Genomic DNA, 230,686 nt, shown 5'->3' on the forward strand with positions numbered 1-230,686 from the left:
AACTAGAGCATTATTGCGCCTATCAAGATCGCTGTCACGAAGAAGTAATCCAGAAATTGCGAAGTATGAAAATGGATCAAGATGAAATTGACCAAATAATCGTGCAACTTATAGCTGATAACTTCCTGAACGAAGAACGCTTTGCTTGTAGTTATGCCAGAGGAAAACACCGCATTAAACATTGGGGGAAAATCAGAATTGTAAATGAATTAAAATTCAGAAAAATCTCTGCCACGCTAATAAAAATTGCCTTAAAAGAAATTGACGATTCTGACTATTTCGAAATGTTTGATGCATTAGCTGATAAACATTGGGAAACTATCACCGAGGGAAACACACTGAAAAAACGAAAAAAATTCTGCGATTATTTCCTAAGAAAAGGCTGGGAAACGGAGTTGATTTATCAGAAGGTGAAGGAGCTGGAGAAGATTTGAGTTTTCCGATGTCTCTTGTGTGTCGTGGGTGATCTATTTCGAGTTCTTCGGCAGATAACTGCGATTTGGAATTTGAGATTTGACTTATCCGTTATCTATTTTCCTTTATATTATAAAAAAAAAGACATTGTCTTGAATCATCAAAACAATGTCTTTAGAAATTTAATCTTTAGAAATTTAATTTATTATTTTAAGCGTAACAAACTCAATAACTCAGGCGATGAGCTCCATTAAAAAGCAAGACGAATTAAAATAAGTTCCAAAGATAAAAGCCTTTTACTACTTAAACGTATATTTCAATCCAAATAGTAAATTCCCTTTTGGCATTGGAATCAAACTACTTTCAGAATATTCCGTATTAAAAATATTATTAGCATAAACGGATAACTCTATGTCATTCCAATGGTATGCCGCACTTAGATCTACCACATTATAACTCGCTCCAGAAGTGCGTTCCATATAACGATACGCAATCGAATTAGTAAAGTTCTCAAACCATTGCATTTGATACGAGCCAACCATTTGATGTTTCAATGAATTGATGGAATATCTCGACTCCACCGCTGCAGTTTGCTTGATTTCGTCATCAAGAAAAGTATATCCTAAATTGATTTTTTGAGTCAAATTATTCAATTTAAAGCTATAATCAAACTGTGTTTCAATCCCTTTTGTGTTCACATCCTGAATGTTTTGTGGCGAGAAAACAACATCGGTAGCATTGACTCGTACATAATCAATCAAATTATTGGAATCCCTATTAAAACCAGCGATCGAAAGGCCAAAACGATTCGTATTCCATCTAATTCCTACCTCTTGTGCTAAGGCGTCTTCGGCTTGCAAATTTGGATTTCCTATTGCCTGCGGCCCTATGTAATACAAATCAGTGTAAGTAGGAACTCGGTACGTGTACCCTATGTTGCCATACACTCTCACATCATCAGCAATGGCATATCCTACATCAACTCCCGGGAATAATTTGTTATCAAAATCTGAAAAATAAGAAGCTGCAATTCCTGGAGTTACATCTAATTTATTATCCAAAAACTGAAAACGATGTTCTAAAAACAAGGTCGCAATTTCTCTTTGATTGTCTCCCAATCGATTACTTGCTATAAAGTATTTTGAAAATTCAACACCAAAACCAGTGATACCAGCACTTGAAGTATAAGAACCATTTAACTCAACAGCCGCTTTATTAGTTAAGTGCAAATTCCTATACCCAGCTGGATTACTCCTAACGTATACATATTCATCTTGATTTCGTCTCCAATATACTCGTGGCTTCCAGGTAAAATTTCCTTTTTTAATAACAGTCGAAAACCCAACTAAAGTTGCTTGCGTTTCCTCATATTGCTGTGTTGCTGATGGAATTCCGTAAAAGCCATTAGCACCAAATTTCTTTTCAGAATGACTCGCAATAAAGTTGATAGGAAGTTTGTTTTTATTGAATTGACTTTTTACAAATAAATTTTGATTGTCAAAATCAGTATTTACTCTGTACCCGTTTGAAAAGTTCTTGCTAAAGTGAACAATGTGACTGCTATTGTCTAAATTAATTGAAGCAGTGGCTTCCGCCAAAAATTGTCCGTAGGAACCCATTTGTAGTTTAGTTACCAAAAGATTTTTAGGCGCACTTTTAGTTACAATATTTACCGCTCCTGAAAAAGCATTTTGTCCAAAAACACGAGCAGCCGGCCCTTTTATGATTTCGATTCTTTCAATTACTTCTATTGGCAACGCTAAGTTTAGAGTATGATGACCTGTTTGTGCATCATCTACTTTTATACCGTCAATTAGCAATAAAGTTTGATCAAAACTGCCACCTCTTATGTATAAATCAGCTTGCATTCCGTTTACACCTTGTCTTCTTACATCAACACCTGCAACTTGCTGCAAGGCGTCAGCCACATTAGTAACACCTAATTTTTTTATGTCACTAGCGGTAACTATTTGAATCGTTCTTGAATTTTCACTAAAAGGCAAATCGATCCTGGAAGAAGTTACTATAACTTCATTTAGCGAGTCCATTTTCTGTTTTGTTTCTTGTGCTTTTCCTACTAAAGTACAAAGTACTAAAGAAGCCACTGCCATTGTTTTTTTCATAATTATACTTAGTGTTTATTTTTAAAACGTGGCAAATTTAGTATCTTTCCGGACGAGTAATATAGTCCAGCTTTTAAATTATGAATAGTCCGGTTGAAACACTTTTAAAACAACTAATTCAGTTCGAAAAAAATACTTCAACAGCAGTATTTATTCAAATTTCGCATCAAATTATAGATGCCATTCAGCGTGGCTATCTCACTAAAGGAACTGCACTGCCAGGAAGTCGATCGCTGAGTCAGTTGTTAACTATCCACAGAAATACTGTTGTAGCTGTTTATGATGAACTAGCCTCGCAAGGTTGGGTTGAAATTATACCAAACAAAGGCACATTTGTACTTGTACCAGAACAAAAGACAGTTTCGATAAAAGCAATTTCGTATCCTAAAAATCAAAATATTGAATACACAGAAAAAACAGGATTTGATTTTAAACCCTCTTTTCACTTGGCTTCTACCACTGAAAATATACAAACAAAATACACTATCAATGATGGCCAACCTGATTTGAGATTGCATCCCACACATCACTTTTCAAAATGGTATAGTGCGTCCATGAAACGAAAAACGGTATTGTCTAAGTGGAATCAAACCTCTAGCGATACTCATTCTGTTTATGAAAAACAATTATGCAATTATTTGAATGCGACTCGTGGCTTTCGCATTAAACCAAATAACTTAATCAGCACAAGAAGTACTGAAATGAGTTTGTATATCGTATCACAGCTTATTTTGCAGCCAAATGACTTGGTTTTAGTTGGGAATTGGAGCAATTATGCTGCCAATATGATATTCCAGCAAGTGGGGGCGAGTATTCGTACTATTCCAATAGATGAAAATGGTTTAGACATTGATTACATCAGAAAAAATTATGTAAAAAAGTCAATTCGCTGCGTGTATGTTTGTGCGCATCGGCATTATCCAACTACCAATACGCTGAGCGCTAAAAGAAGATTAGAGCTGCTTGAGTTAGCTAAAGAATATGAATTTGCCATAATTGAAGATGATTTCGATTATGATTTTCAGTTTGAAGGTTCAGCAATGTTGCCTATGGCAAGTTCTGATGCAAATGGAAACGTTATTTATTTGGGGAAATTAGGGCAATCCTTTTTTCCTAGCTTTCAAACTGGTTTTGTGGTTGCACCAACTAATTTAATTGTTGAGGCTAAAAATTATTTGCAAATGCTGGACAAGCAAGGTGATGTTATCCAAGATCAAATGCTTTCGGAATTAATTTACGAAGGTGAAATTCATCGATTAATCAAAAAAAACATCATCAATTATAAGCAAAGGAGAGATTTTTTGTGCGATAGGCTATCATATTATTTTAAAAAAACAGTACAATGGAAAAAACCTAGTGGCGGATTGGCCATTTGGATCGAATTTGAACCAAAAATTTCTTTGGTTCAATTAGCAGAAGAAGCTCAAAAACATGATTTGTTACTTCCAAAAACAATCCTTTATCAGAATAAAAACACTTGCGCCATTCGTTTTGGTTTTGGTCATTTGAATGAAGAAGAAATTGAAATTGTAATTAAAAAGTTGAAATTAGGGTATGATATTGTTGTTGGGAGGTAGAATTTAGTTTAGATAGAAGTGTTTTGTTAAAAAGAGAAAAACCACACCGAAATTAGTAGTTGAAGGAATACTGTTGTTGACATAGAAAAACCATACCACCCTACGGGCAAACCTCAAAAGGAGGAGAATTTGCTATGGAACTTAATAGTTTGACGCAGGAAAGTGAACCCTTGTTTAATTAAAGTTCATAAATTTAGTTTAGCGTACTTAAATCATTTAAGCTTGAAATGAAAATTCTTATTAAGAATTACCAATCATTACAAGCACAAATATTTTACAATTTGCGAATCTTCGGTGCACAAATTTACAAACGTTAAAGCGAGATACACTTAAAGCAAATAGCTTTATGCTCAATTTGTGACCAACAAAAAAGCCTAACGTTTCCATTAGGCTCCCTTTATTTTAAAATCGAAAATATTATTTAGTCAACTAAAACAATTACTTTATTGTCTTTCATTTCAATTGTACCTGAACCGATTGACAAGCTGTAGTTCTGATCATTTATCTTCGTAAATTTACTTGCTACTTCTTTAGCGAAAGCAAAATTAGAAGCGGTGATTTTTACTTCTCCTTTTTCTAAAATTGAAACGATAGGCGCGTGATTATTCAAAATTTGAAAACTTCCATTAACTCCAGGCAAAGTTACCGATGTTACTTCTGCTGAAAATAATTTTGCTTCTGGTGATACTATTTCTAAAATCATAATTTTTTAGTGTTCAGTGCTCAGTGTTCAGTGTTCAGTTTTACTACTGAACACTAAATACTGTTGACTATTTTTATGCTTCCGCTAACATTTTTTCTCCAGCTTCGATAGCCTCTTCGATAGTACCTTTAAGGTTAAAAGCAGATTCTGGCAAGTGATCTAATTCACCGTCAATAATCATGTTAAATCCTTTGATAGTATCTTTAATGTCAACTAATACCCCTTTCAATCCTGTAAATTGCTCAGCAACGTGGAAAGGTTGAGATAAGAAACGTTGTACACGACGTGCTCTTGATACGGCTAATTTATCGTCTTCTGATAATTCTTCCATACCTAGAATCGCGATGATATCTTGTAATTGTTTGTATTTTTGTAAAATTTCTTTCACTCTTTGCGCACAGTCATAGTGCTCATCACCTAAAATTTGTGGAGTAAGAATTCTAGAAGTTGAATCTAATGGATCAACCGCTGGATAAATACCTAACTCAGCAATTTTACGAGACAATACAGTTGTTGCATCAAGGTGAGCAAACGTTGTTGCTGGCGCTGGATCCGTTAAATCATCCGCAGGAACGTAAACCGCTTGTACAGATGTAATAGAACCTTTGTTTGTAGAAGTAATACGCTCTTGCATTGCACCCATTTCAGTTGCTAATGTTGGTTGGTATCCTACTGCAGATGGCATACGACCTAAAAGAGCCGAAACCTCAGAACCTGCTTGTGTAAAACGGAAAATGTTATCAACGAAAAACAATACGTCTTTCCCTTGATCAGTTCCAGCTCCATCACGGAAATACTCAGCGATAGATAATCCAGAAAGTGCTACACGAGCACGAGCTCCTGGTGGCTCATTCATTTGACCGAAAACGAAAGTAGCTTTAGACTCTCTCATTCCTGGTAAATCTACTTTAGATAAATCCCATCCTCCATTTTCCATAGAGTGCATAAATTCATCACCGTATTTTATAATTCCTGACTCTAACATCTCGCGAAGTAAGTCATTCCCTTCACGTGTTCTTTCTCCTACTCCTGCGAATACTGAAAGTCCACCGTGACCTTTTGCGATATTGTTAATCAACTCTTGAATCAATACTGTTTTACCAACACCTGCACCACCGAATAATCCAATTTTCCCTCCTTTTGAGTAAGGCTCAATTAAATCGATTACTTTAATACCTGTGAATAAAACTTCTGATGAAGTTGATAAATCTTCGAATCTTGGCGCTTGACGGTGAATTGACATTCCGTTTACACCTGTTTTTGGCAATTCAGGTAAACCATCAATTGCATCTCCGATTACATTGAATAAACGACCGTAAACGTCGGCACCAATTGGCATTTGGATAGGATTTCCTGTTCCAACTACTTCATAACCTCTACTCAAACCATCTGTTGAGTCCATCGAAATGGTACGTACGGTATTTTCACCGATGTGAGATTGCACTTCAAGCACTAATAAAGTACCGTCTTTTTTTGTGATTTCTAACGAATCATAAATTTTTGGAAGTTCAACATCCTTACCGTTGAAAACTACGTCAACTACTGGTCCAATGATTTGGGCAACTTTTCCTATTACTTTTGACATTACTTATGTGTTTATTAAATAGCTATTTAGGTTTATGAAATAGTATCAACCGAAATGTATCGATTACATGCTTTTTTCAGTTTGCAAAGATAATTTTTTAAAATAAAAAATCAACACCTTTTACTATAAAAAAAAGAAAATTTGAATGATTTATTAAAAACAAACAAAAGATTAAGAATTTGCCTTAAAAATAAAAAACCACCACGTTATAAAAACGGGTGGTTTGAATGACTAATGTAAAGCTTTTAAACTACAATTTAGGAGTAAATTGTATTCTATATTTAGATAAATCAACAGCTTTGAAGTTTGATCCATAAGTTGTATTTATTGCTTCCATAAATTTGTTAGCAATCAAGGCGTACCCTCTTGGACTTGGATGTACGCCATCCATTGAGAATCCGCCACCAGAAACATAAGTAGAACTCACAGTATAGCCGTTTGCAGTAATTCCGCCATTAGCAACCTGTGCTAAAACTGCATTTGCATCAACAAATGCTAAGCCTTTTGAAGTTGCTATTGAGCGAATTGCTACGTTGTATGCATCTGTTGCAATTTTCACTTCAGCAGTTTCAGATGCGGTTAGCGTGGTATTATCTTGCATTGGGTACGAAACCCCTACCGTGTTAAAAGGTGATGGAGCACCTGTTTGTATTGTTCCAATAATAGTTCTAGCAGTCAATACGATGTAATCTTTCGTAGCTGCCGCACCACTTGCATGTCTCGCTTGCCCGTATATACTTCCTAAATAACCTGCAGTTTGTCCTCCTAATGTAGGAGTAAGAGCGTCAGTTATCGCAGCAGATATATTAATCAAACTCTCATCTTTAATCAATAGAGGATTAGTTTCAATTGTGGCAGCATTTCCATCATCAGCAACAAGTGTAACGAAACGAGCAGGTAATCCACTCGCCGCTAAAGCCGCATTAATTCCACCAAATAACTGATTTAATTGCGCAGCATTTGCTGGTGGTAACCCAGGAATTGCGTTAGTTGGCACTGTTGTAAAATAAGGAACAGAAGTTACATAAGGAATGTTTGCAACTACACCTTTAGCACCCTTTGCAGTTAATGCAGTAATCATAGAGTTATAAACCGATGCAAAAACCGCAGGATCAGTAATATCATTTGAGCCATAAGTGGCTGGATTCATGTTACCAGTTTGATTCACCCCAACCCCTCCAGAAGTAGCGTAGCTTAAAACGTCATTATTTCCAATCCATAAAGAGAAGAAACTTGCATTTTGAGCAACAGCGTCAGCGATGATACTAGTTGCTGGAGATGATGCAAAACGCACAAAATAGGGATTAGATTGCCCTGTTGCTAGTCCGGCAATATTTCCGTAACCCGCAGCAACTAAATGAAAACTTTTCGCGCCTGGCACGCCCAAATTATTAAATCCTCCAGTCAAAACTTTAGTTAAATCTGTAGTTGGTGTTCCCGGCACAGCTACGGGCCCTACACCATTAAAATACAATCTAGGACCAAAAGCAGGATTTCCGCCTGCAAATCCACCAATATTATCAGCCATAAAAGGGGTTTTAAACTCCCCGCCTCCAACTAATGAAAATTGTTGCGCTAAAATATTACTGTAAGCTCCTTTCTGACCTTCGATAAACAATGCACCGTCGCTATAACCTGCTGTCAGGGAATTACCTATAGATACAAACTTAGAAAAATCAGCAGTTCCCGCAGTAAGAGGCTGACCATTCGACGAATTTGGATCTAAAACCAAATCATCACTATTATTACAGGCTACAAAGGTTAACGAAACCAAGAATAACCATTTGATATTTTTTATCATACTATATAAATTATATTTTTATTAAAAACTTGATTACGGATTGATTACCCATGAAACAAAATATTGTTGCCCAATATTCCCAGCCCCAATAACTTGTCCGTATTCCTTACCACCTATATTAGTTGCCCCAAGCTTTAAAGTAGATTTCAATGTAGGAAATTCATAATTAGCTTGTACATCAATAACTGTAGCTTCTTCAATCATAGCATCCGCAAAAGATGACTCCCATAAATAAGCACTGTTCCATCTTCCGCTAACTGTTACTCCTAAATTACCAATTAATTTATCATTGCTAATTGTTGCTTTCGCTCTATGCTTTGGAGTATTAAAACTAGCCTCAAAATCAGGATCTTTAGCTTGGTCAAAATCAAATTGCGAATAGTTGTAATTCCCACTTACTTCAAAGTTTTTATATACTTTTTTAGAAACTCCAGCACCTAAACCCAATGATTTTACAACCAAAGAAGTGTTAGTATATACTTGATACACTCTAAAATCTCTGTTCGCAAGGGCATTACTTGATTCGTTAGTTAAAACATTAGGGTTCGTTTCTGCTTTTCCATAATAAGGACTAACAACATTAAAACCACCAATAAAATCATTATACATATTATAGTAACCGTTTAAATCTAAAGCAAATCCTTTAAAAGTACCTCTGTACCCTAGATCAAAAGCTTTGACAGATTCTGGTTTAACAAGATTAGCATTAGATCCCACTAATAATTTTGCAGCATTAGCTAATCCTGATGGAGGACCAGATCTATAAGCAGCGTCAAACGCTAGGAAAGACCTTTCTGTAAAAGAGTTGTAATACGCATCATTACCTGTAAGAGTCTTTGTACTCGATCCTAGAACTGTCATTCCGTAAGGAGAAATAAGTCCGCTTCCATTAATGTTATTTCCTCTTACTTCACTAAATCTATTCAAGTTGTCAGGCGCTGAACCAATTAGAACTCTACTTCCAATATCAAATCCGATGTATTGATCTTGAGTCGAAGGGTTACGGAAACCTGTTTGAAAAGATCCTCTAAGGTTATGATTTTTTTGTTCATCTAAACCGTAAACGAATGATACTCTAGGAGAAAAATTTCCATCAAAGTTTTTTGACTTATCGTAACGAAGTGATCCTGTCAGTTTTAATTTATCAGCTAATAATTTTTTCTGAACTTGAGTATACACACCATATTCATTATAATTGATACCGCTTAAAGCATCAGTATAAATTCTTCCTTGTGAATTTAACTGATAGGCTCTATAAGATCCTCCAACTTGAATTTCAGCAGGAGTAAAAAGATCCTTAAAATTATAATTCAGATCAGAATGATAAATTCTTGAGTTATCAACCAATTTTGAACCCGTTAATACATTAGGATCTGCTATAACTTTATTAAAAGCTTGTTGAAAAGCAGCCGTTCCTGGAATTAATCTTCCTGTATCTGCTGTTTTTCTTGCAAAAGCGTGCGCTTGCTCTGGATTATTAACTCCTGGCACCTGCCCTACCGCAGCCGCTCCAAAAGCTGCTCCGTAATCCTGAAACCATTGCTGATCTGATTTCCAAACTCTATTAATATTTAATGCTGTAAAAGTCATATCATACGATTTTCCACCATCTTCATTAGTAGTATACCCTCTTAAGAAGAAGTTTTTCCCTTTAAATTCCAGTTTATGCTGTTGCATAAAGAAACCGTTTAGATTATACCTACTTGCACCTTGGTAAATTGAATTTCCAAAGCCAAATTTAGACTGCCAAATTATTTCAAAATTTTCATTACCAAATGGGCGGTAATGAAGTGAGAAATCTATTTTAACATTTCTAACTTTACTTTCAGTTAAATCAATTTCGTTATATCCAGTTCGCGTAATATCTTCATTAGGCAAAATGTTATAAGCACTAGATCCAAAAGGATTTCTGTTTTTAAGATTCAACACAGCTTCATCTCCATACACATTTATACCGTTATAACTATGATGATCTCTAGTGCGTCCCGCCACGTCAATATCATCGTAGTTTGTTGCGTACCAATCAGTTCCTCTCATTAAAGTGAAGTTCGCTTTACCAGCAAAATGAGGATCAAATACTTTTGCCATTCTTACTCCATAGTCGTAATACTCATTAGCTCCAGCAGCCTTTTGATTCGTTTGTCCGTATTTTGCGTAAGCAGTTATACCTTGACTTGTAAAAGGGCTTTTACTTGTCATAAACAAAACACCATTAAAAGCATTTGCTCCATAAAGAGCAGAAGAAGCTCCAGGCAATAACTCAACACTTTGAACATCAATTTCAGAAACTCCAATTAAATTTCCTAAAACGAAATTTAATAGTGGCGAAGAATTATCCATCCCATCCACCAATTGCATAAATCGTGTATTAGCAACAGTTGCAAAACCACGAGTATTTATTGACTTAAATGACATACTACTAGTATTCATCTGGACCTCTTTCAAGTTTTCTAATCCATCATAAAAACTTGGTGACGCAGTCCTCTTGATGTCCTTTATTGTCATTCTTTCAATTGTTACAGGTGACTCTTTAACTCTTTCTGGAGTTCTAGAAGCTGATACAACAATTTCATCCAGTTTGTTTTCTTCATCACGAAGTACTATGGCGAGTTTTGGATTAGTAGACGAAACGGAAACTACCTGGGAAGAAAATCCAATACAAGTAACATTTATTGTAAAAGGCGGCTTCTTAGATGTTTGTAAAGTGAATGCTCCATCTAGATTAGTAATTGTGCTACCACTACTCCCAACGATTGTTACATTAGCGCCTAGGACGGGTTGGTTATTACTGTCTGTAACAACACCTGAAATTGTATTTTGAGCAAAGGTTACGCTACAAAAAAACAATGACAAAAAAAGTAAATACATTCTCATTTGGTTAGGATTTGTTGGTTTATGAAGCCAAAATACAAATAATTTTGATATTAATAAAAAACACCGTAAATATTTTAATAATCAACAGATAATTTGCATCATTAATAGATATAATACAATAAAAATTAATTGAAGTAATGGTTATTAATATGCTAAAAGTATAAAAACACATTATGCATGCATATAAAAAATGCAGATACAGCATGAATAAGCACATTATTGTATTTATATCATAAAAATAACATACATAGCCATGTAGCTTACACACAGTAGTTCTAGAATATTTGTATAATGTAAAAGAAGTCAAAAAAAAAAAAGCCTCGGAAAATTTCCCGAGGCTACTATAACGCTTTACTACAAATAGTTACTCTACCGTAACTGATTTTGCTAAATTACGTGGTTGATCAACATTACATCCGCGCATCACTGCAATATGATACGATAAAAGTTGTAATGGAATTGTTGTTATCAGCGGAGATAACGCATCAGATGTTTCTGGAATTTCGATAATATAATCAGCTAGCTCCCTAACTTGAGTGTCACCTTTAGTTACAACAGCAATAATTTTACCGCTTCTCGATTTAATTTCCTGGATGTTACTTACGATTTTATCATAGTGACCTTGTTTTGGCGCAATAATAATCACGGGCATATGCTCGTCAATTAATGCAATAGGACCGTGCTTCATTTCAGCAGCAGGATAGCCTTCGGCATGAATATAAGATATCTCTTTTAACTTCAACGCTCCCTCTAATGCTACAGGAAAATTATATCCTCTTCCTAAATACAAACAATTAGGTGCATCTTTAAACACCGCAGCAATTTCTTTTGCTTTATCATTAGTTGTTAACGCTTCTTTTACTTTTTCAGGAATTATTTCTAATTCATTTAGATAAGCATGAAAAGCAGAATTTGAAAGTGTTCCTTTAGCTTTAGCCAAACGCAAAGCAATCATGGTCAAAACAGTAATTTGAGTCGTAAATGCTTTAGTAGATGCAACCCCTATTTCTGGACCAGCATGTGTGTAAGCACCTGCATGAGTTTCTCTAGAAATGGAAGAACCTACTACGTTACAAACTCCAAAAACGAAAGCTCCATTTTCTTTTGCCAATTTTATGGCAGCCATAGTATCTGCTGTTTCACCTGATTGTGATATAGCAATAACTACGTCTTTTCTATTTATAATTGGATTTCTATATCTAAATTCAGAAGCATACTCTACTTCTACTGGAATTCTTGCAAATTCTTCAAAAATATATTCAGCTACTAAACCGGCGTGCCATGAAGTTCCGCAGGCAACGATGATAATCCTCTCGGCATTTAAGAATTTTTCTAAATTATCTTCAACACCTGCCATTTGGATTAAACCTTCATTCGCATGAAGCCTACCACGGTAAGTATCTTTGATTACATTAGGTTGCTCATATATTTCTTTCAACATAAAGTGATCATAACCTCCCTTTTCAATTTGCTCCAAGTTCATTTGAAGTTCTTGAATAGTAGGATTAACTAAAGAGTCATCTTTAATTTTACGCACTTTCATTGGTTTGTGCAATCTAATATTAGCTATTTCACCATCTTCAAGGTAAACAGCATTTGAAGTATATTCTATAAAAGGAGAAGCATCTGAAGCGATGAAATATTCACCTTCACCAATTCCTATTGCTAACGGACTACCTAAACGGGCCGCCACAATCTCATTTGGATTTTTTTTATCAAAAACAGCAATTGCATAAGCTCCTACAACTTGATTTAGTGCCACCTGAACTGCTTTTCCAAGTTTTAAATTGTCTTTCTTTTGTACTTCTTCAATTAGATTAACTAATACTTCGGTATCTGTGTCAGAATGAAAAATATAACCTCTTTTGATTAGCTCTTCTTTTAAAGGAGCATAATTTTCAATTATTCCATTGTGAATAATGGCCAAATCACCTGAATTTGAAATATGAGGATGTGAGTTTACATCATTAGGAACACCATGTGTAGCCCAACGCGTATGACCTATTCCAATAGTTCCGTTAAGACTTATTTCTTTTTCAGCTCTTTCTTCAAGGTCCGTAACTTTTCCTTTTGCCTTAGCGACTTTCATACTTTCACCGTCAAAAAGCATGACGCCGGCACTATCGTACCCTCTGTATTCCAGTCTTTTTAACCCTTTAATAATGATAGGATAAGCTCCCCTATATCCTATATATCCAACGATTCCACACATAAATTTGGTTTGAATTAGTTTTTAATTTGGTTTAGTAAAATAAATCTCAAGCTTTAATCTTTTCTCAAAAGGCACGGTTGAATTTCCTCCGTATAAAATAGTGCCCAACGGATTCATAACTGATGCTCTCGGTGCTGCAGTAATAAATGCGTTTGGCGTTCTAACCTTACTAGATGCGTTTATAGCTATGTCTTCAGTAACTACTAAACCTAATTTAACGTTAGTCGAATCTTTGTTGTTTATAAGATTTCGTATCTGATTCGTAATTCTAATTTTATAAGTAGCACCTTTTTTTGTAGTAGCATCTTGTTTTAAAAGACCATCAAATAAAACTTTAGACTTTTTAGGAAATGCACTATTTACCGTTGGATCTATTACAAAATCAACAACTGGTCGGTTATTCGTATAATCAAATAAATAAACGCGTTGTGGCTCATAACTATTTGCCATAGCGCTAGCGTCTATATGAAAAACAAGATTAGCTTCATTGACTAAAAGTTTCTTTTTATCAGCAGGATTTCTTAAGTCATCTAACTCATCTGAAACGCCATTAGGACCCACTGTAAGATTTCCATTTACATCGTAACCTTTAACATCTGCTTTATCAAAAAGATCTAATACTGCTACTGAACCTTCACCACCTTTTAGAAATAATTTATCATCACCTTGAGCTGTGTTTCCAGTAAAAGGCAAAGCATTATACACCATACCACTTGCACTAAAATCATTTTTCAACAAACTAACAGAATTACCTCCTAGTTCAAGAACTATTGTTCTCTTTTCACGTGTTGGTGTTCCACCAGCAACTGCAGCGGCAACATCTTCTTTATAAGTAATAGTAATTTTACCTGCTTTAAAATTAAGCATAGCCAAATTTCCTGGACTGCTTCCCGATTTTTCCATTTTAAAGTATAAACCTCTAAAATAATTTCTGAAAACATCATTCGAAGCTAATTTCCCAGCATTAACGGCGTCAAGAATTCTAGTTTTGAAGTATTCTTTGTTAAGATTTAACTTCATTCCTGGCACTTCGTACTTTGTAGTTTTAGCAGCCGTGATCGAGTCAGTAGTTACAACAACATGCTCAGCAGCATCAAAGTAAAACTCGTCATTTTGAGACGCGCTAGGACTATCGTTCAAACGAGTTGGAAGTTTCAAATTATCGAAATCTGCATTTTGATCTGTAAAATATTTTTGCTGACTCTGGAATTGAGTCGAAGGATCAGCATCTCGCATAAAATAGCCCGATTCATACACACTCAACTTCATTTTAGCTGATTCTGGACCATAAATAGAATCCAATACGTACACATGGCTACCGTCAGTATTTGTTTTAGTTTTTAAATCATCAACGTAATAAGGAATTGTCAAAACAACGCTTTCTATAAAAGGTCTCTCTCCTACAGCACTTACAAAAGTGGGTAAAATTACTTGTGTATTAAAATTAGCCGTTGTTTCACCAAAATTAGGATTGTTGTAAATTCCCAACGGATTAACCTCAAGATTATTAGATTGTATTGGACCGGTTTTTTGATTGTAACCTGAAACATTAAAAGATACTTTGTTAAGGTCAAAGTTATTTCCACCTATTAAATCACCGCCTATTTCATTGTAATCTTTATCACATGAGTATAAAAAAATAACAGTTACTACTATCAGGATTTTCTTAAAAAAAGAATTATTGTACATATTTATGAAAAAAGTTTAATTTAAAGAACTTCGTTTTTATAGAAATTAGTGTACGCTTCCGCGAATGCGTCTTTCGAGGCGAAAGGTAAAAAAGGTTTTCCTGAAGATTCTATAAATTTTGTTAAACTTGAAGAGAGGTTATCTGAAGCTACAATCACTGCATCAGAATGATTTATAGTGGCTTTAATGATACTTTCGTAGTTTGGAATCTCTAAATCAGCAATGGCATCAGCAGGAACTCCATCAAATTTAACCTTATTGATCATTCCTTTATTCAAAGTGCCATCAAAAGACTGTGCATAAACAGAAGTAACTATCTTAGTTTCAGAAAATAAAGCTTCGTTTTTGTAAAAATGCTTCATGTAAACAGGCAACATCGCCGCCATCCATCCATGAACATGAATAATATCAGGAACCCAGTTTAATTTTTTTACCGTTTCTACAACCCCTTTTGCAAAGAAAATAGCACGTTCGTCGTTGTCTGGAAACATCACGCCTTCTTCATCAGTAAACGTAGCTTTCCTTTTGAAATACTCATCATTATCAATAAAATAAACCTGAATTCTCTCTTTAGGAATAGAAGCAACTTTAATTATCAGTGGCATATCTAAGTCATTTACAACCAAATTCATTCCCGAAAGTCTAATTACTTCGTGCAATTGGTGTCTTCTCTCGTTAATATTTCCGTACCTCGGCATAAAGATTCGTATCTGTCCGCCTTGGTCATTTATCATTTTAGGAACGTCATAAGACATTAAAGAGACCTCGTTTTCAGCGAGATAAGGAACTACCTCAGATGATACATATAATATCCTCTTATCTTTCATATTGTAATTTACTTAATTTATTGGCAATAAAAACCATGCAAAATTACAAAAATTTATGCAGTTATTAACAAAAATAGTAAGTTTGCATTTAATTTTAATAATACTGCCATGCCAATTTTCTACGGAAAATCAACTTTAATGGACTATTTGAAATCAATAAAAACGCCTCATTCCACCATTGGATTTGTTCCAACTATGGGTGCTTTACATGAGGGTCATTTAGCTTTAATGCAAAAATCATTGATGGAAAATAAAAATACTGTTGTGAGTATTTTTGTAAATCCCACACAATTTAACAATCCTGATGACCTTGCAAAATACCCAAGGACGCTGGAGGCAGACATCAAAAAGCTCAATGCTTTAGATCCCAACATTATTTTATACGCTCCATCAGTAGAAGATATTTACGAGGGAAATGTACAATCTCAAAGCTTTGACTTTGACGGACTGGAAAATCAAATGGAAGGCAAATTCCGACCTGGCCATTTCGATGGAGTGGGTACAATTGTAAAACGTCTTTTCGAAATCGTGGAACCTACAAATGCTTACTTTGGAGAAAAAGATTTTCAACAACTGCAAATTGTAAAGAAAATGGTAGCTAAAAGCGGCTTAAAAGTCACTGTAATTGGATGCCCTATTTTTAGAGAATCGAATCATCTGGCTATGAGTTCTAGAAACGAACGTTTATCAACACAAGAAAGAGATGAAGCTGCAATTATTTATAAAACGCTAAACATTGCCAAAGAAAAATTCAAAAATGATAGTGCAAATTCAGTAGGCGAATGGGTACAAAATTCATTCAAAAAAAATTCGAACTTTTCTTTGGAGTATTTTGTAATTGCTGATGAAGCACAGCTTTTGCCTTGTGTAAGAAAAAATAAAAATAAAAAATACCGAGCATTTATTGCTGTTTTAGTCAACAATATTCGTCTGATTGATACTATTTCATTAAATTAATTTACTTTTGTAGCATGCAAATTCAAGTTTTAAAATCAAAAATTCACCGCGTTAAAGTAACCGGAGCCGATTTGAATTATATCGGGAGTATTACTATTGACGAATCTTTACTAGACGCTTCTAATATTATTGAAGGTGAAAAAGTATCTATCGTAAACATCAATAACGGGGAACGTTTTGAAACCTATGCGATAAAAGGAGAAAGAAACTCTGGTACAATTACTCTAAATGGTCCTGCCGCTAGAAAAGTTCAAAAAGACGATATTATTATTATCATTTCGTACGCAACATTGGAATTTGAAGAAGCTAAAACCTTCAAACCATGGGTTATTTTCCCAAATGAAAATGACAATTCTTTGACGTAATTTTATTTTTTTTTAAAATAACTTTTTCTTCAACCCTTGCAGACCTTAAAGTTTGGAAGGATTAAATATTTATTCCTCCCAAAAAAATGTCAAAAGTAAAAACAACTTTTTTTTGCCAAAACTGCGGCGCACAATATGCCAAATGGCAAGGTCAATGCAATTCTTGTAAAGAATGGAATACCATCGCGGAGGAAATAATTCAAAAACAAGAAAAAACAGCTTGGAAAAGCGAGCCAAATTCAACTAGCAAAGCTCCAAAACCTTTACGAATTGACGAAATAGATTCGGCTCAAGAAATCCGAATGGATACTACTGATGGGGAACTTAATCGTGTTTTAGGTGGCGGTATTGTTCCTGGATCTTTAATTCTTTTAGGTGGCGAACCTGGTATTGGAAAAAGTACACTTTTACTCCAAATTTCATTAAAACTACCTTATAAAACGCTCTATGTTTCTGGCGAAGAAAGCCAAAAACAAATAAAAATGCGAGCGGAGAGAATCACCCCTAGCAGCGACAATTGCTATATTCTAACCGAAACAAAAACTCAGAATATCTTTAAACAAATTGAAGCAATTGAACCTGAAATCGTAATCATCGATTCTATTCAGACACTTCACACTGATTATATTGAATCAACAGCGGGAAGCATTTCTCAAATTAGAGAAACAACTGCCGAATTGATCAAATTTGCTAAAGAGACAAATATTCCAGTCATACTCATAGGCCATATTACCAAAGACGGAAACATTGCAGGTCCAAAAATATTAGAACACATGGTAGATACCGTGCTGCAGTTTGAAGGCGACAGAAATCATGTTTATAGAATACTTCGTTCCTTAAAAAACCGCTTTGGATCAACAGCCGAAATAGGAATTTACGAAATGCTGGGAAGTGGATTACGCGAAGTTTCTAATCCATCTGAAATATTAATTTCGCATAAAAACGAAGAATTATCAGGTACAGCAATTGCCTCTACTTTAGAAGGCATGCGTCCGTTGATGATTGAAATTCAAGCTTTAGTAAGTACAGCAGTTTACGGAACACCACAACGGAGCACCACAGGTTACAATGCAAAGCGACTCAACATGATATTGGCAGTTTTAGAAAAAAGAGCTGGATTTAGGCTTGGCGCCAAAGATGTATTCTTGAATATTACTGGAGGAATTTCAGTAGATGATCCCGCTATCGATTTAGCTGTGGTTGCTGCTATTTTATCCTCTAATGAAGATATTGCTATTAATAAAGATTTTTGTTTTGCTGGCGAAGTAGGACTTTCGGGTGAAATACGACCAGTGAACCGCGTTGACCAACGCATTCAAGAGGCAGAAAAACTAGGGTTCTCTACCATTTTTGTATCTAAATACAATAAAATTGCTCTAAAAAACACAGGTATAAGTATTCGATTAGTTGCTAAAATCGAGGATGTTGTAGCAGAATTATTTGGGTAGAAATTAATGCTTTTTCGCGAAGTCTCTGTTTTTAAGGATGTGAAAGCCAGTCTCAGACCGCTGTGAAATTTTGCTATTAAATTCTGTAAATAAGTTATTTACACGTCACTTTAACGCTATACTTATTTATATTTTGTACTTTTAGAAGCCTAATACGTGCTTTCTTTTAAAACCTTCAATTGAGGCAACTATCTAAAAAATAAAGCGCGCTCCATTTAATCTAAAAGCTGTTTTACCAAATTAGATTAATCATTCAATATCTTATTTAGAAACGTAAAATTGTCTAATATACTTAAATCATAAAAGATGAAAAAGCAAGCTGGTATTTGGATTGACTCCACAAAAGCAATCATTGTAACATTAGATGGGAAAAATGAAAGCATCAAAGAAATTCAATCGGATTTAGAGAATCGAGTCTATCATGACAAAGAAGGCGATAAAGGAAGTTTTTTCGGAGGCCAGCATATCGATTCACAAAAAACATTTGACGAAAGAAAAAAACATCAAATAAATGCTTACATAAAAAATGTCATTTCAAACGTAAACGAAGTGGATGAACTTTATATTTTTGGTCCAGCGGAAACAAAAACGAAACTAGAAAAGAAAATCCAAGAAGAAAAATCAACTATGGCAGGTAAACTAAAATCCGTTGAAACAGCTGATAATAATATGACTTCGAATCAGATTGTGGCAAAAGTCAAAAAATTTTACAATCAATAAAAAAAAAATTCAATCAAATACTTGAAGCAGCAATTAAAACGTTGCGGCTTTTGTGTTTTTTATCATTAAAAAAGAATATTCTTTATCATTTAAGGAGCCGGATCAGGAATAATAGCCTGAACTTTATTGATTTCTGCAATTATTTCCTCCGAAAGTGACACATTAATAGTAGCTATATTTTCTTTTAGTTGTTCTAAAGTTGTCGCTCCAATAATTGTACTTGTTACAAAGGCTTGTTGCTCTAAAAATACCAACGACAATTCAGTTAACGTCAAGCCATTTTTCTTTGCAATTTCATTATACAAAATTGTGGCTTGAGTACATTGCTCACTACTGTATCTGGAATACTGAGGAAATAAAGACAATCTAGCATTAGGGTGACTTTCACCAGTTAAAAACTTCCCTGATAACACTCCAAAAGCTAACGGAGAATAAGCCAACAAACCTACATTTTCTCTCATACAAACCTCTGAAGAACCGACTTCAAAAAGTCTATTCAACAATGAATACGGATTTTGAACCGTTTTTATTCTTGGTAAATTATGGTATTTACTTTCTTCTAGAAAACGCATAATTCCCCATGGTGTTTCATTAGAAAGTCCCACATGCTTGATCTTTCCCTCTTTTACAAAGCCATCTAAAGTTTCTAAAACTTGATGAATATTGTCTTCCCATCCATCTTCTTGTACTTTAAAACCACGTTGCCCAAAGCAATTGTTTTTGCGTTCTGGCCAGTGCAATTGATAAACATCTAAGTAATCCGTTTGCAAACGCTGTAAGGAGTTATCTAAAGCATATTTTATACTTGCAGGAGAGAAATCAAGCTGATCACGCATGTAACCAAAATTAGGATTAGGTCCCGCAATTTTAGATGCTAAAACTATCTCTTCTCTTTTTCCTGTTTTTTTGAACCAAGTTCCAATGATTCTCTCCGTACTTCCATAGGTTTCCTCACGTGAGGGAATAGAATACATCTCGGCAGTATCAAAAAAATTGACTCCTTTTTCAAATGCATAATCCATTTGGGCATGACCCTCAGCTTCTGAATTTTGCTGTCCAAAAGTCATGGTACCAAGGCATATTTTACTGACTTTAACATCAGTATTAGGTAAAAAGTTATATTTCATTTTCGATGATTCTAAATTTAAGTTACAAAAGTATCTTTTATAATACTTTTCGGTTTCTAATTACAGTATTTTTAAGAAACGTTTAGGGTTATATAGAATTAAAAAAGGTTCAAAGCATATACTTTGAACCTTCTTTATTTGTTACGTTTACAACAATTAATTAATATCGTTTAACATTTTTGAAATCTCGTCCAGCCTCGGTGTAAGGATAATTTCAATTCTTCGGTTTTTAGCTTTCCCATCAGCAGTAGCATTGCTCACTAATGGAGAATACTCACTTCGACCAGCTGCAGTGAGATTTTGCTTGTTTATATATTTATTTTCGCTCAAAATAGCCACAATTGCTGTAGCTCTTTTAGTAGATAAGTCCCAGTTATCTGCGATAGGACCTGCTGCTGTAAAAGCATCATTGTCAGTATGCCCTTCAATCAAAACAGAAATTTCTGGATTATCTCCTAGCACTTTCCCGACTTCGATTACTGCTTTTTTACCTTCAGCACCTACGGCATAACTTCCTGAATTAAAAAGTAGTTTATTCTCCATAGAAACATATACTTTTCCATTTTTTTGCTCTACTGTTAATCCTTTCCCTTCAAAACTATTTAAGGCTCTAGAAAGCGTTTCTTTAAGATTTTTCATGCTTGCTTCTTTAGCCGCAATTAAATTCTCTAGCTCTTGTAAGCGTTGTGAGTTTTTACTTAATCGCTCTTGTTCTAGCGCTAATGCTTGTGCTTTTTCATCTAATTGCGCTAGCAAATCACGATTTTTCTTCATGTTGGTTTGCAATGCATCACTGCTATTTTTTTCTAAAGCAGCGTAAGAATCTTGTAATACTTTGAATTTTTCCTGCGCTACAGCATAATCCGCTTTTACCTTATTCATTTCCACTTTAAGCTTACTTAAATCTGCTGTCAAACCATCGCGATATAATTCGAGTTGGTTTTTAGCCTTTAGCAACTCTGCATTTTCATCAGATATTGATCTATTTTCTTTTTTTAAATCTGCAAATTTATTTTCTAAGTCATTGTAAATTTTCTTAGAAACACATGAGGTAGAGAGCGCTAACGCTAACATTCCTATAGAAATTTTTTTAATCATTATCTTGTTGTTTAAATCGTTCATGTTGTTAAAAAATAATCGTAAATATCATTTTATTCCCCTAGCCCTGATAGTAGCGAAAATCCTTTTATTTTAAAAAAAATAAAAGATTGTAGCGGATAGCAGGAAATAGCTCCAAAAAAACTTACTCTATTTCGACTAATATAGGACAATGGTCTGAATGGACAGCATCAGACAGGATAACGGCTCTTTTGAGTTTATGTTTTAAGGATTCGCTAACTAAATTGTAGTCGATACGCCAACCCTTGTTATTTCCTCTTGCTCCAGCGCGATAACTCCACCATGAATACTGGTGAGGTTCACTATTAAAATGACGAAAACTATCCACAAATCCGGATTTCATGAAACCATCTAGCCAGGATCGTTCCTGTGGCAAAAAGCCTGAAACATTTTTATTTCTTACAGGATCGTGAATATCAATAGCCTCGTGGCAAATGTTGTAATCACCACAAATAATCAAGTTTGGAGTCTCTTTTTTCAGGTCGTTAATGTAGTTTTGAAAATCATCCATAAACATGAATTTATGATCTAATCGCTCAATATTTGTACCCGATGGTAAATACAAACTCATTACAGAAAAATCATCAAAATCAGCTCGAAGATTTCTACCTTCAAAATCCATGTGGTGAATTCCAGTTCCCTGAACCACCTTATTAGGTTTAATTTTAGATAGAATCGCTACACCACTATACCCTTTTTTAGTAGCTGAGTAATAATACTGATAAGGATATCCCGCCTTAGTGATATCATCTACTGGTATTTGGTCTTCGGTAGCTTTAATTTCCTGAAGACAAATAATATCTGGATTGGCATGTTGCAACCAATCGATAAAGCCCTTCGAAATGGCTGCTCTGATTCCGTTGACGTTATATGAAATAATTCTCATTTACATTTTTTTAGAGTTTCAAAAGTAATAAAAAAGAAGAAGTTTAGTGGAGAAAAATAGAGAAAATGGAGTTTTTTGCTATCTTTGTTTTTTGCTCTAAAAACAATATATAAATGGGTTTAGTTACCGCCAAAGAAGTTGCAAAAGCAATTAATGTAGATAAATACGGGGTTCTTGGAACTTTTTCCGGATGGATGCTAATGAAGTTGCTAAAAATTTCGACTTTAAACAAAGTTTATAACAGAAACAGGCATTTGAAGGATGTTGCTTTTTTGAATGGGATATTAGACGATCTACAAATAAAATTCGAAATTCCAGAAGAAGACTTAAAACGCTTACCAAAAGATGGCGCTTATATCACTATTTCAAATCACCCACTAGGAGGAATTGATGGCGTTTTGCTATTGAAATTAATGCTTGAAAGAGAACCTAATTTCAAAATCATTGCGAACTTCCTTTTACACCGAATACATCCTTTAAAAAAATACATAATGCCTGTTAACCCTTTTGAAAATCATAAGGACAGCAAATCAAGCGTTGTAGGTATTAAGGAAACTTTTCGCCATTTAAGTGACGGGAAGCCATTAGGTATTTTTCCTGCGGGAGAAGTTTCTACCTATAAAGACGGCAAATTAATGGTGGATAAGCCTTGGGAAGAAGGCGCTATAAAAGTAATTAGAAAAGCGCAAGTTCCTGTTATTCCTATTTATTTCCATGCTAAAAACAGTCGATTATTTTACTTACTTTCTAAAATAAGCGGAACTTTTAGAACCGCTAAACTTCCATCAGAAGTTTTTAGCCAGAAGAATCGCGTGATAAAAGTGCGCGTTGGAAAACCTATTCCGGTAAATGAACAAAACGAATATAAAACCCTAGAGGAATACTCTGAATTTTTAAGAAAAAAAACCTACATGTTGGCTAATCCTTTCGAAAAAGAAAGTCATTTTTTGCCAACACCAAGTTTAAAAATTCCTAAGAGTCCTAAAAAAATTGTCACTGCTGCCAATAGTGAAAAGATGCTTGCTGAAGTTGATGCTGCTAGAAATAGCAATTGCCGCCTTTTACAAAGTAAAAATTACGAAGTTTTCTTCACTGAAGCGCATCAAATTCCAAACATCCTTCATGAAATTGGACGTTTGAGAGAAATCACTTTCCGTGAAGTAGGCGAAGGAACAAATGAATCCATTGATTTAGACAAACACGATCAATATTATCACCATTTATTTTTATGGGATAGTGATACTAATAAAATTGCTGGAGCTTATAGAATGGGACTTGGGTCTAAAATTTACCCAAAATATGGTATAAACGGTTTTTACCTCAACGATCTTTTCCGTTTTGAGCCTGAATTATATGATATGATGCACAAATCGATAGAAATGGGTCGTGCTTTTATCATTAAAGAATACCAACAAAAACCAATGCCTCTTTTCTTGCTTTGGAAAGGAATTATGCACACTACATTACGTTATCCAGAGCATAAATTTCTATTGGGTGGTGTAAGTATTAGTAATCAATTTTCTGATTTCTCAAAATCGCTGATGATTGAATTCATGAAATCGAATTATTACGATCCGTATATTGCGCAATACATACATCCCAAAAAAGAGTATAAAGTTAAACTAAAAGACGCTGATAAAGATTTCATTTTTAATGAGACAGAAGCCGATTTGAATAAATTTGACAAAATTATCGATGAACTAGAACCGGGAAGTTTGCGTTTGCCAGTTTTGATCAAGAAATATATAAAGCAAAACGCAAAAGTTGTTGCTTTCAATGTCGATCCATTGTTTAATAATGCAGTTGACGGATTAATGTATATTAGAATTGCTGATATACCAGAAAGCACTATGAAACCTGTTATGGAAGAGTTTCAGAAAGAACTAGAACGAAAACTTCACGAAAAAGAAGAATAACATTGATCTAAGAAATAGAAAGCCCCGTTAACTTATTTAAGCTAACGGGGTTTTTTATGAACATTACCTCCAGATTGATTCTTTCAAAATAGAATCTATTGAATTGTTTTTGATAAAGAAAACCAATCTAACTATGTGATAAACTACGAGAAAAAAACCCAAGCCATAAGCTAATTTTTTATTGTACATAATTCCATTAAAATATTCTCGCTTAGTAATCAACTCAAATGACAATACAATAATTGTTGCGAAGCTGAAAGCAATTACAAAAGGCCCTAATAAATGGTAGCTTAAAGATTTGTAAAGATCACCATGATAAAAATAAACTAGCGATTTTGTAATCCCACAACCCGGACAAGGAAAGCCTGAAACCATTTTGAACGGACATAAAGACTGATCTGTTTCTAGATGATTATCGCTATTAAAAAACATCAAAAAAAACGGAATCATCAATGTAAGCAATGCGCCAATGATTCCGTAAATTTTACGTTTTTCCTTTGTATTAATTGTATAATTTATTGATGTCATTCTGAACTATCATTGCGGCAATCATTGGAAAGAAAAACCCTAAAACAAGCAATAAAAGCGTGTCATCTTTTTGACCTATACCTGCTTTGTGATACACCTCAGGCAATCCATCTTTTCCTGCTAAATAGAAAAAATAAATATTAACTGGATAGCAACAACCTGCAAATATGGCGATAGGCTGTGAGATAACTTCACGCTCAGAGACTGCATTTAAAACTTCAGCTACTTTAATATTCCAATAAATTAAGTACAATCCACAAGTTAAAAACCCTAAAATTAATACTAATATAGGATCTACTTTAAATACTGGAATAGGCTTTCGTGGTGTGTTCCAAGTTTCTTTTACAATTTCTGTCATTTTAGTTTGTTTAAGTTAATTAATTATTGAAATATACTATCAATTGGTTCCCATAATTCGATCTTATTATCCTCAATATCTAATATCCAACCAAATTTCCCGTATTCATAAGTCTGCATATCTCCTACAATTGTTACACCTTCATCAGATAATTTTTGTAATAATAATTCTAGATTATCTACTCTGAAGTTTTGCATAAACTGCTTTTCGCTAGCAGCAAAATAAGCAGTATCAGATGCGAAAGGCGACCACTGAGTGGAGCAATCATTCCCATTTGCATCTTTCCACCAAAAAGTAGAACCATAATCGTCAGTTTTTAATCCTAAATATTTTCCATACCAAGCTACTAATTCTTTGGGATTTTCTGATTTAAAAAAGAAACCACCAATTCCAGTCACTCGTTTTTCTGCATTTACGACATTGGCTTGACCAAAATATTTCGCCTTAATTTTATCAACTATTACTTGCGCCAATCGTTCATGGCTTTCAAAAGTCCAACCCGCAATATGAGGTGTCAAGATCACATTTTTTGCTTCCAATAAAAATTGAAAAGCTTCTGGTGTATTTTTATCATGAAATAGCGTTTCAAAAGACAACTTTTCATACTCTAAAACATCTAAACCAGCACCTAGAATTTTACCAGACTGTATTGCAGCAACTAAGTCATCTGTGACTATATTTTTTCCTCGCGAGGTATTTATAATCCAAAACGGCTTTTGAAATGCATTTATAAAGTCGGAATCAACCATTTTATTTGTTTGTTCGGTCCATGGAAGATGCAAACTCAAGACATCTGTTTTCTCTTGTAATTCTTGCAACGAGACTTGTTTTGCATTAGCATCCCCAACATTTTCTAAAATGTCATAGCAGAGCACATTAATATCAAAACCACGAAGTTTTTTAGCAAACGCTTTTCCCATGTTTCCATAGCCAATTATCCCAACTGTTCTTCCGTCTAGTTCGTAGCCACGATTACTTTCTCTATTCCAATGTCCTGCTTGTATCTCACTATGCGCTTGGCTTAATTTATTAAAAAGTGACAAAATCATACCTAACGTATGTTCAGCGACCGCATTGCGGTTCCCTTCAGGTGCAGCAATAAGAGTAATGTTTTTTGCAACCGCATAATCACAATCTATACTTTCGAGTCCTGCACCAACTCTAGCTATAAATTGTAAGTTAGTTGCTTTTTCTAAAAAAGTTTTATCAATTTTAAAGCGACTACGAATTACAACTCCTTGATAATCTTTAATTTTAGCTTCAATTTCTTCTTTCGAAGAGGAAAAGTCGCTGTGATTTATAAAACCAGCATTTTGTAACTGATCCCAAAGTATGGGGTGGTTACTATCGATATGAAGGATTTTAATGTCCATAAAATTTATATTTTTTGATGCCTCAAAATAACAAAAAAAATTACGGTTTATCATTTTAAGTAAGGAAAATTGAGTCTAAATTCATAAATTAGCGACCTAAATTTTTATTACAAATTTTATAAACGTAATAAATGAAAAATTAAAAATGAAATTAACTAAAACATTCAAAGCTTTTTTTGAAAGCGAAAAATCGGGTGGACTCCTATTACTTTCTGTAACAATTATTTCTCTTTTATTGGCTAATTCTTCTTTTCAAACGGGCTATATTGCTTTCTGGGAAACGAACATTGGCAGCCATTCCATAACACATTGGATTAACGACGGATTAATGGCGATTTTCTTTCTGCTAATTGGGTTAGAATTAGAGCGCGAAATTTACCAAGGAGAATTATCTAATTTTAAAAATGCTTCTTTACCAATTTTTGGTGCTTTAGGCGGAATGATTGTTCCTGCAGGTCTATTTCTACTTTTAAATTACGGGACTATAACGCAAAACGGCGCTGGAATACCTATGGCTACTGATATTGCTTTTGCAATTGGTATCCTATCCCTTTTGGGCAATCGCGTCCCTACTTCACTAAAAGTGTTCCTAACAGCTCTTGCAGTTATTGATGATATTGGAGCAATTATGGTAATTGCTGTATTTTATACGGATAATATTGCTTTCATAAACTTGTTAATCGCTTTTGGTATCATGGGATTCTTATTTATCTTAAACAGAAGAAAGGTTCACAATCTGATACCTTACCTGATAGGTGGTGCTGGAATGTGGTACTTTATGCTAAACTCTGGTGTTCATGCTACCATCACAGGAGTTTTGTTGGCTTTTGTAATTCCTTTTGGTGACGGTTCTAAGAAAACATCTTCTTATAAATTGCAGCATTTTTTACACAAGCCAGTCGCTTTTTTCATTCTTCCATTATTTGCCATAGCTAACACAGGAATAGCAATTGGTAATGATTGGCACGAAGGATTAAATCACCCTAACACAATCGGAATTATATTAGGTCTTGTTGTAGGAAAACCATTGGGGATTTGGCTATTCTCATTTCTAGCCGTTACTGCGGGAATATGCTCGTTGCCTAAGGATCTAAAATGGACTAATATACTTGGAGCTGGAATGCTGGGTGGAATAGGATTTACGATGTCAATTTTCATCACTTTACTTGCGTTTAAAAATGATGGAGAAGAAGTAATTACCTACTCTAAAATTGCAATTCTTATCGCATCATGTATTGCAGGGACAGTAGGTTTCTTATGGTTACAATTCAATTTAAAAAAGGGAAAAGCGAACTAAAACTACCCAATAATATATAAAAATGCCTCGTGAAAATCTTATTTATACGAGGCATTTTCAATTATATGAGTAAAGTTTTATCCTTTTATTTGCTTCAAAGAAGTTTTAATTCCTCTAATCAATGAGGAGCTGAATCCATGCATTTCCATTTCGTTCAATCCCGCAATGGTACAACCTTGAGGTGTTGTTACACGATCTATTAGTTGTTCTGGATGCACTTTTTCTTCTAATAGCATTTCAGCAGCACCTTTTACGGTTTGTGCTGAAATAGCTAATGCAGTTTGCCAATCAAAACCTATTTCGATTCCTGCTTGCATAGAAGCTCGAATATAACGCAATGCAAAAGCAGTTCCGCTAGCAGCAAGAACTGTTGCAGCATCCATTAATTTTTCGTCAATAATGGGAGCCGTTCCTAAAGTTTGAAATAGAGAAACTACACCTTGCGCTTTCTCTTTATTTTTTTCCTGAAAAGCAATACAAGTTGCTGAAGCTCCAAATTGCGCTGCGATATTAGGCATGATTCTAATAGCAGCATTCGAGTCGCCTATTTTGTTTTGTAAACTTTCAATAGACAAACCGCTCACTGCTGAAGCAATAATTTTATTAGAAACTACAGGCAGAATTTCATTCAGCACAGTATCAACTTGGTAAGGTTTTATAGTTAAAATAATAATATCGGCTTCCTGGATAAGATGCGTATTATCAGTAGAAACAGTAGCACCTAATTTTTCAAGATATAGGATACTCGATGTATTTCTACGTGTAATTGTAACTTGATTATCGGATGAGAATTTTGATAACCCTAATGCAATAGAAACTCCTAAGTTTCCGCCGCCAATAATGTGTACTTTCATGCTTGTTGTGGTTTATTCCCTCCCCATAATACTCTCAAAAAGAGAGAATCGTTGTCGAAAAGTGTTGGTTGTATAGTTTTTTGGTTTCTTTTTGCTGTTAATATACTTTGTTTTAAAATCCTAAAATTATTTTGGCTATCGAAAAATAAATTAGGATTCCGCAAATATCATTACTAGTGGTTATAAAAGGTCCTGTTGCTAATGCGGGGTCAATGCCAAACTTATCCAATAGTAACGGAATAAAGGTCCCTATTAACGAGGCAATAATAATTACTGAAACTAATGCTATGGTCACAATAAATCCGATGATAAATTCAACATTCAATAAAAAATGACTTCCTAAGAATAATATTATAGCAAGAATAACTCCATTTAATAAACTCAACAAAACCTCTTTTACCAATCTATTAAACAATGAACCACTTAGTGAATTGTTAGCTAAGCCCTGCACAATAATTGCTGATGATTGTACACCTACATTTCCTGCCATCGCCGCGATCAGAGGTGTGAAAAAGAATAATTTTCCATGTTCCTCCATTGCTGGTTCAAATAACCCTAAAACTTTCACCGTTACAAATCCTCCTAACAGCGCTAAAACTAACCATGGAAGCCTAGCTTTTGTCAGATCTATTATGCTATCATCCGCTTCTACGTCTTGCGAGATACCTGCTGCTAACTGGTAATCCTTATCCGCTTCTTCCTTGATTACATCTACAATATCATCAATTGTAATACGACCTACTAAACGCCCTAATTCATCCACAACAGGAATAGCTTCTAAATCGTATTTTTGCATGATTCGAGCAACCTCAACGTCTTCTGTATGGACTTTTACAGAGTTTAGCTTTCTGATATAAACCTCACTTATAGGCGTTCTTGATGAAGTAGTCAATAAATCCTTAAGGGATAAACGTCCTTTTAATCTGTCTTCGTCATCTACCACATAAATAGAATGCACTCTGGAGATATTTTCAGCTTGAATGCGCATTTCTTTTACACAAGTAAGCACATTCCAATTCTCGTTAACTTTTACTAACTCCTTATGCATAATTCCACCAGCTGTATCTTCGTCATAACGAAGCAAATCAACGATATCCTTAGCATGCTCAACATCCTGAAGTTCTGATATTACCTCCGCTTTCAAATCTTGTGAAAGTTCTCCAATAATATCAGCAGCATCATTAGTTTCTAACTCATCTAATTCTTCTGCAATTTCTTTAGCTGAAAGCCTACTTAAGATATTCTCACGCAAATCATCTTCAAGTTCCAGAAGAATTTCGGCAGTTTTATCACTATCTAAAACTTTAAAAATATAAGTTGCTTCGTTAAAATCAAGCTCGTCTAGAATTTCTGCAATATCAGCATGGTGCATATCATTCAATAAAACCTCCAATTGCTTGTCGTTTTTACTTTGAATAAGTTGCTCTAATTCTTGAATTAATTCCTTACTGATTTTAAACTCCATCTGCTTCTATTTTTTGGGTCAATTCGATAAACTGCTCCACATTAAGTTGTTCTGGTCGAAGGTCAAAAACAGTATCCTCTCTAAGTTTATCAGATAAATTTAAAGTTTTCAAACTATTACGTAACGTTTTTCTGCGTTGTTGAAAAGCCGTTTTAACGACTGTAAAAAATAACTTTTCGCCGCAAGGCAAACTATAATCTTCTTTTCTGCGCAAGCGTAAAACTCCTGATTTTACTTTTGGCGGCGGGATGAAAACATTCTCATCTACCGTAAACAAATACTCAGCATCATAAAAAGCCTGTACTAAAACAGAAAGTATTCCGTAAGCTTTAGTACCTTTTTTTTCACAAATACGTTGCGCTACTTCTTTTTGAAACATCCCTGCAAATTCTGGAATTTGGCTGCGATATTCCAAAGCTCTAAACACAATTTGCGTTGAAATGTTATAAGGAAAATTCCCAATGATAGCGAATTGCTTTCCTTCAAAAATCTCGTTGATATTGTATTTCAAAAAATCTTTAGAAATAATTTTATCCTTTAATTTAGGGTAATTTTCATCAAGATATGTCACTGATTCGGTATCGATTTCAATCACATAGGTATTTATGGGTTTATCCAATAAATATTTTGTCAAAACACCCATTCCAGGACCTATTTCTAATACATCCTCATATCCAACTAAGTTTAAAGTGTCAGCGATATCTTTTGCGATGCTTTCATCTTTTAAGAAATGCTGTCCGAGGTGTTTTTTAGCTTTTACTTTTTCCATATTGTCGTTGCGAGTCACGTAGCAATCTCGCTAAATTTTATTATTTTCTAATCAAAAAAGATTTTAAAAATTAATCTTTAAGATTCATTTAGCATCAAAGCGCTAAGTATACTTTTTTTTGCCGCGAAAGCCTGAAGAAATAAAGTTTTTACATTTAAGAATCGTGACTGTAAACTGATAATCAAAAATATACAATCTAAAGCATCATTTCAGATCACTTTTTAATGATCTGAAATCAATTCTAATTCTGTCCTAAAAGCTAGCATTTTATCTCCAAATAATCGCTGTCCTTCCTCGCGAAAAGCAGCAGCATCTTCTTGGTAATATTTTTCTAGCGTTTCCTTACTATCTGTTACATACTGAACAGAGTAAGTTGTTCCGCCCATTTCCTCTTCCACTAAAACCTTAACCATTCGTGCCGAAGAAAATTTTCCTGTCGCCAAAAGTTCTGGTATATGTTTGTGTCGCATCCAGAGCATCCACTGATCGTGAACGCTTTCGTGTATGTTTGTTGTAACGTTGTATATTATCATTTTCTTCATTTTTGAATATAAATTTGAACTAGGACTTCTCTCATAAACCTAAAATCGTTAATTCTCAATCTAAAATCATTTTATAGATTTGTGTCGCCTCTTAATTGTCTGAACTTTTTTCTCGCGTCAACAAAATGAATGCTATCTTGATGATTAAAAATTATTTTTTCATACAAGGGCTTTGCTTTTTCAGGTTGCTGCAATTTCTTGCTGTAAATTTCAGCCGAAAAAAACAAGGCTTCATCTATGTAAATTCCGTCACTATGATGGTCTATAATCACTTGGTATTGGCTTAAAGCCAAATTAAAATCACCCAATTTTTCGTAAATCTCACCTAATCTTAATAAGGTGACCCCTTCTATTTCCTGTCCTTTAAAATCCTTTAAAATAGATTGAAACTGCGCTACTGCATCCTGATTTCTATTTTGATATAACAGATAATCTCCTTTTGCAAATTGCTTTAATGCCCCTTGTGTCGAATCAGCGACTGTATTGTCATTGATTAACAAAAAATATTCTAAAGCGTCATTAGCAATCAACTGCGTATTAGCGGACTTTAACTCTTTGAACTGCTTTAAAGCCCAAGCAAAATCAGTTTTGAAATAACTTGTTTTAGCCGCTTTTAACGTAGCTTCATGTGCCAAAACATCATTTTTTAAATCCAACTCGATCTGTGAATAATAGAGTAATGCCTGATTGAATTTTTCTTCATACAGAAATATATCTGCCAGTTCCATTTTGGCTCTAGCTGCATCATAATCATTCAATCTCAATTCTAAAGCTTTTTTTACAATTGCCTTCCCTTCTTCTGGCTTTTTTAAATTAAAGGCAACAAAATGAGCTTGAATCAGCTGCAAAGATAAGGTAAAAGGACTTATCTCAAATTCGCGCAACAAATTGTCTAATTCTAGGCTGATATTGGCGAAGTCATTTTGAGTTGCTTTTTCGATTTTCATTTCCATCAAATAGACATTCGCTTGAATAAGCAATTCTAAATCTTTACTGTTTTCCAACACAAATCCTAAGATATCTCTAGCTGCTTCTTGATTATCTTCCTCAATGGCTAATTGGGCTAAATTTACGATGCTATTAAGCGATTCGGGATTGCGTTTATAAATTGCTTTTTGTTGAATGAATGCTTTTTCGAATTCTTTTTGCTGTACATAAAACCAGCTTAAATAATAATTCCAGAAAACATCTTGATTTTTTTGCGTTCGCAATATCAATGCCTTTCGTAATAGTTCATTAAAATTAGCATCGCCATCATCAACCATAAAACGAACGAACTGATTTTGGATTAGAACAGTATTTTGAGGACTTTGATATGCCTCGTCTAGGAAACTAGTAATCATCATTTCTATATTGCCTAACTGTCCGTATAGCAATCCCATTTGATAATTAAATTTTAAACTTGGCTGCAGCTCAATTGCAGTTTGATAGGATTTTAGCGCATAATCTAATAATACTTTACGCTCAAAGGAGTTTGAAATTGCATAAACTTCATTTGGATTTGTCCTGATTCTATCTACTGCTTGATCGTAGTAAACTTTAGCTTTAGCATCGTCTTTACGCAGTTGAAAATTATAGCCTAGTTCGACCAATAGATTAGATTGTTTGTACTTATCAAACCTTTCCTTAATCGCTTTTTCGGCTATATCAAATTGTTGTAATTGTTGGTAACAGTCAATTGTACGTAGAAAATATTGTGTGTTTTGAGGTACCTTTTGCAGCAATTCTTCAAAACCTATTTTAGCTTTTTCAAAATCTCCTTTCTCATAATAATACTGCGCTAATTGTTCGTTTTGTGAGAACGCAAATAGCGAGAATGACAAAAAGATATAAAGAAAAACGTGATTCATATTGCAGGTGTTCAGTATTCAGTGTTCAGTTTGCGAACCGATGTACTGTTCAAGAGGCAAACTGAACACCGATCACTGACGACTGAACACTAATTAGTCAATAATATCAAATCCGCAATACGGACGCAATACTTCTGGAATTACAATTCCTTCTGGAGTTTGGTAGTTTTCTAAAATTCCAGCTAAAACTCTTGGTAAAGCTAATGAACTTCCGTTAAGTGTATGTGCTAATTGGTTTTTTCCGTCTTTATCCTTGAAACGTAACTTCAAACGATTCGCTTGAAAAGTCTCAAAATTAGAAACAGAAGAAATCTCTAACCAACGTTCTTGCGCTGTAGAATACACTTCAAAATCATAGGTTAAAGAAGCTGTGAATCCCATATCACCACCGCAAAGACGTAATATTCTGTAAGGCAATTTCAATTCTTGAAGAATATTTTTCACATGTTCAACCATCCCTTCCAAAGCTTCGTATGATTTATCGGGATGTTCAACACGTACAATTTCTACTTTGTCAAATTGATGTAAACGGTTTAATCCACGTACATGCGCACCATACGAACCTGCTTCACGACGGAAACATGGTGTGTAAGCCGTAGTTAAAATAGGTAATTCGCTTTCACTTAAAATTACATCACGAAACAAATTAGTCACAGGAACCTCAGCTGTTGGGATTAAGTACAAGTCATCGGTTTTATCATGATACATTTGTCCTTCTTTGTCTGGCAATTGTCCTGTTCCATAAGCAGATGCTTCGTTGACCATGTGAGGAACTTGAACTTCATTGTAACCTGCAGCAGTATTTTTGTCCAAGAAATAATTGATCAACGCGCGTTGTAATTTTGCTCCTTTTCCTTTATACACTGGAAATCCTGCTCCAGTGATTTTAACACCTAATTCAAAATCGATGATATCGTATTTTTTTACTAATTCCCAGTGCGGTTGCGCATTTTCATGCAAAACAGGAATATCGCCTTCCTGAAAAACATTTAAGTTTTCCTCAGGTGTTTTCCCTTCCGGAACCATATCCGCAGGAAGATTAGGCAAGGTGTATAATTTTTCTAAAAGCTCAGTAGCAAGCGCATCTGCAGTTTCGGCTAACTTCTTGCTTTTCTCTTTATTTAAAATGGTTTTTTCTTTTAGAATAGCGGCTTTCGATTTCTCGCCGTTTTTCATTAATTCACCAATATCTTTGGATAATTTATTAGATTCAGATAGAATTGCGTCTAAGTCCACTTGCGTAGCGCGACGTTTTTCATCTAGTTGTACCACTTCTTCAACAACACTTTTGGCATCCATATTTCTTTTTGCCAAAGCATTGATTACTTTCTCCTGATTCTCTCTAATAAATGCAATTTGTAACATAGTTGGATTTTTATAACTATTATATTTCTAATAATGGAAGCAAATTTAAGTAATTGTTTGAGACTTATAAGACAAAGTGATCATGAAATAACTGTTTTAAGAAGAGAGATAAAACCAATAGTAAAGATTCCGCCTGTTTTTAGTCCAATAAATATAGAACGTAACTAAGCTAGAGAATGATCAGGTATGCTAAACTCAAAATCACTTCCTTTTCCAATTTGGCTTTTAACCCAAATCTCACCTCCATGCTTTTCTATAAAATCTTTACACAACAACAATCCTAAACCCGTTCCTATTTCTTGATTTGTTCCTAAGGTGGTGTGTTTTTCATCTATTTTAAATAAATTTTCTATTTTTCGTGGCGCAATTCCAATACCACTGTCTTGAACAGAAAAAATTGTTAAACTTCGCTCTTTTCTCACAGAAAGCACTATTTTACCATTATTTCTGGTAAACTTTATTGCATTAGCAAGCAAATTACGAAAAATGGTTTCAAGCATATTCATATCAGCATACACATATTGTTTATCCTCGATTTGAATATCTATGGATATATTTTTAGTCTTAGCAACACTCTCCAATAATTTTTTAGTCTTTTCTACGACTAAACTAATCTCTATTTTTCAGGGCGAAACTCTAGTCCTCCTGTTTGAGACTGTGACCAAGTTAAAAGATTATCTAGTAATGAAGAGGTGTTTTTAGATGATTCATGAATGAGTTCAATAAGCTCTCTTGTTTCTTTTTGACTAAATTGATTTTCTAATAATAATTGCGTTCCACCTATAATCCCAGTAAAAGGCCCTCGTAGATCATGTGCTATAATTGAAAAGAATTTATCTTTATCATCAAGTAAACTTTTAACCTGAATTTCTTTCTCTTCTTGCAGTAAAAGTAAATAGCCTACCCCGCTAATAATCATCATCAAAAAAACGATTAAAAAGATAATTTTCTGCACAGGATCACCTGAATAAAGGCTGGTTGAGCTCTTAAAAAACGGATGCACAATGCGAACAACCACAGCAATAATTAATACACAATAATTAACCCCAAGTAATTTCTTAAATAAACTGCTTCGTGTTTCTGTCAAAAAGCGCAAAACAGGCGTGATTAAGAGTAAAAAAATTATGAATGATACTAATGAAATACGAACACTAGCCAATACATTTAGCCAAACTGCTACATAAAGACCTAACAACCCAATAACTAATACAAGCGTTTGTAGTTTATAATCTCTTTTAGAGCGATCCTTAACTAGCATTAACATTACAATAGATTCTAGATAATAACTTACAAGCACAAATGTATTAGGAATAAGAATATTAAAAAGGCTGACTGAAAAGGTTTCTGCTCGTAGAAAAAAAACAACCATGCAAAAGATTGAAAAATTTTAGTAAGCCCAAATAACAGCAAGTGCGTATTATTATCCTGACTAAATAAGGCGAAACGAAAGGTAAAAAAGAGAGAAGCCAATATTAAATTTCCCCAAAACAATAAACCCAATATATTTCGAATATCTAATAAAAGTAATTCTGAAAATTGATTGATGAGCTCCATAAGTAGTAATATTCTTTTCTTTGGTTTATGTCATCTAGACGTGTTTTACAAAAATATACTTATTTTAATAGCATACTAAAAAAACGGTAATACTTAGGCTAAAAATATCCATCAAAATTTATTTTATCACTATTCTCTGTTAATGTCGTGACCTACAAACTCTTCCAACGTTGCAAACATATCATCGACAGAAAGCACCTCTAAATCTGGATGAGTTTTTAGAAAATCAGCATTAAGTTGTACCAAGTTTTCTTCAATTTCAAAAAAAGTGTCGTTGTTGAGCAAATCTCGGATAGGATTTACGCCTTCCAGTTTTCCTTTAAAAAACTTATCTCTTTTTACACTGCTCATCAGTTTTACTTTCTTGCATTGCTGTTGGAATAATTCCAAATGTTTTTCGGCACCAAGTAACTGCAAACCTTCCTCAATTAATTCGTTGAGCTCGGTATTCCATTTTGAATTATATACAAATTGCGCAAAATTGCCTTCGGTACATTGAGAGGTATAATAATCTAAATAATAGCTCATCAACGCATCTTCATGAATTAAATCATCATCTATTTTTTCCTCACGCATCAAGTTAATCACTGAAATATTAGAGTTGATTACATCTTGAGGATTTTCACTATTTGCTGCTGTTTCTGAAATTATGATTCTACCGAATTCCATTGGAGTATTATTTAAGGAGTTTGCGGCAAATTTCGGGTAAAATAAAACAGAAAAGAAATACAATGCAATTTATATACTATCAGGTTCATCACTAATCTTTTTCTGATTCATTTTAGCGACCAAAGCTTTCAATCGCAAGGCTTTTTCTTTCCTTTCTTCTTGAAGTTTAGCCTTTTTACGATTGAGTAATTTAGTGTGCAAAGCCTTGTTTTTAGTGTTTTTCTCGGGTCCTTTTGCCATAACATACAATCTTAGATTATTACTTTTACAAATATAATCAAGATCACTTTACTAGCGAAATACAGCAAATTTATTTTAATAAACAGCAGTATTTCTAACAAAATCAATGCTTGGATTTATTTCGCAGAATTCCGCCGCTAGCATCTTTAATGTATTGAATGTACATAAATGCTTCGGGATCAATCTCAACAATTTTTTCTTTTATTCTCAATAATTCTAAGCGTGTCACTACTGTAACAATAATGTCGCAATCTTGCTTTTGATCAAAACTATCAGGCAAAAAACCGCGCTCCCCTTTTATTACAGTTATTCCTTTTCGAAATTGGTTTGCTATCAAAAATTTTATCTCTTCGCTTTTTCCAGAAATAATATGTAAAGAAGTGTAATGTTCTATTCCATTAGTCACATAATCTAGAGATTTGACCGCTGAAAAATATGTAACAATAGAATATAGAGCGGTACTAATCCCAAAAAACACAGCCGCGGATAAAAAGATAACGCTGTTGATTGCAAAAATCACCTCTGACACATTTAAACCAATTTTTCGAGTGGTTAGTAAGGCAAGAATTTCAATTCCATCTGCCACAGAACCGCTTCGAATGCAAAGTCCCATTCCTACACCAGCCAAACAACCTCCAAATAAAGCTATTAGTAATCGGTCAGAAGTTACTGCATCGATATGAATAAAAGTCATGCTGCCGGCTATAAGGGTAAAAGTAAATAGACTTTGAACTACAAAAGTATTTCCCAATATTTTTTTGCCGATGTATAAAAAGGGTAGGTTTAGGACAAGTACTAGAATTCCAAAAGGAACATGAAAAATTTCGTGAAGTAGAATAGAGGCGCCAATTACTCCGCCATCTAAAAACTTATTAGGAATCATGAAACCTTTTAGCGCTAAAGTTATAAAGGCAACGCCAACAAGATTTAAAATAATGTTTTTAGGATGAAGAATTTCTTTCCAGTTGATACTCATAATTATTTTTATTTGAAATAAAAATCTTAACTAGACTAGATCTTAGTGGTAAAACTAGATGAAATAATAATCTACAATATCATTTTGTAAGTCAAATTCGCATACTTTGTTGATTTTCTCTTTTAAACTTTCAATTGTATCGCTTGATTAAAAGAAAATTATTAACTTTGATTACCTAAGTTGCAAGTTACTAAAAATCATTATGTTACACAATTATAATTGTACCTACGTAAATATTTTAAATCTTAAAAAAATATATTATGAGAAAAAATGTACAGATAGTTCTTACTGTAGATGCAGAAAAGCTCTATCATATGAAAAATTACAACCAAGATGATATTGACACTTATTGCACGTTGACAGACGATAATGATGGCACTGCAAATTCCAGTGATATTGACCACCCAATTCCAATTTAAAGTGAGCACCTGATTCCAATTCAAAATGACCACCTAATTCCGGAGCAAAATGACCACCTCCATTTTTCATTAAAAACTACTTTTTTTCATCTGTTAATTAGTATTCAAATATACTTAAATATTAGCTTTTGTTTATGCCCCTTTTTTTTCTCATAGATTCTCCGTGCAATTCGATTCGGTGAGATTGATGTATCAGCCTATCCAAAATTGCATCAGCTATTGTTTTTTCTCCAATGATGTCATACCAGCCTTGCACTGGGATTTGTGATGTTACAATTATAGAACCATTATTATGCCTGTCTTCAATGATCTCTAAAAGGGTAATTCGGTTATGACTATCTAATGCTTGGAGTCCAAAATCGTCCAGTATAATAACATCTTGCCGTTCTATTCTTGCCAGTTCTCGAAGATAAGAACCATCTGCTTTGGCCATTTTTAATTTAGCAAACAACTTTGAAGTATTAAAATAACTTACCTTAAAACCCTGTATACAGGCTTGATAACCTAATGCTGTACCTAAATAACTCTTACCCACACCGGTACTTCCTGTGATTAAAATGTTTTCGTTTTTCTCTACAAATTCGCATTCTGCCAGACGTAGCACCATGTTTCGATCCAGATTACGGGTTTGGTCAAAATTGATACTTTCAATATTTGATTTGTAATGGAATCGGGCATTCTTGATACTGCGTTCAATGCGACGATTATGTCTTTCATCCCATTCGGCATCAATAATCATCGATACAAACTGATCTAGCGTGTAGTGGTCTGTTTTCCCGCTTTCAATGGCTGTTTTAAAAGCATTGAACATACCATAAAGCTTCATTTGTTTCATTTTTGTTACTGTGGATTCATTCATGTTTTCAAGATTTAATTTAGTTATAATACTGTTTTCCTCTTATGTTACCGTGATTCGGGAGTTCCTGCTCGGGTTCTTGCTCAAAATCAATATGGTCTAAGTTGTTTTCTAAAATATTCTGTATGGTCTTAAAATTGTAAATTCTAAAATCAAGTGCCCGTTTACAGGCATTTATTAATCGCTGTTTACCAACCTTTTTTTCGAAGTTGAGTATTCCTAAACAACTTTTATAAGCCTGTTCAGGATGGTTCCTGCTTTCGATTATCTGCATGATATATTCTGCTACTGCCTCATCAATACTGCTGGCCCAATCAATGAAGCGAGCAGCGCTCCATTGGGCTACAAATTGGTGTGTACTGGCTAAATGTTCTGGGGTTGTGGTATAGACATAAGGTTTGTAATTCCTCGGATGAATGGCTATTCGATTGTATTTGTAATAGATCTCCACGGTTGATTTTGTATACAAGAGTTTGGCTTTTTTCTTTACATATTGATACGGAACACTATAGTAATTTTTGTCTTGACTTAATTGGACATGTCCGTTTTGCATCACCGTTGCAAAGGATTGGTATTTGATTTCAAAGCGTTCTTGTGGTAGTGGGCGTAGTTTTTGTTTCTCATCTTCTAAAAACAATTCTTTACGGGAGTAAGGACGTCCTGTGAGTTTTCGACTATTATGAGCATCTAATAAATCCCATATCTGCTGGTTTAATTCTTCTAGAGAAAAGAATTTGGTTTCTTTTAGAGTTACGTAAATCCTTCTGTACAATATCTTTACCGCACCTTCAACCAATGATTTATCCCTTGGTTTATAAGCCCTGGCAGGTAAGATTGTAGTTTCGTAATGTTCCGCTAAATCAGCCAGGGTTTCATTGATTGTTGGCTCAAAACGACTGCTTTTTATCACTGCAGATTTTAAATTATCGGGAACAATTGCCGCAGGAGTACCTTCAAAAAAACGCATGGCATTTTCTACCGAAGTAACAAAATCTTCCTTTTGTTGGCTCATGGAAGCTTCTGCATAGGTATATTGGCTGGCTCCCAATATGGCTACAAAAAACTGTACTTCTTTGATTTCTCCGGTATCTTTATCAATGATGGAGAGTGTTTTTCCGGCATAATCCACATACATTTTATCACCGGCTTTGTGATTCATATGCATTACAGGATTGACTCGTTTACCCCATACTTTGTAATGATGAGCAAATTGCGAACTCCTGTAACCATCGGGGTTTACGGCAATATATTGCTCCCACATATGTTGTACGGTAACGCCAACTTTCTTTAGTTCACGTTCCATTTTAGGGAAAAAATCGTATAGGATCTGCAATTTGGGACTAATGGATTCCACAGTAGTCTGTGAAAACAAAAGTTCTAGTTCTGCATCTGTTTTTCTATCAATTAATTCAAAGTTTAATCCGAGAACTTCAAATAAAGAAATATACTTCTTTACCGTATTCCTGGAAAGGGATAAGTAGCTACTTATAAACAACTTACTCTTTCCTTCACAATAGAATTTAATTACTTTTCTAATTTTACTCATGTCTGTTATTTTGTTTGCCATAATCCGTATTTTTTTAACGAATGTATGGTGCTAACAACATGAAAAAGTCAGTAGTTTTTAATAATCAATTTACCCCAAAATTAGGTGGTCAATTTGAACTGGAAAGTGGTGGTCAGTTTGCTCTGGAACTGGTGGTCAATTTGACCGGTTTTTCCAATATAGTCAATGATTTTGCCTCAACTCTAGATTCATTACCAAAAAAACAAGCAGGCAAAAAGGAACTACTCCAACAATTAGAACAAAAATTTTCGGTTAATAATCCTGCTTTAGATTCTGTGCAACTTGACAGACAACTAAAACAATATGATTTTACTGCAATGCATCAAAAGCGTTGTTTTACATGGCAATTTTATAGTAGTATTTTTATTTTTGTTATAGTTATGCTCATTGTAGGAATGGGGCTTTTTCTTTCCTACAAGCAGTTTCAACTTTTAGAAGTGCAGATAAAAGATAATCTTTTAAAACCAAAAGCCGAGACCACAACTATAGAATCTGAAACCACTAATATCGAAATTTCACAAACAGGTCTCAAAATAAATACAGGTGTAATAGGACTTGCTATATTGTTTCTTTCGTTAGCCTTTTTCTTTTTATATTTAAAGTACGTGTACCAAATCGAAATTATAGAAACTATAAAATGATACTTATATTTTTCTTCTTATTGCCAATAAAAAAGTACACTATTCCACCCACAAAGTATAGCACTACATCAATCCAATCTGCTGTATATCTAGAATTTACTTTAGGAAGATAATATTCGAAAAAAACAGAATAAGAGATCGCTAAAAAAATGACAAAACAAAGTGGTAATCTAAAAGAAGAATCTCTTTTAACGCATCTAATTATAAATTCAATCGCACCAAGAACTAAAGGAAGATACAATAAATCATTAGCATAATTATTGACTATGCTTGGTAATGGTAAGTTTAAGCGCTGCATCAAATAAATTGTCAAAGCAATAAAAACCATTGTGAAATAAAGCACTTTTCTAAACATTGAAAACTCTTATTTTATTTAACCTGCAACAGTTGCGGTTACGAGTGCTATAAGTCCTCCGATAATCACAGCGAAGAAAAGCCAAATAGAATATACAGCTTTAAAAAGTAACCTAATTATAATATTTGAGTGTTCTAAACCTTTATCAAAAAAGACTTCAAATTTATTAATTACTTTACTTGCAACTTCTTTTTGATCCTTTTTTTCTTGAAGCTTTTTTTCCGTTTACATTCGGCGTTTGAGAACTAAATCCAGTAAGACGCCGCAGTTTGTACAATACTGTTTGTTTAAATTTACAGTATTACACTCTAAGCATTTTATATAGGATTTATTCATTATGATTTTGTTTGCTTTGGATTAATTTTGACAAAGCTATGAAAATTGAGATTAAAGAAAAGTTTGTAAGGAAACTACAATTTTAATTACCAAAAATCGAATTGTCATTACAGCGGGTTAGGAATCACTTTATGATTTTACCATGCTTGTCATATTGGATGAGATTCCTTCGTTCCTCGGAATGACAAATGTTGTGAAAATCTAAAAACCCTAGCCCCGATAGCAGTGAAAATCCTTTTTTGCTGCTCCCTAATGTAGGGACGGCACAAAAGATTGTAACGTATAGCGGGAAATTGCTTCAAATAAAAATTGGAATGCTTATTTTTGCACGAAATTAAACTGAATTATGTTACAAAATCCAAAAAGATATACCATTACAGCGGCATTGCCTTATACGAACGGCCCAATTCACATTGGCCATTTGGCGGGTGTTTATGTGCCATCTGATATTTATTCCAGATACTTAAGATTACAAGGAAGAGACGTTTTATTCGTTTGCGGAAGTGACGAACACGGAGTGGCGATTTCGATGAAAGCAAAAAAAGAAGGCATTACGCCACAGGAAGTAATCGATAAATATGATGGAATCATCCGTAAATCGTTCTCTGATTTTGGAATATCATTTGATAATTATTCTAGAACTTCGGCTAAAATTCATCATGATACAGCTTCTGAATTCTTTAGAAAACTATATGAAAAAGGTGATTTTATCGAGGAAGTAACCGAGCAATTATATGATGCCAAAGCGGATCAATTCTTGGCAGACCGTTTTGTGGTGGGAACTTGTCCAAAATGTGGCAACGAAGAAGCCTACGGTGACCAATGTGAAAAATGTGGCTCTACGCTGAATGCTACGGATTTGATTAACCCAAAATCGACAATTACGGGAGAAACTCCAATTATGAAATCAACGAAGCACTGGTTTTTACCTTTGGATCGTTATGAAGATTTCTTGAAAGAGTGGATTCTCGTGGGACATAAAAATGACTGGAAACCGAATGTTTACGGACAAGTAAAATCGTGGATTGATGGTGGATTAGAACCTCGTGCCGTAACTCGTGACCTCGATTGGGGAATTGATGTTCCCGTTGAAGGTGCCGAAGGAAAAAAATTATACGTGTGGTTTGATGCGCCGATTGGCTATATTTCTTCTACAAAAGAATGGGCTTTGCGCGAAGGAAAAGATTGGGAACCATACTGGAAAGATCAAGACACAAAATTGGTTCATTTCATAGGCAAAGACAATATTGTTTTCCATTGTATCATTTTCCCAGCGATGCTTAAAGCCGAAGGAAGTTATATTTTGCCGGATAACGTTCCTGCCAATGAGTTCTTGAATTTGGAAGGAAACAAATTATCAACGTCTAAAAACTGGGCGGTTTGGTTGCACGAATATTTGGAAGAATTCCCTGGCCAGCAAGATGTTTTGCGCTACGCTTTGACATCTAATGCGCCGGAAACAAAGGATAATGACTTTACATGGAAAGATTTTCAAGCTAGAAACAATAACGAACTAGTCGCGATTTATGGTAATTTCATTAATCGTGTCGTAGTGTTGACTAATAAATACTACAACGGAGTTGTTCCTACGCCTAATGAATTATCCGAAGTAGACCAAGCAACTTTGACGGAATTAAAAGCATATCCAGCCGTGATTTCAAGTTCTATAGAAAGATATAGATTTAGAGAAGCACTGGGCGAGCTGATGAATGTTGCTCGTCTTGGAAACAAATATTTAGCTGATGAAGAGCCTTGGAAAGTAATCAAAGACAATCCAGAACGCGTGCAAACGCAAATGTATGTTTCTTTGCAAATAGCAGCTGCTTTGAGTTCGCTATGCGAACCATTCTTGCCTTTTACAGCAACTAAATTATCAAGAATATTAAAAATAGAAACTCCATTGTCATGGAATACTATTTCAGAATCTTCAGATTTGATTGTTGCAGGCCACCAAATTGGAGAAGCCGAATTACTGTTTGCCAAAATTGAAGACGAGGAAATCCAAAAGCAAATAGATAAATTAGAATCTACAAAAACAGCGAATAAAGCGGAAAACAAAATAGTAGAACCACAAAAAGAAGCGATTCAATTTGATGATTTTGCCAAAATGGATTTGCGAGTGGGAACTATTCTAGAAGCTACTAAAATGCCAAAAGCAAACAAGCTTTTGATTCTAAAAGTAGACACAGGAATTGATGTCCGTACGATTGTTTCAGGAATTGCCGAAAGTTTTAAACCCGAAGATATCATTGGAAAGAAAGTAACTGTATTAGTAAACTTGGCACCAAGAAATCTACGTGGAGTTGAAAGTCAAGGAATGATCTTGATGACCACCAATGCAGAAGAAAAACTAGTTTTTGTAAACCCAGATGCTGATGCTGCCAATGGCGAAACAATAAATTAAGAAATTGAATTCAACACCAATTTCACTAATTATCACAAATTTATTCGTGGGAATTAGTGAAATTGGTGTTTTAAATAAAAAACAAAAATGACGAATGCAAAACCACGATTAGCTCTAGCCATTGGAATTATCTGTATTTCTGTTTTTCCCATTTTGGTAAAACTGCAACTAACTGGTGGATTGATTTCGGCTTTTTATAGAATGGCAATTGCAGGTGGATTATTGCTTCCTTACATTTTAGTAACAGGAAAATTTAAATTACCTCGAACAAGTATTTTGATTCTCGCTATTGTTTGTGGTCTCTTATTCGCTTCAGATGTTGCTGTTTGGAATATCTCTATACAACAATCTAGTGCGACACAAGCCACTTTACTTACTAATTTATCACCCGTTTGGGTAGGCGTAGGCTCCTTCTTGTTTTTAAAAAATAAACCAGCAACTAATTTTTGGATAGGTACATTGATTGCAATATTTGGGATGACAACTCTTGTAGGATTTGAATTTTTCATAAACTTAGATTTTAACATGGCTTTTATCTTAGCAATATTATCTGGTGTTTTATATGCGGTTTATATGCTAGTTAGTAAAGATGTGCTTAAGGAGATGGATGTACTTTCTTTCATGTTAGTTACCCTTATCACCTCTACTCTATTTCTTGGAATAATTTGTGCAGTTACGGACGAACCGTTTACCGGTTTTTCTGACACAGGATGGTTCGTATTGTTCATTCAAGGAATAGTATGCCAATTGATTGCTTGGCTACTTATCAGTTATGCTACCCAAAATATGCGTGCAACTAGAGTTTCTTTATCTTTATTAGGACAAGCAGTTTTAGCTACTATTTTGGCTTGGCTTTTTTTAGACGAAAAAATAACATTACAAATGATCGTTGGAGGTTTGATTCTACTTTTGGGAATTAGAATCACCTTCTATTCTAAAACAATTTCATTGCGAAATCTATTAAAAAAAGATTAAAACAAAACTACTTTAGAAACAAAAATTATGAAAAATATAAAAGTAATTGCCTTTGATGCAGATGATACTCTATTTGTAAATGAAACTTATTTTGCAGAGACCGAAGAAAAATTCTGTAGTTTAATGAGTGACTATCTGTCCCATCAGGGTATTTCAAAAGAGCTTTTCAAAATACAAATCGCCAATTTAAAATTATACGGATATGGCATCAAAGGTTATGTTCTTTCCATGATTGAAGCGGCAATGAAAATCTCTAACAACACTATTTCCATTGAAGCAATTGAACGCATTATTCAATACGGAAAAGAATTGACTGAAAGACCTATTGTACTTTTAGATGGAGTGGAAGAAACGCTAAAAGCTTTACATGGCAAGTATAAACTAGTTGTTGCTACTAAAGGCGATTTATTAGACCAACGCAGAAAACTACACAATTCAGGGCTAGGAAAATATTTTCATCATATTGAAGTGATGTCCGACAAGCAGGAAATTGACTACACGGATTTGATTAAAAGATTAGAAATTGAACCTTCAGATTTTTTTATGATTGGAAATTCATTAAAATCAGATGTTTTACCCGTTTTAGCCATTGGCGGACACGCAGTTCACATCCCTTTTCACACTACGTGGGAGCACGAAAAAATAAATCATAAAGTTGAACATGAGAATTTTAGGTCGTATGATAAAATAATCGATGTATTAACACGTTTCGAAAATTAAAATTAAGACCTGTATTTAAAAAGTTAACAGGTTTTTTTTTCTAATTTTAACATTATTAACAATAATAACAGTATTTTACTTGCACATTTTCTAATAAAAAAAGCAGAAAAATTCTATTAAACTAGATTAATTCGTTAATTAATTTCCTAAACCGCATATATCCTTACTAATTAATAGGTATTTACTAAATTTTCGATTTTATTTACATAATTAACTGATGTAAATTTCTTATCTAATTTTATGTTGTATTTTTGCATGGAATCTAAAAAAATACAATAATGAAAAAATTAATGTTTGCTTTAGTTTTAGCAACTGCAGTTTCAACTGTAAATGCTCAAACTATGAATGAGAAAACTACAGAGAATGACTATAACAAATGGTCTATTGAATTAGCGGGTGGTGTTAACAAAACACAGCGTCCAATGTCAGCTAATTATTTTACATCTACACCAAGCCCTTACACAGTTGATCTTGGAGCTAGATACATGTTCAACAACAAATTTGGTTTAAAAGCCGACTTCGGTTACAACAGTTTTGAAGGAAAAAACAATTCTCTTTCATTTGACACTAAATATTACAGAGCAGATCTTCAAGCAGTAGCTAACTTAGGAAGAATCATGAATTTTGAAACTTGGACTAATACTATTGGTTTATTAGGACATGCAGGTTTCGGTTTAGCTCAATTAGAAGATCAAAATTCTGCAATTAAAGACAGAATGGGTAATTTTATTGCTGGTGTAACTGGTCAAATCAAATTATCTAACAGAGTAGCTTTAACTGGAGACTTTACAACTATTCTTAATGCAAGTCAAGATGTTGCTTTTGATGCTGCTAGCGCTTATTCAGGTAGAGGTTTTGGTGGAATTTTATTCAACGGAACTGTTGGTGTTACTGTTTACTTAGGTAAAAACACTAAACATGCTGACTGGGTTACACTTACTGATAAAGAAGTAGTTTCTTTGAAAGATAGAGTTACTGCAATCGAAGATAAAATGGTTGACGCTGACAACGATGGTGTAGCTGATTATTTAGATACTGAAAAAAATACTGCTGCTGGAGCCTTAGTTAACACTAAAGGACAATCTATCGACAAAAACAACAATGGCGTAGACGATACTACTGAAGCTTTCATATTGAAAAATTACGCTGCTAATGGCGGAAATAATTCTGGTGTTTACAATAATGATTTAATCAAAAGCTTAATTAACGGTGGTTATGTTGCTACTTATTTTGATTTCAACAAATCTAAACCAACAAATGTTTCTACAGAAGGAACTGATTTTATCTTAACTTATTTAAGAAACAATCCTTCAGCTTCAGTTGACATTATTGGTCATGCTGACGAATTAGGAAGATCTGCTTACAACGATAAATTATCTAATGCAAGAGCTACTACTATCAAAAATACTTTAGTAAAAGCTAACATTGCTGCTTCAAGATTAAATGTAATTGCTGCTGGTGAAGATACTTCAGTAAACAAAGATTCTGATGCTGCTAGAAAATTAGTTAGAAGAGTTACTTTCATGGTAAAGTAATCCACAACTTATAATACTTAAAGCCCAAAAGGAAATTTCCTTTTGGGCTTTTTTTATTTCTATGCTTTACAAGGAAAAATTACAGGTTTGACAATAACATATCGATTAGTACTTTCTAATTCTTTTCGTATATTTACTAAAAACCTATTATTATGTTATCAAAAAATATCGAAACTGCACTAAACAAACAAATTCGGATTGAGGCAGAGTCTTCACAAACGTATTTGTCAATGGCTTGCTGGGCCGAAATCAGTGGTTTAGAAGGAATTGCACAATTTATGTTTGCACAATCAGACGAGGAACGTCTGCACATGCTGAAATTAATAAAATATGTAAATGAACGCGGTGGTCATGCACAAATTACAGATTTGAAAGCACCAAAAACCACTTACGAAACCTTCAAGGGAATGTTTGAAGAATTGTACAAGCATGAAATTTTTGTATCTGATTCTATAAATGAATTGGTACACATTACTTTTTCAGAAAAAGATTATGCTACACATAATTTTTTACAATGGTACGTAGCAGAACAAATAGAAGAAGAAGCAACAGCTAAATCAATCCTAGACAAAATCAACTTAATTGGGGATGATAAAGGTGGCTTATATTTGTTTGACAGAGACTTACAGCAAATTGCTATTACAAAACCTACGATTTAAAATGTTAAAATTTATTTAGAATAGATAAAAATAACATACATTTGCCTTAGTTTTTAATTCTGAACACATTGGAAAAGAAAAAGAAGGAGAAGAAAAAAGATAAAAAAGAAATTCTTGAAAACATCAAGATTGTAGAAAACTGCAAATCTAAATGCTGCAAGAAATTTAAAAAAGGAGAGGAAAAACGCTGCAAACGTTGTCCAATGTTTGATATGTTGAAAAAACTATCCTAGTAAAAATAATGCCCTCTGATTCGATCAGAGGGCATTATTTTTTTATAGATAATAAATTTTTATTTACCTAAAAGCAAAATTTCATTTGCAACTACTTCTGTTATAAATCGCTTAACGCCATCTTTATCGTCATAGCTGCGATGCGTTAGTTTCCCTTCTATGGCAATTTCTTTTCCTTTGGTAACATATTTTTCAATGATGTCAGCAGTTTTCCCCCAAGCGCTAACTCTATGCCACTCCGTTTTCTCTACTTTATCACCGTTTTCTTTGTAATAAACTTCATTTGTAGCGATAGAAATATTTGCTAATTTTTTTCCACCTTCTAAAGATTTCACTTCTGGATCTTGTCCTACGTGTCCGATTAATTGTACTGTGTTTTTCATGGCGTGTAAATTTTAATATTAGTATATATAGTTTGATTGTTAAAACGTTCATTCGAATCAACGGTACAAAGATGCGATGGCTTGCAAAAATTATTCGGTCACTAACTACTTACTTTCGGTTGTAACTATTTGTAAACGTTTGTAAATGGAAATAAATCGTTATATTTGGTAAAAACACAGTAGTATGCAAACCCATATAAATAAAGTAGAATTAAGAAATTTAAAATACGACGACTATAAAGAATTAAAAAATTCAATGGTTGAATCGTACCCAGAAATGGTAGGTTCTTATTGGAGAGAACATCAAATTGAAAAATTATTAAACATTTTCCCAGAAGGCCAATTGGTTATTATAGTTGATGGAAAAGTAGTTGGATCAGCGCTATCGCTAATTGTAGATGAGAGCATAGTAGATAAAAACCATAATTATTCGGATATAACAGGAAACTACTCTTTTTCAACGCACAACTCAAATGGAGATGTTCTGTATGGAATTGATGTTTTCATTCATCCCAACTATAGAGGATTGCGATTAGGAAGACGTTTGTATGATGCTCGAAAAGAACTGTGCGAACAACTGAATTTAAAAGCTATTGTTTTTGCTGGTAGAATTCCAAATTACGGGCAACATGCCAAAGAAATGACACCTAAGAATTATATCCAGAAGGTTAAGAGAAAAGAATTACATGATCCAGTGCTGTCATTTCAGTTGAGTAATGATTTCCACGTGATTCGGGTAATGAAAAATTACCTACAAGGAGATGCCGATTCGAAAGAATTTGCCGTTCTTTTAGAATGGAATAATATTTATTTTGACGAAAGTCCAAGACTGATAAACTTAGAAAAAAGTGTTATTAGACTAGGATTAGTACAATGGCAAATGCGCCAATTGAACAATTTAGAAGCTTTATTTGAACAATGCGAATTTTTTGTAGATGTTGTTTCTGGCTATGGAAGTGATTTTGCACTATTTCCAGAACTATTCATCGCACCACTGATGGCTGATTACAATCATTTATCAGAAGCAGAGGCTATACGCGAATTAGCGAAGCATTCTGATCCAATCAGGAAGCGTTTTCAGGAATTAGCTATTTCTTATAACATCAACATCATCACTGGAAGTATGCCATATTTAGAAAATGGCACCTTATATAATGTCGGTTTTCTTTGCAAAAGAGACGGAACTTCAGAAATGTATTCTAAAATTCACGTAACGCCAAACGAAGTCCAACACTGGGGAATGACTGGAGGGTCTACAATAAAAACCTTTGACACCGATTGTGGCAAAATAGGAATCATGATTTGTTACGATGTCGAATTCCCAGAACTATCGCGCTTAATGGCTGACGAGGGAATGAATATTTTATTTGTACCATTCTTGACAGATACACAAAATGCCTACACGAGAGTTAAACATTGCGCTCAAGCTCGCGCAATCGAAAATGAATGTTATGTTGCTATTGCGGGTTGTGTGGGTAATCTCCCAAAGGTAAATAACATGGATATTCAATATGCACAATCAGCCGTATTTACACCTTCGGATTTTGCTTTTCCAAGTAATGGGATCAAAGCAGAAGCTACTACTAATACGGAAATGACGCTTATTGTAGATGTCGATTTGAATTTGTTAAAAGAACTTCACGAGCATGGAAGTGTTCGTATTCTTAAGGATCGAAGAACTGATTTGTATGACATCAAAAAAATAAATCCATGAGCAAAGCCTGTTTAGAATGTGGAGAGAAAATTGTAGGTCGGGAAGACAAAAAGTTTTGTAGTGATGGCTGTCGCAATGCCTATAACAACAAAATAAATAAGGACAGTACTAATTATATGCGAAATATTAATAACAAGTTGCGCAAAAATTACCGCATTCTATCCGAGCTAAACACCGAAGGAAAGTCGAAAACGACAAGGGCAAAACTCTTGAGTAAGGGATTTGATTTCGAATTTTTAACCAATATTCTGCAGACTAAAACAGGAAATACCTACTACTTTCTGTACGACCAAGGCTATATGGTTTTGGATAATGATTTTTATATGTTAGTCAAAAAAGATATTTAGAACCCAAATTCTACTACAATGAAAAAAGATTCTTCATCAATTATCGCCGTTGTATTCCTAACCGTAACTTTGGGGCTAATTTTCTTTACAATGATGCCTCAATGGACATCGGATGATGACCGCCCACTAACGGAGTTTTCGACCAAACGAGCTTTGACTCAAGTGGCGGAAATTTCGAAACAACCTCATTACGTGGGTTCAAAAAATCATGAGGTAGTAGCTAATTATCTTCAAAAAGAGTTAAATGAATTAGGGCTGGAAACTTCCCTACAAGAAGGTTATACACTTAGCGATTGGGGAAATCTAGTAAAATCAAAAAATATTTTGGCTAGAATAAAAGGTTCTTCCAACTCTAAAGCGCTGCTATTGCTTACTCATTATGACAGCGCACCACACTCCTACTCTCCAGGAGCGAGTGACGCAGGCTCAGGTGTGGCAACAATACTCGAAAGTGCGCGCGCTTTTTTACACAATAAAACTCCGCATAAAAATGATATTATAATCCTTTTTTCGGATGCAGAAGAATTAGGGTTAAATGGCGCTGCTCTTTTTGTAACCCAACATCAATGGGCAAAAGAAGTTGGTTTAGTTCTCAATTTTGAAGCTCGTGGTTCTTCGGGACCAAGTTATATGTTGATGGAAACTAACAAAGGAAATGCAGGTTTAGTAAAAGAATTTGCTGCTGCAAAAGCCACTTTTCCGGTTTCAAACTCGTTAATGTATAGCATTTATAAAATGTTACCTAACGATACTGACTTGACAGTTTTTAGAGAACAAGGTAACATTCAGGGTTACAATTTTGCCTTCATTGACGACCATTATAATTATCACACTGCACAAGATGACATCAATCATTTAAACAAAAATACATTAGCACATCAAGGCACTTATTTGATGCCATTACTGAAATATTTTTCAAATGCTGATTTAAACACAACACAAGCAAGCGAGGATTATGTTTATATTTCAATTCCGTACACCTTTATAAACTATCCTTTTAGTTGGGTTTTACCAATGACGATCATTGGATTGATTCTATTTATAGGACTGATTTTCTTAGGAATAGCAAAACGAGTTTTGTCATTTTCTGAAATTGCAAAAGGATTTGTCCCGTTTCTGATTGCTGCAACTCTTGTTGGATTAATAGCTTTTTTCGGATGGAAGGGATTACTTTTTGTTTATCCGCAATACAATGATTTGCTGAACGGCTTCACTTATAATGGTCATTCGTATATCGCTGCTTTTGTTCTCTTGGCTTTAGCTATCAGCTTTTTTGTTTACCAACGTTTTTCTGCTAAAAAAGCAAACATAAATCAATATGTTGCGCCATTATTCATTTGGATTATTATCAATGGAATTCTTGCTTTTAGTTTACAAGGAGCCGGATTCTTGATTATCCCAGTTTATTTTGGCCTATTAATATTTGGTATTTTCATTATTACGCAAAGGTCTAACAACATACTAACTCTTGTTTTGAGCATTCCTGCTTTGATAATTATTGCTCCTTTTATCCAAATGTTTCCAATAGGTTTAGGATTAAAAGTGCTTTTTGGAAGTGCTATTCTTACTGTACTACTTTTTGGCTTATTGCTTCCCGTTTTTGGGGCTTTCGCTAAAAAAGGAATGTGGGGATTATTGCTTTTTGTAGTTTCAATTGGATTTTTTGCTAAAGCTCATTTTGATTCCGGTTATGAATTTGGTAAGGCCAAATCAAACAGTCTATTATACATTTATAACGCTGATACGGACAAAGCAAGTTGGGCCACTTATGACACGAATCTCGATTCTTGGACTAAAAGTTATTTAGGTGAAAATCCAAAAGAAGCAACGCCTACGAATGCCATTCCATTATTTAGCAAATACAATTCTGGTTTTACTTATATTGTTGATGCGCCTAAAAAAGAACTTCTAAAACCTACAATCCAATTTCTAGAAGATCGAATAGAAGGAAATCAGAGAAAATTAAAGATCTTCATTACTCCAAATAGAAATGTAAATCGATATGATATTTTTGCAAATGAAAAGATGACAATTTACAATTTTAAGGCAAATGGAGTAACAACTTTAGGACAAAAAAATTCTTTATACGAGCGTAAAGGAAAAAAAATACTAAGTTATTATTTGGTGGATAATGCACCACTAGAACTGGAATTCAGTATTAATTCCAATGCTATTTTTGATATGGAATTATTAGAAAGTTCTTTTGATTTAATGACAAATCCATTGTTTAATATTCAAAAAAGAGAAAATTGGATGATGCCAACTCCTTTCGTATTGAACGATGCTGTTTTGATAAAAGAGAAGATAAAACCGAGTCCCGTAATTGTTAATCCAACTGTTTTAATTCCCGCCATCACCATTCCTGTAGTAAAACGTAAAATTCCAGCGGTTATAGATAGTTTAAAAGTCGAGTGAAATAGGTGCTCAAATGATTATATATTGAGAAAATGTAAACACAGATTAAGCAAATTTATATCGATTTTTAAAAGACAATAGTCAAAGCGTTCAAACAAATTAAGTGTTTTAAGCAACATGGGCGCAAAATTCTTAATCTGGGTAATGGCTTAATTAAATTTAATGGTTACCATAGATGAAATTTTTATAAATACGCATACTATTACACTAAATAACATGAGAAAAATAAGCATTCTAGGTTGTGGCTGGTTGGGATTACCGTTGGCGAAAGCCATACTTTATAAAGGATTTCAGGTTAATGGATCAACAACAACTGTAGAAAAACTTTCGATATTGAAGGACGAAGGAATCTATCCTTTTTTAATAGATATTCCTCTATTTATTGACAAAGAAAATCTTGATAGCAATAGTTTCTCAGATGCTATGAACTCTTTTTTACAAGGAAGTGAAACTTTAATAATCGATATTCCACCCAAATTGCGAGGTGATTCAGCTGCAACGAATGAGAAAACATTTGTAAAAAAAGTAGCAACATTAATCCCATTTATAGAACAATCGACTGTTCAAAACGTGATTTTTGTAAGTTCGACTTCTATTTATGGAGAAGGACAATTAATCGTAACTGAATTGACAAAACCGCAACCCGATACGGAAAGTGGCAAACAATTATTGGAATCTGAACAGCTATTGCAAAACAATACCCACTTTAAAACTACTTTAGTTCGTTTTGGTGGTTTAATTGGTGCTGACAGACAACCCGGAAAATATTTAGCAGGACGTGAAAACCTTGAAAATCCAGATGCTCCCGTTAATTTAATTCATCAAAAAGATTGCATTGGAATTATTTTAAAAATTATAGAAATGAATTCTTGGAATGAAATCTTCAACGCCGTTTCTTACTTTCATCCTTCACGTGAACAATATTACACTCAAAAAGCAGCCGAACTGAATTTAGCTTTACCGAAATTTGATCATTCAAAACCATCTAATGGAAAATTAATTGAAAATGACAAAGTTATAAACCGTTTAAAATATACTTTTACAGAACCAAATTTGTAAAGTGAAAACTAAAATTAAGAATGCTGTTTCTTCCCGAATCAGCTTGATAGGATTGCCTATCCTAGCATTATGCTTCGTCAGTTTTTTTTGGGGAACTACATGGATTGCTTCAAAAGAAGGAGTTAAACACATGCCTCCTTTACAACTTGCTGCCATCAGACAATTTCTAGGCGGAATCCTCTATATTTCCTTTTTTCTATTCAAAAAAGCACCTTGGCCAAAGGGCAAACAATGGAAAACAATTCTTATTCTAAGTATTCTAAATTTTGTTTTAAGTAACGGATTAAGCACTTGGGGCGTCAAATATATTAGTAGCGGCTTGGGAGCTATTATTGGAGCACTTGTCCCTTTATGGGTCGTAATCATAAGTATGTTTAGAGGCGAAAAATTAGCCCGATTGTCGATAGTAGGTTTGCTTATCAGTTTTAGCGGCGTATGTGTTGTTTTCTACGATCATTTAGCAGATTTTATACAACCTGATTTTAGATTTGGCATAGCACTCTCGTTGATTTCAACATTGACGTGGGCTTTTGGATCATTGTATACTAAGAAAAAAGCAGCCAGTTTTAATCCTTATTTTGGTTTGGGAATCCAAATGTTTATTTCTAGTATTTTTCTTTTTGCATTTACCGGAGCCACGGGAACAGGAGTGCCATTGACTTCAATTCCAGCTATTTCGTGGTGGGCCATATCTTATTTAGTTGTTTTTGGCTCTGTACTTACTTTTATTGCCTTTATTTATGCACTGCAACATCTACCAGCGCACATAAGTACCATTTATGCGTACATAAATCCAATAATTGCTGTAATTTTAGGTGCTATTATTTTTAACGAATCACTTAACGCGGCAATTATTATTGGTGGCAGTATTATTTTAAGCGGTTTGTATATGGTCAATTATTCGTTAAGAAAAGCACGACAAAACGCAATTACAACCAAATAAAAACTAAAAAATTATGAAATTAAAAAATGCTCTTTTAGCAACTTCATTTCTAGCTTTGTTTATCGCGCACGCGCAGCAAAAGAAGGGTGTGGTAGTTCCTAATGAAAATTTAATTACAGAAAATATTGCCGAGATCCCAAAAGAACTTTCTAATGATGTTAAAAAATATTCTGAATCTAGAAGCGCTTCTTTAGCTGAAATTCATCCGTTGAAAAATGAAATTATCGTCAATACACGATTTGGTTCAACTTCGCAATTACACCATGTTTCACAAGTTATGGGAGCGAGAACGCAAATCACATTTTTTGATGAGCCTGTGAGTGCTGCTTCGTATGAGCCAACAAAAGGAGAATATTTAGTATATTCTAAAGACATTGGAGGAAATGAATTTGGTCAATTATTTAAACTTGATTTAAAAACCTTGCAATCAACACTATTGACCGATGGTGGAAGATCTCAAAACGGAGGAATCACGTGGCGCAAAGATGGCAAGGGATTTTATTACTCTTCCACTAAAAGAAACGGTGGTGATCGCGATATTTACTACATGGATCCTAACAATCCTAAAACTGAAAAATTAATTCTACAAGTAAAAGGTGGCGGCTGGGGAATTCAAGATATTTCACCTGACGGCAAGCAATTAGTAATTGGTGAATATGTTTCTATTAACGAATCGTACCTTTGGTTATTAGATATTGCAACCGGTAAATTAACCGAAATTAGCGATAGAAACAGCAAAGGAGTTTCGCAATCTGATGCGACTTTCTCGAATGTGCCAAATGAGATTTGGTTTCTAACTGACAAGGACAATGAATTTGAGCGTTTAGCATCAATGAACTTAAAAACTAAGAAAACAACTTATTACACTAGTACTATTCCCTGGAATGTAGAAAATTACGACGTATCCGAAGATAAAAAATCGATTGTTTTTATTACGAACGAAGCGGGTTTAAACAAGATGTATTTGATGAATACGGCGACAAAGGCCTACAAAGAAGTAAAAAATCTTCCTATTGGTTTGATAAGCGATGCTCGTTTTACAAAAAACAATCAGAATATTTTCTTCAATCAGTCAACAGCGCAATCTGCCTCTGATGTGTACCAATTAAATATACAAACAGGAAAAACAAATCGTTGGACAGAAAGCGAATTGGGCGAAATGCAAAAATCGGACATGTCTGTACCTAAATATGTCGAATGGAAAAGTTTTGATGATTTAAAAATATCCGGATTTTATTATCCTGCTTCGCCAAAATTTAAAGGAAAAAGACCTGTTATTATTATGATTCACGGTGGACCTGAAGGACAGTCGATGGCTTCATTTTTAGGTTCAAATAACTTTTACACCAGTGAAATGGGCGTTTCGTTACTATACCCTAATGTTAGAGGTTCCTCTGGTTTTGGAAAAACCTATTTAGCTAAAGACAACGGTTTTTTAAGAGAAGATTCAGTTAAGGATATTGGTGCTTTATTAGATTGGATTGCTAAACAACCTGAATTAGACAAAGACAAAATCATGATTATGGGAGGCAGTTATGGTGGCTATTTGACCTTGGCGACAGCCTTTCATTATGCAGATAAAATAAAATGTTCCGTTGATATTGTTGGGATTTCAAACTTCAATACATTTTTGAAAAACACTGAAGAATACCGTCGTGATTTGAGAAGAGCGGAATATGGTGACGAAAGAGATCCTAAAATGGCAGCGTTTTTCGACAAAATGGCACCGCTGAATAATACTGACAAGATAAAGAAACCAATGTTTATTATTCAAGGAACAAATGACCCAAGAGTCCCGGTGACCGAAGCTATGCAAATGCGTGATAAACTAAAAGCACAAGGAAATACAGTGTGGTATCTAGAAGCGAAAGATGAAGGACACGGATTCAAAAAGAAAGCTAATATTGATTACCAACGTTTGGCTGTTATTAGATTTATGGAAGAATATTTAGTGAAGTAATTGTCAACTCTTTATTATTGAAAACAGAAAAACCCATTCGCCGCGGCGAATGGGTTTTTCGTTATTATAAAAGTTCTGATTTAATGAAGTATTACCAGATTCTAACTCTTTTTTCTGGAGCAATGTACATTCCATCAGTTGCTTTAATATCAAAAGCTTTATAGAAATTATCTATGTTTTGCAACGGTACATAAGCACGGTACATTGCTGGAGAGTGCGGATCTGTTTTTACTTGGTTTTTCAACGCTTCGTCGCGCATTTTTGAACGCCAGATTGTTGACCAAGAAATAAAGAAACGTTGCTCTGGAGTATATCCGTCAATTAATCCTGGATTTCCATTTTCTTTTAAATACAATTGCAAACCATCATAAGCCGCATTTACACCACCTAAATCTCCAATATTTTCACCAAGAGTAAATTTACCATCAACAAAAGTTCCTGGTAAAGGCTCTAAAGCGCTGTACTGAGCAGCAAGTGCTCCCGTTAAGGCTGAAAATTGTTTCAAATCTTCGGCTGTCCACCAGTCTACTAAATTTCCATCAGCGTTGTAACGTGATCCTGAATCATCAAAACCATGAGAGATTTCGTGTCCTATAACACCACCTATTCCACCATAGTTCACCGCTTCATCAGCTTGGTAATTGTAAAAAGGTGGTTGTAAAATAGCTGCTGGAAATACAATTTCGTTATTGGATGGATTGTAATACGCATTCACAGTTTGTGGCGACATTCCCCATTTATCTTTATCAACTGGCTTCGTTAACTCAGCAATATTTTCGTTGAAACGCCATTGCGCCATGTTTTTAACATTGTCAAAATAAGTTCCACCTTCTTTTGGACTCTGAATAGTCAAAGCTGAATAATCTTTCCATTTGTCAGGATAACCAATTTTAATTCGTGATTTATGCAATTTAGCAACAGCACTAACCTTCGTTTCTGCCGACATCCAAGACAAGTTATTAATTCTGTTTTCGAACGCTAGAAAGATATTCTTGATCATTTTCTCCGCTTTAGCTTTGGCTTCAGCCGGAAACTTTTTCTCTACATATAATTTTCCAAGGGCTTCACCCATTGTTCCATTAATTGTTTGAAGCGCATTTTCATCACGAGGTCTTTGCTTCACAGCTCCTGTTAAAGTTTTTCCGTAAAAATCGAAGTTTGCATTTTCAACAGTAGTCGACAACTGGCTAGAAGCTCTGTTTAATAAACTCCAGCACATGTATGCTTTCCAATCGGCTACTTTATTTTCTTTAAAAATAGTTTCTAGCGCCGTCATGTATTTTGGTTGAGAAACGATAACCGTATCCACTTTTGCTAAACCAATTTTTGTAAAATAAGTATTCCAATTAATAGAAGGTGTCAATTTACTTAATTCAGCTAAAGTCATTGGGTTGTAGGACTTACGACGATCCCTGCGTTCCACTCTATCTAATCTTGGCTTAGACATTTCAGTTTCAAGTGCTAGAATTTTTTCTGCATTTGCTTTGGCAACAGCTGGTTTATCACCAAGAAATTGCAACATTTTAGCAACGTGTAAAACATACTTAGCACGTTTTTCTTTAGAATCCGCATCGTCAGAAACATAATAGTCTCTATCAGGTAATCCTACGCTTCCTGGACCTAAGTTAATCACATTTCTACTACTGTTTTTAGCATCAGTTCCTACTCCAGCACCAAAAAAGCCAATACCACCAAAAGGTTCCATTTCGATAAGTAAAGCCTCTAAATCCTTAGTGTTCTTAACGGCGTTAATTTTTGCTAAATACGGTTTTAAGGGAGCAATACCAGCTTTGTTTCTTGCTACAGTATCAAGAATAGTTAGATACAAATTGACTGCTTTTCCTTGATCCGTGTTTGATTTGTAAGCGGGATTCTTAGTCGCATCTTTTAAGATTTCCAAAGCATCAGCATCCGTTCTTTGACGTAATTCGTCAAAACTTCCCCATCGCGTTCTGTCATTTGGAATAGCGGTATTGTCCAACCAAGTTCCGTTCACATAGCGAAAGAAATCATTACTTGGTTTCACTTTTTTGTCCATATAGTTGACATTAATCCCAGGTTCCTTAGTTGAAGGGGCATTTTGGGCTTGACCCAAAGCAAAACCCATAATTGCAGGAATCACAAAAAGCAATTGCTTATTAGTTGTTTTTTTCATTTTTTATTAGTTATTCAGTTATTTTCACAAAGCTATTAATAAAATTTTTAATTTTTAAGTTAATATTTACTTTGAAATTATCCTATAGAAACTAATACCATGTGTTTGTACTACTTCTAAAAAGAAAGAGGAATAACTACCATTTTAAAAAAGGTGTTACAAAGCAAAAACTAAAAGTAAAAACGACTAAGAATATGTTAATTCAGCTAAAAAACATGGCAGGTTTTTGTATTTTTGCACCAAAATAGGATCATGTTCGAATTAATCAAAAAATACCGCATCTTTTTAGGAGTCTTCATCGTTTTTTCAGTAATCGTTTTGTCATTATTTTATTCTGCTTTAAAGCCACAAAAAACGCTTCCTATATATAATCCCGCTGATGTAAATCCTGAATTAGTTGATAGCACCGTGCAATATAAAAGCAAGTATCACACTATCGCTGATTTTTCATTTACCAATCAGAACGGGAAAACGATTACTCAAAAAGATTACGAAGGCAAAATATACGTTGCTGATTTTTTCTTTACCACTTGCCCCACAATTTGCCCAAAGATGACCGCAAATTTATCTGAAATTCAAGCGGCATTTGCTAATAATCCAAAAGTAAAATTACTGTCTCATACCGTATTTCCAGAAACCGATAGTGTTTCCGCTTTAAAAACTTACGCTATAGAACATAAGGTTGACGATAATAAATGGAACTTAGTCACTGGCGACAAAAAGGAAATTTACACTATGGCCAGAAAATCGTATTTGGCTGTAAAATTGGGAAAACCCAGTCAATTATATGACATGGTTCATACTGAAAACTTTGTTTTGGTAGACACTAAAAAACGAGTTCGTGGTTTTTATGACGGGACCAACAAAGAAGATATCAAACGATTAATTGAAGATATTACGTTCTTAGCCGCAGAATAAACACAAAATCCACATCTTGCTCTAAAGCAATTCACACTTTATATTCAAACAGTTTATTTATTATGATTTGGCATTTAAATGTGACATTTATCATTTGCCTTTGTTTTAAAATGTGTATTTTTGCAATATTAATTCAATCTAAATAAGCTTTGCATACCACAATACATTCTCTCAAAAAAGGCGAGCAAGCCATCATAAAAGATTTTGACATTGCTGTCGTTCCATTAAAATTATTGGAAATGGGCTGTTTGCCTGGCAATACAGTTGAATTACTTCAGATTGCTCCTTTTGGTGACCCTTTGTTTCTCAACATTAATGGTTCACATGTAGCTATTAGAGTAGAAACAGCAAAAGAAATTGAAGTTGACATTATAAAACTCAACTTATGGTAAGCAAACAAAACATCAATATTGCCCTAATTGGAAATCCAAATGTGGGTAAGACTTCCGTTTTTAATCAACTAACAGGTTTAAATCAACAAGTAGGGAATTATCCTGGTATTACTGTTGAAAAAAAGATTGGGTTTTGCAAATTACCTAATAATATCAAAGCAAATATCCTTGATTTACCTGGAACTTATAGCTTAAATGCAAGTTCAATTGACGAAAACGTAGTTATTGAATTATTACTTAATAAAAACGACAAATTATATCCAGACGTTGCATTAGTAGTTACAGATGTAGAGAATCTTAAACGAAATCTTTTGCTTTTTACGCAAATAAAAGATTTAGAAATTCCTACTATTTTAGTCATCAATATGGCTGACCGAATGAAGTTTAAAGGAATTTCACTCGACATCCCTTACCTTGAAGAACATTTAAAAACTAAGATCGCACTCATCAGTTCGCGAAAAGGTTTTGGAATTCAAGAGTTAAAAGAAATGATTATCACCTACAGAACTCTTTCAACAGAACCTTGTTTGAATGCTTCTGTAATTGAACCTGAATATTTTGATAGTTTGCGCAAGGCATTTCCTAATCAGTTATTGTATAAATTATGGTTAGTAATCACGCAAGATGTTAATTTCCTGAATTTAGATCGAAACGAAATACGAAGTTCATTTACTAAATCTCACTCTGATTTAAAGCGTTTACAACAAAAAGAAACCATCAAACGCTATCAATTCATTAATGATGTTTTGAAAGAAGGTTTAAAGATAGATACGTCCATTGCTAAGGATTACAGAAGTAAACTTGATCGCGTATTGACTCACAAAGTATGGGGATATGTAATTTTCTTTTTGATTTTGTTTGTCATTTTTCAATCTATTTTTGAATGGTCAACCATACCAATGGATTTTATTGATGCTAGTTTTGCGTCATTAAGTGCTTATGTAGCAGAGGAATTACCTGCTGGAGTTTTGACCGACTTAATTTCGCAAGGAATCATTCCGGGAATTGGAGGAATTTTGATATTTATACCACAAATTGCTTTCCTGTTTATGTTTATTTCCATACTGGAAGAAAGTGGATATATGAGCCGAGTAGTTTTCCTAATGGATAAAATCATGAGAAAATTTGGATTATCTGGTAAAAGTGTCGTTCCGCTTATTTCAGGAACAGCCTGTGCTATTCCTGCTATTATGGCTACACGAAATATCGAAAACTGGAAAGAAAGATTGATCACCATATTAGTTACCCCTTTTACAACGTGTTCAGCAAGATTACCTGTATATGCTATTATCATTGGATTGGTAATTCCAGACAAACATCTCTTTGGTTTTTTGAATATGCAAGGATTAACATTGATGTTATTGTACCTATTAGGTTTTGGAATGGCTATTTTCTCCGCTTACATTTTAAATAAAATCCTTAAAATAAAAGGAAAAACGTATTTCGTAGTAGAAATGCCTAATTACAAATTACCACTTTTCAAAAATGTTGGTATTAATGTAGTCGAAAAAACAAAAGCATTCGTACTTGGTGCAGGAAAAATCATCTTGGCTATTTCCATTGTATTGTGGTTTTTAGCTTCTTACGGACCGGGAAAAAACTTCAATAACGCGGAACAAATTGTTACTGAAAGTCATATGGACGCTCCTCTAAATCAACAAGATTTTGAAAACGCAGTTGCATCTCAAAAACTAGAGAACTCCTATATAGGAATTATGGGTAAAACCATCGAACCTGCTATTTCGCCATTAGGTTACGACTGGAAAATAGGAATTGCCATTATCAGCTCGTTTGCAGCGAGAGAAGTATTTGTCGGAACATTAGCAACGATTTACAGTGTAGGCGGAAGCGATAATGAAGTAACGATAAAAAACAGAATGGCTGCTGAAATTAATCCAGTAACGGGCCAAAAAGTATTTAATTTTGCGTCAGGAATATCACTACTTCTATTTTATGCTTTTGCGATGCAATGTGCTGGAACACTTGCTATTACTAAAAAAGAAACCAACTCATGGAAATGGCCTCTGGGACAATTGATATTAATGTCTGGATTTGCTTATATAGTCGCTTTGATTGCCTACCAAATTCTAAAATAACAATTATGTATCAAGAAATAATAGCCTTCGCTATACTTGGAATAGCCATTGCTTTTCTAGTCAAAAAATTCTTTTTCAAAAGTAAAAAATCCGACAAAGACTGTGGGAGTGGCTGTGGAAGCTGCGGTTAATTGTATTTCATGTAACCAATTTTTAAATAATAATCTTTTGGTTTAATAACCTTTCCCACATGCGGATGTGGCTCAATAGTTAAACTATTAATTGCTCTTTGGCTTTCATCTAAATAAGGAGTAATCCACTTCAAATTTACTGTATCATTATTCGTAGAAAAGACTAACTTTTTGTCTTCAATAAATTCTGAATCTTTATAAACTGAAACTACAGCATAAACTTCACCTGCCCAAATACAAGTTACTCCTTACGGGCAGCGGGAATCTGCTAACATTTCCTTCAATACTAACTTGTATCCTTTTCCTTTAAAACAACTGTTTTGTTTTACTTTACTGTAATATTGAGTTGTTATTTTTTGCGCGAAAGCGAAGCTACTTAACAATATAAGTAATACCGTAAATACTTTTTTCATTGCTGATTTTTAAATCTAATGATAAATATACGCTTTTCTCGCTTTTGAAAACAAATATAAACTTATCCCAAAGCTACGTCTAGTACCATCATAATAATGAAACCTCCAATAAATCCGATCGTCGCAATATCAGTGTTTTTATCTTGTTGTGTTTCGGGAATTACTTCTTCAATCACTACAAAAATCATGGCGCCTGCAGCAAAAGCTAAAGCATAAGGTAAAATGGGCGTAAAAAAAGTCACCGCAAAAGCTCCTAAAACAGCAGCTATAGGTTCAACTATTGCCGAAGATTGTCCGTACATAAAACTTTTCCATCTGCTCATTCCCATTCTTCGTAATGGCATGGCAACAGCAATTCCTTCTGGAAAATTCTGAATCCCAATTCCAATAGCCAAAGTTACTGCTCCAGCAATAGAAGCTTCTGGAATTCCAGCGGCTACACCTCCAAAAAGAACTCCAACGGCTAATCCTTCTGGGATATTATGCAAGGTAATTGCAGAAACTAGTAAAGTGGTGCGTTGCCAAGGCGATTTGATGCCTTCGCTCACTTTAAAATTAATATGTAAATGAGGAAGCACTTTGTCAATTCCAAAAATGAAAAGTGCGCCAAGAAAAAAACCAATCGCGGCGGGCATCACTTTAGCAAAACCTTCGCCTCCTGTCATTTCTATGGCTGGAGCCAATAAACTCCAAAAACTAGCGGCGACCATAACGCCACCCGTAAAACCAAGCATTCCATCAAGAAAAGTTCTGTTCATGGTTTTGAACATAAAAACAAATGAGGCACCTAATGCGGTTAGAAACCAGGTAAATAAACTCGCATATAATGCCGCTAAAATGGGGTCGATACTGCTAAAATAGTCGATTACAGATTGAAACATGTTTATTGAATGTATATATTACTAGCTATTTTATTTGAAATCATTATTTCTTTGCTTCCAACGCGAATTCTATAGGACGAATCAAAACTTTCCTTTTCTAAAATCTGTATTTGCGACCCTAATGCTATTTCTTGTTTGTCTAAATATTGTAGAAAATCAGATGAAGTGTCTTTGACACCCACACAAATTCCAGCTTGATTTTTCTCTAACTCCGAAAGTAATCGTTTTTCAATTTTTACAATCCTCCCATTAGCGTCTGGGATAGGATCTCCATGCGGATCTTCAGTTGGATTGCCTAGAAAATCATCCAATCTATTAATTAATTTCTCGGATTTTATATGTTCTAATTGTTCTGCTACATCATGAACCTCATCCCAAGAAAAGTCTAATTTTTCTACTAAAAAACATTCCCAAAGTCGGTGCTTTCTAACAATCATTTTTGCCGCAAGTTGTCCTTTTTCAGTCAGAGAAACTCCTTGATATTTTATGTAATTAATCAAATCTTTTTCGGCTAATTTCTTCAGCATATCAGTAACAGATGATGCTTTAGTTTCCATTTTTTCAGCAATAGCATTGGTGCTAATGGCTAATTCTGAAACTGAAGTAAGATGATATATAGTCTTGAGGTAATTTTCTTCTGAATAAGTCATTTGAGTGAATATTTTTAATTTCTGATTTTTAAATTATGATTTACGAATTGCGCTACCACTACAAACCATAAATACTCTTTTATGGTAAAAAAACTCTGTTTTATTCCTACTAATTAATTTGATTCATCTAAAAATTAATTTTTGACAATTAATAACGGAATAAAAATTTTATGTCTCAATTTATTTACCGTCGTTCCAAAAATTAAATCCTTAAATCCAGTGTGACCGTGCGTTCCCATTACCAAAATATCAAAATTTGCTTCATTAATAATCGTTGGAATTACTTTCGATGGATCACCAAATCCTAATTTTGTGGTAACCCTGAAACCTTTCTCGGATAGCATTTCTTTGTATTCATTTAATAGTTTTTCATCAATCAATGTTTCGTGATCGTCTATTCTTTCTCCAAAAATCATTGCTCCTACCGTTTCTACAATATGAATTAAAGTGTATTCGGCTGTTTTTCCTCCCAACTTAAAAGCGGTATTCAAAGCCATTTCATCAGAGTCAGAGAAATCTACAGTGACGGCAATGTTTTTATGAGTTAAGGTAATCGATTCTTCAAACTTTAATTTCAAATTATGGGGTGAATGGTTTTGAATATCAATTTTAGATTTTGAAACGAAAGGTTTTAAAATAATATATAGCAGCAATATTAAAAAAGCGAATGCCAAAGGAACAACTGTCAACCAAAGAATAATTGGATTTTCAGAAGCTTCTAACCAACCTCCTATTTCGTCATAAACTAATTTTATATTGAGCGATACAATTATTAAAGCAACGGTCCAACCCGCAATTTGAGTCATTCGACTGATATGAAATCCCTTCATTTTTGTTTTATCACTTACAAAATGAATCAATGGAATAATGGCAAAACCCAATTGTAAACTTAAAATGACTTGACTAAAAATGAGTAATTTTCCAGTTACACCTTCACCAAAAATACTAATTACAATTACTGCAGGAACAATTGCTATCAATCGAGTGATAATTCTGCGCACCCACGGCTGAATCCTTAAATTAAGATAGCCTTCCATTACAATTTGTCCGGCTAATGTTCCAGTAACCGTGGAGCTTTGTCCGGCTGCAATCAATGCAACAGCAAATAATATGGGCGCCCATTTGGTTCCTAGCAGCGGTGCTAAAAACTTATGTGCATCTTGAATTTCTGCTACTTCATGCATACCACTTTTATAAAAGGTGGCTGCTGCCAAAATTAAAAGGGCTGCATTAACAAGAAATGCTAGGTTTAACGCAATCGTCGAATCAATAAAATTATATTTAATCGCTTGTTTAATTCCTTTTGGCGTTCTATCGAATTTCCTGGTTTGTACCAATGAAGAATGCAAGTATAAATTGTGTGGCATCACGGTAGCACCAATAATTCCAATTGCGATATACAGCGCCGCTTCATTAGGCATAGAAGGAATTAACCCGTATAAAACTTTATCTAATTCTGGTTGTGCAAAAAACATTTCGAAAACAAATGAAACTCCAATTATCAAAACCAAAACAATGATAAAGGCTTCCATTTTACGAATCCCTTTATTGATAAGAAATAACAGTAGAAAAGTATCTAAAACCGTAATAATAACGCCTTCAATTAACGGAATATCAAACAAAAGATTAATACCAATTGCCATTCCTAAAACCTCTGCAAGATCACAAGCAGCAATAGCAATTTCGGCCAGAAAATAAAGAATATAATTGATAAATTTAGAGTAAGTTGCTCGCGAAGCTTGCGCTAAATCAAGCTGAGTAACTATTCCTAAACGGGCACTAAAACTTTGCAATAACAAAGCCATAATATTACTCATCAATAAAACCCAAAGTAAAGCATAACCAAACTGGCTTCCTCCAGCAATATCCGTTGCCCAGTTTCCCGGATCCATATATCCTACACTAATCAAATAAGCCGGTCCAAAAAAAGCAAGTATTTTTCTGAAAACTGATTTCTTGTTTTGTGTGGAAACTGATCCGTGAACCTCTTCTAATGATTTACCCATCATCAACTATTTGAAGCAAATATAATTATGTTTTTTTGCTTTATCAAATATAATTTTTAGATTTGTCTAAACTTTAAATTAACCAACAACTAAAAATTATATTTTGAAAAATCTACATCTGTTTTTTTGCCTACTTTTTAGTGTCATAATGACAAGTCAAACGACCATAAAAGGAACAGTTTCTGCAGATGGAATGCCTTTGCCGCTAGCAAATGTTCTAGTTAAAACTTTAAAAAAATCAACAATAACTAATTCAGAAGGGACTTTTACTCTTAAAAACATTTCGAATGGGACTTATGAAATACAGGTTTCTTACACTGGATTTCAATCCCAAACAAAAAACTTCACAGTTAATGATAGCACAGAAGTAAACCTCAGTTTTGATTTAAAAGAAAACAATACTTTAGACGAAGTCGTTATTACAGGAACTCTAAAACCCGTATCGCGCCTAGAAAGCTCCGTTCCTGTAGAAGTGTATAAACCTATTTTCTTCAAGAAAAATCCCACGGCAAATATTTTTGAAGCCTTGCAAAACATCAACGGTGTACGGCCCCAACTGAATTGTAATGTTTGCAACACTGGTGACATTCATATCAATGGTCTCGAAGGGCCTTACACTTTAGTTTTAATTGACGGAATGCCCATTGTAAGCGGACTTTCAACCGTTTATGGGCTTTCTGGAATTCCAAATTCTTTATTGGAACGAATCGAAATTGTAAAAGGTCCTGCCTCTTCTTTGTACGGAAGCGAAGCTGTGGGCGGTTTAATAAATATCATTACTAAAAACCCTAAAAATGCTCCTGTATTTTCTGCTGATTCCTTCATAACTAATTGGGGCGAACTCAATGTAGACTTAGGTTTTAAAGCGAATGCCACTAAAAACATTTCGTTATTAACCGGAATTAACTATTTCAATTACAGCAATCCTATTGACAACAACAACGATAATTTTACCGATTTAACGCTACAAGACCGAATCTCCGTTTTTCAAAAATGGAATTTTAATCGCAAAAACAATAAGCAATTTTCACTGGCAGGACGATATTTTTATGAAGATCGCTGGGGCGGTGAAATGCAGTGGAAAAAAAAACACCGAGGCGGAAATCAGGTATATGGTGAAAGCATTTACACCAAAAGATGGGAACTACTTGGCACTTATGAATTGCCTATCGTTGAGAAAATATTATTCTCTTTTTCGTATACCGATCACGATCAAAATTCAGTTTATGGCGACATTCCCTACCTAGCCAAACAGCGCATCGGTTTTGGACAATTGACTTGGGACAAAACTTTAAATAATCACGATTTACTTTTTGGAACTGCATTGCGTTATCAGTATTACGATGATAATACGACAGCTACCGTCAAGGAAGATGTAAATTGGATTCCGAGTTTTTTCGTTCAAGATGAAATTACCTTAAATGAAAATCACAAACTACTTCTAGGCGCACGATACGATTACAACCGCAATCATGGTAACATTTTTACTCCAAGATTAGCGTATAAATGGAAATTGAATGACAATAATATTCTGCGTTTCAATACTGGAACCGGTTTTAGAATTGTGAATCTTTTTACAGAAGAGCATGCAGCGTTAACAGGGTCTCGGGATGTAATCGTATTGGAGGAACTTAAACCTGAACGCTCGCTTAATGCCAACTTAAATTATTTGAAGAAGATTTACGCTAAAAATGGCACGTTTATCGGAATCGAAAGTACGGCTTGGTACACTCGTTTTAGCAATTCTATTATTCCTGATTACGACACAAATCCAAATCAAATTATTTACAAAAACCTAGACGGTCGTGCGGTTACCAAAGGAATTAGCGCTAATGTTGATTTGGTTTTCAACAATGGTTTAAAAATGATTCTTGGAGCTACTTATATGGATGTTTCCAAAATAGAAAACAACATCACAACGAAACAAATTCTGACGGAACAATTCTCTGGAACCTGGGCAATTTCGTATCGCATCAACAACTTATTTTTAGATCTGGATTACACTGGAAATGTTTATGGCCCAATGCGTTTGCCATTATTAGGTGCTTTGGATCCAAGAAAAGAGTACTCACCAACTTGGAGCATTCAAAACATACAATTCACTTTCAACAAATTTAAAAATATTGAAATTTACGCTGGAGTAAAAAATCTTTTAAATTGGACGCCAAATAAAGGAAACCCATTTATTATAGCAAGAGCAAATGATCCTTTTGACAAAAACGTACAATATGATGCTAGTGGAAATGTACTCGCAACAGCCGACAATCCATATGCATTATCATTTGATCCAAGTTATGTATATGGTCCCAATCAAGGAATTAGAACTTTTATAGGATTGCGATACACGCTGAAATAATGAGAAAAATAATTTACATCATACTCTTTTTTCTTTGGGCAATTCCTTCGGGTTTTGCTCAATTGAAAACGTATTCTTTTGAAGAAGTAGTGCAATTATCTAAAGAAAACCCAAAACCCATTGTGGTCTTTACACACACTAATTGGTGTAAATATTGTAAAATAATGGAACATGTGACTTTTAAAGATTCTCGAATTATCGCTACATTAAATGAAAATTTTTATTTCGTTTCATTTGATGCCGAAACTAAAAAAGACATCATTTTTAATAATCATACATTTCAATTTCAACCCAACGGAACAAATACTGGAATTCACGAATTGGCGATAGCATTAGCAACTATAGAGAATCAAATTGTCTATCCAACATTGACGATTCTCGAATCTGACAACTCCATTTTATTCCAGCAAGCTTCGTTTATTTCGGCGAAAGCCTTAGGACGCATTCTTGACAAACTGAAATAATTGCCTATTTTTGGAGATGATTACGCTACAAATACTATGAAACATTACGATTACATTTTTACAGGCACTGGCTTAGCAGCTTTAATGACGGTTTATAAAATGATCGAATCAGGAAAATTTGCTGATCGATCTATTTTGTTAATCGATGAAAGCACAAAAAAAGAGAATGATAGAACGTGGTGTTTCTGGGAGCAAAAACAATCCAAGTGGGAAAATAGTATCTCAAAAAAATGGGATTCAGCTTTGTTTGCTAATGCTGAATTTAGTCGGGATCTTGATCTAAAACCATATCAATACAATATGGTAAAGGGATTGGATTTTTACAATCAAGTATTTGCACTGCTTTCGAAACAAGCAAACATTACTTTTCTAAACGAAAAAGTGACTGACATTAATGAACTCGAAAATCATGTTTTTGTAGCAACGCCTTCAGAAAGTTTTACTTGTAGCAAAGTAATCAACAGTATTTACAGAAAATCAGAAGTGGAAAACCAAACTAATTACCCGCTTTTGCAACAGCATTTTATCGGTTGGTTTATAAAATCTAAAGAAGCAGTTTTCAACGCCCAGCAAGCCACTTTTATGGATTTCTCTGTCGAACAAAGAGGAAACACAAGATTTATGTACGTTTTGCCTACTTCGTCAACGGAAGCTTTGTTAGAATATACGCTGTTTTCGGCTAAATTATTACCAAAAGAAGAATACGAAAACGAGATTGGCAAGTACATTCAAAAACTTGGAATTACAGACTACAACATCACCGAGAAAGAACAAGGCAGCATTCCGATGAGTTGCTATCCTTTTTGGAAAAAAAATACTGAAAAAGTTTTGAATATAGGAACAGCAGGCGGTTGGACCAAAGCTAGTACAGGTTACACTTTTAAAAGTTCGGATAAAAAATCAACAGAATTAGTCGCTTTTTTAGAAAAAGAAACAGACTTTAGAAAATTTCATAAAATAACCAAATTTTGGTTTTATGACTTGTTGCTATTAGATATTTTGGACAGAAAAAATGAATTAGGAGCATCGATATTTTCGTCTCTTTTCAAGAAAGGAAGTCCGGCTTTAATTTTTAAATTTTTAGATGAAGAAACTACTTTCGCCGAAGATCTTAAAGTGATTTGGAAATGTCCTAAAATGCCTTTTATAAATGCTTTAATGCGTTCAGGCAGACACTTATTTCAATAACGAAATCAATGCCTATCAAACAATAACAAAACTTTATACTACAAATAATAGAGTTCTTTTTAAACTTCGTAACTTTGCTAGATAAAATTAATATTTAAAATACAACGATATGTATCCAGAAGAAATGGTAATGCCAATGCAAGCGGAATTAACGTCGGCAGGTTTTCAAGATTTACATAGTGCTGAGGCAGTAGATAATGCAATAAAAGCAGAAGGAACAACTTTAGTAGTAGTGAATTCAGTTTGTGGTTGTGCAGCAAGAAACGCACGTCCGGGAGCAAAAATGAGTTTAGAAGGTGCTAAAAAACCAGATCATTTAATCACGGTTTTTGCAGGTGTTGATAAAGATGCAGTTGATGCAGCGAGACAACACATGTTCCCTTTTCCTCCCTCTTCTCCATCTATGGCATTGTTCAAAAACGGTGAATTAGTTCATATGTTAGAGCGTCACCATATTGAAGGCCGTCCAGCTGAAATGATTGCTGAAAACTTGAAAGATGCTTTCAACGAGTATTGCTAAGATTCTTGCTTAGGCAAAATAAATAAAATAATTATTTACCGCTGATTCGCTGATTTACTATTTAAAATCTGCGAATTAGCGGTTTTCTTTTTTATAAATACGATACATTTTGACCAAAAACACAATCCAATTTACGGTTATTGAAAACGGTAATTCACAACTAATCGAAACCTATCCAAGTAGCCATCCTAATTTGATGTTTTTGTTAAGGGACACTCTTGGTTTAGATAGTTTTGGTGAATGTGGCGGTGTAGGAAGATGCGCTACTTGTGTCATAAACGCAGAAGGAATTACTGGAGATTCTTTTATAAAAGAAAGAAACGAACCCACCACTTTAAAAAAAATGGGTTACGAAGAAGAATCGACACGTCTTAGTTGTCAACTCTATATTACTCCTGATTTAGATGGCGCCACAATTACTATTTTAGATTTGTAAAAGCATTCACTTTGCATTCTACTGGTAAATTTAAACCACATAGAATAATAGGTTTGCGAAAAGAGTTTTGCTTTAATTAAAAACGCAACAATTACTTTTTCCAATGATTCTATGTAGTAAAAAAAACTAAAATTTCTGTTTAGATTTTAGCTCTTTCGTATTGTTTTGGCCAAGTAACATCAGCCTCTAATTCATGAGCAAATGTTAATCCTAAATTTGGATTTCTTAGTGATTCTCTAGCGATCAAAACTAAATCTGCTTTGCCTGAAACGACAATCTCTTCAGCTTGTTTAGCATCGGTAATTAGACCTACTGCTCCAGTTAAAATTCCCACTTCTTTTTTAATGCTTTCGGCAAAAGGAACTTGGTAATTAGGCCCTAAAGGAATTTGCTGGTGTGAAACGGCTCCGCCTGAAGAGACATCAATTAAGTCTACCCCTTTTTCCTTTAGTATTTTCGAAAGTTGTATTGATTCTTCAAGATCCCATCCGCCTTCAGCCCAATCTGATGCTGATATTCTTACGAACAAAGGCAAGTTTTCAGGCCATTCTGATTGAACCGCTTCTACTACTTGAAGTGTTAACCGAATTCGATTTTCAAAACTTCCGCCATATTCATCTGTTCGAATATTAGACAATGGCGACATGAACTGATGTAATAAATAACCATGTGCAGCATGAATTTCGACAACCTGATAACCCGCTTCAAGAGCTCTTTTAGTAGCTGCTTTAAAATCAGCAATTACTTTTTGTATTCCATTATTATCCAATGCTATAGGTGCTTTTTCATTGTCATGATAGGCAATTGCGCTTGGAGCAACGGTATCCCAACCGCCATTTTCATGGGCTACTTTTCGACCGCCATTCCATGGTGCCGCAGCACTGGCTTTTCGTCCGGCATGAGCTAGTTGGATTCCGGGAACTGAATTCTGACTTATAATAAATTGAGTGATTTGTTTCAGTTTATCAATTTGCTCATTATTCCAAAGCCCTAAATCCTCAGGTGAAATTCGACCTTCAGGAGAAACAGAAGTCGCCTCTTGAATAATTAATGCCGCACCGCCACTGGCCCGACTTCCTAAATGTACAAGATGCCAATCATTAGCAAAACCATCTGTTGCGGAATATTGGCACATAGGTGAAATTGCAATTCTATTTTTAAGTGTGATACTCTTAATCGAAAGAGGGGAAAATAATTCTGAAGCCATAAAGATAATTTTAAAGTAAAAAACAACGAAAAAATTGTTTGTGAACGTAAAGTTAACTGTCTGTGATTAAAGGAAGGATTGAATTTCTAATAATTAACAAACTTTTAAAACCCTATGGAATAATTAATGTAAATTAAACAAATAGAAAACCTTACTTTTGTGAGTTGTAAAAGAACTAAAATTAAACAATGGACATATTTATTAAGCTTTCTCAATTTTTATTGAGTTTATCATTACTTATTATACTTCACGAATTAGGGCATTTCATTCCTGCTAAATTATTCAAAACTAGAGTCGAAAAATTTTACTTGTTTTTTGACGTTAAATATTCCCTTCTAAAAAAGAAAATTGGCGAAACTGAATATGGTATTGGTTGGTTGCCTCTAGGTGGTTATGTGAAAATATCTGGGATGATAGACGAAAGTATGGACAAGGAGCAGATGGCTTTGCCGCCAAAACCTTGGGAATTTCGTTCGAAACCAGCGTGGCAACGTTTGATTATCATGTTAGGTGGTGTTACGGTAAACTTTATTTTGGCTTTCATTATTTACATCGGAATGGCATATGCGTATGGCGACACTTTTGTGAAAAATGAAGATATTAAAGACGGCTATTTGATTGAGAACCCAGCGATGCTTAAAGCTGGTTTTCAAACAGGAGACAAAATTATTGCTATTGATGGAAAAACGGTCGAAAATTTTGACAACGACATGAACATGAATATTGTCATGGCAAAAACAGTGGTGATTGAGAGAAATGGTACGCAAAAAACGATTCAAATTCCTAATGATTTTGTAGATCAATTGTCTAAACACGAAAAAGGACTTCTAGCCTCTGTTCGTATGCCTTTTGCTGTGGGTAAACTTACTGAGGACTCACCAAACACCAATTTGCAGCAGAAAGATGTAATTCTAAGTTTAAATGGGCAACAAACTAAGTATTTTGATGAAGCACAAGTTGTTTTAGAACAAAATAAACTAAAAACCATTCCTGCGAAAATACTACGTGACCAAAAAGAAATGACTGTTAATGTCAAAGTAGATAAGGATGGCAAACTTGGTGTATACCCTAGTAATTTAGGAATGGCATCCTTAGAAAAATTAGGTTATTACAAAATAAGTACTAAAAATTATAGTTTGTTAGAATCGATTCCGGTTGGAATTGAAAAAGGGAAAGATCAGCTAATTGGTTACGGCAAACAATTGAAGATGATTTTTAACCCTGAAACCAAAGCGTACAAGCAAGTAGGAGGTTTTAAGGCCATCTTCGACATTTTTCCGAGTACTTGGAGCTGGGAAGTTTTTTGGAGCATCACCGCTTTGCTTTCGATTATGCTTGGTGTAATGAACTTATTACCTATTCCTGCACTAGATGGTGGTCATGTTATGTTTTTATTATACGAAATCATTAGCGGTAGAAAACCGAGTGACAAATTCCTAGAGAATGCGCAAATGGTTGGTTTTGTTTTACTTATAACACTATTACTATTTGCTAACGGAAACGATATTTACAAAGCAATTGTAGGCAGATAAAAAAAATAAAAAAAAGTTCGGTTTTTATTTGCACAAACCAAATGATAGCCTATCTTTGCACCGCTTTAAAGATGTAACGCACATCACGATAAAGCACATTAAAACGTTCATTCCTTAATAGAATAAAAATACACAGTTTCCTTCTTAGCTCAGTTGGTTAGAGCATCTGACTGTTAATCAGAGGGTCCTTGGTTCGAGCCCAAGAGAGGGAGCTTTTTAAAAAGACTTTACAGCAATGTAAGGTCTTTTTTGTTTTTAGGCTATAGCGAAATCAGTGCTTCACGCTATTTTACTATAAAAGGAGAAGATTTGTCATTTTACAACTTTGACAGGTTTTTTTAAAAAAAGGTAACACATTAGGTAATATCTATTTTTTCAAAAGGTAACACTTTTTTATACCACCAATTTAAGGGATTAAAAAAAACATGCAAAACAAGGGGAAGTTAGGTAATCATTAAAAGTTTAAAAACGGGGTTGTTTACATCGAAAAACTTAGAATAATCATCACAGAAAACTTTTTAAATCTACCTTAGCTTTTAACCGACAACAAAATAAATCCTTAAAAAAATTCCCTCTTTTTCACCTAAATATTTTTCTAAATATATTTTGATTGAATAAAAAAACAAGGACTACTAATTTTTTGTAAATTTGATTATTAGTTTCTTAATTTAATTCTGAAACTAGATAACATACGCCAAATTTATACTAAATAAATTCTTAGCTAAAGAATATTGCTATTTATGAATACTAGAGTTTCTGGTTGAAATACCTTTAAAGTATGAGTGAAAATATAAATCACGCGCAAGACAATCATCAATCACAAGAGGAATTCCTAGCTAACGGATTCTTATCTAAAAAAGAGGCATTCGTTTTGAAACTTCAACAAGAGATTGAAGCACTTAAACTTGAACTCAAATTACAAAAAAATATACATCAAGAAACGCCACTACTTAATTCAATCTCCATTGGAAACTTTATACTAGGACGAGACGGAATTATACATAAAGTCAATCAATACGGTGTAAAAATATTCAACAACAGAACTACTGACTTAGTCAACACTAATTTTAATAGTTATATTTCTGCAGAAAGCCAAATTGATTTTTTCAATTTTTTCGAAAAATTAAAGGGCACTAATAAAAATCAGAAATGTGAAATTCAACTTTCTTTAGCCAATAAAATTAAAAAATTTGTTCGTATTGAAGGGACATTTGTTCCTGCTGAGATGAAATATCTACTATATGTAATTGATATTTCTAAACTAAAAATCATTGGAGATGAATTATCACAATCTAAAATAGAAAATAGTGCGATAGTTAAGGCATTCAAACATATTGTATTTCGAGTAAACAATGAAGGTGTAATTCTGAGTTATCGATCTCCAAATAAAGAATTACTTTTTGATCAACCTGAAAATTTTTTAAGTAAAAAAGTTGGAGATGTATTACCTAAACACATTGGAACGCTACTTGAAGATGCAATCAAAAGAGCTTTTCAAAAAAGCAAATGCATACGTATAGAATATTCATTAATGTTAGAAAGTGGCGAACATTATTTTGAATCCCGCGTCATCCCTATCAATAATAATGAAGTTTTAATTTTTGTAAATGATATTACTTCACGTAAAAAAGAGGAATTTGAACTCATTGCTGCTGAAAAAAGAGCACAAGAAAATGAAACTCGCTTTAAAGCATTACATAACGCATCGTTTGGCGGAATAGCTATCCACAATAATGGAATTATACTAGAATGCAATCAAGGTTTATGTGATATGACGGGATATTCCTTAGATGAATTAATAGGTATGGATGGTTTAAAATTAATTGCTGAAAGTTCTAGAGAGCAAGTTATAAAGCATATACAGGGAGGCTATGAAAAGGCATATGAAGCGTTTGCAGTTCGTAAAAATGGGGAGCAATTTCCAATCAGGCTAGAAGCTAGAAATGTACCCTATAAAGGTGAAATTGTTAGAACAGTCGAATTTCGTGACATCAGTGATCAAAAAAAAGTAGAGAAAGAAATCCTTAAAGCAAAAGAACTGGCGCAGAGGAATGAAACCTTCTTTAATGCAATTCTTAACCATATGGGTGATCCGGTTTTTGTAAAGGATCATGCAAGTAGATTGTTTTTGGTCAATGATGCTTTTTGTGAATTTTTTGATGTTAAAAGAGAGTGTGCGATTGGTAAAACACTTAGCGAATATGTTTCCGTTCAAGAAAGAGAAACATTCCTGAGAATTGACAATCAAGTACTAGCTGATGGAAAAGAAAATATAAGTGAAGAAACGCTCACCTTCGTTGGTAAAGAATCTAAAACTATTTCTACTAGAAAAACACGCTTTTTAGATTATGATGGTACAAAATATCTTATCGGTATTATTCGAGATATTAGCAATCGTAAAAAGGTAGAAATTGAATTGCTGAATGCCAAAGAAAAAGCGGAACAAGCTGACCAATTAAAATCAGCATTCTTAGCCAATATGAGTCATGAAATTAGGACTCCTATGAATGGAATATTAGGTTTTGCAGAGTTGTTGAAAGGACCAAACCTCACTGGTGCAAAACAACAAGAATACATCAATATTATTGAGGAAAGCGGCGAAAGGATGCTTAATATTATTAATGATATTATTAGCATTTCTAAAATTGAAGCTGGATTAATGGAAGTGCATAATCAGTATTCTAATATAAATGAACAGGTTGAATATATTTATAATTTTTTCCTTCCTGAAGCGGTCAAAAAAGGTTTGAATTTGAGTCATCACAATTCATTACCGCTTGATGAAGCAAACATAACAACTGACCGTGAAAAATTATTTGCAATACTCACTAATCTTGTAAAAAATGCCATTAAACATACTGAGAAAGGTAGCATTGATTTTGGATATACTATAAAAGACACCGATATCATTTTTTATGTTAAAGATTCGGGAATTGGCATCCCTGATAATCGTAAAGAAGCTGTTTTTAAACGATTTATCCAAGCTGACATTACTAACAAGATGGCATTGCAAGGTGCTGGTTTAGGACTTTCAATCTCTAAAGCTTACGTAGAAATGCTTGGAGGAAAGCTTTGGCTTGAATCACAAGAAGGACTAGGGAGTACATTTTATTTTACACTTCCCTATTTTAGAAATAGTGGAACTGCGCAACATATAAAAGCTAAGGAGACAACTACCAAAGAAGAAGTTTTAAAAAACAAATTAAAAATTCTAATTGCTGAGGATGATAAAATCTCTGAATTACTTATTTCTCTTGCTGTTAAAAATTTAGTAAGCGAAATTGTGTATGCTAAAAATGGGATAGAAGCGATTGATTCTTGCAAAAATAATCCAGATATCGATTTAATATTAATGGACATGCAAATGCCAAAAATGGATGGACAAGAGGCTACCCAAAAAATTAGAAAATTCAACAAAGATATAATTATCATAGCTCAAACGGCAAATGCGCTCTCTAACGAAAGTGAAATTATGCTCGAAGCAGGATGCAATGACATTATTTCAAAACCCATTCAGATTGAAGAATTAAAACGATTAATTAGTAGACATTTTAAATAAATAATTATTTGTACAGACGAAAAATCCCAAAATAAAAAGCCCTTTCTCGCAAAAGAAAGGGCTTTTAGAATTAATACTCTTTATAGTTCTTACTATAATTTTAGTGTATTCAAATTTTTATCCACTAACATCATTTGTAAAGGTTTCAAACTAAAGTTTACTTTTTGTTTCGCTTTCAATTTGATGATAAACAAATCTGAACTTCCCTCTAAAGCTTCTTGTTTTCCAAGGTTTATAAAAGCAGGATACAAAACTTTTTCACCGTTAGAGTGTAGTCTGTCGTTCGTTAAGTTCTCCATTTTCTTAGTATTCAACGATTGGATTCCAATAAATTCATAATCTTTAGTACTATAGGGAAGTGCAAAACTCAACGCATTTACCGATTTTAGATTCTTACCTGAAACTTTAACTTCGATGATCTCATCTTTATTATAGCTTTGCTTAGCAGTTGTCAAAGCAAGTTTTCCTGCCAGATTTTCAATTTTAGCATCGCTAATTCCACCATCTATTTGAGTAGCGACTACTGAAACATCATAAGCATCAATTAGCTTGTTTTTATTTACATCACCATTACTTACATAGCCTTCAAAATCAGCATCACCTTGTCTTAATCCCATATAATTGATATAAGAAGTAAGGTCATTTCTATCAATCAATCTATCATTGTTGATGTCTCCTGGACGGTAACTCTCCGTTCCTGGCACTTTGAAAACGTATAATTCACGACCAGTACCAAAATTGCCAACTCCTTCGCTAACAGTAATTTTTATAAAACGAACTGATGGTTGGTTGCTAAATTTAAAGGTTTTAACATCTGAGTTATTTTTCCATTCAAATTCACCAGCTTCAGTCCAATCCTGTTTGTCATGGCTGTAATATACTTTTCCTTTTCGTAAATTACCGTTTCCACCACTCATTCTTGGTAAATAATCAAATTTATCTAGTTGATTGATTGTATTTAAGTCGATAACCATTTCAAAAGGAATTGCATTTGCATCCCATTTTGTATGCCACATATTAGCCTCATCATAATCAAATAACTGTTCAATTCCTGATCCGTCTTGATCTGCCACATTTAATGTTGCGGTAATTCCACTGATGGCAAATTCCAAAGGATTGTTTTTCGTTTTAGCACTGAAAGTTGTCCAAGGTGAATTTCCGCTTTTGTTTACTGCTCGCACTTTAAAAGTATAATCAGTTTCAGCATTTAATCCGTCAAACAATAATTCAGTTCCTTTGATTGTAGTATAAGACATATCGTTGAATTCTACTTCATAGAAATCGGCATTAGTAACTTTATTCCATGTTGGTTTCAAAGTATAAGGTTCTGCATTTGCATCAGAAACTATTGCATTTGCTGGAGCGGTTAATGTACCACTACTAATTTTATAATTATCAACAGGCGTAAAAAGGAAACCTTTTACTTCAACAGTTACTCCATTTTCAGCTGTATTTGTCGAAGCTAATTTTACTAAAATCTGTGGATTTTTAGTGATTTTTACATTTTCAAATTCACTTCCTTTTGTTGCAAACTGGTTCAAATTTGGAGCAGCATCATAGAAATATACATTTTCTTTACTTGCATAATCTGCTAGCGAAGTTGCCTTTGCCAATTTACTTTTGCTGTTCCCAATTTTAGCCATTAGCTTTTTAGGCTCTTGCGTTACATTAATCTTAAATTCGGTTGCTTTTTCTTTTACAAAACCATTAAAATCTCCTTTTGTTGGTTGGATTGTGATGGTAGCTTTATCCTTTTTAACTTCAGATTCGATTACTGTAAAAGTTCCTTTTCCAGCTTTATATGCTTCAGAAATTCCATCGTCATCATATTCTGTAAAAGACGACTTTCCTTCAGGATAAATTTCATAAATACGCAATTTAGTATTGATTTCAGCCACATTGTTATTTGGATTCACCATTGGGATAATAGCTCCACTTTTTACAAAAACAGGCAATTTCCACACTGGACTATCAAATTCATTGATGATACGATTTCCTTCATATTTTTCTCCGCTAAAGTAATCTATCCAAGTTCCTTCTGGTAAATAGATTCCGTTGCGAATATCATTTCCTTTATCATCTGATTTTGTAGCTTGATAAATAGGTGCCACTAAGAAATTTGGCCCATACATAAACTGGTATTGGGTTGCTTTTCCTTGAGTGTACGCATTTTTAGATTCTAAAAACATCGGTCTTATGATTGGCAAACCATCTACGGCTTCCTTTGCAATACTATATGCGTATGGCATAAGCTCTGATTTCAATTTCAGATAATGTCTGTTGATTGAAGTCACCGGTTCGTCTAAAGCATGTGGATATTTTGGGTTAGAACCCCATCCATCCATATTCAATTGCATGGGTGTAAAGGTTTTCCATTGAAAATCTCTAGTGTTTACAATTGGATTTTTACCACCAAAAATTCCATCTACATCCGAAGTAATGTTAGGTTGCCCTGACAATCCCGAACCTAAATAAGTAGGAATGTGAAAACGAATGTATTCCCATACACCGCCAGTTTGATCTCCTGACCAAATAGTTGCGTAACGTTGTGTCCCGGCCCAACCGTCAAGCGAAATGATAAATGGTCTTGCATCATTACCGTATTTCGGCATAATAATTCCCGCATCGGCAACACCATTTAATCCAAAAGAATAGCCTTCTCCAACCCACGCCACATCTGTTTTAAGCACACGAACGCCCGCATCTCTAACTTCTTTAATAATATCTCTTTGCAATAGCGCACTTATTCCCTCTTTTGGATGAAGATCTGATTGTGTCCAAAGACCAATTTCGACCCCATTTTTTCGAGCATAATCGCCTAAGCTTTTTAGGTTTTGAATGTTTCCATCCAAAGTTTCTGTTTGACCATAACCAGCTCCGTAACCATCATTTGGCAAAATCCAACCTAAGGGCATGTCGTGTTTTTTGTAACGATCGATAACGCCACGAGCCGAGAATTGATAATTGTTTTTTTCGCCGTTCAAAGATTCCTTAATTCCAGTATCATCTTTTTGACTTTCTGAATAGGTTTTTCCGTCTTCAAATAAAATTCCTTTTGGTGATTCTTTCCAATAATCGCGGTTGTAAGCATTTAAATGTCCTTCGTAAAAACCAAATTTTGGTAACAAAACCGGATTTCCTGTCAACTGATAAAAGTCATTCAACAAGCCCGTTACCGGCTCATTAATCATAAAGAAAACATCTAAATAATCAGTTTCATGAGAAAGTTGTACGCTACCTTTTGCTTTAGCGCCAAAATCATATTTCCCCTTTTTGAACGTGTACCACATCATTCCATATCCATTAGAAGACCAATAATAAGGATTTGGCGACGCTACACCACCATCAGTCCAGCTATTTTGATTTTCTATAGAAATTGCTTTTCCTTTGTGTGAAAAACGACCGTTTTGGACACCTCCACCATAGAAATATTCGGTAGGATTTTCTTTTAAAGTTAAGGTAACTTGTTTTTCTTCAAATGCAGGAAGTGCAGTTTCTTCAACAATAACGGCTTTAGTTTTTGAATCTATGATTTTGAACAGAGAAGTGTTTTTGTCAAAAATAATTTCGATTGCTGCTGTTGCAATAACCAACTCTTTTGCTTGATCACTGATGCTCAAAGAAGCAACCGATTTTCTAGGATTTTCAACCAATATATGTGCTTCCTGTTTTGCTTCTGGAGTGCGCATTGCTTTTCCAGAATTATCTTGGAACAATCTAAAAATGTTAACGCCATAGAAATCGAAAAGCATTTTTTGATTGTTTGAAAAAGAAACCTCAATAGTTGTTGGATTGATTTTCGCTGCTCCAATAACGTGTATATTAGTTTGCGATATCGCTTTGACAGTTTGATTTTCGTTGAGTTGTTGCGCTTGAAGATTGCTGATCGAGATGCTTGAGGCTACAGCAAATAAAACGCTGGCAATAGGTTTACCATTCCAGAATTTTGTTGTCATTTTAGATTGTTTTTGTTTTTCGTAAAATTAACCATCCAAAACGAAGAAACAAATCCATTTGTTGACTATTTCCTGATGAAACTGCGTAAATAAAACTTTATTGTTATAAAAAAACGAAAGTAAAAAACAAAATTAGCTAAAGAGTTTAATTAAATACAGAACAGTAATTTAGATGCGTTCTCTAATAAAAAGCATCAGAATTCTAGCAGCTTACTACCATTAATGGTTGCATAAAAATCGTTTTCAATACCTTTTAACTTGAGATAATTTACTATGGAATGCAACGGAGATTTAGTTTCAAATCGTCCAAAAGTAGTGACGTTAATAAACACATAATTTTGATCAAAAAAAATCGTTAATGATTTTCCCCAATTAAATAAGCCGATGTTTTTTTTACTCCGTAAAGAGTTTAATCCTTTGTCATTAATTTGTAAATCAGGGAATTTTTTTGACACAATTTCTACAAATAATTTTCGGTTTATTTCTGGATTTGGTATTTCAATTTTCACTAATTTATAGATATAATACCACGAAATTAAAACAAGAATATTTACAGAAATTAATGCAATAGCCGCGTATTGATTTATTTCATTTTTTGGATTTAACAGTAGTGCTATTGTGGAAACAGTCCAAAAAGAATAAATAATAATTTCGGCAATTTTATCAAAATAATATTCCCAATTTCTTTTGAAAATCATTCTTTCTTTTTGAATGGTCATCTCCTTGTCTATTCTGATACTCATACCGTTTCTGTCTAATTTATAATCTCCAAAACTCTTTCTTCATTTATTTATCATTCCTAATCGAATTTCAAAATTAAGAAAAATAAAACTTGGCACTACAATTTTTAATTTAATAATTCAATTAACTACAAATAGGCTGTGCGAAAAGTAATTTTCGGACAGCCTCGATTTTAACTATTATTTGGGCCAATAAAACACGGCTCCTAAAAATTGATAGTTTTAAAAATAAGATAGTTATCGAATAAGTGACAAACGAATACCCAACAGAAAATTGATCTGCGAACACACTTATAATAATATGTAAAACAAGCATTTTTTTTAGTAATTTTGATTATTGACTAAAAAAATGGTTTGTCTTTTAAAACTTTTATAAAATACGATTTTAATACTTAACATAATTTTGTTGCTTTTGATTTTTAGTACTTTAAAAAAATAATTAAAGATTGTAGCATTTTTGTAAAGTAGAATATACAGTAATTAAAAGTACCTTTATAACTGGTTTCTCTTCGTAATTAAAAATCAATATCATGAAAAAATGTATAATTCCTTGTCTCTTTTTATTTTCTTTACTTACTGTTAGTTGTGAAGCGCAGGTAAAACCGAACGACATACCAGTAAAAGAAGATTCAAAAAACTACAAATTAGAAACTGTAGCCGCTGCTATTGCAATTCCTTGGGGAATGGTTTGGTTGCCTGATGGAAGCATGCTAGTAACTGAAAAAAGCGGTACACTTTACCACATTAAAAACGGTTCAAAAACAGACGTTACAAACGTTCCAAAAGTATATTCCCGTGGACAAGGTGGATTGTTAGACATTGCTTTACATCCTAAATATGCAGAAAACGGATGGATTTACATGACTTTTGCATCAGATGAAGGCGAAGGAACAGGTGGTAACACTAAACTTATTAGAGCAAAGTTATTAAACGGAAGTCTGACTCAAATCGAATCGCTTTACAAAGCCACTCCCAACACTACAAAAGGACAGCATTTTGGCTCCAGAATCACATTTGACAACGATGGTTATCTGTATTTTTCAGTTGGCGAAAGAGGAGATCATTTTGTAAATCCTCAAGATATAAAACGAGATGGTGGAAAAATTTATCGATTAAATGATGATGGTAGTATTCCAAAAGACAATCCTTTTCTAGGTCAAGCTGGAGCTAAAGAAGCAATGTATACCTATGGGAATAGAAATCCACAAGGAATGGCAAAAAACCCCATAACAGGTGAAATTTGGGCACATGAACATGGACCAAAAGGTGGTGATGAAATTAATATCATAAAAAAAGGTGCTAATTATGGATGGCCTTTAGTTACTTACGGAATCGATTATGACGGAACGACAATTAGTAAAGAAAGTGAGAAAAAAGGAATTGAAAAACCTCTTTATTACTGGGTTCCATCTATCGCACCAAGCGGAATGGCTTTTGTGACCAGTGATAAATATCCAGATTGGAAAGGCCATTTGTTAGTAGGTTCTCTAAAATTTGAATACTTAGAATTATTAAAATTAAAAGGAAACGAAGTTATTGAAAGGCAAAAAATTGCAACTGGAGTTGGTCGAGTTCGTAATGTCGCTCAAGGACCAGATGGTTACATTTATATGGGAGTTGAAGGAAAAGGAATTGTAAAAATCATACCAAATTAAAAGATGCTAGTAACGAAATTAATTTTAGGATTTAAAATAATAGTACTAGGAACTATCTCCTTTAATAATCCTTTCCATAAAGATACTTATAGCGATATAAACCCCAAAGGTAGCACTGTATCAAAATTCCAAAACCCTGGAAAAGAAATATACACTGATTTTTGTATTCAATGCCATGGTTCTAATGGTAAAGGCGACGATAAGAACTTCCCTCCTCTTGCGGGATCAGACTGGTTGACTGCAAAGAGAACTCAAAGTATTGCTGCTGTAAAGTTCGGGCAAAGTGGTGCTATAATTGTAAACAAAAAAAACTACAATGGCAGCATGCCGGCAATGGGACTTTCGAATGAGGAAATCGCTGATGTGATGAATTACGTGATGACTTCTTGGGGTAATAAGCAATCTAAAATTGTGACAGAAAAAGAAGTTGAAGCTATTGCAAAAAAATAATTTTATACCCTTTTAAAAAAGATAGGCTACTGATAAACCTCCGTAATAATTGATAGGATTTCCAGGATAAAAATACCGTGGTGCAGCAGAACCAAAACCAACTGCGTTAGGCAAAATATTAGCTGCATATTTAGTATTAAATACATTATTAATTCCTGCGTTCAGTTCTGTTTTTAAAACTTGAAGAATTATAAACGCATAAGTAGTTTTAATATCAAGCAATGAATATCCTTCGCTATACTTTGTATTGGAATCATTCAATGGAATTTTTGCCATCGTTCGGAAGGAAGTGTTTACGCTAAAACCGTACTTTGTGATTACATCCAATCCAAAATTTAATTGATTTTCAGGAACTCCCGTTAATTGATTACCCGAATAATCAACATCATTATCTATAAATTCCTTGAATTTAAAATCATTAACTGCACCAGAAATATAAGGTGTGATTTGGAATAGTTTATCGTCTAAAAGTTTATAATTCAATAAAAACTCTATTCCAGTATGCGAACTACTACCAGCATTAATCCCCACATATTGATCATCAGCCGTACGTCGTGCTACTAGTAGATTTGTAATTTGTGTGCTATAAAAAGTAACTTCGGTGTATAGTTTATTTTCGAGCCAATTTCCTTTGAATCCCATTTCGTAATTCACACCTATTTCTGGTTTTAAATCAGTATTTATTTGACCTGCAGGAGTTAGTGTTTCTGAAACTGCAGGAACCGAAAATCCTTTACTGACTGCTATAAACATGTTTTTTCCATTACTTACTTTGTATGACAAACCCATTCGAGGCGACCAAATACTTCCAAAAGTAAATGGTGTTTTTTGAGCCACACTATTTTTATCGAAAACATCTTCTAAAGCATATTTTGTTTTATTGAAGGCTACTCCAGTTTCAAGATGGAGTTTTCCAGTAAGCCACAGCTCCATTTGTAAAAAATAATTGCTATAGTTTCTGTTTTGGTTGATAGCACTGAACTCGTCTCCTTGAATACTTCCTTTACCAGGCTGTGATTGATATAAGTTTTTAAAAAGTGAGAATTCGTAATTTTCTTTTAGTAGTTCAGTTCCGAAACTAAACTCGATAGGCATCAAAAATAATTGTGTCGCATAATTCACATTCGTACGAAAGCCAACAGAACTAGTTTTATCTTCTAAAATATCAAATGGTCTAGGTTCATACGCTTTTTTGAAATTAGAAAAAACGCTGGTTTGTAGTGACCATTTTTCTGAGAATTGATGATCATATCCCAATCCCAGCATCAATTTATCATAGGATTCAAATCCTTTTGCAGCAGCCCAAGTACTTGCGGCTTTTTCAGGATTATTTTTTAAATCTGTTTCGTTTATAGAACTTGGAATAAAAGCCTTCAAGCGCGTAAAAGTTCCCAGAAAAGATAAATTCCCATTAGAACTGATTTTTTGTTTTCCTTGCAAGTTAAAGGATTTCCTCTTGTAGGAGCTGTTGGTTCTAAACCCATCTATCGCAATATCATTGTGGCTAGCGTACAAATTAGTTTTAGAATCACTAAAGCCTGCAGAAAGCCTTTGTTGCAACAATCCGAAATTTCCAAAAGTAACTGTTGATTTTCCAAATTTTTCCATTAAAGGAGTTTCTTTTGAAAACAACTGAATCACTCCTCCCAATCCAGAACCAAAACTAGTAGTATTAGGTCCTTTTATAATTTCGATTTTCTCGATTGAAGCGAGATCAATATCTTCAATTGTAGTTTCGCCTTCGCCAGAAGTAAGTGGAATTCCATCAAAATATGCCTTTATTTTATTTGTACCATATTGCGATCTTGCGCCAATTCCACGAATAGTAATTCTATTAGTATTCAAAGCGCCTTGTTGCATAGTAATCCCTGGGATTTTATTCAAAACAGGAGTTAATATAATCCCATCCGTTTTGTTAATGTCAACACTAGTAATTACGGCTACTGAAGCAGCAGCATTCTGAAGAGAGAGTTTTATGGGAGAACCTTTCAAAATAATTGTTGACAGTGCTACCGTGTCTTTCTGCACTTGACTAAAAAGACATGTAAAACTGAGGAAGAAAGTAATTAGTAGTAGGTGGTTCTTATACAATTGACACGATATTAAAATGAATTAGAAAAGTATAAAATTACTATTTTCTTTCTGCATCTAAAAGACTAGAAAATTACATCGTAAAATAAATAATTATTGAATGTGAAATGTGATCAAAATTGCGTTTACAATCGCAATATTTCAACAAAAGTTATGTCAAATTCACTTAAATTATAAAAGGATAATTTAAACTGTAAATTATATAAAAAATAGCACTTTGAGACATAACTTTATTAGTTTTTTGATTCTTTAAAAAACATATATTTGTCCTATATTTAAGAATTAAAAATTTCTTTAGAATTGTTTTATTCGTTTCATCATTAAACAACAAGAGTTCCCTATGAAAAAATTATCAATTGCACTAATCACCATTCCTATTTTGTTGTTAAGTACGATGGCTTGCAACCGCAGTAAAGCAGCTGATGCGGAAAATAATAGCGATACATCAGAAACCTCAAAATCCGATTCTATAGAGAAAAAATCAGTTCTTACTTTAGATACTCTTGATTACAACAAAAGAATGGTAGCCATGAGCAACAACGATACAACTGGCCGATGGCCTGTTAAGGCGCCATACCCTTTGCCTGGAGCAATCTTACCGTACAACAGAATAATTGCTTATTATGGAAATTTATATTCTACAAGAATGGGAATATTAGGCGAAATTCCTAGAAAGGAAATGCTAGCTAAGCTTCAAGGAGAAGTTGATAAATGGCAAGCGGCTGATCCTACTGTAAAAGCAATTCCTGCTTTGCATTACATCGCTGTAACCGCTCAAGGTGCTCCAGGAAAAGACAATATGCACCGAATGAGAATGCCTTTTAAACAAATAGACACTATTATAAAATGGGCAAAACCTATTAATGCATTAGTATTTGTAGACATACAAGTAGGTCACAGCACCGTGAAAGCGGAAGTAGCGCAATTTGAACAATATCTTTCGATGCCTAATGTGCATTTAGGTATTGATCCAGAATTTTCTATGAAAGGCGGAGAACGTCCTGGTTCTAAAATTGGACATTTTACTGCTGCAGATATTAATGATGCAATTGATATTCTTGCCGACATTGTTCGAAAAAACAAACTAACTCCTAAGGTTCTTGTCGTTCATCGCTTTACACAAGGAATGGTTAAGAATTATAAAGACATCAAAATAGTTCCTGAAGTTCAAGTCGTAATGGACATGGATGGCTTTGGTAGTAAAGTGCTTAAGAGATCAACCTATTTACGTTATATTTACAAAGAACCTGTTCACTTTACTGGTTTTAAATTGTTCTATAAAAATGATAATAAAAACGATTGGACTATGTACACTCCAGAGGAATTAATGAAATTTACTCCAAAACCAATTTACATTCAGTACCAATAATTTACTTTTTACATTATGAAAAATAGTATTTCGATCCTTTTTTTAGGACTTTTTTTACTAGTTGGTTGCCAATCAGGAACAAAAGAAGCAAAACCTGAATCAGCTGTTGAGAATGATACGGTTTCAGTCAAAAAAATTGAGACTAAAAAGGTGATGGCAGATGCAGCGACAATTCTATCTAAAAAAGAGGTACCGATATTATGCTACCATAATATTAGAGAATTTAGCAATACGGCAAGCGACGTGATGAAAACTAATACGGTAAAACCTGCTGCATTTGCCGCTCAAATGAAAACATTATCGGATGCTGGTTACCATACGATTCTGCCGGAACAGTTATACAATTATCTCGCATTTGATGGCCCTTTACCAGAAAAACCTATTATGATTACTTTTGACGATACTAGAATAGATCAATTCACCAATGGTGCTGCCGAAATGAAAAAATACGGCTTTAAAGGGGTGTTTTTCATCATGACAGTTGCTATTAATCGTCCAGGGTACATGACTAAGGAAGAGATAAAAAGCTTGTCTGATGATGGACACGTTATAGCATCTCATACGTGGGATCACCACATGGTAACTAAATATTCGGGCGAAGATTGGAATACACAATTTGTTAAACCAAAAGCAAAACTAGAAGATATTATTGGTAAACCAGTAACGGACTTTGCTTATCCTTTTGGTTTATGGAATACAGCAGCAATACCAGAACTAAAAAAGAGCGGTCATAAAATGGCTTACATTTTATCAACTAAAAGAGATTCTATTGATCCACTATATACCATCAGACGTATTATAATTTCAGGAACGTCTTCCACTCAGGGAATGGTAAAATCTATTGAATCCTCTTTTAAGTAAAAAATAAATCTTGTTTTAAAAGAAACTTATAAAAAGTAGTATAGTATTCCGAAGAATATTTGCTACTTTTTTTTGATTAAAAATAAATTTCTTCCCTTACATCTGATCTAGAATTGATACAAATTGCTGTTTTAGATGAACTTGATAATCTCTGCATTTAATAACATTAAGTTAACATGTAAACAAAATTCTTAAAGGACTTTTGTATAAAATTAAACTTTACTTTAAAATGGAGCAGATTTACATAATAATGTTGATTGCATTAGGGGTTTTGGCAATAATTGATTTAATGGTTGGCGTGAGTAATGACGCGGTGAATTTTTTAAATTCTGCGATAGGATCAAAAGCAATTTCATTTAAAACTACAATGATTGTTGCAAGTTTAGGTGTTTTAGTTGGGGCACTGTTTTCTAGTGGGATGATGGAAATTGCTAGAAGTGGAATCTTTGTACCTAGTATGTTTAGTTTTGATGATGTCATGATTATTTTCCTTGCGGTAATGATCTCTGATATTTTGTTACTAGATGTTTTCAACTCATTGGGATTGCCAACATCTACTACTGTATCTATTATTTTCGAATTATTAGGAGCCGCAGTCTGTTTAGCGCTTTATAAAATTTACACTTCTGATGAGACATTAGACCATTTAGGAATGTACATCAACACTAAGAAAGCTTCTACGATTGTTTATAGTATATTACTCTCTGTGATTTTATCGTTCTCTTTAGGTAGTTTAATTCAATATATTTCAAGGCTTATATTTACTTTTCACTACGAAAAAAAGCTAAAGTATTTTGGCGCCATTTTCGGCGGTGTTGCTATTTCAGCCATCACATTTTTTATATTAATCAAAGGATTAAAAGATGTTTCATTTATAAGTAAAGAGCAATCCAAATGGATAACTACACATCAGTTACTAATTTTAGGTGTTAATTTTGCATTCTTCCTAGCACTTTCTCAAATATTGATCAGTTATTTTAAAGTCAATATTTTAAAAGTAATTATTCTGATTGGAACATTTGCTTTAGCATTGGCTTTTGCTGGAAACGACTTGGTAAACTTTATTGGAGTGCCAATTGCCGCGTTTAATTCATATGAAATTTTACAGACAAGTGGTCTTTCTGGAGATAAATTAATGATGGGTGCTTTAGCAAATGATGATATTGTAGCTCCATTTTACTTTTTACTTTTGGCTGGTATTGTAATGGTAGTCACATTATGGACGTCAAAAAAAGCACGAAGTGTTATCGAAACTGAATTAAGTTTATCAAGACAAAGTGAGGGTGTCGAGAAGTTTACACCTAACACTGCTTCTCGTTTTATTGTTAGATTTGGAGTTTACATCGGTCAAGCGATTAATGTTTTTTTACCAAAAAAATTACAAATAAAAATTGATAGCCGATTTATCAATGTCGAGAAATCAACGAAAAAGTCAAATGACGAACCTGCTTTTGACATGGTAAGAGCGTCAGTAAACTTAATGGTTGCAAGTATTTTGATTGCAATTGGTACATCATTGAAACTACCGTTGTCCACAACCTATGTAACTTTTATGGTAGCAATGGGTAGTTCATTCGCCGATAGAGCTTGGGATAGAGAAAGTGCAGTTTATAGAATTGCAGGTGTTTTTAAAGTTATTGGAGGTTGGTTTTTTACAGCAATTATCGCATTCGTATTAGCTTTAATCATGGCTTATATTTTAAAAGTTGGTGAAGTTTTCGCTTTCGTTGGTTTACTCCTTATGTTAGGAATCATGCTTTATAAAAGTTCTAGAAAACATAAAGAAAAGGTTAAAAACGAAGAAGAAGTTAAAAGCTTACGCAGAGAAGATATAGGAACTGTAAAAGACATGATTACCGAAAGTTCAGCGCAAATTTCTAAAGTATTTCGTAAAACGAGTGCCTTATACTCCAACTTAGTTGACAACTTAGGCTTAGAGGATTTAGCTAAATTAAAAGAAAATAAAAAAGACCAGAAGAAGTTAGAAAAGGAAATTGATGAGTTAAAAAGCAATGTATTTTACTTAATAAAAAATCTAGATGACAATTCAGTTGAAGCCAGTAAATTCTACATTCTGATACTGGGTTATTTACAGGATATGGTTCAATCTATTGATTTTATTACTTCTAATAGTTACTCTCATGTAAATAACAATCATAAGAGATTAAAATTCAATCAAATCAAAGGATTGAAAATAATTGATAAGCAACTGCAGCAATTGCTGCTTTCGCTAGAAGAGAGTTTTAAAAATGAGGATTTTAACACAATTGATCATATTTTAAATGACAAGCAAATTTTATTAGATACGGTTTCTGAATTGATTACTAAGCAAATAAAAACGATTCGTACTACTGAAACAAGTCCGAAAAACAGCAAGTTGTATTTCGCTTTATTACTGGAAGCAAATGATTTAGTGAAGTCTATTACGAATTTATTAGAGTTATTTAAAGAGTTTAATAAGTTGAATAAATAGTAATTGTACAATAACTTTATTTACAATTTGGGAAATATCGGTCAATCCTAAAAATCTTGTTTTCATTAGAATCATAGATTTATTAACTTCCTATTTGTCACGCTGGAAGCATCTCTACTAACATCACAATTGATAGTTGAGACGCTTTCAGCGTGACAATTTTAGTAGATTTAGCAAAGTTGGACAATTCTCAATTGTATTACTCTTTTAATCGTTGATACGCTTACAGCACGATAATTATGACTGTTATTTTTGGAAAACCCTTTACAGATTCACAGCTAACTTTTATAAAAAAACCATTTAGCGCATTAATTTTAATTAAGCTTACGTACTGCTTAATTTTATTAATGGTTTAAAAAAACGAGACGCTTTCAGCGTAAAAATTTGACTTCCCTCAAATCAATTGATTCAAAGAAATAAAAAAAACACTATTAAATTCCTCAGAATTCGATAGTGCTTTTTCATTATAAACTAATTGATTTTATCTTCCTGACAACCAACCTTCAGGGTTGTTATAGGTCGTATTTTGTAAAATTAAGAATTTAATAACCGTTTTTCCCGTCTCTCCATTAGTTCTTACCGTACCAATGCTTTGCTTAATTCCTACTTTATCACCTTTACTCACACTTACAGAACTAAGGTTTTGATACACCGTAAAGTAATCTCCGTGTTGTATCATTACCGCTTTGTTTACTGGTGATAAAACGATAACACTAGTTACTTCACCACCAAAAACTGCTCTTGCTGTGGCACCTCGATCTGTAGTAATCTCTACACCACTATTATGTACTGTAATCGTATTAAACAAAGGATGCGTTTGATTTCCATACCCTAAAGACACGTAACCTTTCTCCACTGGATAAGGTAATCTTCCTCTATTGGCTCTAAAATTATCTGCAATAATTTTAGCTTCAGGAGTCAATTCAATTTTAGAAGATGATACAGCTGCTTTAGAAACTGGAGCACTAGGATTCGCTTTTGCTTTTTCTAACGCTGCTTTTCTATTGGCAGCAGCAATAGCTTCACGAATTAATTTATTAATCTGCCTGTCGATTGTTCTATATTCTTGTTGCTTCTTACCAATTTCCCTAGAGATTTTAGTTTTATCTTTCTTAAGAATATTAACCAATTTCTGTTGCTCTTGCTTTTCTTTTTCTAGTGATAGTCGTTCTTTTTCATTTTCAGCAATTAATTTTTGCTTAGCTGTTTTTTGGACGTCTAGTTTATTATTAAAAACAGTTAGCTTTTCCGACTTGGTTTTTATTTCCTCTCCTTGCATTTTTCTATAACCAGTATATTGCTTCATATACTGCGCTCTTTTATATGCTTGTAAAAAATTTTCTGATGATAATATAAACATAGCTCTACTTTCCTCGGACCTGCTTTTATATGATTTTAAAATCATTTTAGCATAATCTTCTTTTAGTTCAGCTAGCTCTTTTTTTAGTTTATTAATCTGCATTTGATTAATATACATGTCATTACTAATCAATTTAGTTTGCTTTTCAGTAGTATTTATCAAATTTTCTTTTAGCTTTATTTTCGTGCTTTGAATAACCACTACGTTAACAGCTGATTTTTCTTTGCTCTTTACACTTTGCAATAATTTTTCATTTTCTCGAATTTCTTTTTGAATTTGAGCTTTTCTTGCTTCTAATTTTTCTTGTTGAGAATCCTGACTCCACACTAATGAAGTCGTACATATAAAAATAAGGCTTAGGAGAAATTTTGGCATGTTGAAAAAATATTGTTTTTGCAAATTTACTTAATTATAATTCTTTTGTACCCTTTTGGGACACTATAAGGAAAAGAAAGTTCTTCGTTGAAAGACACTGAGTTGTATTGTAGATTAATTTCAGTATTTCCTTTCTTCTGAAATGTATTAATAAGAACCGATGAAGGCAATGTAGCCTCGTTGTAAACCTTGCTGTCGGCGTAAGCAACTTTAATCATACGCTCTTCAGCAGTTTGTGTGATTTCTTGTTTTTGAACTAAAAATTTATCTGCATCTAAAAAGAATGATTTCTTTGTATTTTTATTCGACGCATCATCTAATCTATAGGTTTGATCTAGCAGCGATTCTAAATATTTCCCTTTTGTCAAATCATCAATAGCTTGCCCTAATAACATATTTTGGATCTTATTGTAATCCAAGTCTGTTCCTAACCATTGGCTTAAGCTAGTAAAATCACCTTCAAAATATTTTCCTCCCAACTTTTCATAATAACTCACAGATGTAGGCGTAATCAAGGCTTTAGCCATTGTTATTCCTAAGACGCGAATGCTTACTAATATTTGTTCATCTTTCTTGATTTTGATCTCTGCAGAAACATTCTGAGTCTGCTTATCATCAACATATCGCGCACTTGACTTAATATATAATGTAGAAAATTGAGTTTTATTGTTGTAATAATTTTCTATTATTTTTTTGGCAGTCATATAATTAGCCTCTTTAACAGGTTCATTACTTGCCGCAACTGCTATAGCTTTTGTTTTACATGAAACAGTAAAAACCGTAAGTGCTACTAATAGTGCTATTTTTTTCATTATTTTTTTTCTTTTAATAATTGATTGGCTTTAGAGAAAAACAACTCTTTTTTCTTACTATCGCCTAAACCACTATAGGCTTCTCCTAATTGAATATTGAAATTTATTTCTAATTCCTTGTTCTCCACTACATAATCCATGCCCATTTCCAATAAATCTTTTGCTTTTTTAAATTCCTTTAACTGATTATAGGCCATACCAGCATAATAATAAAACTGTGGTTGAGTTGGGAAAGTTTCAACCATCACCACTGCTTTTTTTACTACAACATCAAATTGTTTATTTTCACTTAATGCTTGAAGCAAAAGGAAATTCGTTTGAACAGATTCCTCAGACTTGTCACTTATTGATTTTTCGTAATATTTTATGGCTTTATCAAATTGCTTTTTAGAGTGGAAATATTTTCCTATTTCCACTCTAACTTCAACTGATTTATCATTGTCAAAATAACCAACGGCTTTCTCCAAATCACTTGAATACTGCGGGTTTTTTTCTGAAAAAATCAGAAACTCATTTAAGATTCTATGTTTAATTTTAGAATCGATTTTGGAACTAGCTAAAACAGTATTCATAGCGCTTATCGCTTTCGGACCATTATTAGCATCTAAATAATTTTTGAATAAAGTAACTTGTGCCCACTCTGAATTTGGGATTGCTTTTTCTAACTTTTTGACGATATCAAAAGCTTTTACTTCTTCATTATTTTTAGAATACAAAAATATCAAACTGATATAATTAGCCTCTTCGCTAGGATATTTTTCTATTAATGAAACTAAATTTTTAATCTCTACATTCTGAAATTTCCCATTTGACAGAATTTGGCTTTTAAACAATTCCCTTCTGTCTGATTTTCCGTAAGTATCATCAAGTTCCTGAATTAAAACCAATGCTTTTTCTAACTGTTTTGTAGCCATATAAAGCGATGCCAAATCTTCTTTGTACTTATTATCAAATTCGATTAGTTTATTGATTACAGCAATTCCTTGATCGAAATTTTTAGTTTCGTACGTTACATCGTACATTCCTACCCAGAACCATTTATTTTTTGGATCTATTTTGGCGGCATTTTCAAAATAATTATAGGCGTTTTTATAATCCTTTAATGCTAAATAGTTTTTCCCTAACTCGTAATTAACCGTTGCATTATTGGGCTTAAATTTATCAGCCTTATCCAAAGCGACTATCGCTTTATCATAATTCTCAATTCCTTTTTGAAGTAACGATTCATAAAAAAACTCTTGAAATTGATCCGTATCCAACTTAATTTCCTCTGGCTCCGTTTGCGCCCAAAGCAAAGCCGAATTGCATTGCAAAACCAGAAATAAAATCATGTAAAACGGTCTTTTCATAATTCTTTTTTTCTCCTGTAATTTTTGGAGAGTGAGTGTAAATTACTCTAAAACAGAATAATCTCCAATACTTATATTTGTAAAATCACCATCGAAACTTGCATGATTACCAATCATAGCATTGTCTAAATTCGCATTTTTAATATGAGAATGTGTTTGTACTAAACTATTTTTAATAGTACTATTTTGTATATGACAACCATCTCCTAAAGAAACGTTTGGTCCAACAGTTGCGTTAATCAAAATCACATCTTTGCCAATATAACACGGCGGAATAATAGTTGAATTTTCGATTTTTACGTCGTGATCTACTAAATATTCTCCGTCATTGTGCAAGAATCCTAACATTCTAGAATTAGTGTCTACGGTTACATCTTTGTTACCACAATCCATCCACTCCGATACTTTTCCAGGAACAAATTTCATTCCTTTAGCCATCATTTGTTTGATACCGTCATTAATTTGGTATTCTCCACCGTGGATAATATTGTTGTCTAAGACTATTTGCAATTCGTTTTTTAGAACAGTAATGTCTTTGAAATAATAAATTCCTATTACAGCAAGATCAGATACAAATTCCTTTGGTTTTTCTACTAGTTCTACTATTTCATTCGCTTCATTCAGTTTTACTACACCAAAAGCTTCTGGTTGATCGACTTGTTTTACCCAAATCACACTATCAGCATCTTTATCTAAATCAAAATCTGCACGAATTAATGTATCAGCATAAGCAATAACCGCTGGTCCGCTTAAAGAATCTTTGGCACACATAATCGCATGACCAGTTCCTAAGGCTTCGTTTTGGTAATAAATTGTTCCTTTAGCACCTAATTTAGTGGCAATTGCAATTAATTCTTGCTCCACTTTTTTACCAAAACTTTCGTGAATAATAAAAGCTACTTCCTCGATATCTTGTTGTAAAACACCAGCAATATCTTCAACCAAACGGTGAACAATAGGTTTTCCAGCAATAGGAATTAACGGTTTAGGAATAGTTAATGTGTGTGGACGAAGGCGTGATCCACGGCCCGCCATAGGTACGATTATTTTCATATTATTTTTTTTAACCGCAAACTTCACGAAGGTTTTTCGTAAAGTTTACGAAGATTTTTATTGTTTTTTAGCCACAGATTGAACTGATTTCCGCAGATTTTTATATGGTTTAATTAAAAATTTTACTGAATATAATCGTGTTAAGAACAACTATTTTGCAACTAGCCGCAAAACTTTCTACTGAACACTACTTCACTCCCGTGCTTCCAAAACCACCTTCTCCTCTGGAAGTTTCTGTTAGTTCTTGCACTTCGATCCAGTCTGCACGTTCGTGTTTAGCGATGATCATTTGTGCGATGCGCTCTCCGTTTTGAATTACGAAATCATCATTTGATAAATTTACTAAAATCACTCCAATTTCCCCACGATAATCAGCATCAATCGTTCCAGGTGCGTTTAATACTGTAATTCCGTTTTTAGCAGCAAGACCACTTCTAGGGCGCACTTGCGCTTCGTAGCCTATAGGCAAAGCGATGAAAAGACCTGTTTTTATAATAGCTCTCCCTAGCGGTTTTAGCGTTATTGATTCGGTTATATTAGCTCTTAAGTCCATTCCTGCTGAAGCTATAGTTTCATAGTTTGGTAAGGCGTGACCTGATTTGTTTATAATATTTATTGTCATTTTATCTTGTTTTATAGAACGAAGAACACGTTTCTAAATTAGTATTTCTTTTATTACTGAGCTCTAGCCGCGATGGAAGTGGAAAGCCTTTTTTTATAAAATTGTATTTTTTCTTGTACAAAAAGAGCGATTGGAAGAAGCTCCTTTTTGTGCTTAGAAAAAAACGATTTAGGAAAAAGCTTGAAACGTACAGCGCGATTAGCTCCTAGAAAATAACATTTAATTTGGTTTTCGTTTTAAAATATTAGTTAATAATTCTTTTTCGTTGTGGTATATAAAATACATGAATAGCAGTAATAGCGGGATTCCGACGAAATAATTTTCTCGAAAACCATAAAATGAAATCGCAGAAAATCCGATGGAGACCAACAAATAAACGGAGATTTTATTGATGTCGTACGGAATAGGGTAATACTTATTTCCGAAATAATAAGAAATCCCCATCATGCTTCCGTAGGCCGCAATTGTGGCAATTGCTGACCCGTAATAGCTCATAGTAGGGATTAATAAGTAGTTAAGCACTAATGTTATCATTGCTCCCACAATTGATATATAAGCGCCATAATGTGTTTTGTCGATCAGTTTGTACCAAACTGAAAGGTTAGTATAAATTCCCAGAAAGAAATTTGCTAGAATGATAAGTGGCACCACTTTCATTGCTTCCCAATAAGAAGAATTTTGAATCATTATAATTTTTAGAATATCAGCAAAAACAATTACTGACAGTAAAATAAACGAACCAAAAATCACAAAATACTTGGTAATAGTAGCATACGTTTGAGGTGCATTTTCATTTGAAGCATGGCTAAAAAAGAAAGGTTCTATTCCTAAAGTGTAAGCCATACGATATAAAACCATGAATAAACCCAGTTTGTAACAGGCGGAATATACACCTACTTCTGATACGGCGATATTTGAAGGTAATAAGTAACCTAGTAGGATTTTGTCGAATTGTTCGTTAATGGCAAATGCTATTCCGGCTACCATAATAGGCATTCCGTATTTCATCATTTGTTTCCACAATTTATAATCAAACTGCCATTTTAGTTTGAAATAAGTAGGCGAAAGCACTAAGAATGTCAGCAAACTAGCAACAATAAGAGAAACGAAAATATATCCTATTTGGAAATTCTCGATATAAAAAGTACTTAAGAAATGTTCTGGATTTGATTTTGCAATTGCTGGTAACGAAATCAAAAAGAAAATATTTAGAAATAAATTGACTGCTACGTTTCCAATTTTTACAATTGCATATCGTATGGGTTGCTGATTGACTCTTAGCTTAGAAAACGGAACAATTACCAACGCATCGAGTACTAATATCCAAATTGTATAAGTGATAAATTGCCCATCGATTCCAGACCACTTGGTTATTGTGTTTTGAGATAGTAGTGAAATTACCAAAAAGATGAAGGAAGTCCAAAAAATAGAAATCGAAGTGGTTTCCACAACGGCACTTTTATTTGTTTCCTTATTATAAAATCTAAAAAAGGCAGTTTCCATTCCGTATGCTAGAATAACATTAAAAAATATCATGCCGGCAAAAATGATAGAAATTTTTCCGTATTCCTCTTTTGGAAGTAAATCTGTGTACAATGGAACCAATAAAAAACTGAACATCCTCGGAATCACTGTCGCCAATCCGTAAATAGCCGTTTGTTTAAAAAGGTTTTTATATAATCCCAAAGTGGTTGTGTGTATTAAAATTAAAGGAACAAAAATAACCAAATCTTTCATTTAATCATCTGAAGTGATTGATTGTTTTGAAAGAGCAAAAGCGATTCAGTTTTGAAAACACTATTTAGTTCTTTTTTCTGTGATGTTTGTGATTTTGAAGAACTGTGTTTTGTTGTTATTCTTAAATTCTACCACCGCTTCATTACTTTTTAATTCGAATTTAGATTTTTCAATAATAGGAGCTTTATTGCCATATTCCTTAGCAGAATTTGAATCTAAAATAAAATCGTGCTTTTTGTTTCTATCTTTAAAGTGAGCAACAAAAGCGCTTGTAGTGATTTCAACAACTGCAGCCGACTGTTTTTGAAAATATATTTTCTCTAACTTTATAGTAGGTGCGAGTGGTTTTTTGAATTCGATATAAAAGTGTATTCCATCCTCTTTATTTGACAACTCTATTTTTTGGTAGAAAACAGAATGTATTTCCTGCGGAAATTCTGATTGCAATTCTTGTTTCATAGCACAAAAAGTAAGGCTGATTGAGATAGTAAATAAGGAAATTATTGTTGCAAATTTTTTCATTGGTACTAAATTTAACTTAACCCGTCTGGATCTAAAATCTTTAAAAAATGAAACCCTTTAGGCGCATATCCTTGATTGTAATAAAAACGGTGTGCTGCAAAATTACCGGTAAACGCGTCTAATACGATCATTGTACAACCGGTTTCTTTTGCTTTAGCATCAATATAATCCGTCATCATCTTGCCAACTCCTTTTTTGCGGTGATCGGGATGCACTATAAAATTGTCTATCTCTAAATACTTACCCGACCAGAGTTTTGTTCCTGACCACAATCCTGAAACTCCTATACAAATACCATGCTCAAAAACCGCAATTTGTTTGTAATTATGCGGTATCATTTCAGTAAGATAGGAATCGTATTTCTCTAAAGTAAATTTGGTGTACAAATGCTGCATAACTTCAAACTGATCCAGCATTTCTTGTTTAGTAGAGAGTTCTTCTATTTGTAGTTTCATTCTTTTTGCTAACTTTAATCTTGTAAAGTTAAACAAAAAAAAGCCATCTCAAATTTTGTGTTGAGACGGCTTTTTTTGGTAAAATATATTTTATTTACTTTTTAATTATTTTAAAACTCTCACTGCTACCATTTTCAAAAGTAACTTTAACGAAATAAATCCCACCTGCAAGATTTGTAGGATTAACTACGATCTTTGAATTTATGTTGACATCATAATATTGTTGCCAAACTTGTTTTCCTGTTCCTTCGTAAATACTAACAAGTGCCGTATTTGATATTGATTCATTTAAATTAATAGTAAATTCAGTATCAAAAGGATTTGGATACACACTTAATAATAGACTACTATCTAATTTAAAATCATCATTTCCTAAGCTAGGATCATAAGTGCCGGCTTCGTTATTATTTTTGTCTAACGCAGTTACTATAATAAATTTATTATCAGCTTGGTCTTGTGTTAAGATATATTGATTACTAGCCGTAATCTCAATTATTTTAGAACCATCATCTTTGTTAGTTACAGCTTCTGCAGCATTACTGAAAGCATAAATTACATATTTCACAGGCAAATCACCGTCTGCCGCAGCTGCAGGAGTACTCCACGTTAGCGTTGTACCTGTTTTGATTATGTTTGCAGGTGGATTTGGACAAATCGCATCTTTACCGGGTATTGGTGGAGCAAAAGATTTGTACTTGTACTCTGCTAGGAGAAGATTTGTATTAATTGACTTTGAATTGTTTTTTATCGAAGCGTAGCTATACGCAATTTGCCCAAAAGCAGCATCCATAGTTGATGATCTGTTGTGTATAATTTGATTTTGCATCTCAGAAGAAGCAAAATTATTAGAATCATCCATTTTATAATACGCTTGGCTTAAATACAATTGCTTGTTTCTAGTTTTCACCTGATCATTCCACCATTGTGTAAGTTTTATATAATCCTGTGGTCCTGTAATCTTCCAGTATACTTGTGGCGCTAAATAATCTACTTTCCCAGCATCTAGCCACGCAATTGGATCATAAAATAACTCATTAAAATGGGAGCCTCCAGATATTCCAGTTGGAACGCCACTCTTCCAAATTCCTGATGGACTCACTCCAAAGACGATGTTCTTGTTTAAGTTAGTATTGATAACTTGGATTGCATCATATACCATTCCTATCATAAGTTTACCATTTTCCCTTCTCCAATCAGCCAATGAAAGATTGTTAGGATTATTATCAATAAAGGTTTGTTTGTCTTGATTGTCTGGAACTGCTTTCATGAAACTACCTGGATAAAAATAATCGTCAAAATGGATTCCATCTACATCATATCGAGTGGCAATATCTTGAATGATGGATACAATATGGTTTCTAACTGCAGGCAAACCTGGGTCTAAAATTTTTAGATTCACATTAGTCGCGGCTGTTAACACCCATGACGGATTAGTATTTGATGGATGACTAGCTGCATTCGTATAAGTACCGTTCTTGGATCTATAAGGATTAATCCATGCATGTAAATCAAGTCCGCGTTTATGTGCTTCCGTAATCGCAAATGATAAAGGATCCCACAATGGATTTGGAGCAAGACCCTCGGTTCCTGTTAAATAATAAGACCACGGCTCTAATGTAGAGGCATAAAGTGCATCTCCTGCGGGACGAATTTGAAAAAAAACAGTATTGTAGCCATTGGCTTGTAAGTTATCTAAAATACTGATCAACTCCGCTTGCTGAACAGCCGGACTGGCAGTTTTACTAGTAGGCCAGTTCAAGTTGAAAACAGAAGCAAGAAAGACACCTCTTAAATCTCTTTTAGGTGTGCTTTTACTAAACTCTGCCCCTTGAAGGCACTGGGAATTTGCAGATAGTACGCAAAAAATCAAACAGGCGCTAAATGTGGCTTTTAATGTCTTTAGAGTAGTTTTCTTCATATTAATGGTTGTAATTAGTTAAAATTCATCGGTTTATAATTAAATAAATAAAAGTTAAATATAATAAAGATTCTAATAAAAATAATTTGTTATGCGTTTTATTTAATAAAAAATAGCCAATAACGCATAATAACGCAAAACTATTTTTTATACTACGACTACTATTTAATTTACAAAAGCAAGGATACAGGAGTTCGACAACAGATTTGTTGCGAATATTAGCTAGATCATAGGTCAGGTTTTTTAGAAATAAAGCACAAAAAAAGGCGATTGAAACAAGTTTCAATCGCCTTTTTAATAAAATATAATAATGTATTACCCTTTCAATGCTTCCGCTCCACCCACGATCTCTAAGATCTCGTTAGTAATTGCAGCTTGACGGGCTTTGTTATAAGTTAATTTTAATTGATTTCGCAATTCAGTTGCGTTATCTGTTGCTTTATGCATCGCAGTCATACGCGCTCCGTGTTCTGAAGCAAATGAATCACGAATACCTTTGTACAATTGTGTTTTTAGTGATTTAGGAATCAATGTTAAAACAATTTCTTCTTTCGAAGGTTCAAAGATATAATCACCAGGAGTAACATTTAAATCACTTTTTAAAGGCGCTAAAGGCAAAAACTGTTCTGTTTGAACGATTTGTGTAGCAGCATTTTTAAATTGATTGTAGATCAATTCAATCCTGTCATATTCACCAGAAACGAATTTCTCAGTCAGTACATCAGCAATAGCAGCAACATTATCAAAAGTCAAATTGTCATACACAGTGCTATGATTTGCAACAACAGTGCTAGTTTTTCCCAAAACATCATTTCCTTTTTTACCTATAGCAAAAACATCAACTTGTTTGCCTGCATAATATGCAGTACGGTTTTTAGCTTCCTTAATTGCATTAGTATTAAACGCACCAGCTAGACCTCTATTAGAGGTAATTACTACAAGTAATACTTTCTTTATTTCGCGTTGTGTCGTATATTCTCCACCAGCGTCACCTTCAAGAGTAGCTGAAAGATTTTGCAATAATTCCGTTAATTTTTCGGCATAAGGGCGCATCGCTGTGATTGCATCTTGTGCTTTCTTTAGCTTTGCTGCAGAAACCATTTTCATCGCTGATGTGATCTGCATCGTTGATGAAACGGAAGTAATTCTATTACGGATTTCCTTTAAATTTGCCATCTTTATTGTATTAAGATTTAAGTATCAAGCATTAAGTATCGCGATAATCTTGATACTTAATACTTCTTACTTAATACTTTATTAGTTATATTTTGCTGATAATTCTTTTGCTACAGATTGAATCACATCAGTAATCTCATCTGTTAACTTTCCTGCTTTCAATGCATCAAGAGTAGCTCTGTGTTTGTTGTTTAAGAATTCTAAAAAATCTTTCTCAAATTCTCTTACTTTATTCACAGGAACATTTCTCAATAAGTTCTTTGAACCAGCATAGATAATAGCAACTTGGTCTTCAACAGTATATGGATCGTTCAAACCTTGTTTCAAGATCTCAACGTTTCTTTTTCCTTTTTCAATTACGTTCAATGTAACCGCATCAAGATCAGAACCAAATTTAGCAAACGCTTCCAATTCACGGAATTGTGCTTGATCTAGTTTTAAAGTTCCTGCTACTTTTTTCATTGATTTAATTTGAGCATTTCCACCAACACGAGATACCGAAATACCAACGTTAATCGCTGGACGAACCCCAGAGTTAAACAAATCTCCATCAAGGAAAATCTGACCATCTGTAATCGAAATTACGTTTGTTGGGATATACGCAGATACGTCACCAGCTTGAGTTTCAATAATTGGCAAAGCAGTCAATGAACCACCACCTTTTACAATTGATTTCAATGAATCTGGTAAATCATTCATGTTTTTAGCAATTCCGTCATCCGCAATTACTTTACAAGCACGTTCTAATAAACGACTGTGTAAGTAAAAAACGTCTCCAGGATATGCTTCACGTCCCGGTGGTCTTCTTAATAATAAAGAAACCTCGCGGTAAGCAACAGCTTGTTTAGATAAATCATCATAAACAATTAAAGCTGGACGACCTGAATCTCTAAAATATTCTCCAATTGCTGCACCTGCGAACGGAGCATAAACTTGCATTGGAGCAGGATCAGAAGCATTAGCAGCAACAATAATAGTGTAAGCCATTGCTCCTTTTTCTTCTAACATTTTTGCAATACCTGCTACAGTTGATGCTTTTTGCCCAATTGCAACATAGATACAAAATACTGGTTTACCAGCATCGTAAAACTCTTTTTGATTTAAGATGGTATCGATACAAACAGTTGATTTACCTGTTTGACGGTCACCAATAACTAACTCACGTTGACCTCTACCCACTGGAATCATTGCATCTACTGCTTTGATACCTGTTTGTAACGGCTCAGTTACTGGTTGACGGAAGATAACTCCAGGAGCTTTTCTTTCTAATGGCATTTCGTATAAGTCACCACCTATTGGCCCTTTTCCATCAATAGGAAAACCAAGTGTGTTTACTACACGTCCTACCATTTGTTCTCCTACTTTAAGAGAAGCAATACGCTGTGTTCTTTTAGCAGTTGAACCTTCTTTGATTCCTGTTGATGGTCCTAAAAGTACCACACCAACATTGTCTTCTTCAAGATTCAAAACAATAGCCTCAAGACCGTTGTCAAATTCTACTAACTCACCGTATTGAACATTTGAAAGCCCGTAAATACGAGCAATACCATCTCCAACTTGAAGTACTGTTCCTACTTCTTCTAGCGTAGCGCCAGATTCAAAACCTTCTACTTGCTTTCTTAATATTGCTGATATCTCAGCAGGTTTGATTTCCGCCATCTTAATTTATAATTTAGACACTTTAAAGTGCAATAAAACTAGTTACTTAACTCTCTTTTTAAAACTTGTAATCTATTAGCAACTGAAGCATTGTACTCTTTGTCGCCTATTCTTAAAATAAATCCTCCTATAATAGATGGATCTATAGTATTTACTATTGTGATTTTCTTATTTGAAAATTCTTTTATTTTTTCAGAAACTTTTGCTTCTAAAACAGAATCCATAGGAATCGCTGTAGTTACTTTCACAACTTGGAAACCATTGTTTTCATCAGATAAAAGAATATATTGAGAAACGATATCTCCTAAAATTTCGAATCTCTTGTTTTCGAATAACAAATGGAAAAGACTTTTAGTCAATTTAGTTGTACCTGCGAAAACTTCAGTCAAAGCACTTTCTTTCACACCAACAGAAATAGTAGGGTTTTGAATAAAATTATTCAATTCCTCATTTCCACTAATTGTTGAAGAAATCAAAGCCATATCTTTATAGACTTCTTGCTCATTTCCTGCAGAAATAGCTAAATCTAAGAATGCTTTTGCATAACGAATTGCTGCTCTAGTTCCTGACATAATTTTAGTTTAATTTTACGTCACCTAACATTTTCTCAACTAATTTAGTTTGAGCTTCTTTATTAGATAATTCGTCTTTCAATAATTTTTCTGCGATATTCAATGACAAAGTAGAAACTTGTGTTTTCAATTCAGCCATAGCTGCATTTTTCTCCGCTTCAATAGCAATTTTTGCTTGTGAAATCATTCTTTCTCCTTGAACTTGTGCTTCTTTTTTAGAATCAGCAACCATTTTATCTCTCATTTCACGAGCTTCTTTTAGCATGTTATCACGCTCTAATCTTGCTTCTTGTAAAATACGTTCGTTATCTGCAGTTAAATTCTGCATTTCTCTACGCGCTGATTCGGCAGAAGCCAAAGCATTGTTAATAGATTCTTCACGACCTTTTACTGCTCCCAAAATTGGTTTCCAAGCAAATTTTCTTAAAAGTAGAAAGAAAACAAAGAAAATGATCGTTGTCCAAAAAATTAAACTCTCCGGTGCTGTAAAATTCATATGTATATATTTAAAATAATTTTTTTGTTTTAGAAATAAAAACTCCCTGTAGCCAACCGCTACAGGAAATTTTAATTTTTAATTACTTTGCAATTAAAGCAACAACTACTGCGAAAAGCGCAACACCTTCAATAAGTGCAGCAGCGATAATCATAGCAGTTTGGATTTTTCCAGCAGCTTCTGGCTGACGAGCAATTGCATCCATAGCAGATCCACCAATTTTTCCAATTCCAAGACCTGCTCCAATTACTGCTAATCCAGCTCCGATTCCAGCTAATACCATAATGATAAATTTATATAGTTAATAATTATTAAAACTCAGATTAATGATGATCGTGCTCTGCAACAGCCTGACCGATAAACAATGCTGATAACAACGTAAACACATAGGCTTGTAATGCTGCAACTAACATTTCTAATACACTCATAAATAAAACGAACGCTCCAGAAATAGGAGAAACCATTACCGTTTCAAATATAAAGATTAGTGAAATTAAACTTAAAATAATGATGTGACCTGCCGTAATGTTAGCAAATAAACGAATCATTAATGCGAATGGTTTAGTTAACATCCCAATCAATTCAACAGGAATCATAATTGGTGCTAACCAAAACGGAACTCCTGGCGTATTGAAAATATGCCCCCAATAATCTTTATTTCCACTTAAAGTTGTAACAATAAAAGTAATTAATGCCATTACAAAAGTAAAATAAATATTTCCTGTCAAGTTTGAACTAAATGGGAAAAACGGAATTAAACCAATAAGGTTGTTAATCCAAATAAAGAAAAAGATTGTCAAAAGGTACGGCATGTACTTTTCGTATTTTTTTTCTCCAATGTTAGGTCTAGCGATATCATCTCTAACAAAAGTTACAAGTGGCTCAAGAAAACCAGCGATCCCTTTTGGTGCCAATTCGTTTTTCTTGTATGATCTTGCAACAGCTAAAAATAATAAAAACATTATTATAGAAGACATAAACATTGAAAATACAAGTTTAGTGATTGAAAAGTTTAATGGTCTTGCATCAAATGCAAATGCACCATTTTTTCTTTCCTCTACAGTTAGTTTTTCAAATTTATCTGCATAATAAATAACTTCGTTGAAACGCACTAACTTTTGGCCATTAACATCAACAACATGTTTTGCTTCATTGTCATGGTGAAATCTTTCAGAAGAGAAAATTTCTAAACCACTGTTAGTCCACAAAATTACTGGTAAGTAAAAAGAAATAGGATGTCCGCCCCAGTCTGCAATATGAAACTCATGAGAATCACCAATGTGAGAATTAATTAATTCTGTAGCATCAAATGCTTTCTTTTCATGAGAGACTTCTTCATGCTGAACAGCAACTGCTTCATTAGCAATAGAAAGGCTATCAACCACTGGATTTGCAAATCCAAAATAAGGAATACTGGCTACTAAGGCAACTAATAAGAACTGAACGGGTTTATTTGAAAATACCATTATTAAATTGTGTGTCTAATTTTACGTTTCAAAATTTTTTGCAAAGGTACATAATTTATTTATAATTGAAAATATATCATTTTGTTTTTAAGACTAAAAATCTATTTAAATAACAATCATAACATATTATTCCTTTATTGTTTACTTAATAAACGAACTGCGAACAAAGTTTCGAAAAACAAGTATAAAAAATACGGGATAAAAAATGCACTTACATCCGGAATCTGGCTCTCAAGGTCTGACTGAATCAAGGGTATAAGAAAAACAATTGCAGCCATCATTTTGAATAAACTAAATCCCATGAAGGCAAATCCGGTTTTATCAGCAAAAGTTCTATTTACAAATAAAAGAAAACCATAGCTAACTAGAGTAATTAATAGGTGAAAAAGATAAATACTCCAGGTCGAATAAAAAAAGGTAATATTTTGAAAAAAAGAATCAATTGTGTATTTTTGTATGAAAAAAAGTACAATTGAAAAGGGAATTATTAACTTCAAAAATTTGTAAAATTGCTGCATTAATCGTCTTTGTTTAAATTTTCAACCTGTCTGATAACATTATATAATGCTATAAAAACAGCTAAAAGTGATAATATTATTGTAAAAATAGATGTATTAGTATATTTTTCATCCAGCCACATTCCTAAATAAGTAAAGCAAAAAATGATCACACCCATTTGAAAAGGAATATTCATCATTACTAGCCACTTATTAGTTTGCTTTGGATTATTGTTTTTTTCCATCAGTAAGCGATCCTTTTTTTTGATTGTTACTCATCACACAAGAAGCGCTAAAATCAGCACCTGGCTCAACCGATAACTTGCCTACGCTAACTTCTCCAGCAATGCTAGCTTTCGACTTTACATTCAGCACTTCAGTGATTTGCATACTTCCGTTAAATTTCCCTTCAACATCAGCATTTTTGCATACAATATCCCCTATAACACTTCCGGCAGGTCCAATAACTATCTTTCCAACTGACTGAAAATTACCTATTAAATTTCCATCTAATCTAAAATCAGCTTCTGAAATGATATCTCCTTTTATGGTAGTCCCTTCTACAATTCGATTGGTTTTACCTAAAAGATCTGTGTATGATTTTGGCTTTTTGTCAAACATAATTATTTCTTTTCAAGTGCTAAATAGTTTTCAAGATTTTTCTTGATTTGGATCACTTTATAGTTTTCAGCTGAAATTACAATTGCTGGATTTGTAATTTTAAATTTTGCATTATCTTTTAAAACTAAAGCAATATCATCAGCATAAGCCTTAGTTTTTATACCGTGAATAGTAATGAAATTTTTACTATCAGTATAAATATCATAAGAAAAAGTCAGTTTTTGAAGGTTCTCACTAGCAATGAATTTCATGATTTTCTCTTCTAAATCTTTTGTGCTTTTATCCTCCCGTAAGCCTACTTGATATAAAACTTTCCAGCTATTGGACTCCGTCGTGACAAATTCTAATTTCTCTAAAAGTGGGATTTGATCATTGATTATCGTTTGTGCGTTTTTCCCTTCTTCACGATTTGGATAATTATCCGCAACAACTTGCAAAGCGTTTTTGTAAGCAGTAATACCTTTCAATTTGCCAATTGTGTTTGCTTTTAATAATTCGAATTTTGATATAATTTCATCACCTGAATACTGCGTTATTAATGGGTCTATACTCTCTAAAATTAAAGCAAACTGCTCCTTCTCAAACAATTTATACCATTTATTATAGACACTTTCCGGTGATTCGTTTTGCGAACTAGAATCTACACCGGTGTTATTAACGATTTGCGCATATCGAGATTGTGGATACTGAGCGCTAATTTTATTCTTCATATCATTTGCTTTACTAGCATCAGCAATCTGATATAATTTATACAAATTGTACATAGCAGGAAGCACTAGTTTTTCCTCAGGATCGCTGCTCAATAAATCTTCCAGCTTTGCAATAGCCAAGCGATTTTCTTTAAATTTTTCTTTGTAAATAATACCTAATTGATAATTAGCAAAATTGCGTTCTTTGTGGATACTATCTATTTCCACTGTTTCTGTTGGAAGCTGTTTTAGGTAAAAATCTGTGGTGTATTGTTCAACAATTTTGGTGGCATTTTCATCATTTTCAGCAATGTCACTTTCTTCAGTAGCTGAATCAGCGAGACTAGTATTTCCTTTAACCGATGCATTTCTCCAGTTGCCCTCTAAAACTCTAGTTCCCCATACTTTTTTAAATTCTAATTTTCCAAAAGCAACTGTTGTAGGATTATAGAAATAAAATGTAGTTCCTGCAGTTTTCGAATTTGTACCTGGCATTGCAGGTGGCGTCATTGCTGATCTTCTGGTTGGTTGCGGAGCATCGGGATTAGAAACAACATCAAAAGAGGAAGCTGCATTATTTCTATTAATGTTTTCTTGTTTCTCCTTGTTTTTTTCTTCTAAAATTCTTTTTTCCTCATCTTGCTTTTGAAGCTTTAAAATATAATTCTCAAAATAAGTTACTTTATCAGCAGGATTCATTGCTACAACTGTTAGAATACTATCATTCCTTTTTGCAACTGCTTCATACAAAATAACCTCATCGAGATTGCCTCTTATTTTTTGGATTTTGATGAACTCTCTAGACTTTGCATTCAGTTTAACTAAAGTACTATCATAATATTTTGCCGCTTGAGAATAAGCAGCATCTCTAAAATACATATTTCCTAAGTTCCTATAATTTGATGCTGTTAGATAAGCATCTTTAGAGTTTGTTTGCAAAGACGCATTGTAAAATTCTAATGCCGCTTTTTGATTGTTTTTCTTGTCATGAAACAAAGCCATCTGATGAAAAATCAAATCTTTATAAGGACGATTTTCTCTATCTTTTATTAATTTATCAAATGTTTTTTCGAAATTAACAGAATCACCATTTTGATAATCAAACAACTCTGCTTTTTTAGCGTGTGCTTGAATGACAAATCGTCGATCTGCTTTTCTATTCATTTCGATAACCGATTTATATGCAGCAACAGCGCTGTCCTTGTACCCGAGTTCTTGATACAGCTGACCTAAAATGAAACGGTAGCGCGCTTTTTCCTGATTTACTTTAGTAAATTCGATAGCCAATTTTATTTTCGCAACAGCACTATCCTTCTCTTCTACATTTAAAAAAGAAGCGGTTAGCAATGCATTTGCATCGGCAAAAACTTGATGTTTTAATTTCTGATCTTCCAGTAATTTACTGATGTTTTTTATAACTAAAGCATCATTTCCTAAACGCATGTTAGTTTTTTCACGCCATATCTTAGCTTCGTAAATCTTGCTACTGTTTGGATATTTGTACAAGACATAGTTAAAAGCATCTAGAGCTGGCACAAATCGTTGATCGTGATACCTCGCTTTTCCAAGCATTAAATAGGCTTCATCTATTTGACTATTTTTTTCTCTTCCTCCAATATTCATGGAGTGTTTTTGGATGGCTTTAGTAGCTTTGGCTTCAGCCAATTCAAAATCAGCATTACTAGATTTATTGCTGGTGGATATCTCATCCTTAATTTGCATCTTTTCTGGTGGCAAGAGCTCCCAAAAATCGTCCTCGTTATTGGCTTGAATTGATTTCAGTCCTTTTTCAAAGCCTATTCCGCCATTGTATAAAATGTTATACTTAGTGCTTAATGCGTGCGAATTTCTAGCCAAAAAAGTGTCTTTTTTAGTAGAACAAGCTACTAAAAAAACTAAAAATGACGGAATAAATAAATGTTTGATTATATTGATTTTCAATGGAAAACGTTTTTATCAATTAACTATTAAATATACTTTTTAGTATATTGACTGGTAAAAATACATTTCTTTTTGATATCGTGAAAATTATAGCGATTTAATTGAATGTTCCTCTCGTGCGTGAGGGATGGAAGCGGCATCCTTTATTTTCTTTCTTTAAGAAAATTAAAGATACAGCGCACAGCCCGATCCGAAGTTTTCACGAAGGGTCACGCCCAAATTAAACGGCAAAAAACAATTCTAATTCCTTCAATGTTTCTTCAGAAGTTTGAATATCTTTAACTACTTCGCCTTTATGCATCGCAACAATTCGATCACTAACCTCAACGGTGTGTTGCAAATCATGACTAGAAACTAGTACTGTGATTTCAGGATTATCGGCAAGACCTTTAATAATTTTCTTTAATCGGAATTGAGTTGTTGGATCTAAATTAGCAAAAGGTTCATCTAGAATAATAACTTCAGGATTTCCAATTAATGTGGCGATGATTCCTACTTTCTTCTGATTCCCTTTTGATAAATCTCTTAAATATTTTTTATTTTTAAGGATTTCACCATTAAAAAATTCTTCATGTTTAGCCAATAAAGCATCAACATCGGCTTTGTTTTGTCCGCGTAAATCGCCAATGAAATAAAAATATTCCTCAGGAGTTAAGTAGCCTATTAAGAAACTCTCGTCTAGAAAAGAAGCAGTAAATGGTTTCCATGCTTCGCTTGTATTTACCTCAACACTATTATTGATGATATTTCCTGTTGAAGGTTGGATTAAATCCAATAAAAGACTAAAAAAAGTAGTTTTTCCAGCGCCGTTGTTTCCAACAAGTCCAAAGCTTTCGCCTTTTTTAATTTCTAATGAATCTATTTTTAGTACGGTTGTTCCGTTATATGTTTTTGAAAGCTTGTTTACTTGTATCATTTTATAAAAGTTAATTTGATGAATGGTTTGATGAAATTACTATTATCCTTTTTGTTTGTAAGCTGCTATAGTTGCGTATTTCTCTGTTTTATATACTTTTTCAATCAGTGAAAAAGCTTTGTTTTTCAAAGCAAATCCTATTACTCCTACTGCGGCTACTAATACTAATCCTACATTAGGATTGGCATATTTAGAACCCAACCAATAGAGTAAAACAGGTAATCCTAATTGAGGAATAGAGATCAACATCGTTTTCATATTGAATGCTTTTTTATCACCAAAAGCGCCTTTTCCAGAACTCAAATCAATTGGCGTTTTAGTATAAGCACCGCCTAATAAAACCAAATGCGAATTCACGCCAATATTATAAATGGCACCCACTATAATAACCAGATAGGTTTGAAAGCCAAAATAAAGATAAAATGACGCCACTATTGTCGTAAGTATAGTTGCAATAACCATCAACCACCATTTAGAGCTCAAATATTCTTTGTACGGAATGTTTTGTGTCATCATTAATTGGTAATAAGCGCTGTCCCAACTCGGAACAAACTGTCCGAAAGTGATTAAAAATCCTCCTGAGACAAAAATTCCTGCAAAAATGTGCATCACTGGACCATAAAAAGCAGTTGAAGAAAAAAACAGAAGACCATAAAACAGAAACATAACACTTAATCCAATGGTAGTTTTAGAACGTTTGTTTCTCTTAATAAGTTTAATGTCATTTTTTAAGAAAGTACCAATGGTTCCAAATTTATTGAGCCAAGTTAAATTCTCCGTTTTAGCCACATCGTATTTATTAGAAAGTCCAGCATCAAGGTATAAATTTCTTTTGAAATAAAGGAAAGTGAAGTAATACAATACGATCAAAACCAAAACTGGAATTGCAAAGGCCCAATAGGTATTGAAAACAGCATTAAAAAATGGTGCTGTAATCTCCGTTATATTAAATAGTCCATAATAGTGTAATCCGCCTAAAATAGCTGCTATTCCTAGGAAAATTACAAATAAATTATCTTTATTGCTTAGTATAATATTGATAAAGTTATTGATGTACAGCAAAGAGAATATTCCCGTAAACCAAAGAATTACGTATATTACATCATAGCCTTCAATCATTAAAACAATGCTGAACGGAATCAAGAAAAAACCATGAACTAAATTGAAGAATGATAACACAGTTTTACCTAAAGAGAAATGTACAATTGTTGCTTTTTTTATAGGGAAAATCAATAGCGGACGGATATTCATTACAGGTATTTTTTGCAACAGCAATCGGATGATTAAATCCATTACTACATAGTAAATCATGAATTTATTTACAGTTATGATTGGATCTAAATTCATTTTCTTGAAGATATAGAAAACGCCAATCCCTAATGCTAAAAAAACTAGAATGAAATAAGCAGCAACAAAACCCATCAGGATTTTTAAAGCCAAGTTGGTCGCGAAGGAAGCCGATCTAAAAAAAGCTTTCCATTCGAGATAAAGGAATTTTTGAATCATAGTTTGGTTATTTTGGTTGTATAGTAGGTACGTAAAACTAGGAAAACGTTACAAAAAAGTGCTTCTTATTTTAAAAAATCAACCACAAATTACACGAATTAAGACAAATTCTAATTTTTCCTTATTTCACTAATTTATCAAGACTAAAATTGGTGTGATTTAATTTTAAAATAATTCAATTCGTGAATTTTCGTGCTGTTAGTCTCAAAAAATATCCACTACTTTACCCCTATTATAAATTTTCAAATACTTTGATTTAAGAAACCTAATCAGTTTATTATCTTTGTCCAAAAAACAATCACATGTCATCCTTTTTAAAACTAATTATAAAAGAAGTAAAACGCGAAACTAAAGACGCCGTTTCTATCCTTTTTAACGTTCCTGAAGAACTTAAAGCAAATTACAATTTCATTGCTGGTCAATACCTAAATTTGAAATTAACATTAGACGGTCAGGAAATTCGTCGTGCGTATTCGATATGCTCATCTCCAGAAAGTGGCGAACTTCGCATTGCAATTAAAGCGGTTAAGCACGGTACTTTTTCTCCATTTGCCAATACAAAACTAAAAGCTGGAGATGTAATTGAAGTGGGAACTCCCGAAGGAAAATTTACATTTGAACCACAAGCGGAGCGACAAAAAAATTATGTGGCTTTTGCAGCTGGAAGCGGAATTACACCAATTATGTCAATACTAAAATCAGTATTAAAAAACGAACCGAAGAGTTCTTTTGTATTGGTTTACGGGAACAAAACGCCAGAAGAAACCATCTTTCACCAAGAATTACACGATTTGCAATTACAATATGTAGGACGCCTTTTTGTTCATTACGTATACAGTCAAGCTAAAGTGGAACCTGCTTTGTTCGGGCGAATTGAAAAATCGACAGTGAATTTTGTTCTGAATAATAAACACAAGGAATTGGAATTTGATAAGTTCTACTTATGTGGTCCAGAAGAAATGATTAATATCGTTTCTAATGTTTTAAAAGAACACAACGTTAAGGACAGCGCAATAAAGTTTGAATTATTTGCTTCTTCTAGTGCTGAAAATAATATCGAAAAATCATTAAGCGGACATTCTAAAATCACAATTATGGTGGATGATGACGAAACCACTTTTGAAATGTCTCAGAAACAAACCGTTCTTGATGCCGCTTTAAAACAAGGTATCGATGCTCCTTATTCTTGCCAAGGCGGAATTTGCAGTAGTTGTCTTGCTCGTGTTACATCAGGAACTGCTGAAATGACTAAAAACTCGATCCTTACTGATAAAGAAATCGCAAGTGGATTGATTCTTACCTGTCAAGCGCATCCAACATCTGAGAGTATTTATATTGACTATGATGATGTTTAGAAAATAAATATCCACTATTTAAAATTCCAAACTCCAACTTAAACATTGGGCTTTGGAATTTTTAATTTTATGCCAAATGAAAAGACCACGAGAGCTTTTTAAAAACAAACCACCTTCTGGAGGAAACTGAAAAACAACAAAGGGAATCGATACGTTTTGGCCTGTAGCCACCTGATTTTGAAGAATCCATTTCTAATCTAAAGCGATTTTTAATAGTACGATGTAGAGAAAATGGGATTTGGCTTTAAGCCAAGTTAAAAATCTACAACAGCGACTGAATATACGCCACCACTTTGTTAGGTTCAATCGTTCGCATTACATCCTCATAACCTTCAACTTTTTTATTTCCATAAACTGATGTTGGCAATAAAGGATATTTTTCTCTATCGGAAACCAAAGCATGTTCCAGCGGTTGATTAAAAGGTGAAAATCCAGCAAAAGGATGTGTTGCACCCCAAAGCGTTACAACTTTTATACCAAGCATTGCAGCAATATGTGCATTTCCAGAATCCATAGAAAGCATCACATCTAAATTACTAATCAATTGTAATTCCTGTTGAAATTTAATTTTACCTGCCATATTTATGACGTTATCTTTACCTTTTGAAAGCGATTCTAACACTTCAATCTCTTTCTTTCCACCGCCAAAAAGCAAAATAGTATGATTACTATTTAGAGCCAGTTCATTTATAACTTCTTGCATTAAATCTATCGGATAAACTTTAGAATCATATTGCGCAAAAGGTGCAATTCCGATCAGTTTTTCTTGATTGTCACCAATAATTTTTAAAATTTCAACATTTAAAATAGCTTTTCCTGGAAATTCTGGTGTTGATAAATTTACAGGAAAACCAATCTTTTCGAAAACTTTACAATGCCTTTCAAACATAGTTGGCAATTGCTTGAAAAATTTATTTTCAGCGCGAGTGAGTTGTTTTTTCTCTTGACGTCCTTTATCAACTGCCGCAACTTTTTTTCCGCTTAAAGCAAAAAGGTTTCGGGTAATTTGAGAACGTAACACATTGTGTAAATCGGCAAAAGCATCAATATGAAGTGCTCTTAAATCTTGGAATAATCGAAGCAATCCCAAGAACCCTTTGTGACGTTCTTTTTCATCGAAAGCAAAAAAAGAAACATTAGGGATTCCGTCAAAGAAAGGCTTAAAAAAAGGACGGGAAATTACCGTCAATTGAATTGCTGGATATTGTTTTACAAAAGCGCGTAAAACAGGAACCGTCATGGCGACATCTCCCATTGCGGAAAGTCTCATGACGGCTATATGTTGGATTGTATGTGACAATGCTGAGTTTGCCAAAAACTATTTCTTATTTTGGTACAATACAGGATTTAATTCATCGTCATTGTACATTTTCATTTGCTTGTACACTTTCATGAATTTATCACCCTTTTCAATATCAGTTAGTAAATCGTCAATGGCTGCAGATAAATCTGTTCTTTGTTCTAGTAAAACATTCAATTTTACTTGACATTTATCTCTATGATCTTGAGTAGCTTCCTCGCGAGTAGCTTCCTCATTCATATGATAAATTTTCAAAGCTAAAATAGACAATCTATCAAAAGCCCAAGCCGGACTTTCAGAGTTAATTTTAGCATTGTCTTTGATAACAACCTGACTGTATTTTTGAAGAAAATAACTATCAATATATTCTACCATATCAGTACGTTCTTGATTAGAAGCATCAATTCTACGCTTTAAGGTCAAGGCCGCAACTGGATCAATATTTGGATCGCGAATAATATCTTCAAAATGCCATTGTACGGTATCAATCCAATTTTTATGATACAACAAATGTTCAAATTTATCTTTAGGATACGGATTGCTGATAGGTTGATCTACACTATCAAATTGATGATAGTCCCTAATACTTTTTTCGAATACAGAATAAGCTAATTTTGAAAACATATTTTTATATTTTATAATCACAAAGATACTTTTTATACTTTTATACGGTAACAAAAACTGTAGAAGTTTAATAGCAAAACCCAAATCATGCAAATTCATAATTTATCAGAAAATAATAGTGTCCTGAATCACTTTTTAGGACAAATAAGAAACATAGATGTTCATCGTGACAGCATGCGTTTTAGAAGAAATATTGAACGAATAGGCGAAATAATGGCTTATGAACTAAGCAAAGAATTAGAATATAAAAACATTGAAATTGAAACGCCACTTGGTATAAAACAAACAACAGCTATCAATGATAAACTCGTTTTATGTTCAATTCTACGAGCTGGACTTACGTTGCATCAGGGTTTTCTAAATTATTTTGACGACGCTGAAAATGGTTTTATTTCAGCCTATAGACACCATCCAAACAACGATGATTATTTTGAAATAAAAGTGGAATACCAGGCTGTTGCCGATATTAATAATAAAAACCTTTTATTACTTGATCCCATGCTCGCAACGGGTCAATCAATAGTTGCCGTTTTTAATCAATTAATGGAACGAGGAAGTCCTAAAGAAATTCATATAGCCGTTGTTATTGCAACTCCAGAAGGAATTGCTCATCTTGAGGAACACCTTCCTGAAAACTGCCATCTATGGATCGCTTCTTTAGATGATGGGCTTGATGCTAAAAACTACATTGTTCCTGGACTTGGTGACGCGGGTGATTTAGCTTACGGAATAAAATTATAATTGAGAGAAAAAAGCAAACATGCTACATAAAATAAGCACATAAAGAGCTAGTTCTTTATTCAATTTTAGTTGTGGCATTTCAATATGACTCGTTGCCATTATTGCTAAAGGAGCAAAAGTAAAAATGAGCAAATCGTTACTTTTATTACTTGAAACCATAAATATAAGAACACCAATAAAAAAAGAAGCTATAATTTTCTTGTAGGAAGTGATTAAAAGTTGCGGTCTATTTGACAATGTTGAAAACATAGAAACTACAAAAAACAAAGCAACTGTAGCATAAATTGAGAAGGCAGCATTTTGATAATTAGTGGTAAAATAGTTAATCTCAAAATTTGTTTCAACACTTTGATTAAGGTATTCAAAGCCGTTCAAATTAAAAACTGCTGCATAAATTAGAAAGAAAATTGTTACCACAAAAAAAGCTATGAATGGTAATATCCAGTTTCGATAATCTCTAGAAACATGAAACAGTATTGATATAAAAACCAAAACTATGAAGATTATGCTCCAAAAATGAAATAATGCTGCCAAAAAAATCCAAAATGACGCATCAAATATTTTTTCTTTCGACGCTTTGAGCGACTGAAGTGAAATTAATCGGCGTAGCGCAAGGAGTATAAAAAAGTTAGACACAATCAGATTAGTATGATCTAAAACTGACGGAAAAAAAAGGAGAAACAAAAAATAAAAAAAGATTGTGAATGTACTGTCTTTACTCAATCCGTTCTTCTTAGCAATGAAATTTGCCATAAAGACAGAAGCTACTAAAAGGCAAAATAAACCTACTTTTGTTACTATTAAAAAGATGGAATTTGTCCAAGATAAATCTTGCCATAGAAACAGTAAAAAGAAAAACAGCATTAAAATCCCAACCAATAAAAAATTTAATGGTGTAGATTTTCTAAAAACACTTGTTATCATAAGGATATTTTATACTTTTGTGTTCGTAAATATAATACTTGTTTAAAAAGTAAACCTAGCAAGACCGAAAAGATTCTCAAAATTTGAGTTTTTATTAGTCTAAGCACATAAAACAACTACTAAAATTAATTTTATACATTATGAAAGCATTTTTCGAAGCAATACAATACTTATTTGTAGACATTTTATTTGCTCCACTTGACTTTATTCGCTCTTTAGAATTGTCATCTTGGTTTGCGGCAAATACAATCAACTGGATTTTCATGATTATTTGTGTCGCTGCAATGGTATATTGGATCAAGCAATTAAAATTGCACAAAGACAATAACGAAGACAATCAAGACACAACTGCACATTCATTTTTTAAATAAGATTTAAAAAATATAAAGATATTGGAAACTATTTCAAGTCGTTTCCAATATCTTTTCTAAAATACATCTTATCAAAATTTAGTTTATCTATATTCTGGTAAGATTTTTTTATGGCCTCTTCAAAATCATTTCCGTACGAAGTAATGGCTAAAACTCTTCCTCCATTTGAAACAACATTGCCGTTATCTAGTTTTGTTCCTGCATGAAAAACTATAGAATCTTCAATGGTTTCTAATCCTGAAATTAATTTCCCTTTTTCGAAATCCTCAGGATAACCTCCAGATACAACCATGATTGTTGTTGCACTTCTTTCGTCAATTTCTAAAGTAATTTCATCTAGCTTTTCTTTGGCTACAGCCAAAAATAACGCGACTAGATCAGTTTTCAATCTAGGGATCACCACTTCGGTTTCTGGATCACCCATTCTCACGTTGTATTCAATTACAATGGGTTCGTTATTGACATTGATTAATCCAATGAAAACAAAACCTTTGTACGATATACCATCTTTTTGAAAACCATCAATAGTTGGTTTTACGATACGTGTTTCAATTTTTTCCATTAAAACAGCATCTACGTAAGGAACTGGAGAAACTGCTCCCATTCCGCCCGTATTCAATCCTGTATCACCTTCGCCAATGCGTTTGTAATCTTTAGCAGTTGGGAGAATTTTATAATTCTTTCCATCAGTCAATACAAAACAACTTAGCTCTATACCGTCTAGAAATTCCTCGATAACCACTTTAGCACTTGCTGTACCAAATTTTTGATGCACCAGCATATTTCTCAACTCTTCTTTGGCTTCTGCCAAATCTTGAATAATCAAAACTCCTTTTCCTGCTGCAAGTCCATCTGCTTTCAAAACATATGGAGGTTGCAATGTTTCCAGAAATTCACATCCTTTTTCAACTGTTTCTGCCGTAAAGCTATCGTATGCTGCCGTTGGAATGTTATGTTTGATTAGAAATTCTTTTGCAAATTCTTTACTTCCTTCCAGTTGCGCACCTAATTTAGATGGTCCAATTACTGGTATATGTTTTAAGTCAGCATCATTTAAGAAGAAATCGTAGATTCCTTTTACTAATGGATCTTCTGGACCTACAACAACCATTGTTACATTTTCTTTAATAACAAATGTTTTTATAGCTTCAAAATCAGTTGGACTTATAACAACATTAGTCGCTATCGATGCAGTACCAGCATTTCCTGGCGCTACAAAAAGTGTGTCACAAAGCGGACTTTGAATCATTTTCCATGCAAAAGCATGTTCTCTTCCTCCAGAACCCAGTAGTAAAATATTCATTTTGTAGATAGTTAGTTATAAGCCGCAAAAATAATTGCTTTTGAACTTAAAAAATAATTAATTCCTAAAAACTTGTTGGTAATTGTCCAATAGTTGTTGGTAAATATTATTTTTGATGAAATAAGAGCTCATAATGTTTCCACTATTCGACCTTACACTTAAATTTAATGGTTTTCCTATGAAGGAAGCAAAATCCGAATTGCAAAAAATTATAGCTTTATCTGAAGTTGATCACGAAATTTTTATTGAAAATAAAAAGCAACAAATTGTTGCTTTCCATTTGCAAAATAATGCCTTTTTTCAAAATTTAGTGGGTTCAAAAAAATTTAAAAACTGGAACGACTTACCTATTTTAAATAAAAAGAATTTACAAAGTCCATTATTAGAAAGGCTATCAAAAGGCTATTCCCTAAAAAAAAGTTACATAAATAAAACATCTGGCTCTAGCGGAACTCCCTTTATTTTTGCCAAAGACAAATACTGTCATGCTATGACCTGGGCTTCAAACATCTATCGTTTTGGTTGGTACGGAATCGATTTTAACACTTCATATCAAGCACGATTTTATGGAATTCCATTGGATTATATTGGTAACATAAAAGAACGAATTAAAGATTTTTTAAGTCATCGTTTTCGATTTTCGGTTTTTGATTTATCGGACGAAGTTTTAGAGAAAATGTTGAAGACATTTCAACGTGAAAAATTTGATTATATCAATGGCTATACGAGTTCTATCGTTTTATTTGCCAAATATTTGCAGAAAAAAAATATTGTTCTTACTGCTATTTGTCCAACTTTGAAAGTGTGTATGGTTACCTCCGAAATGCTTTTTGAGGATGATAAGATACTTTTAGAAAAGCAATTTGGCATTCGAATTATCAATGAATATGGTGCTTCAGAATTAGACTTAATAGCTTTCCAAAATACGGATGGAGAATGGCAGGTAAATGCTGAAACGCTATTTGTTGAAATCTTAGATGAAAATAATCAAGCGGTTCCTAATGGTACTTCAGGCCGAATTGTAATTACTTCCTTATTCAATAAAGCGCATCCATTTATTCGATATGACATTGGTGATATTGGAATTCTAGACGAAAAAAGTACACTACAAAAACCAATTCTAAAGAAATTGATTGGGCGTACTAATGATATTGCAATTTTACCAAGTGGCAAAAAAGCACCAGGATTGACATTTTATTATATCACAAAAAGCATTATTGAAGATGATGGAAATGTAAAAGAATTTGTAATTAAACAAACAAAAATAGATACTTTTGAAATCGAATATGTGAGTGAAACCGAATTAAATTCGGCACAAATTCAAAAAATTGAAAAGGCAATTATGCTTTATTTAGAAAGTGATTTAGTGTTCATCTTCGATAAAAAAGATAAATTAGAACGAAACAAAAGTGGAAAATTGAAACAATTTGTTTCATTTGTAAAATAATGCTATGAAAATCACAATAGTTGCTGGCGCAAGACCCAATTTTATAAAAATCGCACCCATCATTAAAGCGATAGATAAAAAACAAGCCGAAGGTGCAGAAGTCTCCTATCGATTGGTTCATACTGGACAACATTATGACAAAAACCTCAGTGATACATTTTTTCAAGAATTAAATATTCCTGAGCCCAAAGCAAACTTAGTGGTAAAAAGCGGCTCACAATCCATACAAACTGCTGCAATAATGGTCGCTTTTGAACAAGAATTACTTCAAAATCCATGCGATTTAGTTTTGGTGGTTGGAGATGTTAATTCGACTATGGCTTGTGCGATTGTTGCTAAAAAATTAAACATTAAAGTAACTCATGTAGAGGCAGGAATTCGCTCGGGTGATATGACAATGCCGGAGGAAATCAATCGAATTGTTACGGATAGTATAACCGATTATTTTTTCACCACTTCTATTTGGGCAGGAGAAAATCTGTTAAAATATGGAGCTGATGCTGCTAATATCCATTTTGTTGGAAATGTAATGATAGACACTTTGTATCAAAACTTAGATCGAATTTCAGCACCACTTTTCTGGAACGAATTTAATTTAGAACCCAAAAATTATATCATTTTGACTTTACATCGTCCATCGAATGTTGATGAGGAGCAATCATTGATTCAACTTTTACAAGGAATTGATACAATGGTTGGAGACAAAAAAGTGATTTTTCCTCTTCATCCAAGAACAAAAGCGATTTTAGGCGATACCAAGTTGAACTTGAAAAATATCGTCTTTGTTGAACCACAAGGGTATTTGAATTTTATGTTTTTAATTAAAAACAGTTTTGCGGTCATTACAGATTCTGGCGGAATTTCAGAAGAAACTACAGTTTTAGGGATTCCTTGTTTCACCATGCGAAATAACACTGAAAGACCAGAAACGCAAACCATAGGTACGAATACTTTAGTTGGAACATCGATTGCGAATCTAAATAAAATGTTTGGATATTTTCTTCAAAATGGTCCTCGAAACGCAGGAATTCCTGAACTTTGGGACGGTAAAGCATCTGAACGAATAATTGATATTTTACTTTCAAAAAAGTAATGGGCGACATCCTTATCATAACGAATTACTATCCGCCAGAGAAAGGCGCAGCTGCCAATCGCATTGAGCAGCTGGCTTTAAAATTACATCAAAACAAGTATAAAGTTACCGTGCTTTGTCCTTTAGGAAATTATCCCAAAGGCGAATTGTTTCCGCAATATAAGGGTAAATTTTCGGTTACTGAAAATCTTCAAAACATACTTGTTAAACGTCTTTGGATTTATCCAAGCAACAGTAAAAATACGATCAAAAGACTAATATCTGTTTTATCCTTTTCTTTGGGACTGTTTTTTTACTTATTGTTTCAAAAAACACCTCAAAAAGTAGTAGTACAATCACCGCCGTTACTGCTTTCTTTTATTTCCGTTTTTGTTCTTTCGCTGAAGCGCAAAAAAATCATACTCAATGTTTCTGATTTGTGGCCCACTGCTGCCATTGAACTGAATGTTTTAAAAGTAAATTCATTTTCACATCGTATTTCATTATTTTTAGAACGTTTTATCTACAAAAAAGCCCATTTAATTTTGGGACAATCCAAAGAAATCATCACTCACATCCACACTGTTTTTCCTGAAAAGAAATGCTTCTTATACCGCAATTTCCCAGAATATCAAAACGTTAAAATTGATTTAGAAACCCAAAAAAACGAACCTATTAAAATTTTCTACGCCGGTCTTTTTGGTGTTGCGCAAGGCGTTTTAGAATTGTGCGAAAAAATAGATTTAAAAGACCTAAATATCGAGTTACATCTGTTTGGTGATGGCGCAGAAAAAACAGCGATTGAAGCGTTTATTTCATCCGATACAGACCAAAAAAAATTCTTTCATGGAATGTTAGAGCGCAACGCATTACACGAAATATTAAAAACCTTTGATATTGCTATTGTTCCATTGAAAACTAGGATTTATGGCTCCGTTCCTTCAAAGATTTTTGAATATGGTGCATTGGGGTTTCCTATTTTATATTTTGGTGGTGGCGAAGGCGAGAATATCGTAAATGAAAATTCTTTAGGATGGGTTTGTAAGGTTGAAAACTATACCGATTTGAATGAAAAACTAATTGAACTTTCAAAACTAAGTAAATCAGAAATTCACAAAATGAAAAAGACCATATTTAAAAAATCGCAAGAAGTTTTTAATCTTGAAAAGCAGATGAATTATTTGTTGGATAAAGGTGTATTCTAATACGCTTTATCGTCCCCTTTTAGGGTATTAAAAATTGTTTTGAAGATAATCTCTATATCTAAAAGAATAGACCAATTTTCGATGTAAAAAATATCGTATTTCACTCGATTAATAATATCTTCATCGGTTTCTACCTCGCCACGAAATCCTTTAGTTTGCGCTAGTCCAGTAATGCCCGGTTTTACAAAATGGCGCACCATAAATTTATCCACTTTAGAAGCATACAAATTCGCAACACTAACCATGTGAGGCCTTGGTCCTACAACTGACATTTCGTCAAAAAACACATTAAAAAATTGAGGTAGTTCGTCGATACTGGTTTTACGAATAAACTTTCCTATCCGAGTAATACGCGCATCATTTTTAGAAGATAATTCCAAATCAGCGGTGTCATTTATTGCCATAGATCGAAACTTGTAACAATTAAATTTTTTATAATTGAGTCCATTTCTTTTTTGTATAAAAAATACTGGTCCTTTAGATTCCCATTTTATCAAAATAGCCATTATTGGTACCAGCCAAGATAGAATAGCAATGATAATAAATGAGGAAAAAACAAGATCAAAAATTCGTTTGATAAATTTATTAAAACGTTCCTCCTGTAAAATATTTCTCAAAGAAATTACAGGAATATAATCATAAAACTCAAACTTTATATTAGCTGATAAAATTTGATTTCCATCAGGAATAAACTTTAAAGTTTTCAAATTGTTATCGGCAAAATCTATTATATCGGCCATTTCATTCTCTGATAGATCAGCCAAAGAGCAATAAATTTCATCGATTTCTTTTTGGAAAACAAAAGAAAGGCATTCCTTAATTTGCAACTTTTTATCTTCTTTTAATGGAAATATTCTAACTAGTCTATAACCGTAGTCTGGGTTATCTGTAAAAAAATCTTTGAGCGGATTAATTTTCTCTTCATTTCCCAATAAAACTACTGTTCTTGAATTTCCGCCGTATAAAACTCTTAATCTTCTTAAAAAATAATAGATAAAAAGTTTAATAGACAAAACGAGAAGTACTACAGTTATAACAAATAAAACTACCTTTTTTTGATTAAAAAATTCAGAATAATACCTCTCTAATGCGAGACAGAATAAACCAAATAATGCAGTTTGCTTTAATGCGTTATTTAAAATAGTAATAACTCTTGTGTAACGGTAAACTTCATAAAAACCTAAATATACCGCAATAATAAACCATCCAAAACTAATAAGAAATGCATAAAATAATGGTTGTTCGTGAACGGGTACTAAATAAATAGACAAAGCATTGATGATTATAAAATCGATCAGATAAGAAAATGGACGAATATAGCCTGAATATCTTCCTGTTTTTGCTTTCACTACTTTATATAGCTTGAAAAATCTTTATGTTCTTCTTTAGAAAGTTCCTCCTTAGATAAAGATTTGAAATAATCATAGGTAATTTTCATACCTTCTGCACGACCTACTTTAGCTTCCCATCCTAATAAATCCTTTGCTTTAGTAATGTCGGGCTGACGTTGTAAAGGGTCATTTATAGGCAGCGGATGGTACACTACTTTTTGATTGGTTCCCGTCAATTTAATAATTTCTTCAGCAAAATCCTTGATTGTAATTTCGTCTGGATTCCCAATATTTACTGGATAAACGTAATCAGAATGTAATAATCTAAAAATTCCTTCAACTTGATCATCGACATAACAAAATGAGCGTGTTTGCATTCCGTCACCAAAAATCGTTAAATCTTCGCCACGAATTGCTTGTCCGATAAATGCAGGAATAACACGGCCATCATTGAGTCTCATTCTTGGACCATAAGTATTAAAAATTCGCACAATTCTAGTCTCTACACCATGAAAAGTATGATACGCCATTGTAATCGATTCCTGAAAGCGCTTGGCTTCATCGTAAACACCTCTCGGTCCTATTGTATTTACATTTCCATAGTATTCTTCTGTTTGTGGATGAATTAATGGATCACCGTACACTTCAGAAGTTGATGCAATAAGAATTCTAGCATTTTTTACTCTTGCTAATCCTAAAAGATTATGCGTTCCTAAAGAGCCCACTTTTAGTGTTTGAATAGGAATTTTCAAATAATCTATAGGACTTGCAGGCGAAGCAAAATGAAGAATATAATCTACATTACCTGGTACATGGACAAACTTTGTAATATCATGATGATAAAACTCAAAATTTTCTAACTTAAATAGATGTTCAATATTTTTCAAATCTCCCGTAATGAGATTATCCATCCCAATTACAAAATAGCCTTCTTTGATAAAACGATCACAAAGATGTGAACCTAAAAATCCTGCAGCTCCAGTAATAAGTATTCTTTTCATAGTTTTTGAATTTTAGAAACGAAAGAAGATTCGATTTTTACTAAATTATTTAATGCCAAAAATTTGTTCTAATATCTTAATTGTAATCAAATAAGTTGGTTTTACACCCGAAGTTCCAAGTCCGCCAGATGCTAACGTACTTCCAGTTTCTAAAGGATTATCAGAAGCATAATAGGCATATCTAACTTTGATATCATGCGGAACACTTTTTCTAATTTTTGATGCAGATTGAATGGCTTTTTGGTAATAAGAACCTTCCATTTCTAAACCAATAATTCCCCATGTAGACTCGTGGAAAAATTTTAATAAATCTCTGTTTTGTAATGATGTTCCAAGTACAGTAACCATTGGTCCTGCAAAAACTGCAATATCATTTCCTTCAAACATTTCAGCTGTTAATTCATTTTCGAAATAATAATTATCTGCTGTTCCTTCGTTAATATGTGCGTTAGGAATCATAATATCTCCTTTTCCACCCTCTAGAATTCCCGCTTTTCCCATAATAGATACAGACTCGACATTCAAAAGAATATCTTTTTTATACGGTTTTAATAATTCATCAATGGTTTCATACGCTTGTTCACCAAACGCATAATCCATAACAATCAAAACAGGTTTTTTATCAGTACTATTTGCTGTGGGAAATGAGGTTTTTGACCAATTTATTTTAGCGGTGTCAAAAATTTGAACATCTATATTAGTACCAGAAGCATCTGGCAACGAAAACATACCGCATTTCAAGGCGACTACTGAAACTTGGTTTCGAACTTCGTCAGCACCAGACCTACTCAATTCCTCATATATAAAGAAATCAGATTTATCTTTAAACTTGGTTTTCAAAACTTCCGTGGCAAAAATAGAGTTCATCACAGAGTGCATATTAGCACTAATCACGTGAATTGGACGGTCTAAAAGTTGGTTTTCTTCTAAAACCTTCTTAATGTTTGTAGCCCATATTTCACCGTGAATGTGGTGTCCCAATCGCTCTCTTAATATTGGGCTAAAGGTAATCGTCCTTTTATTATCATCAACAATTTCTTCAATGGCGAGTTTTCCTAACCAATAAATAACATGCAAAAACCGGTCTGGCGCAGCTACTGAACCAAAAGCGTCATAAATATCCAAAACTTCCTCAAATGTTCTCCCTAGAATATTTGCAGCGTGCGAAATGGCTTTTTCTTTCTCTACAAGAGTCAGCTTTTTCTTTTGAGAAACGGCTTGTTCTAGTTTGAACCAATCGCGTGAAACTTCGCCGGCATCATCCAGCAAAACTCGATTTCTAATTTTATGTGATTCAATAAAGATAAATGTCAAGTGCGTCAAAATATCATAAATATCCGAGCGTCCGCGCGTAATTTCCACATTCATTTGCTCCTCGTCAATACGATAGCAATTTCTACGTCTTTTTGGCGGTACAATTGCTTGAAAATGTGATTTAGAATAGCCCTCTTCAGAAGTCAAATTGATAAATCTACATTCTTCAATTCCTACCGGAAGCCGCTCAATTACATATAAAAGTCCATTTAGTTCTACTTTTTCCTCACCAATATTTCCATAAATTTCCGGACGCAACGCTAATAATGCTTCACGTAAGGTATCTCCAGAAACACCCATAGGTTTATAAAATCCTCTATTGAATAAATGGCGCATCGTAATGTACATTTTTTCAATAGCTGCTGATGATTCTTGTGCTCTAGAACGAGATATGTTTTTTGTTTCTTTCATTTTCTACTTTTTTTCTAACCTTCAAATATAAGTTATTTATTCCTTTTTTAGTAAATCCACAATCTTTCTATCATTAGAAAGTCTAGGGATTTTATTTTGTCCGCCAAGTTTTCCTATTGATTTCATATAATCTTGAAAACCGTTCTTAATTACTGGAGTAACCACTAGTTTTTGCAACACTTTGCCCACGATTAGATCGTCGTAGTACATATTTTGTTTTCTCATGGCGTTGTCTATCGCTTCCGCAAAAGCTACGCTGTCCTCTGGTTCATTCTCGAATTCAATAAACCATTCATGATAAGGCAAACCAATAGCTGGCGAAATTTGTGGCGCAACGGTAAATTCATTTATTCGAACAGTAGTACCTACTATAGCTTCTTGCAGCGCACTTTCAACTTCCTTGCCAATAACATGTTCTCCAAAAGCCGAGATATAATGTTTAATTCTACCAGAAACAATGATTCGATAGGGTTTTAAAGATACAAATTGAACAGTATCACCAATATTATATCCCCAAAGTCCTGCATTTGTTGAAATAATCAAAACATAATTTACACCTAGTTCTATTTCGCCAATCGTATATCGTTTTGGTCCCGAATCTTCAGAATCAGTATGAAATTCGTCGCTTTTTATAAATTCATAAAAAATTCCTGCGTTCAATAGTAGTAACATTCCCTTTTCCTTTTGAGAATCTTGGTAGGCAAAAAATCCTTCCGATGCTGGAAATAACTCTATACTATCCACTTTCCTGCCTATTAAATTTTCGAATTTAGCACGATATGGTTCATAATTTACACCTCCGTAAATGAACAAATTGAAATTTTTGAAGATTTCACCCACTGGTTTTCCTCCTTTTTGATGCAATTTCTCAAAATACATTTGCACCCAAGAAGGAATCCCTGAAATCACAGACATATTTTCGTGGAATGTTTCCTCGACAATAGCATTTACTTTAGTTTCCCAATCTTCAATACAGTTAGTTTCCCACGAAGGCATTCTATTTTTTTGAAGATATTTTGGAACAAAATGAGCAACAATTCCAGACAATCGACCTAATTTTACGCCATTTTTTTCTTCTAATATTGGACTTCCTTGCAAGAAAATCATTTTTCCGTCAACAAAATCAGCTTTTCCGGTTTCGTGAATATAGTGTAGGATTGCATTTCTTGCAGCTTCAATATGAAAAGGCATTGATTCCTTAGTAAGAGGAATGTATTTCGCGCCTGAGGTCGTTCCGGAAGTTTTGGCAAAATAAAGTGGTTTTCCTTTCCATAGCACGTTTTCGGCACCTTTTACCACTTGATCTACATAAGACTTTAGCCCTTCGTAATCTCGAACCGGTACGTGCTTAGCAAAATCTGAAGTAGATTTTATTAACTCAAATTGATGATCAATACCAAATTGCGTTTTTTTTGCCTCTTTTATTAATTGCAAAAATACTTTATTTTGAGTCTCAACTGGATTGTTAACCCAAACTTGGGTTTTATTATATATTTTTTGTGCAAACAATTTTGCTGCGATAGATTTTATAGACATAGATGTTTTGGTTTTGCCAAGAAGGCACAAAGGCACAAAATTTTATTGTTTTTATTTTTTACTCTTTTCTTTCTTAGAAACTGGATTCTTACCTATTTGCGCATTTTTTTCTTCTTTAAAAACCTCTTTTCTTAATTCTAATTCTTCCTTGGAGGCTTTTAAAAGTTCAGGTTCTACTGCGGCATCACTAGAAGCAAGTATAGAATCTTTATTGAATTTAGCGTAATCTAACTGTCCAGTCAGTACTTTTTTAATAGAAATAATGTAGGCTTCATTTTTCTTTAGTGCAATTGTCAATGAATCTGATTTTAAAGCAAGTTCAGTAGCATCTTTTTTTAGTTTTGAAGAGGAATATCCTGGTATAAATTCTCTTAAGGGAGTAAAAGCAATAATAAAAGTGGTAACAGTGGTAATAACTATTGCTCCTAAAGTAGCAAGAACAAAGACGTTCATCAAGGTTAGTTTTAAGGAAAAAGTCTCTTCAAAAGTATCCTCGTTTAAAATAATTAAACGTCGTTTATTGAATAAATTTTCCTTGATTTTGGTTCTTTTGAGTCTTTTTTTAGACATACATTTTTATTATTAAACAAATATAACAATTATTGTCATTGCTTGTATTCTGTTCTACTTGCGACAATGAACTAATATAGACTTATTTTTAATAAATTTTTAACGTACTACAAACTAAATAAAAATCAATAAAACAATATACTGTTAACTAATTCTGTATACCTTTGCCTATCTATTTAATACAAATTTGCTGCGGCAATAAATTATTCAATCATGGGAAGATTAGGTGTTACAGAAATCCTGGTTATATTAGCTATAGTTTTATTACTTTTTGGAGGTAAAAAAATTCCAGAATTAATGAAAGGTCTTGGAAATGGAATTAAAGAATTCAAAAATGCTTCTAAAGAAGACCAAGCAGTAGTTAAAAAAGAAGAGGAAACAAAAGAATAAATTTCTTTTCTTTCAATATTAAAAATATCCAAATTCCATAAGTGAGACTTATAGAATTTGGATATTTTTTTTAGTTAAATAATCATTGTCAACTGAATTCTCTTTCTATCTTCATCGACCTCAGTTACTTTTACTTGCACATGTTGGTGTAATTTTACCACTTCATTTACATCATTTACAAAACCTGCTTTGAGTTGTGATATGTGAACTAATCCACTTTCTTTAACGCCAATATCTACAAAACAACCAAAATTGGTAATATTATTAACGATACCTGCTAAAATCATTCCTGTTTTAACATCCTTAATTGATTTTACATTAGGATCAAATTCAAATACTTTAGCTGATTTTCTTGGATCTAATCCCGGTTTTTCAAGTTCTTTAATAATATCTTTCAAACCTAGCAAACCTATCTCGGGTGTGATATAGTTTTCTGGTTTTATTAGAGCTATTTTTTCTGGATTAGCAATTAAATCATTTACAGTCAATTTTAAATCCTTCGCCATTTTTTCAACAATTCCATAGGCTTCTGGATGAACTGCTGAATTATCTAGTGGATTTTTAGCATTCGAAATTCGGATAAAAGCAACGCCTTGCTGATACGCTTTTTCTCCTAATCTTGGCACTTTTTTGAGTTGTTTTCGATCCGTAAATGGACCATTTTCAGAGCGATAAGTAACAATATTTTCGGCCAACTTCTCTCCTATTCCACTCACATAACTCAACAAATGTTTACTTGCCGTATTGATATTAATTCCAACCGAGTTCACGCAACGAATCACGATATTGTCTAATTCTTCTTTCAATTTATTTTGATCTACATCATGCTGGTATTGGCCTACGCCAATAGCTTTTGGATCAATTTTTACCAATTCGGCCAAAGGATCACTCAAACGTCTTCCTATCGAAACCGAACCACGAACGGTAACATCATAATTTGGAAATTCTTCTCTAGCAATTTTAGATGCCGAATAAACCGAGGCTCCAGCTTCAGAAACTATAAATACTTGCACGGGTTTATCAAAAGCAATTTTCTTTATAAAGAATTCTGTTTCTCTTGAAGCAGTTCCGTTTCCTATCGAAATCGCATCAATTTTATAAGAATTGACCATTGAACGGATTTTTTTCATCGCCATTGCTTCCTCTTTTTGGGGTGCATGCGGATAAATAGTTTCGTTGTATAACAAATCCCCTTTTTCATCTAAGCAAACAATTTTGCAACCGCTTCTAAATCCTGGATCAATCGCTAAAATTCGCTTTTCGCCTAATGGCGGTGCTAATAATAACTGTCCTAAATTATTAGCAAAAACCTGAATAGAATTAGCATCAGCTTTAACCTTAGCTTCTTGCAAACTTTCATTAGATATAGCTGGATTTAAAAGGCGTTTAAAACTATCTTCGATAGCAAGTTGCACATGAGAAGTAGAATTGCTTTGTTTTTTCAAAATTATCTCATCAATTAAATCATAGGCTTCGTCTGTATCAACTTCGATTTTCATTTTTACATAACCTTCGTTTTCAGCTCTAAGCATCGCTAATAATCGATGTGGAGGTGTTTTAGATAACGGCTCTGACCATTCAAAATAGTGATTGAATTTTTGAGCATTTTCATCCTCTTTTTTTGATTTTACCACTTTGGTTGAGATTGTCGCTTTCCTTTGATACAATCTACGTAATTGTTTACGAACATAAATGTTTTCGTTAATCCATTCCGCTATAATATCTCTGGCACCTTGCAAAGCCGCTTCTTCATTAATAACATTCTCATTCAAATATTTTGTTGAAATAAAATTGATATCATCATTGCCTTGAGCCATAATAATTTTAGCTAATGGTTCCAATCCATTTTCACGAGCGACATCAGCTTTGGTTTTTTTCTTCTTTTTAAAAGGCAAATAAAAATCTTCTATCTCCTGCAAGTCGTAGCTATTTTCAATTTTAGATTTTAATTCTGGTACCAAAGAATTTTGCTCTAAAATTGATTTTAATATAGCTTCTTTTCTTTTTACAATTACTTCATACTCTTTTTGAAACTTAGAAATATTTTCAATTTCAACTTCATCAAGGTTTCCAGTTGTATCTTTTCGATAACGGGAAATAAAAGGGATTGTACAATCTTCTTGTAATAATTGAACGGTATTTTGAATGTTAATAGCTGTGGTTGCTACAAATTTAGATATGTATTGGATATTAGTCATTTTGAGATATGCAATTTTAGATGATTGATATTAGATTTATAAAAAATCACCTTGCGAAAATAATATCTTTGGGAGTTAAAATGAGTTAAATGATTGTTTTATTCTACCTATTTCTGTTTTTAAATTTAATTGCCTTTATACTAATTGGCTATGATAAATATTTATCTAAAAAACATAAAAGCAGAATTTCCGAGAATACACTTTTAACTTTTGTTTTGATAGGTGGAACGATTGGTTCTGGAATAGCTATGCTTATTTTTAGACACAAAACTGCTAAAAGAAGGTATTTATTGAGGTTTTGGGTACTAGTTTTAATTCAAATTACCTTAATTTTTACGCTTTTCTATCTAAACTGTTTTAATAACGCATAGGACTTTCTATTCAAAACTTAATTTTTATACTGTGTATATCATTTTAAAAAAATGTTCATTACTAAAAATTGTAAAGTATTATTTTATCGATTTTTAAATAATTTTAGTTACTTGCTAAAATTAAATCCATATACAAATCTGATTTTGGAAGGACTACTTTAGATTGATGACATATACTAAATCCAGCATCGTTAAACATTTTTATATAATTGTGTGAAAAGGAATTTTCAACACCGTAAATCTCAGAATTTGGATTTCTTAAAAAATCGTGATTCACTCCTACTGGCTCAATAGCTACAAAAATTACTTTTCCAACAACACTTAATTCGTTAAAAAAATCTTGCAATCTAGATTGAACAAAATATTCTAACACACCTGCCGAAGTTAAAATTATGATATGCTCGTTTCTGTTCTCTTTAATCCAATCGAATGCGTCTGACGCAACAAATTCTAGTTTTTGATTTTTACTAAATACTTTTTTATTGGCCTCTATTTGAGTAACACTCAAATCTATCCCAATAAATCTATCTACATTAGGAAGTTTTAAACTTAGATGATTTAACACTGTTCCTTCACCTGTTCCAATTTCAACCAACATATTAAATTTTCTACCTTCTTTATCTAATTTATCTTTTAATAATTCTACCAAAAAAGAACATTCTGGTATGAAAAAATCTTCTAAAACATTATTAAATAATCTTGTAGAAAAATATTCTTCAGCTCTATTTGTCCAAAAATCTTGATGAAATTGAGATAGTGTTTCAAAATCTTCATTTCTTTTAGCTTTTCCTAACAAAGCATGACGCATTAAACGTTCTTTAAGCGTTAAACCTACCACAATTGTCATTCCTTTATTACTTAATTGCTTAGCTTTTTTAGGCATTACAATAATTAGAATACTTCCTACAATAGTTTTACTAATATCTTTCATCAATTATTTTATTATTTTAAAATAAAAATATTACAAATCATTCATTTTAAACAACTTAGACTCTATATTTTTACAAAAAATAAATATTTTAAATAAATTAACACCTTTTTTTTGGACGTATTTTTATAAAAAATGCCCCGCTAAAAAGCAGGGCAAATAATTATTATTTTAAAAATAGTTCTAATTTAACAAGAAATCTTATCTACTCTAGTTTGATGTCTTCCTCCTTCAAATTCAGTAGTCAAAAAAGTGTCTACCATATCTACAGCTTGTGCAATAGAAGTATAACGAGCAGGAATACTGATAATATTGGCATCATTATGTTGACGTGCTAAAGCTGCAATTTCTTTCATCCAGCATAAGGCAGCGCGCACTTTTTGATGTTTGTTTGCTGTCATTGCAATTCCGTTTCCGCTTCCGCAAATTATAATTCCAAAATCAGCTTTTCCTTGTGCTACATCAGTTGCAACTGGATGCCCAAAATCAGGATAATCTACGCTAGCTTCTGAATCTGCTCCATAATTAGTAACTTCATATCCTTTTGCTTGAAGCATTTCAACAATTGCTTTTTTGTATTCTGGTCCAGCGTGATCATTTCCAATCGAGATTTTCATTTTATATGTATTTAGTTGTGTGGTGCAAATTTAAAAAACTTAGTCTATACTATTGAATATAAATGACCCTTATTTAGTTGAAAAATTATTTTGCGAATAATACTCTTTAACTAACAGATATATAGTTATTTATGAGTTATCAACAATTATACATTCTATTTAATTAGCTGAAAATCAATAGTAAATATAAAAGAATAATGTTAAAATTTTGCATTGTTAATAGCAATACCTAATTACTTGATATTCAGTTAACCTTAAGTTAACAATAAATGTTGATAACTTCAGATAGAATATTAGAAGATTTTTAGTGTTGTAAATAAAAAAAAGCTAATCCAAAACTGGTATCAGAATTCCTAATTTAGTTTGGTATATTTTTGGGATAGTTATCAATATATAAAAGTAGGTTATTAACAAAAAAGGATAGTCAAAGTTATTTACAAAAACAATAGTAAATAGGTTATCAACGATTGTTAACTAATTTATAAAAACACTTAAAAACGAATGCTTTATCACAATATAACTATGTTGATAACTCACAACAACATCTTTAAACTTCATTTCAATACATTTAAAAATAAATTTATTGCCACTATTAACAAGCTATAATAACAACCAAGAAAGATTTTAAATTTAATTTTTCTTTTTGTTTATATTAATATATGTTGACAACTTTCAAAAAAAAATATTTTAGATTGCTATCAAATTTAAACGATAGTCAAGTTGTTATTTAAATTGTCTAGTAACTCTTGAACTTTCTCAAAATCGTTTGGATGAATTTTAAGTTTGATTCCGCCCAAAGCATTCGAATACATCGGTGCAAAAGAAGACATGATTTCATTTTCAAAAAAATAATTAATATCCTCTTGTTCTAACAAATGTTTCAAGACCACAATTTCATGAGAGTAATTAAAAATTGCAACTGTTCTAAATTCTTCCATCTTTATTCTTTTTATAAAGATACAATTTATCTTTAAAGTTATATTTTGTTTAAATCTGTGCAGTCTTTACTAATAACAGTTTACTATTTTGTAATTTTAGACTTTTAAGAAAAGAATTTATGAGTAAAAGATTAAGAAAGCCGATAAAAAAGGGAAAGGATTTCTCTGATAAAATTATAAAAATATTATCGCAAAGTGCTAATAAAGCATTCAATTATAAACAGATAGGAGCAAAACTAGAGCTAGATGATACTGAAAGTAGAAATCAAATTATTAAAGATTTGAAAATTTTAGCGTCTCAAAATAAGATTATAGAATCTGAACCAGGAAAATATTTAATAAAAGCAGTTAGTAAAGATTATTACGAAGGTAAAATTGATATGACAGGACGCAGAACAGCTTACTTTGTGTGTGCTGATCTAGAGGAAGATGTATTTATTCCTACTAATAATTTGAATCACGCTTTAGATAAAGATCTTGTAAAAGTTTATGTTTATAACAAAAGACAAGGAAAAAGACCAGAAGGTGAGGTCATTGAAGTTACCGAAAGACATAAAACTGACTTTGTGGGAGTAATTGATATCCAAGCCAATTTTGCTTTTGTTTCGACTGCAAATCCAAAAATGTACACAGATATTTTTATTCCAAAAGATAAAATAGGGGAGGCGGAACAAGGAGATGTAGTTTTAGTGCATATCGAAGATTGGCCAAAAAAAGCCGATAGTCCTTTTGGTTCCGTTATAAAAGTACTGGGGAAACCAGGAGAACATGATACTGAAATTCATGCTATTCTCGCAGAATATGGTTTACCTTCAGAATTTCCTATTGAAGTAGAGACATTTGCACAAAAAATAGATACTTCCATAACGGAAAGTGAAATAGCGAAACGTCGTGATATGCGCGATACGTTGACTTTTACCATTGATCCAAAGGATGCTAAAGATTTTGATGATGCACTTTCGTTTAAAAAATTAGAAAACGGTAATTACGAAATTGGTGTTCATATTGCCGATGTTTCCTATTATCTTGAAGAAGGAACTATTTTAGATGATGAAGCTTACCAACGAGCTACTTCAGTTTATCTAGTAGATAGAGTAGTACCAATGCTACCTGAAGTACTATCAAATTTTGCTTGTTCTTTACGTCCACAGGAAGAGAAATATACATTTTCAGCTGTATTTGAAATAAATGAAAAAAGCGAAGTAGTCAATCAATGGTTTGGTAGAACTGTAATTTTCTCTGACCAGCGTTTTGCTTATGAAGAAGCACAATACATCATAGAGATTAAAGATGACGTAATTCCAGCCGAAATTTCGATTACGGGTAGTTCCTATAAAGTTTCTGAAGAAATTGTAGCAGCGACGCTAAAAATGGATGAATTAGCTAAAATTCTTAGAAAAAAGAGAATGGCTGAAGGAGCGATTTCTTTTGATAAAGTAGAAGTAAAATTCAACTTAGATGAAGAAGGTGAACCTCAAGGAGTTTATTTTAAAGTGTCTAAAGATGCCAATCATTTGATTGAGGAATTCATGCTTTTAGCCAATAGAAAAGTAGCAGAGTACATTGGAAAACAAAAGAAAACCTTCATTTATAGAATTCATGATGAGCCAAATGAAGATAAATTAATAGCCATGCAAACGGTAATTGCAAAGTTTGGTTACAAAATTGATTTCCGTAATAAAGGTGATATTTCAAAATCACTGAATAGCTTAATGGAGCAAGTAAATGGTAAAAAGGAACAAAATCTTATTGATACACTGGCTATTAGAAGTATGAGTAAAGCCAAATATTCTACTGATAACATAGGACATTACGGTTTAGCTTTTGACTATTATTCACATTTTACTTCGCCAATTCGTCGTTATCCGGATATTATGGTACACAGATTGCTACAGCATTATCTGGACGGTGGAAAATCAGTTGACGAAGATACTTATGAAACAAAGTGTTTACATTCCTCAACAATGGAAGGTTTAGCTACAAATGCCGAACGTGATTCTATCAAATATATGCAAGTTAAATACATGCAGGATCATAAAGATGAAGAATTTTTAGGTGTAATTTCTGGTGTTACAGAATGGGGAATTTTTGTTGAAATTATCGAAAATAAATGCGAAGGAATGGTTCGAATTCGTGATATCAAAGATGATTATTACACATTTGACGAAAAGCAGTATGCACTTAAAGGCGAAACTTCAGGTAAGTTACTGCAATTAGGAGATGAAATTTACGTTAAAGTTAAAAATGCTGATTTAGTTAAAAAACAACTAGATTTTAATTTTTTAAGAAGAATTGAATAATAATTAAAACAAAAAAATGAAAAAAGTATTAATTATAGCTTTTGTATTGGTAATGCAATTTACAAATGCTCAAGTAAACAGAAACTTAGGTGATTTTGATGAAGTGAAAGTTTTTGATAAAATCACAGTAAAGTTAATTGCAGCTAATGAAAATAAAATGGTTATTTCAGGATCAAGAGCTGATGAAGTAGAAGCTGTAAATAAAAATGGAGAATTAAAAATAAGAATGCCATTTCCAAAACTATTATCAGGGGATGATATTGTTGTTAAATTATACTTCAAAAATCTAGAAAGTATAGCAGTAAGTGAAGGAAGTTTTGTTTCAAGCGAAGCAGATTTTAAACAAACAAATCTAGATTTGAATGCAAAATCGGGAGGCGAAATAAAGTTAGATCTTGATGTCGACAAAGTAAATGTGAAAGCATATGCGGGCGGAATTGTTAGCATCTCAGGAAAAGCTACAAATCAGAATGTAACTATTACATCTGGCGGAATTCTAAAAGCAAAGAATTTACATACTTCTCAAACGTCTATAAGCGTTTCTGCTGGTGGTCAATCGGAAATTCATGCTAATACATTAGTGGACGCTAAAGTTAAGGCTGGAGGCTCTATTTTTATCTATGGAAAACCAAAACAGATTAACAAAGAAGTTTTTATTGGTGGAACTATTTTAGAGAAAAATTAGTATATTACTTTACATTTGTTGGTAATAAATTTAGATTTTTAATGATAAACGATATTGTAGCCGGTATTCCTTGGGGAATTTTCTTGAGTTTTATGATAGGTCCTGTTTTCTTTATTTTACTAGAAACTAGTATTATAAAAGGATTTAGAGCAGCCTTAGTTTTTGATTTAGGTGTGATTTTAGGAGATATAGTTTTTATAGGAATAGCCTATTTAGGAAGTTATCGATTGATAAAAAGCTTAGAAGACAATTCGGCGTTGTTTATGTTTGGTGGCATATTGATGTTGGCTTATGGTGTCATTTCATACATCAGTTTACACAAAGAAAGGAAGGTCGATACAAAAAAAATAGACAACGAAATCATCAGGAAAGATTACTTGGGTCTATTCATAAAAGGCTTTTTTCTGAACATTATCAACATTGGAGTATTGGGATTTTGGTTGGCCGTAATTATTTCGGTTGGACCAAAATTAGAAATGGAAAACTCCAGAATGCTCACTTTTTTCACGACCGTAATTCTCTCTTATTTATTGGTTGATTGCATCAAAATTGTATTGGCCAAGCAATTAAAAACCAAAATGACGCCAAAAAATATTCTCAAAATCAAGAAAATAATCAGCATTGTTTTGATGGTTTTTGGAGTGGCTTTAATTGTCCAAGGTTGGTTTCCAAATGAAAAAGAAAAGTTGAAAGATGCTTTGGAAAGGATTGATAAGTAGTATTTAAAAAATAATTACTAACTTACGTAAGATTGTGAGTTGGGTGTGATTATAGAGAGATAACTATAAAATTTGAAGTCTAATCAAAATATAATATTATGAAGAATTTAATAAAATTTGTGGCACTATTTGGGATAATTGGAATGATTTTTATTTCTTGTTCAGATGATGAAACTGCTATAAATGAAACTTGCGGTTCTAATGCTGAAGTTATCGCTGAAACTATTTTTAACGATATTACTACTTCAAATTACACAATCTCGGATGTAAATCTAAATGGTGATTGTTTAGAAATAACGATCGGTTCAAGTGGCTGTAATGCTGAGCAGTGGCAAATGAATTTATATAGTACCGATTCATTTTATACCGTTTATCCCTACCAAAGGACAGTTAAACTTAAATTAATAAACAACCAATTATGTCTTGCAGTATTCCAAAAAACTAAATCTTTTGACTTGACACCATTTCAAATCAAAGGACAAAATCAGGTACCTCTAAATATTGAAGGTTGGAGTACGACAATAATATATAAATATTAACATAATAGCCAAAAAGGTTTTAGTATCAAGCAAGCCCACGCTGCCTAAAGTCTCCCTACTTTTAACCATAACTTTTAAAAATTAAGTATAAAAAAACCTCTCTAAAAGAGAGGTTAATTCAGAGGCATCGTCCGGATTCGAACCGGAGTAGGAGCTTTTGCAGAGCCCAGCCTAGCCGCTCGGCCACGACGCCAATTATTTATTGGATTGCAAATGTACTATAAAAAATTCAAATTCCAAATTAGAAATTCCAAAATAAAAAGGGATTATTGAATTACTTTTTATTTTGGAATTTCTATAAATTTATAATTTAACTTCTATATTCTTCCATTTCAATTGTAACTGCTTCAACATCACCGCCAATAGGAGGGTTTAGTTTAGAAACAGCAACAATGATCCTAGAAACTTCAGGAATTTCAGCAAATATTCTAGTGATTATTCGGTGTGCTACATGTTCTAATAAATCAGATCGTATTGCCATTTCGTCTACAACTATTCTATTTAAAAGTACATAATCAACAGTATCTCTTAAATTATCTGAGGCACTAGATTTTCTTAAATCTGTTTTTACTTCTAAGTTTACTGTATAATCAGATCCTATCTTTCCTTCTTCGATTAAACAACCGTGATAGGAGTACGTTCTGATATTCTTTAGTTTTATAATTCCCATTTCTATTTTCTATTTTTTATCTTTGCTAAAATTAAGAAAAATTATGTCAACCGAAGAAAAATCACTCCATTTTATAGAACAAATCATTGAAGACAGTTTAACTAATGGTTTACCTCAAGATAAATTACGTTTCCGTTTTCCACCAGAGCCAAATGGATATTTACATATAGGTCATGCTAAATCTATTTGTTTGAATTTCGGATTAGGATTAAAGTATAATGCTCCAGTAAATCTTCGTTTTGATGATACAAATCCAGCTAAAGAAGAGCAGGAGTATGTAGATGCTATTAAAGAAGATTTAAAATGGTTGGGTTTTAATTGGAGTCAAGAATTATATTCTTCTGATTATTTTCAACAGTTATATGAATGGGCTGTTTCCATGATCAAGAACGGTAAAGCATATGTAGATAGTCAATCTTCTGAAGACATGGCGATTCAAAAAGGAACGCCTACGCAACCTGGTGTTGATGGTCCTTATAGAAACCGTTCAATAGAAGAAAATTTGGCTTTATTTGAAGCAATGAAAAACGGTGATTATCCAGAAGGAAGTCATGTTTTACGTGCTAAAATTGATATGGCATCGACAAATATGTTGATGCGTGATCCATTGATGTATCGTATTTTACACCGCCATCACCATAGAACTGGGAATGATTGGAATATTTATCCAATGTATGATTATGCACATGGCGAAAGTGATTATTTAGAACAAATTTCACATTCTATCTGCACATTAGAGTTTGTGATGCACCGTGAACTATACAATTGGTTTTTAGACCAAATTTACGATGTTAATAATGTTAGACCACATCAATATGAATTTGCGCGTTTGAACTTGAATTACACAGTAATGAGTAAGCGTAAATTATTACAATTAGTTCAAGAAAACATTGTAAATGGATGGGATGATCCTAGAATGCCTACTATTTCGGGATTAAGAAGACGAGGATATACTGCAGCTTCTATTCGTAAATTTTGCGATATTATTGGTGTAGCCAAAAGAGAAAATGTAATTGATTATTCTCTTTTGGAATTTTGTTTGCGTGAAGATTTGAACAAAACTGCTCCAAGAGTTATGGCTGTTTTAGATCCAATTAAATTGGTCATTACTAATTATCCTGATGATAAAGAAGAATGGTTAGAAGCTGAAAACAATCAAGAAGATGAAAGAGCAGGTTTTAGAAAAGTTCCTTTTTCGAAAGAATTATATATAGAAAGAGAAGACTTTTTAGAAGAAGCTCCGGCTAAATTTTTTCGTTTGAGCGTAGGTAAAGAAGTACGACTTAAAAATGCTTATATTATTAAAGGCGAAAGTGTTATAAAAGATGCAGCAGGAACTATTACAGAGATTCATGTTACTTATGACGAAGATAGTAAGAGCGGAAGTGGGAGTGAAGCTAGTCAAAGAAAGGTAGCGGGAACCTTGCATTGGGTTACTATAAAACATGCTCTTGAAGTTGAAGTTCGCTTATATGATCGTCTGTTTATTGATGAAGCACCAGACAGCCATAAAGAAAAAAATTTCTTGGAATTTATGAATCCTAATTCATTGCAGGTAATTAAAGGATTTGTTGAGCCAAGTTTAGCTACCGTTCAAGCCGGTGATAAATTCCAATTTCAACGTTTAGGTTATTTCAATGTAGATAAGGATTCTGTAGCGGGGAAAATTATTTTTAATAAAACAGTTGGATTAAAAGATGCTTGGGAGGAAAAAGGGAAGAAAGAAGAAAATTTATTGATGAATACTCAGAAGGAAATCAATAAATATGTGAAGGAAAAGGAGGAGAGCAATGCACTTTTACTATTAAATTCTATAGTTGATAACATAAAAAGCATTGATAATTACAGTTTAATTATTCAAACAATTACTAAAAATATTAAGAACGATAACAACTCTTTATTGTTTTCGAATTTAATTTTGAAGCATTCTGATAAAGTAAAAGTTAAAGACATTGAAGAAGAAGCGCTGACTAAATTATATAGCATGTCATTAAAAAGTCAATTGGCTGCAGTTCGAATTTTAGCTATTGAGAATTTACAAAATGATTTGAGTAATTTCAGTCTTCTAGCAAATAACCTTGAAGAATTAAAAAAGAACGAAAAAAATGAAAAAGTGATACAATTATTAACACACCTTAAATTTTAAGGTATTATTTCTTTTAATAGATTTTTACAATTGAAAGTTCTCTTTATGAGAACTTTTTTTTATTATAGTAAATTTCTATATTATTGTATTTTTTAATTGATAATACTAATTAAAATCGAGACGTATAACTGATTTTTAAGACATTTTTTTATAAAAAATAAACACTGATATAAAAGTTTAAATAACGTTTAAAAATGAGCTTCTATTTGTTTTTTAGCTTATACAATTACACTTTAACGACTTGTTAACGGCTTATTCTTAATAATTTTGTAACTTTATAAAACAAACCTTTAAAATATATAATTATGTCGAATAATGCAGGAAATACGTTAGTGGCGATTTTAGCCGGAGTAGTAGTTGGAGCTGGAGTAGGAATTTTATTTGCACCAGACAAAGGATCAAAAACTAGAAAAAAAGTTAAAGAAGGTTTTGATGAAGCTAAGAATGAATTAAATCATAAATTTGATAAAGTATCTTCGCAATTGAGCCAAAAGCTTACTACAGCTAAATTTGATTTGGAAGATACGTATCAAGATTTAGTTTCAAACATGAGTCATAAAACGGAAGACGTAATTTCTTTTTTAGAAAATAAATTAGCAGATTTAAAAGTTCAAAATTCAAAACTTCAAAAATAAATTGATTGTACTGGCTAACTAAATACTAAGATAAATTACATGGCTTTTGAAGAATTAAAAGAAAATACAGAAGAGATTCAAGAACAAATTCATAATTATATTAAGACGAATGTTTCTTACTATAAACTATGGGGTTTCAAAGTGGCGATGAAATCGACTACTATGATTTTGAAGTTCTCATTGATTTTTATGTGTTTAAGTATGGTTTTATTATTTTGTTCTATAGCAGGAGCAATGGCAATTGGAAAATCGCTAGAAAGTTATCCTTTGGGTTTTTTGATAGTTGGTGGAATATATCTTGTAATTACTAGCTTGTTATTTTTGATCAAAGACAAAATTGTAGAAGGACCTATATTAGAGAAATTTTCAGAAATATTTTTTAACGACTAAACTATGGAAACTAAAAGATATTCTTCATACGCTCAAATTGAACGAGAACTTGAAATTTTAAAAATTGAAAAGGAAATTAGTTATCAAAAGATGATTTTTGGAGTACAGAAAGCTAAAGAAAGTTTTACACCTCAAAATATTGTAAGTAATTTGATAGGAGGTTATAGTAATGCAATTCCGTATGGAACTATATTTTCTTCGGCAGTGCCGTTTATACTCAAGAAAGCAATTCCGTTTTTAATCCATCGGTTTACAAGAAGAAAAAGAGGCAATTAAGCCTCTTTTTTTTGTAAAAAATATAAGAATTTATTCCTCTGTTTCTGGTGATTCTGTGTTTTCTGGTAGTTGATAATCAGTTTTGATTTCTTTTTTATGCTTTCCTTTATCACCTCTTATTTTCATCATTTCTCCCACTTGATTAGAAGCGCTGAAAGAGGCAATCATGTTGTTGAGCATGTCACTACCAGCTTGTGGTGAATTAGGTAATAATATCAAGTTAGAATTAGCATCAGCACCAATAGCTTGTAAAGTATCATAATGTTGAGTTACTACAATTAAAGCAGATGCTTCTTGTGAATTGATACCAACTCTATTCAAAACATCTACACTTTCTACCAGACCTTTTGCAATTTCTCTTCTTTGATTCGCAATACCTTGTCCTTGTAGTCGTTTACTTTCGGCCTCAGCTTCTGCTTTAGCTACAATTCTAATTCTAGATGCTTCTGCTTCAAATTCAGCTACGGTTTTCTCTCTATCAGCAGCATTAATTCTGTTCATTGCATTTTTTACTTGAATATCTGGATCAATGTCAGTTACTAAAGTATTAATGATTGTATAACCGTAAGTGGTCATCGCTTCATTCAATTCTCTTTTTACAGCAATAGCAATATCATCTTTACGCTCAAAAACATCATCTAATTTTAATTTTGGAACTTCCGCACGAACCACGTCAAATACGTAAGAAGTAATTTGGTCGTGGGGATATTCTAATTTATAGAAAGCATCATAAACGGTTTCTTTAATAACCATAAATTGAACAGATACTTTAAGTTTTACAAAAACGTTGTCTTTCGTTTTGGTTTCGATGATTACATCTAATTGTTGAATTTTAAGATTTACACGTCCTGCAATTCTATCAATTATTGGAATTTTAAGTTGCAAACCTGATTGTCTGATACTTAAAAACTTTCCGAAGCGTTCTATAACAACTGCGGTTTGTTGTCTTACTGTAAAAAAAGAAGATAGTAAGATAAAAAATCCAAATACGAGAAGGATAATTAATGCGATATTCATAGTTTATTTATTTTTAGTTAAAAATTAACTGACAATTTACGAAAAAACTTTAGGTTTGTGTTTATAAAATTCAATATTATGCGAAAGATTTCGATTTCAATAATTTTTGTCTTCATTACATTATCAGTCTTTTCACAATATAAATATAGGGATGCTAATAGAATAGGAATTACTGTGGGCGTAAATCAGTTTTCATTATACACGAATAATTTTCAAACTAAAGCTGAATTAGGTTGGAATGCCGGGTTATCAATGAGAGGGAACTTCTATAATAATTGGGATATGATCTACGGTATCCAATTTAGTGGGAACAGTTTTAGCGTCTCAACGACTAGTATACCGTTAGTAATAGAGCAAGTAAATTATAAATTAGCATCAGGACAATTATCATTGCTAGCAAGTTATAAGATTATCGATAGTCATTTAAGTATTGAGGTTGGACCAATTATTCAAGTGAATGGCAAATTAGAAATCGATTCTGATAAAGTAAATAATGTGATTTCAGGAACAACATTATTAGCTAAAGATATTCAAGATATTTCTAAGTTGAATGTTTATCCAATGGTAGGAATCACTTTTGGTATAGTACATTTTAGGGCTAATATTTCGTATCAATATGGACTTAATAATATCCTGGGAAACTTAAACAATCAAAATTTGGGATATAATTTCAAAGGGAATGCTGGTATCCTAAATGGTAATCTTATTATATATTTATAAAAAAAGCCCTGAAATTTCAGGGCTTTTTTGTATTATATAGACGCTATTGCTTTTTGAAGTCTATTGATAGTTTCCTCTTTTCCTATCATTTCAACAATGTCAAATAGATGAGGACCTTTAAGAGCTCCTACTAAACTCAATCGAAACGGCTGCATTACTTTTCCCATTCCAATTTCGTTTTTCGTCATCCAATCCTTAATTATTGTTTCAATATTTACAGAAGTGTAATCAGTTATTCCTTCCAGAACAGAAATTAATTCTTGCATTAAACCTGGTGTTTCTGCTTTCCAGTTTTTAATCGCTTTTTCGTCGTAAGCTGTTGGAGCCACGAAGAAGAAATCACTCATTTCCCAAAATTCGGAAACAAAATGCGCTCTTTCTTTAATTAAAGATACAATTCTAGTCAGTTTATCCTCTGATACCGTAATTTGTTTTTCAGCCAGAATAGGAGCGAAGGCTTTCGCCAAATCAGTATCTTTCTGTTTAATCAAATATTGATGATTGAACCACTTGTTTTTTTCTGGATCAAATTTAGCACCTGCTTTGTGAACTCTACTCAAGTCAAAAGAATTAACTAATTCGTCGAGAGTATATAATTCTTTTTCAGTTCCGTCATTCCACCCTAATAACGCTAAAAAGTTGATCACAGCTTCTGGGAAAAATCCCTTTTCTCTGTATCCTGAAGATATTCCTTCGTCTGTTTTCCAATCTAATGGAAATACTGGAAATCCCATTTTATCACCATCGCGTTTTGATAATTTTCCATTCCCAACAGGCTTCATGATTAATGGTAAGTGTGCAAATTGAGGTGCATCCCAACCAAAAGATCTGTATAATAAAACGTGTAATGGCATAGAAGGTAACCATTCTTCGCCACGAATTACATGCGAAGTTTCCATTAGGTGATCATCAACAATATTTGCTAAATGGTATGTTGGCATTCCATCACTTTTAAACAAAACTTTATCATCAAGTAGGCTAGTTTCAAATTTTACATCACCACGAATGATATCATGTAAATGTAAAGTTTCATTAACCGGAGTTTTGAAACGGATTACATAATGCTCACCATTTGCAATTCTTGTCGCAGTTTCCTCAGATGAAATTACTAATGAAGTATCTAGTTTTTCTCTATTGTGATGATTGTAAATAAACGTTATACCTTGTTCTTCGTCTTTTTTTCTTGCAGCATCTAGTGCTTCGGCAGTATCAAATGCGTAATAAGCATTACCTGAATTTATTAATTGAGTTGCATATTGCTGGTATAAATCTTTTCTTTCGCTTTGACGGTAAGGACCAAATTTTTCGTTTTTACCAATAGTTTCATCAGGTGAAATCCCTAACCATTCTAGTGCCTCCATGATATATTCTTCGGCGCCAGGAACAAAGCGATTTTGGTCTGTATCTTCTACACGTAAGAAAAAAATACCGTTATTTTTCTTTGCAAACAAATAATTGAATAATGCGGTACGAACTCCGCCAATATGTAAAGGTCCAGTTGGACTAGGTGCAAAACGCACACGAACTTGTTGAGACATTAGTTGTAAATTTTGTGCAAAGATACAATTCTAATAAGAGATATGATAAATTACTACAGTTTGATAATTATTTAATGAGATTGATTTCTATATTTTTTCTCATTTTGTATGCTGTTTATTATCTAATTAAAATTATTACTTTTATTGGTTATATATAATTCTCAATTATTTTGAATCAACAGCAAGTTATTTATCAAAAATTAGAAGCTTTCATTAGGAAGTTTTACACCAACGAATTGATAAGAGGAACTATTTTCTTTATTGGTTTAGGATTGCTATATTTACTAGTCACACTTTTTATTGAATATTTTCTTTGGCTTAAACCAATAGGAAGAATGATTTTATTTTGGACTTTCGTTGGTGTAGAAGTGTATCTGTTGTTTCGTTTTATTTTGTTTCCAATATTTAAATTGTTTAAACTTCAAAAAGGCATTGATTACAATCAAGCTTCTGCAATTATAGGAAATCATTTTGTTGAAGTAAGTGACAAGCTGACTAATTTTTTGCAATTATCAAATCCAAATGACAACCAAGTTAAGTCAGAATTATTATTGGCCTCTATAGAGCAAAAAGCTAGTTTGCTTCAACCAATACCTTTTAGCAATGCTATTAATTTTAAGCGAAATAATAAATATTTTCCTTTAGCAATTATTCCTATTTTATTGTTTGTTATTTTTTATTTGTCAGGAAATAGCAATGTAATTTCTCAAAGTTTAAATAGGGTAGTGCACTTCAATTCCACTTTTATGCCGCCAGCTCCTTTTAAGTTTGTTTTAGTAAACAATACATTAGAAACGCAGCAAGGAAAAGATTTCACTATTCAAATTAAATCAGAAGGTAAAGTTGTTCCAGAGAACGTGATGATTTTTATTGACAGTGAAAGTTATTTTATGGAATCTTCTAAACCTGGTGAGTTTGAATTTAAAATTGTGAGGGCAACTAAAAATACGGTGTTCCACGTGGAGGGTAATTCGATTGTATCTGAAGATTATGAGTTACAAGTTATCACTGTTCCGTCGATTGCTAATTTTGAAATGCAACTTAATTTCCCAGCTTATTTAAATAAAAAATCAGAAATCATTAAAGGAACTGGTAATGCAATTATTCCGGAAGGCACTTTAGTGACTTGGAAAATGAGTACAGTTGCGACTCAAAATGTGGATTGGATTGATCAAAATGCATCGTTTCCTTTCTCAAAAACTGCAAATACCTTTACTCTATCTAGAAGTATATCTCAAAATACAGATTATCAAATAATTACTTCCAATAGTAAGGTGAAAAACCACGAAAAATTGAATTATCAACTTTCGATTATCAAAGATCAGTATCCTGTAATAAATGTGAGCAATGCTCCAGATAGTTTAAAGGTAGCTAAGAATTATGTTTTAGGCCAAATTTCAGATGATTATGGTTTTTCAAAACTTCATGTAGTTTATTATCAAAAGGACAAACCACAAACTGCCAAACGTGGAACAATAGCAATTAAGAATAATGCTTTTGATCAATTCGTGTTTTCGTTTCCTAGTAACCTTCCTGTTGAGCAAGGCGTTTCTTATGATTACTATTTTGAAATATTTGACAACGATGTGATCCATAATTTTAAAAGTTCCAAGTGTACAATTTTTTCAAATCGAGTTGCTACAGATGAAGAAAATGTAAATGAGGTTTTTCAGCAGCAAAATGAAAACATCAATGGTTTAGAAAAATCTATAAAAAATCAAGGCAAGCAATTTTCTGAAATAGAAAAATTGCAAAAAACTGGTAAAGAAAAAGAAATTCTCGATTTTAAAGATCAACAAAAAGTTAATGAGTTTGTAAAAAAGCAAATGAAGCAGGATGAAATGATGAAGGAGTTTACCAAGAAAATGAATGATAACTTGGATAAATTCAAAACTGCTCCAAAGGATGAATTTAAGGAAGAGTTAAAAAGCAGAATGGAAAAGGCGGAAAAAGAATTAGAAAAAAATAAAAAACTTTTAGATGAGTTAAAAGATTTAAACGATAAAATTAAGAATGAAGAACTGCTTAATAAATTAGATAAATTCAAACAAAGCAGTAAAAACCAAATCAAAAATTTAGAGCAGTTAGTTCAATTAACAAAGAAATTCTATGTGCAGAAAAAAGCGGATCAAATAAAACAAAAACTTGATTCGCTTTCTGAAAAGCAAGAACAGTTATCCAATAATGAAAAGGATAATAATTTAGATAAGCAACAAGAGATCAATTCTGATTTTGATAAAATCCAAAAGGATTTAAAAGATTTGGATAATGAAAATAAGGACTTAAAATCTCCATTAGATTTACCAAAAGATGAAGTAAAGGAAAAAAGTATTGAGCAGGATTTAAAGAAAGCTTCAGAGGATTTAAAAAATGATAAGAAAGATAAAGCGAAACCTGCTCAGAAAAGCGCTGCTAAGAAGATGAAAGAAATGGCGCAAAAAATGAAGGAGGGAATGGAAGGATCGGAAATGGAGCAGTTGCAAGAGGACGTTGTTATGTTACGTCAAGTTTTAGATAACTTACTAGCTTTTTCATTATCGCAAGAAGATTTGATGTATCAATTCAAGAAACATCGTGCGGGCTCGCCAGTTTTTAATAAAAATATAAAGGTGCAACAGGATTTAAAACTACAGTTCAAACATGTCGATGATAGTTTGTTTGCTATGGCATTACGAAATCCAAAGATTGCGGAGGACATTACAAAGGAAATAGGCAATGTGCTTTATAACGTGGAAGGTTCTTTAGCTAGTTTTTCTGATGCGCAATTGCCTAAAGGTTTATCTCATCAGCAATATACTATTTCGGCCGCTAATAAATTGGCAGATTTTCTTAGTGAGTTGCTTAGTAATATGCAAATGCAAATATCGTCTATGAGTTCTGGCAAACCAAAACCTGGTGAAGGATCAGGAATGCAATTGCCTGATATCATTAAAAAGCAAGATGGCATTGGTGAGAAAGTTGAAAACGGTATTAAAGACGGAGGTAAGCGTGGTAATGGTCAAAGAGGGCAAAAGGGAAATCATGAAAAGTCTGGTGAAAATGGTGAAAGTGGTGAAGGAGATGCTGAAGCTATTATGGAAATTTATAAAGAGCAAAAGCAATTGCGCGAGGCTTTACAAAACGAACTTAATAAACAAGGTTTGGGTGGAAACGGCCAGCGTACTTTGGAACAAATGAAGCAAATAGAAAAGGAACTTTTGAATAAAGGTTTTAAAAACGAAACCCTTCAAAAGATTCTTAATTTGAAGCAGGACTTATTGAAATTGAATACTGCGGTTCAGCAACAAGGCGAAGAGAATAAACGCCAATCAAAAACTAATCAAAAGGAGTTTAATAATCAATCTAACGCATTGCCGCCTTCGTTATTAGAATATTTAAACAGTATAGAAATATTAAACAGACAATCATTACCTTTGCGTTCGAATTTTAATCAAAAGGTTCAAGAATATTTTAATAAAAAATGATCAATTTTAATTACGAAACAGACTTTGCTTTAGAGAATGAAGATGTTATTGCTTCATGGTTGTCGAATGTTATTTCATCAGAAAACAAAAAAGAGGGCGAGATAAACTATATTTTTTGCGATGATGAGTATCTACATAAGATAAATGTTGAGTATCTAAATCACGACACTTTAACTGACGTCATTAGTTTTGACTATACGATGGGGAATGAAATAAGCGGCGATTGTTTTATATCTGTCGAAAGAGTTAAGGATAATGCTAATGATTTTAACGTTACTTTCGAGCAAGAAATTAAAAGAGTTCTAGCTCATGGCATATTACATTACTGTGGCTACAAAGACAAGACTGAAACGGACGAAGCTTTAATGCGTACCAAAGAGGATGAGAAAATTGCGCTGTTCCACGTGGAACAGTAGTTAGTAGTTCTGCTTTAAAAAGCTCTGTGTTTCACGTGGAACATAATTTGTTTTTATGGAAAATACCAACATAATGTTTCACGTGGAACAAGCAATATAAATTTCAAAATCACAGCCCTGAATTACATAAAGGGGTTAAACTACAAAAGAAGATGTTTTTAGATGAATATGATGTGATAGTCGTTGGTGCTGGTCATGCTGGTTCTGAGGCTGCGGCTGCGGCCGCAAATTTAGGTTCCAAAACTTTATTAGTGACAATGAGCTTGCAGAACATTGCTCAGATGTCATGCAATCCTGCAATGGGTGGAATTGCCAAAGGACAGATAGTTCGTGAGATTGATGCGCTAGGAGGATACTCGGGAATTGTTTCAGATAGAACTGCTATTCAATTCAAGATGTTGAACAAGTCTAAAGGTCCGGCGATGTGGTCTCCAAGAGTTCAGAGTGACCGTATGCGTTTTGCAGAGGAGTGGAGAATGATGTTAGAAGGGACGCCTAATCTTGATTTTTACCAAGAGATGGTAAAAGGATTGATTATTGAAAACGGAAAGATCAAAGGAGTTCGAACTTCTTTAGGTTTGGAAATTCGGTCTAAATCGGTTGTATTGACCAATGGAACTTTCTTGAACGGATTAATTCATATTGGAGAAAAACAATTTGGTGGAGGTAGAGCAGGCGAAAGTGCAGCGTATGGAATTACCGAAGATTTAGTTGCTGCAGGTTTTGAATCTGGTAGAATGAAAACGGGAACGCCGCCACGAGTTGATGGTCGTTCCCTAGATTATTCGAAAATGAATGAGGAAAAAGGAGATGCAAAGCCAGATAAGTTTTCCTATTCTGATTTGACTTCGCCGTTGATTCACCAAAGATCTTGTCATATGACATACACGTCTCTTGCTGTTCACGATGTTTTAAGAGAAGGTTTTGATCGTTCACCAATGTTTAATGGTCGTATTCAAAGTCTCGGTCCGAGATATTGCCCCTCTATTGAAGATAAAATTAATCGTTTTGCAGATAAAGAAAGACATCAATTGTTCGTAGAACCGGAAGGTTGGAAAACATGTGAAGTTTATGTAAATGGATTTTCTACTTCTTTGCCAGAGGATATACAATTTAAAGCTTTGCGTACTGTGGTAGGTTTTGAAAAAGTGAAATTTTTCCGTCCAGGTTATGCTATCGAATATGATTATTTTCCACCAACACAGTTGAAACATACTTTGGAAACAAAGTTAATTGAAGGATTATATTTCGCTGGTCAGATTAATGGAACTACAGGATATGAAGAAGCCGCTGCACAAGGATTGATGGCTGGTATTAATGCGCATTTAAAAGTAAATGAAAAAGCGCCGTTAATTTTGAAAAGAGATGAAGCTTATATTGGTGTTTTAATTGATGATTTGATTACTAAAGGAACAGAAGAGCCTTATAGAATGTTTACTTCTCGTGCGGAGTATAGAACCTTACTTCGTCAAGATAATGCTGATTTTAGATTGACGCCGATGTCTTATGAAATTGGTTTGGCTTCTGAAAAACGTTTAAGGAGAATGGAACACAAACTAAATGAATCTGAGAAAATGGTTTCGTTTTTCAAAGATACAAGTGTTACCGTTGCAGAAGCAAATCCTATTTTGGAAGCAAAAGATACAGCATTGATCACTCAAGGTGATAAAATGTTTAAAGTATTTTCTCGTCCGCAAATTGACATAGAGGATATGTTGAAGTTTGATAAAGTGAGAGACTATATTTCCGATAATGATTTAGACCAAGAGATAATTGAGCAAGCAGAAATCCAAGTTAAGTATTCTGGTTATATCGAGAAAGAAAGAAACAATGCTAATAAATTACTTCGATTAGAAGATGTGAAAATTCCAGAAGATTTTGATTATAATAAAATCAAATCGATGTCGATAGAAGCAAAGCAAAAGTTGAGTAAGATTCGTCCCGTAACAATTTCGCAAGCTTCAAGAATAAGTGGAGTTTCGCCAAGTGATGTTTCGGTGTTATTAATTTACATGGGAAGGTAGGGATTTTTGATTTTGGATTTCTGATTTGTTAGACCTAATTGATTAAAGATTTTTGATTTTTTATCTTTATTTAAGATTTCAATTCTGATTTGTTTTTTTACATCTGAAATCAAAAATCGTTACTCTCAAATCTCAAATCATTTTGTTCCACGTGAAACTACCGCCAAAAGCCTTGCTGTTGTTGGTAAAACGTAAAATAAATAATTTGAATCCCGAAAGTATCTCAAAATACTTTCGGGATTTAGTTTAAAATAAATTTTAAAAAAGTTGTATTAATAAATGGACATTTCAAACAAAAAGCATTTTCTCACCGTTAAAGATTATTCAGTTTCTCAAGAAACATTTGATTTGTATCATGATGAAGATTTGGATATGTTAATCACATATCCACAGCCTAGTTTAGAAAACTTAGGGAAGTATTATGAAAGCGTTGATTATATTTCGCACACGGATAGCAAAAGATCATTGTTTGAAAAATGTTATCATTTCATTAAGAGTATCGCTTTAAAAAATAAATTAAATTTGGTTAATTCATTACAACTTGAAAAAGGGAATATTTTGGATATTGGAGCTGGAACAGGAGATTTTTTATCCGTGGTCAAAGAGAACGGTTGGAATACAATAGGAGTAGAACCAAGCGAGAAAGCAAAAGCAATTGCAAAAAAGAAAGGAGTTTCATTTGTAGATCAAACAAGTGAGTTGGAAAATAATTCTTTGGATGTGATTACGATGTGGCACGTTTTGGAACACGTTCCTAATTTAGATAATCAAATAAAAGAACTGAAGCGATTACTAAAACCAAATGGAAGTTTAATAATTGCGGTTCCAAATTTTAAATCATTCGATGCAAAACATTATGGGAATTTTTGGGCAGCATATGATGTGCCCATTCACTTTTGGCATTTCTCTAAATCAGCAATAAAAAAATTGTTTGCAAAAGAAGATATGAAATTGGTACAAGTGCTTCCTATGAAATTTGACTCTTTTTATGTAAGCCTACTTTCTGAAAAATATAAAAATGGAAAAATGAATTTCGTAAAAGCATTTTTTATTGGATTACAGTCTAATTGGAAAGCAAAGAAGAATTTTGAGTATTCATCGCATATTTACGTACTCAAAAATAACTAAAAGCGTTTTAATACGTTTTAAGCAACGATTATTATTTAAAACAAGCTTAGTATTGGACTTTTAAAGTAATTTGTTTATTTAAAAGATATGAAAGTCGATTTTAATAGAATTTAATTATGTGTTCTCAAATAGTAATAATAAAATCTTATATCATAAATAAATAGCATTTTTTAAACTTTTTGTCAATACTATCTATTTTTTTATATTTTTGTCAACAATACAAAAAAACATCAATTCATTTTAAATTAAATTTACGATTAACGATTACCAAAAAAAGAAATATTAAAGTCATGACTAAAAAAGCATTATTATTTATCGCATTAGCAATCTCAATCGTTGCTTGTAACAAACCTGCAGAAGCAGCTAAAGAAGTAAAAACTGCTTATGTAGACACTTCTGAATTAATGAAACAATACACAGAGGCAAAAGACCTTGAAGCAAAATATAAATCAAAAGCAGAAGAAAAAGGAAGGCAGCTAGATGCTGAAATCAAAAGATTCAAGCAAGAAGCAGCAAGTTTCCAATCGCAAGCACAAGCTAACGGTCAAGAATGGGCACAAAAGAAAGGTGCTGAATTACAAAAAAGAGAGCAACAATTAGGATATGCTCAACAAGCATTATCTCAAGAATTGCAACAAGAAAGCGGTAAAGAAATGGATTCTTTAGTAAGCGGTGTAAAAAAATTCATCAAGGCTTACGGTAAGGAAAAAGGATATGCCTACATCTACGGAACTGGTGATGCAGCTTCAATTCTATACGCAGAAGATAAATTTGACATCACTAAAGAAGTGATCAAGTCTTTGAATGACAAATACAAGTCAGCTGAGAAAAAAGAAGAAGTTAAAAAATAAGTTTTTATATTAATTCGTAAAAGAACCTTCATCTAGTTTTAGAATGAGGGTTTTTTTTTGAAGCTATTTCTCACTATTCATTATAATCTCTCGTTTATAAATTGTTTTTTCTTACCCATAAAAGGAGCTTCTTTTAGTCGCTCTTTTCTGGCTAGAAAATTTTAATTTCTAAATCTCGGGGATTTCCATTGCTATCGAGGCTAAAAACGATTTGAATTATAACATAAATATTTTGCTGAAACGAAAATTTTATATCTAATTTTCAATACTTTAGCTACCTATATACACGCCTAATGCAAACTATTTCTGAAGCTGCCGCTTACACTTTACGATTTATCAATCAAACACATCGCTCTGTTTTTCTAACTGGTAAAGCAGGTACTGGAAAAACTACACTTTTACGCGAAATTATCCAAACTACGCACAAGAATACTGTGGTCGTGGCACCTACAGGTATTGCTGCGCTAAATGCTGGTGGAGTTACAATTCACTCGATGTTTCAACTGCCTTTTGGTGGTTTTATTCCTGATAATTCTGCACCGCAATTTTCTGATAGTACTAAGTTTGAGACGAAAGCTACTTTACGCCGACATTTCAAAATGAACGGTGTCAAGAAATCCGTGATTCGTAACATGGAATTACTAATTATTGATGAAGTAAGTATGTTGCGATCTGACTTATTGGATGCAATGGATTATATGATGCAATCCGTTAGGAAAAAAAACACACCTTTTGGAGGTGTTCAAGTATTATTTATCGGTGATTTATTGCAATTACCTCCCGTAATTCGGGATGAAGAGTGGCGAACATTGAAAACGTATTATCGTGGAAAATTCTTTTTTCATTCGCATGTAGTACAGCAAAACCCGCCTTTGTATATTGAATTGTCTAAAATTTTCCGTCAGACTGATGATACTTTTATTTCTGTATTGAATAATTTGCGTAACAATCAGATTTCGCAACAAGACATTCAAACATTAAACAAATACGTAAAACCGGACTTTGACTTAAAAGCAAATAAAGGGTATATCACTTTGACCACGCACAATAACAAAGCGGATACGACGAATGCGCAGGCTTTGGAAGACTTAGAAGGCAAGTTAGTAGTGTACCATCCTGATATTGTTGGAGATTTCCCAGAGAAAATTTTCCCCGTGGAACAACAACTTCAATTGAAAGTTGGAGCACAAGTTATGTTTGTAAAAAATGATCTTTCAGCAGATAAAAACTATTTTAACGGAAAAATGGGAATTATCAAGTCGCTGTCCAGTCAAGAGATATTAGTTCATTTTCCAGAAGAAAATAAAACCATAGAAGTTGACAAGTACGAATGGAAAAATATTCGCTACAAAGTGGATGAAACTACTAAGGAAATCGAAGAAGAGGTTTTGGGAACTTTTGTTCATTATCCTATAAAATTAGCTTGGGCCATTACGGTTCATAAAAGCCAAGGATTAACGTTTGACAAAGCTGCGCTTGATGTTTCGCAAGTTTTTCTTCCTGGACAAGCATACGTCGCGCTGTCGCGTTTGCGCTCTTTAGAGGGGCTTATTTTGCTTTCTCCACTGCGTATGAACGGTATTTCAAACGATCAGGATGTGATGGATTATTCGCTAAACAAAGCAACCGATGACTTTTTAGAGAATGCGTTGCATTTTGAAACTAAGAATTTTATTCATAACTATTTGATTAATAGTTTTAATTGGATGGATTTAGCTCAAGAATGGCGCAATCACAAATTCAGTTATAACGACAATGGCGAAAGTTCCGTGAAATCTAAGCAAGCGGTGTGGGCGCGTAGGCAATTGGAGATTATGGAACAACTTTTAGATCCATCCAAAAAGTTTATCACACAATTAAATAAACTCTTTAGTCAAGAAACAGTAGATTTAAATCATGTTTCAGAGCGTGTTCAAGCTGCTTACAGCTATTTCATGCAACCAATGGACGAACTAGTTTTTGAAATTTTGTGGAAAATAGAGGAAATACAGCGCAGCAAAAAAGCCAAAGCTTATTATGAAGAATTAGTTGTTTTGGAGGATTGGCAAACTAAAGCCGTTTTGCAATTGATGAAAGCCAAATTATTAATAGAAACTGTCGTTGCTGGAGAAACAATTTCGAAAGAGAAATTGACTTCTAAAGAAATAAAGAACTACATCAACCGAAAAACATCAGTTATTCAGGAGCAGTTTAAGAAAGTAAATATCACTTTGATCGATGATGACAAGGATTTAGACCGTTATACTTCTAAAAAATCCAAAACAAAAGCACCTAAAAAATCAACCGTTCAAGAGACCTATGAATTGTGGGTTGAGAAGAAATCTATCGATGATATTGCAACGATTAGAGTACTTACCAAGCAAACTATCTATTCCCACTTTGTACAATTGATACAAACTAAAGCAGTTTCTATTTCAGAGGTTTTACCTGAAGATAAAATTCAAACTTTGGCGCAAGCTTTTCAAGGATACAAAGAAGAATCTTTGAATGCATTAATGGAAAAAAATGGTGAAAAATTCACTTGGAACGAGGCGCGAATGTATAAAGCGAGTTTGAATTAAAAGGTATTTAAAAACTAAAAAAACCTATTCGATAAGAATAGGTTTTTTTAGTTTTTATAAGGATTGAATCAATATCCAAGCTTCAGGATTGTGTTTTATATTAATTTCTTTTTTTGCTTTTTCTGCTTCAGCAAATGTTGCGTAACTTCCATATAGAACAGGGTAAAAACCATTCTTATTGGGAGCTATGCGTTTGGCGTTATAACCTAAGTTGGTCAAAATGCGTAAAGTTTTATCAGCATTTTTTTCTTCTCTGTACACTCCAGCCATAATATGATATGGCATTTTCACTGCCTTATCAGATTTTACAAATAAAGTAACAGGAGGAACGGGACTTTCTATAAAGAAAGTAGCTTCTTGAATTTTATGTTGAACTTGTTTTTGAACGGCAGTTTCAACAATAATTGTTTCTGCTGCGATTTGGTTTTGATACATTGGGTAGCCAATTCCTCCAGCAATTCCTAATCCTATAACAAATATAGCTGCATATTTTAAATATGGATTTGATGCTTTTGTTTCTTCAGGAAACATTTTTATTGTAGTGGTATCCACAATTGCTTCGATCTCTTTTTCAAAGATTTCTCTTTTTACAAGCGGTGAAACAAATGGAGCCAAACCAAAAGAACTAGTCAAATAATTAGCCTGATCATAAGGTGTGAAAATCATGTTTTTATCCCCATTCAAACGAATATCACCAACATTTTTTATGGCAAGTATATTATTATCCTCTAATGCTTTTTTCCAATTAAACACTTCATGTTGGATGGCGCTTAAAACGTAGTCATAAGAGGTTTTCTCTGCTAATGCAATATGATTGGCAAGTAAACCATCGTTGTTTTTTACATTGGCATTAAAAGCAATTCTCTTTTTAGGAGGTGAAAAAGAATTGGAACTTTCATTTAATTGAGCTGACTGTATTTCAGTCAAGAAAGCTCCAAAACCAGGAACGGTTACACATTGATAACGGTATAAAAGCTGCGCGATGTATAGTTCGATTTTCATACTTACAAAGTTATACAACCAAAATAGTTATCAAAATTTTATTCACAATTTTTATTAACAATTCACGTAAAATTTTATACATTTCACACTCAAATAATTAGCATGAACGAGCAGGATTTATTTTATTTATTGGCTTTGCAAAGAATTGATGGAGTTGGCGATATTATGGCCAAAAAACTCTTGACACATATAGGAAGTGCCGAAGCTATTTTTAAAGCTAAATCTTCGCAACTTGCTGGAATTGATGGAGTGGGATTAGTGCTACTTAAGAATTTAAAAGATAAATCTGTTTTCGAAAGGGCAAATCGGGAATTGGAATTTATAAAAGCTAATGATATTAAAGTGGCGCATTTTCAAGATGAAAATTACCCAGAACGGTTGAAACATTGCATTGATGGACCGCTTTTATTATTTACATCAGGAAATATCAATCTAAAAAACAGAAGAATAATCAGTATTGTAGGAACGCGACAAATCACCTCGTACGGAACTGAATTTTGCCGCAAACTAATAGAAGATTTAGCCCCGTTAGATCCTATTATAGTTAGTGGATTTGCTTATGGTGTAGATATTGTAGCGCATCAACTCGCCATGGAACATAATCTACAAACCATTGGAGTAGTGGCGCATGGATTAAACCAAATTTATCCCAAAACTCATAAAAAGTACGTTGCTAAAGTCGAGCAAAATGGTGGTTTTATGACCGAGTTTTGGAGTTCTTCGAATCCCGATAAAGAAAATTTCGTAAAAAGAAACCGAATTGTAGCAGGAATGAGTGAAGCCACTATTGTAATAGAATCAGCTGATAGAGGAGGTTCCTTGATTACCGCAAATATGGCAAATGATTACAACCGTGATGTTTTTGCAGTTCCTGGTCGCGTTACAGATAAATACAGTCAGGGTTGCAATAATTTAATTAAAACCCAAAAAGCAAATGTGCTCACTGGTGCTGCTGATTTAATTTATATTTTAAACTGGGATATTGAACAGAAAACAAAACCAGTACAAAAACAATTATTTGTAACCTTAGATGATGATGAACAAAAAGTATACGATTACCTATTAAAAACAGGAAAAGAATTGATGGATATCATTGCTTTGCGTTGCGATTTCCCTATCTATAAAATCTCAGGAATGTTGCTGAATATGGAATTGAAAGGCGTGGTAAGGCCATTGCCAGGGAAATTGTTTGAGGCGATATGATTTATTTAACCCTATCAGGGTTTTAAACCCTGATAGGGTTGTGTATTTACTTAAATTCAAACTAGAAAATAAGATCACAGAAGAAAAAAGGATAATTAATTTTTTCATATATTTTTAATTATGAGTACGGACTTCCTAAAAAGCATTTAAAAACCCATTTGTTTTCATTGTTTTTTGTCATTAATACGATACCACTATTAATTGATGTAAAACCAGTATCTCCACTACCTGACATAAAACTGACCAACGCTTCTTTTTCATTAATCAATAAAGGAACTGATAAATGAAAGATTATTCTATTAGGCAAATTGAAATATTCTTCGGTTTTAATTGTTTTTCTAAAGTCTTCGCTACTTTGCGTTTGCAAATTTTTGATTATAAAATCAGAATTTTTCCAATAATATTGAGGTTCTTTTTCTAATTCCTTGGTCATCTTTACTGCTTGAATCGAGTCAATTAAACTCTTTTTGTAATTTATTAGAAGAGATAAATAGTCGCTCAAAACTTGTTTTTTGGGAATAGTTGTTTCGATAACAACTATGTTATTATTGATTCTATATCTATATACACCAGATGCTAATTCATTTTCTAAAAAATTATTAATAATTTCTTTTTCATTTTTACTTAACTCAAGCTTTTCTTTAGTTTTTATGGAAGATGAACACGAAAAAGTTAAAATTATAACTAGTATTAATAATACATTTTTTCTCATAATACTTTAATTACATGGTTGCCCATAATTTATTTGCTCTTTTGATGTGCCTTACCCAACTATAAATCCAACTGATTCCGCAGCATACCTATTTTTAATTCTGATACTTTCGGCACTTCCAGGTGGATACGTTTTAACAAATATTGGAGCTGCACTTAATCCTCCCCAAGCTAGATCTTCGTATAGTTGATAAGGCAGGGTGTGGTTTGCGTCATATTCTTGTAAAGCAGATGCCATTGCAGCTACAAATTTATCTGCCATTACTGGTTTGTTTCATGATTTAATTTTTAAAGTTGATATTATTTTAGTAAATAGTTTAGGGTAAAAATAAGTTATAAATATCATTTGTCAAACACCCACTTTTAGTGATATTCACAAAAAAATCCCTTTTCAGTTATTACACCAAAAAGGGATTCTTATAAGTTTGTATAACTTAATTTTCGTAACCTAACTTTGCTCTAACTTTAGCTAAAACGTCATTAGCAATAGTTGCTGATTTTTGGGCACCAATTTTTAATAAAGCATCCACTTCAGGACGGTTATTAATATAGTAATTGTATTTTTCTCTTTCGGTTTTAAATTTTTCGCAAATTAACTCAAACAACGCTTGTTTTGCGTGACCATAACCGTAATTTCCACCAAGGTAATTAGCTGTCATTGTTGCTAATTGTTCTTCAGTCGCTAATAATTTATAAATTCCAAAAGCATTACAGGTCTCAGGATTTTTAGGATCTTCTAGCGGTGTGCTATCTGTTTCTATGCTCATTACTTGCTTGCGTAACGATTTATCATCTAGAAATATATTGATAATATTATTAGCAGATTTACTCATTTTTCCGCCATTAGTTCCAGGAATAAGTAAGCCGTCTTGTTGTACTATGGCTTCAGGAATGACAAATGTTTCTCCCATTTGGTGGTTGAAACGAGAAGCTACATCACGAGTGATTTCTAAGTGCTGTAGTTGGTCTTTTCCTACAGGAACAAATTCTGCATCGTAAAGCAAAATATCTGCAGCCATTAGCATTGGATAAGAAAACAAACCTGCATTTACATCATCCAATCGATCTGCTTTGTCTTTGAAAGAATGGGCTAGTGTCAAACGCTGAAAAGGAAAAAAACAACTTAAATACCAAGCCAATTCCGCAGTTTGAGGTACATCAGACTGTCTGTAAAAAACTACTTTATTTACATCTAATCCACAAGCAAGCCAAGCTGCTGCGGTGCTGTAGGTATTTGCACGTAAAGTTTCGCCATTTTTTATTTGAGTAATCGAATGTAAATCAGCGATGAAAAGAAACGATTCGTTTTCTGGTTTATTTGATAATGCTATTGCTGGAATGATTGCGCCAAGTAAGTTTCCTAAATGTGGAGTTCCAGTACTTTGAACGCCTGTAAGTATTTTTGCCATTATAAATTTTTTTCTAATTTGCAAAGTTCGCAAAGTTTTTTAATTTTTACCGCAAATTCGCAAATTTTAAAAAACTGTGTTATTATATATTCTGATTTCTTATTTTTGGCACTATGAGAGGAATTAAGATTATTTTTTGGACACTTTGGCGCATCTGGTTTTACATTTTGATGGCCATTCCCATATTGATTATGTTTCCTTTTTTGGTGGCTTCTATTTTGACTGAAAGTGGTTATCCTTACTTTTTTAAGATGGCTCGTATTTGGGCAAAATTCATTCTTTTTGGAATGGGTTTCCGTTATAAAATAGATAAAGAGCAAGATATGGAATATTGCAAAAGCTACATGATTGTTGCTAACCATACTTCCATGACAGACATTATGTTGATGCTAGCAACTACTCGAAATCCTTTTGTTTTTGTGGGTAAAATAGAATTAGCTAAAATTCCATTGTTTGGATTTTTCTATAAAAGAACTTGTATTTTAGTAGATAGAAGTTCCTCTAAAAGCAGAATGCAAGTTTTTGATCGTGCACAAAAAAGAATTAATCAGGGCTTAAGTATTTGTATTTTTCCTGAAGGCGGCGTTCCTGATGATGAGTCTGTACTTTTAGATACTTTTAAAGATGGTGCTTTCCGCTTAGCATTAGAACATAAAATACCTATTGCTCCAATCACTTTTGGAGATAATAAAAGAAGATTTTCCTATACTTTTTTTAGCGGAAGTCCTGGATTAATGCGGGTTAAAATGCATTCGCACGTAGAAACTCACAATGAATCGCTAGATAGAAGAACTATTCGGGATGAAGTTCGCGAGATAATTTACAATCAATTGTTGGAATATGAATCAGCTAGAAATGATAACTAATTCCAGAATATAATCCAATAAGAACTGGTTTACTAGTGCCGGAATTATTTGAAAAAGTATTGAGTTGGTATTTAACCATTGGTTCAAAATTAATTTGGAATGATTTTACAAATTTGTATTGGAAACCAAGTCCAATATTACTACTAAAATGCATCGCATTCAAGTTATTAGCTTCTCCTAGTTTTAGATTAATTTCTGATGAAATTAACGACACTTTATTTTCGTCTAAAAATAAAGTACTAATTCCACCAATAAGGCTAATGCCTATTTTTTTATCTACAATCGCGTAAGAAATTTCCAGAGGAACTTCATAATAACCCATTTTTTGATTGATGGTTCCCGAGCTAGTTTTTTGTAGATTTTTTTCAAATGTCATTAGTGAATTCGCACTAGCACTAGTTCGCAGTTCAACCATAGCATTAGTAGTGTAATCGACATTCGCTAAATTAGTCATGCTCAAACCGGATGAATAGGTAACATTGTTCGTGTTATATCCCAACGCAAATTTATTAATTCCTGTTCGCAACGCTATTTTTTTGCTAATGGCGTAATGAACTCCTATCCCAAAACCTATACTGTTATCAGTACTTTTAGTGTTTTCAGCAAACTGAGGATCGATGCTCGCACTTTTTGAGTTGACATACATTGCGGCTATATTAGGCGTGATTTCCCACTTGCTTTTTTCTACAGCGGCTAGTTTGTTCTTTTGCGCTTCGTTTTCCTTTAAAATTGCTTCTAATTCGTTTGGAGCGGTGTTTTGATTTAAGATTTCTTTTTTTGAATCGGTTTTGGCTGTAGCCAAATTGCTTTTTTCATTTAAAAACTCATTTTCGCTTTTATGATTTACAATGTTTTCATAAGGATTAGTAGTTTTTACATTTGATTTATCAACCAGAAAGACATCTGATTTTTGAGTTTTATCAGTGGCTTTTTCTAACGATGAATTATTTTTACTGTTATAAATCGTAGCAGTTTTTTGATTTGGCGTTTTGCCAAAGACGTTTTTTGTAGTTTTCTCAGTTGTAGTTTGGTTTTCATTTTTTTTGGTTTTCTGTAGGTCAGTTATAGCAATTTGAGAATTATTTTGTAGGTCAATTGTATGTTTATTTTCCTTTGTTGGGGCAAAAAGGCTATCCTTATTCTCGGTTGAAGAATTAATTGATTTTTTATCGAAAACAATCTTATTATTCGAATCCGTATTTGTTTTGAAAACGTTATTTATAGCAAAAAAGCCGAGTACAAACGCAGCGGCTATTCCGGTGTATTTCATCCATATTGGAATGATTTTTCGCTCTTTCTTTTCCTCGTTTAAACCTGCTTGTATATTTGCCCAAGTTTGCGCGTTAGGTTCTGTTTCAAAATCTTTGAATCTTTCTTGAAACAATCGGTCTATATCTTTATTGTTTTTCATTTTGCCGATGATTCGAATTTAATGTCTGTTAATTTTTCAATTTTTTCTTTCAAAATCAATCGTGCTCTAAAAAGATTAGATTTTGTTGTGCCAGTAGATATGTTTAGCATTTCGCTGATTTCCTTGTGTGAATAACCGTCAAGGACATATAAACTAAACACGATTCGGTATTGATCCGGTAATTCCTGAATGATTTGGAGTAGATACTCAAGGGATATGGTGTCATCGTCTATTTCGAGTTCTACTTCGGCGATGTTGTCATCAAGTATTTCTAGAAATCGAATGTCTTTAAATCGGATTAAAGCATTGTTGATTAGTATTCGTTTGGCCCAACCTTCAAAAGAGCCTTTGCCGCTATACTGTGCTATTTTTTTAAAGATAATGATAAAACCATCTTGTAAATTATCTTGTGCATCATCATAATTACGGGAATACTTAAGGCACACCCCAAAAAACTTTTTAGCAAACAATTGGTATAATTGTTCTTGAGCTTTGGGGTGATTCTTTTTACAATCCGCAATTATTTGTTCTAATGACACAGAATTGTTTTTGTTTATTAGGAAACTACTTGTATTTCTACATCTTCAAAAAGATCTTTACCATCTGCATCTTTTCCTTTGTAAAATTTAAAAATATAAGAACCTGTAGCGGTTACTTGGAAATCAAATGAAGCTTCAGATACTGGCGGAACTTCAGTACCGCATATTTCCTTGTCTAGAACTGCAGCTTGCACACCTATTGTTCTTGTATTTAAATCTTTTGCATAGTAGATACCTTGGTAAATATGGCAAGATGTCGGTTTTTGATATTTTAATTTGATAGTGTACTTTTCGCCTAATTTAAAAGTTTCTGGAAGCGTGTAACTTTCTACAGGAAGTACGCTAAAAGTGTAGGTATCATTATTACCATTGTCTAGACTACAACCTACTAAGGTTGTCATAAGTACTAAAATTAGTGCAATTTTCTTCATTTTATTTTATTTTAATAGTTTATAAAAAAAGGGCTCTTTATTAAATATTACGCTGCCCACTTTTTCATAGATGTTACTTTTTATAAAAGGTTGCGTCAAAAAACAACTTTTTTATTAAAATAATTAAGAGTGTAATTTTATTCCATTACGGATAACTTTTTAGTAGTAATTAATACAAAGGTGTAAAAAAAAGAGGTTGTTAACAATTAACAACCTCTTCTAAAATTTATGATGGAGTGCTTACTATTATAGTGTGCGTCACAAATTCAGTTTCTGACATTTTGAATTTCAAGATGTAAGTTCCTGCAGCAGCAGCTTTAAATTTATAAGGTGCTTTTTTTGTTGCTGGAGTCTTGTCGCAAGTTGTTCCTTCCTCTCTAGTTTCTACTTCAATAGTTTTTGTGTTTTCTACTTGTTTCTCATTAAACTTATTGAAAACATCACAATTACCATCGACCTTAAAGGTAACATCTAATGTAATTTCTTCATTAAGGTTTGCTGTTGTTGGTCCAGTTACTTCAGTTACTAGTGATTTTTTTAAAATAATTGTTGGTTCATCATCGTTAGAGCATGACGCGAATCCAGCTGTTACAAATAATACTAATGCTACTGCTTTTAATTTTAAATTTTTCATTTTTTAAATTTATAGGTTATTAATTACATTGAAGATGATTATTTAATTAAAAGGTTGCTTTAAAAATGAATAATTTTTTAAATCAATATAATTACTAGTTGAACTAAAAACAAAAACAGGAAAGATTATCCCAAAAAAAAATGCTCGGAAATTTTCCGAGCATTATGATATTTGATAGTATATAATGGTATTAAGCCTCGGCTAATTCCTTTATTCTAGCTTTGATTTTCACTTCTAATTCATCAGCTAATTCAGGATTGTCTTTAATTAAAGATTTCACTGCATCACGACCTTGGCCTAATTTAGTTTCACCATAGCTGAACCAAGAACCTGCTTTTTTGATGATTTCAAACTCCACAGCTAGATCTAAAATCTCTCCCGTTTTAGAAACTCCTTCGCCATACATGATGTCAAATTCTGCTACTTTAAATGGTGGAGCCACTTTGTTTTTTACAATTTTCACTTTCGTTCTGTTCCCTAGAACATTGTCTCCATCTTTAATTTGAGTAGAGCGACGAATGTCTAAACGTACTGATGCGTAAAATTTCAATGCATTTCCTCCAGTTGTGGTTTCTGGATTTCCAAACATTACTCCAATTTTTTCTCTCAATTGGTTAATAAAGAAAACAGTACAGTTTGTTTTGCTAATAGTTCCTGTTAATTTTCTTAAAGCTTGAGACATCAAACGAGCGTGAAGACCCATTTTAGAATCTCCCATTTCACCTTCAATCTCACTTTTTGGAGTCAAAGCTGCAACCGAGTCAATTACAACAATATCAATTGCACCGGAACGAATCAAGTTTTCAGCAATTTCTAAAGCTTGTTCCCCGTTATCTGGCTGTGAAATAATAAGATTTTCGATATCTACCCCTAATTTTTCAGCATAATTTCTATCAAAAGCGTGTTCAGCATCAATAAAAGCAGCTATTCCACCCGCTTTTTGAGCTTCAGCTATTGCATGAAGTGTCAAAGTAGTTTTTCCAGAAGATTCTGGACCGTATATTTCAATGATTCTTCCTCTTGGATAACCACCAACTCCTAATGCTAAATCGATTCCTAAAGATCCTGAAGAAATAGTTTCTACTTCTTCAACGGCTTTATCACCCATTTTCATTACAGTACCTTTTCCGTAGGTCTTATCTAGCTTGTCAAGCGTAAGTTGTAGCGCTTTTAATTTGGATTCTTTTTCTGTACTCATCTTCTCTTTTACCTTTTCTTTCATCGATTTGTATTATTTTATAACTGTAAGAAACTGACAGGATGAATAATTATCCTGAAAACTTCAATTTTGTATGAACATTTATTTTCGTAAAAATACTCCTTTTTTCAATCAAAAAATACCTTTAAAAATATTTTAGATTAAATATAACAAGTTGCTATAGAAACAAAGCTTTTAGTTCAGTTGCATCTTGTGGATTCATTTTTCCAGCTAAAACTAAACTCAGTTGTTTGCGTCTTAATGCTGCTTCAAAACGTTGTATTTCAAGTTCTGTTTCTGGAACTATTTGTGGTACTTCAACTGGTCTTCCTGTGTCATCTACAGCTACAAAAGTATAAATAGCTTCGTTAGCTTTAGTGCGATTTCCGGATTGTCTGTCCTCTACCCAAACGTCGATATAAATTTCCATAGAACTTTTGAATGCTCTTGAAACTTTGGCCTCTACATTTACAACACTTCCTAATGGAATTGCTCTATTAAAAGCTACGTGATTTACTGATGCTGTCACCGTGATTCTTCGGGAATGTCTCCCAGCAGCAATACTGGCAGCACGATCCATACGTGCTAATAATTCGCCGCCAAATAGATTATTCAAAGGATTCGTTTCGCTTGGTAAAACTAAATCGGTCAATATAGTCAAAGACTCTGAAGGATGTTTTGGTGTCATTTTATTTGTAATGTTAATGCTTTTTAATTTTTAGTTTAACCAATAAACGGCTAAAATCGCTGGTATGAAATAGATAACAATTGTTCTTGCACCATCATAATCTTTAGCTAATCGTTGTCCGAATAGCAACATCAACAAAGTAATACAAGAGAAAACAGCTCCGTAAAACCCGAAGATTCTCCCATTATTCATTAATAATTCGATACAACCTACGATGCATAAAATTCCTGAAATCAATTCTAGTACGAGAATGTTTGCTAAAGCTAATGGTACTTGGTTTTTTAAAGGTGTTTTAGAAAAATGGCCTTTTAGCCAATCTACATTATCTTTCCAGTAAAACAATTTGTCATATCCGGATTGTAGAAAAGTGATGGCTAAAAATATTAAAATTAATATTGAAGTAATGTTGTTCATATCTTTATTTTTTGTGAATTAAACGGGTGAGTTTGATTGATAAATCGGTTAAAATAATTTTAGCGTTTCCATTACGCTCAATATGGTACATAGCATCCGAAAGTTCTTTGAAAATATCATTGATGTTATTGCCATTTACAAAAGGAGCAAAATTCTCTAATTTGAATTTTTCTACTTGTGGTTCTATATAAACTAAGTCTTTCGCTTGATAATTTAATAATAAAGCTTGGCGAAACATATCAATACAAAAGTGCAGAAATTTTTTCTGAGTTTCTCTTCCTAAACCAGCAATTTGTTCACTCCACTGAATTAAATCTTGAATAGCTGCCGCATTTCCTTTGGCTCTAAAAGCGGCACGAACCCAATCAACAAACCATTTCTCAAAAAAAGTAGATTCACTATCTGGCTGTAATAATTGTAGTGCTTTATTATAATTTCCTTGTGCCTGATGTGCTATTTTATGCGCTGTTTTAGACTCTATATTCTTATTTGAAATTAAGGAATCAGCAATCACTTTTTCAGGCAAACCATTAAAATGCAATACTTGACAGCGTGATCGAATTGTTTGTATTATATCTTCTTCGTTTTCTGATATTAATATAAAGACAGTTTTGTCAGTAGGTTCTTCTAGTAATTTCAATAATTTATTTGAAGCGGCTATATTCAATTTATCGGCCATCCAAATAATCATTATTTTGTATCCGCCTTCGTATGATTTTAGAGCTAATAATTTTAAGATTTCTTGAGAATCATCAACTCTAATTTCTCCTTGTTTGTTTTTAACTCCAAGGATTTGATACCAATCAAATAAGCTTCCGTATTTATTTTGTTCTAAAAACTGACGCCATTCCACAATGAAATCAATGCTTTTTGGTTTAGTTTTAACCTCGTCAGTGCTAACAGTAGGATAAATAAAATGCAAATCAGGATGCGAAGTTTTTTGGAATTTTATATTACAAGCTTCGTTTGATCCATCATTTTCAGCATTTTGATTATTGCAAATAAGATATTGTGCATAAGCAATAGCCATAGGCAAAGTCCCACTTCCTTCAGGGCCTACAAATAATTGTGCATGTGGAATTCTACCTGTATCAGCACTTTTTGTCAAATGACTTTTTATATGTTCTTGCCCTAAAATTTCTGAAAATTGCATAAAGCAAAGATATAAGAAAATGGTTTAGTCTAAAATTTTAGGAGGCAAAGTTTCGATGCGGTTAAGATTCAAGTTAACGCTCAATGTGTGTTTTTCTTCTGAGAATTAAATGATCTCAATTTCATAATTAAAAACAGAGAAATGATTAAAAAGAAGCATTATTTATAAGTTTACATCGATTTCGTTGCTTGAAATTTATTTTACATCGTTTGGCTTAATTTATTAATAATTTAAAAGTTCTATATTTGTTATTCCTTTTAAGAAAATAAACTAAAAAATAGAGCAATGAAAACTTTAAATGATTTCGATTTCAATAATAAAAAAGCCATAATAAGAGTTGATTTCAATGTGCCTTTGGATGAAAATTTCAAAGTAACCGATGCTACCCGTATTGAAGCTGCAAAACCAACCATCGACGCAATTCTTGCTCAAGGTGGAAGTGTAATTTTGATGTCGCATTTAGGAAGGCCAAAAGGAGTAGAGGAAAAATATTCTTTAAAACATATTCTTTCAAAAACTTCTGAAATTTTAGGAGTTCCTGTTCAGTTTGCTTCAAACTGTATTGGTGAAGACGCAACTACTGCTGCAGCCAATTTAAAATCAGGTGAAGTTTTATTATTAGAAAATTTACGTTTTCATGCTGAAGAAGAAGCTGGAGATATTGCTTTTGCAAAACAATTAGCATCTCTTGGTGATATTTATGTAAATGATGCTTTTGGTACGGCTCATAGAGCACATGCATCGACTACAATTATTGCACAGTTTTTTCCAAATGAAAAATGTTTCGGAATGTTATTGGCTAAAGAAATTGAAAGCTTGAATAAGGTTCTTAAAAATAGTGAAAAACCAGTAACTGCTGTTTTAGGAGGTTCTAAAGTTTCTTCTAAAATTACCGTTATCGAAAATATTTTGGACAAAGTAGACCACATGATTATTGGTGGTGGAATGACTTTTACTTTTGTAAAAGCATTAGGAGGTAAAATTGGTGATTCTATCTGTGAAGATGACAAACAAGAACTAGCCCTAGAAATATTGAGATTGGCTAAGGAGAAAGGGGTTCAAATTCATATTCCAGTTGATGTTGTGGCGGCAAATGATTTTTCAAATGATGCCGAAACTCAAATTGTTGACGTAAAAGAAATTCCCGATGGATGGCAAGGATTAGATGCTGGACCAAAATCATTGGAAAACTTCAAAAAAGTAATCATGGAGTCTAAAACTATTCTTTGGAATGGTCCATTAGGTGTTTTTGAAATGCCAAATTTTGCAAACGGAACTATCGCTTTAGGAAACTTTATTGCTGAATCAACTACTAATGGAGCATTCTCTCTTGTAGGTGGAGGTGATTCTGTTGCTGCCGTAAAACAATTTGGACTGGAAGATAAAGTAAGTTACGTTTCTACCGGTGGTGGTGCGATGTTAGAAATGCTGGAAGGGAGAGTATTGCCTGGAATAGCAGCTATTTTAGACTAAAAATAACTGTTTTTTGCGTTTTGAAGCACATACGAAACTAAGCATAAACAACATAAACAATTCTTAAAACCTTAGCAATAAAGTCCTAGTTGCTAAGGTTTTTTGTTTGTAATAGTATCAAATTGTATTTCAAAGGCGATTTTCAATATCAAATAGCTGAAAATTCCTTCTTATCAGACTAAATATTGCATTTTTAACAATATTTAAAGAAGTTTTTAGTTTAAACCTATTAAGTTTGTAAAAATTAAGCTTTGTAATCATTTGAAATATAGATCTTTGATCGTAAAATTATGAGTATAAAAAATACCACCCTATCCCTTTTTATATTGTTATCTGTTCAAGTATTTTCTCAGGAAAATGTTGAAAACACAATAAGTGACAAATTTGAAACAAAAATATCCTATCTAGATTCCATCAAGAAAACATTTGTTAATAATGAATTAGCATCTCGTGTTGATAGCTTGTGGATGAAAGAATTAACTAGCTTGGATTTATACAATACCATTACTGGAGATATTGAAAAAGTTAATATTGATGCTGCAGTAGATTATGAATTACCTACTGAACTTTTGAAAGAAAGACTGGCGGCAATGGACGCAAAATCTCCCTTTAATATTGAGTACAATCAAGGTCTAGAAAATATCATCAAATCATTTTTGAAAAACAGAAAAAAATCTTTCGAAAGATTGATGGGTGTTTCAGAATATTATTTTCCACTTTTTGAAGAGGCTTTAGCCAAACAAAATGTACCATTAGAAATTAAATATTTGGCTGTAGTAGAATCAGCTTTAAATCCAAGAGCCGTTTCTAAAATGGGTGCTACTGGATTGTGGCAATTTATGTATCACACCGGAAAACAATACGGTTTAAAAATTGATTCCTATATTGATGAACGCAGTGATCCTTTAAAATCTAGTGAAGCCGCAACGAAGTATATGACTAATATGTACAAAATGTTTGGCGATTGGGATCTAGTTTTAGCATCCTATAATTCTGGTCCGGGTAATGTTTCTAAAGCAATTAGACGTTCTGGAGGTCAGAAAAATTATTGGAATATTAGAAAAAATCTCCCGAAAGAAACTCAAGGTTATGTTCCCGCTTTCCTTGCAACAATGTACCTTTACGAATACCACAAAGAGCACGGGATTGTGCCGCAAAGAGCGACTGTGCAACATTTTGCTACAGATACGATCATGATTAAACAACAATTATCTTTTAAACAAATAGGTGATTTACTGGATGTTCCTGTAGCACAATTACAACTTTTAAACCCATCTTATAAATTAAATGTAGTTCCATTTTATAAAGATCAAAACCATTTTTTAAGATTGCCGCAAGAGAAAATAGCTGTTTTTGCTTCTAATGAAAGTCAAATCTATGCGTATGCTGAGCATGAATTAAACAAACGAGAAAGACCGTTTGAATCTACAAGAGCTTTAGCTATAAAAGATTCAGCTAGTCCTTCTGCTAAAAGTTCTAATGGTTCAAAAACTACTTATTACACAGTAAAACGAGGAGATAATTTAAGCTCTCTAGCTGATAAATATGATGTTTCTGCCTTTCAAATAAAAAAATGGAACAATCTTAAAAGTAACACAATTGCTTACGGAAAAAGTTTAAAAATAATTACAGGCGGTAATGAAGCAAAATCATTGAAGAAAGAATCTATAATTGACACTGTTCCGTCTCAAATTATTTCAAAAAATCAGAGTATAGTAGCTAAGACTGCTAAGGAAGAAACAACTCTTACTAGAGGAGTTGCAGCTAAAGAAAACGCATTTACTTATTTAGTTCAAAAAGGAGATAATTTGTACACTATTGCACAAAAATATAATGTAACGATCGCTGAACTTCAAGAATGGAATAACATTTCTAACGATAATCTTCAATATGGTGCTTTGTTGCAAATTGCTAGTAAAGAGTTAGAATCTAAAGAAGAGATAGCTGTTGTGCAAGAAAGAAAAGATATTGAATATGTTGTTCAAAAAGGAGACAAGTTAAATGCTATAGCTACTAAATTTGGTAGTTCGTTAGCTGATTTGAGACTTTGGAATAAGCTAGCAGATAACAAAATTTCTATTGGAAAAACTTTAGTTGTTGCTAAAGATGAGGTTGCAATTGTTACTGAAAAAGCTGATGTAAGTTCTTTTAAAACTAAATCAACTGTCGCTTCATCAAGTAAAAAAAGTGCAGCTGAGTACTCTGTTAAAAAAGGGGATTCCTTATTTAGCATTGCTAAAAAATATCCTGGAGTAACTATTTCTGACTTAAAAAAGTGGAATGATATTCGCAATGAAGATATTCAACCTGGAATGAAACTTAAAATTAACGGATAATACAATAAACTTGTATAAATTTGGGTTTTATCTTTAATAGAGTAGCAATGAAAAAAGCCCATTTTTTATTCTTTTTTGTATCATTACTTTTGTTTTCATGCAAAAACAATAATGATCAAATACCTCGTAAATCGTCGGGAAAGATTAATACTATTTCTGTTGTAATTGATGATCAATTATGGAATGGTGACATTGGCGATACTATTAGAAACAAGTTTGCATCTCCTGTAATAGGTTTGCCTCAAGAGGAGCCATTATTTAATATCAATCAATATCCAACTAAACTTTTAGAAGGTTTCATGACCGATACTCGAGCCATCATTGTAGTGAAAAAGGCAGCAGAGAATAAGTTTGAAATCATTAAAAATCAGTACGCATCTCCGCAAAACGTAATTCATATTTCTGGTAAAACAGCTTCTGATATTATTGCTTGTATCGAAAAGAACAGTGCTCAGATCATCCAGATAATTAAAGATGGTGAAATAGGTGAGAGCCAAAGAATAAACGAGCAATCATTAATTAATCCAACAGTAATTGCTAATAAATTTCAAATTGAAATAAAAATCCCTACCGGATATTCGTATGTGCTACAGAAAAGCAATTTTATGTGGTTAAAAAAGGAAATAATAGGTGGAAATAACAGTCTATTAATTTACCAAGTTCCTTTAAATACTATTAAAAAAGAAGGTGATTTAGTCAGTTGTATTGTTAAAATGCGTGACTCAATAGGGAATATGTACATAAGTGGAAAGGAACCCGATACTAATATGCTTACAGAAGAAGCGTATGCGCCATATCTATTTAAGAGCAGCCATTATGGTAGAGAAACTTTTGAAACTAAAGGTACTTGGCAACTAAACAATGATTTTATGTCCGGACCATTTATTAACTACTCCATTATTGATCCTGATTACAATCGAATTCTGGTGTTAGAAGGATTTTGTTACGCACCTTCAAAAGATAAAAGAGATTTAATGCACGAACTGGAAGCGATTATTAAAACAGTTGTTATTAAAAAAAGATAACTTTTTCCTTTATTTGTATCTTAAAAATAACAAACCATGGCACTACAGTGGAAAATTAAATCCTTTGACAATCTTTCAGTACACGAGTTATATGATTTACTTCGTTTAAGAAGCGAGATTTTCGTTGTGGAACAAAATTGTGTTTATCTTGATCTTGACGGAAAAGATAAAGTCGCTTTACATCTTTTTGGTGAATTTGAAGGTAAAATAGTAGCTCACGCTAGGCTTTTTAAACCTGGAATAACTTTCGACAACTCTTCTATAGGCAGAGTAACTGTTGATGCCAATTATAGAGACCGAAAATGGGGTCATGATTTAATGCGCGAAGCGATTGCTGGGATTAAGTGTTATTTTGGCGAAAGCCAAATCACTATTGGTGCACAATTATATCTTAAAAAATTTTACGAAAGTCATGGTTTTGTTCAAACCAGTGAAATGTATCTTGAAGATGACATTCCGCATATTGAGATGATAAAGTCGTAGTTAATTCTTTATAATCAAAAATTCAACTCTGCGATCTTGGGCGTCACCTTTGCCTAAAGGCGATTTATTTCCGTTTCCTGAATACTGCATTCTAAGCCTATTTATGCCTTTGCCATTGAGGTAATTATAAACGGCTTTTGCTCGGTTTAAAGATAATTTAGGTTCCGTGGTTTCTATATCGATAGCATCAGAATATTTACTAGAAGTACAGCATACATGTCCTATAATTTTGAACTCTAATGATTTGTGTTTCTGTAATAGAATTATAATTTTGTCTAATTCTTTTTTAGATTGCTCTGTTAGTTTGCTACTTCCAAGCAGGAATAGAATATTATCTAGATAAATACGATCACCTACTTTATGGTTTTCTTGAAACGAATTATAAATTCCGTTTCCAAAACTATTTTTATTTACTGCAAACAAGTCAACTCTTCTGTTTTTAGAGCGAATTTCATATATATTTTCGAGTTCCTCTTTTTTCAAAACAACACGCCCTTTACCTTCAAAAACTATGATTTTGCTTTTATTAAAACCATTTTCAGTAAGAATGTTTTGAACCGTTAAAACTCTTTTTTTTGATAGTTCATCATTATATTGATTAGCACCTCGATCATCACAATAGCCATAAATTTGGATTGATTCGACTTTTGCTGTGTCTATTCTTTTTATAAAATTAACTATTATTTCTATTTGATTATTTGGAAGGTTGAACTTGTCAAATTCAAAATATACTGTCTCTATAGGTCTTTCTTGAGATGATAAATAGCCAAAGAAAAGTAATGCTACTATACTTACTAATAATCTATCCATTAAATTTTGAGAATCGTATTGTATGCGCCAGTATTGCTCAAAAGAGTAGTGGCTCTCTTGATCTCAGCATTGTTTTGAATGTAATATTGGTACAAACCTTCTTGATATTGGTATCTTTTAATGATTTCATCTACCATTAAATTTTTAATCTCCTTTTGATTTTTATCTAGTAAGGTGTTTTCAGTTTTTTGAAGTGCATTCAGTAATTGTTGGTATTCTACTAGAATTGATTCATCTAATTTTTCTTTTTTGGCTATAGCCAAAGTGTTTTTCAAAGCCAATTCCGTTTCAGTGTCGAATGAGAATTTTTGAGCTTTTACAAATTGTTTAAAGTCACTATAATCAGCATCAGAAATAACAGGGATTTTGTTACCTAAATTTGGATTTTTATAATAATAACTAGTAACATAATCGAAAATTGCATCGTTTCGTAACAAAGCATTTGTAATAGGGCTTGATTTACTTTCCTCTAATTCCACGTCAGGTTGAATTCCACCGCCATCATATACAGTTCTGCCTTTTCTGGTTTTAAAAGCGTTAAAGTTTTTCTCATCTGTTTTTAATGCTTTTCCATTTTGATCTTTTTTCGAATAATCTAATGCTTGAATACATCTTCCAGAAGGGGTGTAATAACGAGAAATTGTCACTTTTAGCTGGGTTCCGTATGTCAAATCTACAGGTCTTTGTACCAATCCTTTTCCAAAACTGCGACTGCCTAAAACTACAGCTCTATCTAAATCTTGTAAAGCTCCTGCAACAATTTCCGATGCTGAAGCACTTCGATCATTTACCAGTATTATCAAAGGAATTTGAGTATCTACGGGATCTTGTTGGGTTTTAAAAGTATTGTTGTGTTTGTCAATTTTTGATTTTGTAGTTACAATAGTTTCATTTTTTGCAACAAAAAGATTACAGATATTTACAGCTTCATTTAATAATCCTCCTGGATTATCTCTTACATCTAATATGATGCGTTCAGCACCTTCTTTTTTAAGTTGTTCTAGCGCTTCTTTGGTTTCTTGAGAAGCTTTTTTGTTAAAACGAGCTAAGACTATATAGCCGGTTTTATTGTCTATTTTTGCAAAAAACGGAACCGATTTTATTTCGACTTCGTCCAGAATGATTTGAGTTGTGTTTTCTTTTCCTTGACGAAGATATTTTATGTCAATTTTAGTGTTCTTAGTGCCTTTTAATAACTGTGAAGCTTCGTCCTTGTAATCAATTATTTTAACGTCGCCTATTTGTGTAATTTGATCACCAGGTTTTAATCCTGCTTTGTCTGCTGGAAAATTTTTATAAATTTCTTTTACGATTAATTGGTCTTTTTTTCTGGAAAGTGTGGCGCCAATTCCGGTATATTCTCCAGTACTATTGATCTTGAATCGTACTACATCTTGCTCGTTGAAGTAAACAGTGTAAGGATCTAAACTGGCTAGCATTCCCTTTATGGCTTTATCCATTAAATCGCCTGGATTAGTTTCGTCAACATAATTTTTATTCAATTCTTTAAAAAGAGTGGTGAATACCTCTATTTGCTTGGCAATTTCAAAGAAATCATCTTTGAAACTGGTTCCAACAAACAAAAATGCCGAAGCGACGATAGGAATTATATATCTTTTTTTGAGTAATGCGTACATTGCTTTATGTTTTTTTTGTCTTAAATCTTTTTCTAATGAAGTAAATTATAGCAATTAGGAAAATTATAAACGGCCAAATACTAAGCAAGTTTATAAATAAAGTCGAAATACTGTTGAATCCAGATTTAATAGCTGTCCAAATTTTCATTCCATAAGAGGCTGTTACACCACTTTGTTCAGCGATAGGTTTATAGAATTCTACAGTGATTGTGCTAAATGTAACTCGGTTTTGCATATAGTTCAACTGACCTTCTTTTGCTTCTATTTCTTCGCGAATATTTGAAAGTTGTTTTTCAATTTCTAACATTTCCGAAACTTTAGTTGCTTTTTTCAAAAGTTCGAGATATCGATTTTCTAATACTTTTTTAGCTTTTAACCGTGCATCAATGTCTATATATTCAGCCGTTACATCCTGTGATGATATTTCTTTATTGTCGAAATAAACAACTCCTTTTGAAATAGATTGTATAAACACATCAAAATTTTCACTAGGAACCCTAATAATTATTCTTCTAAAAACAGATTGGTAATCCTTACCTTCTGTGTCATTTTGAATAGTTGCATTATAGCTCTTTACTGCATTTTGTATTTGAGTATAGGTAACCGTTAAATCATTGGTTTCAAAACGAAGATTTCCTTCTTTGATGATTTTTTGTTCTATGTTTTGCGGAATTTCTTTTGTTTGTGTGTTACTTTCGGCTTTGTCATAAAAGGTATTCGCTGCTGAAGCTTCTTTTGGTGGAAGTTTGATCTCCGATATTTTCATATCTAAACCATCGTCGGCTTTTTTACAACCAGAAAAACAAAAGAATAAAACAAAAAACAAGGCTATTGACTTCATAAACATGACATTTTAATGCTAAAAATACAAAAAATAGAATACTTTACTCTTCTTTTTTTATCTGCTGAATAAACTTCTCAAACAATTGAATCGTTTTAGTATTGATTTCTTCATAAGAAAGTCGATCCTTTGTTTGATAAAAAAACATGAAGGAATACGGTTGGTCTAAATTATCTAGTAATAAGTGTTTGTTGAGTCGATAGGTTTCGCGAAGGATGCGTTTAAAATAATTACGATCAACTGCTTTTTTGAAATTCTTTTTTGAAACAGAAACGCCCATCTTGATTTTCTGGCCTTCGCCAAAAGATCCCGATTTATAGACCAATCGCAACGGATATTTAGATACTGATTTTCCTTCAGTAAACAATAATTCAATCGTGATTTTACTTTTTAGCTTTTCGTTTTTAGGGTATTTAAAATTCATTTTATTTAAAAAAAAGGCGTAAATTTAAAAGAGCAAAGTTACGATTAAACGTTGATGCTATTTATTGTTTTGGATTTAAATACTGCTAAAAATTTATTTCCTACTTTTGCAGTTAATTTTTAAAGCATGCAGAAGATAATTTCGTATCCCATTTCCGTTATTTATTACTTACTTTTTGGGCTTACCTTGGTGATTTTTCATCCTATTCAATGGATTTGCTTTACTGTTTTTGGTTATCAAGCGCATAAAGTAAGCGTTGACTATTTGAATTTTTTCTTGCTGAAATGTACTAATATTTTAGGAACAACTTACAAGTTTGAAAATATTGATAGTATTCCTAAAAATGCTCCTTTGATCTTTGTTTCAAATCATCAAAGTATGTATGATATTATTGCGATGATTTGGTTTTTTCGACGTTTTCATTGTAAATTTGTTAGTAAGAAAGAATTGGGAAGCGGTATTCCTAGTGTTTCGTACAATTTGCGTCATGGTGGCTCAGTTCTTATTGATAGAAAAGATCCAAAGCAGGCCATTCCCGCTATAAAAGGATTAGCAGATTATATAGAGAAAAATAACCGTTCAGCCGTTATTTTCCCAGAAGGTACTAGAAGTAAAACAGGGAAACCTAAAGAGTTTGCACAGAGTGGTTTGAAAATTTTGTGTAAATATGCACCCTCAGGTTATGTTGTTCCAATTAGTATAAACAATTCTTGGAAAGTAGTGAAATATGGATTTTTTCCTTTAGGTCTAGGAAATCACCTTACTTTTGAGGTGCACAAACCACTAGCAGTTGCAGATTATGATTTTGCGGAGCTAATGAAATTAACTGAAAAATCAGTTGTAAAAGGAATAAAAATTTAAATTAGAAATATAATGTCAATAAAAAACATTCGATTAGAAGTAATGCAGTTTTTGGAAAAAAACGTGACGAGCTATGTAGATCAATATTTGATACCAGTTGAACAAATTTGGCAACCATCTGATTTTTTACCTAATTCTGAAAGCGATAATTTCCTTGAAGAAGTGAGAGAGCTACGCGAAATATCTAAGGATTTACCTTATGATTTTTGGGTTGCAATGGTAGGAGATACAATTACAGAAGAAGCTTTGCCAACCTATGAAAACTGGTTGATGGAGGTAGAAGGAGTTGATAATTTAGAAAGAAATGGTTGGTCAACTTGGGTTCGTCAATGGACTGGGGAAGAAAATCGCCACGGTGATTTGTTAAACAAGTATTTGTATTTATCAGGTCGTGTAAATATGCGCGAGGTTGAAATGACAACTCAGCATCTAATCAACGATGGTTTCGATATTGGGACTGGAAGAGACCCTTACAAGAACTTTGTTTACACAAGTTTCCAAGAGTTAGCAACTTATGTATCGCACAATAGAGTGTCGCAATTAGCTAAAAACTATGGTGACAAAAAATTGTCTAAAATGTGCAAAATGATTGCTGGCGACGAAATGCGTCATCATCATGCATACAGTGAGTTTGTAAATCAGATTTTTAAAGTGGATCCTAGCGAAATGATGCTTGCTTTTCAATACATGATGAAAGCTAAAATCGTTATGCCAGCGCATTTCTTGAGAGAATCAGGACAAAAGATAAGTTCTGCTTTTGAGCATTTTTCTGATTCAGCACAAAGAATTGGGGTTTATACTGCCAATGATTATGTAGATATTATGCAAAAATTAATTAACAAGTGGGAAATTGACAAAATTAGTGGTTTGACAGATGAAGCTGAAAAAGCGCGTGATTACTTGATGAAATTACCAGCTAGAATGGCTCGAGTTTCCGAAAGGTTGGTAATTCCACAAGAGTCTCATATGTTCAAGTGGGTTGAACCTGCAAGATTATAGAAACAAGAATTCAGATTTTTTCAAATTGATTTTAAATTCCAAAGTATAAAATGTTGATTTTTGAAGATAGTCTTTAAAAATCAACATTTTTTTTAACGTATAGTATTAATGATAAAGACTGATTTAATAGGCAAAACGATTGTATTTGTAAAAGCAAAATTAGCAAATGCCGAAGCAGGACACGACTGGTTTCATGTAGAGAGAGTTTATAGAAATGCAATTTTAATTTCAAAAAATGAAGTTTGTAATACTGCGATTGTACAGTTAGGAGCTTTACTTCATGATATTGCCGATAGTAAATTTCATGATGGAGATGAGACGGTTGGGCCAAAAATGGCACGCGAATTTTTAGAATCACAGGAGGTAGATGAAGCAACAATAGCACATGTTATTAATATTATTGAAAACATCTCATTTAAAGGCGGAAATTTCGAAAAGTCATTCTCTTCTAAAGAGTTGGATATCGTTCAAGACGCAGATCGTTTAGATGCGATTGGCGCCATAGGAATCGCTAGGATGTTTAATTATGGAGGTTTTAAAAATAGAGTAATCTATGATCCTAAAATCGCTCCTAAAAATAAGATGACTAAGGAAGAGTACAAAAAGAATAATTCGCCTACAATTAATCATTTCTATGAGAAATTATTCCTGTTGAAAGATAAAATGAATACTGAAACGGGTAAAGAAATCGCAAAGGAACGTCACCGTTATATGGAAGGATTCCTATCTCAGTTTTATGCGGAGTGGGAAGGGGAGAAGTAGGATTTTAGATCGAGGATTAACGATTTTAGATTTCAGATTTTTTTGGATTTCAGATTTTTAAATCAAAAATCAGCAATCGTTAATCAAAAATCGAAATCCCTTTTTCCTTCATTTCTAGTATAACATCGGAGGCATTTTTAAAAGTAGGTGCTTGTTCCACAATAGTTCCTACTCTTTTTTTATTCAATTTAAAAGTAATATCTTTTTCAGTTGTAAATAGCAAAGCAGTTAAAAATGGATTATTCATATAAGGAGCTAGTAGCATAAAGGCTTCGTCTAGCGTATGTGTCGATTCTATTTCTTCTGTTTTGTATTTTGCGGTAAGCGAAAGTGCAAATACATCATTCTCTAATAAAACAGGGCGAACATAAATGTTTTTCAAATCAGTGTCACCAATTGTTTTTGCTAGAGTTAATTTAGCGTAAGTCTTATTCTCAATGCTTTCTTTTACTTTTTCCCAAAATTGAGCGAATATAGGTTGGTATGACATGTGTTTGTATTTATGTTGTAAAATATCCAAAATAGGACTACAAAATTAGTATTTGTTGACTGAAGAATTGGTTTTAGTTAAAGATTATTTCGTTAAAAACCGTTTTAAAATAAAAAGAGAACCTGATTGGCTCTCTTTTATTATTTATTTTCCTGTAAAAACAGCTTTTCTTTTCTCGAGAAATGCAGTTGTTCCTTCTTTAAAATCCTCTGTTCCAAAACATTTTCCGAAGGATTTTATTTCGGTTTTATAACCGTTTTTACCTTCCTTGAAATTAGCATTAACTGATTTTATTGCTTTGCTAATCGCGTTGGGCGAGTTTTTCACTATTTTTTGTGCAATTCCATTGCAAAATTCTAGCAGCTCTGTTTGCGGTACTACATGATTTACAAGTCCTGTTCTATAGGCCTCATCTGCAGTAATCATTCCTGCTGTCATAATCATTTCCATTGCACGTCCTTTCCCAATTAATTGAGGCAAACGCTGCGTTCCTCCATAACCAGGAATAACACCCAGAGAGGCTTCTGGCAACCCCATTTTAGCATTATCTGATGCCACTCTAATATGACAAGCCATAGCTAATTCTAATCCGCCCCCTAACGCAAATCCGTTTATGGCTGCGATTACAGGTTTATTAAGGTTTTCGATAAAATCAAATAATTTTTCTTGTCCTTCTGCAGCTAACTTCGTTCCTTCATCAACTGAAAAATGAGCAAACTCAGAGATATCCGCACCAGCAACAAATGCTTTTTCGCCTGATCCGGTCAATATGATTACTTGAACTTCCTTGTTTTTATTCAATGTTTTGAATGCTTTATGCAGCTCGCTAATAGTTGCTACGTTTAGTGCATTCAGTTTTGATGGTCGGTTTATCGTTACAGTTGCGCTATTATTTTCAATATGTATTACTATGTTTTCGTAGTTCATAAGGTTTGTTTTTAGGTGTTAATTATGGGAAGTGTAACCGTAAAAGTGGTTCCTTTTCCCAGTTCAGATATAAAGGTAATTGTTCCTTTATAATTTTCAATGATGTTTCTAATAATTCCGAGACCAAGGCCCATTCCGCTTGTTTTAGTTGTAAATTTCGGTTCGAATATTCGAGCTATATCTTTTGATTGAATTCCAATTCCATTATCTGAAAAAGTAATTAATACATTATTGTCTTCTTTTTTAATTCGGACACGAACTGATTTGTGTTCCTGCTCTTCTGGAATAGACTGTATCGCGTTTTTAGCTAAATTCGTAATAATTCGGATGAGTTGTGTACGGTCAATTATCGAAATAATTTCTGGTGATTCGCTGATAACTTCTATATATTCTTCATTAAAAATATCCATCGCTAGCTCTACCACTTCAACTACGTTTAAGGTTTCATTTTGTTGCGCTGGCATCGAAGCAAAATTCGAAAATGCAGATGCAACGGCAGTCATTGTGTCAATTTGCTGAATTAAAGTTTCAGAGTAATCGTGCATTTTCTGTTTGACATTTGGATCACTTGGGTCAAATTTCCTCTGAAAACTCTGAACTGTTAGTCGCATTGGCGTAAGCGGATTTTTAATTTCGTGTGCTACTTGTTTCGCCATTTCGCGCCAAGCTTCCTCACGTTCGCTTTGGGCTAATTTTAAGGCACTTTTCTCTAATTCATCGACCATTGCGTTGTACGAATTAATCAATAGATTAATCTCTTTGCTGCTGGCTTCTAATACGATTTTCTCGTTTTTTTGACTTAAACTCGTTTCGCTTAATTTGTCTGAAATGGTTTTTAGAGACTTTGTGATGTATGACGAAAGGAAATACGCTAAAGCAAAAGCCATAATTAACATGAATGAATACACTTGGCCTAAGCGAATTAGAAAGCTTTTCAATTCATTTTCATAATAACCGTCATCCTCAACATAAGGTAAGTTAAGAATTCCTAGGGGTTTAAATTTATCATCTTTGATTTGGCTAAAAGCCGAACGATTCTTTTTACCATCAATAGTTTTGATGTCGACGTATCTTTTTTCAATAGAAGAGCGCACGAGTTTCAGAATGTACTTTGGAATTGGTGGTGCTACTTTATCAACTGAAAAAGATTCTTTAGAGGATTTTAATAACTTCCCATCTAGACTATAAATATTGATTTCTACGTTATGAATATGTGCAAGCTCATGAATTTTGTCTTTGAAAATTAAATCTAAATTTCCAGAAGTAAGCGGATAAGTAGTTGTGGAAAGTATGAAGTTGATATGTTGTTTTACCGCGTTTTCATTACGTTCCAGACGCTCTTGATGGTATTCCTTAGCTTCATTTTTAAATTGGATAATAGAAATAGATGCTAAAATAACAGATGCCATCAATATCAAAATGATCATCGAAAGGAAAAACCTGATTCGTAAGGAGAGCGTTGCCATTTTAAAACCTTTCAGCATTTTTTAAGTGTTCAGTGTTCAGTTTGAAAATTGTACACAAGTTAATCATTTGTTTTTACTCCAAATTTATTTGGATTTCGAATCATGTAATTTATAAGCTTTCCCACCTCTTTGTTTTCTTTACAGAAAAGAATAAATGTTTCTTCAGAAATATAGTCGCACGCAAAACAAAACTCCAGCCAAATATGTGTTTCTGAATTTTCAGCATCACAATCAGTTAGTTTGCTGTCAAAATGTGTGGCATAATCTCTGTTTCTATAAGTCTCTGCACTATTTGCACAAACACTTCGAGAAGATCTTCTTATTTGATCTGTTAAAGAATATGTCTCTTCTTATGGAAAAGATTTACTTAAATCAAAAATTTTCATAGCTAATTAAAACCCTTTTTGATGAGCTAATAGATCTTGATATCACATTTTTATTGGTTTAGTTAGTAACCGAATACTAAAGGAACTACTTCTTCTCTCTAATTCTTTTATAAAATTTAAATCCTAACATAATTAAAATCGAAAATGCAAAAATTCCAATAACTCCATAAATCCAGTTTACGGCATTTTTTAAAATTACTAAAAATACTACTGCAAAAAGAATAATGGTTGCGCCTTCATTCCACAAACGCATATAATTTGTGGAGTATTTTACCTCGTCGTTTTGTAATTCCTTGAATATTAAGTGGCATTTCCAATGGTATAAATAGAGCGCAAATACGAAGCTAAGTTTTACATGCATCCAAGGTTGCTGTAACCAGGATTGACCTAAATCAGTAAAAAACAACATCCAATACGCAAAAATACTAGCTAAAACTGCTGACGGCCAGGTGATAATGTACCAAAGACGATAGGTCATTACTTTGTACTGTTTTTGTAAAATTTCTTTCTCTGGAGATGGTTTCTCGTTAGCCTCTATTTGGTACACAAATAGCCTAACGATATAAAACAATCCTGCAAACCAGGTAATAACAAAGATAAGGTGTAAGGATTTTAAGTAATTATAATATTCCATCGGTAGTTTGAATCATTTTTATTTTCATTTCTTTTTTTAGAAAATAGCCAGTCAATATGGTAGATAATACATCGGCTATTGGGAATGCAATCCACACTCCAAAAATACCTAAAAATTTTGGTAGAATTAATACTAAAGGGATTAGGAAAAACCCTTGTTTGCTTAAAGTCAAAAGTAACGCTTTTTTTGCATTTCCAGCTGCTTGAAAATAAGCTGCACCTATTAATTGGATAGCAATAATAGGAGACGCAGCGAATACCCATCGTAATGCGTCAGGAGTTTGAGCTATTACTAGCTCATCTGTAGTAAATACGGTAACTATAGATTTAGCAAAAATTAAAATAAAGATAAAAATTACTGTAGCTAGAAAAGCGGCATATTTTATAGAGAGTACAACACTTTCCTTAACTCTTTGATGATTTCCTGCGCCATAATTATATCCTGCAATTGGTAGAAATCCTTGAGTAATTCCTAAAATAGGGAACACAGCAAACATTAACATCCTACTGATAATTCCGTAAATAGCTACTGAATGCTCGCCGCCGTAAGTATATAAGGTATGGTTTAGTATGATCGATAAAATGCTCACAACGCCTTGTCTTGAAAAAGTAACAAAGCTTAGTTCTGAGATTTCCTTGACAATAGGCAATTTGAATTTAAAATATTTTGCAGTTAATTTTAATTCGCTTCTGTAAAGAAAAAACCATAGTACGAATAAGAAGCAAGAGAAATAGGAAAGTGCTGTTGCTAAAGCAGCGCCAAATAAGCCTAAATTCATAAATTTTATAAAAACAACATCGAGTATAATATTTATAAAAGCGGGAATAATCATGGCAACCATAGCAAATTTAGCTTTGCCTTCAGCACGAATAATGTTGTTACCCATCATACAAAGCCCTAGAAATGGAACGCTAATAATAATAGGGAAGAAGAATTCCTCAGCGGGTTTTATTATCGCTCCTTCAGCGCCAAATAGCGCTAACATCTCGTCACTAAAAAAGATACCAAGAATCACAAAGATTAATGACAATAAAAGTGTCATCATGATTTGATTAGCAAAAGTATTTTTAGCTTTTTCGGTATCATTTGCACCTAAAGCTCTGGAGAGTACAGAGCCACCTCCCACACCAATCGCCATTCCTAAAGATGAAATTAAAAAAGTAATGGGCAAAACTACCGTTACCGCCGCAATGGCAAGAGAACCAATCCATTGTCCGACAAAAATAGTGTCAATCAAAATATTGACGGACATGAACAGAACACCAATAGAGGATGGAACTGCTTGTTTTATCAGCAGTTTTCTAATATCTTGGCTTCCTAAATCCTCGGCGGTAACAGCCATTTATGCGTTTATTTTTTCAGCATTAGGTTTAATAGATGAGGAAGTGTTTGACCATGTTGTTATCCAGTTACCAACTGTTTGACACCAGTCATCGCTATCATTTAAACAAGGAATAGCTAAAAATTCTTCACCACCGTGTGCTTTAAATTCATGATTAGCTTCCATAGCAATTTCTTCTAGTGTTTCTAAACAATCGGATACAAAAGCAGGAGTTACAACAGCTAGTTTTTTAATTCCTTTTTCAGGCATTTTGTTTACTTCAACATCAGTGTAAGGTGTTAACCATTTGTCACCCGCTAAGCGCGATTGAAATGTTTGGCTGTATTTTCCTTCTGGAATTCCAAGTAGTTTAACGACCTGTTTTGTTGTTTCATAACATTGGTGACGGTAACAAAACTCATGCGCAGGTGATGGAGTATTACAACAAGAACCGTCAATTTTACAATGAGACTTAGTAATATCTGTTTTACGAATGTGACGCTCCGGAATTCCGTGATATGAGAATAATAAATGATCATAATCATAACCTTGTAAGTGGCCTTTGATCGAATCAGCAAGATTTTTGATGTAATCTGATTTGTTATAAAAAGCTGGAACGATAGTAAATTTCATTTCTGGAAAATGTTTTTTACGTAAATCTTCAGCTAGTTCTAAAATTGTAGTAGTAGAAGCCATGGCATGTTGCGGGTACAAAGGAAATAACATCACTTCATTTACACCTTTATCATGCAATTCTTGTAAACCAGATAAAAGAGAAGGATTTCCGTAACGCATCGCTAGTGCAACTGGCACATCAACTAATTGTTTTACTTTTTCGTGCATTCTTTTAGAAATAACGACAAGTGGCGAACCTTCATCCCACCAAATTTTGGCGTAAGCTGCGGCAGACTTTTTAGGCCTTGTTTGAAGAATGATTCCACGAACTAATAATGCTCTCAACAAAAACGGTACGTCGATAACGTATTTGTCCATTAAAAATTCATCTAAATAAGGTTTTACATCCTTTGCTGTCGGACTTTCTGGAGATCCTAAATTTACTAATAATACGCCTTTCATTGTTTTTGTTTTATTTTTCTCAAAAGTACTGCAAGTACCTAATGAGAATTATGATAAATGTTAGTTTTTATTTATTCTTAAATATGTTTAGCTTATACTTTTTTTAAACATTAGTATTTATAGACATCAAATATTTTTTTGGTGTTGTGCCGTATTTCTTTTTAAAAGCTGCAATAAAGTGGCTTCCTGTACTATAGCCTATTTTTAAACCCACCTCATTTACATTGTAGGAACCGCTATCAAGTAGTTTTCGAGCAGCATCCATCTTGTAATCAAATAGAAATCCATAAACGGTATCGCCATAAATTTGTTTGAAACCCATTTTTAGCTTTTTCAAATTCAAACCAATTTCATCTGCTAATTCCTGTAATCCTGGTGGTTCAGACATGTTAGCTATGATGATTTCCTTTGCTTTTCTGATTTTCATCACGTTTTCTTCATCGATCAAGAAAGGACATTGCTCGGCATTTGGATCCTCAGTTCTATTGAAATATAAACTTAATAATTCGTATCCTTTTCCTTTGTAATAAAGGTTTTTAATAGATGGATTTAGGTTGTAATGAAACATTTGGTTCAAAACAATTGCCATTGATGGACTAATATCACTCTCGTTGTAATACTTCTTTTCTTTGTTTTCCTTGCTTAAAAATGGGATATTCTCAGCATCTGTAGTAAAGAGTCCATGAAATTTTTTGATAGAAACAAATATTGAAATCAACCAGGTTTTTGGATCAATTTCAACATTTAGCGGAAGTTCTTTCTCAGTATTATAAAACAATAAAGCTTTTTCCTCTTTTAGTTTTAAACTATAATTTCCCTGATTGAAATTGTAATTAGCACTTCCCTTTAAGCCAAAATGAAATTGTATCAACCCTAATTGTATCGGACGCTGAAAAACAGCAACTTCATCAGTGTTATTTTGAAAACGAATTAAAATAAAATCATCGTCAATTTTTATTTCTTCCTCCATTTATAGATTTATTTAATTCAACGAACTGAAGTTTAGAATTACAATTCTACTCTTTCACGACCTTCAAAAATAAATCTTTTAAATGGTTAAATGTTCACTTCCGTCTAAATTTATAAAATCTTTAATTTTTGTGCTTGTTATTTTAAAACAGATGCTACTTGAATATTGATTTTGTTAGAAACTTTGTTCTTTACTACCGATGGAATAGCGATATTAAAATCGCTTGCATTCACTGGGAAGTTAGCGTTTAGATTAATTCCTGAAGCGGATTTACTAATTTTAGCAATTGTTTTTACGGGCACAGATTTTCCATGAATTTCGAGCTTGCCGTTCAACACAAAATCTTTTGGTGTTGAGGTTAATAATGAAGTGTCTAAACCTTCAATTTTTCCTTTAAAAATCGCTTTTGGGAAACGGTCACTTTCAACGTAATTTTCATTAAAATGTTCTTCCATTAAAGCAATTTTAAATCGGAAACCTTTCATTAAAACTAGACTTGCTATTTCGCCTGTTACTGGATTTAAAACTAGCGTTGCATTATTGTTAACTGCTTTAACTTCTTCAAAAGCTGGTACAGAAGCTTCAAAAGTTACTATTGAGGATTTGCTAATTATTTTTTCCTGTGCAAAACTGATGTTTGATATATAAAGTAGCGCTACGATTATAATCTTTTTCATGTTTATTTAATTTGTTATTTTAATAATCCGTCTTGATTCCATTTTATTATAATATCGATCGTTGCTTGTGGTAATCTTGGGCCGCCTTGTGGCATCAACAAACTATTGCCATTGCTCAGGGAAATTCTATTTAATAATCCTCTGTTTTGAACTGCATTTTGAACTTGTTCATAAGTTACTAATGGCATTGGCGCACCATTTCTAGGCACTGCTGCATGACATGAAATACAGTTGTTGTCAATAATAGCTTTTACATTTTGCGTGTAAGTTACTTGCCCCAAAACTGGTGGATTATCCATCAGCGTTTCAGAATTGTCACTGCTACAAGCTACAAAAAAGCTGGTGGAAGAAAGGATTGCCATTAATTGTGTTGCTTTCATAATATTTATGGTTTTAAGTTAAGTGCGCATTCTCAAAATGCTAAAGATTTTTTTAATAAACCTCCTTTTAGCACTTACGTAAAAGTTCGAGCTTTAGTTTTCTGGATTTTATTTTTCTCTCCTGAGATCCAATATGTTGCTTTTTGCGTAAATGAAATTAACTAAACTCTAAATAAACTTATATGTACAAAAAAACACTATTTGCGATTTTTATTTTCTTAGTAGGTGGACTATCTATTTATTATTATGTGTACCAAGGTCATAGAAACATTGACGGCGAAAAAGCTGCGTACACTCTTGAAACTGCTGAGTTGCAAAAAGATTTTATTGCTAATGATAGTCTAGCTCTCCTTAAGTATCAAGATCAAACTATAGAGTTGAGGGCCAGAATAACCTTGATTGATTTAGATAATAATGCTCTTGTTCTGGATAATAAAGTATTTGCCACTTTTAATGACAGCCTGCCTCAGGACCTTAATACAAATGAGATTTTTAATGTAAAAGGTAGATTTCTTGGCTACGATGAACTGCTAGACGAATTCAGAATGGATCAGAGTTCCATTGTAAAATAAAAACCAATTAAAATTAATTAACAATCCAAAAATAAATTCTCATGAAAAAATTATTCCTACTCTTATTTTTACTTCCATTATTAAGTCACTCACAAACCGATTTATTATCTGGAATAGATACTGTTGCTACAAATCAAAAAGTTGTTTCTGCTTTTAAAGGTTTAAAAATTGTAAATCTCGAATCGACAAAACTTGCTGCAAAAGGCGATTTGTATTTTATTGTAGCCCACAGATTTGGCTCCGTAAAAGATGGCTTTGAAGGTTTTTTTGGTTTAGATAATGCAAATACCCAAATAAAATTTGTTTACGGGCTGAAAGAGTGGTTAACGATTAGTGCTGCCAGAAGTGAGTTAGCTTATGATTTTTCTACTAAATACACTTTACTTAGCCAAGTAAAAGATGGTTTTCCGGTTACAATAGCTGGTTTTACTAGTTTAGCAATCAATAATACACTGAAAGAAAGCTTGTATCCAAAATTGACATTTGATAATCGCTTAACTTATGTAGGACAGTTGTTAATTTCGAGAAAATATTCAGATAAGCTATCTTTAGAAATTGCACCTACCATTTTCCATGAAAATTTTAACGAAAATCCAATTCAGGATAACACCCAATATGCAATAGGTTTTGGAGGGAGATATAAATTATCAAAACGCTGGTCGCTTAATATAGATTATGCAGCTCATTTAAACCGCGGATCAAATTCAGTATTCAAGAATCCATTATCTATAGGATTCGATTTAGAAACTGGAGGACATGTTTTTCAAATGCATTTTACCAGTTCACAAGGAATTCACGAAGCGGGATACTTAGGTCAAACAACTGGTGACTGGGCTAAAGGGGATGTTTTCTTTGGCTTCAATCTACTTAGAGCTTTTTAAAAAACAGAAATTACTTCCCTCTAAAACACTAGTTTTATTTAAAGTGATTCTAAATAAAGGATAATTGCATTTATTTAAAACCAAATTTTACAAATCCTCGTAAATGATTTGAAAACACATAAACATGAAAAAATCAAGTAAAATTATTAAGAGAGTGCTTTATTCAATAGCAGGAATTGCTGTTGTCTTTATTGCAATTTTAGTTTTTCACATTGCAACGGCTAAACCAGCAGTGTATGATGCGCCAAATTTACAAATAAGTAGAATTGATTTTAAATCGAATATCGATTCGCTTAAAGCAAAAGAAATTTGTGCCGACTTAAGAACTATAAAGGGTTTGACTTCGGATTCGATTATTGTAAAAAGAAACGTGGTAGTTTATTTCCATAATAATAAAATTACCAATTCAGAGAAAGTGTATGATGAACTAATGGCAAAAAGACCGTATGATGCAAGTCGCTTTATTTTACCGCAAGGTTTAGAGAATAAAGAAGTATGTCCTATTGATCAAAACAGTATGACTTATAAAGTATCAAAGAGTATAAATCAATTTTTTAATTAACCCCTTAAATTCAATTATTATGAAAAATTATTCAAAAATTACACTTGGTGTATTATTCGTTGCCTCCACAGCGTTCACTTCATGTAGCAACGACGACGACGTTCCAGCTCCAATGGTTAAAGCAAGTATCTACGAGCGTTTAGGTGGATCAAAAATGGTAGCTGATCCAGATATGCCTGGACAAATGATAGAGGCAGGACGTTTATCTTACCGTAAAGTAGTAAACTCAACGGTTGGGTTGATTGTTGCCGATGTTCAAAATAAAGCTCCAGGAAATTTAGGAGCTCACTTTGCACCGTTGTTAACAGAAGTTGCTGCTGGAAATACTACTAAATTAGCTGTTTTAGTTGACAACTTGACTGATTTCTTCTCGTTTAATACAGGTGGAACTAATGCAGTAAATACCTATACAGGTCTAAACATGGTTGCTACTCACGATCCTGCTCAAAACCCACGTATGGGAACGAAATCTAGCGATGCTGATTTTACAAAATTTGAAGGCTATGTAGGTGCAGCAGCAGTTGCTAATGGCGTTAAATCGGACACTGAGTTGTACAAAGATATTGTTGTTGTATTAGAGTCTATCAGAAAGCCAACGGTACAAAAATAGTACCCTTTTGAGATTAAAAACGCTACTCATTTGGAGTAGCGTTTTTACTTATTAAACCCATTTTAATCTGATTTTTATGAAAAACAGTATAATTTCATAATTCATTTATTTTTAAAATCAAATGATATTTGGTTTTAAATTAACTTATTATCAAATGTAAATTTGTCTGTTAGTAATCCAAAAAATATAAATCGTCATTGTGATTTATATAATCTTAAAAAAAGTTAAAATAATTGTAATTAAATTTAACTTTTTAAGAACCCTAAGCGATATTTTTTCGTATCTAATATAGGAAATAGCAGTGTTGTTATTTAGAATTATTCTATACAAATAACTAAATAATACCTGATTTCACTCTATTTTTGAATAGAAACTGTTTTGTAAATGTTATTTTGATGTAATTTGTCGCTAAGCGATACAAAAAGCACTTGCAGCGTTGTTTTTATAAAATAGTTAATAATAATTTTGTAGAACTTTTTTAGGAAAAGTATAATATGGAAAAATTCAACATGTCCAAAAACAGCACTTTCTATGCTTTAGGTTTAAGTTATAAAAAAGCAGACGCAACAATTAGAGGTAAATTTAGTTTAGATGCTAAAGCTCAGTCAATTTTATTGATGCAAGCCGAAGCCGAAGGAATAGAGTCATTGATTGTTACTTCCACATGTAATAGAACTGAAATCTATGGTTTTGCTAAACATCCTTATGAATTAATCAAACTACTTTGTGAAAACAGTAATGGCTCGGTAGAAGAGTTTCAAGAAGTAGCTTACATATATAAAAATCAAGAAGCTATTAATCACATGTTTCGTGTAGGAACTGGATTAGACAGCCAGATTTTAGGTGATTTTGAAATTATTAGCCAGATCAGAAATGCTTTTAATTTAAGCAAGTCTAATGGTTTGATAAATACGTTTATGGATCGTTTAGTTAATTCAGTTATTCAAGCGAGTAAACGAATTAAGACACAAACTGATATTTCTTCTGGAGCTACTTCAGTTTCATTTGCTTCTGTTCAATACATTTTTAAAAATGTTGATGACATTGCTAATAAAAATATTTTACTTTTTGGAACAGGAAAAATAGGTAGAAACACTTGTGAGAATTTAGTTAAGCATACTAAACACAGTCAAATTACCTTAATCAATCGTACTAAAGATAAAGCAGAAAAACTAGCTAAGAAGTTGAACGTAGTGGTAAAGGATTACGCTGATTTACAATTAGAGTTACAAAAAGCAGATGTTGTAGTAGTTGCAACTGGCGCTCAAAACCCTACAATTGATAAAACAATTTTAAATCTAAAGAAACCTTTATTAATTTTAGATTTATCAATTCCTAAAAATGTTAATGAGAATGTCAAACATATTGACGGAGTTACATTAATTCACATGGATCAATTAGCTCAAATTACTGATGAAACTTTAGAAAATAGAAAACAACATATTCCACAAGCAGAATTAATTATTGAAGAAATTAAGGAAGAATTTAATTCTTGGAATAAAAACAGAAAATTTGCACCAACTATTCAGGCTTTAAAAGAAAAATTAAATTCTATTAAAGAGGGTGAGCTTAATTTTCAAAGAAAAAAAATAACTAATTTTCACGAAGAACAAGCTGAATTAATTAGCAATAGAATCATTCAACAAATCACTAAACATTTTGTAAACCATTTAAAAGATGGCGAATCAATGGAGGAAGGAATTGAATGGATTGAAAAAGTATTTCAGTTAGAACAAGAGAAATCTTTTTTCTAAATTAAATGATGCAAACTAATCTCGCTAATTAGTGTAGATTTGTGTAAAAATAAAGGAAAAGTGGTTGAAAAAATAATAAGAATAGGAACACGCGACAGTGAACTCGCACTCTGGCAAGCACACACAGTCGAAAAAAAACTAAACGATTTAGGCTATAAAACTGAAATTACGGCCGTAAAATCGCAAGGAGATATACTTCTCGACAAACCACTTTACGAATTAGGAATCACAGGAATCTTTACTAAAACATTAGACATTGCCATGATTAATGGTGAGGTGGATATTGCAGTGCATTCCATGAAGGATGTCCCTACTGCTTTGCCTAAAGGAATCGTTCAAGCAGCCGTTTTAGAAAGAGCTAATACACTCGATATTTTAGTTCATAAAGGGAATCTTGATTTTCTTAATGGATCAGGGACTATTGCAACCGGAAGTTTACGTCGCCAAGCGCAATGGTTTAATAGATATCCTAGTCATACTGTGGTTGATTTGCGCGGAAACGTGAATACAAGATTAAAAAAGTTAGAAGATAGTGACTGGAAAGGTGCAGTTTTTGCTGCGGCAGGATTAGAAAGATTAAATATAAAACCTTCAAATTTCATCAGTCTAGATTGGATGATTCCAGCGCCAGCTCAGGGAGCAATGGTGATTGTTGCTATGGCAAATGATGAGTTTTGTAGAGATGCAGTTGCTGAATTAAATGATATTGAAACTGAGGTTTGTACGCATATAGAAAGACAGTTCCTGAAAACTTTAGAAGGTGGTTGTACAGCTCCAATAGGTGCTTTAGCAACAATAAACGAAGATGAAATTACTTTTCAAGGGGTTTTATTCTCTCTTGATGGCAAAGAAAAATTAGAGATTAATAAAACAGTTCCGTTAGAAGAATGGAAAAAATTAGGGTATAATTGCGCTAAGGAAATTTTAGATAATGGTGGAATTCGCTTAATGGAAAGTATTCGTAACGATTTAAAAAAATAATTTTATCTCATTATGAAAAATGAATCCTTACTCAATTATTTATATCGCTTTTTCGATATTATCGTATTGCTGTTTATAGTTTTTGACTTTGGGTATGATTTTCAGGATAACTATAATTCTCCTCATGTTGTTGCTTTAATTCTTCTTTCATTTGGTCTTTTAGGTTTTAATTCTTTCAAATATTTTAATTATACTTTCAAAAGAAATAAAAGAGTAGTCTTGATTAACATGATTATTCTAGGATTTCTTTTACTTATGGCTTCCATAATTTGGTTCCTTAATCGCACTTTACCCTCGTATTATGTATTGCAAAAAATAAAACCAGTTCTTGAAGGAGGTTTAATTGTTTACTTTTTACTGCGATTAATGGTTTTTGTACGTCATATTTATGATATCTACTTTAATCCAGCCATTGTTTTTGTAGGGAGTTTTATGATTTTAGTTTTAATTGGTGCTTTTTTACTAATGCTACCAAGTGCTACTACAGGTTCTATAACGTTTACCAATGCGCTTTTTACCGCTACTAGCGCCGTGTGTGTAACTGGTTTGACTGTAGTAGATACTGCATCCGATTTTACTATTGTTGGTCAATCCATAATTATAGTTTTAATTCAATTGGGCGGAATTGGAATTTTAACTTTTACGTCATTTTTCGCCTTTTTCTTTAGAGGAAGTTCCTCGTTTAAGGAAGGTTTGAATACTCGAGATTTTATTGCTAATGAAGGCTTAAGTGATGTTTTTAGAGCAGCGCTAAATGTGGTTATCTTCACGTTATCTGTAGAATTAGTGGGAGCGCTGTTTATTTATTCTTCTATAATTGATAATGCAATTATTGAGCATAAATTTTACTTTTCGTTGTTTCATTCCATATCCGCATTTTGTAATGCGGGATTTTCAACATTACCGGGAGGAATTTTAAACACAACCGTGAAGTTTAATTATTACCTGCAATGGATTTTGATGTTGATGATTATTCTTGGCGGTTTAGGTCACAATATTGTTTTTAACTTTTATCACTATTTAAAAACATACGTATTTGCGTTCTTTGACAAGAAAGTAATTCACAAAAAAGTTAGAATCATTACTCTAAATACGAAAATAGTACTTTATACGACAGCTATCTTATTAGTAGGAGGTACTTTATTTCTATATATTTCTGAATATAACATTACTTTATTGCAACATAATACGGTTTTTGGCAAAATAACCGCAGCAGCTTTTAATGCAGTGTCACCTAGAACCGCTGGTTTTAGTGCAACTGATTATGGTGAAATGGGAGTTCCATCCTTGCTCTTTGTTATTTTATTGATGTGGATAGGTGGTTCACCAGCCTCAACAGCAGGCGGGATAAAAACGAGTACTTTTGCATTAGCAACTTTAAATATAGTGGCAGTTGCAAGAGGGAAAAGTAGAATTCAATTGTTTGGTAGAAGGATATCAGCGGATTCTACGTCGCGTGCCTTTGCCATTTTGTCAATTTCATTAATTACCATAGGCATCTCTATTTTGGCCGTTTTAATATTTGAGCCAGAAGGAACGCCTTTATTAACAGTTGCTTTCGAGTGTTTCTCGGCATATAGTACTGTTGGTTCTAGTATAAATTATACGGCAACACTTACCGAGCCTAGTAAATATGTCATTATTTTGACTATGTTTATCGGCCGTATAGGAATGCTCAACTTAATGGTGGGGTTATTACGTAGATTGAATCATCAGTTTTACGAATATCCAAGAGAAAATATTTTAATTAACTAAACTTGCTCAGATGAAAATAATCGTATTTGGTTTAGGAAATTTCGGAATGTCATTGGCGATAAGCCTAACCGAAACAGGAAATGAAGTCATAGGTGTCGATAGAAATATCGAGAAAGTGAATTTAGTTAAAGATAAGATCTCGCATGCAATTGCAATGGATTCTACTAATGAGTTGTCTTATGAAGCCTTGCCTTTAAAAGATACTGATAAGGTCGTTGTTGCTATTGGAGAGAATGAGGGAGCTGCCATTATCACTACTGCTATTATTAAAAAATTAAGCGATGTAAAAATTATCAGTAGAGCTTTATCACCCATTCACGATACGGTTCTTGAAGCGATGGGAATTCATAGCATTGTGCATCCTGAGCAAGAATCAGCGGATAGATTAACAAAGCAAATCAATTTTAAATCTACTTTAGAGAATTACCAATTAGACGATAATTACACTATTTCTGAAGTAAAAGCAAAACCAGAATTCTTTGGAAAAACATTAGAGACCTTAGATACAATTGATAAATATCATTTGACGCTAGTTACTATTATTCGAAAAAGAGAAAAGAAAAATTTAATCGGTAAAAAATCAATTGTTAAAGAAACTATTGGTCGTCCTTCTCCAGATACTATTGTTTTAGAGGGCGATATTTTAGTGGTATTCGGATACAATAAAGATATAGAAACATACTGTTTAGGGCAGGAAGAATACCAAAAAAGAAATTACTAATGATTCAGATACTATCTACAAAAACACTCTTGAATAATCAAAGAGAAGCATTAGTAAATGCAGATTTTAATGTCATTGAGGCAGATTTTATTAAAACGAAAAGTAACCCTTTTCAATTAAATGAAATTAATGAAAATTTGATATTTACGAGTCAAAATGCAGTGCAGAGTTTTTTATTGGATCCAAAATCGGAAGCATTAAAATCAAAGAATGTTTTTTGCGTGGGTTTGAAAACCAAAATTATGCTGTCTGAAAATGGCTATAATGTGGTCGCTTACACCGGTTACGCCGAAGATCTAGCCGAAATAATTACGCTAATTTATGCTAGTGAAAGCTATACTTTTTTTAGTGGAAACTTAAGAAGAGAGACTTTGCCAAAGGCTTTAAAAGATGCAAAAATAAAATTCAATGAAATTCAGGTTTATGAAACTACGTTGACGCCGCAGAAAATAAAATCCCCTGTGGAAGCCATATTGTTTTTTAGTCCATCTGGTATTGAAAGCTATTTAAAAGAAAATAAAATTAAAAATGAGACTTGTTTCTGTATAGGAACAACAACTGCAAGTGCACTTGAAGGAATAACAAAAAACATTGTCGTTGCAGATCAACCCACCATTGAGGATGTGATTGAAGAAGTAATTGCTGAGTATAAATAATCCCCCTAACTCGCAACAGCGAGGAATAAAAAGAAAGAATTATGATTAAGAATGACCTATTTTTAAAAGCATTAAAAGGAGAAACTGTACAACGTCCGCCGGTATGGATGATGCGTCAAGCAGGAAGATATTTACCTGAATTTATCGCTTTACGTGATAAATACGATTTTTTCACTCGTTGTAGAACTCCTGAAATTGCAGCAGAAATAACAGTGCAACCTATTCGTAGAATTGCTCCAGATGCAGCGATTTTATTCTCTGATATTTTGGTAGTACCACAAGCAATGGGACTTGAAGTGATTATGAAAGAAAATTTTGGTCCATTTGTGCCAAATCCAATTCGTACGATTCAAGATGTGGAACGTGTAATTGTTCCAGATATTCAAGAAACTTTAGGATATGTAATGGACGCAATTAAATTGACTAAAGAAATGTTGAACGATGAGGTGCCCTTAATTGGTTTTGCAGGTTCACCATGGACAATTATGTGTTATGCAGTAGAAGGACAAGGATCTAAAAGTTTTGATAAAGCAAAAGGATTTTGTTTCCAATATCCAGAAGCAGCACATGTTTTATTACAAAAAATTACCGACACTACTATTTTATACTTAAAAGAAAAAGTAAAAGCAGGCGTAAACGCAGTTCAAGTTTTTGACTCTTGGGGCGGAATGTTATCTCCTGCTGACTATCAAGAATTTTCTTGGAAATATATCAACCAAATCGTTGAGGCTTTAGCCGATGATGCACCGGTGATTGTTTTTGGAAAAGGATGTTGGTTTGCTTTAGGTGAAATGGGGAAAAGTAGAGCTTCTGCATTAGGAGTTGACTGGACTTGTTCACCAAGAAACGCAAGATATTTATCAGGCGGAAACATCACTTTACAAGGAAATTTTGATCCATCAAGATTGTTGTCACCAATTCCAGTTATCAAGAAAATGGTACACGAAATGATTGACGAATTCGGTAAAGACAAATACATCGTGAATTTAGGTCACGGAATTTTACCAAATATTCCTGTGGATCATGCAAAAGCGTTTATTGATGCAGTAAAAGAATACAACCAATAGCTTAAATGTTAAACAAAGGATTAAGAGATAAAGAAAGCGAACGAATAGACAATGTGCTAAAGACTTTGCTTTCTTTGGTTTTTATTCCAAGATTCTGGAATATAGAAGACACGAGTCTTATCGATTATCAGTTAAAAAATTTCGGATTAACGACACCAGTTTTGATTGCTATTGATCAAAATGAATTAATAGAATTATTGCGTAGATTGCATTTAGATTTTAATCAGCAAGAACAATTTGCTGATTTTTTAGTTGCTTTCTCAAAAGAAAATCCGTTTGATTTAAGGAAAAAATCAATTGCAGTTTACGAGCATATTCAATCGGAGAGTAAAACATTTTCGTTTGGAATATTTAATAAAATAGCTTTGGCAAAAGCCAGTTTATAATGAAAAATAAATTTTACGCATACATACAAAACTTGCAAGATCAAATCGTTGCAGGATTAGAAGCAGTTGATGGTGAAGCCAAATTCCGTGAAGACATTTGGGAACGACCAGAAGGCGGTGGAGGAAGGACTCGTGTAATTGAAAACGGAAACGTATTTGAAAAAGGCGGTGTCAATATTTCAGCAGTTCATGGGAAATTACCAGACAGTATGCAAAAACTATTCAACGTAGGTGAAGCTGATTTTTTTGCTTGCGGACTGAGTTTAGTTATTCATCCAAAAAGTCCAATGGTTCCAACGGTTCACGCGAACTGGCGCTATTTCGAAATGTATGATGATCATGGAAATGTAATCAACAGCTGGTTTGGTGGCGGACAAGATCTTACGCCTTATTACTTATTTGAAGAAGATGCAATTCATTTTCATCAGACCTGTAAAACCGCCTGTGATAAACACAATCCAGAATTTTATACTAAATATAAAAAACAATGTGATACTTATTTCTGGAATGCACACCGTTTTGAAGCCAGAGGAATTGGTGGGTTGTTTTTTGATTACTGCAAAGAAACCGAAGATATGAAAATGGAAAATTGGTTCAACTTTGTTTCAGAAGTGGGGAATAGTTTCTTAGAAGCTTATGTTCCCGTGGTAGAAAAAAGAAAAAATGTACCATATTCAGCCGCTCAAAAAACATGGCAAGAAATTCGTCGTGGTCGTTATGTCGAGTTCAACCTAGTTCATGACAAAGGCACTTTATTTGGTTTAAAAACTAATGGTCGAATCGAGAGTATCTTGATGAGTTTGCCGCCGCATGTGCAGTGGGTTTACGATCATAATCCAGAAACAGGAAGCGAAGAAGAGAAATTAATACAAGTATTAGAAAATCCAAAAAATTGGATTGCAGATTGATGATTAACGATTTTTGATTGCAGATTTTCTGTGGTCACCTATTTGTTTTAAATCATAAATCAGCAATCGTTAATCTAAAATCACAAATCAAATGTTCCCATTACAAAGAGGTAGAAGATTACGCGTCAACGAATCCATTCGTTCTTTAGTTCGCGAAACCACATTAAGTCCAAGTGATTTTATGTTTCCAATGTTCATCGCAGAAGGTGAAAATTACAAAGTAGAAATTTCGTCTATGCCCGGAATTTTTCGTCGTTCAGTAGATTTAACGGTTTTAGAAGTTAAAGAATTATTCGATTTAGGAATTCGTGCCGTAAACATCTACGTAAAAGTTGACGAAAGTTTAAAAGATAATACAGGAAAAGAAGCTTGGAATCCACATGGATTGATGCAGCGCGCCATCAAGGAAATCAAAGCGGCTTGCCCGGAAATGATTGTAATGCCCGATGTGGCACTGGATCCATATTCTATATACGGTCATGACGGAATTATTGCTAATGGTGATATAGAAAATGACTCCACTAATGAAGCATTAGTAAAAATGGCAGTTTCTCATGCCGAGGCCGGAGCTGATTTTGTTGCTCCATCTGATATGATGGACGGGCGTGTTTTACGTTTGCGCCAAGGATTAGATGTTGCAGGTTTTCAAAATGTGGGTATCATGAGCTATTCCGCTAAATATGCATCTGCTTTTTACGGACCATTTAGAGACGCGTTAGACAGCGCGCCACGAGAATCTGACGTTGTGGTTCCAAAAGATAAAAAAACCTACCAAATGGACTATTCTAACCGTCTTGAAGCTATTAAAGAAGCCTTGTGGGATGTTGAAGAAGGTGCTGATATGGTTATGGTAAAACCAGGAATTGCTTATTTAGATATCGTTCGCGAAGTTAAGAATGCAGTGAACGTTCCAGTTACTGTTTTTCATGTTTCGGGAGAATATGCTATGATTAAAGCAGCAGCTGAAAGAGGTTGGCTGGATCACGATAAAATCATGATGGAGCAGTTAATGTGTATCAAAAGAGCTGGAGCTAGTTTGATTTCTACTTATTTTGCCAAAGAAGCTGCGATACTTTTACAAAAGAAATAGTCGTAAAAATTAGAAATTGAGGTTCTTAGAGAAAATTAAGGTATATTTGAAGATAAGTTAAATTCAACCAAGCAATTGGATGGATTGATATATTTTGGAATTTAAATAATTTTAATTAAAGAAATTAACATGAGAAAGACCTTATTATTGTTTGCTGTTTTAGCCATGGCTTCTTGTAAAAAAGAAGAAACAAAAAAAGAACCATTATATCCTACTTCGACTGAGGAGATTGTGCAAACTCCTGAAGAGTTAGGTGCAGAGATTTTCAAAGGCAAAGGAAATTGTGTAGCCTGTCATCAGCTTGATAAGAAAGTTGTGGGGCCAAGTATTCAAGAAATTGCTAAGATTTACAAAGATAAAAATGCAAATATGGTAACTTTTCTTAAGGGAGAAGGAGAGCCAATTGTGGATCCAAGTCAATACGAAGTGATGAAAGCTAATTTTGCTATTACTAAAGCGATGTCAGATGAAGAATTAAGCGCATTAGAAGCTTATGTTTACTCTAGTTTGAAGTAGTTTTTATATAAAAATTTAAAAAAATCCATATGAATTTAATTCTTGTGGATTTTTTTATGAATTCAAATGTAAAGTTTTCTTGTCTTTTTATAAAGAAAACTTTACATTTGAATTTAATTTTAAATTTATTATTATGAAAACTAATTATTTATTTCCGAATTCGTTTAAAAATGTTAGTGGGATTGTTTTCCTACTTTCATTATTGGGACTAATTTTTGTTCCAATAATTAATAAAGACGCCGAAACAATTAAGTTAGAAATAAATGTTTTTGCAATACTTTATGATGAAGGTCTTTCAACTAAAAGTTTAGCTTGGATTAATGATGACATTTTTCCAGAAATAATTGGAGTTGTGTTGATACTGAGCGGGATTATATTTGCTTTTTCAAAAGAAAAAACCGAGGACGAAATGGTTTCCAAAATACGATTGGAAAGTTTGGTTTGGGCAACTTACGTGAATTATGCTTGTTTGCTATTTTGTATACTTTTTATTTATGGGCTTCCGTTTTTTAATATAATGGTTTATAATATGTTTACCTTATTATTAATTTTTATAATTCGTTTTCATTGGATGCTTTTCCAAAATAATACCCTTGCAGGAGATGAAGAATAATGTCAAAGTACAAAGAGCGATAGCTAATATTACGCAAGCAGGATTGGCTGATAAAATTGGTGTAAGTCGGCAAACTATCAATGCAATTGAAACAGGAAAATATGTTCCATCTACTGTTTTAGCCTTGAAAATGGCAAAATTATTCGGGAAATCCGTTAACGATATTTTTGAACTTGATGAAACGGATTAATATTATTTTTTGAAGATTTGTTTAATTCCTTATTAATTTTTTTATCTTTAAAATATGGAAACAACTCACATCAAAACGCCTTTAGGTGTAGCCAAAATCATAGGTGATGAAAATGGTATTTCGCTAATTTCCATATCAGATGAAGGTAAAATTTCAGAGACTATTCCTGTAGTTTTACAAGAAGCTGTTACTCAGCTTAATGAATATTTCGAACGAAAAAGAATTGATTTTAATTTCAAATTAAATCCGAAAGGTACTGATTTTCAAAAGAAAGTTTGGAAAGGTTTACTCGAAGTCCCTTTTGGTAAAACAAGAACTTATTTAGAACAATCTAAGATTTTAGGAGATGTCAAAGCCATTCGAGCTGTGGCTTCTGCCAATGGAAAAAATCCACTTTGGATTGTAGTTCCTTGTCACCGTATTATTGGATCTGATGGTTCTTTGACTGGTTACGCAGGGGAATTATGGCGTAAGAAATGGTTGCTGGAACATGAAAACCCAACGATGCAACAAAGTTTGTTTTAGAATAAATACTAAAAGTGATATAATTTTTTAAATTCGTATTTAATTCTTTCGATTTACATAGAAAAGAAATCCGTTTTAATCTGTAAAATCCGCGTCATCTGCGTTCCATCACTATGATAGAAAAAATCCACCTTAACAACATTCTATTTCTTGACATCGAAACCGTTCCGGAAGCCGAAGATTTTAATGCTTTGGATTCAGAAATGAAAGAACTTTGGGAACACAAAACCCAATACCAGCGTAAAGACGAATTTACAGCCGAAGATTTTTATGATCGAGCTGGAATTTGGGCTGAGTTTGGAAAAATTGTTTGTATTTCGGTGGGATATTTTACCATAAAAGGGGATATTCGAAACTTCAGAGTCACTTCTTTTTTTGGTGATGAAAAGAAATTATTGCTTGATTTTAATAATTTGCTAAACAATCATTTCAATCAACCACAACATGTTTTATGTGGACATAATGCTAAGGAATTTGACATTCCGTTTCTGGCTCGGCGCATGATTATCAACCAAATCGCCATTCCTAATAAACTAAATTTATTTGGTAAAAAACCTTGGGAAATTCCACATTTAGATACATTAGAGCTATGGAAATTTGGCGACTACAAGCACTATACTTCACTAAAATTACTCACTAAAATTCTAGGAATTCCTTCTCCAAAAGGTGATATCGATGGCAGTCAAGTAGGTCACGTTTTTTATGTAGAAAAAGACATTGATCGCATTGTAAACTATTGTGAAAAAGACACTATCGCTGTAGCACAAATTTTCTTGAGATTACGTCGTGAGGATTTGTTGATCGAGGAGGAGATTATTCATGTTTAAATAATTGATTTCAGGTACAAGTTCAAAAATAAATATTAGTTTTAGCAATTGATATTCGGTATTGCAGTTTTTATTGATTTTTTACATTTACAAAAATTATAGATTATGGTATTAAGCAGATTTTGGTTGGTTATTTTTATTTCGTCAATTGTTTTTGTCGTTTTTAGTTTATTCATTGGGAACACTTATACCATTGATCATGTTTTGAATGGAAAAAAGGACGATCCGATTTTAGTTTCGGAAAAATACATTGAGCAACTTCCTGCTTTTATTAAAGATAGTATCATGAAAGCGCCTGATCAAACTTTGATTGTGGACATGGATACCAATAATGCTGATACCACTTATGTGTTTAAAAATAAAACCGTTAAAATTTACAGCGGTGTTCAAAAATCTGATGGATTATTGCCCACTTGTAAAAGTACTTTACTAGATTTAATTATTCCGTTGATTGCCTATTTAGCTTTTTTCTGCGGACTAATGGAACTTTTAATTATTTCAGGTGCATCTGGTAAATTAGCTAAAGCATTGAGTCCGGTTTTTGTAAAAGTATTTCCGAGCATTCCCAAAAATCACCCCTCTATATCGTATATGACATTGAACTTTGCTGCCAATTTCTTGGGATTAGATTCGGCTGCAACTCCTTTTGGACTTAAAGCGATGGAGAGCCTGCAAGAAATAAATCCTGACAAAGACAAAGCCAGTGATGCGCAGATTATGTTTATGTGTTTGCATGCCTCAGGACTTACTTTGATAGCTACGTCAATTATTGGGTATCGTGCTGCTGCAAATGCTAGTAATCCTGCTGATGTCATGTTACCTTGTATTATTACTTCTTTTATTGGTACGATTGCTGCTTTTTTAATTGTTGGAGTTAAACAAAAAATCAATTTTAAAAGTGCTTCCTTAGTGGCTGTATTAATGGCCTTGATAGCTGGAATTATTGGTTTGTTGATGTATGTGAGTCATTTAGATTTAGTCGGAAAAAACTATTTTACCTCTAATCTTTCCGCTTTAATATTGGTTGGAATTATTGCTTTCACTTTGATTTTTTCATTTATAAACGAGAAGAAGTTTGGTGAGGCTGATACTACTGTATATGATGCTTTTGTAGTAGGAGCTAACAATGGTGTGAAAACAGGAGTTACTATTTTCCCTTACGTATTAGGAATGTTAGTTGCAATTTCGTTGTTTAGAAATAGTGGTTTGTTCGAAATTATAAGTGATGGTATTGCCTTTTTCTTTTCGAATATGGGTGTAAACAAACAAATTACAGATGCATTGCCAGTTGCATTATTGCGTCCGTTTAGTTCAGCAGGTTCAAGAGGATTTTTGATCGATTCGATGAATACTTTTGGTGCAGATTCTCTAACGGCTAGATTAAGCAGTATTTTTCAATGTAGTGCCGAAAGTACTTTTTATGTGATTGCGGTTTACTTTGGTTCAATAAATGTTAAAAACAGCCGATATGCTTTAGGAGCGATGCTTCTGGTTGATGTGATTTGTGTGATTACAGCTATTTTTGTGGCGAGTTGGTTTTTTTAAAGTAAAGCTAACTTTGTTGAGGTGTTAAAAACCACGAATTTCTATTTTGAAATTCGTGGTTTTTTGTTTTTGAAGAGTATTTTATACCATTTCAGCTTTGTTTTTACTGTAATAAGCTTGAACAATCACACCTTCTTAAATGAACTTTTATGTCTTATATGGTGAGAAATGTAAACCATATAAGGCATATAAGTTCATTTAAGTTTAAAAAATGGATTGCAGTAAATTCTAAGTTTAATTGGTATTAGAGGTATGCCATATTGTTAACTGGGTTTTTTTCAAGAAAATCCTTTCTTTTATTGTTTGCACAAAACGTATGATTTTACCAGTAAAAATAAGGTTTTTCTTTTTTTAAATAAAAAAAATAAATAATTTTGTGTTCGTGCACATTTTTTATGATTTTTTATTGTTTTATTAAAATTTAATGTATAGTTTCGTCAAAGTTAAAAAAGAGTTAAGCAAACTTAAATTTTTGTTAAATATTTTGGACTTCTAGAGAAGAATTTACGGTTAAACTATTGAATAGGGAACACAAATTATTCTTTGTAAAGGAGTTTGGATAAACAATATAAACAATCGAAAAACAACACGAAATTCTTGAAATACAAATTTTATTAGCTGATTGCGATTTTTATTAACCATAACGTTACAGCTAATCCAAAAGAAACTCTAAATAAGAGCTATTATTATATACCATTTATTAACTATTAACTAAACCAATTTTATGAAACAAAATTTACACTCGTTAGAGTCTAGAATGTTTAAGGAGAAAAAGAGATTAGTTCCTTGGACATTAAAAAAGTCAACGATGTTATGTGTTGTGTTATTAAACATGTCGGCTTTTGCAAACACCGAAGAGTTAACTGCTAATTCTCTAATTACAGTTAACTATAATGAAGGAGTTAAAAAAATTGATTTTCAAAAGATCATTATTACAGGGAAGGTTACGGATAGTAACGGTGCGCCGGTACTCGGTGCTAATATTGTTGAAAAGGGTAAAACTAATGGAGTACAAACCGATTTCGAAGGGAATTTTTCTATTTCAGTAGACAAAAAAGATGCTGTTTTAGTGATTTCTTATATTGGTTTTAAAACTAAAGAATATCCTTTAAAAGGACAGTCTTCTGTAAGCATTCTGCTCGAAGATAGTTCTTCGACTTTGGAAGAAGTAGTTATTGTAGGTTACGGAAAACAAAAAAAGCAAAGTGTAGTTGGTTCTCAAGCTACTATTTCAGCAAAAGATTTGAGAAATCCTACTGGGAGCCTTACTGCTGCAATAGCTGGAAGGGTAGCGGGAGTTGTTGCCACCCAGAGAGGAGGCGGACCTGGAGCTGCAGGAGCTGATTTATTCATTAGAGGTATTGGTACATTTGCGAGTAGTCCACAATCCCCTTTATTGGTTGTTGATGGTGTTCCGGATCGAAGTATAGACAATATTGATCCTGAAGATATTGAAAGTTTTACAGTACTTAAAGATGCAACAGCTACAGCGGTTTATGGAACAAGAGGAGCCAATGGTGTTATTTTGATTAACACTAAGACTGGTAAAATTGGCAAGCCAACCATTAATGCAGAATACAATCATGGAGTAACAAAATTCACCGAACTCCCTGAGTTTGTTGATGGTCCATCTTTTATGAGGTTATATAATGAAGGGCTTCAGATGAGAGGAAGAACACCATTCTATAGCGAAGAACGTATAGGATTGCATGAAAGCGGTATCGACCCAGATTTGTATCCTAATGTTAATTGGTATGATGTTTTGTTTAATAAATATGCTAACAACGATAGGGTTACAGTCAATGTTAATGGAGGTTCTGAATCTGCAAACTATTATCTTTCGGCAGGTTATTACGGAGAGACTGGTTTGTTTAAAACAGAAAATATCGATTCATACAGTTCTCAATTAAAGCTGAACAGGTTTAATTTTACTAGTAATTTGAACTTAAAAATTACATCAAAGACGAAATTAGATTTTGGTTTGAACGGTTATATTACCGATTACAACCGACCAGCATTCGGAGTGAATGAAATTTTTGGACTTGCTACAGCTTCAGCTCCGCATACCATGCCTGCCCAATACAGTAACGGACAATGGCCGCAAATTAAAGGAGCATTACAAAGCCCATATATGGCTTTAACTCAGTCTGGTGTAACTAATCAGTCTAGTAACACGGTACGAACTAATCTAAGATTAACACAAGATCTAGATGTACTTTTAGATGGGTTAAGTGCAACAGCAATGTTTGCTTATGATATTAATAATAGTTCTAATTTAACCAGATCAAGAACTTTACAAACTTATTTTGCAACAGGTCGTGACGCTAATGGAAATTTAATAACTGAAATTTCATCTCCTGGATCAGACCAATTGGGCTTTGGACTTACACGCTTTGGAGATAAAAGATTGTACGTAGAATCAGCACTAAATTATGCTCAGCGATTTGGTGAGCACGATGTATCTGGATTGTTATTGTTTAATCAATCTGATTATAAAGATGCATCTTCACGTGTTGATAGTTATAAAGCCGCTATTCCATATAGACAACGTAATTTCGTAGGACGAGCAACTTACGGATATGCTAGTAAATATTTTGCAGAGGCCAACTTTTCTTATTCGGGTTCAGATAACTTTGTAGAAAGTGAACGCTACGGGTTCTTTCCTTCTTTTGGAGCAGGATGGATTGTTTCTAATGAGAAATTTTTTGAACCTCTTGCAGATATAGTTTCACTATTCAAATTACGCTATAGTTATGGACTTTCAGGAAACGCAGCGGTAAGTAATCCAAATTTAAGATTTTTATATCTTACTACAATTGGTGATAGCGGCGGTTATACCTTTGGTGCTCCTGGCTCGCAGCAATCTTTTACTGGATATAATGAGTCACGAATAGGTGGTGATGTACGATGGGAAACCTCATACAGACAGAATTTAGGTGTTGAGCTTAAATTCCTTAATAATGATTTAGGACTTACTGTTGAACTTTTTCAGGAAAAGAGAGAAGGAATTTTACTCCCTAATTATGTGATTCCATACATTTCTGGATTTACAATAGGTAATATACCTTACAACAACGTAGGAAAAACAAATAATAAAGGGATAGATATAACTCTTGACTACAATAAGAACTGGAATAAAACAGATTTCTTCACTTTTAAAGGTACTTTTAATTACAACAAAAATAAAGCTGTATTTGATGGACTACCGGAGTGGAAATACCCATACCTAAATAGAATAGGTCAATCTATTAGTCAACGTTTTGGTTACATATCTCAAGGTTTCTTTGAGAGTGAAGACCAAATTCAGAATGCTGCAAAGCAATCAGGCGATGTACGACCAGGCGATTTACGCTATAAGGATCTAAACGGAGATGGAGTTATTAATAGTAGTGACCAGACCGCTATAGGTTACGGAAGCACACCACGTATCGTTTATGGTTTAAACTTTGGTGGAGGTTATAAAGGTTTTGATATTAGTTTATTCTTCCAAGGTACTGCTATGGTAGATTTTAATTATGCTGGAGGTTTTGGAACTACCCCATTCTCTCAAGGGGCAAGTTATGGTAATATGTACACTACAATTAATGACAGATGGACACTAGAAAACCCTAATCCGAATGCGTTTTATCCACGATTATCTACAAATCAAGATCAGACTACTAACTATTATACCAGTACGCACTGGATTAAAAGAGCTGATTACATAAGATTAAAACAAGCTGAATTAGGTTATACTTTCAAGGATAATAGTTTTTTAGATAGATACGCTATTCAAAAGCTGAGAATATTTCTGAGCGGAACTAATTTATTTACAGTTTCACCTTGGAAATACTGGGACCCAGAGCTTGGTGATGGAAGGGGTGCCGCATATCCTAATATAAGTGTGTACAATGTAGGTGTACGTTTTAATTTTCAATAAATATGACTATGAAAAAAATTAACAAAATAAAATTAATAACATTTTGCGTCTTTTTGTCGGCACTCTTTGTAGCATGCGAAAAAGATTATTTTGACAGCCAACCTGATAATCTACTTTCTGTAGATAAAATTTTTACTAATAGAGGGCAAACAGAGAGATGGTGGGCAGGTTTATTTTCTAATATTCCAGATATTTGGGATCAACCTTACAATTATCAATACGGTATTGTTACAGATGAATCTGACGCCAGCAATTGGATGAACCCAGACATGAACAGTGGTGCTATAACGGCAGACGGAACACCTTCAAATTTTATCGCACTCTATGAAAAAATTAGACTAGCTACCATTTTCTTGGAGCGTGTAGATGGAAACCAAGAAATTTTAGCACAAGCCAACGGAGCAGAAATCATTAAGCACTATAAGGCTGAAGCGCGATTTTTAAGAGCTTATTACTACTGGACTATGATGAAGCAGTTAGGTCCGGTTGCGATAGCACCGTTAGTATCTGCACAACCAGGGGATGATTTTCAAATACCAAGAAGTACGTGGGACGAATGCGTAAACTTTGTTTTATCCGAAATCGAAAAGGCAAAATCAGAGCTTCCTGTAGATTATTATTTGGATGGAACCACGGTAGATGGAACCAAAATAGGTAGAATCAATAAAATTATAGCTACAGCATTAGAATCTCAAATTTTGCTCTACCATGCCAGCCCACTTTTTAATGGTAATTCAGAATTAGCTGATTTTAAAAATTTGGATGGCACTGTCTTATTTAATCAAGTTTACGATGCAAATAGATGGTTAAAAGCTACAGAAAAAGCAAAAGAAGCTATTGACATTGCTGAAAGCAACGGTAAAAGTTTGTTCAAAGTAGCAGATGCTAATCCTTTTAGAGCTGGCTTTTTGTCTTGTCGCAATTTATATTGGGATGGCTGGAGAACCGAAGGAATATGGATGAGACCTTCAAGTAATGTATGGAGCTGGGAAATACATTCTTCTCCAAGATCTACGGCAGGAACGGCTTATAACGGTATAGCTGTAGTACAAAGCCTAGTAGATGAGTATAGAATGGCTGACGGTAAAAAGATTACAGAAAGCACCACCTATAACGAAACTACTTATGCAGCTACAACTACACCGTATTATGTAGCTGGAACTAACGTAATGTACACCAATAGAGAACCTAGATTTTACGCCCAAATCACTTTCAATGGTGCTCTTAATCCAGGAGCTGCAAAGTCGGGTGCGAATAATGCTCGTGTAGAGTTTTTTGCTAGTGGTACTTCTGGTAAATCAGGATCTCCTCGAGATTGGCCAAAAACTGGTTATACTAGTAGAAAAAACATTCATCCTACTTTTAGTTTAAGTCCTGCTGTGAATGTAGCTAGACCAGCAATGCTTATTCGATTAGCGGAGTTGTACCTTAACTATGCCGAAGCTTTAAACGAGTCAAGTCCAGGAAATCCAGATATCCTGAACTACTTGAACAAGATAAAAACCCGTGCTGGATTACCAGCTCTTGCGTCAGGACTTACTCAGTCTGAAATGCGTAACGAAATTCGTCATGAGAGACGAATCGAATTAAGCTTTGAGGGACAACGTTATTTTGATGTTCGCCGTTGGAAAATTGCAGATCAGCCAGGGTCAAACCAAGGAGGTGCTTTTTACGGTATGGATATGAGCAAAGGAAGCACATTATCTGATCCTGATTTTCATAAAAGAACAGTTAGTTTTTCTAGAGCAGTATGGCAACGTAAATATTACTTTATGCCATATGGTCAAAATGAAATGGATAGAAACAAAAAACTGGTACAATTTCCAGGTTATTAGAACTTAATACTATTTTAAAAATGAAAAAAAGATATTTAATCTACACTACGTTATTACTCGTATTTGGCCTATATTCTTGTGAGAAAGATACTCCTTCCTATGAAGAGTTGTCCAATTCTAAAGAAGGTGCTTTTGTTTATACTGCGAAAGCCAGAAATGGCATTCAAACATTAAAAACATATTCTATTCAAGAAGGAAATTACTTACCACAGGACACTGTTTCGTTTAATGCGGCAATTGGATCTTTAGGGCTTCCTGCTTCTGATATTGATGTAACTTACTCCATTAACGACAGAGTATTAGATAGTATAAACGCGATTCGAGAAATTAACGGACAAAAAAAATACAAACCATTTCCTGCGGATTCTTATGCTATAAGCAATATGAAACTAACTATTCCAAAAGGAAAGGAATATTCTAATTCTTTGGAACTTGTATATAATCCTGAAAAGTTTGAGAAGGATAGTAATTATTTAATCGCTTTTAGTATCGTTGATGCTTCTGGCTATACTATCAATCCTGAAGTAAAAACAGTCATCTACGCTGTTAACGAAGCAATTGGGGTACCAAGTAACTATACAAAAACCAACTGGACCGTTATCAATTTTAGTACACAAGAAAGTACTGGTGAAGGGACGAATGGGTTTGCATCACTTATTATAGACGGAAAATTAGATACCTTTTGGCATTCTTGCTGGACTTGCGCTACCGCACCAACTTTTCCGCATTATATTACTGTAGATATGAAAACTGCGCAGAAAGTGAACGGTATCGAATTTGCACAGCGTCAACCTGGTGCTGCTCGGGCTGTCAAACTTATAGAACTAGAGGTTAGTGATGATAATGTGAATTGGAGAACACTTGGAGAATTTACTCTTGGTAGTGGCGCTGCACCTCAGTCAGTTGCGTTTCAAAAAACGGAAACTTTTCGATATTTCAAAACGATTATAAAAACTGGTTATAACGATGGTGGTGCTGGGTATACTGCTTTAAGTGAAGTAAGTCCTTATGTCTTAAAGTAAACACATAGAAAACAGATTCTTACCTCAGAACGGTTGTGCTGAAAAGAATTTTTTTTAACTAAAAAAACTCTACTATCTGAAAGTCTATATTAAAATGAGCCTGAGAATCGCGTACTTTTTATTTTGCAAAACATATAATGCTTTGTATGATTTTTCAGACGAAAAAAATAGTAAATACTTAAAAGAAGTAGTTTTCTTTGGCTAGAATCCAACTCATAAGTCTGAGTTCACAGTGCATTGCACAGCTAAATATTATTGTTTTGGTTTAAAAGACATCATCTTATTAATTTATGATGATGTCTTTTTTTTTAAGGATACTTTCTTGATAGATTCAAGAGAGCAGGATTTTAGATGCCATAAATTAGCTGAATATTAAATTTTATATTTGAAATTTAGCGCAATGATCAAACTGTATAAGTAGTAAACATCGTATAATATCGTATTTTAAAATTAGATATAAACGATGCAAAAGGTTGATTTTAAGGTGTTATTCACAATATTTTCCCTTTTGACTTTATGGCCTTTATACTTTCGACTTACTTAATTGACTTAATTCATTTGTCAAAGGATTTAACCTCACTTTTGATATTAATAAAATGAAACTATTACCTAATTAACCAATCACTAAATTACAAGTTGCTTAACTTATAAATTTAAATTATGAAAAAAACACTACTAGCCTCGTTACTTTTAGTAATGAATTTATCCTATTCTCAAAAAGGAGAAGAAAAGGAGGAAGATAGGGCCTACGAATTAAAGCATAAAAGCCAAGCTTGGTTTAAGGAAATGAAACCAGGAGCAAATTATTTTAAAATTAAAGACAAATTTGATACCTATTTCGGTAACCATAAATGGGAAGAAAGCAAACCTAGGGAATTGGGCGAAACCTGGATTAAACAAAATATCTTTTATTTGGATAATAAGGGTTTGGTACAATCGCCGCCACCGTTTGATGCCTCAAGAGCGAATATTGGACTCAATAATACATTCTCGGGGACAACAACTAAAACCATTGGAAGCTGGAGTCTACTAGGACCTGTAAATAGTGCTACGACAAACTACTCTGGTAAAGGAAATCATGGTGGGTATGTGTTTCTCAATAGAATTGACCCTACCAATCCCCAAAAGATGTTTGTGTCATTTTTGATGGGAGGACTTTGGGTAACAGCAGATGGAGGAACCAATTGGACATTAACCGATTCTAATTTTCCAGATGAAAAGTATCTCGATATTGATATATGTACCAGCAGCCCAAATACGGTATATGCTTTGAGTAGTAAACAACTTATTAAATCTATAGACGGAGGATTGAACTGGACTGCTACAACATTAACCAATGCAAGTTATACGGGAACAGCTTTTGATATTGCTGTTTCTCCATCAGACCCAAATACAGTAGTTGCTAGATGGGGTGATAAAATATACAGAACAACCGATGGGGGAACCACTTGGACAAGTATCGTAAGCGGTTTGCCAAATTATTACCTAGTTGGTGATTGTTCTGTAAATAGTGAAATGCTGGATTGGAGTACTACAAACAGCTCGACTGTTTATTTTATTAGTACCACAAATAATAACGTTTCAACAGTTTACCGTTCTACTAATTCAGGACAAAGTTTTAGCGTTTTGTCAACTATAACTTTAGATGCCGCCGCCACAGGTCAGGTGATTGGTTGGGCTAAATTGTTGCTTCCGTCTAATAATGCGACTTCCATTTACGTTGCTATGGGAACTGGAACTGATTCCTATCGTCATGAGGCGGTACAGTTTTACAAACTAAATGCAAGCACGGGTACGCAAGAGTTGAAAAGGGTTAATATGATTTCTGGAACTTTTCCGGATCAGGTGCATCATGGAGATATTGCCATGGATAGAAATGATGAAAGTAAATTAGTTTTTGGGGCTTATAGTCATAAAGTTAATTATTATTCGACAAATAATGGAGCTACATTTACGAAGAGTGCAACCGAACAGCATTCAGACCTTCGATCTATTGATATGATAAACGGCAGGGTGTTGATAGGTTCAGATGGAGAATCTGTACTTTCTTTAGACGGAGGCGCTACAAATACTACTATCACAAACAGCATCAGTAATCATGAATTATGGGGCTTTGGTTCGGCTTTTAAAACAAATCTTGTAGCCGGAGGTGCCAATCATGGGCCGGTAATGATTAAAGAAGCGGGTAATGGATTTGAATGGTATAATGGAACCGGCGCAGATCAAGGAAATACTGACGTAAATCCGCTGGATGACCGGTATATTTACAGCAATGGATACAGCAATTACAGGTATTTTAGAACAGGAGTCCATACTTTAATCAACGAATCTAATTTTCTGGATAATGGAGGGATTTATGCCTATTTTAATTCAATGGAATTCCATCCTAATTATTACTATTCAATGATTACGCACCATGCAGGACAATATCCAACCGGAAACGCTAATCTGGCAACCTGGAAAAACTCACTTATAAAAACCGAAGACAACGGTAACAGTATTGCTATTGTTAAAACTTTTAATAGTACGGTTTTCAGGGAAAAAATATGCATGACCAACCCAAAATACATGTATGTTATTGAAGGATTAACTAACAATAAATTATGGCGTACTTCAGATGCTGGTGTAACTTGGACTAATATAACGCCCTCTCTTGCAGCTAGTAGTAATATGACAAACATGTCTGATATCGCCGTTAGTGATGTTGACCCAAGTCAGGTTTGGATTACTTACAGTGGCGTGCAATCAGTTTGTAAGGTGTTAAAAACCAATAATGCAGACACAGCCACTCCTGCATGGGACAATCTTACACAGCCCCTTTTAACAAACCATCCTAATACAAAAATTGTATTTCAAAGAGGTTCTAATGGAGGAGTATATGTAGGGAATAAAAGCGGTATTTATTATAGAAATAATGCTATGCCTAATTGGGTTATGCTTGGGAACGGATTACCGCAAACAGACGTTCGATTTATGTTTATTAATTATAATGAAAACAAGCTGAAAATAGGTACGTCAAGAGGTGCTTTTGAGCATGAATTATATGAAATTTCTCCACCAAAAGCACAAATTTCTGCGAGTAAAAGTAAAATAAGCTGTTCTCAGGTTGAGAAAGTACAGTTCAAAGACTATTCAACCGTTCGTAACGCAAGTGCTACTTGGTCATGGAGTTTTCCTGGAGGAACACCAGCAACATCAACACTTGAAAATCCTGAAGTTTCCTATGCCAATGCTCCAAATGGCAAATACAATGCTTCACTTACAGTAACAGACGCTTATGGAACCGATACCCAAACCATAATTGGAATTGTTGAGGTCTTGAACCAATGCGGAACCTCGACGCCAGAAACAATTCCTGGAAAAGCTGCAAATCTAAAGGGGGCAACGGGACAGGACTACCTGGATATTTCAAATCTAAGCCTCAGTACTAATTCTATGACATTCTCTTGCTGGATAAAACCAAACGGAATTCAAACTGATTACAGCGCTGTTTTTATGAGCCAAGATTCTCCAAATGGCTTTGGAATGAATTTTTTAGGCGGTAATAATACCCTTGGATTTCATCCTAAATGGTGGTGGAGTTCGGGATTAATTGCACCTCCAGGTCAATGGTCTCATGTTGCAATGGTTAGTAACGGTACAGGCGTAACCCTATACGTTAATGGTGTTGCGAGCAGTTTTACAGGAACTATTGATACAGAAGCTTTTACAAGAGTGTTTTTAGGTACTTATGGAAAAGGATACAACAATCGTCTTGCTAATTTAGAAATAGACGAAGTATGTTTATGGAACAGGGCTTTATCAACTGACGAAATCAGAAAATGGAGGCATTTAACCAAAAGCACTGCCGGAGATCCAATTCTAACAGGATTAGTGGCCTATTATCAGTTTAATGAAGACGTGGGTTCGATATCTTTAAACAAGGTTGGAAATGATTATTTAACATATAAAGGATCTACCTATAGCCATGTTAGTTCTACGGCTCCAGTATTTGGTGGTTTAAGTGAGAAAATAAACGTTACTTCGGGCGGAGAAAAAAACTTTTCCACAACAGGATTGTCTATGACTTTTCCTAATAGTTCACTGCCTAATGGGGATATTTGGGTTTCAAAATCGACTATAAATCCAGATGTTGCGCCAGATAATTTGTTGAATTTCAACACGTATTGGGCTGTGAATAATTATGGAAGCTCCCAAACATTTGGAGCACTGACAGCTTTGACTTTTACTGATAATGTGCTTAACACCTCGTCAAATGAGGCAAGTACCTATAAATTGTATAAAAGGAACAGCAATGATTTTGGTGCAACATGGGGAACTGCGTTGGACACTGGTGATTCCAGAACAGGATCAGGAACAAGTGCCGCAATTACTTTTTCTAATGGGCTTAATGTAATAAATCTGGGACAGTTGGTATTGAGTCAAAACGCCTCTAGTCTTTCACTGGAAGATCATCAAGTTATGGCTAAAAAAACGCCGTTACTATATCCAACCCCTTTAAAAAGAGACACTCCTTTAAAAATCCAAATACAAGCAGAATGGAACAATGCGACATTATTAGTTTATAATAATCAAGGAAAATTGATTGCAAATGCTACTCTAAAGGAGGGAATAAACGAGATTTTACTTAATGTTCCTACAGGTATTTACTTTTCAAAAATCATTAACGGAAATAATTTTTTTAACACCAAACTTATTGTAAAATAATACAGTCTGATTATTTAAAATAACCTCAATCCTTTTTTTGGGATTGAGGTTATTTTTTTAGAATTTTAAAAACTTAAACTTATATGATAAAAAACATCTCTTTTACTGCTTTGTCATTAGTGCTATTTATGCAACTTAATGCTCAAATAAGTACCGATACAATACGTCCTTCAAATACTGAGATTGTAAAACCAATACACAAAGTAGATTTTAATAATGGCAACCAATGTCCTGAGCGCAAACAAGGAGGTGATCCTAAAATGATAAATGGCTATCAAGTTTTTAATGGCTCCATGGACGGGAACAGGCAAGTAGATCCGCAAGTGGCTGTAGGCGGTGGCTATGTGATGGAAGGAACCAATAGCGGACTTATGATTTTCAATAAAAAAGGGGAATTTGTTCAAGGTGTTTCCCAAAAATGTTTTAATGACGGGATCGACCCAAAATTAGCTTTTGACATTCACAATAAGGTATTCCTTTTTGATTTGTGGTGGTATTACGACAAAGCCAAAACAAAACCGGTAAATATTTCTGTTTCTGAAACGAGTAACCCAACCGGAGCTTGGAATACTTACCCCGTTTCACGTACCGAAGAAGTAGATGGCGGCGGCATTGGCTACAGTAAAAAATGGATCGGTTATTCTTATCCTGGAGGAGTAGAAAATACTTTTGTTTTGCGTATGGCTGAGGCCAAAGCAGGAAAACCAGCCACTATTTATCATTTTAAAGGGAGTTTAGGACATCCCGTTTTTGTGCAAGATGCCATTGATGATTTGTATTTTTTTGCTATCGAAAAGGATGAGTTTGTAATCCGAAAAGTATCTGAAGATGCAAATGGAAAGCCGTATTGCCTTGTTGTGTCCCGTAAACCGCATGGTTTAAAATACATGAATTATCCTCCGCAATCTCCGCAAAAAGGTACGGAGCAAAAAGTTTCCAGCGGCGATCGCAATCCTAAAAATGTAGTATATCAAAACGGAAGTATTTGGTTTTCGCAAGCTGTAAATTGCGAAGGACGTTCGGCAGTGCAATGGCATCAAATCAATGCAACTACGGGTGAAATAATCCAAACAGGATTGATTAAAAGTGATGTAACTAATTATATACAGACAACAATTGCCGTAAATAAAAAGAATGATGTATTGATTGGGTTTCAGGAAGTAAATGAAAACTCATTTATCAGTCCACGATTTGCCTTTAGAAAAGGCAAAGACAGCTTAGGAAAAACAAGAAAAATCGTGAGTGTAGGAGAAGGAAAAGGAGCCACAGACGGTGTGGCATGGGGAGATTATAGCGGAAGCATTATTGATGGCGACAATCTTCTTGATTTATGGACCATACAAAGTATTGCCAATACAAAAGGAAGAGGTGAGACTGTTATTGTAAAAGTTCCTTTTAAATAGAAGGAAAGGCTAGAGGTTGCTTAGTCAGTAGATTTTTCCTGCTGACTGAGTAATACAAGATAAAGTCTTTAGTTAAATACTTATTGTGATTAATATTTTAGTTGGCAGACAGATCATCAAAATCTTAAAAATTAACGAATTAAATAAACACTTATAAATTATGACACCAAAACATTTAGTAAAATTGAGCAATATAATTGGAATTTCAGCAATTATACTTTTAGTTTATTGGGTCTTTACATTTATTACAATTGAAGTTTTCGGTTTAAAAGTTTTTAGAGAAAACATGACCGAAACTTTCTATTTAAGTGTTTTGGGAATTCTAGCTTTAATGTCTGGTTCACTAATTATAAATGTAATGTTCAATCTTACAAGAATTGCAGAAATCAAAAACAGAGAAGATGAAAACACAAAATCGTATAAAAGAACTTATTTAATTCTTTTCTCCATTTTTCCTATAATTGGTATATTATTATTTGGCGGAGATTATTTAACTTCAAGTAAAAAAGAAAAAATGTTGATTCAATCAGCACAATCAATTTTAGAAAAGAACGAAGTTAATAGCATGAAATTAGTAAACTATGAGTTCAATAAAAAATATATAAATCAAACAAGTAATATTTTAGAAATATATTCTAAAACTGACAAAAATTTTCCAAGTGTAAATTTATTAGTTAAAGATAGTATAAATGGCTCACCAGTCTATTTAGGATTTAACCAAAGTAACTATGAAAAAGCTAAAGACACTATTTTACCAAACAAAAGACACTATCTTTATCAAACAACTCAAGTTGAAAGAGAATATTTAGATAAAATTTTTAGCGGAAATAGCGACGAATTAAGATATAGTAATCACGATGGAGTATATGAATTATTTTATCCATACAAAAAAGGGAAGAAAGTTATTGTTTTGTATTTCTCTGAAAGACAACAATACGGAAAATTAGGGAGTTAAAAAAGACACGATCTGCCAACAGTTTGGCGCAATTGCCAATTTTATGGTTAAATCACATTTTCGTTCCACAAGAAATTTTATCTTAGCTACAAGAATTTGGTTACAAAATTCACAACCTCCTCAAGTGACGGAACGATATTAAATACATCGTTTTTGCATCTGGAATCAATGCTGGCGGAAGAAATATTTATCTTGGATAGCAATTTAATTTTTAGAACTCAAAACTCAAATAAAAACCCGCAATTCTATTGAAATTGCGGGTTTTGTGTTTTTGAATTTTATTTTACTCGATAATCATCTCTGGAGTTTCCCCTTCAATAATTAATTCTGCCGCTGTAGAAGCAATAATGTGCTCTACAGTTACACCTGGCGCACGTTCTAAGAGTTTAAAACCTTTTGGAGTTATTTCTAGAACAGCTAACTCAGTAACTACTTTTTTCACACAACCTACACCGGTTAATGGTAACGTACATTTTTTAAGAATTTTAGATTCGCCTGCTTTGTTAACATGCATCATGGCAACAATAATGTTTTCGGCAGAAGCTACTAAATCCATCGCGCCACCCATTCCTTTTACCATTTTCCCTGGAATTTTCCAGTTGGCAATATCGCCATTTTCAGCTACTTCCATGGCACCAAGAATGGTCAAATCTACTTTCTGGCTGCGAATCATTCCGAAACTGAAAGCAGAGTCAAAAAAACTAGCTCCTGGTAAAGTGGTGATTGTTTGTTTTCCAGCATTGATAATGTCAGCATCTTCTTCACCTTCAAACGGGAATGGTCCCATTCCTAGAACACCATTTTCGCTTTGAAACTCAACGTTAATCCCTTTAGGGACATAGTTAGCTACCAAAGTCGGGATTCCGATACCTAAGTTTACATAATAGCGGTCTTTAACTTCTTTTGCTATGCGTTTTGCTATCTCTATTTTGTATAAAGCCATGATTATTCTCTTTTTCGAGTTGTGCGTTGCTCAATTCTTTTTTCAAATTTCTCCCCTTGAAAGATGCGCTGAACTAAGATTCCAGGAATGTGTATTTCATTAGGATCTAGCGAACCAGCATGTAATAATTCTTCTACCTCTGCAATCGTAATCTTGCCCGCTCCCGCCATACAAGAGTTGAAGTTTCTGGCTGTTCCTTTAAAAATGAGATTTCCAGCTTCGTCACCTTTCCATGCTTTTACGATTGAGAAATCAGCTTTGAAAGCCAATTCCATTACGTGCATTTTTCCATTAAATTCGCGTGTTTCTTTTCCTTCAGCAACTTCCGTTCCATAACCTGCCGGCGTGAAAAATGCTGGAATTCCTGCTTGTGCAGCACGGCATTTTTCGGCTAAAGTTCCTTGTGGAGTTAATTCGACATCCAGTTCTCCTGAAAGCATTTGACGTTCGAATTCAACATTTTCACCTACATAAGACGAAATCATTTTTTTGATTTGGCGCTTATGCAAAAGTAATCCAAGACCAAAATCATCGACACCCGCATTGTTAGAAATACAAGTTAGATCTGTAGTTCCTTTTTGTACCAATTCAGCGATACTGTTCTCTGGAATACCACATAAACCGAAACCACCTAACATTATGGTCATGCCATCTTCAATTCCTTGCAGTGCTTCACGAACGTTATTTACTTTTTTATTTATCATAAAAATGAGTTGTAATAATCTATTTATATTTTATAAAAGATCTAATTATTTCTGAAAATATAGTTTTTGATCATTTGAGTAATGAAGACTGATGTCCTAGCCCCGATAGTAATGAAAATCCTTTTTATGGTCAAATCCTGAAAGGTTTGACCATAAAAAAATTGTAATGAATAGCGGGATTAAGCTCCTAAAGAAAAGAATTTTACAATTCAAATTCTTCAGTGTTTGGTTCTATGTCAGTAGTGTCTTTTACTTTTGGCGCGGTATAACAATCTACTTTGATAGAAAGATTTGGAGGTCTTTCAAATGGTGATTTAGAAACTTTAAGCTCTGGATCAGCATAACAAAGTTTCATGAAATAACCCCAAACTGGTAACGCAGCAGTAGCTCCTTGACCGTAAGTGATACTTTTGAAACGTGCTGAACGATCCTCGCAACCTACCCAAATGCCGGTTACTAAGTTAGGAACCATTCCCATAAACCAACCATCAGATTGATTTTGTGTTGTACCAGTTTTTCCAGCAATTGGATTCTTAAAAGCATAAGGATAACCGGTCCATCGGTTTGAACCATTTCCACCGCCAGTAGTTCGCAAACGATCTCCAGAGCCACCTTCGGTAACTCCTTCTAATAGTTTTACTACAGCATAAGCGATATCCTTATTCAATACATCGTGAGATTCTGGAATAGGTTCGTATATGATAACGCCGCTTTTGTCTTCGATTTTAGAAATAAATTGTGGCTTCATATAAACTCCTTGATTCGCAAATGTGCTGTAGGCGGCAACCATGTCTTCAACGGTGATTTCAACAGCACCTAAAGCGATTGACGGTTGCAACGGAATTTCAGATTTTACTCCTAATTTATGTGCTAAATCAACAACTGCTGCGGGACCTACTTTGTCCATTAACTTCGCTGAAACTGTATTGATGGAGTTCGCTAAACCTCTTTTTAAAGTAACCATTCCTCTATATCTGTTATCAGAATTTTTTGGTTCCCAATCAGCGGTTACGTTATGTCGGCCTTTTCTAATCATAAAAGGACCATCAATTATAGAGTCACAAGGAGACATGTTTAATTGTTCGATGGCAGTTGCGTAAACAAATGGTTTGAATGTAGAACCTACTTGCCTTGCACCTTGACCTACGTGATCATACTGGAAATATTTGTAATTGATTCCGCCAACCCAAGCTTTTATGTTACCCGTTTGCGGTTCCATAGCCATCAAACCAGATTGTAGAAAGTGTTTGTAATATCGAATAGAGTCAAGCGGAGTCATGATGGTGTCTTTTTCTCCTTTCCAAGAAAAAACAGTCATTTTCGCTTTTTCGCTAAATGATTTTATAATCTCTTCCTCACTTTTATCCATGGATTTCATTACTGCCCAACGATTCGAAGATTTCATTGCTTGATTCAGAATTTTTTGTGTTTCAGCAGCAGAAATGTTAACGAAAGGTGCGTTTTTATTGCCTTTAGACTGTTTGAAAAACTCTTCTTGAAGATTTGCCATGTGCGCTGTTACAGCCTTTTCAGCATGTAATTGCATTCTAGAATCAATGGTGGTATAAATTTTTAAACCATCTTTGTAAATGTCGTAATCGGAACCGTCTGCTTTTTTATTTTTTTCTGCCCATTTTTTCATGTAATCGCGAAGGTACTCTCTAAAATAAGTTGCTGTTCCGTCTTTGTGAGTTTCTAATTTGAAATTTAATTTGATCGGTAAACTTTGTAGTTGTTCTTTTTGACTTTCAGTAATCATATCGCCTTTTTCCATTTGCGAAAGCACTACATTTCTTCTGTTTTTTACGCCTTGAGGATTTCTTATAGGATTGTATAAACCAGAATTTTTGAACATTCCCACCAAGATAGCTGATTCATCAATTGTTAAGTCCTTAGGTTCTTTTGAGAAATACGTTTTCGCAGCTGAACTAACACCAACAGAATTGTTTCCAAAGTCATAAACATTACAATACATTGCGATGATCTCGTTTTTAGTATATTGCCTTTCCAATCGAATGGCGATAATCCATTCTTTTACTTTTTGCACGATTCTGAATGGTAAAAATTTAGAACCTTCACCATGAAATAATTGTTTCGCTAATTGTTGGGTCAATGTACTCGCACCACCACTTGTTCCTAAACTAGAAATGGCTCTCAATGTTCCTCGTCCATCAATACCAGAATGTTCGTAAAAACGCGCATCTTCTGTTGCTACCAAAGCTTGAACTAGGTTTTTAGGTAAGTCAGAATACTTTAACTGTGATCTATTTTTTTGAAAATATTTACCTATAACCACTCCATCAGCTGAGATGATTTCCGTCGCTAAATTTGAGTCGGGATTTTCTAAATCCTCAAAAGATGGCATTGAGCCGAAAATTCCCCACGAGGCAAACAAGAAAAATATACCTACGCCGCCTAAACCAATGAAGAATATTTTCCAGAATTTCGTTTGATAGTAAGCAATACCATTGGGATTACCTTTCGCTGAATTGTTGTTCTTTTTGATAGCCATAATACTATTTTATTCTTTTTTTTCTATTCTAAAACCTACTTCGGTAATTCCTTCTAAAGCTTTTACGCCGGGAACTTTACCGCTTTCCCTAACCGCTTGTTTGATATGAACTTTATATGTGGAACGGAATCTTACATTTTCTTTATAAACTAGTTTGCTTTCTTTTATATCAGAAAACCCGTCGCCAAGTAATGTGCCATCTGGATTAGCCATTTGGTATTCTAAAGTATCAACTTTTGTAAAACCATTTGGCAATTCTAAAGCTACAATTAAAAATAAATTATTGTATTTATAATTATTGTTTGCTCTTAAATTCACAAATAAATTATAACGTTTTGTTGAGTCTAACTGTGGTAGATTAAAAGTCACCGTGCTGTCTTTGTTCCACGATGAACCCACAGATTTATACTCATCAAAAACTCTTTTTTTATCGCAAGATGAAAAGATAATTACAATCAATAAAAGTAAAGCGCTATTTTTTATCCACATTTTTAGTAATAATTATAGGTTTTCTAGGCTCTGTTGGTTTTTTATCAGCAGGAGCTTGACGATTATTGTTTGGGGTTTTGTTATTGTTTGTAATTTTATTTTCTTTTGCAGGCCTGTTATCTTTTGCGGGTCTGTTATTATTTGCTACAATAACATTTTCGCCGTTAGGCTTGCGTTTTTTGTTTGGTTTTTTCTTTGCTTTAGGTTGGTCAAAACGAGTAAGACTCTCTTGCCCCATGGCATTGTTAAAATTTTTCTCAACCTCAACAACTAACTCTATTGCAAAATCTTCTAGCGAAGAAACTTTATTTTTAAGTTTGTTTTCAGCTACAATTTCTTTGACTTGGTCAATTTTTAAAACATGCCAATTAGAAAAATTATTAGTGTAAGCGAACCACATTAATCCTTTAAAAATATCTTGTTTTTGACAAATAGCATCTCCTTTTTCAGTGACCAATTTAGTGTCGAAATCTGGAAAATCTTTCAGCGCATCCATGTAGGTGTCTAACTCATAGTTTAAACAACATTTAAGTTTGCCACATTGTCCAGCCAGTTTTTGTGGATTCAAAGACAATTGTTGGTAACGGGCTGCTGAGGTGTTTACACTTCTAAAATCAGTTAACCATGTAGAACAACACAATTCTCTCCCACAAGACCCTATTCCGCCCAAACGAGCGGCTTCCTGGCGGAAACCAACTTGTTTCATTTCGATTCTAGTGCTGAATTCTTTAGCGAAATCTTTGATTAAGGCACGAAAGTCAATTCGGTCATTAGCGGTGTAGTAAAAAGTAGCTTTTGAACCATCTCCTTGAAATTCAATATCAGAGATTTTCATTTCTAGTTTTTGAGCAATCGCTAATTCACGCGCTCTCACTTTCATAGGCTCTTCCTTATCACGAGCAACCGACCAAATATCAATGTCTTTTTGAGAAGCTTTTCTGTATATTTTTGGGACATCATTGCTTAAATGATTTACCCCTTTTTTCTTCATTTGAATTTTTACTAATTCACCGGTCAAAGTTACAATTCCTATATCATGACCAGGAGAAGCAACCGTTGCAACGATGTCTCCAATACTTAAAGTTAATTTCTCTGTATTGCGATAAAATTCTTTTCTTCCATTTTTAAAACGTACTTCAACACAGTCAAATGGAGCGTCTCCATTAGGTAAACTCATATTAGAAAGCCAATCGAAAACAGTTAATTTATTGCAGCTATCGGTGCCGCAAGTCCCATTATTTTTACAACCCTTAGGTGCGCCACCATCAGAAGTTGAACAACTTGTACATGCCATAATTTTATATGTAGTGTTGTGACTGGCACAACTTAAGTTCTTAAAACGATTAAGTTGTAAAGATAGTATTTTTTAATTTTATGGAACAATGTATGGAAGTGCCAATAATTCATAAATTTTCAAAAAAAACCTACTACAATTGAAGCTGTAGTAGGTTGAATTTAAATTTATTTTTGAAAGAAAGATTAAGTCTCCTTTACCGATATAATTTTCACCGGACAGGATTTTGCAGCTAACTCACAGCTTTCAACAATCGCGTGATCAGGTGATTTTAGGGTGAAAAAACCTTTGGCATTTACGGAATGTAGTAAAACCGATTTACCGTCTTTTTTTGACATTTGAAAATGTGTTGGGTCCATTTCTACACAGTAATTGCAGCCAATGCATTTGTCTCTTTGTAGAGTTATAATAACCATTATGCTTCTACAATTTTATATAATTTGTCGGACATTCTTATTCTGAAAGGTAGTTTTAAAGTACAATCATCGCCTTTCGTTGCTTTTTCTCCTATGATATCATTGACGTGCATTTCTTCGATTGTCATTTGTTGTGCTCCAGTGCTCGGACCTGTGACTAAAATCGTGTCGCCAACTTTTATATCGTAAGCTTCAATTTTAAATTGACCGATTCCTGCCTTTGGAAAAAAATGTGTTCCTTTCCCCACATACACTTTTTTCTGAGTCGCCATTGAGCCAGAAACATCACTCCATTCACCTAATTCTTGTCCGAGATAATAACCTGACCAAAACCCGCGATTGTAAACGGTGTTCAATGTTTCCATCCAAACGGTTACCTTTTCTTTAGAAAAGGTGCCTGCATAATAACTGTCGATCGCTTCGCGGTACGTTTTTATTACAGTGGCCACATATTCTGGTGCACGACCGCGACCTTCGATTTTTAAAACCTGTATACCAGAATCAATTACTTGATCTAGAAAATCAAGGGTACATAAATCCTTTGGAGACATCATATATTCGTTATCGAGTTCAATTTCAAAACCCGTTTCCTGATCGATAACTGTATATTTTTTTCGGCAATTTTGTTTGCAAGCGCCACGATTTGCCGATGAATTATTGGAGTGTAAACTCAAATAACATTTTCCAGAAACCGCCATACACAAAGCGCCATGACCGAAAATCTCAATTTCTACTAATTTTCCGTTAGGTCCTTTAATGTCTTCTTTTTTGATTTGGTCGGTAATGTTTTTTACTTGGCGCAAGCTCAACTCGCGGCTTAAAACCATCGTATCAGCAAATAGGCTGTAGAACTTTATGGTTTCGATATTAGTGACATTCAGCTGAGTCGAAATGTGCACTTCCAGACCAATTCCTCTGGCGATTGCAATTACGGATTGATCGGATGCAATTACGGCAGTGATATTGGCTTCTTTGGCTTTGTTTAGCAAAGTCTTTACTACAGATAAATCGTGATCGTAAATAATTGTATTTAAAGTTAAATAAGTTCTGATTTTTTTGGTTTCGCAACGAAGCGCAATTTCAGGCAAATCGTCCATGGTGAAATTTACAGTGGCACGAGCGCGCATGTTTAATTGTTCTACGCCAAAGTAAACGGAGTCTGCATTATTGTCTATTGCAGCTTGAAGCGACTCAAAGTTCCCAGCGGGAGCCATGAGTTCGATTGTATTGTTTGTTGTCATTTTGGTATGAAGTGAGCCTTTGCTAAAGTTTAAAACCTTAGCAAAGGCGATGAGTGAATTTGTTTGAAAAAACTAGTCTAAAACTTTGTACAATTTATCAGACAAACGAATTCTAAAAGGCAATTTAAAAGTACAAGTGTCTCCCGAAGCAGCGATTGTAGCAGCTATGTCGTTCACGAACATTTCTTCAATGATTATTTGCTGTTCTCCCGTTGTGGTTCCTTTAATTAAGATTTTATCACCAATTTTGATTTCTCCTTCTTCAATTAAAAATTGAGCAACGCTTGGTTTTGGAAAAAAGTGAGTTCCTTTGCCAATATATTGTTTTTTAATTTTTGTTTCTTTTTTCAAAACAGTAGCCAATCTACGCGTTGTTTTTGTTGCTGCTAATTCTGTCAGATTTGGAACGGCTGCCAATGGATGTTGATTGTTTTTGAAAGTCAACACATCCGATTTTCCTTTTTTGAAAATCATATTGCCATTTTTAATTCCTCTTCGCACTGCTTTTTGTTCTTCTTCAGGTAAGTGGATAACGTCTACACAGGTCGCAGAACAACAGCCTTCCATAGCACTAGCACACTCTTCACATTGAATGAAAAGCAAATGACAACCTTCATTCGCGCAATTGGTATGTACATCACAAGGTTTGCCGCATTGATGACATTGCGATACAATATCGTCTGTGATTCTTTCGCCCAAGCGGTGATCAAACACAAAGTTTTTCCCGATGAACTTACTTTGTAAACCTTGCTCTTTTACTTGACGGGTATATTCAATAATTCCTCCCTCTAATTGGTACACGTTTTCAAAACCTTTGTGTTTAAAATACGCACTGGCTTTTTCGCAACGGATTCCCCCGGTACAATACATCAACAATTTTTTATCTTGTTTGTGTGCTGCTAATTGCTCTTCGATGATAGGTAAACTCTCGCGAAAAGTGTCTACATCTGGTTTTATGGCTTTGGTAAAATGACCGATTTCGCTCTCATAATGATTGCGCATATCAACCACAATAGTATTTGGATCTTCTAATAAATCATTGAATTCCTTCGCTTTTAGATGTATTCCGATATTGGTTACATCAAAAGTTTCATCTACTAAACCATCGGCAACAATTTTGTCACGAACTTTTACGGTTAGTTTCAAAAAGGAATGATCATCATGTTCTACGGCAATATTCAAACGAATTCCTTTCATAAAATCGTATGCTTCAATGGTGTCTTTGAACGCATAGAAATTATCAGCTGGTAACGAAAGTTGAGCATTTATCCCTTCATTTGCGACATAAATCCTGCCTAGAACGCCTAATGGATTCCACGCGAGAAATAAATCATTTCGAAATTGTGTTGGATTTTGAATTTGCGCATAAGCATAGAAAGACAACGTAAGTCGTTGTTTTCCGGCATCATCGATCATGATGGCTCTTTCTTCTGCGCTTAAGGTGTTATACAGTTGCATGCTATAAACAGTTTTAAGTTGAGAATTATTTTTGCAAAAGTAAATAAATTAAACGCAAAGTTCACTAATGGTTTAATTTTCTTGGAGCTATTTCCAGCTTTTCGCTATATCTCTTGTTTTCGCTAGCGCTACAACAAGAGGATGTCGCTGCACTCTGGGCTAGGGCATTTGTTGTAAAAATAATAACTGTACTTGATTGTTTTGCCACGAATGGACACAAATTTATTTGAATCTAAAAACCTAATTTACTAGTAATTATTGAGATTCGTGTAATTCTTGTCTACTATTAATTTCTCTTTAGTTTTTAGCTTTTCTATTTTAAAAAGCAATATTTATTCGATGGAAATACTTTTAGTAAAGTAAATTGTGCCAATTTTGTTGCTTCAAATTTTAGACCATTTGTATTTAACATTTTTCAAAATAAACTTCGATAATAATATCATGCAAAAAATAAAAACAGCGTTGCTTTCATACGGAATGTCCGGAAAAGTCTTTCATGCTCCGTTTCTATCAATTCATCAGGGTTTTGAAATTTCTGGTTCTTGGGAAAGAACTAAAAAATTAATAAATTACGATTTCCCTGAAGTAAAAAGTTATGCTAGAATAGAAGAGCTACTGGAAAGTGATGTTAATTTAGTTATTGTGAACACGCCTGTAGAAATCCATTACGAGTACGCTAAAAAAGTTTTGCTAGCAGGCAAACATGCGGTTGTCGAAAAAGCATTTACTACAACGGTTGCCCAAGCAAAAGAATTAGCGGCTTTAGCTGAAGAAAAAGGATTGAAATTGGCCGTTTTCCAAAACAGAAGATGGGACAGCGATTTTAAGACCGTGCAGAAAGTTATAACTGATGAGGTTCTTGGCGAAATTGTAGAAGCTGAATTCCATTTTGACAGATACAATCCGTTGTTGAGTCCAAAACAGCATAAAGAAAGTATTAATCCTGGATCGGGAATATTGAAAGATTTGGGTCCACATATCATAGATCAGGCGTTGTGTTTATTTGGTTTGCCACAATCCGTTTTTGCAGATATTCGCATAACTCGAGAACATTCCTTAGTGGATGATTATATTGATGTTTTACTGTATTATGCTACTTTTCGTGTCCGTTTAAAAGCGGGTTTTTTTGTCAGAGAAGCAAATCCGGCTTATATTATTCATGGAAAAAAAGGTTCCTTCGTAAAACATCGAGGCGATATTCAAGAAGATGAATTGAAATTAGGAAAAAAACCAAATCTAACTACTTGGGGAACTGAACCAATTGAAAAAGCAGGTTTATTGCACACGGAAATTAATGGTGAAATCGTAAAAAAAACGATTTCTACACTACAAGGGAATTATTATGACTTTTTTGAAGGTGTTTATAATTCGATTGTAAGTAATACTATAGAACCAGTAACAGCAAAAGACGGTATTCATGTAATGCAAATTATTGAAGCTGCGATTCAAAGTAGTGCCCAGAAAAAAGTTGTTGATTTGCTGCGTTCTCAACACGAATAAATTGGTGGAAATTTGCGCAATTTGGGTTGAGTTATCTTCATAGTTCTTTAATTTTTATAAACAATAACGTTGTATTTTTTTCAGGCTCTTTAGTTTTGATTCAATTGCCAATTGCTTGTTGTATTTTTGCAAAGTAAAATTTTAAAAGAAAAACGGTTTGATAGATTTAAACTTCTTAGGAAAGTCAAAAACAAAAGCAAAATTCAAAAAACAATATAGAGACATCAAGATTTCGTACTTAAACCGAATTCGTTGGGCAGTTTCTATGTTTTATTTTGGAATGGGTTTGTGTTTTGCGACCTGGGCAAGTAGAATTCCAGATATAAAAACAACTTTACAACTCAGCGAAGGAGATTTAGGAACAATCTTATTTGCGTTGCCACTAGGACAATTATTAATTATGCCGTTTTCAGGAAAATTAGTGAGTCGTTTTGGAAGCCACCGCATGTTAGTATTTTCGTTATTGTTTTACGTTTTTAGTATGACTAATCTGGGTTTGGCTACTAATGCTTGGCAATTA

General features: G+C 33.4%; 203 protein-coding genes, 2 tRNA genes and 1 pseudogene (2 of these 206 cut by a window edge). 97 read left to right on the top strand and 109 right to left on the bottom strand.

Going from position 1 to position 230,686, the window contains the following annotated elements; all coding sequences use genetic code 11:
• On the top strand, positions 1-434 hold the 3' portion of the coding sequence (locus LNP27_RS03270) for a regulatory protein RecX (protein WP_229943083.1). The gene continues 37 nt to the left of window position 1, outside the view; 434 of the gene's 471 nt are visible here — the last part of the coding sequence; the start codon falls outside the window, past its left edge; the stop codon is at positions 432-434.
• 279 nt (positions 435-713) lie between these two features.
• Here LNP27_RS03270 and LNP27_RS03275 read toward each other — a convergent pair whose 3' ends face one another.
• The gene (locus tag LNP27_RS03275) at positions 714-2,537 is read right to left on the bottom strand and encodes a TonB-dependent receptor plug domain-containing protein (RefSeq protein ID WP_229943084.1); all 1,824 of its coding nucleotides are present in this window, start codon (positions 2,535-2,537) and stop codon (positions 714-716) included.
• Between the two features lie 80 nt (positions 2,538-2,617).
• Here LNP27_RS03275 and LNP27_RS03280 point away from each other — a divergent pair, with 80 nt between their 5' ends.
• Positions 2,618-4,114, top strand: a complete 1,497-nt coding sequence (locus tag LNP27_RS03280) for an aminotransferase-like domain-containing protein (RefSeq protein ID WP_229943085.1) — start codon at positions 2,618-2,620, stop codon at positions 4,112-4,114.
• A gap of 421 nt (positions 4,115-4,535) precedes the next feature.
• Here the strand turns inward: LNP27_RS03280 and LNP27_RS03285 are convergent, their stop codons facing one another.
• The 7 genes from LNP27_RS03285 to LNP27_RS03315 form a co-directional block, all read right to left on the bottom strand.
• Positions 4,536-4,817: a FoF1 ATP synthase subunit delta/epsilon gene (locus tag LNP27_RS03285; protein WP_229943086.1), complete on the bottom strand. Its 282-nt coding sequence runs from the start codon at positions 4,815-4,817 to the stop codon at positions 4,536-4,538.
• Between the two features lie 73 nt (positions 4,818-4,890).
• The gene (atpD, locus tag LNP27_RS03290; RefSeq protein ID WP_229943087.1) at positions 4,891-6,402 is read right to left on the bottom strand and encodes a F0F1 ATP synthase subunit beta; all 1,512 of its coding nucleotides are present in this window, start codon (positions 6,400-6,402) and stop codon (positions 4,891-4,893) included.
• 250 nt (positions 6,403-6,652) lie between these two features.
• A complete protein-coding gene (locus tag LNP27_RS03295) occupies positions 6,653-8,203 on the bottom strand; it encodes an SGNH/GDSL hydrolase family protein (protein WP_229943088.1) in 1,551 nt (516 codons plus the stop codon).
• 33 nt (positions 8,204-8,236) lie between these two features.
• Positions 8,237-11,077 (bottom strand): TonB-dependent receptor domain-containing protein, encoded by a 2,841-nt coding sequence (locus LNP27_RS03300; protein WP_229943089.1) that lies wholly within the window; start codon positions 11,075-11,077, stop codon positions 8,237-8,239.
• A 364-nt stretch (positions 11,078-11,441) separates the two neighbouring features.
• Entirely contained in the window at positions 11,442-13,289 is a 1,848-nt protein-coding gene (glmS, locus tag LNP27_RS03305; RefSeq protein WP_229943090.1) for a glutamine--fructose-6-phosphate transaminase (isomerizing), read from the bottom strand.
• Between the two features lie 21 nt (positions 13,290-13,310).
• Positions 13,311-14,978 (bottom strand): BamH family beta-barrel-assembly machinery protein, encoded by a 1,668-nt coding sequence (bamH, locus tag LNP27_RS03310; RefSeq protein WP_229943091.1) that lies wholly within the window; start codon positions 14,976-14,978, stop codon positions 13,311-13,313.
• 20 nt (positions 14,979-14,998) lie between these two features.
• On the bottom strand, positions 14,999-15,805 hold the full coding sequence (locus LNP27_RS03315; RefSeq protein ID WP_229943092.1) for a glycogen/starch synthase: 807 nt from the start codon (positions 15,803-15,805) through the stop codon (positions 14,999-15,001).
• Between the two features lie 108 nt (positions 15,806-15,913).
• On the opposite strand from LNP27_RS03315, the gene panC reads away from it, so the two are divergent.
• From panC to LNP27_RS03335, 4 genes are all read left to right on the top strand, one after another.
• A complete protein-coding gene (gene panC, locus LNP27_RS03320; protein WP_229943093.1) occupies positions 15,914-16,762 on the top strand; it encodes a pantoate--beta-alanine ligase in 849 nt (282 codons plus the stop codon).
• 14 nt (positions 16,763-16,776) lie between these two features.
• Positions 16,777-17,127, top strand: a complete 351-nt coding sequence (panD, locus tag LNP27_RS03325) for an aspartate 1-decarboxylase (protein ID WP_121363942.1) — start codon at positions 16,777-16,779, stop codon at positions 17,125-17,127.
• Positions 17,128-17,213: 86 nt separating this feature from the next.
• Positions 17,214-18,575, top strand: a complete 1,362-nt coding sequence (gene radA, locus LNP27_RS03330; protein WP_229943094.1) for a DNA repair protein RadA — start codon at positions 17,214-17,216, stop codon at positions 18,573-18,575.
• Positions 18,576-18,881: 306 nt separating this feature from the next.
• A complete protein-coding gene (locus LNP27_RS03335; protein WP_229943095.1) occupies positions 18,882-19,295 on the top strand; it encodes a hypothetical protein in 414 nt (137 codons plus the stop codon).
• An 89-nt stretch (positions 19,296-19,384) separates the two neighbouring features.
• Here the strand turns inward: LNP27_RS03335 and LNP27_RS03340 are convergent, their stop codons facing one another.
• The 3 genes from LNP27_RS03340 to LNP27_RS03350 form a co-directional block, all read right to left on the bottom strand.
• Positions 19,385-20,422, bottom strand: a complete 1,038-nt coding sequence (locus LNP27_RS03340; protein ID WP_229943096.1) for an aldo/keto reductase — start codon at positions 20,420-20,422, stop codon at positions 19,385-19,387.
• Positions 20,423-20,578: 156 nt separating this feature from the next.
• Complete coding sequence (locus LNP27_RS03345) at positions 20,579-21,520, bottom strand: OmpA/MotB family protein (RefSeq protein WP_229943097.1); 942 nt, start codon at positions 21,518-21,520, stop codon at positions 20,579-20,581.
• Between the two features lie 145 nt (positions 21,521-21,665).
• Entirely contained in the window at positions 21,666-22,427 is a 762-nt protein-coding gene (locus LNP27_RS03350) for an exodeoxyribonuclease III (RefSeq protein WP_229943098.1), read from the bottom strand.
• A gap of 113 nt (positions 22,428-22,540) precedes the next feature.
• Between LNP27_RS03350 and LNP27_RS03355 the strand changes: the two genes are divergently transcribed.
• Positions 22,541-24,343 carry a GNAT family N-acyltransferase gene (locus LNP27_RS03355; protein ID WP_229943099.1) on the top strand — a complete coding sequence of 601 codons (1,803 nt, stop codon included), beginning with the start codon at positions 22,541-22,543 and terminating at the stop codon, positions 24,341-24,343.
• 63 nt (positions 24,344-24,406) lie between these two features.
• Here the strand turns inward: LNP27_RS03355 and LNP27_RS03360 are convergent, their stop codons facing one another.
• From LNP27_RS03360 to LNP27_RS03370, 3 genes and pseudogenes are all read right to left on the bottom strand, one after another.
• Positions 24,407-24,871 (bottom strand): DUF2752 domain-containing protein, encoded by a 465-nt coding sequence (locus LNP27_RS03360; protein ID WP_229943100.1) that lies wholly within the window; start codon positions 24,869-24,871, stop codon positions 24,407-24,409.
• Complete coding sequence (locus tag LNP27_RS03365) at positions 24,846-25,229, bottom strand: DUF4234 domain-containing protein (protein WP_229943101.1); 384 nt, start codon at positions 25,227-25,229, stop codon at positions 24,846-24,848. The genes LNP27_RS03360 and LNP27_RS03365 overlap by 26 nt, the downstream gene beginning before the upstream one ends.
• A gap of 434 nt (positions 25,230-25,663) precedes the next feature.
• Positions 25,664-26,602 (bottom strand): annotated as a pseudogene (locus LNP27_RS03370) (2-hydroxyacid dehydrogenase); the annotation flags it as partial.
• Between the two features lie 145 nt (positions 26,603-26,747).
• On the opposite strand from LNP27_RS03370, the gene nhaA reads away from it, so the two are divergent.
• Positions 26,748-27,899, top strand: a complete 1,152-nt coding sequence (nhaA, locus tag LNP27_RS03375) for a Na+/H+ antiporter NhaA (protein WP_229943102.1) — start codon at positions 26,748-26,750, stop codon at positions 27,897-27,899.
• A 77-nt stretch (positions 27,900-27,976) separates the two neighbouring features.
• Here the strand turns inward: nhaA and proC are convergent, their stop codons facing one another.
• From proC to LNP27_RS03430, 11 genes are all read right to left on the bottom strand, one after another.
• A complete protein-coding gene (gene proC, locus LNP27_RS03380; protein WP_229943103.1) occupies positions 27,977-28,753 on the bottom strand; it encodes a pyrroline-5-carboxylate reductase in 777 nt (258 codons plus the stop codon).
• A gap of 112 nt (positions 28,754-28,865) precedes the next feature.
• A complete protein-coding gene (gene mgtE / locus LNP27_RS03385) occupies positions 28,866-30,218 on the bottom strand; it encodes a magnesium transporter (protein ID WP_229943104.1) in 1,353 nt (450 codons plus the stop codon).
• Positions 30,208-30,987 (bottom strand): 16S rRNA (adenine(1518)-N(6)/adenine(1519)-N(6))-dimethyltransferase RsmA, encoded by a 780-nt coding sequence (gene rsmA, locus LNP27_RS03390; RefSeq protein WP_229943105.1) that lies wholly within the window; start codon positions 30,985-30,987, stop codon positions 30,208-30,210. The genes mgtE and rsmA overlap by 11 nt, the downstream gene beginning before the upstream one ends.
• Before the next feature lie 221 nt (positions 30,988-31,208).
• Complete coding sequence (locus LNP27_RS03395) at positions 31,209-31,520, bottom strand: DUF4286 family protein (protein WP_229943106.1); 312 nt, start codon at positions 31,518-31,520, stop codon at positions 31,209-31,211.
• A gap of 80 nt (positions 31,521-31,600) precedes the next feature.
• The gene (locus LNP27_RS03400; RefSeq protein ID WP_229943107.1) at positions 31,601-33,379 is read right to left on the bottom strand and encodes a tetratricopeptide repeat protein; all 1,779 of its coding nucleotides are present in this window, start codon (positions 33,377-33,379) and stop codon (positions 31,601-31,603) included.
• A gap of 93 nt (positions 33,380-33,472) precedes the next feature.
• A complete protein-coding gene (gene serS, locus LNP27_RS03405; RefSeq protein WP_229943108.1) occupies positions 33,473-34,744 on the bottom strand; it encodes a serine--tRNA ligase in 1,272 nt (423 codons plus the stop codon).
• A 164-nt stretch (positions 34,745-34,908) separates the two neighbouring features.
• A complete protein-coding gene (locus LNP27_RS03410) occupies positions 34,909-35,325 on the bottom strand; it encodes a sensor histidine kinase (protein ID WP_229943109.1) in 417 nt (138 codons plus the stop codon).
• A 35-nt stretch (positions 35,326-35,360) separates the two neighbouring features.
• Complete coding sequence (locus tag LNP27_RS03415) at positions 35,361-36,113, bottom strand: ATP-binding protein (protein WP_229943110.1); 753 nt, start codon at positions 36,111-36,113, stop codon at positions 35,361-35,363.
• Positions 36,114-36,427: 314 nt separating this feature from the next.
• Positions 36,428-36,967: a DMP19 family protein gene (locus tag LNP27_RS03420; protein WP_229943111.1), complete on the bottom strand. Its 540-nt coding sequence runs from the start codon at positions 36,965-36,967 to the stop codon at positions 36,428-36,430.
• Positions 36,968-37,036: 69 nt separating this feature from the next.
• Complete coding sequence (locus LNP27_RS03425) at positions 37,037-37,207, bottom strand: hypothetical protein (protein WP_229943112.1); 171 nt, start codon at positions 37,205-37,207, stop codon at positions 37,037-37,039.
• 103 nt (positions 37,208-37,310) lie between these two features.
• Positions 37,311-38,183 (bottom strand): YitT family protein, encoded by an 873-nt coding sequence (locus LNP27_RS03430; RefSeq protein ID WP_229943113.1) that lies wholly within the window; start codon positions 38,181-38,183, stop codon positions 37,311-37,313.
• 260 nt (positions 38,184-38,443) lie between these two features.
• Between LNP27_RS03430 and LNP27_RS03435 the strand changes: the two genes are divergently transcribed.
• On the top strand, positions 38,444-38,602 hold the full coding sequence (locus LNP27_RS03435; RefSeq protein ID WP_229943114.1) for a hypothetical protein: 159 nt from the start codon (positions 38,444-38,446) through the stop codon (positions 38,600-38,602).
• 121 nt (positions 38,603-38,723) lie between these two features.
• Here LNP27_RS03435 and istB read toward each other — a convergent pair whose 3' ends face one another.
• Complete coding sequence (gene istB, locus LNP27_RS03440) at positions 38,724-39,461, bottom strand: IS21-like element helper ATPase IstB (RefSeq protein ID WP_229943115.1); 738 nt, start codon at positions 39,459-39,461, stop codon at positions 38,724-38,726.
• A 16-nt stretch (positions 39,462-39,477) separates the two neighbouring features.
• Complete coding sequence (istA, locus tag LNP27_RS03445; protein WP_229943116.1) at positions 39,478-41,025, bottom strand: IS21 family transposase; 1,548 nt, start codon at positions 41,023-41,025, stop codon at positions 39,478-39,480.
• A 38-nt stretch (positions 41,026-41,063) separates the two neighbouring features.
• On the opposite strand from istA, the gene LNP27_RS03450 reads away from it, so the two are divergent.
• Positions 41,064-41,666, top strand: coding sequence for a hypothetical protein (locus LNP27_RS03450; RefSeq protein WP_229943117.1), 603 nt, complete (start codon positions 41,064-41,066; stop codon positions 41,664-41,666).
• Here the strand turns inward: LNP27_RS03450 and LNP27_RS03455 are convergent.
• Positions 41,656-42,021 (bottom strand): hypothetical protein, encoded by a 366-nt coding sequence (locus tag LNP27_RS03455; protein ID WP_229943118.1) that lies wholly within the window; start codon positions 42,019-42,021, stop codon positions 41,656-41,658. The genes LNP27_RS03450 and LNP27_RS03455 overlap by 11 nt on opposite strands.
• Before the next feature lie 682 nt (positions 42,022-42,703).
• On the opposite strand from LNP27_RS03455, the gene metG reads away from it, so the two are divergent.
• The 5 genes from metG to LNP27_RS03480 all read left to right on the top strand — a co-directional run bounded on the left by metG (position 42,704) and on the right by LNP27_RS03480 (position 48,650).
• On the top strand, positions 42,704-44,761 hold the full coding sequence (gene metG, locus LNP27_RS03460) for a methionine--tRNA ligase (protein ID WP_229943119.1): 2,058 nt from the start codon (positions 42,704-42,706) through the stop codon (positions 44,759-44,761).
• An 87-nt stretch (positions 44,762-44,848) separates the two neighbouring features.
• A complete protein-coding gene (locus LNP27_RS03465; RefSeq protein WP_229943120.1) occupies positions 44,849-45,736 on the top strand; it encodes a DMT family transporter in 888 nt (295 codons plus the stop codon).
• 27 nt (positions 45,737-45,763) lie between these two features.
• Positions 45,764-46,456, top strand: coding sequence for an HAD family hydrolase (locus tag LNP27_RS03470; protein WP_229943121.1), 693 nt, complete (start codon positions 45,764-45,766; stop codon positions 46,454-46,456).
• Between the two features lie 278 nt (positions 46,457-46,734).
• Complete coding sequence (locus LNP27_RS03475) at positions 46,735-47,991, top strand: OmpA family protein (RefSeq protein ID WP_229943122.1); 1,257 nt, start codon at positions 46,735-46,737, stop codon at positions 47,989-47,991.
• Positions 47,992-48,143: 152 nt separating this feature from the next.
• Positions 48,144-48,650: a ferritin gene (locus LNP27_RS03480; protein ID WP_229943123.1), complete on the top strand. Its 507-nt coding sequence runs from the start codon at positions 48,144-48,146 to the stop codon at positions 48,648-48,650.
• 292 nt (positions 48,651-48,942) lie between these two features.
• On the opposite strand, the gene LNP27_RS03485 is transcribed toward LNP27_RS03480, so the two are convergent.
• Positions 48,943-49,266, bottom strand: coding sequence for a single-stranded DNA-binding protein (locus tag LNP27_RS03485; protein WP_229943124.1), 324 nt, complete (start codon positions 49,264-49,266; stop codon positions 48,943-48,945).
• A 184-nt stretch (positions 49,267-49,450) separates the two neighbouring features.
• Between LNP27_RS03485 and LNP27_RS03490 the strand changes: the two genes are divergently transcribed.
• The 6 genes from LNP27_RS03490 (at position 49,451) to LNP27_RS03515 (ending at position 57,704) form a co-directional block, all read left to right on the top strand.
• Entirely contained in the window at positions 49,451-50,980 is a 1,530-nt protein-coding gene (locus LNP27_RS03490; protein WP_229943125.1) for a bifunctional GNAT family N-acetyltransferase/carbon-nitrogen hydrolase family protein, read from the top strand.
• Entirely contained in the window at positions 50,977-51,327 is a 351-nt protein-coding gene (locus LNP27_RS03495) for a hypothetical protein (protein ID WP_229943126.1), read from the top strand. Before LNP27_RS03490 ends, LNP27_RS03495 begins: the two co-directional genes overlap by 4 nt.
• Before the next feature lie 90 nt (positions 51,328-51,417).
• On the top strand, positions 51,418-53,742 hold the full coding sequence (locus LNP27_RS03500; protein ID WP_428979016.1) for a M28 family peptidase: 2,325 nt from the start codon (positions 51,418-51,420) through the stop codon (positions 53,740-53,742).
• A gap of 162 nt (positions 53,743-53,904) precedes the next feature.
• Entirely contained in the window at positions 53,905-54,801 is an 897-nt protein-coding gene (locus tag LNP27_RS03505; protein WP_229943128.1) for a Rossmann-fold NAD(P)-binding domain-containing protein, read from the top strand.
• Position 54,802: 1 nt separating this feature from the next.
• Entirely contained in the window at positions 54,803-55,744 is a 942-nt protein-coding gene (locus LNP27_RS03510) for a DMT family transporter (RefSeq protein ID WP_229943129.1), read from the top strand.
• 13 nt (positions 55,745-55,757) lie between these two features.
• Positions 55,758-57,704, top strand: a complete 1,947-nt coding sequence (locus LNP27_RS03515) for a S9 family peptidase (RefSeq protein ID WP_229943130.1) — start codon at positions 55,758-55,760, stop codon at positions 57,702-57,704.
• A gap of 91 nt (positions 57,705-57,795) precedes the next feature.
• On the opposite strand, the gene LNP27_RS03520 is transcribed toward LNP27_RS03515, so the two are convergent.
• Positions 57,796-59,859: a M13 family metallopeptidase gene (locus LNP27_RS03520; protein ID WP_229943131.1), complete on the bottom strand. Its 2,064-nt coding sequence runs from the start codon at positions 59,857-59,859 to the stop codon at positions 57,796-57,798.
• A 252-nt stretch (positions 59,860-60,111) separates the two neighbouring features.
• Between LNP27_RS03520 and LNP27_RS03525 the strand changes: the two genes are divergently transcribed.
• From LNP27_RS03525 to LNP27_RS03540, 4 genes are all read left to right on the top strand, one after another.
• Entirely contained in the window at positions 60,112-60,777 is a 666-nt protein-coding gene (locus tag LNP27_RS03525) for an SCO family protein (protein WP_229943132.1), read from the top strand.
• A gap of 149 nt (positions 60,778-60,926) precedes the next feature.
• Positions 60,927-61,169 carry a FeoA family protein gene (locus LNP27_RS03530; RefSeq protein ID WP_229943133.1) on the top strand — a complete coding sequence of 81 codons (243 nt, stop codon included), beginning with the start codon at positions 60,927-60,929 and terminating at the stop codon, positions 61,167-61,169.
• Positions 61,163-63,265: a ferrous iron transport protein B gene (feoB, locus tag LNP27_RS03535; RefSeq protein WP_229943134.1), complete on the top strand. Its 2,103-nt coding sequence runs from the start codon at positions 61,163-61,165 to the stop codon at positions 63,263-63,265. Before LNP27_RS03530 ends, feoB begins: the two co-directional genes overlap by 7 nt.
• 5 nt (positions 63,266-63,270) lie before the next feature.
• Positions 63,271-63,396, top strand: a complete 126-nt coding sequence (locus tag LNP27_RS03540; protein ID WP_428979009.1) for a FeoB-associated Cys-rich membrane protein — start codon at positions 63,271-63,273, stop codon at positions 63,394-63,396.
• Here LNP27_RS03540 and LNP27_RS03545 read toward each other — a convergent pair.
• The 4 genes from LNP27_RS03545 to LNP27_RS03560 form a co-directional block, all read right to left on the bottom strand.
• On the bottom strand, positions 63,393-63,530 hold the full coding sequence (locus tag LNP27_RS03545) for a hypothetical protein (protein WP_229943135.1): 138 nt from the start codon (positions 63,528-63,530) through the stop codon (positions 63,393-63,395). The two genes, LNP27_RS03540 and LNP27_RS03545, sit on opposite strands and share 4 nt — an antisense overlap.
• Positions 63,531-63,871: 341 nt before the next feature.
• Positions 63,872-64,690, bottom strand: coding sequence for a ZIP family metal transporter (locus LNP27_RS03550; protein WP_229943136.1), 819 nt, complete (start codon positions 64,688-64,690; stop codon positions 63,872-63,874).
• 2 nt (positions 64,691-64,692) lie between these two features.
• Complete coding sequence (locus LNP27_RS03555; protein ID WP_229943137.1) at positions 64,693-65,340, bottom strand: metal-dependent transcriptional regulator; 648 nt, start codon at positions 65,338-65,340, stop codon at positions 64,693-64,695.
• 134 nt (positions 65,341-65,474) lie between these two features.
• A complete protein-coding gene (locus LNP27_RS03560; RefSeq protein WP_229943138.1) occupies positions 65,475-67,346 on the bottom strand; it encodes an Nramp family divalent metal transporter in 1,872 nt (623 codons plus the stop codon).
• Between the two features lie 148 nt (positions 67,347-67,494).
• On the opposite strand from LNP27_RS03560, the gene LNP27_RS03565 reads away from it, so the two are divergent.
• The 5 genes from LNP27_RS03565 (at position 67,495) to LNP27_RS03585 (ending at position 72,310) form a co-directional block, all read left to right on the top strand.
• Positions 67,495-69,702: a TonB-dependent receptor gene (locus LNP27_RS03565; protein ID WP_229944028.1), complete on the top strand. Its 2,208-nt coding sequence runs from the start codon at positions 67,495-67,497 to the stop codon at positions 69,700-69,702.
• Positions 69,702-70,166, top strand: coding sequence for a thioredoxin family protein (locus LNP27_RS03570; RefSeq protein WP_229943139.1), 465 nt, complete (start codon positions 69,702-69,704; stop codon positions 70,164-70,166). The genes LNP27_RS03565 and LNP27_RS03570 overlap by 1 nt, the downstream gene beginning before the upstream one ends.
• Before the next feature lie 36 nt (positions 70,167-70,202).
• Entirely contained in the window at positions 70,203-71,354 is a 1,152-nt protein-coding gene (locus LNP27_RS03575) for a lycopene cyclase family protein (RefSeq protein WP_229943140.1), read from the top strand.
• Positions 71,355-71,463: 109 nt separating this feature from the next.
• Positions 71,464-71,874 carry a BrxA/BrxB family bacilliredoxin gene (locus tag LNP27_RS03580; protein ID WP_229943141.1) on the top strand — a complete coding sequence of 137 codons (411 nt, stop codon included), beginning with the start codon at positions 71,464-71,466 and terminating at the stop codon, positions 71,872-71,874.
• A 109-nt stretch (positions 71,875-71,983) separates the two neighbouring features.
• Entirely contained in the window at positions 71,984-72,310 is a 327-nt protein-coding gene (locus tag LNP27_RS03585) for a 2Fe-2S iron-sulfur cluster-binding family protein (RefSeq protein WP_229943142.1), read from the top strand.
• Positions 72,311-72,449: 139 nt separating this feature from the next.
• On the opposite strand, the gene LNP27_RS03590 is transcribed toward LNP27_RS03585, so the two are convergent.
• The gene (locus tag LNP27_RS03590) at positions 72,450-73,517 is read right to left on the bottom strand and encodes an NADH:flavin oxidoreductase/NADH oxidase (protein WP_229943143.1); all 1,068 of its coding nucleotides are present in this window, start codon (positions 73,515-73,517) and stop codon (positions 72,450-72,452) included.
• 188 nt (positions 73,518-73,705) lie between these two features.
• Between LNP27_RS03590 and rseP the strand changes: the two genes are divergently transcribed.
• The 3 genes from rseP (at position 73,706) to LNP27_RS03605 (ending at position 78,608) form a co-directional block, all read left to right on the top strand.
• Entirely contained in the window at positions 73,706-75,049 is a 1,344-nt protein-coding gene (gene rseP, locus LNP27_RS03595) for an RIP metalloprotease RseP (protein ID WP_229943144.1), read from the top strand.
• A 138-nt stretch (positions 75,050-75,187) separates the two neighbouring features.
• A tRNA-Asn gene (locus tag LNP27_RS03600) sits at positions 75,188-75,261 on the top strand.
• A gap of 566 nt (positions 75,262-75,827) precedes the next feature.
• On the top strand, positions 75,828-78,608 hold the full coding sequence (locus tag LNP27_RS03605) for a PAS domain-containing hybrid sensor histidine kinase/response regulator (RefSeq protein ID WP_229943145.1): 2,781 nt from the start codon (positions 75,828-75,830) through the stop codon (positions 78,606-78,608).
• Between the two features lie 92 nt (positions 78,609-78,700).
• Here LNP27_RS03605 and LNP27_RS03610 read toward each other — a convergent pair whose 3' ends face one another.
• Together LNP27_RS03610 and LNP27_RS03615 are read right to left on the bottom strand one after the other, a co-directional pair.
• Positions 78,701-82,564: a TIM-barrel domain-containing protein gene (locus tag LNP27_RS03610; RefSeq protein ID WP_229943146.1), complete on the bottom strand. Its 3,864-nt coding sequence runs from the start codon at positions 82,562-82,564 to the stop codon at positions 78,701-78,703.
• Between the two features lie 194 nt (positions 82,565-82,758).
• On the bottom strand, positions 82,759-83,307 hold the full coding sequence (locus LNP27_RS03615) for a hypothetical protein (protein WP_229943147.1): 549 nt from the start codon (positions 83,305-83,307) through the stop codon (positions 82,759-82,761).
• Positions 83,308-83,834: 527 nt separating this feature from the next.
• Between LNP27_RS03615 and LNP27_RS03620 the strand changes: the two genes are divergently transcribed.
• Both LNP27_RS03620 and LNP27_RS03625 read left to right on the top strand, forming a co-directional pair.
• A complete protein-coding gene (locus LNP27_RS03620; RefSeq protein WP_229943148.1) occupies positions 83,835-84,959 on the top strand; it encodes a PQQ-dependent sugar dehydrogenase in 1,125 nt (374 codons plus the stop codon).
• A gap of 3 nt (positions 84,960-84,962) precedes the next feature.
• Positions 84,963-85,409, top strand: a complete 447-nt coding sequence (locus LNP27_RS03625) for a c-type cytochrome (RefSeq protein WP_229943149.1) — start codon at positions 84,963-84,965, stop codon at positions 85,407-85,409.
• A gap of 12 nt (positions 85,410-85,421) precedes the next feature.
• On the opposite strand, the gene LNP27_RS03630 is transcribed toward LNP27_RS03625, so the two are convergent.
• Positions 85,422-87,437, bottom strand: coding sequence for a TonB-dependent receptor family protein (locus tag LNP27_RS03630; protein WP_229943150.1), 2,016 nt, complete (start codon positions 87,435-87,437; stop codon positions 85,422-85,424).
• A gap of 403 nt (positions 87,438-87,840) precedes the next feature.
• Between LNP27_RS03630 and LNP27_RS03635 the strand changes: the two genes are divergently transcribed.
• From LNP27_RS03635 to LNP27_RS03645, 3 genes are all read left to right on the top strand, one after another.
• Positions 87,841-88,869 (top strand): hypothetical protein, encoded by a 1,029-nt coding sequence (locus LNP27_RS03635; RefSeq protein WP_229943151.1) that lies wholly within the window; start codon positions 87,841-87,843, stop codon positions 88,867-88,869.
• Between the two features lie 15 nt (positions 88,870-88,884).
• Positions 88,885-89,730 carry a polysaccharide deacetylase family protein gene (locus tag LNP27_RS03640; protein WP_229943152.1) on the top strand — a complete coding sequence of 282 codons (846 nt, stop codon included), beginning with the start codon at positions 88,885-88,887 and terminating at the stop codon, positions 89,728-89,730.
• Between the two features lie 229 nt (positions 89,731-89,959).
• Complete coding sequence (locus LNP27_RS03645) at positions 89,960-92,203, top strand: inorganic phosphate transporter (RefSeq protein WP_229943153.1); 2,244 nt, start codon at positions 89,960-89,962, stop codon at positions 92,201-92,203.
• A gap of 481 nt (positions 92,204-92,684) precedes the next feature.
• Here LNP27_RS03645 and LNP27_RS03650 read toward each other — a convergent pair whose 3' ends face one another.
• The 20 genes from LNP27_RS03650 to LNP27_RS03745 all read right to left on the bottom strand — a co-directional run bounded on the left by LNP27_RS03650 (position 92,685) and on the right by LNP27_RS03745 (position 113,945).
• Positions 92,685-93,938, bottom strand: a complete 1,254-nt coding sequence (locus LNP27_RS03650) for a murein hydrolase activator EnvC family protein (RefSeq protein ID WP_229943154.1) — start codon at positions 93,936-93,938, stop codon at positions 92,685-92,687.
• Between the two features lie 26 nt (positions 93,939-93,964).
• Positions 93,965-94,750: a lipoprotein insertase outer membrane protein LolB1 gene (gene lolB1 / locus LNP27_RS03655; RefSeq protein WP_229943155.1), complete on the bottom strand. Its 786-nt coding sequence runs from the start codon at positions 94,748-94,750 to the stop codon at positions 93,965-93,967.
• Positions 94,750-96,099, bottom strand: a complete 1,350-nt coding sequence (locus LNP27_RS03660; protein ID WP_229943156.1) for a tetratricopeptide repeat protein — start codon at positions 96,097-96,099, stop codon at positions 94,750-94,752. Before LNP27_RS03660 ends, lolB1 begins: the two co-directional genes overlap by 1 nt.
• Before the next feature lie 42 nt (positions 96,100-96,141).
• Positions 96,142-97,152: a sugar phosphate nucleotidyltransferase gene (locus tag LNP27_RS03665; RefSeq protein WP_229943157.1), complete on the bottom strand. Its 1,011-nt coding sequence runs from the start codon at positions 97,150-97,152 to the stop codon at positions 96,142-96,144.
• Positions 97,153-97,339: 187 nt separating this feature from the next.
• Positions 97,340-97,774 (bottom strand): dUTP diphosphatase, encoded by a 435-nt coding sequence (gene dut / locus LNP27_RS03670; protein WP_229943158.1) that lies wholly within the window; start codon positions 97,772-97,774, stop codon positions 97,340-97,342.
• 219 nt (positions 97,775-97,993) lie between these two features.
• Positions 97,994-99,460, bottom strand: coding sequence for a lipopolysaccharide biosynthesis protein (locus tag LNP27_RS03675; RefSeq protein WP_229944029.1), 1,467 nt, complete (start codon positions 99,458-99,460; stop codon positions 97,994-97,996).
• Between the two features lie 111 nt (positions 99,461-99,571).
• On the bottom strand, positions 99,572-100,033 hold the full coding sequence (locus LNP27_RS03680) for a hypothetical protein (protein ID WP_229943159.1): 462 nt from the start codon (positions 100,031-100,033) through the stop codon (positions 99,572-99,574).
• 11 nt (positions 100,034-100,044) lie between these two features.
• A complete protein-coding gene (locus tag LNP27_RS03685; protein WP_229943160.1) occupies positions 100,045-100,488 on the bottom strand; it encodes a GNAT family N-acetyltransferase in 444 nt (147 codons plus the stop codon).
• Positions 100,489-100,582: 94 nt separating this feature from the next.
• On the bottom strand, positions 100,583-102,406 hold the full coding sequence (locus LNP27_RS03690; RefSeq protein WP_229943161.1) for a family 10 glycosylhydrolase: 1,824 nt from the start codon (positions 102,404-102,406) through the stop codon (positions 100,583-100,585).
• 315 nt (positions 102,407-102,721) lie between these two features.
• Positions 102,722-103,582 (bottom strand): ATP synthase F1 subunit gamma, encoded by an 861-nt coding sequence (gene atpG / locus LNP27_RS03695; RefSeq protein WP_229943162.1) that lies wholly within the window; start codon positions 103,580-103,582, stop codon positions 102,722-102,724.
• A gap of 81 nt (positions 103,583-103,663) precedes the next feature.
• The gene (atpA, locus tag LNP27_RS03700) at positions 103,664-105,241 is read right to left on the bottom strand and encodes a F0F1 ATP synthase subunit alpha (RefSeq protein ID WP_229943163.1); all 1,578 of its coding nucleotides are present in this window, start codon (positions 105,239-105,241) and stop codon (positions 103,664-103,666) included.
• Between the two features lie 38 nt (positions 105,242-105,279).
• A complete protein-coding gene (gene atpH / locus LNP27_RS03705; protein ID WP_229943164.1) occupies positions 105,280-105,813 on the bottom strand; it encodes an ATP synthase F1 subunit delta in 534 nt (177 codons plus the stop codon).
• Positions 105,814-105,817: 4 nt separating this feature from the next.
• Positions 105,818-106,309 carry a F0F1 ATP synthase subunit B gene (locus tag LNP27_RS03710; RefSeq protein WP_229943165.1) on the bottom strand — a complete coding sequence of 164 codons (492 nt, stop codon included), beginning with the start codon at positions 106,307-106,309 and terminating at the stop codon, positions 105,818-105,820.
• Positions 106,310-106,391: 82 nt separating this feature from the next.
• Positions 106,392-106,592: an ATP synthase F0 subunit C gene (atpE, locus tag LNP27_RS03715; protein WP_031453874.1), complete on the bottom strand. Its 201-nt coding sequence runs from the start codon at positions 106,590-106,592 to the stop codon at positions 106,392-106,394.
• Between the two features lie 40 nt (positions 106,593-106,632).
• Positions 106,633-107,775 carry a F0F1 ATP synthase subunit A gene (gene atpB / locus LNP27_RS03720; RefSeq protein ID WP_229943166.1) on the bottom strand — a complete coding sequence of 381 codons (1,143 nt, stop codon included), beginning with the start codon at positions 107,773-107,775 and terminating at the stop codon, positions 106,633-106,635.
• 517 nt (positions 107,776-108,292) lie between these two features.
• Entirely contained in the window at positions 108,293-108,517 is a 225-nt protein-coding gene (locus LNP27_RS03725) for an AtpZ/AtpI family protein (protein WP_229943167.1), read from the bottom strand.
• Positions 108,501-108,893: a bactofilin family protein gene (locus LNP27_RS03730; RefSeq protein WP_229943168.1), complete on the bottom strand. Its 393-nt coding sequence runs from the start codon at positions 108,891-108,893 to the stop codon at positions 108,501-108,503. Before LNP27_RS03730 ends, LNP27_RS03725 begins: the two co-directional genes overlap by 17 nt.
• 2 nt (positions 108,894-108,895) lie before the next feature.
• Positions 108,896-111,523 (bottom strand): type IX secretion system periplasmic lipoprotein PorW/SprE, encoded by a 2,628-nt coding sequence (porW, locus tag LNP27_RS03735; RefSeq protein WP_229943169.1) that lies wholly within the window; start codon positions 111,521-111,523, stop codon positions 108,896-108,898.
• A gap of 220 nt (positions 111,524-111,743) precedes the next feature.
• The gene (locus tag LNP27_RS03740; protein ID WP_229943170.1) at positions 111,744-112,439 is read right to left on the bottom strand and encodes an ABC transporter ATP-binding protein; all 696 of its coding nucleotides are present in this window, start codon (positions 112,437-112,439) and stop codon (positions 111,744-111,746) included.
• Between the two features lie 42 nt (positions 112,440-112,481).
• A complete protein-coding gene (locus LNP27_RS03745) occupies positions 112,482-113,945 on the bottom strand; it encodes a DUF5687 family protein (protein WP_229943171.1) in 1,464 nt (487 codons plus the stop codon).
• 302 nt (positions 113,946-114,247) lie between these two features.
• Here LNP27_RS03745 and LNP27_RS03750 point away from each other — a divergent pair, with 302 nt between their 5' ends.
• The gene (locus LNP27_RS03750) at positions 114,248-115,300 is read left to right on the top strand and encodes a ferredoxin--NADP reductase (RefSeq protein ID WP_229943172.1); all 1,053 of its coding nucleotides are present in this window, start codon (positions 114,248-114,250) and stop codon (positions 115,298-115,300) included.
• A gap of 262 nt (positions 115,301-115,562) precedes the next feature.
• Here LNP27_RS03750 and LNP27_RS03755 read toward each other — a convergent pair whose 3' ends face one another.
• A complete protein-coding gene (locus tag LNP27_RS03755) occupies positions 115,563-116,570 on the bottom strand; it encodes a glycosyltransferase family 9 protein (RefSeq protein WP_229943173.1) in 1,008 nt (335 codons plus the stop codon).
• A gap of 48 nt (positions 116,571-116,618) precedes the next feature.
• Complete coding sequence (locus tag LNP27_RS03760; RefSeq protein ID WP_229943174.1) at positions 116,619-117,224, bottom strand: DUF4254 domain-containing protein; 606 nt, start codon at positions 117,222-117,224, stop codon at positions 116,619-116,621.
• Positions 117,225-117,311: 87 nt separating this feature from the next.
• Between LNP27_RS03760 and upp the strand changes: the two genes are divergently transcribed.
• On the top strand, positions 117,312-117,965 hold the full coding sequence (gene upp / locus LNP27_RS03765; RefSeq protein WP_229943175.1) for a uracil phosphoribosyltransferase: 654 nt from the start codon (positions 117,312-117,314) through the stop codon (positions 117,963-117,965).
• On the opposite strand, the gene LNP27_RS03770 is transcribed toward upp, so the two are convergent.
• The gene (locus LNP27_RS03770; protein ID WP_229943176.1) at positions 117,960-118,889 is read right to left on the bottom strand and encodes a DUF6427 family protein; all 930 of its coding nucleotides are present in this window, start codon (positions 118,887-118,889) and stop codon (positions 117,960-117,962) included. The two genes, upp and LNP27_RS03770, sit on opposite strands and share 6 nt — an antisense overlap.
• Before the next feature lie 140 nt (positions 118,890-119,029).
• On the opposite strand from LNP27_RS03770, the gene LNP27_RS03775 reads away from it, so the two are divergent.
• On the top strand, positions 119,030-119,260 hold the full coding sequence (locus LNP27_RS03775; protein ID WP_229943177.1) for a DUF6341 family protein: 231 nt from the start codon (positions 119,030-119,032) through the stop codon (positions 119,258-119,260).
• Between the two features lie 28 nt (positions 119,261-119,288).
• Here the strand turns inward: LNP27_RS03775 and purD are convergent, their stop codons facing one another.
• Complete coding sequence (gene purD / locus LNP27_RS03780; protein ID WP_229943178.1) at positions 119,289-120,563, bottom strand: phosphoribosylamine--glycine ligase; 1,275 nt, start codon at positions 120,561-120,563, stop codon at positions 119,289-119,291.
• Between the two features lie 133 nt (positions 120,564-120,696).
• Between purD and LNP27_RS03785 the strand changes: the two genes are divergently transcribed.
• The 3 genes from LNP27_RS03785 to LNP27_RS03795 are packed head-to-tail and all read left to right on the top strand — an operon-like array spanning position 120,697 to position 124,287.
• Positions 120,697-122,010, top strand: coding sequence for a phenylacetate--CoA ligase family protein (locus tag LNP27_RS03785; protein ID WP_229943179.1), 1,314 nt, complete (start codon positions 120,697-120,699; stop codon positions 122,008-122,010).
• 4 nt (positions 122,011-122,014) lie between these two features.
• Positions 122,015-123,103, top strand: a complete 1,089-nt coding sequence (gene wecB / locus LNP27_RS03790; RefSeq protein WP_229943180.1) for a non-hydrolyzing UDP-N-acetylglucosamine 2-epimerase — start codon at positions 122,015-122,017, stop codon at positions 123,101-123,103.
• On the top strand, positions 123,103-124,287 hold the full coding sequence (locus LNP27_RS03795; protein ID WP_229943181.1) for a glycosyltransferase family 4 protein: 1,185 nt from the start codon (positions 123,103-123,105) through the stop codon (positions 124,285-124,287). Before wecB ends, LNP27_RS03795 begins: the two co-directional genes overlap by 1 nt.
• Here the strand turns inward: LNP27_RS03795 and LNP27_RS03800 are convergent.
• Genes LNP27_RS03800 through LNP27_RS03820 form a run of 5 tightly spaced genes read right to left on the bottom strand, consistent with a single transcriptional unit; the run spans position 124,284 to position 130,450 of the window.
• Positions 124,284-125,636 (bottom strand): exopolysaccharide biosynthesis polyprenyl glycosylphosphotransferase, encoded by a 1,353-nt coding sequence (locus LNP27_RS03800; protein WP_229943182.1) that lies wholly within the window; start codon positions 125,634-125,636, stop codon positions 124,284-124,286. The two genes, LNP27_RS03795 and LNP27_RS03800, sit on opposite strands and share 4 nt — an antisense overlap.
• Complete coding sequence (locus LNP27_RS03805; RefSeq protein ID WP_229943183.1) at positions 125,636-126,619, bottom strand: UDP-glucuronic acid decarboxylase family protein; 984 nt, start codon at positions 126,617-126,619, stop codon at positions 125,636-125,638. Before LNP27_RS03805 ends, LNP27_RS03800 begins: the two co-directional genes overlap by 1 nt.
• 45 nt (positions 126,620-126,664) lie before the next feature.
• The gene (locus LNP27_RS03810) at positions 126,665-128,344 is read right to left on the bottom strand and encodes a DUF6909 family protein (protein WP_229943184.1); all 1,680 of its coding nucleotides are present in this window, start codon (positions 128,342-128,344) and stop codon (positions 126,665-126,667) included.
• Between the two features lie 36 nt (positions 128,345-128,380).
• Positions 128,381-129,880, bottom strand: coding sequence for a GH3 family acyl-acid amido synthetase (locus tag LNP27_RS03815; protein ID WP_229943185.1), 1,500 nt, complete (start codon positions 129,878-129,880; stop codon positions 128,381-128,383).
• 51 nt (positions 129,881-129,931) lie between these two features.
• Positions 129,932-130,450 carry a peptidase gene (locus LNP27_RS03820; RefSeq protein ID WP_229943186.1) on the bottom strand — a complete coding sequence of 173 codons (519 nt, stop codon included), beginning with the start codon at positions 130,448-130,450 and terminating at the stop codon, positions 129,932-129,934.
• 213 nt (positions 130,451-130,663) lie between these two features.
• Between LNP27_RS03820 and tatA the strand changes: the two genes are divergently transcribed.
• Positions 130,664-130,840 carry a twin-arginine translocase TatA/TatE family subunit gene (gene tatA / locus LNP27_RS03825; RefSeq protein WP_229943187.1) on the top strand — a complete coding sequence of 59 codons (177 nt, stop codon included), beginning with the start codon at positions 130,664-130,666 and terminating at the stop codon, positions 130,838-130,840.
• A 74-nt stretch (positions 130,841-130,914) separates the two neighbouring features.
• Here tatA and LNP27_RS03830 read toward each other — a convergent pair whose 3' ends face one another.
• Entirely contained in the window at positions 130,915-133,038 is a 2,124-nt protein-coding gene (locus tag LNP27_RS03830) for a Tex family protein (protein WP_229943188.1), read from the bottom strand.
• 89 nt (positions 133,039-133,127) lie between these two features.
• Here LNP27_RS03830 and LNP27_RS03835 point away from each other — a divergent pair, with 89 nt between their 5' ends.
• On the top strand, positions 133,128-133,409 hold the full coding sequence (locus LNP27_RS03835) for a DUF1294 domain-containing protein (protein WP_229943189.1): 282 nt from the start codon (positions 133,128-133,130) through the stop codon (positions 133,407-133,409).
• Positions 133,410-133,512: 103 nt separating this feature from the next.
• On the opposite strand, the gene LNP27_RS03840 is transcribed toward LNP27_RS03835, so the two are convergent.
• The 3 genes from LNP27_RS03840 to LNP27_RS03850 form a co-directional block, all read right to left on the bottom strand.
• Entirely contained in the window at positions 133,513-134,340 is an 828-nt protein-coding gene (locus LNP27_RS03840) for a class I SAM-dependent methyltransferase (RefSeq protein ID WP_229943190.1), read from the bottom strand.
• 185 nt (positions 134,341-134,525) lie between these two features.
• The gene (gene rpiB, locus LNP27_RS03845; protein WP_229943191.1) at positions 134,526-134,954 is read right to left on the bottom strand and encodes a ribose 5-phosphate isomerase B; all 429 of its coding nucleotides are present in this window, start codon (positions 134,952-134,954) and stop codon (positions 134,526-134,528) included.
• A 704-nt stretch (positions 134,955-135,658) separates the two neighbouring features.
• On the bottom strand, positions 135,659-135,892 hold the full coding sequence (locus LNP27_RS03850) for a putative signal transducing protein (RefSeq protein WP_229943192.1): 234 nt from the start codon (positions 135,890-135,892) through the stop codon (positions 135,659-135,661).
• Between the two features lie 119 nt (positions 135,893-136,011).
• On the opposite strand from LNP27_RS03850, the gene rnr reads away from it, so the two are divergent.
• From rnr to LNP27_RS03870, 4 genes are all read left to right on the top strand, one after another.
• On the top strand, positions 136,012-138,192 hold the full coding sequence (gene rnr / locus LNP27_RS03855; RefSeq protein ID WP_229943193.1) for a ribonuclease R: 2,181 nt from the start codon (positions 136,012-136,014) through the stop codon (positions 138,190-138,192).
• A gap of 16 nt (positions 138,193-138,208) precedes the next feature.
• On the top strand, positions 138,209-138,877 hold the full coding sequence (locus tag LNP27_RS03860; protein WP_229943194.1) for a head GIN domain-containing protein: 669 nt from the start codon (positions 138,209-138,211) through the stop codon (positions 138,875-138,877).
• A gap of 41 nt (positions 138,878-138,918) precedes the next feature.
• On the top strand, positions 138,919-139,596 hold the full coding sequence (locus LNP27_RS03865) for a LysE family translocator (protein ID WP_229943195.1): 678 nt from the start codon (positions 138,919-138,921) through the stop codon (positions 139,594-139,596).
• A 98-nt stretch (positions 139,597-139,694) separates the two neighbouring features.
• On the top strand, positions 139,695-140,135 hold the full coding sequence (locus tag LNP27_RS03870; protein WP_229943196.1) for a hypothetical protein: 441 nt from the start codon (positions 139,695-139,697) through the stop codon (positions 140,133-140,135).
• A 122-nt stretch (positions 140,136-140,257) separates the two neighbouring features.
• Here the strand turns inward: LNP27_RS03870 and LNP27_RS03875 are convergent.
• Together LNP27_RS03875 and folB are read right to left on the bottom strand one after the other, a co-directional pair.
• Positions 140,258-140,328 (bottom strand) — tRNA-Cys (locus tag LNP27_RS03875).
• A 117-nt stretch (positions 140,329-140,445) separates the two neighbouring features.
• A complete protein-coding gene (folB, locus tag LNP27_RS03880; protein ID WP_229943197.1) occupies positions 140,446-140,805 on the bottom strand; it encodes a dihydroneopterin aldolase in 360 nt (119 codons plus the stop codon).
• Between the two features lie 43 nt (positions 140,806-140,848).
• On the opposite strand from folB, the gene LNP27_RS03885 reads away from it, so the two are divergent.
• The 4 genes from LNP27_RS03885 (at position 140,849) to LNP27_RS03900 (ending at position 144,252) form a co-directional block, all read left to right on the top strand.
• Complete coding sequence (locus LNP27_RS03885) at positions 140,849-142,951, top strand: glutamine--tRNA ligase/YqeY domain fusion protein (protein WP_229943198.1); 2,103 nt, start codon at positions 140,849-140,851, stop codon at positions 142,949-142,951.
• 305 nt (positions 142,952-143,256) lie between these two features.
• Positions 143,257-143,586: a YtxH domain-containing protein gene (locus tag LNP27_RS03890; protein WP_229943199.1), complete on the top strand. Its 330-nt coding sequence runs from the start codon at positions 143,257-143,259 to the stop codon at positions 143,584-143,586.
• 39 nt (positions 143,587-143,625) lie between these two features.
• Positions 143,626-143,976, top strand: a complete 351-nt coding sequence (locus LNP27_RS03895) for a competence protein (protein ID WP_229943200.1) — start codon at positions 143,626-143,628, stop codon at positions 143,974-143,976.
• A 3-nt stretch (positions 143,977-143,979) separates the two neighbouring features.
• Positions 143,980-144,252 carry a DUF6327 family protein gene (locus tag LNP27_RS03900; RefSeq protein ID WP_229943201.1) on the top strand — a complete coding sequence of 91 codons (273 nt, stop codon included), beginning with the start codon at positions 143,980-143,982 and terminating at the stop codon, positions 144,250-144,252.
• Positions 144,253-144,282: 30 nt separating this feature from the next.
• Here LNP27_RS03900 and LNP27_RS03905 read toward each other — a convergent pair whose 3' ends face one another.
• Positions 144,283-145,269, bottom strand: a complete 987-nt coding sequence (locus LNP27_RS03905) for an SPFH domain-containing protein (protein ID WP_229943202.1) — start codon at positions 145,267-145,269, stop codon at positions 144,283-144,285.
• 78 nt (positions 145,270-145,347) lie between these two features.
• On the opposite strand from LNP27_RS03905, the gene LNP27_RS03910 reads away from it, so the two are divergent.
• Positions 145,348-145,989, top strand: a complete 642-nt coding sequence (locus LNP27_RS03910; RefSeq protein WP_229943203.1) for an outer membrane beta-barrel protein — start codon at positions 145,348-145,350, stop codon at positions 145,987-145,989.
• Between the two features lie 32 nt (positions 145,990-146,021).
• Here LNP27_RS03910 and gltX read toward each other — a convergent pair whose 3' ends face one another.
• On the bottom strand, positions 146,022-147,527 hold the full coding sequence (gene gltX / locus LNP27_RS03915; RefSeq protein ID WP_229943204.1) for a glutamate--tRNA ligase: 1,506 nt from the start codon (positions 147,525-147,527) through the stop codon (positions 146,022-146,024).
• 170 nt (positions 147,528-147,697) lie between these two features.
• On the opposite strand from gltX, the gene LNP27_RS03920 reads away from it, so the two are divergent.
• From LNP27_RS03920 to LNP27_RS03945, 6 genes are all read left to right on the top strand, one after another.
• Positions 147,698-150,991 carry a DUF4175 family protein gene (locus LNP27_RS03920; RefSeq protein WP_229943205.1) on the top strand — a complete coding sequence of 1,098 codons (3,294 nt, stop codon included), beginning with the start codon at positions 147,698-147,700 and terminating at the stop codon, positions 150,989-150,991.
• A complete protein-coding gene (gene ybeY / locus LNP27_RS03925; protein WP_229943206.1) occupies positions 150,988-151,407 on the top strand; it encodes an rRNA maturation RNase YbeY in 420 nt (139 codons plus the stop codon). The genes LNP27_RS03920 and ybeY overlap by 4 nt, the downstream gene beginning before the upstream one ends.
• Before the next feature lie 152 nt (positions 151,408-151,559).
• Positions 151,560-153,431 carry a tRNA uridine-5-carboxymethylaminomethyl(34) synthesis enzyme MnmG gene (gene mnmG / locus LNP27_RS03930; RefSeq protein ID WP_229943207.1) on the top strand — a complete coding sequence of 624 codons (1,872 nt, stop codon included), beginning with the start codon at positions 151,560-151,562 and terminating at the stop codon, positions 153,429-153,431.
• A gap of 279 nt (positions 153,432-153,710) precedes the next feature.
• Positions 153,711-154,559: a class I SAM-dependent methyltransferase gene (locus LNP27_RS03935; RefSeq protein ID WP_229943208.1), complete on the top strand. Its 849-nt coding sequence runs from the start codon at positions 153,711-153,713 to the stop codon at positions 154,557-154,559.
• 290 nt (positions 154,560-154,849) lie between these two features.
• Positions 154,850-155,410 (top strand): OmpH/Skp family outer membrane protein, encoded by a 561-nt coding sequence (locus LNP27_RS03940; protein WP_229943209.1) that lies wholly within the window; start codon positions 154,850-154,852, stop codon positions 155,408-155,410.
• A gap of 293 nt (positions 155,411-155,703) precedes the next feature.
• Positions 155,704-157,971: a helix-turn-helix domain-containing protein gene (locus LNP27_RS03945; RefSeq protein ID WP_229943210.1), complete on the top strand. Its 2,268-nt coding sequence runs from the start codon at positions 155,704-155,706 to the stop codon at positions 157,969-157,971.
• 54 nt (positions 157,972-158,025) lie between these two features.
• Here LNP27_RS03945 and LNP27_RS03950 read toward each other — a convergent pair whose 3' ends face one another.
• Positions 158,026-158,973 (bottom strand): HU domain-containing protein, encoded by a 948-nt coding sequence (locus LNP27_RS03950; protein ID WP_229943211.1) that lies wholly within the window; start codon positions 158,971-158,973, stop codon positions 158,026-158,028.
• Between the two features lie 102 nt (positions 158,974-159,075).
• Here LNP27_RS03950 and dprA point away from each other — a divergent pair, with 102 nt between their 5' ends.
• Positions 159,076-160,176 carry a DNA-processing protein DprA gene (dprA, locus tag LNP27_RS03955; protein WP_229943212.1) on the top strand — a complete coding sequence of 367 codons (1,101 nt, stop codon included), beginning with the start codon at positions 159,076-159,078 and terminating at the stop codon, positions 160,174-160,176.
• A gap of 118 nt (positions 160,177-160,294) precedes the next feature.
• Here dprA and LNP27_RS03960 read toward each other — a convergent pair whose 3' ends face one another.
• The 3 genes from LNP27_RS03960 to trpS all read right to left on the bottom strand — a co-directional run bounded on the left by LNP27_RS03960 (position 160,295) and on the right by trpS (position 162,296).
• Positions 160,295-160,888, bottom strand: a complete 594-nt coding sequence (locus LNP27_RS03960; RefSeq protein WP_229943213.1) for a hypothetical protein — start codon at positions 160,886-160,888, stop codon at positions 160,295-160,297.
• Between the two features lie 51 nt (positions 160,889-160,939).
• The gene (locus tag LNP27_RS03965; RefSeq protein ID WP_229943214.1) at positions 160,940-161,149 is read right to left on the bottom strand and encodes a hypothetical protein; all 210 of its coding nucleotides are present in this window, start codon (positions 161,147-161,149) and stop codon (positions 160,940-160,942) included.
• A gap of 172 nt (positions 161,150-161,321) precedes the next feature.
• On the bottom strand, positions 161,322-162,296 hold the full coding sequence (gene trpS, locus LNP27_RS03970) for a tryptophan--tRNA ligase (protein WP_229943215.1): 975 nt from the start codon (positions 162,294-162,296) through the stop codon (positions 161,322-161,324).
• A 113-nt stretch (positions 162,297-162,409) separates the two neighbouring features.
• On the opposite strand from trpS, the gene LNP27_RS03975 reads away from it, so the two are divergent.
• Positions 162,410-163,162, top strand: a complete 753-nt coding sequence (locus tag LNP27_RS03975; protein ID WP_229943216.1) for a lysophospholipid acyltransferase family protein — start codon at positions 162,410-162,412, stop codon at positions 163,160-163,162.
• Here LNP27_RS03975 and LNP27_RS03980 read toward each other — a convergent pair.
• The 8 genes from LNP27_RS03980 to LNP27_RS04015 all read right to left on the bottom strand — a co-directional run bounded on the left by LNP27_RS03980 (position 163,146) and on the right by LNP27_RS04015 (position 169,630).
• Positions 163,146-164,573, bottom strand: coding sequence for a hypothetical protein (locus LNP27_RS03980; protein ID WP_229943217.1), 1,428 nt, complete (start codon positions 164,571-164,573; stop codon positions 163,146-163,148). The genes LNP27_RS03975 and LNP27_RS03980 overlap by 17 nt on opposite strands.
• Complete coding sequence (locus tag LNP27_RS03985) at positions 164,570-165,112, bottom strand: RNA polymerase sigma factor (protein ID WP_229943218.1); 543 nt, start codon at positions 165,110-165,112, stop codon at positions 164,570-164,572. The genes LNP27_RS03980 and LNP27_RS03985 overlap by 4 nt, the downstream gene beginning before the upstream one ends.
• 17 nt (positions 165,113-165,129) lie before the next feature.
• Positions 165,130-165,543, bottom strand: coding sequence for a hypothetical protein (locus LNP27_RS03990; protein WP_229943219.1), 414 nt, complete (start codon positions 165,541-165,543; stop codon positions 165,130-165,132).
• Positions 165,544-165,769: 226 nt separating this feature from the next.
• Positions 165,770-166,177: a hypothetical protein gene (locus LNP27_RS03995; protein ID WP_229943220.1), complete on the bottom strand. Its 408-nt coding sequence runs from the start codon at positions 166,175-166,177 to the stop codon at positions 165,770-165,772.
• A gap of 190 nt (positions 166,178-166,367) precedes the next feature.
• A complete protein-coding gene (gene recA / locus LNP27_RS04000; RefSeq protein ID WP_229944030.1) occupies positions 166,368-167,375 on the bottom strand; it encodes a recombinase RecA in 1,008 nt (335 codons plus the stop codon).
• 178 nt (positions 167,376-167,553) lie between these two features.
• Positions 167,554-168,063 (bottom strand): acyl-CoA thioesterase, encoded by a 510-nt coding sequence (locus tag LNP27_RS04005; protein ID WP_229943221.1) that lies wholly within the window; start codon positions 168,061-168,063, stop codon positions 167,554-167,556.
• Between the two features lie 30 nt (positions 168,064-168,093).
• A complete protein-coding gene (locus LNP27_RS04010; protein WP_229943222.1) occupies positions 168,094-168,477 on the bottom strand; it encodes a DoxX family membrane protein in 384 nt (127 codons plus the stop codon).
• Positions 168,478-168,481: 4 nt separating this feature from the next.
• Positions 168,482-169,630, bottom strand: a complete 1,149-nt coding sequence (locus LNP27_RS04015; RefSeq protein WP_229943223.1) for a DNA polymerase III subunit — start codon at positions 169,628-169,630, stop codon at positions 168,482-168,484.
• A 285-nt stretch (positions 169,631-169,915) separates the two neighbouring features.
• On the opposite strand from LNP27_RS04015, the gene LNP27_RS04020 reads away from it, so the two are divergent.
• The 4 genes from LNP27_RS04020 (at position 169,916) to LNP27_RS04035 (ending at position 174,947) form a co-directional block, all read left to right on the top strand.
• Positions 169,916-171,103, top strand: coding sequence for a phosphoglycerate kinase (locus LNP27_RS04020; RefSeq protein WP_229943224.1), 1,188 nt, complete (start codon positions 169,916-169,918; stop codon positions 171,101-171,103).
• 290 nt (positions 171,104-171,393) lie between these two features.
• Positions 171,394-173,439, top strand: coding sequence for a LysM peptidoglycan-binding domain-containing protein (locus tag LNP27_RS04025; RefSeq protein WP_229943225.1), 2,046 nt, complete (start codon positions 171,394-171,396; stop codon positions 173,437-173,439).
• Positions 173,440-173,486: 47 nt separating this feature from the next.
• Positions 173,487-174,464: a DUF4837 family protein gene (locus tag LNP27_RS04030; protein WP_229943226.1), complete on the top strand. Its 978-nt coding sequence runs from the start codon at positions 173,487-173,489 to the stop codon at positions 174,462-174,464.
• A 36-nt stretch (positions 174,465-174,500) separates the two neighbouring features.
• Positions 174,501-174,947 carry a GNAT family N-acetyltransferase gene (locus LNP27_RS04035; RefSeq protein WP_229943227.1) on the top strand — a complete coding sequence of 149 codons (447 nt, stop codon included), beginning with the start codon at positions 174,501-174,503 and terminating at the stop codon, positions 174,945-174,947.
• On the opposite strand, the gene LNP27_RS04040 is transcribed toward LNP27_RS04035, so the two are convergent.
• Genes LNP27_RS04040 through rnpA form a run of 4 tightly spaced genes read right to left on the bottom strand, consistent with a single transcriptional unit; the run spans position 174,948 to position 178,659 of the window.
• Positions 174,948-175,757, bottom strand: coding sequence for an OmpA family protein (locus LNP27_RS04040; RefSeq protein ID WP_229943228.1), 810 nt, complete (start codon positions 175,755-175,757; stop codon positions 174,948-174,950).
• A complete protein-coding gene (locus LNP27_RS04045; protein WP_229943230.1) occupies positions 175,757-177,394 on the bottom strand; it encodes a S41 family peptidase in 1,638 nt (545 codons plus the stop codon). Before LNP27_RS04045 ends, LNP27_RS04040 begins: the two co-directional genes overlap by 1 nt.
• Positions 177,395-177,398: 4 nt before the next feature.
• The gene (locus LNP27_RS04050) at positions 177,399-178,235 is read right to left on the bottom strand and encodes a DUF4349 domain-containing protein (protein WP_229943233.1); all 837 of its coding nucleotides are present in this window, start codon (positions 178,233-178,235) and stop codon (positions 177,399-177,401) included.
• Positions 178,236-178,278: 43 nt separating this feature from the next.
• A complete protein-coding gene (gene rnpA, locus LNP27_RS04055; RefSeq protein ID WP_229943234.1) occupies positions 178,279-178,659 on the bottom strand; it encodes a ribonuclease P protein component in 381 nt (126 codons plus the stop codon).
• 126 nt (positions 178,660-178,785) lie between these two features.
• On the opposite strand from rnpA, the gene LNP27_RS04060 reads away from it, so the two are divergent.
• The 3 genes from LNP27_RS04060 to LNP27_RS04070 all read left to right on the top strand — a co-directional run bounded on the left by LNP27_RS04060 (position 178,786) and on the right by LNP27_RS04070 (position 181,281).
• Entirely contained in the window at positions 178,786-179,520 is a 735-nt protein-coding gene (locus tag LNP27_RS04060) for a lysophospholipid acyltransferase family protein (protein ID WP_229943235.1), read from the top strand.
• 12 nt (positions 179,521-179,532) lie between these two features.
• Positions 179,533-180,519, top strand: a complete 987-nt coding sequence (locus LNP27_RS04065) for an acyl-ACP desaturase (protein WP_229943237.1) — start codon at positions 179,533-179,535, stop codon at positions 180,517-180,519.
• A 108-nt stretch (positions 180,520-180,627) separates the two neighbouring features.
• A complete protein-coding gene (locus LNP27_RS04070; RefSeq protein WP_229943238.1) occupies positions 180,628-181,281 on the top strand; it encodes an HD domain-containing protein in 654 nt (217 codons plus the stop codon).
• A 79-nt stretch (positions 181,282-181,360) separates the two neighbouring features.
• On the opposite strand, the gene LNP27_RS04075 is transcribed toward LNP27_RS04070, so the two are convergent.
• The 10 genes from LNP27_RS04075 to LNP27_RS04120 form a co-directional block, all read right to left on the bottom strand.
• Positions 181,361-181,771: a hypothetical protein gene (locus LNP27_RS04075; protein WP_229943239.1), complete on the bottom strand. Its 411-nt coding sequence runs from the start codon at positions 181,769-181,771 to the stop codon at positions 181,361-181,363.
• A 144-nt stretch (positions 181,772-181,915) separates the two neighbouring features.
• Positions 181,916-182,698, bottom strand: a complete 783-nt coding sequence (locus LNP27_RS04080; RefSeq protein ID WP_229943241.1) for an enoyl-CoA hydratase/isomerase family protein — start codon at positions 182,696-182,698, stop codon at positions 181,916-181,918.
• Between the two features lie 11 nt (positions 182,699-182,709).
• On the bottom strand, positions 182,710-184,125 hold the full coding sequence (locus tag LNP27_RS04085) for a sensor histidine kinase (protein ID WP_229944031.1): 1,416 nt from the start codon (positions 184,123-184,125) through the stop codon (positions 182,710-182,712).
• A gap of 98 nt (positions 184,126-184,223) precedes the next feature.
• A complete protein-coding gene (locus LNP27_RS04090) occupies positions 184,224-184,487 on the bottom strand; it encodes a four helix bundle protein (protein ID WP_346432402.1) in 264 nt (87 codons plus the stop codon).
• A gap of 148 nt (positions 184,488-184,635) precedes the next feature.
• A complete protein-coding gene (locus tag LNP27_RS04095) occupies positions 184,636-185,184 on the bottom strand; it encodes a CopD family protein (RefSeq protein WP_229943242.1) in 549 nt (182 codons plus the stop codon).
• Positions 185,171-186,526, bottom strand: coding sequence for an MATE family efflux transporter (locus LNP27_RS04100; RefSeq protein ID WP_229943243.1), 1,356 nt, complete (start codon positions 186,524-186,526; stop codon positions 185,171-185,173). Before LNP27_RS04100 ends, LNP27_RS04095 begins: the two co-directional genes overlap by 14 nt.
• A complete protein-coding gene (gene hemH, locus LNP27_RS04105) occupies positions 186,527-187,582 on the bottom strand; it encodes a ferrochelatase (RefSeq protein WP_229943244.1) in 1,056 nt (351 codons plus the stop codon).
• Between the two features lie 103 nt (positions 187,583-187,685).
• Positions 187,686-188,552: an AraC family transcriptional regulator gene (locus LNP27_RS04110; RefSeq protein ID WP_229943245.1), complete on the bottom strand. Its 867-nt coding sequence runs from the start codon at positions 188,550-188,552 to the stop codon at positions 187,686-187,688.
• Between the two features lie 137 nt (positions 188,553-188,689).
• Complete coding sequence (locus LNP27_RS04115; protein WP_229943246.1) at positions 188,690-189,229, bottom strand: YceI family protein; 540 nt, start codon at positions 189,227-189,229, stop codon at positions 188,690-188,692.
• A gap of 14 nt (positions 189,230-189,243) precedes the next feature.
• Positions 189,244-189,609, bottom strand: coding sequence for a hypothetical protein (locus LNP27_RS04120; protein WP_229943248.1), 366 nt, complete (start codon positions 189,607-189,609; stop codon positions 189,244-189,246).
• Positions 189,610-189,791: 182 nt separating this feature from the next.
• On the opposite strand from LNP27_RS04120, the gene LNP27_RS04125 reads away from it, so the two are divergent.
• From LNP27_RS04125 to LNP27_RS04245, 25 genes are all read left to right on the top strand, one after another.
• Positions 189,792-190,181 (top strand): hypothetical protein, encoded by a 390-nt coding sequence (locus tag LNP27_RS04125; RefSeq protein WP_229943250.1) that lies wholly within the window; start codon positions 189,792-189,794, stop codon positions 190,179-190,181.
• A 41-nt stretch (positions 190,182-190,222) separates the two neighbouring features.
• The gene (locus LNP27_RS04130) at positions 190,223-191,062 is read left to right on the top strand and encodes a DUF5777 family beta-barrel protein (protein WP_229943252.1); all 840 of its coding nucleotides are present in this window, start codon (positions 190,223-190,225) and stop codon (positions 191,060-191,062) included.
• 124 nt (positions 191,063-191,186) lie between these two features.
• Positions 191,187-191,624, top strand: a complete 438-nt coding sequence (locus tag LNP27_RS04135) for a hypothetical protein (RefSeq protein WP_229943253.1) — start codon at positions 191,187-191,189, stop codon at positions 191,622-191,624.
• Positions 191,625-191,643: 19 nt separating this feature from the next.
• Positions 191,644-192,234 (top strand): globin family protein, encoded by a 591-nt coding sequence (locus LNP27_RS04140; protein WP_229943254.1) that lies wholly within the window; start codon positions 191,644-191,646, stop codon positions 192,232-192,234.
• 494 nt (positions 192,235-192,728) lie between these two features.
• Positions 192,729-193,988 carry a glutamyl-tRNA reductase gene (hemA, locus tag LNP27_RS04145; protein WP_229943255.1) on the top strand — a complete coding sequence of 420 codons (1,260 nt, stop codon included), beginning with the start codon at positions 192,729-192,731 and terminating at the stop codon, positions 193,986-193,988.
• 60 nt (positions 193,989-194,048) lie between these two features.
• Positions 194,049-194,969, top strand: coding sequence for a hydroxymethylbilane synthase (gene hemC, locus LNP27_RS04150; protein WP_229943256.1), 921 nt, complete (start codon positions 194,049-194,051; stop codon positions 194,967-194,969).
• Between the two features lie 12 nt (positions 194,970-194,981).
• Complete coding sequence (locus tag LNP27_RS04155; protein ID WP_229943257.1) at positions 194,982-196,724, top strand: TrkH family potassium uptake protein; 1,743 nt, start codon at positions 194,982-194,984, stop codon at positions 196,722-196,724.
• A gap of 10 nt (positions 196,725-196,734) precedes the next feature.
• Positions 196,735-197,445 carry a potassium channel family protein gene (locus tag LNP27_RS04160; protein ID WP_229943258.1) on the top strand — a complete coding sequence of 237 codons (711 nt, stop codon included), beginning with the start codon at positions 196,735-196,737 and terminating at the stop codon, positions 197,443-197,445.
• On the top strand, positions 197,445-198,101 hold the full coding sequence (locus LNP27_RS04165) for a uroporphyrinogen-III synthase (protein ID WP_229943259.1): 657 nt from the start codon (positions 197,445-197,447) through the stop codon (positions 198,099-198,101). Before LNP27_RS04160 ends, LNP27_RS04165 begins: the two co-directional genes overlap by 1 nt.
• Positions 198,102-198,142: 41 nt before the next feature.
• Positions 198,143-199,168, top strand: a complete 1,026-nt coding sequence (gene hemE / locus LNP27_RS04170; RefSeq protein ID WP_229943260.1) for a uroporphyrinogen decarboxylase — start codon at positions 198,143-198,145, stop codon at positions 199,166-199,168.
• 5 nt (positions 199,169-199,173) lie between these two features.
• A complete protein-coding gene (locus LNP27_RS04175; protein WP_229943261.1) occupies positions 199,174-199,554 on the top strand; it encodes a hypothetical protein in 381 nt (126 codons plus the stop codon).
• The gene (gene hemF, locus LNP27_RS04180; protein WP_229943262.1) at positions 199,554-200,462 is read left to right on the top strand and encodes an oxygen-dependent coproporphyrinogen oxidase; all 909 of its coding nucleotides are present in this window, start codon (positions 199,554-199,556) and stop codon (positions 200,460-200,462) included. Before LNP27_RS04175 ends, hemF begins: the two co-directional genes overlap by 1 nt.
• Positions 200,463-200,553: 91 nt before the next feature.
• The gene (hemB, locus tag LNP27_RS04185; RefSeq protein WP_229943263.1) at positions 200,554-201,552 is read left to right on the top strand and encodes a porphobilinogen synthase; all 999 of its coding nucleotides are present in this window, start codon (positions 200,554-200,556) and stop codon (positions 201,550-201,552) included.
• A 129-nt stretch (positions 201,553-201,681) separates the two neighbouring features.
• A complete protein-coding gene (locus LNP27_RS04190; RefSeq protein WP_229943264.1) occupies positions 201,682-202,068 on the top strand; it encodes a c-type cytochrome in 387 nt (128 codons plus the stop codon).
• A gap of 133 nt (positions 202,069-202,201) precedes the next feature.
• The gene (locus LNP27_RS04195; RefSeq protein ID WP_229943265.1) at positions 202,202-202,681 is read left to right on the top strand and encodes a hypothetical protein; all 480 of its coding nucleotides are present in this window, start codon (positions 202,202-202,204) and stop codon (positions 202,679-202,681) included.
• Entirely contained in the window at positions 202,671-202,871 is a 201-nt protein-coding gene (locus tag LNP27_RS04200; RefSeq protein WP_229943266.1) for a helix-turn-helix transcriptional regulator, read from the top strand. The genes LNP27_RS04195 and LNP27_RS04200 overlap by 11 nt, the downstream gene beginning before the upstream one ends.
• A gap of 54 nt (positions 202,872-202,925) precedes the next feature.
• Complete coding sequence (locus LNP27_RS04205; protein ID WP_229943267.1) at positions 202,926-203,396, top strand: methylated-DNA--[protein]-cysteine S-methyltransferase; 471 nt, start codon at positions 202,926-202,928, stop codon at positions 203,394-203,396.
• A gap of 113 nt (positions 203,397-203,509) precedes the next feature.
• Positions 203,510-204,223, top strand: coding sequence for a 3'-5' exonuclease (locus LNP27_RS04210; protein ID WP_229943268.1), 714 nt, complete (start codon positions 203,510-203,512; stop codon positions 204,221-204,223).
• Positions 204,224-204,328: 105 nt separating this feature from the next.
• A complete protein-coding gene (locus LNP27_RS04215) occupies positions 204,329-205,768 on the top strand; it encodes a nucleoside recognition domain-containing protein (RefSeq protein ID WP_229943269.1) in 1,440 nt (479 codons plus the stop codon).
• A gap of 724 nt (positions 205,769-206,492) precedes the next feature.
• Positions 206,493-209,687: a SusC/RagA family TonB-linked outer membrane protein gene (locus tag LNP27_RS04220; RefSeq protein ID WP_229943270.1), complete on the top strand. Its 3,195-nt coding sequence runs from the start codon at positions 206,493-206,495 to the stop codon at positions 209,685-209,687.
• A gap of 8 nt (positions 209,688-209,695) precedes the next feature.
• A complete protein-coding gene (locus LNP27_RS04225) occupies positions 209,696-211,522 on the top strand; it encodes a RagB/SusD family nutrient uptake outer membrane protein (RefSeq protein ID WP_229943271.1) in 1,827 nt (608 codons plus the stop codon).
• 20 nt (positions 211,523-211,542) lie between these two features.
• Positions 211,543-212,544 carry a discoidin domain-containing protein gene (locus tag LNP27_RS04230; RefSeq protein WP_229943272.1) on the top strand — a complete coding sequence of 334 codons (1,002 nt, stop codon included), beginning with the start codon at positions 211,543-211,545 and terminating at the stop codon, positions 212,542-212,544.
• A gap of 660 nt (positions 212,545-213,204) precedes the next feature.
• Complete coding sequence (locus LNP27_RS04235; RefSeq protein ID WP_229943273.1) at positions 213,205-217,251, top strand: LamG-like jellyroll fold domain-containing protein; 4,047 nt, start codon at positions 213,205-213,207, stop codon at positions 217,249-217,251.
• 83 nt (positions 217,252-217,334) lie between these two features.
• On the top strand, positions 217,335-218,654 hold the full coding sequence (locus LNP27_RS04240) for a hypothetical protein (RefSeq protein WP_229943274.1): 1,320 nt from the start codon (positions 217,335-217,337) through the stop codon (positions 218,652-218,654).
• 160 nt (positions 218,655-218,814) lie between these two features.
• Entirely contained in the window at positions 218,815-219,609 is a 795-nt protein-coding gene (locus LNP27_RS04245) for a hypothetical protein (RefSeq protein WP_229943275.1), read from the top strand.
• Positions 219,610-219,892: 283 nt separating this feature from the next.
• On the opposite strand, the gene LNP27_RS04250 is transcribed toward LNP27_RS04245, so the two are convergent.
• From LNP27_RS04250 to trhO, 8 genes are all read right to left on the bottom strand, one after another.
• Positions 219,893-220,552, bottom strand: a complete 660-nt coding sequence (locus LNP27_RS04250) for a 3-oxoacid CoA-transferase subunit B (protein WP_229943276.1) — start codon at positions 220,550-220,552, stop codon at positions 219,893-219,895.
• A 2-nt stretch (positions 220,553-220,554) separates the two neighbouring features.
• Complete coding sequence (locus tag LNP27_RS04255; protein ID WP_229943277.1) at positions 220,555-221,256, bottom strand: CoA transferase subunit A; 702 nt, start codon at positions 221,254-221,256, stop codon at positions 220,555-220,557.
• 202 nt (positions 221,257-221,458) lie between these two features.
• Positions 221,459-223,768: a penicillin-binding protein 1A gene (locus LNP27_RS04260; RefSeq protein ID WP_229943278.1), complete on the bottom strand. Its 2,310-nt coding sequence runs from the start codon at positions 223,766-223,768 to the stop codon at positions 221,459-221,461.
• Positions 223,769-223,777: 9 nt separating this feature from the next.
• The gene (locus tag LNP27_RS04265) at positions 223,778-224,257 is read right to left on the bottom strand and encodes a gliding motility lipoprotein GldH (RefSeq protein WP_229943279.1); all 480 of its coding nucleotides are present in this window, start codon (positions 224,255-224,257) and stop codon (positions 223,778-223,780) included.
• A complete protein-coding gene (locus LNP27_RS04270; RefSeq protein ID WP_229943280.1) occupies positions 224,241-225,551 on the bottom strand; it encodes a PSP1 domain-containing protein in 1,311 nt (436 codons plus the stop codon). The genes LNP27_RS04265 and LNP27_RS04270 overlap by 17 nt, the downstream gene beginning before the upstream one ends.
• A 185-nt stretch (positions 225,552-225,736) precedes the next feature.
• Positions 225,737-225,967 carry a ferredoxin gene (locus LNP27_RS04275; RefSeq protein WP_229943281.1) on the bottom strand — a complete coding sequence of 77 codons (231 nt, stop codon included), beginning with the start codon at positions 225,965-225,967 and terminating at the stop codon, positions 225,737-225,739.
• A complete protein-coding gene (locus LNP27_RS04280) occupies positions 225,967-227,208 on the bottom strand; it encodes a peptidase U32 family protein (RefSeq protein WP_229943282.1) in 1,242 nt (413 codons plus the stop codon). Before LNP27_RS04280 ends, LNP27_RS04275 begins: the two co-directional genes overlap by 1 nt.
• Positions 227,209-227,280: 72 nt before the next feature.
• A complete protein-coding gene (gene trhO / locus LNP27_RS04285) occupies positions 227,281-228,666 on the bottom strand; it encodes an oxygen-dependent tRNA uridine(34) hydroxylase TrhO (protein WP_229943283.1) in 1,386 nt (461 codons plus the stop codon).
• A gap of 441 nt (positions 228,667-229,107) precedes the next feature.
• Between trhO and LNP27_RS04290 the strand changes: the two genes are divergently transcribed.
• Together LNP27_RS04290 and LNP27_RS04295 are read left to right on the top strand one after the other, a co-directional pair.
• Complete coding sequence (locus LNP27_RS04290; RefSeq protein WP_229943284.1) at positions 229,108-230,166, top strand: Gfo/Idh/MocA family oxidoreductase; 1,059 nt, start codon at positions 229,108-229,110, stop codon at positions 230,164-230,166.
• 157 nt (positions 230,167-230,323) lie between these two features.
• A protein-coding gene (locus LNP27_RS04295; protein ID WP_229943285.1) for an MFS transporter crosses the window boundary here: on the top strand, positions 230,324-230,686 show its beginning. It continues 849 nt past the right edge of the window; only the first 363 of its 1,212 coding nucleotides appear in the window; the start codon lies at positions 230,324-230,326; the stop codon falls past the right edge of the window.

It is taken from the genome of Flavobacterium galactosidilyticum (genome assembly GCF_020911945.1).
In the GTDB taxonomy this organism is placed as follows: domain Bacteria; phylum Bacteroidota; class Bacteroidia; order Flavobacteriales; family Flavobacteriaceae; genus Flavobacterium; species Flavobacterium galactosidilyticum.

Bases quoted from the DNA above. Each gene is read 5' to 3' on its own strand.
- LNP27_RS03750 (WP_229943172.1), top strand. From the start codon at position 114,248: ATGTCATCCTTTTTAAAACTAATTATAAAAGAAGTAAAACGCGAAACT.
- LNP27_RS03495 (WP_229943126.1), top strand. From the start codon at position 50,977: ATGAGCAAAGCCTGTTTAGAATGTGGAGAGAAAATTGTAGGTCGGGAA.
- LNP27_RS04110 (WP_229943245.1), bottom strand. From the start codon at position 188,552: ATGGAGGAAGAAATAAAAATTGACGATGATTTTATTTTAATTCGTTTT.
- LNP27_RS03990 (WP_229943219.1), bottom strand. From the start codon at position 165,543: ATGAAGAAAATTGCACTAATTTTAGTACTTATGACAACCTTAGTAGGT.
- istA (WP_229943116.1), bottom strand. From the start codon at position 41,025: ATGGCAAACAAAATAACAGACATGAGTAAAATTAGAAAAGTAATTAAA.
- LNP27_RS04020 (WP_229943224.1), top strand. From the start codon at position 169,916: ATGAAAACTTTAAATGATTTCGATTTCAATAATAAAAAAGCCATAATA.
- LNP27_RS03940 (WP_229943209.1), top strand. From the start codon at position 154,850: ATGACTAAAAAAGCATTATTATTTATCGCATTAGCAATCTCAATCGTT.
- LNP27_RS03500 (WP_428979016.1), top strand. From the start codon at position 51,418: ATGATGCCTCAATGGACATCGGATGATGACCGCCCACTAACGGAGTTT.
- LNP27_RS03850 (WP_229943192.1), bottom strand. From the start codon at position 135,892: ATGGAAGAATTTAGAACAGTTGCAATTTTTAATTACTCTCATGAAATT.
- LNP27_RS03480 (WP_229943123.1), top strand. From the start codon at position 48,144: ATGTTATCAAAAAATATCGAAACTGCACTAAACAAACAAATTCGGATT.
- LNP27_RS04100 (WP_229943243.1), bottom strand. From the start codon at position 186,526: ATGGCTGTTACCGCCGAGGATTTAGGAAGCCAAGATATTAGAAAACTG.
- wecB (WP_229943180.1), top strand. From the start codon at position 122,015: ATGAAAATCACAATAGTTGCTGGCGCAAGACCCAATTTTATAAAAATC.
- LNP27_RS03870 (WP_229943196.1), top strand. From the start codon at position 139,695: ATGAAGAATTTAATAAAATTTGTGGCACTATTTGGGATAATTGGAATG.
- LNP27_RS04015 (WP_229943223.1), bottom strand. From the start codon at position 169,630: ATGCAATTTTCAGAAATTTTAGGGCAAGAACATATAAAAAGTCATTTG.
- LNP27_RS03805 (WP_229943183.1), bottom strand. From the start codon at position 126,619: ATGAAAAGAATACTTATTACTGGAGCTGCAGGATTTTTAGGTTCACAT.
- atpE (WP_031453874.1), bottom strand. From the start codon at position 106,592: ATGGTATTAGCTGGAATCGGAGCTGGATTAGCAGTAATTGGAGCAGGT.
- LNP27_RS03490 (WP_229943125.1), top strand. From the start codon at position 49,451: ATGCAAACCCATATAAATAAAGTAGAATTAAGAAATTTAAAATACGAC.
- LNP27_RS03525 (WP_229943132.1), top strand. From the start codon at position 60,112: ATGTTCGAATTAATCAAAAAATACCGCATCTTTTTAGGAGTCTTCATC.
- hemF (WP_229943262.1), top strand. From the start codon at position 199,554: ATGAAAAATAAATTTTACGCATACATACAAAACTTGCAAGATCAAATC.
- LNP27_RS03400 (WP_229943107.1), bottom strand. From the start codon at position 33,379: ATGAATCACGTTTTTCTTTATATCTTTTTGTCATTCTCGCTATTTGCG.
- LNP27_RS03565 (WP_229944028.1), top strand. From the start codon at position 67,495: ATGACAAGTCAAACGACCATAAAAGGAACAGTTTCTGCAGATGGAATG.
- nhaA (WP_229943102.1), top strand. From the start codon at position 26,748: ATGAAATTAACTAAAACATTCAAAGCTTTTTTTGAAAGCGAAAAATCG.
- LNP27_RS04095 (WP_229943242.1), bottom strand. From the start codon at position 185,184: ATGGAATATTATAATTACTTAAAATCCTTACACCTTATCTTTGTTATT.
- LNP27_RS03555 (WP_229943137.1), bottom strand. From the start codon at position 65,340: ATGACTTATTCAGAAGAAAATTACCTCAAGACTATATATCATCTTACT.
- atpG (WP_229943162.1), bottom strand. From the start codon at position 103,582: ATGGCAAATTTAAAGGAAATCCGTAATAGAATTACTTCCGTTTCATCA.
- LNP27_RS03810 (WP_229943184.1), bottom strand. From the start codon at position 128,344: ATGAAAGAAACAAAAAACATATCTCGTTCTAGAGCACAAGAATCATCA.
- panD (WP_121363942.1), top strand. From the start codon at position 16,777: ATGCAAATTCAAGTTTTAAAATCAAAAATTCACCGCGTTAAAGTAACC.
- glmS (WP_229943090.1), bottom strand. From the start codon at position 13,289: ATGTGTGGAATCGTTGGATATATAGGATATAGGGGAGCTTATCCTATC.
- LNP27_RS03465 (WP_229943120.1), top strand. From the start codon at position 44,849: ATGACGAATGCAAAACCACGATTAGCTCTAGCCATTGGAATTATCTGT.
- LNP27_RS03760 (WP_229943174.1), bottom strand. From the start codon at position 117,224: ATGTTTTCAAAATTAGCTTATTCTGTATTCGAAAAAAGTATTAGGGAC.
- LNP27_RS03865 (WP_229943195.1), top strand. From the start codon at position 138,919: ATGATAAACGATATTGTAGCCGGTATTCCTTGGGGAATTTTCTTGAGT.
- LNP27_RS04195 (WP_229943265.1), top strand. From the start codon at position 202,202: ATGAAAACTAATTATTTATTTCCGAATTCGTTTAAAAATGTTAGTGGG.
- LNP27_RS03975 (WP_229943216.1), top strand. From the start codon at position 162,410: ATGAGAGGAATTAAGATTATTTTTTGGACACTTTGGCGCATCTGGTTT.
- LNP27_RS03505 (WP_229943128.1), top strand. From the start codon at position 53,905: ATGGTTACCATAGATGAAATTTTTATAAATACGCATACTATTACACTA.
- LNP27_RS04200 (WP_229943266.1), top strand. From the start codon at position 202,671: ATGAAGAATAATGTCAAAGTACAAAGAGCGATAGCTAATATTACGCAA.
- LNP27_RS04235 (WP_229943273.1), top strand. From the start codon at position 213,205: ATGAAAAAAACACTACTAGCCTCGTTACTTTTAGTAATGAATTTATCC.
- LNP27_RS03995 (WP_229943220.1), bottom strand. From the start codon at position 166,177: ATGAAAAATTTAAAATTAAAAGCAGTAGCATTAGTATTATTTGTAACA.
- LNP27_RS03755 (WP_229943173.1), bottom strand. From the start codon at position 116,570: ATGAGACTTTCCGCAATGGGAGATGTCGCCATGACGGTTCCTGTTTTA.
- LNP27_RS03685 (WP_229943160.1), bottom strand. From the start codon at position 100,488: ATGAAACTACAAATAGAAGAACTCTCTACTAAACAAGAAATGCTGGAT.
- dprA (WP_229943212.1), top strand. From the start codon at position 159,076: ATGAACGAGCAGGATTTATTTTATTTATTGGCTTTGCAAAGAATTGAT.
- LNP27_RS03935 (WP_229943208.1), top strand. From the start codon at position 153,711: ATGGACATTTCAAACAAAAAGCATTTTCTCACCGTTAAAGATTATTCA.
- LNP27_RS03610 (WP_229943146.1), bottom strand. From the start codon at position 82,564: ATGACAACAAAATTCTGGAATGGTAAACCTATTGCCAGCGTTTTATTT.
- LNP27_RS04155 (WP_229943257.1), top strand. From the start codon at position 194,982: ATGAAAAATGAATCCTTACTCAATTATTTATATCGCTTTTTCGATATT.
- LNP27_RS03315 (WP_229943092.1), bottom strand. From the start codon at position 15,805: ATGAAAGATAAGAGGATATTATATGTATCATCTGAGGTAGTTCCTTAT.
- LNP27_RS03580 (WP_229943141.1), top strand. From the start codon at position 71,464: ATGTATCCAGAAGAAATGGTAATGCCAATGCAAGCGGAATTAACGTCG.
- LNP27_RS04220 (WP_229943270.1), top strand. From the start codon at position 206,493: ATGAAACAAAATTTACACTCGTTAGAGTCTAGAATGTTTAAGGAGAAA.
- LNP27_RS03285 (WP_229943086.1), bottom strand. From the start codon at position 4,817: ATGATTTTAGAAATAGTATCACCAGAAGCAAAATTATTTTCAGCAGAA.
- LNP27_RS03785 (WP_229943179.1), top strand. From the start codon at position 120,697: ATGTTTCCACTATTCGACCTTACACTTAAATTTAATGGTTTTCCTATG.
- LNP27_RS04045 (WP_229943230.1), bottom strand. From the start codon at position 177,394: ATGTACGCATTACTCAAAAAAAGATATATAATTCCTATCGTCGCTTCG.
- LNP27_RS03660 (WP_229943156.1), bottom strand. From the start codon at position 96,099: ATGAAAAGACCGTTTTACATGATTTTATTTCTGGTTTTGCAATGCAAT.
- LNP27_RS04070 (WP_229943238.1), top strand. From the start codon at position 180,628: ATGATAAAGACTGATTTAATAGGCAAAACGATTGTATTTGTAAAAGCA.
- LNP27_RS03635 (WP_229943151.1), top strand. From the start codon at position 87,841: ATGAAAAAATTATCAATTGCACTAATCACCATTCCTATTTTGTTGTTA.
- LNP27_RS03540 (WP_428979009.1), top strand. From the start codon at position 63,271: ATGTATCAAGAAATAATAGCCTTCGCTATACTTGGAATAGCCATTGCT.
- rpiB (WP_229943191.1), bottom strand. From the start codon at position 134,954: ATGAAAATCTCGATTGGAAATGATCACGCTGGACCAGAATACAAAAAA.
- LNP27_RS03950 (WP_229943211.1), bottom strand. From the start codon at position 158,973: ATGAAAATCGAACTATACATCGCGCAGCTTTTATACCGTTATCAATGT.
- LNP27_RS03775 (WP_229943177.1), top strand. From the start codon at position 119,030: ATGAAAGCATTTTTCGAAGCAATACAATACTTATTTGTAGACATTTTA.
- LNP27_RS04120 (WP_229943248.1), bottom strand. From the start codon at position 189,609: ATGAAAGCAACACAATTAATGGCAATCCTTTCTTCCACCAGCTTTTTT.
- LNP27_RS03645 (WP_229943153.1), top strand. From the start codon at position 89,960: ATGGAGCAGATTTACATAATAATGTTGATTGCATTAGGGGTTTTGGCA.
- LNP27_RS04260 (WP_229943278.1), bottom strand. From the start codon at position 223,768: ATGGCTATCAAAAAGAACAACAATTCAGCGAAAGGTAATCCCAATGGT.
- LNP27_RS04035 (WP_229943227.1), top strand. From the start codon at position 174,501: ATGGCACTACAGTGGAAAATTAAATCCTTTGACAATCTTTCAGTACAC.
- atpA (WP_229943163.1), bottom strand. From the start codon at position 105,241: ATGGCGGAAATCAAACCTGCTGAGATATCAGCAATATTAAGAAAGCAA.
- LNP27_RS03395 (WP_229943106.1), bottom strand. From the start codon at position 31,520: ATGATAATATACAACGTTACAACAAACATACACGAAAGCGTTCACGAT.
- LNP27_RS03415 (WP_229943110.1), bottom strand. From the start codon at position 36,113: ATGGTTGTTTTTTTTCTACGAGCAGAAACCTTTTCAGTCAGCCTTTTT.
- LNP27_RS04030 (WP_229943226.1), top strand. From the start codon at position 173,487: ATGAAAAAAGCCCATTTTTTATTCTTTTTTGTATCATTACTTTTGTTT.
- LNP27_RS03770 (WP_229943176.1), bottom strand. From the start codon at position 118,889: ATGATAACAAGTGTTTTTAGAAAATCTACACCATTAAATTTTTTATTG.
- LNP27_RS03605 (WP_229943145.1), top strand. From the start codon at position 75,828: ATGAGTGAAAATATAAATCACGCGCAAGACAATCATCAATCACAAGAG.
- LNP27_RS03650 (WP_229943154.1), bottom strand. From the start codon at position 93,938: ATGCCAAAATTTCTCCTAAGCCTTATTTTTATATGTACGACTTCATTA.
- serS (WP_229943108.1), bottom strand. From the start codon at position 34,744: ATGTTACAAATTGCATTTATTAGAGAGAATCAGGAGAAAGTAATCAAT.
- atpB (WP_229943166.1), bottom strand. From the start codon at position 107,775: ATGGTATTTTCAAATAAACCCGTTCAGTTCTTATTAGTTGCCTTAGTA.
- LNP27_RS03470 (WP_229943121.1), top strand. From the start codon at position 45,764: ATGAAAAATATAAAAGTAATTGCCTTTGATGCAGATGATACTCTATTT.
- lolB1 (WP_229943155.1), bottom strand. From the start codon at position 94,750: ATGAAAAAAATAGCACTATTAGTAGCACTTACGGTTTTTACTGTTTCA.
- LNP27_RS04245 (WP_229943275.1), top strand. From the start codon at position 218,815: ATGACACCAAAACATTTAGTAAAATTGAGCAATATAATTGGAATTTCA.
- upp (WP_229943175.1), top strand. From the start codon at position 117,312: ATGCAAATTCATAATTTATCAGAAAATAATAGTGTCCTGAATCACTTT.
- rnr (WP_229943193.1), top strand. From the start codon at position 136,012: ATGAGTAAAAGATTAAGAAAGCCGATAAAAAAGGGAAAGGATTTCTCT.
- hemA (WP_229943255.1), top strand. From the start codon at position 192,729: ATGGAAAAATTCAACATGTCCAAAAACAGCACTTTCTATGCTTTAGGT.
- LNP27_RS03345 (WP_229943097.1), bottom strand. From the start codon at position 21,520: ATGATTAAAAAAATTTCTATAGGAATGTTAGCGTTAGCGCTCTCTACC.
- LNP27_RS03615 (WP_229943147.1), bottom strand. From the start codon at position 83,307: ATGAGTATCAGAATAGACAAGGAGATGACCATTCAAAAAGAAAGAATG.
- LNP27_RS04280 (WP_229943282.1), bottom strand. From the start codon at position 227,208: ATGACAACAAACAATACAATCGAACTCATGGCTCCCGCTGGGAACTTT.
- LNP27_RS04210 (WP_229943268.1), top strand. From the start codon at position 203,510: ATGATAGAAAAAATCCACCTTAACAACATTCTATTTCTTGACATCGAA.
- LNP27_RS03420 (WP_229943111.1), bottom strand. From the start codon at position 36,967: ATGGAATTCGGTAGAATCATAATTTCAGAAACAGCAGCAAATAGTGAA.
- panC (WP_229943093.1), top strand. From the start codon at position 15,914: ATGCCAATTTTCTACGGAAAATCAACTTTAATGGACTATTTGAAATCA.
- LNP27_RS03905 (WP_229943202.1), bottom strand. From the start codon at position 145,269: ATGAATATCGCATTAATTATCCTTCTCGTATTTGGATTTTTTATCTTA.
- LNP27_RS03910 (WP_229943203.1), top strand. From the start codon at position 145,348: ATGCGAAAGATTTCGATTTCAATAATTTTTGTCTTCATTACATTATCA.
- atpD (WP_229943087.1), bottom strand. From the start codon at position 6,402: ATGTCAAAAGTAATAGGAAAAGTTGCCCAAATCATTGGACCAGTAGTT.
- dut (WP_229943158.1), bottom strand. From the start codon at position 97,774: ATGACAATAAATATTATAAACAAATCAGGTCACGCCTTACCAAACTAT.
- LNP27_RS03520 (WP_229943131.1), bottom strand. From the start codon at position 59,859: ATGAAAAAAACAACTAATAAGCAATTGCTTTTTGTGATTCCTGCAATT.
- hemB (WP_229943263.1), top strand. From the start codon at position 200,554: ATGTTCCCATTACAAAGAGGTAGAAGATTACGCGTCAACGAATCCATT.
- LNP27_RS03900 (WP_229943201.1), top strand. From the start codon at position 143,980: ATGGAAACTAAAAGATATTCTTCATACGCTCAAATTGAACGAGAACTT.
- istB (WP_229943115.1), bottom strand. From the start codon at position 39,461: ATGAATGAATCCACAGTAACAAAAATGAAACAAATGAAGCTTTATGGT.
- LNP27_RS03340 (WP_229943096.1), bottom strand. From the start codon at position 20,422: ATGAAATATAACTTTTTACCTAATACTGATGTTAAAGTCAGTAAAATA.
- LNP27_RS03665 (WP_229943157.1), bottom strand. From the start codon at position 97,152: ATGAAAATAATCGTACCTATGGCGGGCCGTGGATCACGCCTTCGTCCA.
- LNP27_RS04115 (WP_229943246.1), bottom strand. From the start codon at position 189,229: ATGAAAAAGATTATAATCGTAGCGCTACTTTATATATCAAACATCAGT.
- LNP27_RS04080 (WP_229943241.1), bottom strand. From the start codon at position 182,698: ATGAACTACGAAAACATAGTAATACATATTGAAAATAATAGCGCAACT.
- LNP27_RS03365 (WP_229943101.1), bottom strand. From the start codon at position 25,229: ATGACAGAAATTGTAAAAGAAACTTGGAACACACCACGAAAGCCTATT.
- mgtE (WP_229943104.1), bottom strand. From the start codon at position 30,218: ATGGAGTTTAAAATCAGTAAGGAATTAATTCAAGAATTAGAGCAACTT.
- LNP27_RS03890 (WP_229943199.1), top strand. From the start codon at position 143,257: ATGTCGAATAATGCAGGAAATACGTTAGTGGCGATTTTAGCCGGAGTA.
- LNP27_RS04265 (WP_229943279.1), bottom strand. From the start codon at position 224,257: ATGTGGATAAAAAATAGCGCTTTACTTTTATTGATTGTAATTATCTTT.
- proC (WP_229943103.1), bottom strand. From the start codon at position 28,753: ATGAAAGTACACATTATTGGCGGCGGAAACTTAGGAGTTTCTATTGCA.
- gltX (WP_229943204.1), bottom strand. From the start codon at position 147,527: ATGTCTCAACAAGTTCGTGTGCGTTTTGCACCTAGTCCAACTGGACCT.
- atpH (WP_229943164.1), bottom strand. From the start codon at position 105,813: ATGTCAGGAACTAGAGCAGCAATTCGTTATGCAAAAGCATTCTTAGAT.
- LNP27_RS03355 (WP_229943099.1), top strand. From the start codon at position 22,541: ATGGGTTTAGTTACCGCCAAAGAAGTTGCAAAAGCAATTAATGTAGAT.
- LNP27_RS04060 (WP_229943235.1), top strand. From the start codon at position 178,786: ATGCAGAAGATAATTTCGTATCCCATTTCCGTTATTTATTACTTACTT.
- LNP27_RS03350 (WP_229943098.1), bottom strand. From the start codon at position 22,427: ATGAGAATTATTTCATATAACGTCAACGGAATCAGAGCAGCCATTTCG.
- LNP27_RS03550 (WP_229943136.1), bottom strand. From the start codon at position 64,690: ATGTTTCAATCTGTAATCGACTATTTTAGCAGTATCGACCCCATTTTA.
- LNP27_RS04275 (WP_229943281.1), bottom strand. From the start codon at position 225,967: ATGGTTATTATAACTCTACAAAGAGACAAATGCATTGGCTGCAATTAC.
- LNP27_RS03895 (WP_229943200.1), top strand. From the start codon at position 143,626: ATGGCTTTTGAAGAATTAAAAGAAAATACAGAAGAGATTCAAGAACAA.
- LNP27_RS03275 (WP_229943084.1), bottom strand. From the start codon at position 2,537: ATGAAAAAAACAATGGCAGTGGCTTCTTTAGTACTTTGTACTTTAGTA.
- trpS (WP_229943215.1), bottom strand. From the start codon at position 162,296: ATGGCAAAAATACTTACAGGCGTTCAAAGTACTGGAACTCCACATTTA.
- LNP27_RS03575 (WP_229943140.1), top strand. From the start codon at position 70,203: ATGAAACATTACGATTACATTTTTACAGGCACTGGCTTAGCAGCTTTA.
- LNP27_RS03300 (WP_229943089.1), bottom strand. From the start codon at position 11,077: ATGAGAATGTATTTACTTTTTTTGTCATTGTTTTTTTGTAGCGTAACC.
- LNP27_RS03710 (WP_229943165.1), bottom strand. From the start codon at position 106,309: ATGAATTTTACAGCACCGGAGAGTTTAATTTTTTGGACAACGATCATT.
- LNP27_RS03425 (WP_229943112.1), bottom strand. From the start codon at position 37,207: ATGGCAAAAGGACCCGAGAAAAACACTAAAAACAAGGCTTTGCACACT.
- LNP27_RS04040 (WP_229943228.1), bottom strand. From the start codon at position 175,757: ATGGATAGATTATTAGTAAGTATAGTAGCATTACTTTTCTTTGGCTAT.
- hemE (WP_229943260.1), top strand. From the start codon at position 198,143: ATGATTAAGAATGACCTATTTTTAAAAGCATTAAAAGGAGAAACTGTA.
- LNP27_RS04130 (WP_229943252.1), top strand. From the start codon at position 190,223: ATGAAAAAATTATTCCTACTCTTATTTTTACTTCCATTATTAAGTCAC.
- LNP27_RS04165 (WP_229943259.1), top strand. From the start codon at position 197,445: ATGATTCAGATACTATCTACAAAAACACTCTTGAATAATCAAAGAGAA.
- LNP27_RS04160 (WP_229943258.1), top strand. From the start codon at position 196,735: ATGAAAATAATCGTATTTGGTTTAGGAAATTTCGGAATGTCATTGGCG.
- LNP27_RS03620 (WP_229943148.1), top strand. From the start codon at position 83,835: ATGAAAAAATGTATAATTCCTTGTCTCTTTTTATTTTCTTTACTTACT.
- rnpA (WP_229943234.1), bottom strand. From the start codon at position 178,659: ATGAATTTTAAATACCCTAAAAACGAAAAGCTAAAAAGTAAAATCACG.
- LNP27_RS03455 (WP_229943118.1), bottom strand. From the start codon at position 42,021: ATGTTTAGAAAAGTGCTTTATTTCACAATGGTTTTTATTGCTTTGACA.
- LNP27_RS03560 (WP_229943138.1), bottom strand. From the start codon at position 67,346: ATGGGTAAATCATTAGAAGAGGTTCACGGATCAGTTTCCACACAAAAC.
- LNP27_RS03885 (WP_229943198.1), top strand. From the start codon at position 140,849: ATGTCAACCGAAGAAAAATCACTCCATTTTATAGAACAAATCATTGAA.
- LNP27_RS03475 (WP_229943122.1), top strand. From the start codon at position 46,735: ATGAAAAAATTAATGTTTGCTTTAGTTTTAGCAACTGCAGTTTCAACT.
- LNP27_RS04065 (WP_229943237.1), top strand. From the start codon at position 179,533: ATGTCAATAAAAAACATTCGATTAGAAGTAATGCAGTTTTTGGAAAAA.
- LNP27_RS03295 (WP_229943088.1), bottom strand. From the start codon at position 8,203: ATGATAAAAAATATCAAATGGTTATTCTTGGTTTCGTTAACCTTTGTA.
- LNP27_RS03795 (WP_229943181.1), top strand. From the start codon at position 123,103: ATGGGCGACATCCTTATCATAACGAATTACTATCCGCCAGAGAAAGGC.
- LNP27_RS03960 (WP_229943213.1), bottom strand. From the start codon at position 160,888: ATGAGAAAAAATGTATTATTAATACTAGTTATAATTTTAACTTTTTCG.
- LNP27_RS03435 (WP_229943114.1), top strand. From the start codon at position 38,444: ATGAGAAAAAATGTACAGATAGTTCTTACTGTAGATGCAGAAAAGCTC.
- LNP27_RS04005 (WP_229943221.1), bottom strand. From the start codon at position 168,063: ATGACACCAAAACATCCTTCAGAGTCTTTGACTATATTGACCGATTTA.
- LNP27_RS03485 (WP_229943124.1), bottom strand. From the start codon at position 49,266: ATGAAAAACACAGTACAATTAATCGGACACGTAGGACAAGATCCAGAA.
- LNP27_RS04075 (WP_229943239.1), bottom strand. From the start codon at position 181,771: ATGTCATACCAACCTATATTCGCTCAATTTTGGGAAAAAGTAAAAGAA.
- LNP27_RS03570 (WP_229943139.1), top strand. From the start codon at position 69,702: ATGAGAAAAATAATTTACATCATACTCTTTTTTCTTTGGGCAATTCCT.
- LNP27_RS03945 (WP_229943210.1), top strand. From the start codon at position 155,704: ATGCAAACTATTTCTGAAGCTGCCGCTTACACTTTACGATTTATCAAT.
- LNP27_RS03590 (WP_229943143.1), bottom strand. From the start codon at position 73,517: ATGGCTTCAGAATTATTTTCCCCTCTTTCGATTAAGAGTATCACACTT.
- LNP27_RS03280 (WP_229943085.1), top strand. From the start codon at position 2,618: ATGAATAGTCCGGTTGAAACACTTTTAAAACAACTAATTCAGTTCGAA.
- LNP27_RS04240 (WP_229943274.1), top strand. From the start codon at position 217,335: ATGATAAAAAACATCTCTTTTACTGCTTTGTCATTAGTGCTATTTATG.
- LNP27_RS03815 (WP_229943185.1), bottom strand. From the start codon at position 129,880: ATGTCTATAAAATCTATCGCAGCAAAATTGTTTGCACAAAAAATATAT.
- ybeY (WP_229943206.1), top strand. From the start codon at position 150,988: ATGATCAATTTTAATTACGAAACAGACTTTGCTTTAGAGAATGAAGAT.
- recA (WP_229944030.1), bottom strand. From the start codon at position 167,375: ATGAGTACAGAAAAAGAATCCAAATTAAAAGCGCTACAACTTACGCTT.
- LNP27_RS03430 (WP_229943113.1), bottom strand. From the start codon at position 38,183: ATGAGTATCAACTGGAAAGAAATTCTTCATCCTAAAAACATTATTTTA.
- LNP27_RS04085 (WP_229944031.1), bottom strand. From the start codon at position 184,125: ATGATCATTTTGATATTGATGGCATCTGTTATTTTAGCATCTATTTCT.
- LNP27_RS04205 (WP_229943267.1), top strand. From the start codon at position 202,926: ATGGAAACAACTCACATCAAAACGCCTTTAGGTGTAGCCAAAATCATA.
- LNP27_RS04290 (WP_229943284.1), top strand. From the start codon at position 229,108: ATGCAAAAAATAAAAACAGCGTTGCTTTCATACGGAATGTCCGGAAAA.
- LNP27_RS04135 (WP_229943253.1), top strand. From the start codon at position 191,187: ATGAAAAAATCAAGTAAAATTATTAAGAGAGTGCTTTATTCAATAGCA.
- LNP27_RS03730 (WP_229943168.1), bottom strand. From the start codon at position 108,893: ATGTTTGACAAAAAGCCAAAATCATACACAGATCTTTTAGGTAAAACC.
- LNP27_RS03820 (WP_229943186.1), bottom strand. From the start codon at position 130,450: ATGTCTAAAAAAAGACTCAAAAGAACCAAAATCAAGGAAAATTTATTC.
- tatA (WP_229943187.1), top strand. From the start codon at position 130,664: ATGGGAAGATTAGGTGTTACAGAAATCCTGGTTATATTAGCTATAGTT.
- LNP27_RS04175 (WP_229943261.1), top strand. From the start codon at position 199,174: ATGTTAAACAAAGGATTAAGAGATAAAGAAAGCGAACGAATAGACAAT.
- LNP27_RS03515 (WP_229943130.1), top strand. From the start codon at position 55,758: ATGAAATTAAAAAATGCTCTTTTAGCAACTTCATTTCTAGCTTTGTTT.
- LNP27_RS04190 (WP_229943264.1), top strand. From the start codon at position 201,682: ATGAGAAAGACCTTATTATTGTTTGCTGTTTTAGCCATGGCTTCTTGT.
- LNP27_RS03450 (WP_229943117.1), top strand. From the start codon at position 41,064: ATGAAAAAGTCAGTAGTTTTTAATAATCAATTTACCCCAAAATTAGGT.
- LNP27_RS04255 (WP_229943277.1), bottom strand. From the start codon at position 221,256: ATGATAAATAAAAAAGTAAATAACGTTCGTGAAGCACTGCAAGGAATT.
- LNP27_RS04225 (WP_229943271.1), top strand. From the start codon at position 209,696: ATGAAAAAAATTAACAAAATAAAATTAATAACATTTTGCGTCTTTTTG.
- LNP27_RS03830 (WP_229943188.1), bottom strand. From the start codon at position 133,038: ATGACTAATATCCAATACATATCTAAATTTGTAGCAACCACAGCTATT.
- feoB (WP_229943134.1), top strand. From the start codon at position 61,163: ATGGTAAGCAAACAAAACATCAATATTGCCCTAATTGGAAATCCAAAT.
- LNP27_RS04050 (WP_229943233.1), bottom strand. From the start codon at position 178,235: ATGAAGTCAATAGCCTTGTTTTTTGTTTTATTCTTTTGTTTTTCTGGT.
- LNP27_RS04125 (WP_229943250.1), top strand. From the start codon at position 189,792: ATGTACAAAAAAACACTATTTGCGATTTTTATTTTCTTAGTAGGTGGA.
- LNP27_RS04230 (WP_229943272.1), top strand. From the start codon at position 211,543: ATGAAAAAAAGATATTTAATCTACACTACGTTATTACTCGTATTTGGC.
- LNP27_RS03745 (WP_229943171.1), bottom strand. From the start codon at position 113,945: ATGATTCAAAAATTCCTTTATCTCGAATGGAAAGCTTTTTTTAGATCG.
- LNP27_RS03725 (WP_229943167.1), bottom strand. From the start codon at position 108,517: ATGGAAAAAAACAATAATCCAAAGCAAACTAATAAGTGGCTAGTAATG.
- LNP27_RS03965 (WP_229943214.1), bottom strand. From the start codon at position 161,149: ATGGCAGATAAATTTGTAGCTGCAATGGCATCTGCTTTACAAGAATAT.
- LNP27_RS03740 (WP_229943170.1), bottom strand. From the start codon at position 112,439: ATGATACAAGTAAACAAGCTTTCAAAAACATATAACGGAACAACCGTA.
- LNP27_RS04215 (WP_229943269.1), top strand. From the start codon at position 204,329: ATGGTATTAAGCAGATTTTGGTTGGTTATTTTTATTTCGTCAATTGTT.
- rsmA (WP_229943105.1), bottom strand. From the start codon at position 30,987: ATGGAAAAAGTAAAAGCTAAAAAACACCTCGGACAGCATTTCTTAAAA.
- folB (WP_229943197.1), bottom strand. From the start codon at position 140,805: ATGGGAATTATAAAACTAAAGAATATCAGAACGTACTCCTATCACGGT.
- LNP27_RS03680 (WP_229943159.1), bottom strand. From the start codon at position 100,033: ATGAAAAAATTTGCAACAATAATTTCCTTATTTACTATCTCAATCAGC.
- LNP27_RS04025 (WP_229943225.1), top strand. From the start codon at position 171,394: ATGAGTATAAAAAATACCACCCTATCCCTTTTTATATTGTTATCTGTT.
- LNP27_RS03640 (WP_229943152.1), top strand. From the start codon at position 88,885: ATGAAAAATAGTATTTCGATCCTTTTTTTAGGACTTTTTTTACTAGTT.
- radA (WP_229943094.1), top strand. From the start codon at position 17,214: ATGTCAAAAGTAAAAACAACTTTTTTTTGCCAAAACTGCGGCGCACAA.
- LNP27_RS03840 (WP_229943190.1), bottom strand. From the start codon at position 134,340: ATGAAAGATATTAGTAAAACTATTGTAGGAAGTATTCTAATTATTGTA.
- hemH (WP_229943244.1), bottom strand. From the start codon at position 187,582: ATGAAAGGCGTATTATTAGTAAATTTAGGATCTCCAGAAAGTCCGACA.
- LNP27_RS04270 (WP_229943280.1), bottom strand. From the start codon at position 225,551: ATGGCATGTACAAGTTGTTCAACTTCTGATGGTGGCGCACCTAAGGGT.
- LNP27_RS03335 (WP_229943095.1), top strand. From the start codon at position 18,882: ATGAAAAAGCAAGCTGGTATTTGGATTGACTCCACAAAAGCAATCATT.
- LNP27_RS03625 (WP_229943149.1), top strand. From the start codon at position 84,963: ATGCTAGTAACGAAATTAATTTTAGGATTTAAAATAATAGTACTAGGA.
- LNP27_RS03690 (WP_229943161.1), bottom strand. From the start codon at position 102,406: ATGAAGAAAACTACTCTAAAGACATTAAAAGCCACATTTAGCGCCTGT.
- mnmG (WP_229943207.1), top strand. From the start codon at position 151,560: ATGTTTTTAGATGAATATGATGTGATAGTCGTTGGTGCTGGTCATGCT.
- LNP27_RS03980 (WP_229943217.1), bottom strand. From the start codon at position 164,573: ATGAAAAACAATAAAGATATAGACCGATTGTTTCAAGAAAGATTCAAA.
- LNP27_RS03860 (WP_229943194.1), top strand. From the start codon at position 138,209: ATGAAAAAAGTATTAATTATAGCTTTTGTATTGGTAATGCAATTTACA.
- metG (WP_229943119.1), top strand. From the start codon at position 42,704: ATGTTACAAAATCCAAAAAGATATACCATTACAGCGGCATTGCCTTAT.
- LNP27_RS04010 (WP_229943222.1), bottom strand. From the start codon at position 168,477: ATGAACAACATTACTTCAATATTAATTTTAATATTTTTAGCCATCACT.
- LNP27_RS03360 (WP_229943100.1), bottom strand. From the start codon at position 24,871: ATGACATCAATAAATTATACAATTAATACAAAGGAAAAACGTAAAATT.
- trhO (WP_229943283.1), bottom strand. From the start codon at position 228,666: ATGCAACTGTATAACACCTTAAGCGCAGAAGAAAGAGCCATCATGATC.
- LNP27_RS04140 (WP_229943254.1), top strand. From the start codon at position 191,644: ATGAAAAATTATTCAAAAATTACACTTGGTGTATTATTCGTTGCCTCC.
- LNP27_RS03835 (WP_229943189.1), top strand. From the start codon at position 133,128: ATGATTGTTTTATTCTACCTATTTCTGTTTTTAAATTTAATTGCCTTT.
- LNP27_RS04250 (WP_229943276.1), bottom strand. From the start codon at position 220,552: ATGGCTTTATACAAAATAGAGATAGCAAAACGCATAGCAAAAGAAGTT.
- rseP (WP_229943144.1), top strand. From the start codon at position 73,706: ATGGACATATTTATTAAGCTTTCTCAATTTTTATTGAGTTTATCATTA.
- purD (WP_229943178.1), bottom strand. From the start codon at position 120,563: ATGAATATTTTACTACTGGGTTCTGGAGGAAGAGAACATGCTTTTGCA.
- bamH (WP_229943091.1), bottom strand. From the start codon at position 14,978: ATGTACAATAATTCTTTTTTTAAGAAAATCCTGATAGTAGTAACTGTT.